The following is a 230,686-nucleotide window of genomic DNA, read 5'->3' on the forward strand; positions in this document are numbered from 1 at the left end:
TTACTTCTTGGATGTGCATTTGAATACACTTTTTTTAATTCTTCTATACTATTATGAGTATAAACTTGAGTTGCTGCAAGACTTGAATGTCCAAGAAGTTCTTTTACAGCATTTAAATTTGCACCTTGATTAAGCAAATGAGTAGCAAATGAGTGCCTTAGTATATGCGGACTCCTTTTTACTTTAGTAGATGCTTTACTAAAATAATCATTTATAATTCTGTAAACAAGATTTTCGTAAATTTTTAACCCTTTTTTTGTTAAAAAAAGAAAATCTTTATCAACGATTTTTTCTAAATCATTTCTAGCCAGCAAATACGCCTTTACTGAATCAATTACAGAATTAATTAACGGAATGAATCTTTCTTTATTTCTCTTACCAAGTACTTTTAACGTTTTATTAGATAAATCAATATCTGTGATTTTTATTTGCACTAATTCTATACGTCGAATTCCTGTCGCGTAAAAAAGTTCAATAATCAATTTATCTCTTAATCCTTCAAAACTTGTTTCGAAATGCAACTCTTTAATAACGGTTTCAATTTCTTGCTGCGAAAATGGAATTTGGACTTTTTTATCTGTTTTAAGCGCTTTATGTTTTGCTAATGGATTTACAGTGATTGTCTTGGTTTTGATAAGAAATTTATAATAGGAATTGAGCGATGAAATTTTTCGGTTGATACTCCTGTTGGATATACCACTCTCTACGAGTTGTACTATCCAACTTCTTATTTGTTGATAGTTTACAGTATCAATAGTGTCTTGTTCAAACTCATCAACAATAAACTGCAAGAACGTACTCAAATCATTTTTATATGACTTTATTGTAAGTGGCGAGTAGTTTTTCTCGTGGGTAAGATATTCTGTAAATGATTTGAAAGGCATTAGCATACGTATATATGCTAAATGTACAAAGTTTATATTTGTTATGAATAAAAAAAGTCCTGTATTTCTACAGGACTTTATTGTATCATTAAGTAAATATTAGATATTTTCTTGATCTCTTAATCTTTGGATGTATTGCGCTTTTTGAATTTGTGCTCTGCGCTCTACTGAAGGCTTTGTAAATTGCTTACGATTTTGCAATTGACGTTTAGCTCCTGTTTTGTCAAACTTACGCTTAAAACGCTTTAGCGCTCTATCTATATTTTCTCCTTCTTTAACTGGTATTATTAACATAGTGTCTTAACCTCCTCTCTTTTAAAATTTCGGTGCGCAAATATAAAAACAAATTTATTACTGGCAATTAAAAAAATATTTTTTTTAATCGCCTTAATGACACCTTGTTAATCCTTAAATAATTTTGAGCGTTTGGTAAGGTCTTGAATTAACTTTTCATCTTCTTCACTTTCTAATAAAGTGTTGTAGTTATCCCAAAATGATTTGTTATATGGTTTTACCATAAATATATCATTATTCCATGTGCCTTCAAGAGTTTTGTGCACTTCTTCTCGGTCTAAAATAATTTCAGTAAACAACACTTCTTGTACTGTATAATAGTAGCGTTCTTCTTTATTATAACGTTCTTTTTCTTCGTCGGTAATTTTTTCATCTGTATTAGAACCTACATTAACCAACTTAGGTGTTTCATAATAAATATAACTTGGATACATTTTATCCTGATACTCCATATAATTAATCACAAGTTTATGATTTAACTGTGTCCCAAACAATGCCTTGCTTCGGCTTTTTTGAGCAGGTGAAGCTGCAATTAAATCGTACTCGATCTTTTTTACAGCATAGTTATCATAATAGATATATATCCATCCATCGGCTTCATAACCTTCGTTGAAAATCCCTTCGGTATCTAAACCTATAAAATCTGTACCTTTTGAAATTTTTATTTTGTAGATTTTTCTTTCATTATCTACCAAAATAGTATCTAAATCAAAATGATGTTTACTTAATATATCCTCACCAAAAAGCGATTTTGAAGTGTTAGAATTTCTCAACAAATTGAGTTTGCCTTGAAAAAGATTTTGCAGTCCGTTAACCCTTGTATCATTCCACTTAATTGCTTTTACTAAAGACGCAGTTTTAATGGTATCTCGCTTTAGGTTTTTAGCTTTAAGATTTCTCATCTTGTGATGATACTTTAAATAAGAGGTATAAATCAACAAGCTATCAACATCTCTAAGGTCGTAGCTTTTTCTAACTTCATCAACATTAATTTTGAGATGGTCTTTTGAGCTAGCTTGGTATCCGGAATCGTAAACCGTTATTGCACTTTCAACAAGCCATTTAAATTCCTTAGTATTTCGTTCTTTATGTCTTAAAAATCCTTTTTGAAGATACGCCGAATCTGGTAAATTTACACTTAGTTTCTCTAGTGCTTTCAACACAATGTCGTTACCTGTTTTGGGTCTTGTTTCGGCAACCAATAAGACTTCATCTAATGAGGCTATATCTTCTTCTAGATACACTTCAAAACCATTATCAAATTCGTTAACAGGTGTTTTAAAGGTTTTGTATCCTATTGAAGAAATTACAAGTGTATCCTTTTCATATTCTTGTGGCACTAACAATACAAACTTTCCATCTGCATTACTCACAGTACCAATTGTTGTATTTTGAACATAAATACTAGCACTTTCTAATGGCATTAAAGTAGCAAAGTCAACTATTTTATTTTTTAATTCAGTTTGACCAAAACTAGTTAAACTGAATATTCCAAAAATTAAAACAACGCCTTTTTTTAAGTGAGTTAAGTTCATTTGTTTGGGATTTTATGTTGCTGGCTTATAGTCTTTATTATCTAAAATCATTTTTGCCAATATTTCTCTAAGGATTTCTGATGTACCTCCACCAATTGGTCCTAATCTACTATCGCGAAGTAAACGTGCCATTGGATACTCTTCCATATAACCATATCCACCTAAAAACTGTAGGCAGTGATAAATAACATCATCGGCCATTTTAGTAGATTTAAGCTTACTCATGGTTGCTTCTTTAACTACATATTCACCTTTATTTAATCTGTAAGCTACTGAGTAATTAAATTCTTTGCAAATAGTCATATCTGTGTATAAATCGGAAAATTTATGTCTTAAGGCTTGAAATCTATCAATCGTTTTTCCAAAAGCGATACGCTCACTCATATACTGTTTAGCATAATCTAAAGCATATTCAGCTCTTGCATGTGCATTGATTCCCATAATTAATCGCTCTAAAGAAAAGTGCTGCATAATGTATGGAAAGCCTTTGTTTTCTTCTCCCATTAAGTTACTTGCAGGAATGGTAACATTATCAAAAGCTATCTCAGCAGTATCACTAGCTCTCCAACCTAATTTATCTAACTTGGTTGCAGAAATACCTGGAGTATCTCTATCCATAATAAAAATACTAATACCCTTATTTCCTGCTTCAGGATTTGTTTTAGCAGCAACTACCAAATAGTCGCTATACACACCATTAGTAATAAATGTTTTTGATCCATTGATTACATAAGTATCACCTTTTTTAACTGCTGTGGTACGCATACCTGCAACATCACTTCCACCAAAAGGTTCAGTAATACAAAGACAACCTATTTTTTCTCCTGTAATACTAGGTGCTAAATATTTTTCTTTTATGTCATGACTACCTTCTGCATTTACATGAGTCATTGCTAAATACGCATGCGCCCAAATATTTGCTGCAAAACCACCAGAGTTAATTTTTTGAAGTTCTTCCAAAAGAATAACAGTATAAAACAAGTCGAGATTTAAGCCTCCATACTCTTCAGGATATGCTAAACCAAAAAATCCCATCTCTCCAAACTTTTCCCAGATGAAACGTTCTACGGTTCCTGATTTTTCCCATTTTTCAATATGTGGAACGACCTCTTTCTTTAAAAAATCTTGTAAACTTTGTCTAAACAATTGATGTTCTTCCGTGAAGTACATGCTATTCATATATGCTTTTTTTATGTCATTAATTGAGTGTCAAATATAACTTAATTATCTCAATTTTATTTAGTGGAAAGTCTTTAACTTTTGCTAAATCGTCCAAAGATTTGAATCCTTCTCGTAAAGTTCTCTGTTCAATTATGGCATGTGCAATCTCATAATCAATATGCTGAATGGCAACCAATTCGTCTCTTGTAGCTGTGTTTAAATTTATCTTTTTTACTACTCTTGGCGTTTTAACGGTAAACTCATTTGTAAGACGTTCAATAACTTCTGGTGATAATCCATATACTTCTGTAAGTTGAACATCAGCCATAAAACCACCTTGAAACTTATTTCTATATTGAACAATTCGCTCAGAAAGTGTTTCTCCAATACCATTCACTTTTTGAAGTTGAGCAGCTGTCGCCTTGTTTAAATCTTGCTTTTGATTGTAGGTCTTAGGTGTATTATTATTTTGATATTGAAAAGTAGTTTTAGGCTTAGGATTAGTAACCCAATCTGGAAACTTAAAATAAGGAGAAATTGCATTCAATAAAGAATCTGAAACCTGAGTAACTTCTTGAAACTGCTGTACCGAATTAATCCATTTATTTTGTTTTCGGTAAGCTAACAATCTATCAATTTCTTCATTGGTCATTCCTAAAGTATAGCCTTTGTAATCGGTAATAAAATTTGGATTAAAAGGATATAGTTTTGGTTTTCGGTTTTCAATTTCAACTAATCGAAGCGAATCTATTTCAGCTTTAAAATTACTTAACCCGTTTTCATCCACTTTTATTTCAGTTTCACTAAAATCAACAAAAAAGTAAACACACTGAAACGCAACGATGAGTAGCAACAATAAAAAAATCCCATTCCGTTGTTGCTTAGTGAACATGAAATGAGATTTAATATTTTTCATAATAGTATTTTACATGTGCTTAGTAATGTCTTCATGACCATCTTCTAAGGCTTCTTTTTTAATTGCAATAGCATCTAAGTAACGTTTCATTTCCTCTCTTACTTTAGGGAATAAGAGTAATAACCCAATCATGTTAGGGAATACCAACGCTAATATCATTGCATCAGAGAACTTAATTACTGCGTCTAAAGTAGCAGCAGCTCCAATAATTACAAATAATAAGAATAATATTTTATAAGTTAAATCAGCCGCTTTACCTCTTCCGAAAAGGTATTTCCAAGACTGTAAACCATAATAAGACCAAGAAATCATTGTTGAAAACGCAAACAATACAATAGCAATAGTTAACACATAAGAGAATCCTGGAATTACTGAGTCGAATGCTTCTGATGTTAAATCAACACCTCCTATTCGCTCTCCAGTAGCATTAATCATTACGTTACTACCTTCAACAGCTCCATAAGTAAACACACTTTGCATATTTGTACCATCAATATTAAAGAAAATGATAACTAAAGCTGTCATTGTACAAATAACTACAGTATCAATAAATGGTTCTAAAAGAGCAACAACACCTTCAGATGCTGGATATTTAGTACGTACTGCTGAATGCGCAATTGCTGCTGAACCTGCTCCTGCTTCATTAGAAAATGCTGCACGCTGGAACCCAACAATAAGCACTCCTATAAATCCACCTAGTCCTGCCATTGGTGTAAATGCTCCTTCCATGATTAACCCGAAGGCATCATCAATATATTTAAAGTTTGCGAAAATGATAATTAAAGCTGCTAATACATAGATCCCAGCCATAAAAGGCACAATTTTTTCAGTGATTTTAGCAATACGTTTGATACCTCCAATAATTACAATACCAACTAACACAGCTAGGATTAAACCAATTATAGAACCCGTTGCTCCACCTGAAACACCAATTAATGAAGATATTTGAACTGTTGCTTGGTTAGATTGAAATGCATTTCCACCTCCAAAAGAAGCACCAACACACAAAATCGCAAATAAAATTCCCAGTACTTTTCCTAGTCCTGCTTTGCCTGTTGCTTTTAATCCTTTTGATAAGTAGTACATTGGACCACCATAGATAGTTCCATCTTTTCCTACATCTCTATATTTTACACCAAGTGTACACTCTACAAACTTGGTTGACATCCCTAATAATCCACATACAATCATCCAAAATGTTGCTCCTGGACCACCAGTTGCAATAGCTACCGCAACACCTGCTATATTACCTAATCCTACAGTACCAGAAACTGCTGTTGCCAATGCCTGAAAGTGAGACACCTCACCATGAGCACTTTCGTCCCTAATAGTATCTTGGATATCTTCTTCAGCTAACGCTTCGTCATTATCATATAATTTATCAACACCATGCTTTTCAATATCCACATATCGTCCTCTAACTGTATTAATTGCAGTTGGAAATTTAGTAATACTAGGTACTTTAAAATAAAGCGTAAAAAAAGTGGCACCTACAACTAAGAGAATAACCACTATTGGTACATTTAAACCTGCAATTGGGACAGACGTTAAAATAAATCCTTCCCAACCTTCAGCAACTGGCATAAAAGCATCATTTACTATTTCATCCAAACCCTTTTCTTGGGCTGAAATGGCTAGTGGTAAAATTAATGTCATTAGTGTAAGAAGATAGTTCTTCATGGGTATATTAAAATTTAGTTAGTTTAAGTATAATTTAATGTTAATTGGGTAACAAGATGCTAAAAAAAAATGAGTTTTTAAAACATCTAAGGTTAAATTGAATGTCTTGTTATTGAATATTGTATAAGGAATTAAGCTTTTTTATTTGTTCTGGTCTACCTAACACAATGATTTTTGATTTTGGCACCAATTCAATATCAGCTTCAGGATTAACAATATAATCGCCTTGTCCATCTTTAAAACCTATAACATTACATCCTGTTTTTTTACGAAGGTCTAAATCGCGAAGTGTTTTTATTGTTGATGGATTATAAAGCTTTTCTACTGCAATTTCTTCAATATTTATATTGGCTTTGCCTACAATAGATAGGTTATCAATAAACTCAATCAAATCAGGAACCACAACCAAAGAAGCCATATGGTCTCCTCCTATCATATCAGGTAAAATAACATTATTTGCTCCTGCTAGCTTTAGTTTATTGTAGGATGTTTGCTGAGAGGCTCTACTAATAATGGTCAAGTCTTTATTAATTTGTCTAGCTGAAAGCACTACAAATAAATTATCTGCATCATTAGGAAGTGCCGAAATTAACGTACTTGCTCTATCAATTCCTGCTTGCAATAGAATTTCATCTTCATTGGCATTACCTTGAATAAAGCTAACTAATTCACTTTGAAACTTGTCAATTATTTCTTTATCTTTTTCAATTACAACAAAGTCCTTTTCATAAGCTATTAACTTTTTTGCTGCTTGAGAACCGTTTCTTCCATAACCACAAATAATAATGTGGTTTTTAAGACTATCAATCTTTTTTTGCATCTTTTTTTGTTTTAGTTCTTCATAATTGCTTTTGCTTAAGATATATTCGGTAATAATGGATATAGCATAACCTACAATTACTATACTTGCCAAAATTAAAAATACCGTAAAAATTTTTGATTGCGTATCTAAAGGTTGTACTTCACCAAACCCTACTGTAGTAACGGTTATAACCGTCATGTATATTGCATCAATCCATGTGTAGCCTGATAACATTTTAAATCCGAATACACCTATAAGTATAACCAAAAGCAGCATTAATACTGCTGTGTAAATTCTGGATCTAAAGAGCTTTATTAATGGATTCATCTATAATTATAAATCGAAAACCGAAGTGCGTTTAGTATAGAGCAAGTCTTTAATTTTCATCCAAAAGGCAATAAACAGGTATAATGCAAAACCAAAACCTAATGTTACAAAAGTAAGATACATAAACGATGTTCTAACCACTTTTGCTCTAATACCAATACGGTCAGCAATACGTTGGCAAACATAGTAACCATGCTTTTGAAAATATAACAATGCCTTGTAAAAAATATTCATGCTGCAATGTAATAATTTTATTTAATGATTAACGAATTGCCTACTGCACATTGCAAACACTTTTTATTATTGCAATATTCGGTTTTAAGTTGAATGAGTGCTTGAGAATACAATGCTGAATTGGGTATTTGTTTTAAGGCTTTAAACGCTGAAACTATTGTGTTTTTTTCAGCACTTATTTGTTGTGTAATATCAACTATTTCAGAATCAATAAATTTACCATTTGCTTTAGCGTAAGCAAATTTGATAGGGATAACGGTATTAATCAAAAGCAAATCTATAAACGATTTTGACAACGCCTTTTTACTTGTTTTGGATGTTTTTGAAAACGTATAGTGTGTTTCCCAAAATGACGATACGCTAACTGAAAAAACAGCATACAACTCATCTATTGTTTTGGCTTCAATAATTTTTGAAAACAAATTTTGATGTTTATAATACAAACTTGCTAATTGTGACAACCTAATTGTTGGGAAGTTTGGTGGTCGTAACCTAAAAAAACGAATGGGTAAAACCTGCTCGTTACTTAATTTAAATTTATGCTTTAAGTAATTATACTCTTTTTCTAGATTTTGAAAGTAAGCGTTTTGCACATCATCATTGAGCAGTGCTGATTGACCAAATAACAAAGCTTCTAATTGAGTTTGGTTTGTAGTCAACTTTCGTACTATTGAAAAATCTACAGACTGAGCTAAACTCAAAAAAGCATCACCATTAACTTTTAAACCAAAATTCTTAGCCAACATTTTAAAAAGTACTGCTTCCCAATCATTTTTTGAAGTGTTAAGCAGTGTATCAATAGCATTTGACTTTCGTTGTAGTCGTTCAAAAAACAAGCGCTCTAACCATGCGCTTAAAGTAAAATCATCAATATTTCCAAAGTCATCTTCGCAGTAAATCCACTTATTAGATTGTGTAAAAAGTGCTTTATAGTTTTGGATAAGGTTAGTGTTTACAAAATCTTTGAGTTGCAACGTTGGTATAATGGTATTGTCTTTTCGATATACATCTGTATCATGTTCCCAAACCACATGAAGTATTACATTATCGTAAGCTTTGTCTTGCTCGTGCGAATGCACAAACCAATCGCTTGACTTCACATGAATTTCAACATTACCAGCCCAAAGTTGTTGATCAATATACAACTGAGCATTAAAGAAATCTGGACCAGAATTATGATTGTGCTGTCCTACAGATTTTATAGTAACAACTTCATTAGCAACAGTAGTTAACTGTTGAATATCAAACTTTTTGTGTTGCCATATATAATGAAGAAAATCCTCTTGCATATACTAAAATAGAAAAATATTTAATACATGCTTCATGTAAAAACAGGCTATTTAATCAATATAGCCCATTTTTTTCATCCAATCGTTATTAAACATTTTACCAACATATCTGCTACCATGGTCATGAAACAACACCACAACAACATCGTCTTTAGTAAAGTGGTCTTTAAGTTGCAACAAACCTTTTATAGCTGCTCCAGCAGAATTACCCAAAAACATCCCTTCTTCTTTAGCTAAAAGCTGTGTGTAAACTGCAGCATCTTTATCGGTTACTTTTGTAAAACCATCAATTATTGAAAAATCTACATTTTCAGGTAAAATATCTTCACCAATACCTTCGGTTACATAAGGATAAATCTCGTTTTCGTCAAAAATTCCTGTTTCATGGTATTTTTTAAAGACACTTCCGTAGGTATCAATTCCCCAAACCTTTACCTCTGGGTTTTGCTCTTTTAAATATTTCCCAACACCTGAAATAGTTCCTCCTGTTCCAACTCCAACCACAAAATGAGTTACTTTTCCATCGGTTTGTTTCCATATTTCTGGACCAGTACTTTCATAATGTGCCTTTGCATTACTTGGATTATCATACTGATTAACATACCATGAGTTTGGTGTTTCTTGCGACAAACGTTTAGACACCGAATAGTAACTTCTTGGATCATCTGGAGCAACATCAGTAGGACAAACCACAACCTCAGCACCAACAGCTCTAAGAATATCCATTTTTTCTTTGGATTGTTTATCGCTAATTACAAAAATGCATTTGTAACCTTTTACAATTGCTGCTAATGCTAAACCCATTCCTGTATTTCCTGAGGTGCCTTCAATAATAGTTCCTCCTGGTTTTAAACGACCATCAGCCTCAGCATCTTCAATCATTTTTAAAGCCATACGATCTTTTACAGAGTTACCAGGATTAAATGTTTCGTATTTAGCCAATACCAAACATGGCAATTCTTGAGTAAGTTTATTGAGTTTTACCAATGGTGTATTACCAATGGTTTCTAGTATATTTTTAGCGTAGTCCATATTCTTATTTTACTCTGCAAAAGTAGCAAAAAGCATGAGTATAGTTTTATAAAAAGGAAAAGATTCGTAATCGTTTAACGATGTTATACGTATTTCAACTTTAAGGTTTTTCAGTTAATCCCTTTTTTTATAAAAAACATCGAAAAAACTACAAATCAATTAGTTATAACAAAAATTTACAATTAATATTACTTTGTTATTAACCCAAAAATACAATGATTATGAAATCAAAAACTTTTCTTTTCACTACTCTATTAATTGGTATGCTTGCTGGCTTTTCAGCTATTAAAGTAGATGTTTGCCATAATGTAAACAACAACCCTCACACTATTAATATTGCGCTTCCGGCAGCAGTAGCTCACTTAATACAACATGAAGGTGACTCATTAGGAACTTGTGAAGATGCACAAAAAGACGATGAAGTACTAGAAAACAAATAGTTAACTCATTTTTAAAAAAGGCTTTAAGTGAAAAACTTAAAGCCTTTTTTTATTCAAACCTAATTGCTTTTACAGGAGCTATTTTAGAGATAATTACAGATGGCACCAACAACATAAGTAAACACACTACAAACGTACCAATGTTTAATAACAAAATGTAATCTAAGCTTATATACACAGGAATGGTAGATACGTAATACTCTTCAGGATTTGGAAATTTAAGTAGCCCAAAATAGTGTTGCGCAAAAAGCAAAGACAATCCTATAAGATTTCCCCAAAACAAACCTAAACCAATTAAGTAGGTAGCATTGTACAAAAACACTTTTCTAATACTCCAGTTACTACTTCCTAGCGCTTTTAAAACTCCTATCATTTGTGTACGTTCTAAAATAAGCACCAATAAAGCAGTAATCATATTAATTCCTGCAACTAAAATCATGATACCAATTATTCCGTAGGTGTTGTTATCAAAAATTTTAATCCACTCAAAAATAGACAAAAACTTTCGAGTCACTGTTTGTGTATCAAGATTTGAAGGCGTTATTTTAAAAATGGCCCTTCCTTTTTCATCTAATTGTGAATAATCATCAATAAAGACTTCAAAATTCCCAACCTCATCAGGTTTCCATTTATTGAGTCGTTGTACATGTTTTAAGTCGCCAATAACAAAAGTTTTGTCAAACTCTTGAAATCCTGAATTGTAAATTCCAACTATTTTAAAGGCTCTTATATTTGGTATTTGATTAATGTCTTCTTTAGCAAAAACGGTTTGAAATGTATCGTTCAGTTTTAACTTCAACCTATTGGCTAAATACGAAGAAATCAATACTTCATTACTCATTGATTCACCAAAATTTGGCAACTCACCTTCCACTAAAAACTCTTTAAGGTAATTCCAATCGTACTCTCTTCCTACACCTTTATAAACTACACCTTCAAAATCGGTTTCGGTCCTAATAACACCAAACTTTTTAGCCACTGCCTGAATGTGCTTTACGCCTTCAACCTGATTAAAATTTGGGTAAAACTCTTGATTGGTAGAAATTGGAGTTTCAGACTCGTCAGACACATTGGTGTCATAATTGGTAATTATCACATGACCATTAAACGCTACAATTTTATCTCTAACCTTTTGTTGTAAGCCCAAACCAGTAGCAATAGCAATTAACATCACTACAATACCAATAGCAATTGCTGTGATTCCTATTTTTATTATTGGAGCCGAAACACTACTTTTATACGTTTTACTACCAATAATACGTTTTGCTAAAAAAAACTCGTAATTCAAAATAAAAATATGCGATTAAAGGTCCTCAAAAATACGGTTTTATTATTTGTTTTAATAGGAATTTCATGTGGAAGTGGAGCAAAGTCTGAAGATAAAGAACAAAGCTCTAATGAGATGCTTGGACATGCTCAGCATGACGATGCTACTATTATAGTTGGAGCTAATCAAACCGAGGCTTATCTAGACATACTTAAAAATAAAAGCGTAGGTATTGTGGCTAATCAAACTTCGGTGATTTTTAAAGACACCAAAACGCAAGACCAATACACGCATTTGGTAGATTCTTTATTAGCCAAAAACATCAACATTAAAGCTGTTTATGCTCCTGAACATGGTTTTAGAGGAACTGCAAGTGCTGGAGAACTCATAAAAGATGGTGTTGACACTAAAACCAACTTACCTATTATTTCATTGTATGGTAATAATAAAAAACCATCTGCAGAGCAACTTGAAGGCATAGACGTTATAATTTTTGACATTCAAGATGTTGGCGCTCGCTTTTACACTTACATTTCAACATTACACTACGTCATGGAAGCTTGTGCCGAATTGAATATTCCTGTTTTAATTTTAGATAGACCAAACCCAAACGGACATTATACTGATGGTCCTATTTTAGAACCTGAGCACAAAAGTTTTGTTGGCATGCATCCTGTACCTGTTGTACACGGAATGACCATTGGTGAATACGCTAAAATGATTAATGGCGAACAATGGCTGAATAATGGTATTCAATGTGAGCTTACTATTATTCCTGTTAAAAATTACACTCACAAAACACCATACAGTTTACCTATAGCACCTTCGCCTAATTTACCAAGTGACAAAGCTATAAACCTGTATCCTAGTCTTTGCTTTTTTGAAGGTACAAATGTGAGTGCTGGTAGAGGAACTCCAAAACCTTTTGAAATTTACGGAAGTCCTTATCTTGACAAAGAGGTGTATACTTTTAAATTTTTGCCTCAACCAAATGCAGGTGCTAAATATCCAAAACACGAAGGTATGCTATGTTTTGGTGAAGACTTAAGTGGCAAAGATCATTTAAGCCGATTAGATTTAAACTACTTAATAGAAGCTTATAACAATACTATAGACAAACCTATTTTCTTCAACGATTTCTTTACAAAACTTGCTGGAACTACTGAATTACGCAAGCAAATTGAAAACAAACTCACTGCTTACGAGATTAAAAAAACTTGGGTTAGAAGTTTAAAAGCCTATGATGAAATGCGTAAACCGTATATAATTTACAACTAGTCTTTTTTACTTTCAATAGCAGTTATTTTTATATCACCATCACCAATTGGTTTTGGTCTATCATGAAGTATTTTTATAACAAATATGATTTTTAATGGCGATTGATCAACCACAAACATATGTTTTCCTTTACTAAGATGTTTTAAGGATACTTTAAATTCGTTTGTGCCTGCATAAGTATCAATTTCGCGTTTGTACTCTTTATTTATAGAATACACATACGTAATTTTTTTATCGCCTTTAAGAATTAAAGTGTCTTTGGTTTTGTTAAGCTCGTGATATAAGCCGTTTGCTCTGTAGTTATTGTTCTTTTCGAGCAATGCAAAGTCTTTTTGACCGTAGTTTTTTTGTGCAGCAAGCCCAATAAATGAAGCTATTACAAACCTGCGATATTTTCCCATAAAAAAATACTATTAGTTACAACTAATATTGAATTAATAGCTTTTAAATTTTTGTAATACCCTCGTTATAAATCTATATGGATTATTTTTTATAACCCTAAAAAATCTATGAACGGTAAAAAAATAGGAATAATCAGTAAAAAATTTCGATGAAGCACTTCAAAATAAGAATTTTCAATCATTTAAAATTCCAATAAGCACATCTGGATAATCGGTAATAATACTATTTACACCATAAGAAATTACAGTATGCATGTCTTCCTTTTCATTAACTGTCCAAGGAATAATACTATACCCTTCTTTTTGGTATTGAGTCACCACATCTTTAGTCAGTAACTGAAAATACGGACTAATAATTTCTGGTTTAAAACTCAACGCGTTTAGCTTATCAGCAATAACTTCGTTTTCATCAACCAATAAAGCTTGTGTCATACTTGGTGCTTGTCGTTTTATTTCTTCAAGTATTCTTATATCAAACGACTGTAAATTACAACGCTCTCCAATATTATATTCATCAATCACTTTTAAGACTAAAGCAACATATTCTTTAGGCTCTGGTGTATAAATGTTGTCGTATTCTGGTTTTGCCTTTATTTCTATATTATATCTGATTTCAGAATTTAAAGCATCGCTCAACTTAAACACTTCACTCAGCAATGGTTTATGGGTTTTCATGTTTTTTTGCTGAGGAAATCTTGGATGTTGCTTTGTACCACAATCAAACAACTTAATGGAATCGTAATCCATTTCATAAAAATTAAACGCCAAATCCTGATTGATGGAAATCTCTTCTCCGTTAGGTTTTAAGCAATAAAATCGACTCATAAATGGCTCATGAGATACTACAACTTGCTTGTCTTTAGAAATAGCTAAATCCAACTCTAGTGTGTTAACACCAAGCGCAACTGCTTTTTCAAAAGCTGGTAACGAATTTTCAGGAAGCAATCCTCTACAGCCTCTGTGACCTTGCACTCCTATTGTTGTGTTTGTATTGCAACTCATTGTAAACAGTAAAACTAATATGCAGAATACGCTTTTAACGTTGTTCATTTGAAGGTTTAATTGTTGGTTTTTTATACTTCTGAAAAGGTTGTGTCAATAAATTTGAAATTCGGCTGTTTTCAGCTTCATCAGGAAATACATCAACTCCATACACAAGTTTATCTCTATCCAATTCCATATAAGTTCCTAAAAGTCTGTCCCAAATTGAAAAGATATTTCCGTAGTTAGAATCGGTATATGGCAATACATAATGATGATGCACTTTATGCATATCAGGAGATACAAAAAAGTAGCTTATCGCTTTATCTACGCGTCTCGGCAATTTAATATTTGCATGCGTTAACTGTGTAAAAATAACTGAAAGCGATTGATACAAAAACACCAAAGCAATTGGTGTTCCAACAATAAAAACACCTAGCAAAGTAAAACTAAACCGAATAACACTCTCAATAGGATGATGTCTGTTACCTGTGGTTGTATCCACTTTATGATCTGTATGATGCACTAAATGCACCATCCACAAAGGTTTTACTTTATGCTCAACCAAATGTGCTAAATAAGCTCCAAAAAAGTCTAACAACATAACACCTAGTATTGCATATAACCACAAAGGCATTTCTGGTAGCCAATTGATAATACCAAAGTCGTTGTTTTTAACCCAATCGGCAGTTTTTAATAACAAAAATGCTAAACCGAAATTGATAACAATAGTGGTTAAAGTAAAAAAGAAATTAGGTAAGGCATGTTGCCATTTTTTATAATTAAATCGAAACAAGGGAATTGCGCCTTCCAAAAGCCAAAACAAGGTAATACCTCCTACCAGCAATATACTTCTATGTAGAGAAGGTATGGTTTCAAAATAATTAATGATTTGTTCCATCAATTCTATTTTTTTTACAATTTAATTCTTTTTTTCATTTCCTCCACAATATTGTATGCTGCAGGACAAATCGCTACATTTTTCATGGTAAGATTAGCAATTTGCTGAAACTTTTTTCTGTCAGTATGCGGAAACTCTCTACACGCCTTTGGTCTTACATCATAAATAGCGCAATAATTATCAGCATCCAAAAACGTACAAGGTACACTCTGCAATACATAATCGTTATCTTCATCAATACGCAAATATTGGTCAATAAATTGAGAGGGTTTTAACCTAAAATGCTTTGCAATTCTATCAATATCTTTATCGGTAAACAAAGGACCTGTCGTTTTACAGCAATTAGCACATTGCAAGCAATCGGTTTTTTCAAACTCATCTTCGTGTAGCTCCTGCATGATGTAGTCCAATTGTTTTGGTGGCTTTTTTTTAAGCTTGGTAAAGAAGGTTTTGTTTTCCTTATGCTTATCTTTGGCGAGCTTTGGGAGATTATTTATAACATCTTGCATAGTGTAAAAATATAAATTTTAATGAGATGCTGAATCAAGTTCAGCATGACAAAATAATTTTACATAAGTTATTGAAACCAACTCAATAAAATTACTCTAACTGACTCAACAAGTAGTAACAAATGAAAGATATCTTTGGAAAAGCTTTACTGGATTATCAGAATAACAACTATTCTGAAGATATTATAACCTGGACCAATATCTCAGATGAAGATGAGCTTCCGCTTCCTTATTTGTTTAGGGCTTATAAGGATATGCCTAAGCTAGAGCAACACGCTTTACAGCTTGCCAAAGGACACATTTTGGATGTAGGTTGTGGTGCAGGAAGCCATAGCTTGTATCTTCAAGAGAAAGGGTTTAACGTAAAAGCTATAGACATCTCCCAAGGTGCTGTAAAAGTAGCTCAAGAACGTGGTGTAAACAATGTATCGCAAACTGCTATTTTAGATGTTACAGAAACGTTTGACACCATTTTATTACTTATGAATGGTACAGGAATTTTCCAACAGCTTTCTCAGGTTGCCACTTATTTAAAGCATTTAAAATCGTTATTAAATCCTAACGGACAAATTTTAATTGACTCCTCAGATATTTCATATATGTATGAAGACGACGATGGTGGTTTATGGATTGACACCAATGCCAATTACTTTGGCGAGTTAGACTATTTTTTAAGTTATAAAGGTGAAGAAGAACAGCCTATGAAATGGTTGTATCTAGATTTTGACACACTAAAAACCGCTTGCGATACTTTGGGTTTACACTGCGAACTCGTTATGGAAGGTGTGCATTTTGATTATTTGGCGAGGATATTTTAGTTGAATCTATCTTAAATGCGGTTGTGGATTGTTGCACACAATAGTTTTAGTTATAATTCAGCTTAATAATTTTTTCTCCGATTACTAATTCGTCAATAATTTCATCTTTATCAAATGAAGGTCTAAATTGAGCAACTATTTTTCTTTTTGTATTGGCTTTTAGTTTTTGTTCTAATTTATTTGTTCTTGCAGTCAGTTTCATAGACATCACAACAAAATCAATTTTATGTAATTCCCCATTGTTATCACGAATATAAATTTCATTAAAATCTATTTCTTGAGATTGGGAAGAGTTATTTTTAAATTCAAAAATTATTGTAATAAACCTTCTTCCTTTTTCAGCAACAATATTATTTGTATAATATCCATTTCCTCTATCAATTATTCTTTGTTTGTTTATTCCAAATATTCGAAATTCAAGATCTTCAGAATATTCATAGTATGCTTTTCTATCAAGTTTTTGTGCTGTTGCGCTAATTGAGAATAGAAATAAAATCAGAAGTAGTTTATTCATTTTTTATGTTTTTAATAATTCATTTTCAGAATGATGTTCCACTATTATGAGGAACGGTCTTGTGCATGACTTATTCCAGAAAGATAGCGAATAAGATTGGATTTCAATTATGAACCCAACTAAAATGAATTATAGCAGTTTTTGTACAATGGCATTTATGCATATCCGTTAATACTTAAATCATAATATTTTTTCGTTTCTAAATTGATTTTTAGATTATAATAACAATTTCCACCATCTTCAACTTCAAATAATTCATTTTTCCAATATTCCATTCCATGTTCATCACAAAAAAGATTTATCCATACTTCTTTTTGTCCTTCATTGTTGATTATTGGAACATATTGTCTTTTAAATCCATCAATTTTCAATAAATAACGTGATTCAAATAGTTCTTTGTTTGGATTATTTTTTAGTGCAATTTTTCGTGAGTCGTTATTTTCTTTAATAGCAATTCTTAATATTTTTTCAATATCAATTAGTTCTGATTCCGATAATTCGGCAGGTTCAACATTTTTAAACATCCAATACCATTCAGGTTGATATGTTAAAACAGTATAATCAGATTTTGCTAATTTGAATTCTGATTGAGTATTTTGTTCGTTTGCAGTTTCGTCCGTTTTTTTATTTCCGTTACAAGACAAAATTAAAATTAGAAATATAAAGATTATTCTTTTCACAATGTTTCTTTAATTGTTGCACAACGGTCTTGCACAACCGTTAGTTATGATTTTAAAGATACTATTTTATTTATTCTCGGTTGTATAAACCAAATTCCAATTGGAAAGAACCAAATCATAAAAAACTCTCCTATAAAGTCACCAAAAGTTACTATTCGTTTTAATTCAGTCGTTTTGATTGTTTTTGAAACGAAATATAGCAAATAGAATATACAGAACATTGAAAATAAATGCATTGGAATAACAACAAATAACATTTTCCCAATAATTCCACCAACAGCATTACTTCCAGCTGAAATTCCGTAAAATGTAGTTCCGATTACAGCTAAAAGAAAAAGAATATAAATTAGAGGAATAAAGAAGAATATTTTAAACTTTTTAATTTTCATATTTATGTCTGTTGGAATATATTTCTGTAATCCAATTCCAATAGACCAAAACCAACCAAAAAACAGTCCAACATAAAGGAACATTATAATTGGAAATATTTTCATCATATTCAGCATTCCTGTTTGGTTAGAGTTTCCGTTTGAGTCAATATTCGCAAACATTGATATCATAGTAATTATTTGTAATAAAATCGGAATTCCGAACATTAAGGTAAATAACTGCCAATGTTTAGCGTTTAAAAATTTGTTTATCATTCAATTTGTTGGTTTTTTAGTATTAATGGCAACTGATTTGTGTATGGCTTGTTGCGGAAAATCCGTGAGGATTTTCAGAAGTAGGCAAGAACAAGCAATTATATACGTTGTTTTAAAACGTTTTTTCAATCAGTTTTTTTATAAAGTATTCCGAAACAACTATTTTTCGTTTGTGATACATTTTTCTTCTCTTTTCAGTCGTTTGATCTTCTAGTTTTAATCTGGTTCTTAAGTCAATATAAAATTCAGGTGGCTTTATACGAGAATAAGAGAAATTCCAATGCTTTATTTCGTGAATAAATTCCGTTCCATACTTCCTTAAAAATTTGTTTGCGTTAATTCCTTGAGTCAGCTTTTGAGTTGTTATTTTATCCGATTCTACTAAAATGTGTTTACCTTCTTTCGTTTCAAGGGTAACAATATTCTTTTCAGAGTTAATTTGGATTATTCTATGTGGTTTCCAAGTAAATATTTGTGATTGATTAATTCCTAAATTTTGATAGACTTCTGCTTGGACTTGTTTCCAACTAGGTCTTAAGTTAAAAAACTTTCTAATCGATATGTTTAGGGATTTTATCAAATGTTTTACTACTAGTTATTAATATTCCTTTCTGACTAACTCTTACCGTATCACACCATCAACAAAGGTTTGCTCTACTTTTATGTTAGGAATATCATAAACATCAACTGTCATAATATCTTTATCCAAAACTATAAAATCGGCAAACTTTCCTATTTCAATGCTTCCTTTTTCGTGCTCTTCAAAATTAGAGTAGGCTGCCCAAATAGTCATTCCTTTTAAGGCTTCTTCTCTGGTTAAGGCATCTTCTTTTTGAAAACCGTCTTTAGGAAATTGCTTTGTATCTTGTCGTGCTACTGCTGCATAAAAAGTTAAAAACGGACTTACATGCTCCACAGGAAAATCGGTTCCTAATGCAATTTTACCATGTGCATTCAATAGTTGTTTGTAGGCATAAGCACCTTTTACACGTTCATTACCCAAACGTTGTTCCGCCCAATACATATCGCTAGTAGCATGTGTAGGTTGTACTGAAGGTACAATGGTTTTATACATTTCAAAATCTTGCTGTGAAACCACCTGAGCATGCTCTACTCGCCAACGTTTGTCTGGTTTGCTTTGTAATACTTTATTGTAAATAGTCAATACTGCATGGTTAGCTGAATCGCCAATAGCATGCGTGTTCATTTGATATTCAGAATTTGAAATACGTTGTGCCAACGCATCCAAATCGTTAATTGAAGTGGTTAACAGTCCGTATTTTTGAGGTTGGTCAGTATAAGGTTGACGCAATAATGCACCATGCGATCCTAAAGCGCCATCAGCATAGACCTTAAATGATCTTACGTTTAATTTATTGGTTTTATAAATACCTTTTTTCAAGTAGTAATCTACCGCTAATGTATCTTTAGCAGACACCATAGCATACACTCGCATATTGAGTTCTCCTAACTGTTGTAAGCTATCAATAATTTCAATGCTTTCTCTGCTTAAACCTGCATCATCAACTGTGGTCAATCCGTAATCAAAACAAATGTCTTGAGCAGCTAAAAGTGCTTTAGTGATTTCAGTTTTGGTAGGTTGTGGCCAATGTTTTAACACCAAAGCTTGTGCGTTATCGAGTAAAACTCCTGATGGTTTTCCGTTGTTTAATGCAACTTCTCCACCATCAACTTTAGTATTTGCTGTAATGTTACCCAATTTTAAAGCCGCTTCATTACATAATGCTGAGTGACCATCTACTCTTCTTAGCAGTATTGGTGTATCAGGAAATAGTTTAGACAATAGTACATTATCTGGTACTGTTTTGTCATCCCAATCGGTTTCGTCCCAACCTCTTCCTAAAATATAATCGACGTTATTTTTGTTACTAAAGTCCAAAACACGTTTCATCATGTCTTCAAAACTCGTCGTCCCAACAAGGTCAACTTGTTGCTCGTTGAGTCCTAAACCTAAAAAGTGACAATGCGCATCAATAAATCCTGGTACAATTGTCTTTCCATTAGCATCAACAATATTTTCAGAAGTATATTTAGAATTTACCTCAGCGTTGGTTCCTACTGCTATAAATTTTCCATCTTTAATTGCAAATGCTTGTGCTTTAGTAAAGCTATCATCAACAGTATAGACGTTTGCATTGGTAACAATTGTATCTACTTGCTCTTTATTTTGACAAGACAAACAAATTGCAAGTATTAAAAGGAGGTATAAATTTTTCATTTGGTAATAGTTAGTTTACTGTAAAAATAAAAAAAGCGCTCTAAAAAGAACGCTTTTACTATAATTTGTAATGTCTTGACTAAAAATCAAATTGATAGGTAGCTCCACCTAACACCTGAATGCCTTGTACTGGGAAATTCATCCAGCGCTGGTAATCGTTATTTGCAATATTATTTGCCTTAACAAATACCGACAATCTATCAGTAACTCTATAACCTACGTGTGCGTTTGCATCAAAATAGCTATCTAAAGTTACAGTTACAGGACTTGTTGGTACAAGTGTTCCTTCTTCGTAAAACAGGTCCTTTCTTTCGCCAACAAAAAACAATCCTGCTCCAGCAAACCAGTTGTCGTCTATTTGATAATCTAAAAACAATGATCCTTTAATGTCTGGTAAATTCCACGCTTCAGATTGTGCATCAGTACTGTAATTAAAATATTCAGCTTTTATACCAAGGTTAAAGTTTCTATTTATATCAACATTTAATTCTCCTGCAACCGATAATGTGTTAACATCGTCATACACGATACCATACGAGTTACCATATTGATAATCTTCGGTAGCTCCTCCCAACACACTGTTTGACATAAACATCGCTTTGTTTCTATCAGCAAAATAACGTCCACTAATATTATAACTCATGCTATTGGATAATTTTCCTTTTAAACCTACTGAAGCATTGTATTGCTGATCAGTTGGCGCAATAAACAATGTAGGCGACACAAAAGGATTTTCGTTAGCAAAATCATAGTACGAGTTTTGTATCAAACCGCCTTCAATTCCACCATAAGCAATAAGTATTTCATCAACCAATCGGTAGCTTGCTGAAATATTTGGGTAAATGTAAAACTTGTTATCGCTAAACTCTGTATCATTAAGATATACCAAGTTAACACCTAAGTTTACGGTAAGGTCATCTTGCTTTAACTGATAGCTTGGAGCAATTCCAAAATTGATATTTCCATATTTTATAGCATCTTCGGTGTAGAAATTTCTATCAAACTCGCCACCAATATAATCGATAGTTACTTCGGTTTTTATTTCTTCTCCTCTAATTGGAACTGTAAATTCAGAAGACGCAACAAACCTGTTTTCACCAGAATCCTGATCGTCACCAAAACGTCTAAACCTTACTTTTAGATTATCGATAATAGCATCTTCAAAGTTTAATTTACCTCCAAAATGAACATTGTAAAACGAATGTCCTTCGTTAATCATATCAGCTGTAGTTTCATCAAACAATGGTTGTGGCAATCCATACCAATTGTAGGTTTGAAGTCCAAAACCTGCATCAACAGTCCAAGACATATCGCGCAATTGCTTACTGAAATTGGCATTAAGATTGGTGTTTGAAAAATTGTCATCCAATAACAAACCATCAATACCTCCTTGTGATGAATGATGGCTTAAGTAACCACCTACTCGCTCTGTTCTATTTAGTGCATGGTTTAAATACACTTCACCTAAAATAGTAGTGTAAGTTCCAAAACCTAAAGACGCATAATTATCATACAGTTTTATAGGCTTAGCTTTATCAACTGTTGCAGCTTTTCCTTTTGCAGGTGTAAATGTTGAAGCCACAGGAATGGAGAAAATATTGTACTTAACGTCCTTTTTTTGCGCAGTAGTTGAATCGTTTAAAGTTGGTGTTTCCTTAATTTTAAACGCATCAGAAATTGTTGGCGTATAAGGTTTCACAACATTTACCACATCTGTATCGATAGTATCCGTTTCACGTTCTTGTGAAAACCCATTACTTGCAACTACTAGAAATGCTAAAGTGATTATATATTTTATTTGATTTTGCATAGGAATTGTTTTAATTGAAATCAACAAGGATTTTAATTTTCAGATTGAATTGATGAATTGGTTTTAGCTTCTTCAGCTTTGATTTTATTAAGCTCGTCTTGTGCTTCACTAACTACATCATCAAACTCAGCAAAGTTTTTAATAACACTTTCTAAAATGTATGTAGCTTGAAATGCATCTTTAAGTGCATAAAAGTTTTTTGCCATTATAACCAAACCTTTTGCACTGTAATATTTGTAGCTAGAATAGTCTTTTGCTAGTTTTTGAACCGTTGTATTAGACGACTGATAGTTGCCTTCTTTGTGTTTAAAGTAAGCGTTGTAATACAATGCTTCGGCTGCTAATGCTCCTGTAGCTATGCTTTCAACTTTTGCATAAGCCAATTTTGCTTTAGCCTCATCTCCTGTTTTAATTGCAGAACGCGCAATGATAATTTGAGCGTCACTTTTTACTTTATTATCAATTTTAGAATTTTCTAAAACTCTTTCAGCATAGGCAACCGCTTCCTGATAGTTTTCTAATTGATAGTACGCATTCATAAGGTTTGATTGCGCATAGGTAATATTTTGAGGATAATCGGCTTCGGTTTCTAAACGCTTTAATAACGGAACTGCTTTATCCCAGTTAGAAATGTTTAAATAGGTTTCAGATAACTTCACAATAGCTTGTTCGGTATATTCGCCTCTTGGTTTAGCAACTACATACTCATAATGTGGACGCGCATTTTCTGGCAAATCCTGTTTAGTATATAATTCAGCTAAATAAAAATGAGATTTAAGTGCATGCATTCCGTTAGGGAATTCATTCAAATAATTATTGAACTGTTTTACCGCTTTTTGCAAGTTGTTGTCAAGGTATTGCTTCTCAGCAGCCAAATAGGTAGTGTTATCTAATTCGGCATCAGTAACATCAATATAATCAAGCGTTTTTACCCAAGACGCATACTCATCTACGCGACCTAAATCGATATAAATTAAACGTGCAGTAGACACTGCTTGTACTGCTTCTTCGGAATTTGGATAGTCTCTTGCTACTTGTTTAAACTTAGCCAAAGCACGCTCGTTGTCATTTTCATTGTAATACGACAACCCTTGACGTAACAAGGATTTTGAGATAAATACCGAATTTTTATACTCAGCATTTAACCTGTCATACATTTGCATTGCTTTGCTAGTGTTGTTTGCTTTTACGTATGAATTTGCTAGCTCGTACATAGCATCATCTCGTAAAGACGATTTTGGGTACCCATTGATAAAGGCTTCTAACTCTTCAATTTTCTTTGAAGCTTGCCCAACATAACCATAACTCATTGCTTTTTGAAAATATGGGTAGTCCGATTCGATCTCGTTAATTTCTATAGCCTTATTGTAAGAACTAATTGCGTTGTTATAATCGGTTGATACAAAATAGCCATCACCAAGCCTTAAGTAAGCATCGTTTACTCTTAGCTTATCATCACTATTGGTATTGATGAATTTTTGAAAATGCTCACTAGCTTTACTGTAGTTTTTAAGTTTGAAATAGGTATAAGCGAGATTATAGTCGATGTTTTCAATTTCAGGTGTTGTAGCAGATTCTGCATCTTGCTGAAACTGTTTTAAGCCAACTAAAGCATCGTTGTAGTTGGTTAAATGATAATCGGTTTCTGCTTTCCAAAATGTAGCTCGCGCAGTAAATTTTGGGTCTTTAGCCTCGTCAATCGACTTTTCAAAAAGTGCTCGAGCTTCGTTATAATTTATAGTGTTATACACTTCAATTCCTCTGTAAAACGCTACTTTTTGATAAGCAACTCTGTTTTCAAAACTTCGCTTACCTTCTAATAGTTTTAGAGCTTCTTCGTAATTTTTTGAAGTAATGTATGAGTCAATCAATAGAGTTTCAATTTCCTCTTTGTAACCTGTATCAGGATATTTATTGAGATAACCAGTTAAAACTTGTGGAACCGATTGATAAGGGTTTCCTATTTCATAACTTATTTTGGCATAATTTAACCAGGCATCTTCCTGAATTTTTAAATCAAAATCCATTTGAGAGGCATTTCTAAAGGCATTTAAAGCTTCTTGTTTTTTGTCTAAGTTAATGTAGCTTTCTCCTAAATGGTAATAGGCGTTTTGAGCAACACTATTATTTCCTCCTATGATTTTATTGAATTCTGAAATGGCTTCTTCAAAATCGTTTTGCTTGTAATAAGCATATCCTAGTTGGTAGTAATCTGTATTATTCCACTTTCCACGTTTGCCTTTATAGGCTTGTAAATAAGGAATTGCTTCAGTGTACTGTTCTAAATTAAAATAACTTTCACCTATAATTTTTGAAAGTTCAGACACTTCATTGTCATCACTATTTGGTAGTTGTTCTTTAGCAAGTGAAATGGCTTTTTCAAAATTTCCAAGTTTGAAATTTAAATCGGCTTGGTAATACGATAGTTTCTCTTTGTATTTTTCTTCATCACTTACTTGATCAAAATACTCGTTAGCAGTATCATAATCATCACCTTCGTAAGCCATAAACCCGATATAATACTTAGCTTGCGAGCCATATTCTTCAGAATTCACAACTCTATTTAAATATTTTTGGGCTGAAGTTTCGTTGTCTGTAGAATATAAAGCGTAGCCGTAATTAAAGTTAAATCGGTCTCTTTCAGAACGTGCTATACTGTTTTCATCTACCTTTTCGTACCATTTTCTTGCATACGCATATTTTGCATTATCGAAATAGTAATCTGCTACATCTAAGAATGCTGTATTTCGTTTTGTACTCGTTGGGTAAGTATCTACAAAATCTTGAATTAAATCATCGGCATTTTGCTGATTTAAACGCACTGCACAATTTGCTATATAATAGGCACAGTTGGACTCTACCTGCTCGTCTTGGGTTTCATCTTTAATTTGGTCAAACGCTGATTGTGCTGCTTGGTACTGCTTGTTATTATACAGCGTTAAGGCTTTTTGATACGCTACCAAATCGTTAGTATAGGTTGCCGATTGTTGCGCTTGTATGTATACGTTTAGCATTAGAAAACTTACTAATACTACTAATTTACTATTAGTCATTAAGTTCGTTGTTTTGTTGATGTTCAAAGATAAATCAATATCAAATTTATAACGCCAGAAATTATTTATAATTATAAAGAAGTTATTAAATACTAAAAAAAATATTTGGGAGTTTATAATTGCAGCCTTTTAAAAGTGTTATTAAAATAATACATTTACAGCACTTAAATAAAAACTACTCTTAAATGTCTGAAACTATTTTACAATTAAAAGATGTCTCTATATACCAAGGAGACAGTATGGTGTTGAGCGATGTGAATTTTGAAATGGTTAAAGGTGATTTTGTTTATCTTATTGGTAAAACCGGAAGCGGAAAAAGTAGTTTTATGAAAACGCTTTATGGCGACTTGCACCTTACAAAAGGCGAAGGTTCTATTGTAGATTTTGACTTAAGAACACTTAAAGAGAAAGACATTCCTTTTTTAAGAAGAAAACTAGGTATTGTTTTTCAAGATTTTAAATTGTTACCTGATAGAACTGTAAACGGAAACCTAGAGTTTGTTTTAAAAGCTACAGGCTGGAAAGACAAAACCGAAATTAAAGAACGCATAGAAAAAGTGCTGGATAAAGTAGGTATGAAAACCAAAGGATTTAAGTTCCCTCATGAGCTTTCTGGTGGTGAACAACAACGTATTGCTATTGCTAGAGCACTTTTAAACGATCCTGAACTTATACTTGCCGACGAGCCAACAGGAAATCTTGATCCTCAAACCAGTATTGAGGTTATGGAAGTTTTGCAGGAAATCAACAAAAACGGAAATACTATTTTAATGGCTACTCACGATTATGCTTTATTGCTAAAATATCCTAGCAAAACTTTAAAGTGTGATGAGAACAAAGTATTTGAAGTAGTGCAAAGACGTGTATAACAGCCTAAAAAAAATCCTAAAACGTATTGTACCCAAAAAGTTCTTGTTTAAAAACGAGCTCGTTTTTAGACGCTTTTATGGTTTGTTTTATCGCGGAAAAAAATTTCAGTGTAATGTATGTTCCAACAACCTAAGCGCTTTTGTTAACTATAATGGCAGAGATTTAATCTGTCCATTTTGTGGTAGTTTATCAAGAAACAGAAGGCTATGGCACTTACTGGAAGCAAACAAAGCCATTAAAGGTAATGTGTTACATTTTTCGCCTTCAAGAAACATATACCGAAAATTAAAATCTAATCCTTCAATACATTATTACAGCTCTGATTTTGAGAACCAGTTTATTGCTGACTATAATTTTGACATTACCAACATTTATTGTGAAGACCAAAAGTTTGACACTATAATTTGTTACCATATACTTGAGCATATTATTGATGACAAAAAGGCGATGTCAGAAATTTATAGAGTTTTAAAGCCCAACGGAAAAGCTTTCATACAAACTCCTTTTAAAGAAGGTGCTATTTATGAAGATTATTCAATCACTACTGAAGAGGCAAGAAAGGAACATTTTGGACAAGAAGACCATGTTAGAGTATACTCAGTAAATGGATTAGTAAAAAGACTGGAAGATGTAGGTTTTAAAGTTGACATACTAACTTTTGAAAACTCCAGTGAATCAACAAGAAATGGTTTTAAACCTGAAACGGTTTTAATTGTTTCAAAATTTTAAAAACCAAGCCACTTAAACAATCGACCAAACCATCCAGATTTTTCTATTGAACTTTATCCTAATTGAAATTCAATTTCAAAACTCTATATCAAAATATAAATTATTGTTTAGTTTTGAAACATTATAATTATCCACATGAGTTACTTGACCAAAAGACTTTCTGACAAACGCCAATGGAATAAACTTTTTAAACAACGTTTATCTGAGCCATTACATTTAAACTTAATTGCACTTTTTGTTTTTCTTTTTGGTTCTTTTAGAAAAAAAGTAGCTTATGATTTAGTTATACGTCCTCAATATGCCTATGGCATTTTAGAAGCTGCAATTAGTGCCAAAAAACTAGGCTTCACCACTATTTCTGTAATTGAATTTGGTGTAGCTAATGGAGGTGGATTAATGAACATGATTGAAATTGCTAAAAAAGTGACAAAATCCACAGGTATTAATGTTGATATTTATGGCTTCGACACAGGAACTGGAATGCCTGATCCTATCGACTTTAGAGATCACCCTGAATACTACAATACTGGTGATTTCCCAATGAACAAAGCTGCATTAGAAGAAAAAATAACCGGAAAAGCAAAGCTAATTTATGGCCCAATAAAAGACACTTTAGAAACGTTTAAAAAATCATTATCTGAAGATTGTCCTATTGGATTTATATCTGTTGATGTTGATTATTATAGCTCAACCAAAGAAGTTTTAGAGCTTTTCACTGCTGAAGCCCATAGTTTTTTACCACTTACACATGTTTATTTTGATGATATTTTTATGCCTCATCACAATGATAAATGTGGCGAATTGTTGGCCATAAAAGAGTTTAACGACAATAATCCTTACAGAAACATTTCTTATCATCGTTTTTTTGAAAATCAACGCCTATTTAAAAACGCTAATTGGGTAAAACAGATGTATTACTTTCATGTGTTAGACCACGACTATAGATCTAACCTAAAAAGAAACCGCAAAGCGTATGTTTTAGATAATCCTTATTTAAAATTTGAAGGGAATAAAAAACAGTTCGATTAATTATCTTTTTTATAAATATGAGGGTTTTTTCTAATTCCTTTTTTAAATACTTTTCTAACCACCATTCTTACACTAGCATCTAAATCTAAAATAATATTTGTAAGTGTATCTCCTGGTCTTCCTCTAAATTTTGTGACATGAAATTTATCTGTCTTCTTTAACGACTCATCGCTAAAATAATAGTTTGATATGCAACACCTACTTCTATCAACAGTCACTTGATTAACTGAATGCCATGATAAATCATGAGTTGCCATAACTGCTAACCTGTTAAATTTGCTTTCTATAAGTATTGGTTCTTTCTTAGGTCCATTAGGCCAAAGTTCAAGATGCCCACCATTTTCTTTATCCCAATCAGGAGTTACATAATATAATAAATTAAGTACTCTCCAGCGTTCACGTTCAGCATCGTGAGAATTATCTAAATGCGGATTTAAAAAATTGTCCTTTGCCATTAATGATAAACCACCTGCATAAAGAGACTCGTCTGCATATAAAGAATTTATACCACAAATTTCACCAATTAACTCAACTACTCTTTTGTCTTGAAACGCATAGATAACATTTTCTAAAAGCTGATTGTGCTTATTCATTTGCGCAGACACATACTTATATTCTCTAATGCTCTTAAGACATTTCATTTCAGACTTATCAGGAAAAACCTTAAAACATTCTTTTACTAAATTCTCAGGTAACAAATCATCAATAAAAAAGTACCCTATTTGCTCTTTTGAAGTTAAATAGGATTTCTTTATTTCATCTTTTTCCTCAAGAATTTTATTATAAATAAGCTTTGAAATTTCCTCAGTACTTAGAACTCCCATAAAAAACATTTTTCAGTTGCAATTTAAACCTTTTCAGTTAAAGCCTTATTTAAAGCTTTAAAAAAATGTATTTTTAAACTCTATTTTTATGTATTAATGATTTCGGTATTAATTCCTATATATAATTATAACATTGTTGACTTAGTGAACAGGCTTCATAGTCAATTAACTAAAGCCAATGTTGCTTTTGAAATTATTTGTATTGATGATGCTTCAAAAGAGAGTTATACCAAAAAAAATCTACAAATTAACAACTTACCATATACCAATTTAATTGTTTCTGAAGTTAATAATGGAAGAGTAAAAACCCGTCAACTGCTAAGCTCAAAAGCCAAATTTGAATGGCTTTTATTTTTGGATGCTGATGTTTTACCAAAAAGCGATGATTTTATTTCAAAATATTTAGAGTTCTTAAACAAAGAATACAAAGCTATTTATGGTGGTTTTGCTTATTACAAAACAACACCAGAGCCACAATTCATGTTGCGATGGAAATATGGAAAAAAACATGAAGAAGTCGATGCTCAAATTAGAAATAGAACACCTTATAAAGTCATCATTTCTGCAAATTTTTTAATTACTAAAACTTGCTTTAATCACATACATTTAAAAATTAAAGATGAAGGCTATGGCTTTGACAACTACTTTGGTGCATTACTTAAAGAAAACAACATTAGCGTTTATCACATAAATAACGAAGTCTATCATTTAGGAATTGAAAAAAGCGATACTTATCTAACAAAAAAAGAACTTGCTGCTGAAACATTACTTAAACTAGACCAAGAAAACAAAAACATTAAACATGATAACAACTTACTTGCTCTATTTCTAAACTTAAAACGTTTTTATCTTCATTATATTTTTGCTTTATTTTTTAAGCTTTTCAAAAAAATAATGAGACAAAACTTGTTAAGCAACAACCCGTCAATTACATTGCTTCAAACCTATCGCATATCTTATATGTGTTATAAATACTTAGCATAATTTATGACACCCTATTTCTCAATAGTAATACCACTTTACAATAAGGAAAAGCACATTGCGCAAACCTTAAAAAGTGTAATTAATCAATCGTATAACAACTTTGAAGTTGTTGTAGTGAATGATGGCTCTACTGATAAAAGTTTAGAAGAGGCAATCAAAATAAATGATGATAGAATTACGGTTTACAGTATTGAAAACAGAGGTGTTTCGTATGCTAGAAATTATGGAATTAAGCATGCAAAATCTAACCTTATCGTTTTACTTGATGCCGACGACCACTGGAAGAGTCATCATCTAGAGGATTTAAAATTACTCTATGAAAAATTCCCTGATTGTGGCCTTTACGCTAAAGCATACACAAAACGTAAAAACGGAATTAATCTAAAATCAATATATAAAAACATACCTCAAGAAAACAACTGGAAAGGTATAGTTGACAATTATTTTAAAAGCAGTTTAGCCAATAGTATAGCTTGGACCTCAGCAGTTATGATTCCTAAAACAACTTTTGAAAAAGTGGGATGTTTTAATGAGTCTCTTAACTCTGGTGAAGATACTGATTTATGGATAAGAATTGCTCTTAAATTACCTGTTGCTTTTTACAACAAAGTGAGTGCAATACATTTATTAAATGCTCAAAATAAAATCACAAAAACTAAACTAAGCGCCAGAAAACACATTGATTTTTCTACCTATGACGAAGCTACTAAAAACAATATTGATTTAAAAAACTACATTAACCTGAATAGGGTTTCAATGGCTTTACAGTACAAAATTGAAGGCGAAAAAGCCCTTGAAAAAGATATAAAGTCACACATTGACTATAACAGTATTAGTAATCTCCAAAAACTTCTATTGGCATTACCTAAATGGATTGTTATTTTAATTTTAAAATGCAGAAATTTAATACAGCGATTTATTGACCTAAGGATTTTTAGATAATTTAAATGTATCGTAATCTCTTATATAATCAGCCTCATCAAACTCACCAGAAGACAAGACCAAACATACTGCTCCGGATGAAAAATTCTCAAGTTCTCTCCAAACTCCACTAGAAATCAAAAGTCCTTGATTAGGTTTATTAAGCATAACTCTGTGTTTATCTGTTCCATTATCTAAAATAACCTCAAAACTTCCACTCAAGGCCACTAAAAATTCTAATTGCTCTTTGTGAGAGTGTCCTCCTCTATATGCTCCGCTTGGCACATCATATAAATAATACACACGTTTTATCTCAAAAGGCACACAGTTTTTTTCAATAACTGAAAGGTTTCCTCTTGGGTCTTCTATTTTTGGAATGTCTATAAGCTTAATTATCATAAATTCTATCTATATCACCAGATGCTTTTAGCTTTTTATATTGTTGTATGGCTTGCAGTCCTATTATAAATTTATGTGGAATTTCTTTGAATTTAATATACTTATATCTCCACATATACAAAGTATATTTCAACAACCAAAGGTAACTTAAATTACCTAGATAGCGTTGTCGCAATGCAGTTTTGGCAGCAAACGCATTATCACTTCCCATTAAAACTCCTGAGCTTATGTTTGGATGCATTACAATAGTCACACCTTTATGTTGCATTTGTAAGCCTTTGTCAAAAGCATTTCTTAAAAACACATACTCTGTTTCACCTTTAAATGTTGAACCAACTCCAAAATGGTGATTAAACAACACTTTATGCTCTTTAAATACTTTTCTTTTAAACGTGATAACCCAAGTAAAAATCTTTTTTAAGGATTTTTTATTATGAATACCCTCAGGAAAATAATTTGTATATAAATTTCCATCTTCATTAATAGCCTCAAAAGAAATCATATCAGCATTAGGACACTCTTGATAAGCATTAATAATGGTTTGCTTTAAATTGGGCTCGTAAACAATATCATCATCGGCCATCAAACAAACGTCTGCAGTCGCATTCTTTATTGCTAAATTTCGACTTGCAGGAGAGCCTCTTTCTAAAGAATTAATGACTTTGACATTAGAAAACGGCGACGATAAAGTTTTATCTTCTATAGTTTGGTTAACTATAATTATGTCAAAATCTTTGAGGTTATTTTTGGAAAACATTGGCTTTAGGAAATCGAGATTTTCCCTAAACATCGTTGAGATTAAAATTTGTAAAGTCATCGATTGTGTTTAAATAGCCTCTATGTAAAGGTATTTCTTATTTTTGCCTTAAAAGTAGTGTTTTTATGCGAATATTATTGATTGGTGAATACAGTAGACTTCACAATTCTTTAAAAGAAGGTTTAACCGCTTTGGGGCATGAAGTATTACTAGTTGGTAATGGTGACGGATTTAAAAACTACCCTGTTGACATTAGGTTAGACCACTCCTTTCATAGTAAATTCCTTAAAAAAATTAAAATTGGTTTCTATAGACTCACCTCTATTGATATTGGGTCTTGGGAAATCTACTTTAAAACACTTTTAATCAACAAAAAACTAAAAGGTTTTGATGTGGTTCAACTTATTAATGAATCGTCTATTAAAGCCACTCCTAAACTAGAAATCAAATTTTTAAAGCGTATTTTAAAGCAAAACAAAAAACTCTTCTTATTGTCTTGCGGTATTGACTATCAATGTATGAAATATATGATGGAAGGAAAATTTGAGTACAGTATTATGAGTCCTTATTTAGAAGACAAATCGCTTTTTGATCTTTATAAATTTCAGTTACAATATCTAAACGAAGACTACACAAAACTTCACAATTTTATTTACAACAATAGTAACGGAGTAATTGCAACTGATATGGATTACCACATTCCATTATTGGGCAACAAACATTATTTAGGGTTAATACCAAACCCTATTAATATTGAAAAAATAAAATATACTCCTTTAAAGGTTGATGATAAGATTAAAATATTTCATGGTGTAAACACAAAAGCTATTGTTAAAAAAGGAAATCAATATTTTTCTGACGCCTTAAAAATCATTGAGAAAAAATATGGTGATAAGGTTGAAATAAAAACCACTTATAGTATTCCTTACAATGAATATATTAAGCTTTATGACGAATGCCACATATTACTAGATCAAGTTTATGGTTACGACCAAGGCTACAATGCACTTGAAGCCATGGCAAAAGGAAAGGTGGTGCTTACTGGAGCCGAAAAAGAGTTTGAGAAGTTTTATGACCTAAAACACCAAGTAGCTGTTAATGTTAAACCTGATGTTAATCAAATCGTTAATGCCTTATCTGACCTTATCGAAAACCCTGAAAAAATTATTAACATAAGTAAGAGTGCAAGAACTTTTATTGAAGACTACCATGACTATAAAAAAATAGCAAAGAAGTATTCTAATGCATGGAGTAATAATTAATATTTTTTTTACTTAGATTTGAATGCTCAACAAACCACTATACAATATGGACTTAAACTTAATATCTAAAAAAGCAAAAATTGGTAAAAATGTTAAAATTGGCGCTTTTTGTATTATTGAAGACGATGTTGTAATTGGTGACAATACAGTTATAATGAATTATGTTGAGCTTAGAAATGGAACCATTGTTGGTGAAAATTGCTATATAGACTCTAGAGTTTCGTCCTCAGGAAATTGTACAATTGGAAACAATGTTATTATTAGGTATGATAGCATTATTGCTAGACAAGTTGTAATTGGTGACAACACATACATTTGCCCAAAAGTAATGACTAACAACCTTGATACTGAAAAAAAACAAATTGGTGGACCTAAAATTGGAGCTAATGTGTTTATTGGTACTAGTTGTGTTTTACAACACGGAATAAAAATAGGTGACAATAGTATTATTGGAGCACTTTCTTACCTAAATAAAGATGTACCTAATAATGAACTTTGGTTTGGAAATCCTGCTAAATACAAAAAAAGCGTTTAAAATTTACTCCTTAACTCTTTTGTGCTTTTTTAGCCTTTCTTTTTCAGACTCCCAATCTCTTGCATAGTTGTTTTTTATGAGTTTTGCTGGTTGACCTCCAATAAGAATATAACTCCCTAAACTTGTATAATCTTTATTACATATACTATTAGAAGCTACAACACAGTGATCTGGTGTTTTCGTATTTCCCATTATTGAGATCCTGTTTGAAAACGAATTATGATTTCCTATTTTAATTTTGTTCTTCATAGGGTAGTATTCACCTGTCTCTGTATTCATCATAGGATGAGAATTTGTATCAATTATTTGCGATTCATACCCTATACCAGCCCAATTACCTAATATAATTTCTTTAGAACATACAAGTTTAACATCAGACCCTAAACAGCCCATAAAACCAAACTCGCAATACGCATCTTTATCAACACAAAAGAAAAAATCTTTTCCTATATGAGCATGTCCTTTAAAAACTAATTCGCCAGCCAAAAACAGTTCAGAAATACCTTTTGAAACACTCATTCTTTCAAATTTTTGCCCAAAACCTATCATTCCCCTTTTTATTGGAGCCTCAATACTTATTTTTCCTTTTAGATTAGAAAACTTAACTTTTCCATAAAAATATACAGGTAATTGTTTAGCTATTTTAAAAGGAAACATTTTAAAATTAAAGTATAAGGTTTTAATCCAATTAATGGAGAAAAAGAACCTTATTCTATTCACCATTAATCTTAAATTAAAGTATATAATCTTTAAAATTTTAATCATCTTCACTACTAAACTTTTTCTTTATAAACATTATAAAATTTGTTCGTTTATTTAGCTCATTGAAGGTAAAAATACTAGAAATTAATATTATACCTCCTAATAAGAAAAACTTTAATATTCCAACTGTAAATAATAGAGCAGAAAAAGCCAAAGCACAAAACACAAAACAGATTGAAAAAGGCTTAAAAAAGTCTTTTAACATTTTAAACTGATACTTATAATTAAGAATTATATTAATAGCTATAGTATGTACTATATAATATAATAGATAAGAAATCCCTATTCCTTTAAGCCCTCCAAAATAATAACCAATAGTACCAAAACCCAGTAACAACATATTAAAGAAAATCGAAGTTTTAATGAAGAGTTTTGAATTTCCTTTAGCTAGAATAATATAACCCATAGACCATGATATAGCTTGAAACAAGGTTGCCATCATTCCCCAAGTTATCATACCTTCTATAACCAAAAACTCTTTTGAATATAAAACCTTTATAATAAATGGAGCTAAGGTTAAAAAGACTATTATAATTGGAGTTAAAATTAAAACCGCTACTGTGGCTTGTTGAAAAACAGCAATTCCCATTTTTTCATGATTATTAATGGTAGCAGATAATCTAGGAAAATAATCCGTTCGCATTGCATTGAAAATAAGACCAACATAAGAATTTATAATAACAAATCCTGCTGTATAAAACCCAACTTCATCCACACCTCCAAAATGGCTTATAAATACCTGTAAAGCATAAAGTGTTACTAATGTTATTAGCCCTCTTAGGCTTAACATAAAACCTAAATTTAGCATTTGTTTACCCTCTTTGAACGCCTGTGAATTAGTGATGTTTTTCTTTTCTATTTTTATTTTATTTGAAAAAAACCAACTAAACAAGAATCCACATACTGAGGTTACAATAATTGTAGGTACTATTGCATCAACCCTAAAAAAGTAATAAAGTGGCAATGCTATTAATAATCCTAAAAAGTTGCCATATACATTAGCCTTTGCTAAATACTTTAGCTTCCTCAAACCCTGCAATATAGCTAACTGACCACTAGACAATTGATTAAAAAGTAAAGAGACTGAAATCCAAATAAATGCTATAGTATATTCAAAATTTCCAAAGGCAATTTTACTTAACAAAGGAGACAAAATTATCGTTACCAGCATTCCAAACAAACCTGTAACCCAAACAATTCTTTTTAATGAAGTAACTATTGTCGGTATCTTATCAGTATCTTCATGCTCATTAGCAATTGAAATTTCCCTTACAGCAGTAACATCAATACCTAGTTTGGTAAACTCTCCAATAACTTTTAATGAGTTTGTTAACAACCCAATAATACCAACACCTGATGGTCCCAACCAAACTGCAATAGCTTTAGACCTAATAACTGAAATAATTATACTAAAAACCTGAACTCCTCCAAAGAGCGAAGTAGCCTTTAAAATTTGTCTGTATGATTGGTCATTATTAGCCATTTGTGTTCTCTAATCCAAAGACTTATCAGAATCCAACCCAAAGAGCGAACTTCCAAATATTAATAAAATAACACCATAATGCATTAAATAACTCACAAAATGCCCAATTACAGCTCCTTTAACACCAAAACTATCAATTAAATATACACTAGATAGGTAAAGTACTATCGCCAAAAACACCTCAATAATTATAAAGTGAGTGAACATTTTTTTAGCAATAAACTGATATGCTATAACTATAGATAACACCTTTACAAAATCACCTAACAATTGCCATAAAAACAAGTCTTCTACTGGTTCAAAATCTTTAGAAAAAACAATTTGCACAATAAACGGTCTTAATAGATAAATAAGTATGAGACCAATACCAAAAATTGGGATTACGGATTTGTACAAACTAAACACTTCATTTCTAAACTCTTTTTTGTTATCTATCTCATTAAATCTTGGAAGGATATATAACGACATCAACGAGGTCACAAACATTAAATAATAATCTGATATTCTATTAATTGCCTCCCAATAACCTGCTTCTTTTATTCCTATAGAATCACTAATATAATTTCTAATCATAATAGAAATTAATGGTAATGCTACTGCTGAAACTAATGCCATAAGAGCAAAAGGACCTAGTTTTTTTAATATATCAATACTAACATTTGATATTTTAACCGAAGACACCAAACTACGTTGATTTATAAACCCAACAACAGTAATTAAAAAAATTAAAGAAGGTGCAATAACTGCAGAGACCAATGCTCCATCAATATTGTTTTGATAAATTAGTAGCAAGGTTACAAGTAACCCAAGAACTTGCCCAATTATATTTATAATCAACAGGATTTTATATTTGGCAAACCCATTCATTATTGAAAAGCTAAACATATTCAATGAATAAAATGGTAATGCTAGTGCCAATATTTTTATTACATAGGCATAATTATAATTGTCTGAAAATAAAAAGTTATTTACGGTTTCTGCATTGTAGTAGCACAAGAAACACAATAGTATAGTGACTGTAAATCCAAGATAAAATGAAGTTGATAACACTTTACTCAGTTTTACTGCATCTTGTTTAAACTCTGCTATTGATTTTACCACTCCATTATAAAACCCTAAAATTGCGAGTGACTGAATTGCACTTAAGAAATTTCTTAAATTACCTATTAAAGCCATCCCTTCAACTCCAATAAAAACAGCAATAGCTTTGGATGTAAATAATCCTGCTAAAATTTTTGTGATTATAGTTGCTGAATTTAGATGAGCAACTTTAACCAACACATTGGTGTTTATATAATCGAATAACTTTTTCAATTAATAGGCATTTAATGTTTCAATAACTTTTTTAACTTCTGCATCTGTTATGACTGGACTCATTGGAATACTTACAACAGTATTATGAATGCTTTCAGTAATTGGTAAATTTAACTCACTGTACTTCTTAAACGCATGTTGTTTATGAGGCGCAATAGGATAATGAATAAGCCAACCTACACCATTATTAGTTAAATATTCAGTAAACTTTTTGCGTTCATTTACCTGAACTACAAACGCATGAAATATATGGTTTTTAGTAGCATCATAAAAAGGCAAGATAATTTTCTCATTTTTAATTCCATTAAGATATTGTGTAGCTACCTCTTGTCTTCTTTTATTTTCACTATCTAATCCTTTTAATTTAATACTTAAAAAGGCTGCTTGTAATTCATCTAGCCTACTATTACAACCTATAATTTCGTTTTTGTATTTTTCTTTACTACCGTAATTTCTTAAAAGTCTGATGCAATTAGCGATGTCTTCATTATTGGTTGTTACTGCACCAGCATCGCCCAAAGCTCCTAAATTTTTACTTGGATAGAAGCTAAAAGCAGCAGCATCTGAAAGATTTCCTGCTTTAATTCCTAAATTATTTTCAGCTCCATGAGCTTGGGCTGCATCTTCTACTACAATTAAACCATGTGTTTTAGCAATAGCATTTATCTTTTCCATATCAGCCAATTGTCCATACAAATGCACTGGCATAATGGCTTTAGTATTAACTGATATGTGTTTTTCTATTTCTGAAGGAGAAATATTAAAAGTTTTAGCATCTGGCTCAACAAAAACAGGCTTTAGCCCTGCTTCAATTACTGAGAGTATTGATGCGATATAAGTGTTTGCAGGCACAAGAACTTCATCTCCTAATTTCAATTTGCCTAAATGAATAAAAGACTTAAAGATAAGTACTAAAGCATCTAATCCATTTCCTGTCCCTATACAATGGTTTGTACCACAGTATGCTGCATAGTTTTGTTCAAATAAGTCAACTTCTTTTCCTAAAATATATTTACCAGTATCAAAAAAAGTTTCTATATAGTTTTTAAAACTAGACTCGTATTTTTTATTTATACTTTTTAAATCTAAAAACGATATCATCATACCAGTGGTAAATTTAATGTTTTATAAACTGAAGTATTTACAGAATATGTATTAGCTACTATTGTTCTAGCTCCACAACTTTCTTTCCAAAAAACCAATCCCTTATTTAGTTTTTTTCCTGCTTCTTCACTAGAAATATTAAAATCAAAACAACGCCTTCCTTTACTAAAATGGTTGATCATGAAATCATAAAGTAAATCAATACTACCTAATTTATTTTTTTCAGAATTACCAGACACATATTGTGGATGTATGGTTGTTTCTGTTAAGAACAGTGTTGTTCCTGCAACTATTTTACCTTCTTTATAAGCATTAATTTGCTTTATATTTTTAGGAAAACGTGAAGCTAGCAATTTTATTTCGTCTAAAGTATGAACTGGTGAAGCGTTGTGTTTCTTTGAAAGGTTGGGTATTAAAACCTCATTCCAAAACCCTTCATAATTGTTATCTATTTCAATGGAAATTCCATGACGCTTTGCCTTATTGATTCCCTCTCTTCTATTCTTTTGAAAAGGTAACTTATCATAAAAATCAATTATCATTAACGCATCTCGATGTACTAGTTCTGCAGCTGCCTTATACATAAAATACTCTAACTCATCAGATGGCTGTTGATTATAAAAAGGAGGAATAATTTTTATTTCTAAACGTGGAGATCCATTAGTATTTAAGTACTCTAGAAGACCTTTAAAAATCTCAAAACTTTCTAATAATTTAGATTTCTTAGAAAGCAACAAACCTCCATATGTCAATCCTTTATGCGAGTATACTACTGAATCTTTAATGTGCGCAGGTAATAACGCAACAACATTGTCATCCTTAAAAACTAATAAAGAATAATCCTCAAACCTATCTTGATGATACTCCATAAAATCTCTATGAAATAAAAAAGTAGCATTCTTTGAATGCTTAACAAAAGCATCCCAAACAAGTTTATATTCTGGTTGGTATTTAACTACTTTGTAAGTGCTCAATGTGTAAGATTAATCTCTAATAATGTCATTATCATCTGGCTACCAAAATACAATAATTTTTAGTCTTCAAGTTACATTTATACTCAATTATTCTATATTTATACTCTAAAATCAAGACCTTGATAGTAAAAATCAAAAAAAGTGAAAACAAGCTACTTCTAATAGTTTATTTAGTTGTTTTCTTATATCTGATTTTTCAACCTGCTATATATTCTCCTGATACTCGCAGCTACCTAGAAGCAATGCCATACAGACATCTTGGATATGTAATTTTTATCAAATGTTTTGATTTATTTTTTAGCGGTAAAGTTTTCGATGTTTTAGTTATTACTTTTCAAGCTATTTTTGGGCTTTTAGCAACATTTGTTTTTTACACCAAGATTTCAAAACTGATTACGTTTAACTTAATCACTAAAATAGGATTATTCGCTTTTCTATTATTTCCTTTTCTTCCTCCATTAGAAGTTGCTAACAATATTTGTTCCGAAGGTTTGAGCTACCCTTTATACTTACTTTTTGTAGCTTTTGGGATAGATTTTTTCTTTAGTAACACTAAGTCTTTTAAGTATTTCATTGTAGTATTTTTATTATTGGCGTTAACCAGAGGGCAATTTATTATTGCTATAGTCCCTATTGCTTTTATGTATATTTTGAAACATAAAAAAACACTGTTTAAAAAACCACATTTAAATAGATTTATAGTTTTACTACTATTACCTGTAGTAGTCCTTTTAGCTGATAAAAGCTACCACAAATTAAAAGATGGTATTTTTATGTCCACTCCTTTTAGTTTTGTAAATATATCTACAGCTGCATTTTATGTATCTGAAAAAAGTGACTCCAACCAACTTACTGGAAATGACAAAAAGGTATTTGATATTTGCTACAACAAACTAGATAAGCAAAAGCTTTTATTAACTAACCAAAAAGAAGGTTCTTACAAAGATTACTACAGTTTTTTTCATAATCATATTCCTAATATTTGTAATAGAACAGTACATTATTATGGTAGAGCTTTTTTTTTGGAAGACGAACTATCTAACTCAACCCATTTAGAAATAGCTCAAGCACATTTATCTATAGAAAATACATTACGAAATATTTCATTTTCACTAATTAATCAAAATTTCAATAAATGGCTTAACTTGTTTTTTGCCAATTTAATTCATGCGTTCAATGGCATAGTCATACTTATTATTATTGTTACCGTATTTTCATTAAGCCTAATAAAATTATTTACAAGCAATAACAACAATTATTATTTGTTATTCATGTTGTCTGCATTAATACTATCAAACACACTTTTAGTTTGCTTAGCAAGCCATTCAATTATTAGGTATTTATTCTATAATTACGCTTTGTATTTTTTAATATTCATTATTCTATTTAAACAAATTAAACATGGAATCAAACATTGAATTATCTATAGTAATGCCATGTTTAAATGAAGCAGAAACTTTAGAGGTTTGCATCACTAAAGCACAATCATTCATAAAAAAACATAATATTAACGGAGAAATTATAATTGCCGATAATGGCAGTACTGATGGTTCTATTGCTATTGCTCAAAATCTTAATGCTAATGTTGTTCATGTAACAAACAAAGGTTATGGAAGCGCTTTAAAAGGAGGTATTGATGCCGCTAAAGGAAAATATATTATTATGGCTGATGCTGATGACAGCTATGACTTTGAAGCTTTAGATCTTTTTATACTAAAACTTAGAGAAGGTTATGATTTAGTTATGGGTAACCGATTTAAAGGTGGTATTAAAAAAAACGCGATGCCTTTTCTTCATAAATACTTAGGCAATCCTGTACTGTCGTTTATAGGTCGTTTATTCTTTAATATTAAAATTGGTGATTTTCACTGTGGTTTAAGAGGTTTTTCAAAAGAAGCTTATTTGAAAATGAATTTAAAAACAACAGGAATGGAGTTTGCCTCTGAAATGATTGTAAAATCAAAGCTTAATAACTTATCGATTACAGAAGTCCCAACAATTTTACATAAAGACGGTAGATCTAGACCTCCTCACTTAAACACTTGGAGAGACGGTTGGAGGCATCTTAGGTTTTTAATGCTTTATGCTCCTAACTGGCTTTTCTTATACCCAAGTATTTTATTAATGCTCTTAGGGTTTACAACATCTACATTGCTCGTTATAAAACCTGTTCACATCTACAATATTAGTTTTGACGTACACACACTACTATACACTGCAAGTATCTTTTTAATTGGATTTCAATTTTTTGTGTTTTATGCTCTCACCAAGATTTTTGCTGTTGAAAATGGGCTTTTACCTAAAAGTAATCGTTACAACAAACTGTTTAAATATCTTAATTTAGAATCTGGTTTAATCGTTGGGAGCCTGTTATTACTATTAGGATTTGGTTTAAGTGTCTACGGAACTACAGTTTGGAAGAATTTAAACTTTGGAAATCTAAATCCGTCTGACACATTGCGTATTGTAATTCCTGCTGCATTTACAATATTACTAGGCATACAAATTATTTTATTTAGTCTGTTTTTTAGCATTTTAAGTCTAAAAAGTCAAACTCAAAAAAACGAGTCAGTTTAATTTTTCAAAAACAAATAAGTTGTTCAAGCCGAACTGAAATTTTTTATGTTTCACCAACTTAAAGCTTTGTTTATCAAGCAAATCAAACACTTCTTTAATTTCAAAACCATAATGTTCGTCTAGAGACATACCATCAATTAATCTTAGCTTAGATAACACAACAAGTATATGATCAACCAATGGAGATGGAACTGTAATTATTACTCGTCCTTTAGATTTTAAAAACTTATCAAATTGACTATTAAATTGCTTTTGTTCTTCTCTTGGAATATGCTCTAACACTGCTAACATCACAATACAGTCAAATGTTTCATTATCAGGAATAGCTTCAGGGAATTTTCCTGACAAAAGTGTATGAATTCCTTTTTTAGAATCGTTTTTCAACAAAGGATCCAAACCTACACTAGCTTGAATATTTTTCTTCGCTAATTTCTTAAACAAATACCCATCAAAACATCCAATATCCAATATCTTGTCGTTAACTCTAACATATCGACTAGCTACATTTATTCTATAATCTCTTAAAAACCTATCAAGAAATTTCATATATAATCTTTAAAAGTAATTGCTCAATTTAATTGTAATAATTTGAACAAACTATTATTTACTACTATTAAATAAAAAAAGGAACTCTTTTATAGAATTCCTTTTTTTTAAAAATATATCAGTAATTATTAAATACTCTTGCTTCTCTTACGCTCAACTTCAGTCAATAAAATTTTACGTAAACGTAAGTGATTTGGTGTTACTTCTACGTATTCGTCTTTTTGGATATATTCCAAAGCTTCTTCTAACGAAAACTTAATAGCTGGAACAATTTTAGCTTTATCATCGGCTCCAGAACTACGTACGTTACTTAGCTTTTTAGTTTTTGTAACGTTAACTACCATATCGTCTCCTCTAGAATTTTCGCCAATAACTTGACCTTCGTAGATATCTTCTCCTGGATCAATAAAAAACTTACCTCTTTCTTGTAATTTATCAATAGAATAAGGAATTGCTGTACCTTTTTCCATAGACACTAAACTTCCGTTTTGACGCTCAGGAATTCCTCCTTTTATCGGTTGATATTCTTTAAAACGATGTGCCATTATAGCTTCTCCAGCAGTAGCTGTTAATAATTGGTTACGTAAACCAATAATACCACGAGAAGGTACAATAAACTCACATACCATACGCTCACCTTTAGCTTCCATACTTAGCATTTCACCTTTTCGCATGGTCACCATTTCTATAGCTTTCCCTGAAACCTCTTCTGGTAAATCAATAGTCATTTCTTCAACTGGCTCACATTTTACACCATCAATTTCTTTGATGATTACTTGTGGCTGACCAATTTGAAGCTCATAACCTTCACGACGCATCGTTTCGATTAATACTGAAAGATGCAATACACCTCTACCAAAAACCATAAATTTATCTGCACTATCAGTTTCTTCAACTCTCAATGCAAGGTTTTTTTCAAGCTCTTTGGTTAAACGTTCTTTAATATGACGAGAGGTTACAAACTTTCCGTCTTTACCAAAAAATGGTGAATCGTTAATTGTAAATAACATGCTCATTGTTGGCTCATCAATAGCTATGGTTTTTAAACCTTCAGGGTTTTCAAAATCAGCAACAGTGTCTCCAATATCAAATCCTTCTAAACCAACTAATGCACAAATATCTCCTGCCTCTACAGCATCTACCTTTTTACGTCCTAATCCTTCAAAAACATGAAGTTCTTTTACTTTAGATTTTACAACTGAACCATCTCTTTTTACTAATGAGATATTTTGTCCAGCTTTAAGCTCTCCTCTTGTTAAACGACCAATAGCAATTCTTCCTGTAAACGATGAAAAGTCTAGAGACGTTATTAGCATTTGAGTAGTTCCTTCTTCAATTTTAGGAGAAGGTATATGCTCAATTACCATGTCTAACAATGGTTCGATATTTTCGGTTTGTTTTTTCCAGTCTTCACTCATCCAGTTGTTCTTAGCAGAACCATAAACTGTTGGGAAATCTAACTGCCACTCTTCAGCACCTAATTCAAACATTAAATCAAATACTTTTTCATGAACCTCATCTGGTGTACAATTTTCTTTATCAACTTTATTTACAACCACACATGGTTTTAAACCTAAGTCAATAGCTTTTTGAAGTACAAAACGTGTTTGTGGCATAGGACCTTCAAAAGCATCTACAAGCAATAACACACCATCAGCCATATTAAGCACACGCTCTACTTCTCCACCAAAATCGGCGTGACCAGGAGTATCAATAATATTTATTTTGGTATCCTTATAAGTTACCGAAACGTTTTTTGAAGTAATTGTAATACCTCTTTCACGTTCTAAATCATTGTTATCAAGAATTAAATCTCCTGTATTTTCGTTTTCACGAAATAACTGACAATGGTACATAATTTTGTCAACCAAAGTAGTTTTTCCGTGGTCAACGTGAGCAATGATTGCAATGTTTTTAATACTAGCCATAATGACGTCTTATTTTAAGCGTGCAAATGTACGCTAAAATCTTTTGTAAAATACATCTATACAGATAATTCTTTAATGTTAAAGAAAAAATAACCTTGAGTTATAAAAACAGCCTCCTATGAAATTCAAAAAACTAATTTTCAGCAATTTAAAAACAAACCACACATTTTAACACTTAAGGAGTCGTTAGTTAATTAAATGTTATAGTCCATCTTAGCCATAATTTCTGTTCGTATATTACGTTAAAGATTATGATTAATAGTAAATAGCCAATTTAACCAACTGTGCTATACATATTGGTGATTTTACATCTGAACCCTTAAATTAATACAGATGAAAATAATTAGCAAATATTCAAAATTTGTCCCTTACCTATACTTTCTAGCAATAATTGCCTACTGGTTTACTGTTGTAAACCGTAGTGAAGGTATAAGCGCATACCCTATTTTACTGTTTGGTATTCCATTTTTATGGCAAGTACTAAAACCAAACCGCAAACTCAATTTTACATTAGGAATTACCTTTGTATGCTTGTCATCGTACATGATTTTAGCATACCTGTCTGATGTGCTTAACATTGTGTCGTTATCATACACTACCAAAAAGTTTATTTTGTATGGTGGCTTTTTAGCAATTGCCAATTTTATAATGGCATTATGGATTATAAGAAATAGTTTAAAAAGAAGCTTTTAAATGATTATCTTTGCTGCTGAAATTTTCAAACAAAAAGCAGATGAATCTTAACGAAGTTCCTAAACTAAAACACACTAATTCTGATAACTTTTTCTTGCTTTGTGGCCCATGTGCCATTGAAGGTGAAGACATGGCTTTACGTATTGCTGAAAAGGTAATTTCTATTACAGATAAACTTGAAATCCCTTATGTATTTAAAGGTAGTTTTAAAAAAGCTAACAGAAGTAGAATAGACAGTTTTACAGGAATTGGTGATGAAAAAGCTCTTAAGATTTTAAAGAAAGTATCTGAAACGTTTGATATTCCTACAATAACAGATATACATGAGGTTTCTGATGCTGTTATGGCTGCCGAATATGTTGACGTACTTCAAATCCCTGCTTTTTTGGTTCGTCAAACCGATTTAGTGGTTGCTGCAGCACAAACTGGCAAAGTGGTAAACTTAAAGAAAGGACAGTTTATGAGTCCTGAAGCCATGAAACACGCTGTACAAAAAGTTAAAGATTCTGGTAGCGACAAAGCTTGGATAACGGATAGAGGAACTATGTTTGGCTATCAAGATATGATTGTAGATTTCAGAGGAATTCCTACCATGAAGCAATACGCTCCTGTTGTTTTAGATGTTACTCACTCCCTTCAGCAACCTAACCAAAGTGCAGGTGTAACTGGTGGACGACCAGATATGATTGAAACCATTGCTAGAGCTGGAGTTGTAAACAATGTAGACGGTTTGTTTATTGAAACGCATTTTGATCCTGCAAATGCAAAAAGTGATGGTGCTAACATGCTACATTTAGATAATCTAGAACAATTGCTTACCAACTTAACTGCAATTAGAAAAACTGTAAACAGTCTTTAATTTTGGAACTTAAAATACGTCAAGCTACACTAGAAGACATACCTGAAATTACTTCTGTTTTCAGAGACACCATAAGAGCTATAAACTCTAAAGACTATTCTGAAAAGCAAATACAAGTTTGGGCTTCTGGAGCAAATGATCTTGATAAGTGGGAAGACAGGATAAAAAACAACTACTTTATTGTTGCTGAAAATGAAGACCGCATTGTAGGCTTTGCTTATTTAAAAAATGGCAATTATTTTGATGGTTTGTTTGTTCATAAAGATTACCAACGTCAAGGTATAGCTATAAAGCTTATGCGAATTATTGAGTCTAAAGTTATCACCAATGGCTATGAGATAATTAAGTCTGATGTTAGCATTACTGCATTACCTTTTTTTGAAGACCAATATTATATTGTTGAGAAAAAACAAAAAAAGTCTTTCAAAGGACTCGTGTTTGAAAACTATATAGTTTATAAAGAGCTATAGTTATTTCATAAATGACGAATTCTTAAAGGCTTCTACTTCTCTAAGGATACTAATAAAAATGCTGTCATCGATATTGTCAAGTTGTTTATAACGTAACGATTTAATCTTCTTTCGTTTTTCCGAAACTAAGCAATCTGCATGTTTTGTAATGTGGTTAGCATGCCAAAACCCAACATCAATATAATCTTTACTTTTATTGAGATAACAAATTGGTCTTGTGCCAATATAATAGCATGGAATTTTCCATTTATACTCCAAATGCGCCTCAGGAAATGTATGCTCTATTAATATTTGAACGTGCATTAATATAGACTTAAAAGGCTCTTGTTGGTTATAAATATAAGCTTCTGCTGGTTTCACTTGGTTCTAGTTTCATTTCAAAATTAACAAAAATTTATATCCAAAAACTAAAATAAATTTACTTACTTTGTAATTCAAAGTACTTTTATATGGAGTCAAAAGATTATTTAAAAGACATAAGCGAGATTAAAAACTTGATGAACAAGTCGTCTCGTTTTATTTCACTTAGCGGTCTCTCAGGGATTCTCGCTGGTGTTTACGCGCTTGTTGGAGCTGCAATAGCATATTATATTGTATCAAATTCGGTAAGAGGTTATCTTATTCTTGATGGTACTATCTTTAATATCTGTTTTGCAATTCTGTTAGGCGTTGCATTTTTAAGTATTGTTACTGGTATTTATTTAACCACAAAAAAAGCCAAAAAAAACAATGAGAAAATATGGGATAGTTCATCAAAACGCTTATTGCTAAACTTTTTGGTTCCGTTAATTACAGGAGGTATTTATATACTCATTATTTTAAAACAAGAACGTTATGGTCATACTGCTGCCTTAATGCTTATTTTTTATGGATTAGCATTAATAAGTGCTTCAAAATACAGTATTGGAGATATTAGATATTTAGGATTTACCGAAATAATTTTAGGTTTAATTTGTGCATTAATGCCTAGTTACGGATTTTGGTTTTGGGTTTTAGGTTTTGGTGTAATGCATATTATTTATGGTACACTAATGCATTTTAAGTATGATAGAAAATGAAATTGAAACCGAAATACAAACTAAACCAAAAACATGATTGATGATTAAAAAATTATTATTCTGGTTTGTATTTATATCAATTGACGTAGCTCTGTATATTATTATTGGTTTAATTCTATTAAATTATGAAGATACTTGGGACTCTACAAAAGGTTATTATTGGAGTTTAGGAGGAATGACATTAAGAGAGAAAGTAGCATATATTTCATATTATATTTTAATTGTTATAAACATTTTAATTATAATTTATTTAAGCTTTAAATTTTTTAAATATTTAAAAAAAAGATTCTTGCCTTAGCAAGAAAGTGATGAGCATAATTAACAACATAAATAAAGTTTTTGATCACCGAATTAGATTAGGCATCATGTCTATTTTAATGGTAAATGAATATGCAGATTTTAATACACTTAAAGAGCTTTTGGGTGCAACCGATGGTAATCTTGCTAGCCATACAAAAGCATTGGAAGCTGCAGAGTATATTAAGGTTGAAAAGCAATTTATTGGACGAAAACCCAACACACGCTACTCTACCACAACACTTGGTAAAGCAGAATTTAAAAAGCATATTGAAGCTCTCGAAAAATTAATTAACAAACAATAAATATATTTTTTATTAATCTACTTTGAAATTCAAAGTACTTTAAATACAAACAACATGGAACATCAACAAAAACAACAGAACAAATTTGGACATTGGATTAAAACTTCAATCACTGCTAGAATGCTAATGGTTGGCTTCTTAGTAATTATATTACTTATTCCGTTAGCGTACATCAATAGTTTAATTACTGAACGCTCCATGCGACAACAAGATGTAGTTAATGAAATCAATGAAAAATGGGGAAATGAAGTACTCGTTTATGGTCCTATTTTAAAACTCCCTTACAAGACCTATTCTGAAACAAAAACTTATAACGATAAGACAAAAACTTATCTTACCGAAACCACTACGCATATTAATTATGCTTACATTTTTCCTGAGAGTTTAGATGTTGCTTCCAATGTAAATTCAAAAACCTTAAAAAGAGGCAACTTTGAATCTGCAGTTTACACAACTGCTATGGATTTTAAAGGATTTTACACCAAACCGCAACTTCAACTTAAAGACATAAAAGACGAAGATATTATTTGGGACAAAGCCACAGTACTTATTAAAACTTCAAACTTAAAAGGTATTAAAAATGAAATGAATCTTAAGCTTAATGATAGTAGTTACACGTTTGAAACCAACTTTAGCGATAATCCCAAAAACTATAGTGGTTATTTAGATGAGTTAGAATCTGGTTTCTTAAAAGAAAGCGACGTACCAAAATATGCCAATATCAATTTCAATTTCAGTATTGCATATAATGGCAGTAAAAGCATAAAAGTTGTTCCTATAGGAAAAACCACTACAATGCACATGAGTTCCAATTGGGCAGATCCAAGTTTTACAGGTAACTATCTACCTGATGATGAAACAAAAGAAATTACAAAAGACGGTTTTAAAGCCAACTGGAAAGTGCTTCATATCAATAGAGCCTTTTCGCAACAGTACCTTAACAAAATACCAAACCTCAACAAGTTTGCGTTTGGAACCAAGTTTGTTGTAATGGTTGATGAATATCAAAAAAGTGAACGTTCAGCTAAATATGGCTTTTTGGTTATTGGTCTTACATTTTTAGTGTTTTTCCTGATACAAACTATGAGTAAAATAAATATTCATCCGTTTCAATATTTAATGATTGGTTTAGCACTAACTATGTTTTACACCTTATTGGTTTCCATTTCAGAACACAGTGACTTTTTAAAAGCCTATTTAGTGGCAGGAGTTTCGGTAGTTGCACTTATTACACTATACTCTAAATCAATATTGAAAACGTTAAAATTCCCACTGTTTATTGGCTTGTCTTTAACCGCATTATACACGTTTATATACGTGATAATTCAGTTAGAAAACTATGCATTATTGGTTGGTAGCGTTGGCTTGTTCATAATACTTGCTATTGTAATGTTTGTGTCTAGAAAAATTGATTGGAATAACGGTTAGTTTTATTAGTTGGTGAGTGAATCCTCGCTCCTCTTTCAATTTTTATTTTGAAATGAGCGAGGTTTCATTAAAACATTTTTATGATACAGAAATCAATACTAATAGGAAAACAATGTGCACTTTTAAGCTTTATAATTGGCACTTTTCTTTTTATGATTTTCTTTTTAGAACAATCAATGCTCTTATTAAAAACAGGAATCATTTACATTTTAGTATCATTTTTCATAAATACTTTTGTTATAATTCACTTAATATACTTAGCAATTTTTAATCCGAAAGAAAGAATAGATTTAGTACTAACTTGCGGAATTCTATTACTTAACATTCCTATTGTTATTGGATATATCTATTTACTTTCTATTTCTATTTTCCCAACTAAATATTAGCGTTATGACACTAAAATTCAACAAAACATACTTTGCGTTTTTTACCTTACTTCTAGTAGTTGAAGTTGCTATTGCTATTTTCTTAAAAGAAGGTTTTATTCGTCACACTTTTGGCGATTATTTGGTGGTTATTTTAATGTATACATGTATTAAAAGTTTTAGTAATATAAAGCCACTTGCTGCTGCAGTTGGTGTATTACTTTTTGCTTTTAGTATTGAATTTTTGCAGCTCTTCAATTTGTTGGATGTCTTAAACTTAAGAGACAGTCACCTTGCAAAACTCATACTTGGTAGTACGTTTCACATTAGTGATTTAATAGCCTACACTCTTGGAGTCTTAACCATTTTATGTATTGAACATTTAAAAACATCAAAATCATGAACACCATAAAAAGCTTACTATTCAATCGTTTCAAACTTATTCTAATACTTACAGCTTCGTTAGGGTTAAGCATTGTTTTGTTAATGATTCGAGCTAAAATAACGCATTCCTTCTTCTTCCTATTTTTAGTATGGAATCTCTTTTTGGCTATCATTCCGTATGGTATCACAACCTATTTAAGCAGTATTTCTAAACCTAAAAAACTTGTGTTCGTATTTTGGTTTTTAGTTTGGTTGCTCTTTTTACCAAACGCACCTTATATTGTTACCGATTTATTGCACCTAAAAATAAGCTCAAACCCAATGCTGTGGCTAGACGTGTTACTAGTAACCTCATTTGCCTACAACGGTTTAATGCTTTTCTTTTTGTCTTTATCTGATATGGAAAAACTATTGCATCAGTATATCAACAAAAAGTACATTACATCAATACTGTTATTACTTTTCGGTCTTACTGCATTTGGCATTTATCTTGGTAGATTTTTACGCTATAATTCATGGGAAATCATACATCAACCTTCTGCAATATTTACTGATATTTTTGAAATCATTTTTAAACCCAATATTGAAGCTTGGGTATTTACAATAACCTTTGGTAGTTTTTTAGCGATTTCTTTTTGGATGCTGAAAGTTTTAAAAGAAAAAGCAACCGTTATTTAACTATTCCAAACCATCAACATAATCCTGAAGGTATTTAAAACGCTCAGTCAATTGACCATTTTCAGTAATTTTTGCACGTTGCAATACACCATCAGCATCGTTGTTGTAAAATGCAGGTATCACATGTTCTAAAAACATATCACCAAAACCTTCACTTGCATCTTTTGGCAACTCACAAGGTAAGTTATCAACTGCCATTACTGTTATTGCACCTTCGGCGTTATATGCTACTTCTTTTTCGGTTTGCGGATTATAACCGTAAAACGGATCTGCAATAGTAGAAGGCCTTATAGTTGAAGCCACTGGTCCATCAATATCGCAAGACACATCAGCAACTAGGTTAATTCTAAACGCTTTATGTTTAGCATCTTCTCTAGTGAATAAAAATGGTGCATTGTTACCATAAAAATGTCCAGCAATAAAGTAATCGGTTTGCTTAGCATAAGGCATAAAATTACTTTCATATCCTGATGGATCGTTGTAAAACTCATATTTATCACCAACCTTACCATCTTTACGTTTATTATACTCCATAACATCAACCATACAATATACTGGCTCTGTAAATTCTGAAGTTAAATACAATGCATCACTAACTTGTTTAATACCCAAATGGTCTAAAATTTCTTTAGCACCATAAGCTACTTTACCTGTACCAGATAACAGTATTTTTACAGTAGGAATTGTAATTTTATCCAACTCTGCTTTGACTTCATCTAAATCAGCAAGGGTTTCAACTTTTGGTAAATCAAATAAATTGTCTCTTAAACCCAAAGCTCTAAAACCGTTGTAAGCACCTACCAAACCTGCATAACGACCGAAACCAATTAAACGCGCATTATCTTCTCTAACAATAGTTTCATGGTCATATAGCTCTATATTTTTTTCTAAAATAGCTTTAAGCAATTTTCTATTATAAGGTTGTTTTTTTATGGTATGCGAAAAGAAAAAGTATTTTTTATTAGGAATTAAAGCCTCAATAGGCACTTCTTTTACACCTATCATCACATCACAATCAGACACGTCTTGAGACACATCAAACCCTTTTGAGGCATAATCCTTATCAGGAAAAACTCTAATATCTGAAGACTCTACCTTAAATTCTGATTTTGAAAACAAAGACTTTGCCTCAGCTAGTTTTTCTGGTGAAAATACAACACGTCTATCAGGTGGATTTTTACGTTCTTTAATGATTGCGAATTTCATATAAATAAGTATGTTATGATGATAACTGACAGTTTTGGTCAATTATAATATTGGTATAAAATTTGTACGAAAATAAGAGTAAAAGTAGGGTTATACAAACTTTTTAATAACTTTGCAAACTGTCTTTTTAAGACAATAAAGGGGTCGACTGGTTTTGACAGCGAGACTCATTAAACGGTAAGCACGTCGTGTAACGACCATGATACACGTAAAAGGCTAGGTCAACTTTTTAAACGGCGAGAATAACTACGCTTTAGCTGCTTAATCTGAATCATAGTAAGATCAGGCCTCGTCCTACAAGGTAGGAAAGCTAAATGTCTCCTGAAAGCCTTGGTTAATGGCGTTCTAATTAGAGGCATCGTAAAGATTAACTAAGATAGTGTAGCGCTTTGATGCACTTTCGAGATACAAAAGCTAAGTTGTAAGTAGGCTGTCTTTTGCCAGCTTACAATCGAAAAAACAATAACAGACTAAACGTGTAGAAAGCCCTTTGATAGCTTGTTTGGACGAGGGTTCGAGTCCCTCCGACTCCACAAAAAAGGACAATTTCATAGTGTTTTGAAATTGTCCTTTTCTATTTTTTACTTTCAGCTCTCTATATTTTTAACAAAACACTAAGTTCATTCAGTTTTCTTATCAGTAAAATCATTGTAATTTTACAAAGATGTTATTTATTAAACCATCAACTAACTATCCTATGAAAATTTTTGATATTAAAGACAAAGTAATTGTAATCACTGGTGGCTATGGTGTTCTTGGATCTAGTATTGCTAAACACATGATAAATTCTGGAGCCAAAGTTGTTATTTTAGGTCGCAACGAATCTAAAGCCAAGGACTTTGCTAAAGCACTATCCTCAACACACGCTATTGGTTTAAAAGCCGATGTTTTAGACAAAGAAAATCTTATTAGTGTAAAAGATTCCATTATAAAGACGTGGAAACAAATTGATGTTCTTATCAATGCTGCTGGCGGAAACATGCCTGGAGCCACATTAGCTCCAAACGAGTCGCTTTTTAATATTTCCGTTGAAGATTTCAGCAAAGTCACAGATCTTAATCTTATGGGAACCGTAATCCCTTCGTTAGTTTTTGGAGAACACATGTCTACTCAAGATAGTGGTTCAATTATTAATGTTTCATCTGTAGCTGTTGCACAAGCTTTAACTCGAGTTGTTGGTTATTCGGCATCAAAAGCTGCTATGGAAAACTTTACGCGCTGGATGGCCGTTGACATGGCTTTAAAATTTGGTGACAAATTAAGAGTCAATGCCATTATTCCAGGATTTTTTATTGCAGATCAAAACAGACGTTTATTAACCAATGATGATGGTTCTTTAACACAACGAGGTGAGACTATCATTAAAAACACACCTATGAAACGTTTTGGTGAAGCTAAGGAACTTAATGGAGCTGTACATTTACTAGCAAGTGAAGCTTCACGATTTATGACAGGATCAACTATTACAGTGGATGGTGGGTTTAACGCTTTTAGTGGTGTTTAAATAAAGTGTGTATTTTAAAAAATTCTAACTCATTTGAGGTTTTTCTTCTGATTAACCACATAAACATTCATCACCAAGCTTACAAGAATTAACAATATTCCTGAAACGCTCATAAAAGTATAACCTTCTTGAAACCAAATTACACCTACTAGCATTGTAAAAATAACCTCAATGTATTTTAAAGGTGCTACCAATCGTGTTTCAGACTGTTGCATTGCTTTGGTCATATAGACTTGTCCGTAGTAGCCCGTAACTCCTAAACTAATCAAGACCAACCACTCCCAACCTTGAGGCGTTATCCAATAATTAATGCAAAGAATTCCACTAACCACAAAAGACATAGTCATAAAATAATTGACAACCACAATAGGATGATCTTTATTTCCAATTTGTCTTATAACAACAAACACTAAACCAGTAAAAACCGCAGAAATAATAGCCATCAAAAATCCCAATCCAATCATGCTTAAGTCAAATCCCTTTAGCATTAAAACACCTACAAATGCAGATATAAAAAACAACCACTGCAAAGGTTTTATACGCTCTTTTAAAATGAATAAGGCAAAAATTGCAGCAAATATTGGAGCTACATATCGAATGGAAACTGCAGTTCCTGCTGGTAATAATTTTAAGGATGAAAAAAACAAGGTCATTGCAATTAATCCGCAAGCACTTCTTAATAATAAAAGTTTTACTTTATTGCCAACAATTGAAATGTTATGTTTAATCAGAAATGGATATGTAAAAAAAAGCGATCCTAAAGCCCTAAAACACACAATTTGATACACGTTGAATTTCCCAAGATACTTCACACCAACATTTAGCAATGTAAATGCCAATGCACTAATAATCATAAATTGGATGGCTTTTCTCAAAAAAGTATTTTAATTATGCTTTGAAGTTGTAAAAGTATGGGATAACAACCACTTTTCACAAGTAAAAGTCCAAAATTGACTTGTATATTTACGTCCCAAGCCAAAACCATGTCCACCTTTTTCATAAATATGAAGTTCAGCAGGTACTTGATGTTTTTTTAAAGCCATATAATATCTTAAGCTATTTTCTACAGGAACCGATTTGTCATCCGTTGCATGAACTATAAATGTCATTGGTGTATGCTCATCAACTTGTAATTCGTTTGAGAATTGCTGCATACGTTCAAAAGAAGGACTTTCACCTAACAGATTCGTTTTGGAACCTTGATGCGTAACGCTATCATCCATTGAGATGACTGGATAAATTAAGATTGAGAAATCAGGTTTAGCACTTGTATTATCGTGCTTATAGACACCTAAATCATATTGTGTTGACAAAGTAGCAGCTAAATGACCTCCAGCAGAGAACCCTAAAACACCTACTTTACTAGGATCAATATTCAATGCTGCAGCATGACGTCTTACATAACGCATAGCTTCTTGCGCATCTTGTAAAGGCCCAACAGATTTATTTTTCATAATACTATCTGAAGGCAATCTGTACTTCAACACAATAGCAGTAACACCAAGCGTATTTAACCATTCAGCAACTTTAAAACCTTCTTTATCCATAGACAAATGACGATAACCACCTCCTGGACAAATCACAATTGCTGTACCATTAGGTTTTTTAGGTTTATAAATTGTAAGCGTTGGTTTTACAACTTTTTGGATTTTTACTAAAACACCATTATCTAAAACGGGTTTCTCTTGGTAATTTGAGTTATTAATAGCATCAGGAATATCGTTTTCCCACAATGCAACCGTTGTTTGAGAATGCATCGCAACAGAAACTAATATCAGCAACAAGACACCTATTGTTTTTTTCATAATCGATTTAATTTACTGCACTTGGAACAGTTTGTTTTTCTCCAATCACAACTTCATTAAACCGAACATTTTTAGTGTTAGTCAAGGTCATTCCGTTTTTTGCCGATTTGATTGTGATATGATCCAACCAAACATCTTCAACTTTAAGTTTGGGATAGCCTTCAATGACGATTGCAGTATTTGAAATTTCACCAAAGCTTACATTGGAAATATAAATATTTGATATTTTGGACGGAAAGAATCCGCTACCTTCTCCATGGTAGTTTAATGTCACATAAATAGCGTCTTCAGCATCTAAAAACTGAGTGTTTTCTACGTAAATATTTCGGATAAAACCACCTCTATCTGAATTGGTTTTAAGATAAATACCACGTTTCACATAATCGACGGCCTTATTATCGTATGCGTATACATTTTCTACACCAGCAGACATTTCACTACCAATTACAATGGCATGCAAGCCTTTAAAATTATTGTTTCTGATAATGATATTTTTTGAAGGCATTTCGGAAGTATTTCGACCATCATTGTCCCTTCCTGCTTTAATGGCAATATTATCATCAGCATTGTTGAAGGTTACATTTTCAATAAGCACGTTTTTAGACTGCTCAATATCCAATCCGTCATTGTTTTTATTATGCGCATCATACCGAATTCCGCGTAGCGTAACACTTTCACTTTTCAGTAAATGCACACACCAAAATGGTGCATCTTCAACTTTGATATCTTCAATTAAAATGTGTTTCGAATTCACAAACTGAACCAGTTGTGGTCTAAGAAAAAATCCACCACCAAAAACACGATCTTCAACAGGCAATTCCTTGTGATTCATATCGCGACTCACCTGCTTTCCTTTTGCTTCTTTAGGTTTCCATGCGCTCCACAATGAGTGACCTTCGCCATCAATAGTACCTTTTCCAGTTATCGCCACGTTATTGACGTTGTAACCATAAATCATCGGACTGTAATTGTACAGCGTCGTACCTTCCCAACTTGTTAAAACCATGGGGTAATCTTTAGGGTTTGTTCCAAAAACCAAAGTAGCACCTTCCTCCAAATGTAATCTTACATGACTTACAAAGTGAATTGGACCATTAATTTTATAAATACCCTTCGGAACGACAATCGTACCTCCATTTTGTTTTGAACATACTTTCATTGCCTTGTCAAAAGCGGATTTACAATCTTTGACGCCATCACCTTTAGCGCCAAAATCAGTAATTTGTACTGTATATTCAGGAATTGTTGGCAGAAGAATTTGACGTTCAATACTTGCAACTATTGAATCTCTATTGTATTGCTCCTGAGCCTTGATGTGAACAGTAATCAAAAACAGAATAAGACATACGAAACGTTTCATAAATTACTGTTTGAAAAAAGTTGTGCTTTCTGGAAGGTTATCCTGAAGTGCTTGTACTGCTAATTTTGCCACTTCAGTTGCTCCTAAAACTGATAAATGTGTATTGTCTTCTTTACCTTCGGGATAATATGGAATTTCATTAGGCGCATAATGCAGGTGCAATTTCTTAGAGTCTTCAACACCATACGACTCTTCCAACTGTTCGGTTAAATACTGTAAATCAACAAGTGGTACATTATATTCTTTAGCTACCATTCGAACTACCAAAGGATACACATCATGTGTATCTACCAAGGTTGAATCTTCATTGAAATTTCGTCGAACAATAGACGTAAACAGTACTGGGTTTGCGTCTTTGGCTCTAGTGTCTTCAACAAACTTTATAAGGTTATTTCGGTAGGCTGTAAACGGATTGGTAAAGCGTTTAGGCGCATTCTTTTTTTGGTCGTTATGCCCAAATTGAATAAACACATAATCCCCTTTTTTCAATTTTACATAAACTGAATCCCAACGTTTTTCATCAATAAAACTTCGCGTACTACGACCATTAACCGCGTGATTTTCCAAAGTAACATTATCGTTTAAAAATTGAGGCAACATTTGACACCAACCACGTTCTGGGTTGTCTTCAGGATTTGGTTTGTTAGACATTGTGGAATCGCCAATGCTATAAATTGTAATAGGGTTTTGTGCAACCTCAACCTTTTCCTTTTCAACCTGCTCATTGCACGACTGAAAAAGTACAATGAGTAAAATAAGTGCAAATTTATAATGCTTCATACCATTCTTTTTCTGAACTGTCTTTATGATTTCCTAATACATTTTTCAATGTATATTTTTTTGCTTCCTTCTTAGATAATTGATGTGACCAATCCACACGTTCCTTAGGTTGAAAGCCTTTTCCTTTATTACTATATTCTGCATAGAAAGCTGTTTTTTCAGCTTCAGGTTTTGACCAATTATGCCAACCTATTGGCAAGATATGCTCTCCTAATTCGCAATCTATAAAAACAGTTTGCGCATACAATCGCCATGGTCTTCCAAGATACACTTCATCAACGTCTTCACTTGCAGTAAGCTTACAGTTTTTAAATACATAACCAAATGCAGCATCTTGTGGTGTAGAGGCAGCAGTAACATAGGAATTCTTTTTACTGTGAATATGGCAATTATCAAAAAACGCTGTTGCACTTCCGAAGATAAAATCGGTTGTCCCTTCAATATAACAATCCTTGAAATACTGCTTTCCTTTTCCTGATGCATACAAAGTATCTTGGTTACCCAAAAGATTACAATTAGCAACAACAACTTCATCAGAAAATATAGACAAAGCCACAGCTTGCCCAACTTCACCTGAAGAATTTTCAATGGTGAGATTTTTCAAAATTACATTATTAGCTTCAACTAAAAGTGTGTAGGTGTGAAAAGTACTATTTCTCCCTAAGCCCATTTTATTAAAATAATCATCATAAGTAATGACCGTTTGTTCTTTGCTCTCTCCAACTAAAGCTAGGTTTTCATTCCACTCATAAATTTTTATTTTCTCTTTGTAAACTCCATTTTTGATAAAAATTGTAATACGCTCATACGGAAAAGCCTTAGTGTTATTGATAGCTTCAACAATACTTGTATAATCTCCGCTTCCATCTTGTGCCACGACAATTTTCATAGGGTTTTTGGGAGACTTTTGTGATTGTAAATCATATTTTTTCTTCCACTCAGGATATTGGTCCAATACAGCTTGTGGTTTATTAGTGTACCATGCATAACCATTTCTACGTTCTTCTCCTATTTCGGCAAGTGTACTTTTTTTAATTCCATCTCTATCGCAAAAAAATGGAGTATTATCATCAAGTTCCATAAAACGAGCCCAAATAGCAGGTGCTTTTTCATCAGGCACCATCCTTTTATCAACTATTTTACCAACATCATCATAAACCCTGTCTTTTCTTAAACCTGTAATTTTTGTTTTTTCAAACCAATTCACAGCACTATTCACTGCATTGATAATTTCATTGGAAGGGTTTTCAACTGACATAAGAAGTAGAACTACATTAGCAGATTCGGCTCCACTTAACGAAGGTAGTTCATAAGCTCTTGCTTTAGCAGGTTGCAATGTGTTTTCATCATGTTGCGCACACCAAGACGTTAAAACTCCGTTTTGTTTGTATTGGGTTTTTAAAATACAATCAATGCCTCTATGATAAGCAAGATTTACTTTTTCGAGTTGAGATTTTTCAAGAGTGATTGAATAAAATCCTGTGTTTAACTTTAATTCGCTTAAAAGCTTCATCACATTATACATTGCATCATCATTGTACGTAATATGTGTATAGTATCCTTTTTTTAATGGATAAAATTGTGGCCAACCTCCATTGTCATACTGTGCTTCCAAAATATAACCTAAACCTTTTAAAAAAGCTGCTTTATAGGTTTCATCTTGGGTTTGCCTAAACATTTTTGATAAAAAAAGCATTTCTTGTATAGTAGCTCCATTATCTATTGTAGCATTATCACCTACCGATTTTAAGTTTAATAGCTCTTGCTTTTCTTTTTCTGAAAGTGGCTTGTGCATTTGTATGTTTTTTGGCCAACCTCCAACATCTCTTTGATACAGTAATACATTTTGAGCTACTTCCTTGGCTTCATCTGTAGCAAACCAAGAAGCCTCTTTACCGTAGATAATATGCCTCCAAGATTTATCGTGTACCTGAGACTGAACATTAAGAGTAATTAATGCTATTAAAATTACTAAGTATGTTTTCATTTATAAGTGCTTGTATTTTTAACTATTATTTCTGAATTAATTATCTATAAATCTATAATTCGCCTTTCAGTATTACTCTTTAAAGCAGCTTCAATAATTTCAATGACTGCTTTACCTTCTTCTGCCGAAACTGGTAATGGTTTATCATTTCTTATGGATTCGTAAATTTTATCGTAGAAGACCATGTAATTACCAGCTTCTGAAGTAATATATTCTTTAACAGAAACATTTTCTTTTTGAGTGTGTAGCAAACCTTGTTCCGAAGCAGGCTCAATTCCACAGTTTTTTACATCTGGTGAAATGCCTCTTTGAAGTTCAGCTTCCTGAACATCTGCTTTTGATTTTAAAAACGAGCCTTTTTTACCATGAATAACATAAGATGGAATAGGCTGCTTAACAAAATAACTTGATTTTAAAGTTACCTTATGATTGCTATAAAAAAGTTTTACATCAAAATAGTCTGCTACTTTAGATTGTTCTCTAAAACTATCTATGTTAGCAAAAACAGCTTTGGGTTTTCCAAACAACACTAAAGCTTGATCAATGATATGTGAACCTAAATCATAAAGGCTTCCTACGCCTTCGGTTGGTGTTTCTTTATGAACTTTATAACTCAACTCAGGATCAAATCTATCATAATGAAATTCTGCTTCAACAATATCTCCAAGTGTATTATTGTCTACAATTTTTTTCACTGTTAAAAAGTCGCTATCCCATCTTCTATTATGAAACACAGCCATTTTAACATTATTAACCTTTGCTAATTGTATCAATTCATCTGCTTCTTCAGCACTAGTTGTAAAAGGCTTTTCAACCACAAGGTGCTTGCCTGATTGAATAATCTGTTTTGCAAAATTATAGTGAGTAATATTTGGCGTATTTAAAATAACCAATTCAATATTATCATCTTTTAAAAGAGACTCGAGAGTTCTAAATGTTTTTATTTTAGAGTACTTTTCTTGCGCAAGGTTTTTAGTCCGCTCTAAAACTCCATAAAGATTAAACCCCTTGTTCGTGTTCACAAAAGGCGCATGAAATAAAAGCCCACTCATCCCAAATGAACAAAGGGCTGTATTGATTGGTTTCATTTATCGCTTAAATTATATTTTTTAATTACCAGGTATTTTAATTCAGTGTCTCCAACATTTCTAATACCATGCAATGAGTTAGGTGGACAATAAAAGCTAGTATAAGGGCCAGCAACTACAGTTTCTCCATTTAGAAAAAATTCAGCTGTACCTTCCAAGACAAAAAAGAACTCATCTTCTTCATGTTTATGTGGCTCATGTGTTGCCTTGTGTGGTTCTACAACACTTAATTTTAATGTTCTACCATCAAGAAATTCTTTATCAGCAAACCAATATTGATAACCAACTTTTGTACTCTGTGAATTCTCTACATTTAAAGTATTAACACATTGCTCTATGGTCAACTCTTTATTCGAGTTATTTTGAGCAAAAAACGTAGTATTTAAAGCTAAAGCAACAACTAAAAAAGCACTTATTCTTTTCATATTTTCTTGATAGAATTAAGATAGTAAAATGAAGTTTTGAACCACCAATATAATATTCATAAAAACTGTAATCGATTGCATAAATATATTTATTAATTTATCAAATGCAAAGTTGTGATCATTAATTAACATTTTACAGAAGAAAGATAATGTACTAAACTACAGTAAACATAAAACATTTAAAACCTCAGATGAAGCCAAATAAAACGACTGATTTATAACAACGTACAAATGATGAAATAAAAAATCACAACTATAAATTACCTATACAAAAACAGCATGAAAACCAAACTAACAATCGATTACATAATTATTGTCTTTTAATAAAATATAAACCTAAATCAAGCATTAATTTAATTCGTTAACGAAGAAAACAGAACATACTAGTTAATAATCCGCAATTTTTAGTGCAAAAAATTAGCATATTAAAAAAATAGGAGTGAATTATTTGCGTATTTAAAAAATAATGATAAATTTGTGCAATCGATTACATTTAATACTAACTAAACTAACAGTTTTCATGTGTAACATTTTAATAGATTTTTTGTTTTTCAAATCTAAGAAAGGAAAAACATCAAGGTTTTATTCTATAAAACCTTTTTCGTTAATGCTATTCGCATTTTTTGTATTTAGTAGCACATTTACTTATGCTCAAAATAGCACAGTAAATGGAACAGTAACTGCAGAGGATATGGGAGGTCCTCTTCCTGGTGTAACAGTTCAAGTAAAAGGAACCTCAACAGGAGCAGTAACCGATTTTGATGGAAATTATTCAATAAGTGTTAGTGGCTCTAATGCTATTTTGGTATTTTCTTATGTTGGCTACGTAACTCAAGAAGTCAGTGTATCAGGAAAAAGCACTGTTAACGTAGTCCTTAAACCAAGCCTTGAAGCTTTGGATGAAGTAATTGTTGTTGGTTATGGAACTGCAAGAAAATCTGATTTAACAGGCTCAGTAGTATCTATAGGTGGTGATGATTTAAAAGAGCAAGGTATATCTAACGTAGCTGAAACACTTACTGGTCGTTTAGCTGGTGTTCAGGTTTTATCTACCGAAGGTTCGCCTGATGCAGAAATAAACATTAGAGTACGAGGAGCTGGTTCGCTAACGCAAGATAGTTCTCCATTAGTAATTGTTGATGGTTTCCCTATCAATAGTTTAAGTGATATTTCTCCTACTGATATTGAAACTATAAGTGTACTTAAAGATGCTTCTTCTACAGCTATATATGGTTCTAGAGGTGCTAATGGAGTTGTTATCATAACAACAAAAAGTGGTAAAGAAGGAAAAATATCTGTAAATTATAACATGTTCTATGGTATTAAAAAACTAGCTAATACTATTGATGTTTTATCGCCTGAAGATTATGTTAAATGGCAATATGAATATGCTTTATTAGATGAGCAACCAGAATCTTACGAAACCTACTTCGGTTTATATGATGACTATGATCAATATATAGGAATGAGAGGAAACAACTGGCAAAAACAGATATACGGAGAAACTGGTGAGGTTCAAAGTCGTGATTTATCAATTAGAGGTGGATCAGAAAAAATTAACTATAACTTCAATTACGCTTTATATGATGAAAAAACAATTATGGTTGGTTCAGACTTTAAGAGAACTAACCTTTCATTAGCATTAAAAAGTGAAGTGAGTGAAAAAGTAGATTTATCTTTTACTTTTAGATATTCAGACACCGAAATTAATGGAGGTGGAGCAAACGAACAAAATGAAATATCATCTGCTGACGCAAGACTTAGGCACAGTGTTGGGTACTCACCTATTCCTCTTCCTGGGTTAACTACTACAAATACTGATGAAGCACTATCTAGTTATTTAGTAAATCCTTATGTTGCTGTAGATGACAACCAACGTTTACAATTGAGAAAAAACTTTAATATGTTAGGTAGCTTCTCTTGGAAAATCTTAGACAATCTTAAATTTCAATCAGATTTAGGTTTAAACACTAGAGATGATTTAGACTACCGTTTTTACGGAAGATCAACATATTACGCAAACAACAGACCTGCAGCAGAAAACCAAGGCTTACCTGCAATACTATCTAGAGACAGAAAAAGAGAAAGCTTTAGAAATGCAAATACTTTAAACTATGATTTCAAAAACATACTAGGTGATGATCATGGTTTAAAACTATTAGTAGGACAAGAAATGATTGTCTCTAAAGACAATAGAGTAACTAGCGAAATACAAGGGTTTCCTGCTGATTTCAATTTTCAAACAGCTCTTAATCTAACAACTCAAGGTACACCTTTATCTGTAGATAACTTTTACAGTCCTGATGACAAGTTGTTATCATTCTTTGGTCGTTTAAATTACGATTACAAAAACCGTTACCTTTTAACCGCTACTTATCGTATTGATGGTTCAAGTAAATTCTTAGGAAACAACAAATGGGGTTACTTCCCTTCTGCTGCTGTAGCATGGAAAATATCGGAAGAAGATTTTCTTAAAGATGTTGATTGGTTAAGCACTCTTAAACTTAGACTAAGTTACGGACAAGCTGGTAACAATAACATTCCTGCAGGACAAACAGTACAAAACTTTGAATCATCAACTACTTCATATTTAAATGATATTGATAACTATTGGTCTGCTTCAAATATTTTAGCAAACCCTAGTTTAAAATGGGAAACTACTATATCTCAAAATATTGGTGTAGACTTTAGCTTATTTAGAGGAAGAGTAACTGGTGCTTTTGAAGCTTATAAAAACATTACTGAAGACCTTTTAATTAGATTCCCAACTCCTGGAACTGGTTATGATAGCCAATATAGAAATATGGGAGAAATCCAAAATACTGGTATTGAAGCTTCTCTAAGTGTAATTGCTATAGACAAAGAAGACTATGGCTTAGACTTTTCATTCAATATTGGGATGAACAAAAACCGTATCAATTCTTTAGGTATTATGGAAGATTTTGGTGATAACACTAATTGGGCTTCTACACAAATAGGTAATGACTATGTTGTACAAGTTGGACAACCTGTTGGTATAATGTATGGTTACCAAAGTGATGGTCGCTATGAAGTTTCTGACTTCAGTTATGACTCAAGTACTGGTACTTACACTTTATTAGATGGTGTTGCTGATAATAGCGCAGTAATAGGCAACGTAATGCCTGGAAGCATGAAATTAAAAGATATTGATGGTGATGGAATTGTTGATGTAAATGACCAGACTATTATAGGTAATGCCAACCCTAAACATACAGGTGGTATGTCATTAAATGCTCGTGCTTATGGTTTTGACCTTACTGCTGCTTTTAACTGGAGTGTTGGAAATGATATTTATAATGCAAATAAAATCGAGTTTAATACCTCTAACCAAAATGGTCAATATAGAAACCTAAGCACTATAATGGCTGATGGGAACAGATGGACTAACCTTGACCCTTCAACAGGACAACTAGTAACAGACCCTGCTCAATTAGAAGCTTTAAATGCTAATACTACAATGTGGTCTCCATTTATGCAAAACTTTGTATTTAGTGACTGGGCTGTTGAAGATGGTTCATTTTTAAGACTAAACACATTAACATTAGGTTATACTTTACCAGAATCTATAGTATCACAAATAGGTGTTACCAAATTAAGATTTTACGCTACTGCTAATAATGTTTTCGTTATTACAAACTATTCTGGTCTTGATCCTGAGGTGTCTACAAGAAGAAGAACGCCTCTTACACCTGGAGTAGATTATTCTCCATACCCTAGAAGTAGACAATTACTTTTTGGATTAAACCTTAATTTCTAAATTAAACATTTTTTAAAAGATGAAAAAAATAATAATTGCTGGAATAATAGTAATAGCTGGAGTTTTCACTTCTTGCCAAGAGTTTGAAGACGATTTCTTAGATGCACCAGCTCAATCAACTTTAGATGAATCTATAATTTTCTCAACACCTGGACTTGCAAGAGGTGCTGTTGATGGAATTATGGAACCAATGGGACAAACTAACTCCTATAGAGGTAGATTCATACCTTTTTATGGATTTAATACTGATGCTGAATGGAACTACAGTTCTGATGATGTAGGTAGCTCTCAAGGAGACCTTTGCATTTATGATGCAAAACCAAACAACTCGCAAATGAACTCCTCAAACAATGCTTGGGCTATGATGTATTTAGGTATTGAAAGAGCCAATATTTGCATTAGAGGTTTAAGAGAATTCGGTAATCCTGAACCAGGTACTGAACTAGGACAATTACTAGGTGAGGCATTAACATTAAGAGCCATATACTATGCCGACTTAATGAAAGCTTGGGGAGATGTACCTGCACGTTTTGAACCTATAAACTCCGAAACTATATACTTAGCAAAATCTAATCGCGATATTATTTACAAACAAATCATTGCTGATTTAGGTGAAGCTTCTGACTTAGTTGCATGGCCTAACGAAACATCATCAACAACAAGTGTAGAAAGAGTTAACAAAGCATTTGTTAAATCATTTAGAGCTCGTTTAGCAATGATTGCTAGTGGATACCAACAATACCCTGATGGAGTAAGAAGAAGTAACGATCCTGCGCTTTCTGTTCAAAACATGTACACTTTAGCTTTAGATGAAGCTACTGATGTTATTGAAAGTGGTACTGCTCATTTAGAGCCATCATTTGAAGATTTTTGGAGAAGCTACAACGAAGAAAACGTTAGTGCTGGTGGAGAATCACTTTGGGAAATACCATTTTCAGCTGGTCGTGGTAGAGTATTATTCTCTTTCGCTGTAAGACATCGTGGTGTTGACCAACACACAGGTCAAGCTAGAGGTGGTATTGCGGGTCCATTACCAACCGTTTTCTATGATTTTGATGAAGATGATACTCGTAGAGACGTTACTTGTGTACCTTACCAATGGGGAAATCCTGATGCTGATGGATTTTCAGTACAAGAGCTTGTAGGTTTAGACACTTGGTATTTTGGAAAATACCGTTATGAGTGGATGAATAGGTATGTTACTTCCACTAACGATGATGGTGTAAATAAAATTTATATGCGTTTTGCAGAAGTATTACTAATTGCTGCTGAAGCTGCAAATGAATTACAAGGACCTGGTGCTGCTGCTCCTTATTTAAAAGAAGTACGTATGAGAGCATTCCCTTCTGAACTTCATGCTGAAAAAGTAGACAGTTATGTTGACGGATTATCAAGCCCTCAAGATATGTTTAACGCAATAGTTAAAGAACATATGTATGAATTTACTGGTGAAATGGAACGTAAACAAAACTTAATTCGTTGGAATTTATTAGGAGCTAATCTAGAAGAAGCTAAAATAAAAATGTTCAACCTAAAGAATCGTACTGGCGAATATGCTGATGTACCTTCTACATTATATTACAAATATGAAGAAGATGCTGAAACACTCGAGATTTATGGATTAAACAGAAATGAAGATGTAAACCCTGGACCAGAATATTCTGCTTTCGAATGGACAACAATTGAAGATGACATGATAAACTCTCTATTTAAACTAGGAGTAAATCCAGATGACAGACAGTTCTGGCCTATTTGGCAAGTATTTCTTGACTCAAGTAATGGCTTGTTAGTAAATGACTATGGATACTAGAAAAAACTATAAAAAGAAGCATAAAGTTATTATGAAAACAAAACATACACTAAAAGCAATTGCAATAGTACTGGGCTTATTATTTTCCTTTTCTAGTTGCGATAAAAAAGATGAACTAATAGAAGAATTACAAATTGACAGAGAGTTTGCTCCAGTTGACCTTACTTCTATAATTAGAACGCAAACAACAGTTGAGCTTAATTGGAATGTAGATGAAAATGTAGAAATGTACTTAGCTGAGTTTAGTGAAGATGAACAATTCTCTACACTAGTAGCTTCAGTTGATGTCGCATCCAATGAAGTACCTGTTCAAGTAGAGCTAAATGGAGAAACTCTTTACTACATAAGAGTTAAAGCAATAAGCTCAAGAGGTCTTCAAGATTCTAACTATGCTTATGTTACTGCTCAAACTTTAACTGAACAATTATTTTTACCTGAAGAACCAGGAGATATATTAGCAACCGAAGCAACTCTTAGATGGGTAGCAAATAGTACAGTTACTGAAATTGCACTAAATCCAGGAAACATTGTGCATACTATAACTCCTGAAGAAAGAGCAGCTGGAATTGCTGTTGTAACAGGTTTAACCGGAGAAACAGAATACACTGCACAATTATTGAACAACACAACTGTGAGAGGTGTTACAACTTTTACTACTGGAATTGATATTGGAGATGGTGTTTTAGTAACACCTGAAGACGACTTATTTCAAATGATTGCCGATGCAGAAGCTGGCGCTGTGTTAGTATTAGACGCAGGAGATTACACTGATCAAACTGGAACAATAACCTTAGACAAGTCTATCACTATTAGAGGCCTATACAACTTTGACAAACCTTTATTAAAAGTTAGTTTTGCTATCGTTGGAGGCGCTACAGATGTTGGTTTAGTTGATTTAGACCTAACAGGAGATGTTGCATTAGAATTAACTGATGCTGTACGCTACACAGGTGCGGGTAATTTTGACTCTTTACTTGTAAGTGGTTGTAACATTCATGACTATAATAGATCATTCATTGCTGGAAATGAAACAGACGCTATTCTTCAATCATTAACAGTTGAAAACTGTATAGTAACTGATATTCTTACAAGCGGTGGAGATTTTATAGATTTTAGAAACTCTGACGTTTTAAATATAAATGTAAACACAAGCACCTTTGATAACTGTGCTCCTGGTAGAGACTTTTTTAGAATTGACAATTCAGGGTCATCAGCTGGAACTGGATTAACTTGTAATATAACTTTAGAAAGCTGTACACTTTATGCTTGTTCAAATTCATCAAGCAGAAGATTATTCTATGTAAGATTTGATGCTAACGACATTACAAGCCAAAACAATTTAATTACTGATACAGAGTGCGAAGGTTACTCTGATAGAAGTGAAACAGATGAGTTTATGACATTTGGAAATAATAATTATTTCAATGCACCAACTTTTTATGATTCATCAGTAACTCGTTATGACGATAGTACAACATATAATACATTGGATCCTGGATTTGTTGATGCCGAAAATGGCGACTTCACAGTTACAACACAAACTGTAGTAGACAATAATGTAGGCGATCCACGATGGTTACAATAAAAAGCATACATTTGAATTAGTCATCAAGAGGAGGCGTGTTTAGATAGCATTCCTCCTTTTTACATTAAAAACAAACTTTGAGCTAATAATTCAGTAATTAAACTAATGTCTAAAGAAAAATACATCCTATTTATCATTATAACACTACTAGACAGTTTTGTTTTTTGCCAACCTTTAGCTTTTCCTTCAGCTGAAGGTTTTGGTAAATTTGCTACTGGTGGTAGAGGCGGATTTGTATATAAAGTTACCAATCTAAATGATGATGGCGAAGGCAGTTTAAGAAAAGGGATTTTAAAAAGTGGTGCTCGAATAATCGTTTTTGATGTATCGGGAACCATAGAACTCAAATCAAAATTAGACATAAACAAAGGAGATTTAACCATTTTAGGACAAACAGCTCCTGGTGATGGCATTACACTAAAAGGTTTTCCGGTAACCATCAAATCAAACAATGTCATTTTACGATATTTAAGATTTAGAATGGGAGACACAAATAAAATTGAAGGTGATGCATTGGGTTGTAGAAATACCGAAAACGTTATTATAGACCACTGCTCTATCAGCTGGGGAACAGATGAAAACGCTTCTTTTTACAATAACAAGAATTTCACACTGCAATGGTGTATCATTTCTGAAGCGCTCAACCAATCGGTTCACCATAAAGGCAAACATGGTTATGGAGGCATCTGGGGAGGAGTCAATGTGTCGTTTCATCACAATTTGATTGCAAGCAACAATAGCAGAAATCCGCGGTTTAGCGGTTCTTCTACCACAGAAAATTCTGAAAACGAGTTTGTAGATTTTAGAAACAACGTCATTTACAATTGGGGAGATAACAGTATTTATGGAGGAGAAAAAGGTACTTATAATATTATCAATAATTATTACAAGTCTGGACCTGCTACTAAAGATTCTAAAAAAAATCGCATCGTAAATCCTTCTGAACCTTATGGTAAATTTTATGTTAGCGGCAACTATATTGAAGGTTTTGATACTATTTCCAAAAACAACTGGAAAGGTGGCGTACAATGTGACAACCCTCTAGAAACAGTATTATACAGCCCAATCGACATTAAAGAAAATATCATTACAACTGATGCTCAAACTGCTTACCAAACAGTTTTAGATCATGCTGGAGCAAGCAAAAACAGAGATGCTGTTGACATTCGTATTGTAAACAATGTCATTAAAGGTAAAACGGATTATAAAAAAGGAATTATCGACTCGCAAGACGATGTTGGCGGATGGCCAACTTTAAAAACTGAACATCCTGAAAAAGACTCAGATAATGATGGTATTCCTAACAAATGGGAAAGACAGCATAAATTAGACTGCATGAAAGATGATGCTTCTCTATTTACACTAGATAAAAATTATTCAAATATTGAAATGTATAGCTTTTCAATATTAAACAACAACTAATATAAATTAAATGAAAAAGACACCTACAAACTTTGTAAAACTCACCCTCTTGAGTCTATGCTTAACTTTACTTGCGTTTAGCTGCAAAGAAAAAGCAGAAGAAAAAAAAGAAGATGCAACACCTGATCATTTTGAAGCAGCAGATGCTATCATAAAAAGTATCATTGTGCCTCAATTTCCTGATAAAACTTTTAACATTACTGATTTTGGTGCAGTTTCAGATGGAACAACAAATAATAGTGAAGCCATCAAAAAAGCTATCGATAGCTGCCACAACTCTGGAGGTGGTAAAGTGATTATTCCTTCTGGAAAATTTCTTACTGGACCAATTTATATTAAAAGCAATGTGAATTTACATTTGGAAGAAGGTGCTGAAGTGCTGTTTTCAACCAACACAAAAGATTATTTACCAGTGGTTCATACTTCATACGAAGGTCAAGAATTGATGAACTACTCCCCTCTTATTTATGCTTACAAAGAAAAAAATATTGCTGTAACCGGAAAAGGCACATTTAACGGTCAAGCTAGTAATGACAATTGGTGGGCTTGGTGTGGTAAAGATGTTTATGGGTATACCGAAGGTGAACCACGCCAACAAGACGAACACAACTTACCACGTTTATGGGAAATGTCAGACAACAACATTCCTGTTTCTGAACGTGTATTTGGAGAAGGCTACCAATTGCGTCCACAATTCATGCAACCTTTTGAATGCGAAAACATTTTAATTCAAGGTGTCACGTTTACCAATGCGCCTTTTTGGGTGGTTCATCCAATCAAATCCAACCATATTACTGTGGATGGTATCACTGTAAAAAGTCATGGACCAAACAACGATGGTTGCGATCCTGAATATGCAAAAAATGTACTTATCAAAAATTGTGTGTTTGACACAGGAGACGATTGTATTGCTATAAAATCTGGTAGAAATAATGATGGTCGACAAGTAAATATTCCAAGTGAAAACATCGTGGTTGAAAATTGCGATATGAAAGATGGCCATGGTGGTGTTGTTATGGGAAGTGAAATTTCAGCTGGAGTAAGAAATGTGTATGTTAGAAACTGTAAAATGGATAGTCCCGAACTTGATAGAGCCATCAGAATAAAGACCAATACGCTTCGTGGTGGTTTTGTGGAAAATGTTTACGTTAAAAACGTTCAGGTTGGTCAGGTTAAGGAAGCGGTTCTAAAAATAAACACGTACTACGGCACATATGCTAACCAAGAAGGTGTTTACATGCCAACGATAAAAAATATTCACCTTGAAAATATTACTGTTGAAAACGGCGGAAAATATGGTGTACTCATTAAAGGACGACCTGAAAGTTTCGTAAAAAATGTCACACTTACAAACGTTCACATTAAAGGTGCTAAAACAGATTTGTCTGTAGAAAATTCTGAACCTATAACATTTGAAAACACAACCATTAACGGTAAAACGTATTAAAACCTACACAATGAAAAAATCGATATTAGCACTAGGCATCGCATTAAGCTTGATGGCATGTAAGGACAAAACTGAAAGTAAGGAAACTCCTAGTTACGATGGTGTTGAAACTCAAGAAACAGCACAACAAACTTATGCCGAAATCTCCGTAGCGGAAGGTGGCGAATGGATTGATGGTCCTAGAGGTCATGAAGAATATGCCAATGGTACATCCTTTAAAAATGTCAATACACTACAATTACCTGAACAACATACCGATCACACGTGGTTTATTCGCTATGAAGGACCAGGTTGGGAAAACAGTCAGGTTGGTTATCGCTTGTATCTCGATTGGAGGAATGCGATTGATGTCTTCGGAAAAAAGGTAGATTCAATGGTGTTACCTCAAGTTGGTCAAGACGGATTTGATTCGTATCATGAGCCTTCAGCTTGGGGACAAGATATTCTGAAAGCAGGAAAATCTATGGGAATTGGAGGTTACGGACGCGTAGTATCAGATACCGTTGTCCATTTTCAAGAAGTGGAGAACACAGTGGCTAAAATTGAAAATACTTCCGAAAGTTCATCAGTAAATATTTCATACACAGGTTGGAAATCTGGTTCTGATGTGATTGATTTGAATTCCAAATTAACCATCTATCCTCACGACAGATTCACCAAAGCAGAGTTAAGTCCGTCTAAAGCTATTGAAGGACTTTGCACAGGAATTGTAAACCATAATGTAGAGTTTTTCAAAAAGGAAGGACAACAATGGGCTTATATTGCCACTTATGGAACACAAACACTTGCAAGTCCTCCAGACAATCTAGGAATGGCTTTATTCTACAAAAAAGATGAAGTCGCTAATCAAAACACTGGTAAGGATGATCATTTGGTCGTTTTCAAACCAACAACCGAAACCCTTACCTATTACTTCTTGGCAGCTTGGGAACAAGAACCTAATGGTATCACCAATCAAGAAGATTTCATAAAAGACATGGATCAAAAACTTGAACAGTTAGACCGTTCAAACGCCTTATAAAATATAACATCATGACTCTAAAAAAAACCTTTTTTTCATTAACCCTTGCAACTTGTTTGGTAAGCTTCAGCTGTAAAGACAAAAGCAATACAACTGAAACAACTTCAGAAAACACGACAACAGAACTTTTAATTTCTGAAGACTTAAAGTGGTCTGAGCGCATGATGCTTTCAGAAATTGAACGTTTTCCAGATCCAACACTTCTAGATTTCAGGGAAAAACCTAAATGGAGCTACACACCAGGACTAGTCTTGAGCGCGTGCGCAAAACTTTATGAGCAAACCGAAAACGAAACGTATTACGATTATGTTTATGCCTATGCAGATGCTATGATTGACAGCACAGGAACTATAAAAACCTATAAGTTGTCAAATCAAAATCTTGATATGATTAAATCTGGAGATGTACTGCTATACCTCTACCCTAAAACAAAAGAAGAACGTTTCCTTACAGCAATGGAAACCTTAAACAGCCAAATGGAATCACAACCAAAAACATCTGATGGTGGTTATTGGCATAAGAAAATTTATCCGTATCAAATGTGGTTAGATGGTTTGTATATGGCTGAACCATTTCACGCAAAATACGCAAGGGATTATATCGAAGATGAAGCCACAAAACAAAAAATATATGACGATGTTGTCTTGCAATTTGATTTGATTCAAAAGCATAGTCGTGATGAAAAGAGTGGATTACTTTATCATGGTTGGGACGAAAGCAAAGAGCAACGTTGGGCTAATAAAGACACAGGTAACTCGCAACATTTCTGGTCTCGTGGCATGGGTTGGTATGGAATGGCAATGGTAGATGTTTTAGATGTTTTACCTGAAAACCATCCAGGAAGAGCACGTATTATTGAATACCTCAACCAATATGCTGAAGCTGTAACCAAAGTGCAACACGACTCTGGTTTATGGTATCAAGTATTAGATCAAGGCGACAGAGAAGGCAATTATCTTGAAGCTACAGGTACAGCGATGTTTACCTATACGTTTGCCAAAGGTGCCAACAAAGGCTATTTACCAAAAAGCTATCTTGATGTGGCCAAAAAAGGCTATAAAGGCTTAATCGACAATCTTATTTCTGTGGATGAAAAAGGTATTGTTAGTCTTAACAAATGTTGTGGTGTTGCTGGTTTAGGTGGTAATCCTTACAGAGATGGTTCTTTTGACTATTATGTAAACGAAATCATTCGTTCCAACGATCCAAAAGGTACTGGTCCATTTATTTTAGCGAGTATGGAATTAAATCAATAAAACCAATGAAATTTAGCCCTTTAGTACTTTTAATTTTTAGCATTCAACTATCTATTTCTCAAAACAATTCTGAGGTTTGGATTTCTGATAATGGTGATGGCACTTACACCAATCCTATTATTTATGCAGACTATTCAGATCCTGATGTTGTGAGAGTTGGTGACGATTATTACATGACAGCATCTAGCTTTAATGCTGTCCCAGGATTACCTATTTTACATTCAAAAGACATGGTAAATTGGAAAATAATTAATCATGCTCTACAAGAAATAGTTCCTGTTGATGTTTTTAATGTTCCTCAGCATGGAAATGGTGTTTGGGCTCCAAGTATAAGGTATCACAATAATGAATTTTATATTTATTGGGGAGATCCAGATTTTGGAATCTATATGGTAAAAACCAAAGACCCAAGTAAAGCTTGGGATAAACCAATATTGGTTATGGAAGGAAAAGGTTTAATCGATCCTTGTCCGCTTTGGGATGATAATGGTGACGCTTATCTTGTTCATGCTTACGCAGGAAGTAGAGCTGGTGTTAAAAGCTTACTTTCAGTTAATAAAATGAATAGAGAAGGAACTCAGGTTATAGACAAAGGTGTTCATGTATTTGACGGTCATGATAACCATGACACTGTTGAAGGCCCAAAATTTTATAAACGAAATGGTTATTACTACATTTTTGCGCCTGCTGGTGGAGTAGCAACTGGTTGGCAACTTATTTTACGTTCAAAAAATATTTATGGTCCATACGAAGAAAAAGTAGTTTTAGAGCAAGGAAGCACAACCATAAACGGACCTCATCAAGGTGCTTGGGTAGATACACCTGATAGAGAATCTTGGTTTTATCATTTTCAGGATTTGGAAGCCTATGGTAGAATTGTGCATTTACAGCCAATGAGTTGGAAAGACAACTGGCCTATTATGGGAAAAGATATTGATGGTAACGGAATTGGAGAACCTGTTACTAAAAATAAAAAACCAAATATTCAACAATCCTATCCAATTGTAACACCTCAAGAAACTGATAATTTTGAAGGTGACAAGATTGGTTTACAGTGGCAATGGAATGCAAATCCAAATGTTTTATGGCACGCAAAATTGAGAGGTAAAAATCACCTAAGATTGTTTTCAATAAAACCACCTGAGAACCTTTCTAATTTGTGGTTAGTCCCTAATTTATTATTACAAAAATTTCCTGCTCCAAGCTTTTCAGTAAGTACCAAAATCTCTCTCTTTCCTGAAGAAGCTAAAAAAGGTAAAACCGCTGGTTTAATTGTTATGGGAACCGATTATGCAACTTTAAGCATTTCGCATGATGAAAACGGATTCTATTTGAATCAAACTGAAGCGTTAAAAGCCATTGATGGTAGTCCTGAAGTTGTTAACGAATCAGTAAAACTGAAATCAAATTCAGCTTACTTTAAAGTTGAAGTGTCGTCTCCAAATGCTATGTGTCAGTTTTTATATTCCGAAAATGGAAAAAAATTCAAAAAAATTGGAAACCCATTTAAAGCCAAAGAAGGAAAATGGATTGGTGCTAAAGTAGGTTTATTTTCAATAAGTACTCAAGAAGCAAAACGTGGTGGTTATGCTGATGTGGAATTTTTTAGAATAACAAAATGATAGTTCCTAAAAGACACATACTTAGTTTCACTTTTCTTTTGTTACTAATGTTTAGTTCTTATTCTCAAGACAACAAACAAGAGTTTAAGCCCTATACCATTGAAACCACTTATAAAAAATTAAAAAAATATTATCCTGACGTTTCTCCAATTGAACCAATAGTTTCAGATAAAATAAAAGCTGAAACAAATGTAGTTTACAAAACTATTAATGGTTCTCAACTAAAAGTCGACATCTACTCACCTAATACTGATGAAACTCAAACTTATCCGGCTGTCTTACTTATTCATGGTGGTGGTTGGTTAACCGGAAGCAAAGAAAACCAGCAAGTGATGGCTCAACATTTAGCTTTAAAAAATTATGTAGCCATTACAGTATCCTATAGATTAGGATTGGAAGCACTTTATCCTGCAGCAGTTTTAGATTTGAAAGATGCTATATTATGGATACGCAAAAACGCAAAAACCTACAATATAGAACCAAACAATATAGCTGTTTTAGGAACTTCGGCAGGAGCGCAATTAGCGACTTTAATTGGAGTAGCTCCAAAGAATGATACTTTTGGAGATACTTCAGAGATTTCAAAAAGTGTAAAAGCCATTATAAATATTGATGGTATTGTGTCTTTCATTCATCCAGAGGCTTCTGCAGAAGGCAAAATGGCAAGTATATGGTTGAATGGTACTAAATCAGAAAACTTTAAAAACTGGAAAGAAGCATCTCCACTAGAGTATGTTAATGCTTCTACTCCACCTACTCTATTTATAAACAGTTCACAAGAACGATTTCACGCTGGACGTGATGATATGATTTTATTACTCGACAAATACAAAATTTATAGCGAAACCCACACTTTAGAAGATAGTCCTCACTCATTCTGGTTACTACATCCATGGTTTGAAACCACATTGAATCATACTGTTAATTTTTTAAATGAAATAATGCTATCCAATTAAAATAGAATGAAATTTTACAAATAGTGTATTTTTGCCATAATTCTGACTTTAATTATTTTCAATGAAGAAAAAGACAACCATATATGACATTGCAAAAAAGCTAAACCTAACAGCTGCAACCGTTTCAAGAGCTCTAAACAACAATGAGAAGATAAGCGAAAACACACGTAAGCTAGTACAGGAAACTGCCTTAGAAATGAACTACGAGCAAAACACGCTCGCTAGAGCTTTAAAAAGTGGTAAAAGTTACAATGTTGGCGTTATCGTACCACGTATGGATAGTAACTTTTTTGCTTCAGTAATTAGAGGTATTGAAGAAGAGCTTTATCCTAAAGGATACCATGTTATTATTTGTCAAACCCATGATCAAGAAAATTTAGAAACTGGTAACATAAACTCATTGTTAAATGCTCAGGTTGATGGTATATTAATGTCAATTTCAAACTCTAAAACCAAAAATCAAATATTTAATAGTTTATCACGTAAGCGCGTTCCTTTAATTTTCTTTGATAGAAAAAAAGACATAAGCGGAGTAAGCTCTGTAACTATTGATGACTTTAATGGTGCTTATGAAGCTACCAAACATTTAATTGAACAAGGCTGCAAGCGAATAGCTCACTTATCTAATGACAGGTCTTTAGAAATCTTTAAAAATCGTTATTTAGGCTATAAACAAGCTATTTTAGACCATGGTCTTGAGCTTGACGAAAGTTTAGTTATTGAAACCCATAGTAAAGTTGAAGAAGGAAGAAAAACAGCAAAAGCTTTACTTAGCATGGAAAGACCTCCTGATGCTATTTTTTCTTCCAGTGATTTTACCGCTTTAGGTGCCATACAAGAAATAAAAGCAAATGGTTTAAAAATACCAGAAGATATTTGCGTAGTAGGATTCAGTAACGAACCGTTTACACGTTTTATGGAATTGTCAATTACTTCTGTTGATCAGTCGCCAATTGAAATGGGTAGAATGACTGCTCAAGTGTTTCTTGAGGAAGTTAATAATGGAAAAAACGTAAAAATGGAGAAACAAATAGTGCTTACTCCTGAACTCATCGTGAGAAAATCATCCTTAAAAAAGCAGTAATTCCACTTACAAAGACACGCCTCGTTTCCAAGGAATAAAATCATCTTGATTTAAAATACTTGCTTTAGACTTTATGGTACCACTTGCGACATCAACTATGTACTGAAGCATTGTTTCTGCCATTTCTTCTATAGTCTTTTCGCCTTTAATCACATCGCCTGTATCTACATCAATAATATCGCTCATTTTTGCTGCTAACTCCGAATTTGAAGATACTTTTATCACTGGTGTAATCGGATTTCCGGTTGGTGTTCCTAAACCTGTTGTAAACAACACAATGTTTGCTCCAGAACCTACCATTGCTGTAGTACTTTCGACATCATTTCCTGGTGTACACAATAAATTAAGACCTGGATTTGTAACATATTCGCCATAATCTAAAACATCAACTACTGGTGACGTACCACCTTTTTTAGCAGCACCTGCAGATTTCATAGCATCAGTAATCAATCCGTCTTTGATGTTTCCTGGCGATGGATTCATATCAAAACCAGAACCAGCATCTACAACCGATTTTTCAAAGGCTTGCATCAAGCTTAAAAACTTATTCGCCTTGTCTTCTTCTACACATCTGTTTACCAACTCCTGCTCTACACCACAAAGCTCTGGGAATTCAGCTAAAATCGCCGTTCCTCCAAGTGCAACTAACATATCTGAAGTATAACCTAAAGTTGGGTTTGCTGAAATCCCTGAAAAACCATCAGAACCACCACATTCTAAACCGACTTTAAGCTTCGATAAAGGTGCTGGTTGACGTTCTATTTTATTAGCCTCTTTAATGGCTTCAAACGAATTTTTTATAATCGCTGTTAGCATTTCATCAACAGTTCCCATTTGTTGTTGCTCGTACATCAACACTGGTTTTTTGTTGTTTGGACTAATCGCTTCTAATGCTTTATTGAAAATATCAATTTGAAGATTTTGACAACCTAAACTTAATACCGTTGCTCCTGCCACATTAGGATTCTTCACATAACCAGCCAACAAACGTGCTAGACTTTCAGAATCTTGACGAATACCACCACAGCCTCCAGGATGTGTAATGAATTTTACTTCAATATTATCAAACACATTCGTGGTTTGCTCTGGCTCAACTGCTGTAGTTCCGTTATCTTCATTTACCAACGAACGTAATAACATTCTGTGGCTATTAGACTTTTGAGTCAGTAATTCTTTTTCAAAAATATCTTTTAGTAGTTCAATATTTCTGTTTTCGCAGAATACCAAAGGAAAAAACAACCAAACATTGGCTGTACCAACTTGCCCATCTTCTCTATGGTAACCCATAAATGTTTTGTCTTTCCACTTATCTACATTAGGAACAGACCAACCGATGGTATCGGTTTTTTGAGTGACTTTTGCGCTTTGATGTTTTACATTTTCAGTGGTAAGCACATCACCTTTTGCTATAGCTTCACTCGCTTTACCTACTAAAACTCCGTACATCATAATGCGGTCGCCAGCACCAAAATCATTCATCGCGATTTTATGCTTCGCCTTAACATCTGAAATCACTTTGATGTCTTGACCTTCAAACGCTATAACATCACCAGCTTTTAGATTTACCAAAGCCACTGCGACATTATCTGTTGGATGTACTTTTATTAACTTCTTCTGCATCACCTCTCGGTTTATTAATCTTATAATTTATTCTTGAAATTTTTCAAACCTTGCTCAACGCCATTAGCTTCAATTTCTTCTAATGCCAATGCAATAGCATCTACAAGGTTGTTTACGTTTGTAAGGTCTTCGTCCCAAAACGTCGTGTTTTGTAATGCTACTGTAGCAACAGTTTTGTAATCATCAGTTGACCAAATTGATTTGAATGCATTTACAATATCTTCACTATCCTTTATAGGCAATGCTTCGCCATTCCATTCGCCTTTGTAAAAACGAATTAAACACGCGAAAGCAAAGGTTAAATGCGCTGGTAACTTTTGAAATTTCTCGTTGTATTCCAATAAACTTGGTAATACTCTCACCTTAAATTTTGAAATGGAATTTAAAGCGATATCAGCTAACTTATGCTTGATGAATGGGTTTCTAAAACGGTCTAGGATTTCTTCAGCAAAACTGTCTAATTCTGCTTTATCCATTGGCAACACGTGATTGATTTCATCAAAAATGGTACTGTTTACAAAGGCTCCAGTAAATTCATTATCAACAGTTTCTTTTACCGTTTCATTTCCGTAAAGCAACGAAAATGGCACCATTGAGGTATGCGCACCATTTAAAATACGTACTTTTCTAGTACGATATGGTTGCATATCTGCAACAATTTTTACGTCTAAATCGGTTTTATCGAAAGGTAATTTGGCTTTTAAATCATCGCCTCCTTCAATAACCCAAAGTAAAAATGCTTCAGCCGAAACAATTAAATTGTCTTTATAATCTAACTGCGCGTTATACTCTTCAATTTGGTCTTTTGGATAACCAGGAACAATACGGTCTACCAATGTATTGTGGAATGAACAGTCTTGCGTTAACCAAGTTTTAAACCCTTCTTCAAGCTTCCAGTCTGCACAATATTTCAAAATTATTTCTTTTAAAGTATCAGAATTATAATTGATTAATTCACACGGAATAATCGTCAATGCTTTGTCTGAAGCACCATTGAAATGCTTGAAACGCTCATATAATAGCACAGTAAGCTTTGCTGGAAAAGAACTTGGTGGTTGCATTTCTAAAGTATCACTTTCTACATAAGCGATGCCAGCTTCAGTTGTGTTAGATATAATAAATTGTAACCCTTCTTCTTTCGCAAGGTCTAAATACTGTTGAAAATCGGCATACGGATTTACACCTTTTACAATATTTGTGATGAGCTCTTTCGTCTGAATTTCTTCACCTTTTTGAATTCCTTTTAAGAACAATGTATATAGTCCGTCTTGGTCATTCAACATATCAACCATACCTCTATCAATAGGTTGCACCACAGCAACACCAGCATTGAAATCAGCGTTTTGATTTAATTTTTGAAATGCATACTCAACAAAGGCTCTTAAAAAATTACCTTCTCCAAATTGTACAACCTTGATTGGATTCTTTTTTGATAAACCAAGGTGCTCTCTATTTAATACGTTTAGTTCTTTTAGTTCTGACATAACTTATTTAATTAAAGTCCAAATATTTTAGGTAACCAAAGGGTTAACTGTGGGAAATATGTAACCAAAAACAGGGCTACAATCATTGCTAAAAACAATGGTAGTAATGGTTTCATTACTTTTTGAATTGTTGTTTGCGCTACTCCAACACCAACAAAGAGGACGGATCCAACTGGTGGCGTACAGAGTCCGATACATAAATTAAGTACCATGATGATACCAAACTGCACAGGATCCATACCTAAACCTGTTACTACAGGTAAAAATATTGGAGTAAAAATCAATACAGCAGGCGTCATATCCATGAAAATTCCAACGAATAATAAAATTAAATTGATGATTAAAAGTATTACTACTGGGTTGTCACTTATCGCTAATAACGTTGAGCTTATATTCTGTGGAATATTTTCATAAGACATCACCCAAGACATACTCATAGACGCTCCAATAAGTAACATTACAACCGCAGTTGTTGCTGAAGAGTCTAATAAAATTTCTGGTAATGATTTTATATTGATTTCTTTGTAAGCAAACCCTAAAATAAGCGTATAAAGCACTGCAATTGCCGAAGCTTCTGTTGCTGTAAAAATTCCGGTTACAATACCACCAATAACAATAACTAGTAAAAACAAACTTGGTAAAGCATCAACAAACGTCTTAAAAACCTCTTTTAATGAACTACGTTTTCCTAGTTTATACTTTTTCTTTTTAGCCCAAAATGAAGCAACAAGCATTAAGAATAAACCTGTTAAAATTCCAGGAATATAACCTGCTAAAAACAGAGCTGCAATAGAAACGCCACCACTTGCTAATGAATATACAATCAACACATTACTCGGCGGAATAATTAATCCTGTTGTGGCAGATGTAATATTTACAGCAGCGCCAAATTCTTTAGAATAACCTTCTTTTTCCATTTCTGGACCAAGAATACTTCCCATTGCTGAAGCTGATGCCATTGCAGAACCAGCAATTGCTCCCATCAACATAGCTCCAATAACGTTAATTAATGCTAAACCTCCTGGTAATGCTCCTACTAGTGTTTTTGCAAATGCAATGAGCCTATGCGCAATACCTCCTTTGTTCATGAGCTGTCCGGAAAGAATAAAAAACGGAATTGCTAAAAGTGCAAAACTGTCTAATCCTGTTCCCATACGTTGAGAAACCGTTGTAAACGCAGGCATTGCAGGAATACTAACTAACATAGTTAATACAGAAGAAATAGAAATACTCCAAGCCACAGGTGTTCCTATTGACAATAAGCCAATAAAACTAATTACTAAAACTAAAATTGGTATATAATCCATGGCTATTTAATATTTTTAATATCTGAAATTTTGTAAAAAATGATTAGTAATCCGCTTAATGGAATAGCTAAATACACCAATGCTAATGGTATTTGTAATGCAGGTGAATGCTGATCTAATACATAAGTGATATACACTAATCGTAATCCTCCAACAACCATTGCAAATAAGGCAAATGAAATAATTAAAATGTAAACGATTAGCTTAAGTTTTTTTTGTGTTTTATTACTTGAACGAAGCGGAAGCACATCTATAGCAACATGCATATTTCTTCCTGAAACATAAGCTGCTCCAAGTATTCCTAACCAAATCATTAAATAACGTGCTAACTCATCAGTAAATGAACTTGGCGTACCCACAACAAACCTTGTAAATACTTGCCAAATTACATTTACCACCATAACTCCCATAATGACAATGAGAATATTTCCTAAAACTTTATCTATTTTTTCTCTCAAAGTCATATTACTGGGTGTTTTTTATTCTGTCTATTAAACTTTTCATGTCGGCATCTTGACCATAATGTTCATACACTCCCTCAACCTCTTTAGAAAACAATGTTTTATCAGGTCTTATCACAGTAACTCCAGCAGCTTCTACGGCATCTAAAGCTTCTTTTTCTGCATCTGCCCATAAAGTACGTTGATAGGTTACCGATTTATCTACAGCTTCTTGTAACCACGTTCTTTCTTGTTCAGATAAATCATTCCAAATATGTGTTCCTATAATCAATACATCAGGTAAAGATGTATGCTCATCTAAAGAATAGTATTTACAAACCTCATAGTGTCTTGACAGGTAAAAACTAGGTGGATTATTTTCAGCTCCATCAACTACACCTTGTTGTAAAGATGTATAAAGTTCTCCCCAAGAAATTGGTGTTGCCGAACCTCCAAGACTTTTTACCATATCCATAGCAGTAACACTTTCCATTACTCTAATTTTAAGTCCTTTTAAGTCTTCTGGAGAGTTCACAGGCTTGTCTTTTGTATAAAAACTTCTACTACCTGCATCGTAATAGCCCATACCTTTTATCCAATACTTGGTGCCTTCATCTAGTAATTCTTTTCCAACAGGACCATCTAAAACATTAAATAAATGCTGTTTATCTCTAAACAAAAATGGCAATCCGAAAACTTTAGTTCTTGGTGCAAAATTTTCCATCACACCAACAGATACTTTAGTCATATCTAAACTTCCTATTTGAAGTAATTCTATACATTCACGTTCTGTACCTAATTGCTGACTTGGGTATATTTCCAACTGCATTTTCCCGTCAGAAATTTTGGCTAAATCTTCACCCATTTTAACCATGGCTTTATGCACAGAATGATTAACATCTAAACTATGTGCTAACTTTATAGTGCGTGTATCGCTAATGGTATTACAGCTTGAGTAAAGCGCAAAAACCATAACATAAGTAAGTACTGTAAAAAGTCGTTTCATAGTTATTGTGTTTTTATGGTCTTAATTATATCCAATGCATTTTTAACATTGGTTTCAAGCGCTTTAAAATCATTATTTGCGATAATTTCTTTTGAAATTAGCTTTGATCCCATACCTACGCAAGTTACACCTGCTTCAAACCAAGCTTTTAAATTTTCTTCGGTTGGTGCTACGCCTCCAGTTGGCATAATAGATGTCCATGGTTGTGGTCCTTTGATTCCTTTTACAAACTTTGGCCCATAAACATCACCAGGAAATAATTTTACAACCTCACAACCTAACTCTTCTGCTTTAGCTATTTCAGTAAGCGAGCCACATCCAGGAGACCATAATACTTTACGTCTATTACAAACAACAGCAATATCTTCTCGAAGTACAGGCGTTACAATAAAGTTAGCGCCTAATTGCATGTATAACGACGCTGAAGCAGCATCTGTAACTGATCCTACGCCTAAAATCATTCCTGGTAATTCTGCAATAGCGTATTTATTTAGTTCACCAAAAACTTCGTGAGCAAAATCTCCTCTTGAAACAAACTCCATTAACCTTGCTCCACCATCATAACAGGCTTTTAATACCTGCTTACAAACAGCAATATCAGCATTGTAAAACAAGGGAACTAGCCCTGTTTCTTTCATAGTTTTTGCAACGTCTATTCTTGTATATTGTGCCATAATTATATGCGCTCTAATAATGTTTTAAAACTGTTTACTGAAAGTTGAATTAACTCTTGTGCAGATTGCTCTTTTGTAATTTGAACAAAGGCAATAGGCATTACAGTAAACTTATTCTTTTTTATATTGTTATTTGCTGAAAGTACAATGGCTGCATCAATACTACCATCGTTTATTTCATCTAGATATGTATCTTCTTTTGAAGTATCATCAAACGACTGAAAAAGCATAACGCGATAACCAGCCTTTGATGCCGTTTTTTGAATTTCGTATAACGTATCGCTATACCATTTATCATTTACTTGCGGCAATATTACAGCCACAATATTTGATTTGCTTTTTCTTAAAGCAATGGCATTTTTATTAGGAACATAGTTGTTTTTTAAAGCAATATCTTGAATCAGTTTTTTGGTTTCAACATTGATATCAAACCTATCGTTTAAGGCTTTTGAAACCGTAGAGGTTGAAAACCCTGTAATGTGCGATATTTGCTTTAAGGTCATCATATACTATCTTGATACTTTTCCGGTAGCGTTTCCGTTTACCATATTTTCTACTTCTTGTACAGACACTAAATTATAATCGCCAGAAATGGTATGCTTTAAGCAGCAAGCTGCCACAGCAAAATCTAATGCTTTTTGTGTATCATACTTATATTTTAATAGTCCGTAAATTAATCCACCCATAAAGGCATCGCCACTTCCTACTCTATCAACCACAGGCGTTACTTCTTTTACTGCGGCATGATACAAGCCTTTTCCGTCAAACAAAACACCACCAATACGTTGATGAGAAGCACTCACAGAATAACGCAAAGTTGTTGCTACGGTTTTTAGGTTTGGACAGATTTCAAATATTTTTTCATACAATACAGGAAGCGAAGCTTCGTCTTGATAGTTTGGAGACACCTTATCTTTGCCTAACATAAAGTAAGCAGTATCTATATCTCCCAAAATGATATGACTGTATTTTAAAAGCTCTGGCATAACGTCTTTAGGTTGCTTACCATATTGCCAAAGTTTTGCTCTGTAGTTTAAATCACACGAAATGGTTAATCCCATTTTATGAGCTGTTTTTACAGCATCTAAACATGCCTCTGCAGCACTTTCTGAAATTGCTGGTGTAATACCGCTCCAATGAAACCAAGTTGCATCTTTAAGTATCTCTTCCCAATTAAAATCGTCTTTACTTGCGGTTGCAATAGCACTATTGGCTCTATCATAAACCACATTGCTACCACGTGTTCCTGCACCTGTTTCTAGGAAATAAATACCTAAACGATCTCCTCCTAAAACAACATTATCGGAACCTACATTAAGCTTTCGCATTTCTTTAAGTGTGCAAGCTCCTATTTCGTTATCAGGAATTCGTGAAACAAATTCTGAAGAAATTCCATAGTTCGCTAAAGACACTGCTACATTAAACTCGCCACCACCATAAGAAGCCGCAAAAAATTTCGCTTGCGAAAACCTCAAATGTCTTTCGGTAGACAATCGTAACATTATTTCTCCAAATGCAACTACTTTATTCATCTACTAAAATTAAAATATGCTTTAGCGTTAAAATAACTGATGTCTGAAACGATTTTACCAATCCATTCCAACTCTTCTTTTGGCAACTCACCACGTTGAATTTCATCTCCTAAAAGATTACAAAGTAAACGTCTGAAATATTCGTGTCTTGGGAATGATAAAAAGCTACGCGAATCGGTAAGCATACCAATAAAACAGCTAATTAATCCCATATTAGACAAGGCATTCATTTGCTTGGTCATACCATCTTTTTGGTCTAAAAACCACCAACCAGAACCAAACTGAACTTTTCCTTTTACACTACCATCGTTAAAGTTACCAATCATGGTCGCCATAACTTCGTTGTCAGCAGGATTTAAGTTATAAATTATGGTTTTTGTGAGTTTATCTTTTCCGTCTAATGCGTTTAAAAATGCAGATAATTTTTCAGCTTGCGGATAATCTCCAATAGAATCCCAACCTGTATCAGGCCCAAGAATACTATGCATACGTGCATTGTTATTTCTTAATGCACCTAAATGGAATTGCTGCACCCAACCAAATTCATGATACGTTTCCGACAGGTATAAAAGAATAGCTGTTTCAAACTTAAGCACCTCATCTTTTGTTAATGTATCTCCAGCTCTTTTCTTCTTGAAAATCGTTTCAACTTCATTATCTGTATAGTCAACAAAAGAAATTTGATTTAAACCATGATCACACAATCTACATCCATTAATATGGAAATATTCAATTCTACTGCGTAGTGCGTCTTTTAAATCTTGATAATTAGAAATCTCTTTATCGGCTGCTTTTCCAAGCGCATCCATATAATCGTTATAACCATCATTTGCTATTAAAATAGCCTTATCTGGTCTAAACGCTGTGCTTACTTTAATTTCGAAATCACTTTTTGCTAGTGCTTGGTGATGTTCAAGTGTATCAATTGGATCTTCGGTGGTACAAACCAATTCGGCATTGACCTTACGAAGTAAATTTCTACAACTGTAATCTGAAGAACTTAACTGCTCTGAAGTAGATTCAAAAATGCGTTCTGCAGATTTTTCATTTAATAAATCCTGAACATTAAAATAGCGTGCTAATTCTAAATGCGTCCAATGATACAAAGGGTTACGCATTGTGTAAGGAACTGTTTTTGCCCATTGCATAAACTTTTCCTTCTCTGATGCGTCACCTGTTATAAATCGCTCATTGATTCCTAAAGTTCGCATAGCACGCCATTTGTAATGATCGCCATTAATCCATACGTTAGTTAGATTATTGTAAACTTTATCTTCTAAAATCTCCTGCGGAGGCAAGTGATTATGGTAATCTATTATAGGTTGATTTTTTGCATAGTTATGATATAACTCTTCAGCATATTTGTTTTCCAGCAAAAAATTATCGTGTATAAACTGTTTCATTCTTTCTTAATTTATCTTCCCATCCAACCGCCATCTACGGTTAAAATAGAACCACTCATGTAGTCACTTGCTTCTGAAGCTAGGAAAACTATAGGTCCTTTAAAATCTTTTGGTGTTCCCCATCTTCCAGCAGGAATTCTTGCTAAAATGGATTGACTTCTGTCTTCATCGTTGCGCAATGCTTCGGTATTATCTGTTGCTATATAACCAGGCGCAATAGCATTAACCTGTACATTTTTTGAAGCCCACTCGTTAGAAAGCGCCATCGTTAACTGACCAATAGCTCCTTTTGAAGCTGCATAACCCGGAACTGTAATTCCTCCTTGGAAAGTCAGTAATGATGCTGTAAAAATGATTTTACCAGAACCATTAGCAACCATGTCTTTTCCAATTTCTCGGCTTAATACAAATTGTGCATTTAAGTTTACTTCTATCACTTTATCCCAATACTCATCAGGATGTTCAGCTGCTGGCTTTCTTAAAATAGTACCTGCGTTGTTAACTAAAATATCTATTTTAGAGTGGTCTGCTTTAACAGCCTTAATAAAGCTATATAATGAATCTCTTCTTGAAAAATCACATTGATAAGCTGAGAACTTTTTCCCTAGCTCTTCAACACGTTGTCCTATTGCAGAGCCTTCTTTTTCCAGAGATGCTGACACACCAATAATATCTGCTCCAGCTTCTGCTAAAGCTTCTGCCATAGCAAAGCCAATACCTCTTTTACAGCCTGTAACCAGTGCTGTTTTTCCTGTTAAATCGAACATAATCTTATGCTTATCTTAATTCGTTGATTTTACAAACATCCATATCTCCGTAATCTAGATTTTCGCCTGCCATTCCCCAAATAAAAGAATAGCTAGCTGTACCAGAACCAGAGTGAATAGACCAAGGTGGTGAGATTACAGCTTCTTCGTTACCCATCCAGATATGTCTTGTTTCTTGAGGCTCACCCATAAAATGACTTACCGCCTGATTTTCTGGAACTTCAAAATAGAAATACACTTCCATTCTACGATCGTGCACGTGAGCAGGCATAGTATTCCAACTACTACCTGTTTTTATGGTTGTCATTCCCATTTGCAATTGGCAAACATCAACAACACTATTTACGATGTATTTTCTAAGTGTTCTGGCATTAGCTGTTTCTGCAGAACCTAATTCTATAACCTCAACATCGTTAGTTCCAATTTTTTTGTTTGGAAATTTTTTGTGAGCAGGTGTAGAGTTTAAATAAAATTTTGCTGGATTACTTCCATCTTTACTAGAAAACTGAACTTCCTTGTTACCTTGACCAAGATATAAAGCTTCTTTATGGTCTATATCGTATGTAGTACCATCAACAACTATTACTCCAGAACCTCCAACATTAATAATTCCTAATTCTCTTCTTTCTAGGAAATAAGATGACTTTAAAGGATCAATAGTTTCTAATTGTACTTTTTCATTAACAGGAACAACTCCTGCAACCATATACCTATCGTAATGAGAATACACCCATTCCAATTTATCGGTTTTCATTACATTTTCAATCAAGAATTCATCACGCAATTCTTGAGTGTCATATTTTTTTACAGCTTGTGGGCTTGAAGCGTATCTTGTATCGTATTTTGACATAATTAATTTTTAATTGTAATCGATTACACAAATATAGAATAATTTATTTTAAAAACTAAAATTATCTTAGATTCTAATAAAAAATCATCAAAAAAGAATACTAATTTTTAATGAAATCGTAAACCTTTATAGTAAAAATCAAAAAAACCGCTTATTTAAGCGGTTTTTAATATTATTTAAAATTATCTAATCCTGTTTTTAACCAATTGTAATATTCATCAACATTGGGAGTGTAACCCACAGGGTCAATAAGGTTTTCTTCATCATGACCCATCAATACATAAAAAGGTTGTGTATTGGTTTTATACTTTATGGTTTGGAACTCGCTCCATTTTTGCCCAATATATTTGAGTTTTTTACCAGGTCTTAATTGTGATTCTACGACTTCATCTTCTGGCAGAGGACGTTTATCATCAACATACAAGGATATAAGAACAATGTCATTTTTTAAAACATTTAGCACTTTATCTTTCACCCATACATTTTGCTCCATTTTGCGACAATTTACACAAGCCCAACCTGTAAAATCAATCATCACAGGTTTTCCAACTTTTTTTGCATAGGCTAAGCCTTTGTCATAATCATTGAATGCTAATATTTGATGTGGAGCCAATAAATGTGCACCTTCCGGCAAGTCGTTATGATCACTTGACATAGCTGCTCCTCCAGTTTTAGAGTTACCAACTCCATAAGGTGACTCGCTATAATCTAATGGAGGTGGAAACGCGCTTATTAAATTAAGTGGTGCTCCCCAAAGTCCTGGTATCATATAAATTGTAAACGACAATGTTACTAAACCTAGACAAAGTCTACCAACTGAAATATATTTTAAAGGTGAGTCATGTGGCAATTGAATTTTTCCGAACAGGTACAGTGAAAGCGTACCAAATACAGCTATCCAAATAGCTATAAATACTTCGCGTTCTAACAAATGTAGTTGTAATACCAAATCGGCTTGCGATAAAAATTTAAATGCTAAGGCTAACTCTAAGAATCCTAATACAACTTTTACAGTATTTAACCATCCTCCTGATTTTGGCAGAGAATTTAACCATCCTGGGAATGCAGCAAACAAAGCAAATGGTAATGCAATAGCTAATGAAAACCCTAACATCCCAATCACTGGAGCTAAACCTCCTTTAGAAGCTGCTTCAACCAATAATGTTCCTACAATTGGTCCTGTGCAAGAAAAAGACACAATTGCTAATGCTAAAGCCATAAAAAAGATACCTATTATACCTCCTTTATCTGCTTGTCTATCTACTTTATTTGCCCAAGAATTCGGTAACACAATTTCAAAAGCTCCTAAAAAGGATAGTGCAAATACAATTAGTAATAAAAAGAAAATAACGTTAAACCATACATTAGTTGCTAGCGCATTTAAAGCATCAGCTCCAAAAATAGCTGTGATAATAGTTCCTAAAAGCACATAGATTACAACTATAGACAATCCATAAATTACTGCATTTCTAATTCCTTTAGACTTTGATTTGCTTTGTTTAATAAAGAAACTTACCGTCATTGGTATCATAGGGAACACACAAGGTGTTAATAATGCAAGGAAACCTGATAAAAACGCAACTATAAAAATTGTAAAAAGTCCTTTTTGCTCTTCATTTTCAGGTTTAGATGAAGTTTTAGAAATAGTATTTTCTTGCTTTACTTCTTCTTTGTCTTTAGGTATTTCAAAAATATTTTGAACCGTTTCATCTTTTCCACTATTACTAGAAACACTTTCTGAATTTGACAAGTTAAACTCTAAATCGACATAGCTTGGTGGTAAACATCTAGCATCATCACACACCATAAACTCTACTTCTCCTTTTACGATAGAGAGTTCGTTATTTAATACTTTTATACGTTGTTTAAACTCTGCTTTGTTTTCAAAAAATTTAATTTTCATTTCAAACACAGGATCATCAACAGTATGCCCTTCTTCTTCCTTAGTGTTTTCTAACAACTGAAAACCATCTTCTGCATAAGTAAATGTTGTTGGGATTGGACCATCATCTGGCACATTTTGGGAATACAAATGCCAACCTTTATCTATGGTGGCAATGGATACTAAATTATATTCGGTATCAGAAATTTTTTCAACTGAGGTTGACCATTTTACTGGTTCTAAAATTTGTGCTTGGGATGCAACAATAGGCATAATGAGCATCAAACAACTTAAAACGATGTTCTTCATTCTTTAAAAATTAGTCTAGTAGTTAGAATTAACAAATGTAACACTTGTGTTAGAATTATATTATAAAGCTTTCTTAAATCTGCTTAGTCGACGCTTCAATTTGATACTAACAAACCACTAACTGATAAAGACGTTAAAGTTTTACTAATAAAATTTAGATATAAAAAAACCGAACATAATGTTCGGTTTGGTGAGTTAAGATTTGATTTCTACTTCGTAGCCTTCATGCTGCCATTTAGAAATGCCTCCATCGAGATCATATACTTTAACAAAGCCAGCTTCCTCCATTTTTTTTGCGCATTTTGCGCTTCTTCCTCCAGACTTACAATACAATATTACTGGTTTTGTTTTGTCTAGCTTTGTGATATCCTCATCAAAAGTTGGTGAGTTGTAATCTATATTTTGAGCAGTAGGTATGTTACCTTCTTTAAATTCTTCAGGTGTTCTAACATCTATTAATTGCACATCTTCTAATTCTAAAAGTGTTTGCATTTCTTCTGGTGATACCAGTTTAACATCGCTTTGCGAATCGTCTTTACAGCTTGTTACTGTAAATGTTAACATTAAAGTCAACACAATTAATACCTGTTTCATTTTTAATACAATTTAAAGTTATACTATATCACCTTCCCACTCGGTAATACCTCCAACAAGATTATAGGCATTATCAAAACCTAATTGATTCATTATAGCACAAGCTTGACCGCTTCTGTTTCCAGATCGACAATACACATAATAGTTTTTGGCTTTGTCAAGTTCTTCTACTTTTGAAATAAATTCTTGACCTCCATAAATATCAATATGCACTGCATTAGGTATTATACCTTCATCAACTTCGTCTTGTGTTCTAACGTCCAAAACCACAGCATTAGTATCCGCTGATAGTTGTTTTGCCCATTCTTCTTGTGTTAAATCTGCCATTTTTTAGTTTTTGATTATAACAAATTTAACTTTTCTTTATGATATAGACGAAAAAAAATCCAATCTGTTACAATTGGATTTTAATTTAAGCTTTAAAATGTATTTATTTACACTTTAATTGAGCATCCTATGGCTCTTGTTTGTGTTTCTTTAATTTCTTTTCCTTTTAATAATGCATCAACAGCATTTTCAACGTAGGTAGTATTTACTTGACTTGCGTCTTTATAGTTATCGTCAATAGCTCCAATGTACTTTACCTGATTCCCTTTTGCAGTTTTTTGTAGCACATATACATGTGGTGTTTTTGTTGCTCCATATTGAGGATAGATTTTTTGTCCTTCGTCAATTAAATAAGGAAATGTAAACCCTTTTGATTTTGCTCTTGCTTGCATAGCTTCCATATTATCTCCAGGTTTAACATCGGTATTATTAGGCATAATAGCTATAACAGGATAACCTTTATCAGCATATTTTTTGTCTAATTCAATAATTCTGTCCTCATAAGCAACAGCATAAGGGCAAGTATTGCATGTAAATATTACAATGAATCCTTTAGCATCTTTATAATCTGCTAAAGACACCATTTTACCATCAATATTTTCAAGTTTAAAATCTGTTGCAATATCACCAACATGATAACCATGACCATCACCTACAGTTGTGAATGCTGAAAGTGATAACATAGCTACAAAAGCAAATACTAGTTTTAATGTTTTCATAGTGTTTTGTTTTAGTTTAAAAATTGTTTTAATTCGGTTTCTAGCTCGTCATAAGTAAACGATTTTTCGTAAAACTTACGTTTATTTTTATTAAAAATTACTGTAGCAGGAATTGCTCCTGACCAGCTTTCATCTACCTTAGGAATCCAAGAGTTAGCATCAGCATCGTCAAGCGCCACAACTTTAGATTGTAATTTCTTATCAACTATAAAAGGTTTAAGTTTTGATTCATATTTAGAAGGGAAATCTAAGCTTATCAATATCACCTCAACATCTTTAGTTTTATATTCAGAATTTAATGTTTCAAAATAAGGCAACTCCTTAACGCAAGGTGCACACCACGTTGCCCAAAAGTTAACTACATAGGTTTTATCATCAGTAGCTGTTAGATATTTTTTTATACCATTAAAATCGTGAACTTCTAACTCTAAGGTATTAGGAGTTTCAATTTGTGTTTCGGTAATAGCATCTTTTTTTTCCTCTTTACAGGAAAAACACAAGATCATTGTTAGTATTAACAGTGTATATTTCATATTATAAAAGTAAGCATAACACTGAAAAACCTTTAATCTTTAACAAAACTTTATAGGGCTTAATTTAAATTAAAATGCTCCCACACAAATATTTCTACAAATAATTTGAAAAAATAATTTTCATTTCTATCTTTGACCCAACAAACAAAAACATGAACACAATTTTAAATAATACTTGGTGGTGGATGTCTCGAAACTCAATTTTCGTGAACTAACCCTATTAGTATATTTAAAACTAAAAATATCAAAAAGGCTTGTCATTCACGACAAGCCTTTTTTAATTTATTTACCAATGAAAACCTTTAGCCTTTACACACATTATAAAAAAATTCTTGCCGACACAATTACTCCTGTTAGCATCTACCTTAAAGTACGCGACAAGTTTCCCAACAGTATTTTACTTGAAAGTAGCGACTACCATGCAAACGATAATAGTTTTTCATACATCTGCTGTAACCCAATTGCTTCTATTGAAGTAAAAAATGAAACCATTACCGAACAGTTTCCTGATGGCAGCAGCATTATCAACAAGATAAAAGATGATGTTAATGTCACTGAAAAAATTCACAAATTCACACAGCGTTTTAAAGTAGATTCTGATAAGGAATTTAAGTTTATCAACAATGGTATTTTTGGATATATGGCTTATGATGCTGTACGCTACTTTGAAGATATTAAAATTTCAAAAAAAGAAGACCATCTAGACATTCCAGATATTTACTATGCTGTGTATCAAAATATCATTGCTATTAACCACCATAAAAACGTAGCCTATATTTTTGCACATTGCTTTGATACCGAAAACAATATTGACGATATTCATCAGCTTATAAAATCTAAAAACTTTGCCGTTTTTAATTTTTCAACTGATGGCGAAACTAAATCAAACCTTACTGACAATGAATACAAGGAGCATGTAGAACTTGCAAAAAAACATTGTGCTAGAGGTGATGTGTTTCAATTAGTACTTTCAAAAAAATTCTCTCAAAATTTTAAAGGTGACGAGTTTAATGTATACAGAGCCTTACGTAGCATCAACCCTTCTCCTTACCTATTTTACTTTGATTATGGTGATTTTAAAATCTTCGGAAGTTCGCCAGAAGCACAATTGATTGTAAACAATGGAAAAGCTGAAATTCACCCAATAGCAGGCACTTTTAAACGCACAGGTAGCGATGAAAAAGACGCCGAACTAGCTAAGCAACTTTCTGAAGACATCAAAGAAAACTCAGAACATGTTATGCTCGTAGATTTAGCGCGTAACGATTTGAGTAGACATGGAAACAATGTAAAGGTTGACACCTACAGAGAGGTTCAGTTTTTCTCTCATGTTATTCATTTGGTAAGTAAAGTTTCTGGTAACAAACACGACAAAACCACAACTATGCAAGTAGTAGCTGACACTTTTCCTGCAGGAACTTTAAGTGGAGCTCCAAAACATAAAGCAATGCAACTTATTGAAACATACGAAAAAACAAGTCGCGACTTTTATGGTGGAGCCATCGGGTTTATGGATTTTGAAGGCAACTTTAATCATGCCATTATGATTAGGACTTTTTTAAGTAAAAACCATACGCTGCATTGGCAAGCAGGAGCTGGATTAGTCTCAAAATCAAATCCTGAAAATGAATTACAAGAAGTATATAACAAATTAGGCGCACTTACAAGAGCCATTGAACTTGCTGAAAATTTATAGCCATGAAAAGAATATTAGTTATTGATAATTACGACAGTTTTACTTACAACCTTGTGCATTATCTTGAGGATTTAGATTGTGAAGTGACTGTAAAACGCAACGACCAACTAGAGTTGGATTTCGTAAAAGCGTTTGACAAAATAGTATTATCTCCAGGACCTGGAATTCCTGATGAAGCTGGTTTATTAAAACCTATTATTGAAACCTATGCAGCTTCAAAAAGCATTCTAGGTGTTTGCTTGGGTCAACAAGCTATAGGTGAAGTTTTTGGAGGCAAACTCATCAATCTTAAAAGTGTATACCATGGCGTTTCTACTCAGGTAAATATTACTGCAGATGATGAAATTCTTTTTAAAAACATGGACAAAACCATTGCTGTTGGTCGCTACCACTCTTGGGTTGTAGATGAAAAGCTTCCTGATGTTTTAGAAGCCACATCTTTTGATGACAACGGACAAGTGATGTCTTTAAGACATAAAGTGTATGATGTAAGAGGTGTTCAGTTTCATCCAGAATCTGTTTTAACACCTAACGGAAAGCAAATGTTAGAAAACTGGGTTAAAAGTTAATATTGCCGTTTTTCTATTAATTCATCATCTATTAAAAATAAAACTATAAAATCCTGAACGCATTGACATTTCAGGACAGAATATCCAAATATGAAAACCATTTTAAACCGATTAATAAACCAAGAAAGCATTTCTACTGAAGAAGCTAAAAATGTTTTGGTTAACATTTCTAAAGGAGAGTACAACCAAAGTCAGATTGCCTCTTTTTTAACTGTATATATGATGCGAAGTATTACAACCCAAGAGTTATTGGGCTTTAGAGATGCGCTTTTAGACCTTTGTATTCCTGTAGATTTAAATGACTTTAACGCTATTGATTTATGTGGAACAGGTGGTGACGGAAAAGACACATTTAACATTTCCACTCTAGCATCGTTTGTTACTGCAGGAGCTGGAGTTCACGTTTCAAAACATGGTAACTATGGTGTGTCTTCGGCTTGCGGCTCTTCAAATGTACTTGAGTTTTTAGGTGTAAAATTTAGTAACGATATCGACTTTTTAAAAACCTGTTTAGATAAAGCTGGTATTTGTGTGCTTCATGCACCATTATTTCATCCTGCAATGAAACACGTTGCTCCAATACGACGCGAACTTGGTGTAAAAACATTTTTTAATATGCTTGGACCAATGGTAAATCCGTCGTTTCCAAAAAACCAAATGGTTGGTGTGTTTAGTTTGGAGCTGTTGAGACAATATAGTTATCTGTACCAAAACACTGATAAAAATTATAGCATTGTACATGCTTTAGATGGTTATGACGAAATTTCTTTAACAGGAGCATCAAAACTGTCAAGCAACAAAGGAGATGTTGTTATTAACCCAAAAGATTTTGGAGTTGAAAAATTGCATCAAGATGCAATACATGGTGGTGATTCTGTAAAAACATCGGCAAAAATATTCACCCATGTACTTCTTGGTCAAGGTACTGAAGCCCAAAACAATGTGGTTTGCGCCAATGCAGCTATTGCTATTTCAACAGTAAAAAACAACACCATTCAAGAGGCGTTTAGCGAAGCTAAAGAGTCACTTATGAGTGGTAAAGCAAAGAAAAGTTTTGACAAATTAGTAGAACTGAGCAAGTAATGAATATACTCGATAAAATAGTATTTGATAAACGTAAAGAGGTTGATTTAAAAAAAGCCTTGATAAGTACACAACAATTGGAAAGCTCACAACTGTTTAACAGAGCAACGGTTTCATTATCCGAAAAACTAAAAAACAGCTCTTCAGGTATTATTGCTGAACACAAACGTCGCTCACCTTCAAAATCAATTATCAACAATGGTTTAAATGTACAAGACGTCGCAACTGGTTATGAAAATGCTGGTGTTTGCGGAATGTCTGTACTAACCGATGGAAAATATTTTGGTGGTTCTCTTGACGATTTAATAGTGGCTAGAGCTAGCTGCAACCTACCACTTTTAAGAAAAGAGTTTATTATTGACGAATATCAAATTATTGAAGCTAAATCTTATGGTGCAGATGTAATTTTACTTATTGCTGCCATTTTAACCCAAGAAGAGATTAAACAATTTTCTCAATTAGCGAAAAGCCTAAACTTAGATGTACTGTTAGAAGTTCATAATGAAGATGAATTGCAAAAATCTATAATGCCTAGTCTTGATATGATAGGGGTAAATAACCGCAACCTTAAGACTTTCGAAGTAAGTTTAGAAACTAGTAAAACTCTTAGCACTAAAATCCCTGACGAGTTTGTAAAAGTTTCAGAAAGTGGCTTAAGTAACATCCAGTCTATACAAACGCTTAAAACGTATGGTTATCAAGGGTTTTTAATTGGTGAAAACTTTATGAAAACTAATAATCCTGGAGTAATCGCTAAAGAATTTATTAAAACATTGGAAGCATGAAACTCAAAATATGCGGAATGAAATATCAAGATAACATTACTCAAGTTGCCAACTTGCAACCTGACTATCTTGGTTTTATTTTCTATAAACAATCCAAAAGGTATTTTGATGGTAACATCCCTGAACTTCCTAAAGCGATTAAAAAAGTAGGTGTTTTTGTAGATGCTGAAATAGATTATATTTTATCAAAAGTAAAAACACACAAGCTTAATGCTATACAGCTTCATGGAAATGAATCTGCTGATTTTTGCAATGAAATTAAATATCAGTTCGAGTGCAGTCGAGAACCAAATGACAATCCTATTGAAATCATTAAAGTATTTTCAATAAAAAACGAATTTAATTTTGACGTTTTAAAACCCTACGAAGCAGTTTGCAATTACTTTCTTTTTGATACTAAAGGGCAATTACCAGGAGGTAATGGTTACACTTTCAACTGGGAAGTATTAAGCAATTATCCATCACAAAAACCGTATTTTTTAAGTGGTGGTATTGGTTTAAACGAAACCGAAGATATTAAATCATTCCTGCGAAGTCCAAAATCTAAATACTGCTATGCGCTTGATGTTAATAGCAAGTTCGAGATTGAAGCAGGCTTAAAAAATGTAGAAAAACTAGCAACATTTAAAACTGATTTGTCATTCTGAGTGCGAAACAGCATGACCAAAAAAAACAACTATGAGTTATAATGTAAACGAAAAAGGCTATTACGGAGAATTTGGAGGCGCATTCATACCTGAGATGCTATATCCAAATGTAGAAGAGTTACGCCAAAACTATCTTAAAGTAATGAACGAACCCGATTTTAAAGCAGAGTTCAATCAGCTTTTAAAAGACTACGTTGGTCGTCCTTCTCCACTCTATTTTGCTAAGCGACTTTCAGAAAAATACAATACTAAAATTTACCTCAAACGCGAAGACCTTAACCATACAGGAGCACATAAAATCAATAATACTATTGGTCAAATTCTTATGGCAAAACGCCTTGGCAAAACCCGAATTATTGCCGAAACTGGAGCAGGACAACATGGTGTTGCAACTGCAACGGTTTGCGCATTAATGGGATTAGAATGTATTGTGTACATGGGAGAAATTGATATTGCTCGACAAGCGCCTAATGTTGCCAGAATGAAAATGCTTGGTGCTACTGTTGTTCCTGCAACTTCAGGAAGCAAAACCTTAAAAGATGCTACAAATGAAGCCATCAGAGATTGGATTAGCAATCCTGTAAATACGCACTATATTATTGGTAGTGTGGTTGGTCCACATCCTTATCCTGATATGGTGGCAAGATTTCAAAGTGTGGTTTCAGAGGAAATAAAATCGCAACTAAAAACACACGAAGACACTGAAACACCTGACTATGTTATTGCTTGTGTTGGTGGTGGCAGTAATGCTGCTGGTGCTTATTATCATTTTTTAGATGATGAAAATGTGAATCTTATAGCTGTAGAAGCTGCTGGTCATGGTGTAAATTCTGGTGAAAGTGCAGCAACTTCAGTATTAGGTAAGATGGGAATTATACATGGAAGCAAAACCCTACTTATGCAAACCAACGATGGTCAAATTACTGAGCCTTATTCTATTTCGGCTGGATTAGATTATCCTGGAGTTGGACCAATGCATGCACATTTGTATGCTTCTGGTCGTGCTGAGTTTATTGCCATAACAGACGATCAAGCAATGAATGCAGGTTTAGAACTTTGTAAGCTGGAAGGCATTATTCCTGCTATTGAAAGCTCTCACGCTTTGGCTGTTTTTGAACAAAAAACCTTTAAACCTGATGCTATTGTTGTTGTGAGTTTGTCTGGTCGTGGTGACAAAGATTTAGAAACCTATATTAAGCATTTTAATTTATAATGATGAACAGAATTCAACATAAACTAAACGAAGACAGAAAGTTACTATCCATATATTTTACAGCAGGATATCCAAGCCTTAACGATACAGTTTCTATTATTGAATCGCTTGAAAACAGTGGTGTAGACATGATTGAAATTGGTTTACCGTTTAGCGATCCTTTAGCTGATGGACCAACCATACAAGCAAGTTCTACCCAAGCATTAAAAAACGGAATGACTACCGAAATACTTTTTAATCAGTTAAAAGATATTAGAAAAACGGTTTCTATTCCACTAATTATTATGGGTTATTTCAATCCAATGCTTCAATATGGTGTGGAAAACTTCTGTAAGAAATGTCATGAAATTGGCATTGATGGATTAATTATTCCAGATCTTCCTGTGGATGTTTATCATGAAGAATATCAAGCTACTTTTGAAAAATACGGACTAACAAACGTGTTTTTAATCACACCTCAAACTAGTGATGAACGCATTCGTTACATCGATTCGGTGTCTAATGGATTTATTTATATGGTTAGTAGCGCAAGTACGACAGGAGCAAAAACAGGATTTGGCGAGGAGCAATTAAACTATTTTAAACGCATAAATGACATGACTCTAAATAACCCTCAAATTGTTGGGTTTGGAATAAGTAATAGTGAAACATTTACGCAAGCAACCACTTATGCTAAAGGTGCTATTATTGGTAGTGCGTTTATAAAGCATTTAAACCAAAACAGCATTAGTACAATTCCAAACTTTACAAAATCTATAATTAGCTGATTTTAAGATAATTTTAATAGAATTTTGGCTTCAATTTCTTATATTAATGATGAACGATAAAACATCAAATGAATTATGGGAATTATTGAAGACAAAAGAAAATTTAAACCAAAGAAAAAACAAAGCAATCCGTTAAATCCAACTGGCGATGTTAACCAAAACACCAACCAGTTTGATATTGATGAAAGCACTATAAAGAAACAACAAAACAAAAACTAATTGTTGTAGTTTTTTATAAAAAGTAAAAATAACCTATTCGATTAAGAATAGGTTATTTTATATTTATACAGTTCAAAAAAAATCATTTTAATGTCTTTAAATATTGTTCTTATAGAACCTGAAATTCCAAACAACACAGGTAATATTGGTAGGTTAGCATTAGCTACTGGCTCTACATTGCACTTGGTAAAACCTTTTGGTTTTGAAATAGATGACAGTCGATTAAAACGTGCAGGATTAGACTACTGGCAACACTTGGATATTGTTTATTATGACGATATTGACGATTTTTTCACTAAAAACAAAACTGCAAATATGGTGTATTTGTCTAGTCATGGCAAGCAACAGCATTGGGACATTCCTTTTAAAGACGACTTGTTTTTGGTTTTTGGAAAAGAGTCGGTTGGACTCCCTAAACACATCACCCAAAACAATAAAGACTCACTATTTAAAATTCCATTGTACAGCAAGCACATACGTAGTTTAAACCTAGCCAATGCGGTAAGCGTAGTGGTTTATGAAGGCTTAAGACAATTAGGCTCTTAAAAACATAATACGGTTTTTACACCAAATTAGGAAACAACTCAACTAAAACTAGTAACATTAGTACTATTTAGGATATAAATAATAGGTTTTTATATATTTAGCTATTATAAACTAGTTAGGGGCAAGCTGAAAAAACAACTCGAATGAATCAAAATTCTAACATTTCATTTTTGAAAATGATTTTAATCATTTGGAAAACAATTTTTATTGGAGGTTGTTTTTTTCTTATTTACAGCATTTATACTTGGAAAACAAGTGCAGTTATCTTTTGTGTTTTATTCCTTGTTTTTATTGGTTTTTTAATTAAAAAGTATTCATCAAAATGAACAATAAATTTGATTTTATTGCGGATTAAAATATAGAACAACAGAACAAGGTGGACGAAAAACACCAGTAAATTATGGATATTGTCATCATTTGGAACTTAATTTTACTAAAATGCTGGCATCTGGACATCAACTTTTTACTGGAACCAATTTAGTAAATCCTAGAGAAACAGTTTTAGCTCAAAATCGGAATGAATTCAACTGAACATTGTGAAGGTAAATTGATAGTAGGAACGAATTTAAATTCTGTGAAGTGTAATAATCGGAAGTGAAAAAATAACTGAAATAATAAATAAAAAGTTAGAAAAGAAAAAACCCAGCACATAACAAAGTATATAATTAATTGCCAATTATAGACTACTTATGAAAATTTGCTAAATTACATCCTAAACCAAGTAACTAATCTTATACAAACACGTTAGCCTTTATTACCAACAACAAGTAATCAAAATAAACATTTAGTTTAGTGTATGTATTTATTAGCATTTAAATTCAAACCAAAATAATGAAGTATTACCTCTACTTATTAGTATTTATTACATCTCCTTTAATAATAAATCAAGGTGCAATTGCACAAACAGCTGAGTCCCAAACAGCGCAATTTCAAAACCGAATAGTAGATTCCATATTTTCTAAAACTTTAGATGAAAGCCGTGACTTTTGGGTAAGATTACCAGATAATTTTCAACCAGATAGTGATGAAAAATATGCTGTTATTTATTTAATGGACGGATTTTCACTAGAAAGCACTTTAGAAACTGTTTATGATAATTATTGGGGACATTACCTTCCACACATGATACTTGTTGGGATTTCTAATCGCAACAACCGAACAAGAGATTTAACTCCTTCACAAATAAAAATGAGACGTGGTAGCGCATTTGATCGTGAAACTGGAGGCGCAGAAACCTTTACTAAATTTATGGAAAAGGAACTCATACCACATATTGATAATAAGTATCCAACCATTCCTTATCGTACCTTAATTGGGCATTCTTATGCTGGTTTGTTTACTTTAAATATGTTGGTTAATCATAAACATCTCTTTCAAAATTATATAGCTATAGATCCAAGTTTGGATTGGGACGACCAAAAATTATTGAAGGAAGCAAAAGCAAAATTGAGTACAGAAAGTTATGAAGGCAAATCTCTCTTTGTGTCTTTAGCAGCAGAGCAGCTACATATGTGGAATGAAGACATAACCATGGAGAATATTATGAATGACTCTTCAGAATTTACTTTGTTTGCGCGTTCAATCATTGAGTTTTCAAATTTTGCTAAATCTCAAAAACAGAATGGATTAAATTTTTCATGGAAGGTTTATAATGAAGATTTACATGGTACAGTTCCGTTACCATCTATAAAAGATGGGTTGATTTTTCTTTTTGAATGGTATCAGTTTAAATCTCCTCAAAAATATAATAATCCAGAAACACCAATAGAAGAATTGGTTTCGCTATTGAAGGAGCAGGAACAAATCTACACTGAACATTTTGGTGTTCCTACTGCACCAATGATAGACGAAATGCTAAATGGCTATGGCTACATGAATATGCAAATGGGTCAACCTAAGAAGGCATTAATGTTTTTTGAAATGAATATTAAATACAATCCAACAAGTGCAAATGCTTATGATTCGATGGCTGAGTATTATGAATCTCAAAATGACAAAGAGAATGCATTAAAATACTTAAAAAAGGCTTATGAAATCAGTGGTGACGATTACTATAAAGAAAGAATTGAAGCTCTAAATAAAAAATAACCAAAGACTAACAATATATATAAGCCATACAAATCAGGAAACGGTTTAGACACCAACCGCTTACATAATTTAATGCTAGTCTTCAGCCTGCTATTTCTAAATTTCGAAACGACTAGACTCACAGATTTTCTATTCAGCTTGTATTTCTAAATTAGTTGCTTAAACATACAACTACTCATAGTTGATACCCTTGACCGCTAATTAAAAAACCGAACGATAAATGGAACAAATAAAAATATTATTCTTTGCATTGGCTTCTTTTTTTGGAATTGAAGATGGTAGAATAGCTTCTGAGAAAACCACCATAACTATATACCCTCAAAATAAAGAAATTGAAATTATCCAAGAAGGATTATTTACAGTTATACAGACAAAAAAGGATAGTACACTAGTACTGGAACAGTGGAATAAAATTCTTGATGTGAAAAGAAAAAACACAGCTTGGTCAAAAGAATTAAATAATTTTCCTGTTAAAAGCTTTAATTTAAAAACTATCAACAATGTAATCCAACCACATTTAACACTCAATTATATTAAAGAAAAAGATTTAGAAGCATTAGGAATTTGGTATAGTGAAGAAAAAAATGAATTTTCAATTAACAATATTCCTCGGGATAATATTAAAACTGATGACGGAAAATTAAAAGGAAACTATTGGGTTTTCAATGCAAAAAACACAATTACTTTTACCATTGAGCCATTTCTTCAAATGCCAGAGGACTATAAAAAACTAAGAAGACCTTTAAAAGAGTTATTGCAAACTGAAAACAAACACTAAAGCAGTAGCTCACAATGACCTTTAATAACTACTTGCTTGCCTATCCGCAAATAGGTTCTCGTCTACCCTAAATTTCGAAACGACTAGACTCACAGATTTTCTATTCGGTTTATATTTACTAAATTACATAACTCTCATAGCCAAACCATTGTAAAACATTTAGAAAGACCTTATGAAAAAAAGAAAAATTATTGCATTATCACTTTTGATTGTTGGGATTTCTTTAAGTGTTGTTTTTATATCAAAAATTGAATTCCCTCAAGGATTAGAAGCGTATTTTAAAAGAGAATACTATAACCAATTTGGTCCTTTGGCTATTAGTGTTGAGCTTTTAGCTGCGAGTTATTACCTTTTTATAGGACATAAAAAGACAAACTTTACTTTAGCCCTTTTTGGGTTTACTGCTTTGCTAGACCCTATTTTTAACCTAATAGGTCTTTTCAATAGCATAGTACCTTTATACGGAACAATAATTTTATCAATTTGTGCGCTGCTGTGTTTATGGCTTGCATTTACAAACACATTTAAATTAAAACCTTTATCTAATTTAACTGCAATATTAAGTGTTGTTCTTGGTGTTTTTGTTGAGTTATTCTTTAATTACCTATAATAAACATTTACTAACAACTTAATGAAGAATTAATAAGATAATGACACACACCTTTTCATTTAATCATATAGCGCTTTCAGTAAAAGATGTAGACGAATCTGTTCAGTTTTACCAAAACGTGCTTCAACTTAAAGAAATTGAAAATACGGCTTCTAATTCTGAAACGAGATGGCTATCATTAAATGAAGGCAAACAGCTTCATCTTATTCCTCGTCCAAATTCAGAAATAAAAATAAATAAAGCTGTACATTTTGCATTATCTACATCTAATTTAGACGCCTTAATTGATAATCTAAAGAACTTAAAAATTGAATTTTTTGATTGGAAAGACAATCCTAATACAATTTATGTACGAAAAGATGGAATCAAACAGATTTACTTTAAAGACCCAAATGGATATTGGATAGAAATTAATAATGATGTTAAATAACAAATACAATATTTTTTTTGCTCATAAAATTTCCATCAAAATTCAACGTGTTTTTGCTATCTTTTTACCGATAATGAAAAACCCTTCGAATTTTTCCGCAACGAAATCATAGCCAAAACCGTTGTAGGTAATAAAAATAAAATACGTCAACTGTCGTATTTTTTTATAGTTCATTTTGAAATAACATTGTAGCTGTAACTTACAGCTAGATGAAAAATTTTAACACCAAACTATCATTACTACTTATAGTCATTACATTAACTACCTATTCAGGTTTTGCCCAACATGTTGACTGGATTCATGCGCCTAAAAACCCTATACCTAGAGGAAGCAGTTTGCAATATCAAAACTTAAAAGGTGCTGTTTTTCAAGAAAGCATATCAGATTACTACACCAAAGATGGGCAATGGTTTCCTTATAATGCTGAATTTGAAATACGTCGTGATAACCAAGGGAGGGTTGTTTACTTCAAAGATAGATATAGCAGCTATCAATATGTATATGATAACAAAGGCAAACTGCTTGAAGAAAAACAAGATAACAATCCCTACCGAGTCTTTGAATACGATTCAAAAAATAGAGTGGTAAAAACCACTTATACCAATCCTAAACATAGTATTGGTACCATAACATACTCTTATACACAAGATGGCACCAAGTGTACCGTAAACGAAATAAGTACAAACAGGGATGGAGAAATTATAGTACGAGAAATACGCTACGAAAATGGCCTCGTAGTATATGCATACACCCAAGGATTTCCTGCCACTATATGTACGTATGAGTTTGATGCGCAAGGTAATTGGATAGTTCGCACAATACTAGATGCCGAAACCAAACAACCGCTTCGAAATAAATTTGATGGTAAAGTAGCACCTCCATCTACCAGAAGCATTATTTACCATAACGAATATGAAAAGGGTTTACAAGCTCTAACGGTACAAATGACAGACCTTACCAACGGAGCTGTTGCCAATGCACGTCTTGTTCCGAAGGTTTTTATTAATGGAAAAGAGTTTAAGAAAATGCTGTTTTCAAGATTTATAAATGATTTTGTGTTTTACGATCCCCTTTCAAAAACCTATTACATTGCTCGCAATGCCTATCTAGGTACATACAAAAAAGATCAGAAAATTCCGGTAGAAATACTAAGTACAGGTGCCGAAAATGTACTCTTGTTTAACGGTCTTAAAGTAAAAGCTCTAGAACGAGGTGACGAAGGCGAATTAAAAGACTGGAACTTTATAAACTACACCAAAGGTCTTGGCGCTTTTGTAGGCACAAATAAAACCGCAAATAAGGCCTATGCTTTTTTAAATATGCCTACGGTTACCAACGAAAAAGTAGTCGCTGTTCCTGGTACAGCGATTAACGATTTGTGGTATATTCCAGCAGAAGATAAAAAGAACGTATACCTTTTTGAAAATGGCGAGTATGTACGTGGTAAATACGCTATGGTTGGCACTTTAGGTAACACCACATCGCTTAACTTAGTGGTTTCGATAGATGGTGCTACAACCTATGTATTTCCAGAGTATGATAAGGCTCTAGAAAAGCATGTTTACAAAGCGCGTTTGTTTAACCCTTCTACCGATGTACTAAAAAGCAACACTACTACCAATAGCACACCAACTACCTCCAATACAACAAGCGCTACAACTGCTAGCAGCACTACTAACGACACCAGTAAAACCAATACTACAAAAATAACTTACCCTAAAAAAGACTATAGCAACTATGGGTTAACCTCTTTTGCTCAAGGCTATCTTGAAGCCTACAGTGTCGACCCTAGTGCTGCTGCACAACACATTACCGATTTGGGTGTAGTGTTAAAAAATCACTATCCTGAAGGCACCAAACTATTTCCTAAATTTTTAGCTGTTTTAGAAGAAATCTACTATGTAGATAATTTTATTGCTTATGAAACTTTAATAAATACCAACAAAAGTCTTTTTGACTATTGTATGGCTAATATGAAAAACCCTATTAAACAGCATTTGGTTAGAATTGCTAAAATGAAATTAAAACAAAATAATTAGCAATAAGATATACTATTTAAAACTTCACTGTAAAGTAACTTGGTTATATACCCACAAAAAACAATTAGATAAAACCTATTATTTAAGATATAACTAATAGGTTTTTATATATTTAGCTATTATAAACTAGTTGTACAATATTTTGATGAAACTAAGTGACAAAAACATAAAACTATTAGCTAAATCAATAACTGGTGATAGTTATAATATGCCATATAGAACAGGTCAAGAATTGGTTAGTTTTTTCAATGAAATTGGAGCAAATGACGAATATGGTGAAGGATTCCCTACAAGATGGAGATATGCTGAAGCAAAAATTAGAGAATTTAATAATACTTTGAAAATCAAGCATATTATTGAAAGTTTAGTTGATCCAAGAAACTATTTGGAGGAACCTGTATTTACTTGTGAAGAAGCAGTGGAAGAAGTAAATGCATATATTCAATATGATGGATTTAAATTAATTAAAAATGGAATGCTTTATAAACTAATTGATTTATCTGGAGTTTTGGTTCAAGGAAGTTCAGTAAAAAAAATTGACCAGGATTTTATCAAAGAACAAATATCAAAATGTAATTCAAAAATTGAAAATGGTGATTTTAATGGTGCCATCACAAATTCCAGAAGCTTAGCAGAAGCGGTAATGATTAATATTATTGAAGATATAGAAGGAAAGGAAATAAAAAATGATGGTAAGTTGGAGAACTTATATAAAAAAGTAAAAAAACATTTGAATTTAAAAATCGATCCTGCTACTCTACCTAAAACAGTTATTCAAATCTTATCCGGTTTGGATTCCATCGTTAGTGGACTTTCTGGTTTAAGTAATAATTCTGGTGATAGACATGCTAATAAATTTAATACAAAAGAACATCACGCCAGACTTGCTGTGAATTCAACTTTAACTTTGGTAGATTTTTTATTAGATAGTAAAAAGTATCAAAAAAAATAAAACGTCGTACAACACTTGTATAACTCATTACAGCTGTTCTAAACTTCTATATTAATCTTAATTACAACCTTTAATTAACACAAGACAGTATTTATATTCTACAAACTAATGAACAAGAGAAACTTTAAAATAGTAAGGCATTACATAATTGGTATAATATGTATGATTTGCTATTTCTTATTAGAGAACTCTGACCTAATACCTGAACTTGTTGAGTATTCTAAAAGAGGTCGCTACAAAGGGTTTGCAACCTTTTTTATTACAGGGTTATTCAAGTATGGCTTATTAGTTATTGGAGTAAGTATTATTTTAATTATGACTTTTTTACTGATTAGAAAAAAAATCTCTAAAGACAATTAAATCACAGTAAATTCAAGCTAAAACAAATAGTTTTTCGTAACTTTAAACAACTATAATTTAAATCAAATTCCATGAAAGATTTGATCAATCAAATTTTGAAAATTTCAAGTGGACTTTTGATGTTAACAATTGTAATTTCTTTTTTCTTATACAGTTTTAGCATACCAAAAACTGCTGGTTGCGGAACTAAAACACCTCAATTAATTTGTGGAACTGTTTCACTAAAATTAACTGAAAATGCGCAAATTGGAAAACAAATTTTTAATGCAAATTGTGCAGCTTGCCATAAGCTAAACAGAAATATGACTGGACCTGCATTAGCAAAAACAGACTCTACTTTACTCTGGAATTGGATGACCTTAAACAAACAAAAAATTGATAGTTCTAAAATAAGAGAATTAGGAGTTGATTATCACAGAAGCTTTTGGGCCAACTCAATAACTCAAACAGAATTAATTGGACTTTATGAATATATAAATGCTGATTGAATTATAATAAATGAATAATCCCAGAAAACTAATACTTAAAATTATAACTGCATCATGTGTCGTTTTAGCTTTATCTATTGGTGTTTTCATTTTTGTAATTAAAAAGAATGGAATTACTGAATTTGATTCCATAACTAATGATGATAAACAAGAAGTGGTTATAATAAAACAAACTTCACCTGAGTTTAAACTAGGCGAATCTATATTCATGGAGGATTGCAGAAAATGTCACGTCTCAAAAGAAATGAATCACAACTATATTGAGGGAGTCGTTGAAAATGTTGGAATTAGTTATTTAAAATTATATTTAACCAAGCAAGACTCTTTGCTAAAAGCAAAAGACAAATATGCTTTAGATTTAAAAGAAATGTGGGGAAACAATGGAACAATACATAAATTTAATTATACTGAAGACGAACTAGATGTATTGATAGAATATTTAAAATAATGCTCTTTTAGACTGGTAAAAAGACTCCCTAAAAAAACTCACTATACTGCATAACCCTAAAATCAAAAGTATTAAAATCAGGATTTTTAGCTTTTAACTGTTTATACAATGGCAATCTACTTATTGAAATATTTGCTGCTCCTGATCCAGAAGTTAAGGACACGGTTTTTATTTTTCGAGTAGCTTCAGTAGGTTTCTTCCCTTCTATCGGAATAACAAACTCGTGTATTCTTGGAACTTCGTTAGACACCACTTCCAACTTAATATTATAGTCTTTAATGTGTTTTCTAAAAAAATATTCTGGTCCATTTTTACTGTTTCCACCTGTAAACAGTAAGGTATCAATAGTTGGGTATTGCTTAATGTAGCCAATAAGATCTCGCAACACAATATTAGTCATTCCTAAATCGGAAGCATCAATTTTGTCACGTTCAGCACTTTCAACAATATCACAAACACCTATTTTATGCTGTATTAAAAAGCGTTTACGTTCTTCAATAGCATCTTGCGAATTATCGTATCGTAAATTCAAATTATGAATTTTATCAATAAACAACCACAAGCTATTGTAATAGCTACCATAACAAAAATCTACATCTTTTTCTAGCAACTCACCTGTTGAAAATCTTGGTGGTGGTAATGTGCCTACAATTAACTTTGTAGTGTCATTTTGAATAAAAGGTTGGTATGGATGTTTATGAAAAAACAACTATGCTTTGTTTAAGTAGTCTTTAACTTTATTTATGGTTGCCCTATAAATTCTTCGGTTAGGTTTGGTCATGTGTTGTGACTCTGCGTTAATATCATTTAAAATATCGTAAGCAGCATCATTTTTTTGTTGACTCAATAAAAACTCAGCCAATACCAAGCGCTCGTTGTAATGGGAATAACGTTGATTTATTACTTTCATATTGGTTTCAGCTTCATCAAATCTGTTAAGCTTTTCAAGGCATAATCCATAAGTAAATTGCGAAATGGTATTAACAAACTCTTGGTGGTCTTTTATTGTTTCAGCAATCTCAATTGCTTTTTCATACTCTTGTGCGTAGTAATAACTTTCTAAAAGCTTCTTTTTTACAAATATGTTGCTTTGCGATTTATCTTCAAGCAACTGTTCATAATGTAGACTAGCATTTGAGTAATCGGATATTTCAAAATAAGCATCAGCTAAATTTAATCTGTTTTGATAAGTATCAGAAAATTGAAGTTTGCTTTCTAAATCCCTAACTTTTTTTGTTGGGTTAATAATAGACGTAATATCACTAGCTACTTTTTCGGCATCTCTTTTATTATAAACATTACTAATTAAATAAACTGCACAACCTATTACTGGAACAAAAATGATAAGAAACACCCAGTAATATTCATTTTTATGTTTGAAAACGTGATACACACAAAAAAATTGAATAGCCAATATTAAATAGTAAACCATATAGAATTGAGAGGATTATCGATTGCTTGACTAAAGTATAAAAAATTTGTATTTTACTGTAGTAACCAATAATAATAAACATGGGAAAAGGTGATAAAAAAACACGACGCGGAAAAATACACAGAGGGTCTTCAGGTGTTAGACGCCAAAAAATAAAAAAACGTCCAACTACTGAGCAAAAAATAAATATTGATAAAAAAGCTAAGGCTTGATTATCTTATAAATACCAAGTCGTTTTTAGTAGACATGCTTTCGCTAAAGCCATAACCTTCATAGTTAAACCCTTTAAGGTCGTCAATGGTTTTGGCATTGGTATCTACAATGTATCGTGTCATATAACCTCTGGCAAGTTTAGCAAAGGTCATGATGGTTTTGTATTCGCCATTTTTTAAATCCTTAAAACTGGCAGTAATTACAGGAACCTTTAATGCTTTGGTGTCAATAGCTTTAAAATACTCGTTACTCGCTAAATTTAAGAACACCTCATCGTCTTGCAGCTCGTCATTGAGTGCTTGAGTAACTTTCTTTTTCCAGAACTCGTATAAGTTTTTGTTTTTTCCTACCGGAAATTTAGTTCCCATTTCTAAACGGTAAGGTTGAATTAAATCCAATGGTTTTAAAACACCATAGAGTCCTGAAATAATGCGAACGGTGTCTTCTAAAGTATCTAACTTACTACTTTCAATAGTGTAAGCGTCTAAGCCTCTATACACATCACCACTAAAAGCATACACAGCTTGTCTTGCATTGTCTTTGGTAAATGGCAAACTCCAGTCTTGATTACGCTCATAGTTTAATTGCCCAAGATTATCTGAGATATTCATAAGCTTTGACAAACTTTTAGCCGACTTCTTTTTAAGTAATTTATTAAGGCGTTCAGCTTCGTTTAAAAAACAAGCTTCAGTAGTTTTTGTTGTGGGAATTTTACTTTCGTAATCTAAAGATTTTGCTGGTGATAAAACGAGTTTCATAATCATTTCCTGCGAAAGCAGGAATCTCTTTAAAAGTTAAACAATAGTTCTTTTTCAAAGTTACAATTACCTAATTATAAAATCAACTTTAGATTTTATTCTTTTCAATAAAACTATTGAGAAAACTTATTACAATTCTTGATGCTTGGAGTAGTTACGCCATTTTTCAACACACTGCTGCATGTCTTCAGGAATTTCGGTATTAAAACGTAAAAACTCTCCAGTTTTAGGATGTTCAAACCCAAGTGTTTTGGCATGTAGTGCTTGTCGTGGCAATACTTTAAAACAGTTTTCCACAAACTGCTTGTATTTATTGAAGGTTGTCCCTTTTAGTATTTTTTCGCCACCATAACGTTCGTCATTAAACAGTGTATGTCCAATGTGTTTCATGTGCACTCGAATTTGGTGTGTACGTCCAGTTTCTAACTTACAAGACACTAAAGTTACATAACCTAAACGCTCAATTACTTTGTAATGAGTTACTGCTGGCTTGCCTTTATCGGCATCATCACCTTCAAAAACGGTGTTTTGCAGTCTGTTTTTTGGATGACGACCAATATTACCTTCTACAGTACCTGAATCTTCTTCTACATTTCCCCAAACCAAAGCCACATATTCGCGCTCACTGGTTTTATCAAAAAACTGCTTAGACAAATGCGTCATAGCCTCTTCAGTTTTTGCAACCACTAGAAGTCCACTAGTATCTTTATCGATACGATGCACTAATCCAGGACGATTACTAGAATTGTTTGGTAAATTATCAAAATGATAGGTTAAAGCGTTTATTAAAGTCCCTGAATAGTTACCATGACCAGGATGCACAACCATTCCTGCTGGTTTATTAACTACCAATAGCTCGTCATCTTCATAAACAATATCCAACGGAATATTCTCAGGCGTTAACAAATACTCATAAGGAGGATGCTCAAAAAGTACTCTAATTTTATCAAATGGTTTTACCTTGTAATTTTGCTTTACAGGAGTATCATTAACGTAAATACTTCCGTTTTTTGCAGCAGTTTGAATTTTATTACGTGTTGCGTTTTCAATAAAATTCATTAAATATTTATCTATACGAAGTGGTTGCTGACCTTTTTCAGCGGTAAACGAATAATGTTCGTACAACTCATCATCATTGTCGTCTATTGAAGTATCGTGATCTGCCATGTTTAGTTTGATCGGTTACCATTACCTAAAACCAAATCAATTTTTGTGGTTAGTGGTAATAAATCTCCAGCTTTAAGAGTTTCTCCTTCATATTTTACAGCAATCACCTCATCTTTACCAAGGTCGTCAACATAAGTGATTTTTCCTACTTCAAACCCTAATGCTTCTAGAGTTGGTTTGGCTTGTCTAAAAGTACGTCTTACAATATTTGGGACTGCAACCTTACGATAACCTGACGGGTTTAAAATAAGATAGATTTTTCGGTTTTCTTTAACCTGAGTTCCTGCTAAAGGATATTGCTCAATAACTGAATATTTAGGATAATTAGGATTGTAGTTAGCCGAATCCTGAATTTCCATTTGCAAGTCATTATCACCTAATTCTATTTGAACGGTTTCTAAAGTCTTACCTTTTAAATCTGGCACTTCTACAAACTCACCATGGTTGGTGTAACTTTTCAACCATTGTAATATTAAAAACGATAATACTACAAGAGCAACGATAGCCAGTGCAATTTGTTTTAAAAATGCTTTACTGGTAAGAAACTTTACTAAACTCATAAATGGAAATTAGATTATGACAAATATATAAAAACTCAAAGGTTTTTTCTTTTGCTTTAATGTGCTATTTTAGCTTAACTATTATTAGTTACGTTTTATTGTTTGTTTCGGATTATCGAGTGATTATTAATTAACAGCAATTCCTGTGAACACAGGACTTTATATGAAAAAAAATATTGCCATTATAATGGGAGGATATTCTAGCGAGTATGAAATATCCTTAAAAAGCGGTCAAGTGGTTTATGAAACTCTAGACACTTCAAAATACAACGCTTACAGAATACATATTTTTAAGCACAAATGGGTTTATGTTAATGACAATGATGTAGAATTTCCTATTGACAGAAATGACTTTTCGATTACTCTTGAAGACAAGAAAATAACTTTTGATTGTGTGTTTAATGCTATTCATGGTACTCCTGGTGAAGATGGCTATATGCAAGGATATCTTGAGCTGTTAAACATTCCGCATACTAGTTGTGGTATGTATCAAGCCGCATTAACATTTAACAAACGTGACTGTTTAAGCACCTTAAAACCTTATGGAATTAAAACCGCAACCTCCTTTTACCTCAACCAAGGAGATGCAGTTAATGAAAATGACATTATCAACAAAGTTGGTTTACCTTGTTTTGTAAAAGCCAATAAAGCTGGTAGTAGTTTTGGGATCACAAAAGTCTATAACAAAGAAGACATAAAAAACGCTCTTGATGTTGCTTTTAAAGAAGATGACGAAGTAATTATTGAATCGTTTTTAGATGGTACTGAAGTTTCGGTTGGAGTGATTACTTACAAAGGAGAAGTAACCGTTTTACCGATTACTGAAATTGTGAGCAACAATGATTTTTTTGATTACAAAGCAAAATATTTGGGTGAATCGCAAGAAATAACTCCTGCAAGATTAAGCAAAATACAAGAAGAAAAGGTAAACACTGTTGCTAAACAGGTGTATACCATTTTGAAGCTAAAAGGGTTTAGCCGAAGCGAATATATTTTTAAAGATGGAGAACCTCATCTTTTAGAAGTTAACACAGTACCTGGTTTAACTAAAGCCAGCATATTACCTCAGCAAGCTGCAACAGCAGGAATAAGCTTAAGCACTCTTTTTGAAAATGCTATTGAAGAGGCTTTGAAATAAAATCTGTAATTTTACATTATGAAACGCGCAATCTTTCCAGGGTCTTTTGACCCAATTACTTTAGGACATTACGATATTATTAAACGTGGTGTAAAGCTTTTTGATGAAGTAGTTGTAGCTATTGGTATTAATGCTGATAAAAACTATATGTTTTCTCTTGAAGAACGTAAAGCCTTTATTGAAAATGCGTTTAAAGATGAACCTAAAGTGTCTGTAGTAACTTATGAAGGTTTAACTATAGAATTCTGTAAAAAGATTGATGCTCAATTTATTTTACGTGGTTTACGTAATCCTGCTGATTTTGAGTTTGAAAAAGCAATAGCACATACCAACCGTAAACTTTCTAAAATTGAAACCGTTTTCTTGCTTACTGCTGCAAAAACATCGTTTATTTCGTCTTCAATTGTTAGAGATGTTATTCGCAATAATGGCGATTACACTGTTTTGGTTCCTGATAGTGTAAACATTAAATAAGGTTATTTTTCTTTGCTTTTTGTACCGCTTCAAGTTTATTATGCACTTGTAGCTTTTTGTAAATATTTTCAATATGCTTTCTTACAGTACCTGTTGAAAGAATTAAGTTTTCAGCAATTTGCACGTAATTTAATCCTTTGCTCAAGTGCTCTAACACTTCAGTCTCTCTTGCAGTAAGTTTAATATCTTCTTTATCCTTTTCGTTTTCAATACTCATAGGATTTCGAAGTAATTTCAAGGTTTTTAATGCTATTGAAGGATTCATAGCTGCACCTCCATTTAATGTTTCAAGAATACCACTATGTAAATCTTTGGCATTAATTTCTTTAAGCAAATAGCCATCAGCTCCTGCTTTTATAGCATTGAAAATGTTTTCATCATTATCAAAAACAGTAAGCATAATAATTTTTATGTGCGGAAATTTTTGCTTGACTATTTCAGTAGTTTCAATACCATTAAGCACTGGCATTTCAATATCCATAAGGATTAAATCAAGATTGTGATTGCTTTCCAATTTAGACAATAAATCAGAACCATTCATTGCTGAAAATTTAAAACTCAAGTCCTCAAAAAAAGACAGCTTTTCTTTTACTGCATTTATTAAAAATGTGTTGTCGTCAACTATGGCTATTTTAATGTTCATTGGCTGGTATTTTTATAAAAATAGTAAACGTATTGAATTTCACCTATACGATACATGACGTATATTACATTTGTAACTTAACTGTTGTTCCGTTACCTTCAATAGAAGTTACTGTTAACTCTCCATCAATTTCGTGAGCGCGTTTTTTCATATTATTGAGTCCATTACCAAGTTCAACTTTTTGAGCATCAAACCCTTTTCCGTTATCAAAAACTTGAACTAAAAGTTTATCATCTACCTGATTTACCTCAACCGTTATTTTAGTCGCTTCAGCATATTTTATAGCATTATTAACTGACTCTTGAATGATACGATAAATGTTCATTCCCTCAACAGAAGTAAACTGTAAGTCATCATTAATCTGTTCTCCTTTTTTGAAATTGAATTCAATACCTTCTGAAGCAATATGCGCTTTATCAATAAAATTTGAAATTCTAGATTGTAAGTCTTCAATAGATATTTCATTTTTATTCATTGCCCAAATGGTATCTCGTAACTCATAAATGGTTGATGAGGTAAATGTGCTTATACTTTTAAGCTTATCGCCTAATTTTTCTGGGAGTTTAAATCCGTATTTTAAATTATCTAAAGATGAAATGATAAACGTTAATTGCGCTCCAATGTTATCATGTAAATCTCTTGAAATTCGTAGTCTTTGGTCTTGAAGCTTACTTTGAGTTTCAATTTTTGCCAAAGCATCTTTAAGCTGATTTTCGCGAAGCAACTGTCGGTTTTTTATCTTTTGTTGACTATACACTAAGTAACCCAAAAGCGATAGTACAATTGCCAATGCCAATAAACCTAAAATGTAGTTGTTCTTTTTACTTAAATCGAGTTCTTTTTCGGCTAAATCAGCACGTTGCGACAAGATTTCTTTTTCTTTCTTTTCTGTTTGATATTGAATTTCCAATTCGGCAACCTTACCATTGGTTTCAATATTTAAAATACTGTCTCTAAACAAAGTGAAGCTTTTGTAGTACTCTAAGGCTTTTTGAGGTTGATTTTTAGCTTCATAATATTGAGAGTAATTGTGTAACGCTGTTTCTATATCTGTAGCCGATTTTGCTTTTCTGGTATAATAGTAACCACTATCTAGATACACTTTAGCTTCTTCCAAACGATTGTTTTCAATCAGTACATCAGCAATATTATTGTAAGTAGCACCAATTCCAGTTTGGTTTCCTATAGCTCGCTCTGCCTTTACTGATTTATTAAAATAGAATAAAGCAGAGTCTATTTCTTCTAAATAATAATATACTGCTCCAACATTGTTGGTGGATTCCGCAATTCCTTTTTGACTGTTCAAGTCTTCTTCAAGCTTTAAGGAGGCTTTAAAATAATCAAGTGATTTTAGCAAGTCACCATCATTAGCATAAATAATAGCAATACTATTGTAGACTTCAGACATTCCTTTTTTATTGTCTTCAGCCTCAAAAATATCTTTGGCTTTAAGATGATTTTCAATAGCTTGTTGGTTCATTCCAAGGTAGCTATATACTGTTCCAATATTGTTTGTTACAGTTGCTCTATACGAATCCATACCTTTTGAATCGTAAATTTTAAGGGCTTCCAGGTAAGCCGCTAAAGCATCTTCATACAATCCTAAATTACGATTACACGCACCAACATTATTATAGGCTGAAGCAATGATTATAGAATCTGTTGAAGTTTCCAAAGCAGCAGTTGACAGCGATTTAGCTTCAGTAAATAGTCCTAAATCTCGTTTTACAATTCCTAAGTTGTTTTTGCTTAGTGCAATGTTGTTAACTACTTTATTTTTTTCAGAAATTGTCAATGCTTTTTCCAATAACTCAATTGATTTTTGAGGATTGGTTTTATACATATCCATTGCAGAGTCATTAAGTACTGCTACATTGTTTTGAGAAAAACCAATAGAGAAATAAAGAATACCAAAAACTGTCAGCCAAAATGTTTTCATATTAAAAAGTAGTTGGTTGATTTGTTTAAAGTTAGAAATTAATTTGGGAACGTAAGTGATATTGTTGTGCCTTCATTTAATTTAGAATCAATTGAAAATTCACCTCCTAAATCATTGACACGTTTTTTCATGTTTGTTAAACCGTTTCCTTTTTCGATAGTGTTGAGATCAAAACCTTTTCCGTTATCAATTATTGATAGTTTGTAGTTCTTAGGTTTGTCTATACTAATTTCAATTTTAGTTGCCTTAGCATGTTTTATCGCATTATGTACAGCTTCTTGAACAACTCTATGGATTCCTATTCCTGTTACCGAAGAAAACGACTTTTCAATATCAACTTTATTAGAAACATTAATATTGAACTCTATTTCCTGCGACGCAAATCTTGCTTTATCCTTGTAATTTGTAATTCGTAAAATAAGGTCTTCAATTGTTATCTCTTCCTTATTCATTGCCCAAATAGTATCGCGCAACTCATAGATGGTTTCTGAGGTGAAATTGCTAATGCTTTCTAGTCGTTTGTTTAGGGTTTCATCTTTAATATCAAAACCATACTTAAGATTGTCTATAGAAGAAATTATAAAGGTAAGCTGCGCACCAATATTATCATGCAAATCTCTTGAAATTCTCAAGCGTTGTTCTTGTAGCTTATTTTGAGTTTCAATTTTTATCAACGCATCTTTGAGTTCATTTTCTTTTTTTAGCTGCTTGTTTTTAAGTTTTTGCTGATTGAAAAATAAGTATCCTATCAACCCTAAAACTATTGCTAAGCAAACCACTCCATAAAGTTGATAGTTTTGTTTTTGAATAGTTAGTTTATGCTCAGCAAGTTCAGCACGTTGTATCAGTATTTCTTTTTCCTTTTTTTCGGTGTCATATTTCACTTCAAGATCAGCAATAGCTTGCGCATTCTTTTCAGAAAAAATAGAGTCTTTTAAAATTCTAAATTTATGAGTGTGCTCTCGTGCTTTTTTAAAATTTCGAAGCATGTAATAACTCTCTGCTGTATTTAAGTTAAGATCTCCTGAATTGGCTTTTATTTGAGGATATTTCTGAATCAGTTTAAATCCTTTTTCAGCATAACCCAAAGCGGTTTGTGGTTCATTAATTTCATTATACAACGCTGTTAAATTGGAGTATGTTGATAATTCAGACGCTTCATCAGACTCAAAACCTTCAGGCTTATCCAAAGCTTGTAAATAGGTTTTGATAGCCAAATCATAGTTATTATTTTCATTATAGGCATTTGCAAGGTTATCTAACAACCTGTAATACTCTATAAGGTTATTAGTGCGTTTAGCTATTACTAACCCTTTTTTATATGTCATTATAGCTTCATCAATGCGTCCTAAATCTTTTAGGTTGATGCCAATGTTATTTAATGACGTAATCTGGTCATTCTCTAAGTTATGCTCTTCTCGAATTTTTAACGCCTTTTCATGATAACTCAATGCCTTTTCATTAAGATTCATTTCTTGATATATAAGACCTATATTGTTAAGGTATGTATGACTTTGTTTTTCATCGCCAATGACATCATTCATTCTTAAAGCATCAAAAAAGAACCTCAATGCGTCATCATATTCGCTTCTGTTCCAATGAAACATTCCTAAATTATTAATGCACATGACTTCAATATTTTTGAAGTTGTGTTCATGACTTAAATCTAACGCTTTAGTGAAGTAGTATTTAGCTGAATCGGACTTACCAGTGACATCCATATAGATACCATGTGTATTTGTTAATTCGGCTAAACCAAAATTAAACCCACTCTCTTTGGCTTGCGTTTTCCCTTCTGTAATGACTTGAAGTGCTTTATCTGAATCGTTGAATATATAACTGAATCCAATCTTATTAAACGTCCTGATTCTTACTGAATCATTCTTTATTTCTTTAGCAGCTGTAAGTAAGCTATCTAAGTTTTGCGAATAGGTATAAGATGATTGAAATATGAATAGAAGTGTGACTAAAAGTATCCTCATTTTTGGCAATAAAAAAAGCATCAGAAAATACCTGTCCTTACCAGATAATATAACTGACGCCTTTTTAAAAAATTGATTAATAGCATTACGAATATATAACATATTGAAGTTCATCATCTTTTTTTTCGATAAGAAGCAATTAAAAAAGATTAAGCGTAATCCTACAAAAATTACGCTCAATCAGGAAATCTCAACAACAAGATTTAATTATTAAGATTGTAAGCATAAATCGTTTTATCATTGGCTTTATAGAAAAGAAACCCTCCAAATTCATCTACTTCATACTCAGGTTTTTTGTCGTTTAAAACAATTTCTTTATCTGTATTACCAGTGTCTTTATTTACTTTAACTAACCCAACACCATTATCTAATTTAGTTAAAATAAACTGTGCATTTTCGGTGGCTGCAGTTGATTTAAATCTAGTAGATAAATAGTCAAAAGAAGCTCCTGCTATTCCTGCAAACATATCGGCAGCTCTTTTAGCATCTTTACCATAATCGTTATAGCTATCAAGGTCATTTACACTACCAAAAGCACTTCTATTAGCACCAGCTTTCATACTCATAGAAACTGTCATTGCTGTAGATGCTACTGCTGTAATACCTCCTACAATTTTACCAAAAGTGCTTCTTCCTGGTGATTTATGGTAAGTGTGATAATTTTCATTTCCGTCAAATGCTAAAGAGGTCATATTTTGACTTGATGACAAAAAGATACCAGTATCTCTTATTTCCATATGATTAGGATCTTCTTTTTCTTCAAAATCACATTTAGCAAGATCACTAACTTCACCTGAATTTGCATCAACAGCCATGATTTTTCCATCAGCAGCAATTAAATATCTATCATTTTTAGCGTCAAATGTTGATGCTACTGAAGCTGCTCTTTTATATTTTAACGGCTTACCCCAAACCTCTTCTCCTGTTTCTAAATTCACAATATTAGCGTCTTCACCTGTAATATATAGTAACCCTTGTGGTGTGTGTGCCATTACCATAATATTTTCTCCTGTTTTAAGAGGCTTTTTGAAAAGGGGTTTGCCGTCAAATGAAATTTTATTGATACCTCCTGATTCTATTCCGAATAAAATACCATCTTCCATTATGTAAAAATGCTGAACGTATCCTTTTGTTTTTGGTGCTTTATCCCATAAATCTTCTCCTGTAGCTGCACTAAACATGGTTATTTTTGATTCTGATTTTGCACCTAAAGCTCCTGTGCCTCCTGCAACATCACTAACTACAGCTAAACCTTGAGGTAGAATTTCAAAGTTTGTAACAATACCTTTTACTTTTCTATCGTCTTCCCAAAGTTCAGCTCCATTACTTCCAATTTTATGGATTCTGGTGTTTTTTCCATTTGTAGTAGTTTCAAAACCATAAATTTCTTTTTCAGTTTCATCGGCAACCATCCAGTTAACACCTTTTATTTTAGTTTGCCATAAATCTTCACCTGAATGCGATTTAGCAATAAGTCCTTGAGCTGTTGGTATAATTAAAGAGTTCTTTAAGAGCAAAGGCGTTCCTGTAACGCTAAAGTCTTTTGCAATTCCTACTCTACCTGGTTTATCCAAAAAGAAACTATAGTCTAGCTTAGAAGTGTTAAGATCGTATACTGCTACTTTAGGAGTCATTTTTTCAAACTTATCGCCTATTTTCTGAATACCACTAACTACTAACTTGTTTTGTGGCAACATAACATTACAAGTATAAATTTGATTCCAGCTATCATCATCTGAATTGAAAATCACTTTACCTTGAACATAATCTATCACTGCTCTTTTGGTTTTAGACAACCCAGCAAAACCTGAAGTCGCTCCTTGAGATACGACTATATATGGTGAACCTGGAATAAAATCAGTCTCTTCTGGTTTTAGTTTTCCAAAATTATTAAAGGTAAAAACTGGTTGGCTTTCTGTTGGTTTTATCCCTACTAAACCATCATTTGTTGCCACTACCAATACACCTCCAATAGTCAATGTCATTTCATTAATCTTAGCTCCTAAGTCATAACTTTGACTTGGTGCTTCTGCTTTTTGCGCATTAGCAAAGGTTACACTAACTAATAGTGCAACCAATACTAAGCTCTTAAATTGAATTAATAGCGTTTTCATAACTAAAACAATTACTGTACTTGCTTATTTAAATTAAAAGCACCATCTGAAATCATTTTTACAGATTGGTCTCCATTAACATTCTTACCTGAGAATTCGAATGTTCCAATTATTTTAGTTTCAGTTTCTTCAGAAACAGACAGTGTTCCCGCAAGCGTATCATCATAAGGTGCTTGCCAAAGCTCTGTTGTTGAGTTCTGTGGATTGTTTAAGTCTACATCAGTTTCAGAATATGAAGCAGTATTAAAAACTGTAGTAGCACCTGTAAATTCATAAGTTCCTACACCTTCATATCCCCAAATTGAAAATGAAAATGCTTTACCATCACTATTAGTTGCTATAATAATAAGGTTATTACCATTATTTGCAACAGTTGCAGAAGAAGAAATTTCTAAAGACTGCCAAGAACTACCATCTATTTTTGCTGATAAAGTTCCTGATGCAGCTCCACCACCACTTCCGCCATCGTCATCACTTGAACATGAAGTTAATCCTACCATGGCTGTTACCATGATTAATAACATAAATTTTCTTAAATCTTTCATTGTTGAATATTTTTAATTAATAACTGATTCAAAAATGCAACTTTAAGAAACTGAAAGAAATACGTAATATGTCGTATTTTTAAAATACGATATGCGAAAAAGACTGCTGCAACTGGTTTTGCTTGTCTTTTAATGATTGAAGAAATGCCTTATGGCTATTAGAGTTTGGATTAAACGGTCTATGCTGAAGTCCTTTTTGTATCACATCAACCTCGTTTAATGTTTTATGAGCCTTTTCTGAAATCCAAACCTGTTTGAATTTTTCCCAAATGTAATTTACTGCTATATCATTTGGATGTAACATATCGGCTTTATAAAAACGATAGTCGCGAAGCTCGTCCAGCATAATTTCATACGAAGGGAAATAATACTGCTGCTTTCTTGGTTCAACAACTTGATGAATAGCCGCAACTAAATGCGCTTTGCTTTGTGTATTCTCTACAAAACCATCTTTAATATGTCGCACAGGAGATACTGTAAAAATTACAGACGCTTTAGGATTAACGCTTTTTATTAAAGCCACTATAGCTTGTAATGATTCTGAAATTTCATCAACCGTTAGCAGCTCTTTTGTAAATTGTTTTTGTGGTACTTTATGGCAATTGGCAACAACAACATCTGATGCTGTATATCTATAAACCCAAGCAGTTCCTAATGTAACAATAACATGCGTTACTTGGTGTATTTGCTGATTTGTTGATTTAATAGCATTGTTCAATGCATGCAACAAATCATCTTTATTATCACTACTTAACTTGGAATGCGCTTCATAACAATGCCATTGTTCATTATAAAAAAAGATATCTTCTTCGGTGTACGTTTTAGAATTAATCGCATTAGCAACCAAACGTTCAATGGCTAGCGGATGAAATAAAATACCAAATGGATTTTGAAAATTCTGAAGCTTAAAATAGTTAAACTTCTCTCCTATATTTTCAACAAAACAAGACCCAAACAGCGCTATTTTAGAATGATAATCTATTTGATTATGCAGCTCTGATTGTAACGGTATTTGGGTTTGTAGTTTCATAATGAATTCTGCTTAAAAACAGAATGATAATTTATGCTATATAACTTTTCACTGCTTCCAAAGCGTCTTTTATACCACTAGGATTTTTTCCTCCTGCAGTTGCAAAAAACGGTTGTCCGCCTCCACCACCTTGGATGTGTTTCCCTAATTCTCTAACAATTTGTCCTGCATTTAAGCTTTTTTCAGCAACCAATTCTTTTGAGATATAACAAGACAATAATGCCTTACCATCGTTTTCAGCACCAAAAAGTAGAAATAGGTTATCATATTGACTTCCTAACTCAAAGCATAAATCTTTTATTCCTGCTGCATCTAAATCAACTTGTTTTGCTAGAAATGTGATGCCATTAACTTCGGTCAATTCATTTTTAAGCTCACCTTTTAGGTTTTTAGCTTTATCTTTTAAAAGCTGCTCTATTTGTTTTTTTAGGTTTGTATTTTCCTCTTGAAGATTCTGTAATGCTTTTACTGGTTCTTTAGCATTATTAAGTAAATCTTTCATTTCAAAATACGCACGATTGTTTTCAAAATAGAAATCTTTTACAGCATCGTTTGTGATAGCTTCAATACGACGAATTCCAGCAGCAACTGCGCCTTCAGATACAATTTTAAAATGCCAAATATCTGCAGTGTTTTTTACGTGAGTTCCACCACAAAGCTCTATAGATTTACCGAATTTTATAGTACGTACAGTATCGCCATATTTTTCTCCAAACAATGCCATTGCACCTTCATCAATAGCTTGTTGCATTGGAATATTACGTTGTTCTTGCAATGGTAATTTACCTTCAATTCTAGCATTTACAAAGTTTTCTACATCACGCAATTCATCAACGGTTAGTTTAGAAAAGTGCGAAAAATCAAAACGTAAATACTTACTATGTACTGCACTTCCTTTTTGCTCAACATGCGTTCCTAAAATCTCGCGTAATGCCTGATGTAATAAGTGTGTTGCAGTATGGTTACATTCCGTTCTGTAACGTTGTTTTGCATCTACAGTTGCTTTAAAAGTGCCTTGTACATTTTTAGGAAGACTCTTTGCAAAGTGAATAATAACATTGTTTTCTTTTTTGGTATCAACAATATATACAACATCACCAGAAGCATCTTCTAAATAGCCTTTATCGCCAACTTGTCCACCTCCTTCAGCATAAAACGGTGTTAAATTAAACACCAACTGGTACATTTCACCATCCTTTTTTGAGGTTACTTTTCGGTATTTGGTAAGCTTAACATTAGCTTCAGTAACATCATAACCAATAAACTCTTGCTCGTCATCTTCAAGAACAATTGTCCAATCGTCTGATTTTAATTGAGAAGCTTGCTTACCACGTTCTTGTTGTTCTTTTAGTTTTTTATCAAACTCTTCGTGGTTATAGGTAAATCCGTTTTCACGAAGAATTAAATCGGTTAAATCTTCTGGAAAACCATAAGTATCTTTAAGTTCGAAAACTTTATTTCCTGAAATTTCTTTGGTGTTAGAATGTGTTATAATTCTATCAAGTAATAATAACCCTTGATCTAATGTTCTTAAGAAAGAAGCTTCTTCTTCTTTTATAACATTTTCAATAAGTTGTCTTTGCTCTTTTAATTCAGGGAAAGCTTCTCCCATTTTTTTGATAAGCACATCCACCAAACGATAAATAAACGGCTCTTTTTGGTCTAAAAACGTAAATCCGTAACGAATAGCACGACGTAAAATTCTACGAATTACATAACCAGCTCCAGTATTACTTGGTAATTGTCCGTCTGCAATAGAGAATGCAACCGCACGAACATGGTCAGAGATAACTCTAATAGCAACATCTATCTTATCGTTTTTACCGTAATCTTTATCTGCAATGGTTTCAATTTCACGAATTATCGGTGTAAAAACATCAGTATCATAGTTACTTTGCACATTTTGTAATACCATACACAAACGCTCAAAGCCCATTCCGGTATCTATATGTTTGTTTGGTAAGTTTTCTAGAGAACCATTAGCTTTACGATTGTATTGCATAAAAACCAGATTCCATATCTCCACCACTTGCGGATGATCCATATTCACCAAATCCTTACCAGAAACCTTCGCTTTTTCTTCGGCAGAACGAATATCAACATGAATCTCACTACAAGGACCACAAGGACCTTGATCTCCCATTTCCCAGAAATTATCTTTTTTATTGCCTTTTAAAATTCGGTCTTCTGCAATATACTGCTTCCAAATATCGTAAGCTTCAGTATCTAATGGTGTACCATCTTCTTCGTCACCTTCAAAAACGGTTACATATAAAATGTCTTTGTCTATTTTATAAACCTCTGTCAATAATTCCCAAGCCCAAGCAATCGCTTCTTTTTTAAAGTAATCACCAAAACTCCAGTTACCCAACATTTCAAACAATGTATGATGATAAGTATCATAACCAACCTCTTCTAAATCGTTGTGCTTTCCAGAAACACGCAAGCATTTTTGAGTATCAGCAATTCTATTGCTTTTTGGTGTGGCATTACCTAAAAAATATTCTTTAAAAGGTGCCATTCCAGAGTTGACAAACATTAAAGTTGGATCATCTTTTAACACCATTGGTGCAGATGGTACAATAGTATGTTTTTTATCTTCAAAAAACTTTAGAAATTTTGAGCGTATCTCTTGAGACTTCATGTATGTTTAATTCTCGTTCTTGTTAAAATTATATTAATTGCGAAACAATTTTTATCTTTGGTCGTTTGCAAATAAAATTCATTTGATTGAAATGATTTTATCAATTGCAAAAATAGTATAAATAAAGAAATGAGTAAGGTAAAATATTATTATGATTCTGAAACACTTTCGTATAGAAAAATAGAACGAAAGAAGAGACGAACATTTAAGTACATTTCACTGTTTTTATTAGCTTCTGCCTTGTTTGGTTTTTTATTTGTGTTTATCGCAAGTCAGTATATTGAATCTCCAAAAGAAAAGGCTTTAAAACGTGAGCTTTCTAATATGCAGCTACAATTTCAGTTGCTCAATAAAAAAATGGATGAAACGCAAGATGTACTTGCCAATATTGAAGAGCGTGACAATGCTATTTATCGACTATATTTTGAAGCAAACCCTATTCCTGAAGAACAACGAAAAGCTGGTTTTGGCGGTATTAACCGTTACAAAGACTTAGAAGGATTTGACAACTCTAAATTAATTATTGAAAGCCACCGAAGAATGGACATTCTTCAAAAGCAAATTGTTGTGCAATCACGCTCATTAGACGAAATAGCAACTTTAGCAAAAGACAAAGAAAAGTTTTTAGCCTCAATACCTGCCATTCAACCTGTTAACAATGCCGAATTAACTCGCATGGCATCAGGTTATGGTTATAGAACTGACCCTTTTACTAAAGTAAGAAAATTTCATTTTGGTATGGATTTTACAGCTCCTCGCGGAACTCCTGTTTACGCTTCTGGAGATGGTGTTGTTACCAGAGCAGACAACAGAGCTACTGGTTATGGAAAACATATTAGAATAGACCATGGTTACGGATATGTTAGCCTTTATGCGCACTTATACAACTACAATGTACGTGCTAACCAAAAGGTTAAACGTGGTGATTTAATAGGTTTTGTTGGTAGTACAGGACGTTCGGAAGCTCCACATTTACACTATGAGATTTTTAAAGATGGCGAACGCATCAACCCTATTAACTTTTATTACGGAAATTTATCTGCTGAAGAATTCTCTGACTTACTAGAAAAAGCTTCTTTAGAAAACCAATCTTTAGATTAATTTTATGCATATAGAACTCCCAGAAAAACGATACTATGGCATTGGCGAAGTTGCAAAAGCTTTTGATGTCAATGCATCATTGATTCGTTTTTGGGAAAAAGAGTTTGATATTCTAAAGCCTAAAAAAAATGCAAAAGGCAACCGTAAATTCACACCAGAAGATATTAAAAACCTAAAGTTTATTTACCACTTGGTAAAAGAACGAGGATTTACTCTTGAAGGTGCAAAAACTCATCTTAAAGAAGAAAAGAAAAAATCGCTAAGTAATTTTGAAATAATTAGTAAATTAGAAGCTATAAAGGCGCAACTAATCAAAATTAAATCACAACTTTAAAACTCTCTTATCATGAAAAAATGGTTACCATGGATTATTGTTGCAATAATCGCAATAGGTTTGTACACTAAAGGAAAAGGTTTTTACAACGAAGCTATAAGCCTTGACGAAAACATTGGCGAGCAGTGGTCCAAAGTAGAAAGTGCTTACCAATTAAGAAGTGACCTTATACCTAACTTAATGAAAGTAGCCGAACGCTATGCCGAATATGAGCAAGAAACTTTTAAAATAGTTACTGATGCGCGTTCTAAAGCCACAAGCATACAAATTGACCCATCAAATATTACTCCTGAGCAACTCACCCAGTTTAAAGAAGTGCAAAGCACTATGACCTCAGCTTTATCCAGGTTACTAGCTGTTTTTGAGCGCTATCCAGACTTAAAAGCTAATGAAAACTACAAGGAATTGATGAACAGTCTTGATCGTGTTGAAAAACGAATTAAAGTAGAACGCGACCGTTTTAATGAAACTATTACACCTTACAATAACTTAGTAAGACAGTTTCCTAACAACCTGTACGCAAGCTTTTTTGGATTTGAGAAAAAAGAACGTTTTGAAGCTGACGAAGGTGCTGAAAAAGGTATTGACATAAACGATTACAAATCTGACAATTAATGTCTACCGTTGAAAATTTTCTTTCACAAACCGAAGAACAAGAGGTTATTAAAGCCATACGAGACGCTGAACGTTTAACTTCGGGTGAAATTCGTGTTCATTTAGAAAAAAACGATAATGGAAATGCCGAAGCACGTGCTATGGAAGTGTTTCATTATTTAAAAATGGACAATACCAAATTGCAAAATGGTGTTTTAATTTATGTAGCTATAGAAGACAAGTCGTTTGCTATTTATGGAGACAAAGGCATTAATAATGTTGTGGCTAATGACTTTTGGGAAAGCACAAAAAACACTATCCAATCTCATTTTAAATCTGGTCGCTATAAGGACGGATTAATCTATGGCATTTTAACTGCTGGTGAGCAATTACAGCATCACTTCCCTTGGAATCATTTTGATACTGATGAACTCCCAAATGAAATATCAAAAATTTAATGCGCAATAGAGTTTACATATTATGTTTTGTGATTGTATGCTTTTTTGCTACTCAGTTTTCATTTGCTCAATTTAAAATCCCTGAAAAACCTACAGGTAGCGATCAAACTAGCGTTTACGACTATATTGGATTGTTATCTAACTCTCAAAAAGACCATTTAGAGCAAAAACTGATAAAATATGCCGATTCTACTTCATCTCAAATAGTAGTTGCTATCATTAGCACATTAAATGGAGATGACATTACGCTAGTTGGTGCAAATTGGGGACACAAATGGGGAATTGGACAAGCTAAAGAGGATAACGGAATTTTAATCTTACTCGCTAAAGACGACCGTCAAATAGATATTAATACAGGTTACGGTATGGAATATCGACTTACTGATATTTTAGCCGAACGTATTATAAACAGAGTCATGATTCCTGAATTTAAAAAAGGGAATTTTTACAGTGGACTAGACAAAGGAACAGACGCAATTTTTGAAGTATTAAACGGTGAATTTAAAGCCGAATCTACTAAAGAAGACTATAGTTTTCCTATTGGTGTTTTTGTGGTCTTGTTTGTGATGTTTATTGTGCTCTTAATAGCAATTTCTAGTAATCGTCGTGGTAAAGGTGGCGGAAATAGTGGTGGCAAAGGTAAAGACTTAGACAGTAGAGATATTTTAGAAGCCATTATTTTAAGTAATATGGGACGAGGCAGTTACGGGAGAAGTTCTGGTGGAGGTATTTTTGGCGGAAGTTCAGGTGGTGGAAGCTTTGGTGGAGGTGGTTTTAGTGGTGGCTTCGGTGGAGGCGGATTTGGAGGTGGTGGAGCCTCAGGAAGTTGGTAGTTATGAAAAAAGCGGTTCTATTATTATTTATCATATTTATTTCGTGCAAAGGACATCAACCAGAAAGGAAGAATCCTTTTTCACATTTGCCCAAGAATGAACAACAGAATATTATTTCTGACTTTTCAAATCTTTTTTCTTTTGAAGAAGAAAACGCTTTATCTCATAAAATAGCCGATTATGAATCTACAACTACCAATCAAATAGTAGTTATCACTATAGACTCAATAGTTCCGAATCATTTAAGTATACAGGAATACGCTACTGAAATTGGGAATTATTGGAGAGTTGGACAATACAAAAAAGACAATGGATTAATTATTGCTATTTGCAAACCACAAAAACAAGTAGCAATTGCAACAGGTTATGGAACTGAAAAAACACTTACAGATTCCATCTGTCAAGATATCATTGATACTTCAATGCTTCCCTTTTTTAAAAAAGAGAATTACTACCAAGGCATTAATAATGCTCTAGATTCAATTATAAAAAAATGGAATTAATAAAATAGCAGCTATTTCTTACGCATATAAACGCTAACAGGAACTCCATGAAAATCAAAATGTTCCCTAAGTTTATTTTCTAAAAAGCGCTTATAAGGTTCTTTTACATATTGAGGTAAATTACAGAAAAATGCAAATTGCGGTTGTGGTGTTGGCAATTGCATAATGTATTTGATTTTTACATACTTACCTTTATATGCTGGTGGTGGATTATGGTCTATAATTGGTAATAATACTTCATTAAGCACACTAGTCTTTATACGCTTTGTTCTGTTTTTATAAACTTCAACAGCTGTTTCAATAGCTTTAAAAATACGTTGCTTGTTCAATACCGAAATAAACACAATTGGCACATCAACAAAAGGTTCAGTTTCTCGTCTTATCATTTTTTCAAACTCTCTAGTTGTTTTATTATCCTTTTCAACCAAATCCCATTTGTTCACCAAAATAACAATGCCTTTACGGTTACGTTCGGCTAGCCAAAAAATGTTTTGTACTTGACCATCAAACCCTCTTGTAGCATCTAAAACCAATAAGCACACATCGCAATGTTCAATAGCTCTAACGCTTCGCATTACTGAATAAAACTCAAGGTTTTCTTTTACTTTAGATTTTTTACGTATTCCTGCGGTGTCTACTAAATTGAACTCAAAACCAAAACGATTATATTTTGTATCAATGGAATCTCTTGTAGTACCAGCAATATCAGTAACTATATATCTATCTTCACCTATCAAGGCATTGATAAAAGAAGATTTTCCTGCATTGGGACGACCTACAACTGCAAAACGTGGCAACTCTTCTTCTTCTACTTCTTCTTTTTCAGGTAAGGCTTCAACTAGAGCATCTAACAAATCTCCTGTTCCACTACCATTAATACTTGCAATAGTATAGTACTCTCCAAGACCTAATGCATAAAACTCTACTGCATCTTCAGCACGCTTAGCATTGTCAACTTTATTAACAGCTAAAAACACTGGTTTTTCAACTTTACGAAGAAGTTTAGCAACGTCCTCGTCCATTCCTGTCACACCAGTTTCTACATCAACCATAAAAATAATGGCATCAGCTTCATCTATAGCAAGTTCTACTTGTTTATCAATTTCGGCTTCAAAAACATCATCACTACCAATAACATAACCACCTGTATCGATAAGAGAAAACTCTTTACCGTTCCAGTCACTTTTTCCATAATGACGGTCTCTGGTAACTCCACTAACAGCATCAACAATGGCTTCTCTACGCTGTATTAAACGATTAAAGAAGGTTGATTTTCCTACATTTGGTCTTCCTACAATAGCTACTATGTTGCTCATTATGATTATTTTTTTGCGCCTGCAAAGATAATATTAGTTTGCAGTATTTTTAGATAAAAAAGTGTTTTACTTTTGGTTATACCCAAAACGCTTTAATTGATTTGTATTTGTACGCCAATTTTTATTGACTTTTACGTATAATTCTAAATGAATTTGTTTTCCAAAAAATTTTTCTAAATCTTTTCTAGCCTCAATACCTACGCGTTTTAAAGCAGAGCCTTTATGTCCAATGATAATACCTTTTTGAGTATCGCGCTCTACCATAATTACCGAACGCATTCTAATAATATTTTCTTCTTCAAAAAACTCTTCGGTATCAATCTCTACAGCATAAGGAATTTCTTTCTTGTAGTGTAAAAGTATTTTTTCGCGAATGGTTTCATTAACAAAAAAGCGTTCAGGTTTATCAGTAAGCTGATCTTTTGGGTAAAAAGGTGGCGACTCAGGAAGCAACTCTATAATTCTGTTAAACACTTCTTTTACTTGAAATCCTTCTAATGCGGAAATAGGAAAAATTTCAGCATTTGGCACTTTTATTGCCCAAGATTGAACTTGCTCTTCTAGCTGTTGCTGGTCAGAAGTATCTATTTTATTCAATAATAATAAAACAGGAATTTTAGAATTGGTGATTTTCTTGAAAAAGGCTTCATCTTTCAACTCCTTTTCTCCAATTTCTACCATGTAAATTAACACATCAGCATCATCAAAAGCAGATTTCACAAAATCCATCATGGATTCTTGAAGCTCATATGCTGGTTTTATAATTCCTGGTGTATCACTTAAAACTACCTGAAAATCGTCTCCATTTACAATACCTAATATTCTATGACGAGTAGTTTGCGCCTTAGAAGTTATTATTGATAATTTTTCACCTATAAACGCATTCATAAGTGTTGACTTACCAACGTTAGGGTTTCCTATAATATTTACAAATCCAGCTTTATGCATTTTCATTAATTCTTGTTGGCAAAGATACAGCTTAATATTATAAAAAAACCTTTCAAACTATTTGAAAGGTTTTATAAATTATTTGAGGTTTATTTTACTTTGAAAAATAGACGTAAATAGCAATTACTATAAGTGTAATTAATCCGCCTACAAGCTTTACATGTTTCCATGGTGTAATATCAACTTGCTCAGTATACTCTTGCACATAAGCTTCTTTTCTTGGGAAGAAATATCCAATCACAAGCATTATTATAATGTTAGCTACAAACAAGATAGCCATAATGTGCAAAAAGTGTGGATATGCTTCGGCTTCTACCAGCTTTAATGTAGCAGGATCTGTAACACCTGAAGCTTTTGCTGCTTCTAATGCTTTTTCTACTTTATTTGGACCAATTATGAACTGACTAACAATATACATTATTGATCCTGATATAATACCAATTTTAGCAGCAATGGCTGGTACTCTTTTGGTTAAATATCCAACAACAATAATTGTAAGAATTGGAATACTGTAAATACCATTAATTTCTTGTAAATACTTAAATAAGCTTCCTGCATTTTCTATCATAGGAGCAATAAACATTGCTGCCAATGCTAAGCATATACCAAAGATTTTACCATATTTTACAACTGTAGATTCATCGGCATTTTTATTGATATGTTGTTTGTAAATATCAATACCAAACAATGTTACCGAACTATTCAATACACTATTAAAAGAACTTAAAATAGCACCAAACAACACTGCTGCGAAAAATCCAACAAGATATTTAGGTAATACAGCTCGTACTAATTCAGGATACGCTAAATCACTAGAAGCAAGTCCACCTTCAAAATAGTAATAGGCAATCATACCTGGAAGCACTAAAATTAATGGTCCTAAAATTTTTATAAATGAAGCAAGTACTAATCCTTTTTGTCCTTCAGCTAAGTTTTTAGCCCCAAGTGCTCTTTGTATGATTTGTTGGTTGGTTCCCCAATAAAATAACTGAACCAACATCATTCCTGTAAAAATGGTTGAAAAAGGAACCTCTTGTCCTGGGTTACCTGTAGAATCAAAACGCTCTGGGTTTGCAGACATAAGTGTTTCTAAACCTCCAAAAACCGAACCATCACCAATTGCCATTAATCCGAAAACTGGTATCAATATTCCTCCTATCAATAAACCTATTGCGTTAATTGAATCTGATACTACAACAGCTTTTAAGCCACCAAAAACTGCATAAATAGATCCAATTATTCCAATTCCCCAAATACAAATTACCAAAGCTGAAGAATCTGAAACGTTTAATAGTGTTGGCACATCAAACATTCCGCTAATTGCTACAGAACCAGAGTACAAAATTACAGGTAGCAATACCACAACATAACCCGTCAAAAACAAAGCTGATGTTATAGTTTTAGTAGAGACGTCAAATCTATTTGCTAAAAACTGAGGAATTGTTGTTAGTCCACTTTTAAGGTATCTTGGCAACAAGAAAATAGCAGTTACAATCATAGCAATAGCTGCTAAGGTTTCCCATGCCATTACTGATAAACCATCAGTATATGCGCTACCATTAAGACCAACAATTTGTTCGGTTGATAAATTAGTCAATAATAAAGATCCTGCAATAACTCCTGCAGTTAGACTTCGTCCTCCTAAAAAGTATCCATCGGAAGATTTTTCATCAGTTTTACGCGTTGCATAATAGGAAATTATAGCCACAAGCGCAGTAAACCCAACAAAGGATAGAATTCCAATCATAATAATGTTACGTTAAATATTAGTTAGTTATAAAGGGCAAAAAACTATGCTCAATGCCTCTAATTTATAAAAGTAACTAAAATATAGTTTATAATTGGTATTCTCAGGCTTTTCATAAAATTAAAAAGCCAAACACTTTCGTATTTGGCTTGTTGTAGCGGGAACTGGACTCGAACCAGTGACCTTCGGGTTATGAGCCCGACGAGCTACCTACTGCTCTATCCCGCGATATTGGACTGCAAATATAATACGTTTTTTTTGATTACAAAACTTTATTCAAAATAAAACTCCCAACAGAAAAATCTGTTGGGAGAAATAACTAATTAAAATACTTTAAAAATTTAATCTTCAGTATCTAAAGTTGCAATGCTTCCTTTAGAGTTATTATTTTGAGCATCAAAGTTTCTAATATTTGGAAACTTATCTTGTAAAGATGCTAAGTCTCCTTTAAATGCATTATTTCCTAATAATAACACTTTTAGATTTGTTAAGCTTGCTAATTCAGATGGTAAATCACCATAAAAGGCATTATCAGCAAGTACTAACTCTTCTAAATTAGTTAAGTCACCAATTGAAGAAGGCACTATTCCAAATAAGTTATTATCAAAAACGCTTAATACTTTAAGTTTTTTAAGATTAGAAATGCTTGAAGGAAGCTTTCCTGTTAAGTTATTACTGCTAACTAAAAATTCTCTCAGGTTAGTCAACTTTTCAATAGAAGCAGGAATTGAACCTTTTAAGTTGTTGTTATATAATTCTAATGTTCTTAACCTTGTTAAATTACCTATTTGAGAAGGTATTGTTCCTTCAATACTATTCATGTATAACTGCAATGAAACTAATGATGTTAAATCAGTAATTGTATGTGGCAACTCTCCATTAAGCTTATTGAAAGCTATGTTTAAATATCTTAAGGATTTTAATTTTCCTATTGAAGAAGGAATGCTACCTGTGATGTTATTTCTGAAAAAGTTGATTTTTTCAAGATTAACTAAATCACCAAATTCAAATGGTAAATTTCCTGTTAAGTTATTGAACTCTAAATTCAATTCAACAACTTTATCATTTCTAACAACAACTCCATGCCAATTAGATACAGGCGCATTTAAATCCCAAGTTTTAGTCCAAGATTGACCTCCTGTAGAGTTATATAGTGCTTTTAAAGCATCTTTTTCTTTGGTGGAAATACTAGCAAATGAAAAAACTGTTACTAGACAGAATAACAATGTGGTTTTTATGGTTTTCATAATAGTAGATTTTGTTGAGGGAGCACATTTATATAACGAATATAGATATAAGTCGTTGAATCACCAATTATTTTCGATGAAATGCACAAATCCGCAACACCCAAAAAACACAAATAATTGATTTTCAGAAAACTAACAAAACACTACTGTTCTATATTATTTGCTTCAAAACCAGAAATTTGATTGTTTTTTACACTGATATTCAACCTAATAGGGTTGCAACAAACCTCACAATCTTCGATGTAGTTTTGATTACTTTGTGAAGTATCAACAAGCATGGAAACTTCTTCCCAACAGTAAGGACATTGAAAAAAATGTTCTTCCATTTACCACGCTTTTAAAATTGAACATTCAACAACTCACCACTGATTTGAAGAAGGGTAAGTTCAGCTAATTTAGCATCATATTTTGCTTGGTTTTTACTAAGCTCAGCATTAAGCAAGTTTAATTGAGCTTGTCTAAACTCTATAGAAGTTACTTGACCGAGTTTAAATTTTTCTTGAGTACGGTCGAAATTATTTTTAGAGATGATTATATTTTCTTCCTGAACCCTATATATCATTAACTTGTTTTGGTAATCGTCCCAAGCATTATTGAAGTTTCGTTCGATATCAATTATAATTTGATCTTTTTGTAACTGCTGAGTTTCTAAATTTATTTTAGCGTTTTTAACTCTGGTTATAGCGCTTCCTCCATCAAATAAATTCCAGCTTAAATTTAATCCACCAGACAAACCTGTATTAGTTGATACAGCTAAGAATGATGCGGCATTGTTATTATTTTTATTCCATCCATAAGAACCTGTTAACCCTAAGGTTGGTAAATATGCAGCCTTATTAAATTTTATATCGTATTCGCTTATTAAAATGTTTTTTTCTAATTGTAATAATGTAACGTTGTTAGATTTCATTTGTTCTAACAATTGGTCTTTATTAAGCTGAAGTTTAAACGTTACCAAAGTATCTGCTTCAAACTGAGAATTCATAACATTACCCATCACAACATTTAAATCGCGTTTAGAATTTTTTAATTGCTGATTAGCGTTAATGTAATTAATGCTGTCGTTATTAATATCAACTTGAGCGTTCAATACACCAAGTTTTGTGCTTTGACCATAATCAAACTGGTATTGTGCTCTTGTTAACCTATCTTTTGAGATGTTTAAGGTTTGTTCTAAAGCCGAAGTATTTTCAGACAATTGAGCTACATTGTAATATACTGAGAGTAATTGCAATATTGTGTTTTCAATTGTTTCTCTTGCTTGTAGTTCTGATAATTGCTCTTCTTCCTTTAATCTTTTGTAGTTATATCGTCTTCCTAATCCATCAAATAATGTATAGTTTAGGTTAATTGACGCATTGTAACGCGAACTTTCGGCACCTTCTAAAGTTGTAACACTTCCATCAGAAAACTCTGCTTCTGTATTATCAATATTATATGTTGCTCCTCCACTTGCTGTTACTGTTGGCAAGTATCCAGTATTTAAAACATTGGTATTATTTTCGGCAATTTCAACATTTTTATTCGCTATTTTAATACCATAGTTATTCTCCAAAGCAATTTCAATTGCTTCTTGTGTAGTGAGTACATCTTGAGCGCTGACTAAACTCGCTATTAAAATAAAAATTACAGATATAGAATACTTAATGTTCATCTTCAATATTTTGTTCTTTTATAGCACGTTCTACTTCTTCTTTAGTAACATTTTTACCTGTTGCCAACCATTTAGAATTCTTTTTTGCGCTATTCGTCACTGAAATTAAAAGTGGTAAAATTAACAATGTTAAAACTGTAGCGATACCAATACCATAGGCTATTGAAATTGCCATTGGCTTTAAAAATTGTGCTTGCCTACTCTTTTCTAAAAGTAAAGGTGCAATACCTGCAATTGTAGTTAATGAGGTTAAGAATATAGCTCTAAATCGGGCTTTACCTGCCTCAAAAAGGGCATCGTCAAATTTCATTCCTTCTTTTAAAAAGGAATTGAATTTACCTATGAGTACCAATCCATCATTTACCATAATTCCAACTAGTGCAATAATTCCTAAAGCTGACAAGATATTAATTGGAAAATCATGAAACCAATGTCCCCAAGCTACTGCTATGAAACTAAACGGAATCATAAGTATCAACAATAATGGTTGACTATAACTTCTAAATGTAAACGCAATAACTACATATATTAAGAATATAACAACTGGCACTACTATTCTTGCTGAATTGGTGAGCTTGTTTTTCTCTCTGTTTTGCCCTTCGTAAGATGCACTAATGGTAGGATATTTAGACATCAGCTCTGGCATAACATTGGTTCTTATGTCTTGTAAAATCTCGGTTGGACTTCCTTTAATATCTTTCAAGTCTGCATTAACCTGAATTTCTCTTCTTCCGTCAAGGTGACTAATACTCTCGTCGCCTCTTTTAATTTCATAAGTTGCTATTTCTCCAAATGGAACTCGTTGACCTAAAGGTGTAACGATACGCATTTCATCAAGATCGTTAATTGATTCTCTATTAACTCTATCATATCGTACCCAAACACGAATTTCATCTTGACCACGTTGAAAACGTTGTGCTTGCAAACCAAAAAAACCTGCTCTCACTTGACTCATCACTTCTCTTAAATTTAAACCAAGTGCATAAGCCGATTCTTTAAGCTCAATATTAATTTCCTTTATTCCTTCTGGGTCAGTATCAGAAATATCAGTTAAAAGTGGATTATTTTCTAAGGCGAGCCTCAATTCATCTTTAGCCAATTTAAGCTCTTCGGTATTATTTCCTAATAAAGAAATAGACACAGGATTGCCTCCAAAGTTTCCTCCCGAACCAAAAGTTAAACGCTCCACTCCATACACTTCTCCAACAGCTTCTCTAATAGAATTTGTAATTTCAGGTGAACCAAAATCACGTTCTTCTCCTGGTAACAAGTTAACACTTAAACTTGCTTTGTTGTTTCCTGGACCTACACGTTTAATAATATTTTGAACCACTTGCTTATTACCAGATTGCCTTTGTGTGTAATCCTCGTTAACTTCCCAAGCAGCAGTTTCAACCATGGTTATTATTGAGTCTGTGATTTTTGGGTTTGTTCCTTCAGGCATTAATAAGTCTATACTCACTCTATCACTCGCAATACTTGGGAAAAACGCACTTCTAATAAGACCTGCTTGAAAAGATCCTATGGTAAGAATCATCATAGCTAAGAGTATTGCAAATGTTATAAAGCGTTGGTTTAAAGCAAATCGTAATGCTGGAGTGTATAACGTATCTCTAAGATACACCATGAATTTGTCTCCTAGCTCATTAAACTTCCTAAGTTTTAAAAACAGTTTTGCTATTCCTTTTTTCTTTGCCTTTTCTTCTTCGGAAAGATGTGTAAGCGCTTTAGAATGTGCAATATGAGCAGGAAGAATAATTAATGCTTCAACCAACGACACAACTAAGGTCAACATTACAATAACCGAAACTTCGCTAAAAAACGCTCCTATACGACCATCTAAAAACAGAAACGTTGAAAAGGCTAAAACGGTTGTAAGAATCGCTGATAAAATAGGAGGTACAACTTCCATGGTACCATCTATTGCAGCTTGTATTCTTGGTTTTCCTTTTTCAAAATGCTGGTAGATATTTTCAGAAATTACAATACCATCATCTACCAGAATACCAATAACTATTATCATTCCAAACAAAGACAATACATTAATGGTTACATTAAACAAAGGTGCAAAAATGAACATTCCTAAAAAGGCTACTGGTAAACCTAACGCCACCCAAAAAGCTAAACGCGTATTAAGAAATAGTGATAAAAAGAATAACACTAACAAGATACCTACTGCACCATTTTCTAAAAGTAATTGTGTTCTTTGGTTTAACCGTATTGAAGAGTCGCTAACTACATCTATTTTAACTCCTGAATGCTTTTGATTAAATTCCTCAATGTACGCGTTTACTTTTTCTGCAGCAGAAAGAAGGTCTTCGCTATTTGTATTTGTAATTTCAACATTTACTGCAACATTACCATTAAAATAGGATGCATTTGGTGTTTCAGAAAAACGGTCTTTTATAGTTGCCACATCTTGCAATCGTACTACTGTACCATCTTCTCTTGCTCTAACAGGCAAGTGGTTTAACTCATTACCATAATAAGACCTATTGTTTGCTCTAATTAAGTAATCTTCACTATCGGTTTTTATATTTCCACCAGTGGATAAAATATTAGCTTGAGCGACTGCATTTGCTACCTCAGAAAAGGTTAAGTTATACGCTAAAAGGTCATTTTCTCGTACTGCAATTTCTATTTCTTCTTCAGGATAACCAGAAATACTGATTTGAGAAATCCCATCCATAGCTCTCAAATCGTTTTCTATTTGTCGTCCTATTTGTTTTAATGAAGCGAGTTCAATATTATCTCCACTAATGGCAAAATCAATGGTTTGTCTAATACGTTCTTGTTTTGCAACCACTAAAGGTTCCATTCCTGTTGGGAAATTCGGCACTCTATCAACTGCATTCTTTACTTCGGCGAGCATATCGTCTATATCCTCATCACTTTCAATTTCAACGGTAATGCTTCCTCCATTTTCTCTTGAGGTGGAAGTTACTCGCTCAACACCTACTAATCCTTTAAGGTTGTCTTCAACTTTTAAAACAATACCTTCTTCGATCTCTTGAGGTGCTGCTCCAGGGTAGGTAATATTTATGGAAATGGTTTCAGATTCTTGTAACGGAAAAAAGGATGATTTTAATTGAAAAACGCCTAAAACCCCAAAGATGAGAAACGCAATGATAATTATATTTACTGCAACTTCATACTTTATGAAATAGCTAATTATTTTTCTCATAATCAGTTATTGGTTTGTTGTGAAGTCGATTCTTGGTTAACTTTTACTAGCATACCAGCATAAGCTCCAGGGACTGATTTAGACAGAATTTTTGTTCCGTCAGGAACACCTTTTATCACAACTTCTTTTGGTGAAAAATAAACTGGTTTAACTTGTATTAAATCTAAAATACTGTCTTTAATAATGAATATTTCAGATTCATCAACTAGTAGCTTTCTTGAAATTTTAATCGCATTTGGTTCGTCTTTAGCCTCCAAATTGGCTTCAAGAAACATCCCTTCTTTTAAGTTGTCGCCTTTTACTTCTACAAACACTTTTATGGTTTGAGTAGCTTGGTCAATTCTACCATTAACTCTTGTCACATTACCTGTATAGGTTTGGTTACCTTCTAGTGTGTTTAGCTCTACTTTTTCTCCTATTTGAAGTAAATCACTAAAGGTTTTACTAATTGCCAATTCTAACTCATAAACCGAAGTATCGATATATTCTCCTAATTTTTGACCAGAACGTACCAAAGTACCTTTAGTTACTAAAGCTTCGGTTAAAATGCCATTAAAAGGTGCATAAATACTATACTTTGAAAGACGTTGCTCTAAATTTTTAATATTGTAGTAAGACGACACAATACCTCTTCCTGTAATGAAATAATTAGCTTTTTCATCATTGGTTTCAGGCAAAGGTGCAACGCTTTTGCTAATATCAAAATTATTAAGATATGCTTCCCAGGCTGGGAAAACTTCAGGGTAATCCAGTCTTAAATCTGGCATTATAGAAGTTATCAAGTTATACAAATCACTTTTTGCTGATTGTACTGAAGCATAATACTCGCTACTATTTATTCTAATTAAGGATTCGCCTTTTCGGTATGGTTGTCCTGCTTTAAAATCTTGAGCACTACTTTGAAAAACACCTTGTACTTCGGAATATAGTTCTAATTTATGTTTTGCCACCAAAGTTCCATTTGCAGGTATGGTTATTGGAACTGTAGCATTTGTTACTGTTTCAGCAAAAACAGTCTTTACTACTTTTTCTATTCTAGGTTTTGGCTTATTGCTATTTTCAATGATTAAATAGGCTCCGAAAACAGCTAACAAAATAATAACTAGCCCAATAGCTGAGAGTATTAGTTTTCTCATTAAATGATTTTTGATGGTAATACCTACAAAAATATTTATTTGCTTGTGGTAAGCCGTTAAAAAAAACTTAAAAAGAACACTCTCTATGAGGTCATACCATCAATTTCCTCCTGAATAGTTTCCCATTCTAACATCAATGTTTCTAATTGGTCTTTTTTAGCTTGATAGGTGTCAAAAAAATTAGGATCTGAAACGACTTCATCATAATTGGTAGCGAGCTCAACATCAATGTTTTTTATTTCTTTTTCAAGTGAATTGATTTTAGACTCTGTATTACTTAGTTTATTATTTAAAGATTTTAGTTTCTTTTGATCTTGGTAGGATTGTTTGTTATTTGCTTCTTTAGGAGCTTCTTTAACAACATCTCTTTTTTCTATTTCCCTGAGACTTTCAACATTTCGTTGCTCTAAGTAATAGTCTATATCACCTAAATACTCTTTAATTTTCTGGTCTTTAAACTCATAAACTTTATCTACTAAACCTTGAAGAAAATCTCTATCGTGAGACACCAAAATTAAAGTCCCTTCAAAACGTTTTAGCGCTTCCTTCAACACGTTTTTGGATTTAATATCGAGATGGTTTGTAGGCTCATCCATTACCAAAACGTTAAACGGCTGAAGCATTAATTTTGCCATTGCCAAACGGTTACGTTCACCTCCTGAAAGCACACGTACATACTTATCAACTTCTTCTCCTCTAAATAAAAAAGCACCTAAAATATCTCTTACTTTAGTTCGGTTAGTTTCGTTAGCAGCATCAATCATGGTGTCATGCACAGTTTTGTTACCATCTAAATATTCTGCTTGGTTTTGGGCAAAATACCCTATTTGCACATTGTGTCCAAGTTTTAGATGTCCTTGATGCTTTATTTCATTAACAATAATTTTTGCTAAGGTAGATTTTCCTTGGCCATTTTGACCAACGAATGCAGTTTTAGAATCACGCTCAATAGTAAGGTCAATATTATTCAATACTTGTAAATCTCCATAATGTTTTGAAACGCCTTCGGCTTCAACAACTACTTTTCCTGGAGCAATGGAAACCGGAAAATTAAGTGTCATTACGCTGTTATCATCTTCATCGACCTCAATCCTATCAATTCTATCCAGCTTTTTTATAAGCGATTGTGCCATAGAAGCTTTTGATGCTTTGGCTCTAAATTTTTCAATTAACTTCTCAGTTTGTTGAATTTGCTTTTCTTGATTTTTTTGAGCTGCTAGCTGCTGGTCTTTAATTTCTTTACGTAATACCAAAAACTTTGAATACGGTTTAGGGTAATCGTAAATTCTTCCTAATGAAATTTCAATAGTTCTGTTGGTTACATTGTCTAAAAACATTTTGTCGTGAGACACAATAACCACTGCTCCATTATAACTTTTCAAAAATCCTTCTAACCAAATAATAGATTCGATATCCAAATGGTTAGTAGGCTCATCTAGTAATAATATATCGTTGTTTTGAAGTAATAGTTTAGCGAGTTCAATACGCATTCTCCATCCTCCAGAAAATGTATCGGTTAGTTTACCAAAGTCTTCGCGTTTAAACCCTAAACCTTGTAGTATTTTTTCGGTTTCGCCTTGATAATTATAACCTCCAATAATCTCATATTGATGTTGTACATCGTTAAGATCAATCATTAGCTGGTTATACCCTTCACTTTCATAGTCTGTGCGTTCAGCTAATTGCGTATTAATGTCTTCCATTTTAGCTTCTAGCGATTTAATCTCTTCAAAAGCTTGGTAAGACTCTTCTAAAACTGTTCTTCCAAAAACAAAGTCGATATCCTGTTTTAAAAACCCAATACTTAAGTTTTTATCTGCTGCCATTTGACCTGAATCGGCTTCCATTTCACCAGAAAGAATTTTAAGCATTGTGGATTTTCCTGCTCCGTTTTTTCCAATCAATCCTACTCTGTCTCCAGAGCCTAATTTAAAGGTGATTTCTTCGAATAAATATTCGCCTTGAAAAGAAATGGATAGATTATGAATATTGAGCATTTGCTACTATTGTTACAAAGAATTAATGATTAAAGAGTATTTTTGTATAGAGATACAAAACGCAAAAATAAACTTTTAATCATGATAAAAAAAGGAAGCAAATTATATAGCATTTTCACAGGCGCATGCCCTAAATGTCATGAAGAATCTATGTATACTACAAAAAACCCTTATGTTTTAGGTGATACTCTAAAGATAAATGAGAGGTGTTCTAATTGTAACACAAAATACAGAATTGAACCTTCGTTTTTTTATGGTTCAATGTATGTGAGTTACGGTGTAGGTATTGCATTTGCTGTTGCTGCTTTTGTTATTAGTTACTTATTTTTAAATACTAGCTTAAAAGTTGCTTTTATGGCTATAATTGGGACTTTGGTTGCTTTTGGACCAATAATAATGCGATTATCCAGAAATATATGGATTAATCTTTTTATGCATTATGATAAGACTTTAGCTAAGAAGTAAAAGCCTAACCTTTCAAAAGGAAAAGAATTATTAATTGAAGCGCGAAATATTAATTTCAAGCTCTAAAGGCTCATCTTTTTCAATATGATTGAAGAGTTGCTGTGCAACATAAGGAGCAATCATAACACCTCTAGTTCCTAGTCCATTTAATACAAAAACGTTGCTGTAATTATTATGCGAACCTACTAAAGGTCTTCTATCTTTTACCGTTGGTCTTATTCCTGCTACTTGATTGACAACTTCAAAACTGCAAGTCATAAACTTTTTCAATTTACTAACAAGTTCTTCTTTTGCTTCAATAGTTGTTGAGTTTGTTTTATCATCCCAATTATAAGTCGCTCCAACAGAATATAAATCGCCTCCCAAAGGCACTAAAAAAGCTGATGACTTTAAGATGTAGTCTAGCTTTAAGTCTGGTGCTTTAATGGTTAGTATTTCACCTTTAGTTCCACTAAGCGGAAGGCTTTTAAAATACGGATTTTTTAAAATCCCAAAGCCTTCAGAAAACACAATATGTGATGCACTAATAGTATTGTACTTTATCTCTTGCCTATCTATGATTAGATCTTCATATTTAAACAACTCTTTGTATAGTCTATTATTATCTTCAAGGAATAACCTGTACGAATCAATAAGTACATTAGTATCAATTCTACCTGTATGTAAGACTTCTCCAAAACCAAAAGGAGCATCAATCGACACATTGGTATTCTTCACAATCTTTGTAGATAAATAAGGCTCTAAGGCTGGTTTATCAGCGGCTGAGAACCATTCGTTTTGTTCTTCTATTGATGAAAACCTTCTGTAAATAGACGATTTATAATCCAGTTTCTTACTTAACAAACTTTCAAGGCTTTTATAATAAGGCAAAGCAATATCCAATTGTTCTTGAGCTCTCCAAACTTCAGTAAATCGTTTTAAAATAACTGGGTTATATAATCCTGCTGCAACAGTTGATGAGTGCTGAGATGAATTATCAAATACCACAAAAGATTTGTTGTTCTGTCGTAACTGCTCGCAAAAGGCAATTCCTGCTAGTCCACAACCTACTATTATATAATCTACTTCCATGTACAATTAAAGAGTGACAAAGGTAAGGCGAAGGGTAATTATTAAAAAACAAAAAGCTCACTTAATAAGCGAGCTTTTTGTTTTATGTAGAAGTCTATACTTAGTAAGACCACATATCTTGTTCAAAGTTTCTAATCTTTTCTTTGATACGATCAGATTCTAATAACTGCATTAATGCGTTATCTGCAACATATTCTTTAACCTCTCTATCTCCATATACATTTTCCTCTTTGTACATGTAACCGTTAAAACGTCTTGAGTTTAACAAGTGGTCAAAAGATATTGGCATTGCACTATTTTTGTTATTGAATGATTTTGCTTCATGCAGAACCTCTCTTGCTTCAGGATAAAATACCCAAAACAAAGCATTAGGCACTTTATTAGCTTCGTCATTTGAGTTAATAAAGTTTACGTCTGGTGCTGCTGGAGCAATACCAAGTAACCTGTACTTTAACTCACCTTGTCTCTTGTCAAAATACCACAGACCTTTAATTAAATACGCTTTAATATCGTAAGCTTCAATTCTAGTTGTAGTAATATATTCAGGATCCACGAATCCTTCAGCGTTGAATTGGTCGTATCCAATACCTAAAGTATCTACTTTTGTTGTAATATCAGCTAAATCTTTAAGTGTTCTTTTAGCAGTGAAATAAGAATCATCATAGATATTCTTGATTTTTCCGTCTCTAACCGCTTTAATTAACACATGATATAAAGAACGTCTTTCACTTCCAATATTATTAGTATCTACTGGATAGTACAGTGGAAAGTTAGCTCTTTCATCAAGAACAATTTTTTCCCAAGTCATTTTAGAAAATAGTATGTCTCTGTCATCAACATATCCATATTCCAATGGCTTATCGTTATCCAATGCTAACTGAGCCTCTGTCTTCACTCCAATTTCTTCAGGTTTCTTAGCATTTAAGATGTTTGCCTGAGAAAATGTATTAAGAGTAAAACCTACTATTAGTACAATTGACAATAAGAATTTATTATTCATTTTTTTAATTTTTAATTTAACCATTATTACATAAGTAGTCTGTATACAACAGATTAGTTAGATAGCTCTATTAATATAGGAGCTGCTGGTTTGATTTTAGGACCAGAACTTGTTGATCTAATCTCAAAAATCTGAACAGTGTCACCACGCTTAGCTTTACGTAATGCGTTTTTAGCAGCACTATTCAATCTGTTACCTTGTACAGTAACCGATGGTTGACCTGGAACTTTAAATTTAAATCCTGTTACGTTAAGTGGTAAGTCAAAATCAAAGTCTAATAATTTTGCTTCAACTCTACCTATTTCAACGTTGTTTCTTGGTAAACTAAATGAACCGTCTTGACCAGCTAAAACACCTACAGGCTTAGGGATATCTTTAATTCTAAATGTAGCTCTATCACTAACTTTAGATCCATCTGGTAAAGTACCTGTAACATTAATTGTTACCTCTTTACCACTTGTAGGTACCATGTTATATTTTCCTACTCCAGAACCTTTTGATAAACCTGGTCCACTTGCAGATACATTGTTATCTGAAATACCAGCAAAAGAAATAGTCATAGGGTTATTAACACCTCTATATACTACATTCATTTTATCAGCAGATATTGTAGCAGAGTTTGGTTTAGGTACTACAGCGTAAGTACTTTTTACAGGAATGCTAATAATAGAATCTCCTTCTTTAAACTGGAACTCACCTTCTATTTCACGCTCTCCAACTGCACCTGCAGGGAAATCTAAAATAGTTTGACCAGCTTGCATAGACTCAGCTGAAAGCTCTTGTCCATTAATAATTACTTTATCAGCTCTTAATGTTTTGTCATTTTTACCTAAGATGATACGTCCAGTAAAGTTTTCTCCTGAGAAGAAAGCTGTTTTGTCTGGAACAACAATTGCATCAAAGTTAGTTAACGATGCTTCAATTTTTAATTGCTCTCCAAGCATTGATTGTAATACTTCTGTTTCAGTAGTTTTAACATCAGCTTGTAATTGAGTCATTTTAGTTAAAGAAGCAACTAAAGGAAATCCTTTATAGTGGTAATCTAACCAATCAATAGTGTTTCCATCTCTATTTTTTACAGGCTCTGTAGCAAATTTCTTCTTTACATCATCAGCCATACTTGCTAACTCTGGGTTACCTGCTAAGATATTAGACACTCCATCTCTAAACTTAGCTATTTGATTTAAAAATTCTTCTCCTTCAGGCTTTAGTTTATCTCCTTTAAAGAAATGGTTATCTAGGAAATCTCCTTTATCCATTACTTCGTAGTCTTTAGGATCTTCAACCTTAGCAGTCATTTGAGCTTTTAGATCATCTAAATAACTATTAAAATCGGTCGCTAATTTGTCTATTTGATCAGCGTCAGCCTTTAAAGGTCTATACTTAGCTGGTTGCTCGTCTACTTTAGCAGCTAAACCTTCCATAAATGCAGCGTTACGTTCAGTAGCAGCTTCGTTAGACTCGGTTAGCTTTTCGTTCATTAATCCAAATGCCGATAGCACTTCTTTTGACATATTCAATGCTAGCATCGCAATGAAGATCAAATACATCAAGTTAATCATTTTCTGCCTTGCAGATAATTTTCCTCCTGCCATTTTAAATTAGTTTTTTGTTGTTAATTGTTTTAATTAATTGCGAAAATTAAAAACTAATTTAGTTTTTGTTCATAGCAGATAGCATTCCACCATATACTCCATTTAATGAAGAAAGGTTAGATGCTAAAGATTGCATTTGCTCTTTAAGTTTAGTTGCGTTTTCAACAGCTTCTTCGTTAATAGCAGCTTGACGGTTAACGCTTTCTAATTGTACTTTATAAAGGCTGTTTAATGATTCCATTTGTGCAGCAGCAAGAGATAATTCTTCTCCATACTTTTTAGTAGCAGCTATTGAATCTACAGTTGGGCTAATGCTTTTAGCAGCACCTTCGAAGTTTTTGATGCTTTCACCTAAGCTAGTCATAAGCTCACCATCAATTTTAGCTTCTTTTAATAAGTTATCTAATTTCTTAGACAATAAACCTTCAGCGTCTTTTGGCTCTTCAGCTTTTTTCTTTTTATTTGAAGAAGCTCCTCCAGCTAATTCTGGGTATACTAAAGACCAGTCTAATTCATCGTCTACTGGTTCAAATGCAGATAATGCGAATATAATTGCCTCAGTAATAAGACCGATTGCTAACATTACGTTACCAGTTAAAAATCCAATTTCGAAGTGAATAATTTTGAATAGTGCTCCAATGATTACTACTGATGCTCCTAGTCCGTAAGCCATGTTCATGAACCTCTTACTTGCTTTTGATTGTGCCATAATTTTTGTGTTTTTAGTTTAAGTTAAATATTACCTAAGTAGGTTAGTATTAATTGTTAATTTAAGTTGTTGTTGTTTTTAATTTCTTGCGTTGTTTGTTACTTCAGTACCCATGTAATCTTGTACTGTTCTAAACCCTATATAACTTCTTGCAGAATCAGCATATTCGTAATCTCTTGAGCTTACTTGTAAGAAATACGCAACATCTTTCCATGATCCACCACGTACTACTTTACGCTCATTATCAGGATCGTTTACATTAGGGTTAATTGTTGAAGAGTATTCATAAGAACCTGGATCGTAAGAACCGTACACCCATTCTGACACATTACCTGCCATATTGTATAAGTTGTAGTCGTTTGGCTCATATGCATCAGCTTCTACAGTATATAAAGCTTGGTCAGCAGCATAATCTCCTCTTAAAGGCTTAAAGTTTGCCATAAAACAACCTCTGTCATTTTTAGTATATGGTCCACCCCAAGGGAAAGTTGCTCCTTGCAATCCACCTCTTGCAGCATATTCCCATTCTGCTTCTGAAGGTAGTCTGAATGAATTTACAAAAGCTTTACCTTTACTCTTTTGGTAACCATTTTTATTTAATGTTCTCCACTGGCAGAAAGCATTTGCTTGTTTCCATGACACACCTACTACAGGATAATCTCCGTAAGCATCATGCCAAAAATAATCGTTATGCATTGGCTCATTATAAGAGTAAGCGAAATCTCTAATCCAAGCAGTAGTATCAGGATACACCTCAACCTCTTCAGTAATTAATACATCTTTACGTCTTAGGTTTTTGTTTTTAGCTGCTTTTTTAATGTCCATATAAGTATACTGGAACTTGAATTTTTTCACATCCCAAGTACGTTGTCCATTGTAAGATTCCTCAATTGGTAAATACATTGTATCCATAACCTCAGCATAGTACTCATCTGGATATTCAGAAGTATCAAAAATCAAATCTACATCATGATTTAATTTTCTTCCTTCATAACCAGTTGGTCCAAGTCCACTATAATTATCAATCATGTATTTTTCATAAACACTCATGTTTGTAGTATCGGCATCTTTAAAGGCAAATTCACCAGTACCACCATCGTCAGGTGTTAATCCAAAATCATCTGCAATAATTGCAAGATTAGTTCTAATAATTGAGTCTCTTACCCAATTAACAAACTGACGATACTCACTATTAGTGATTTCAGTTTCGTCCATGTAGAACGCTCTAACTGTAGCAGTTCTTGTTGGTGCATCTTGTACACCAGCTAGGTCATCATCTGATTTACCCATAATAAATGCTCCACCTGGAACAAGCGTCATTCCATAGGGCTTTTCAGGATGCCATTTCTTTCCTTTAACTCCAACTAGTTCTCCTCTGTCTCCAGAGCCACAACTAACTAATAGAGCTAACACAGCGGTTAATAAAGCAAACTTCTTCATATTCATAGAAACTCGAGGTTAAATTAGTTTAAAATTGTTCGGTTATTAAATGTTAAATTTTTAAAAAAAATTTGTTTTCCCAATTTTGAGGCAGTAAACATATCCATATATTTTCAAAAAAACAATTTTTTTTTATTTTTTTTTGCACTTCATCCCAAAAAGAATGCATTTCGTCGATGAAATTGACTTTTAGGATTAAAAAAGTAAATATACTAAAAACTATTCTTTTTATACGCCTTATACCATCTTTCAGGTATTTTTCCATGACTTGCCTCTACATAATCTTCATGCGTGCATGGTAATAACGTATGCTTTTTTAATTTATTATTAACATTTGGCAAAAAAGGTATTTCTATCCACCAACGTCCAGTTTTTATACTCCTATAAAAAATAAGATCTTCATCTTCTACTAACACATTGAATTTTTGATAGTTATTGTCATCTTTAAAATCGTCGTCTTTTACTCGACAATTTACACCCTCGACGAAATACCAAATTATTTGTGCAACTAACATTGCAGTGACTTCATCTTCTCTTGATAGTTTATATTCATAAATCCCAAATGAAGATACTTTATTACTTATACCAGCATACCTTGAAATAGCACAAACTTCCTTTCCGTCAAGTCCATTAGGAGAGTATTTTTGCTTTTCACCAACTTCAGATGCTTTTACAGATTTTAAATCGACGCTTACTAAATGAGCATCCCTCATTACTGGTTCTACTAAACTTATATTATTAGATACCTCTCCTAAACGATACGCTTCAAAATAAAGCTTATCCATTAAATCAATTTCTTCTTGCGGATTGAAATAGGTTTGATATCCTATTGTAGAATAATTAAAGAGGTTAAATGGTTGCTCTAATATAATCTTACCTAAATAACTATTATTCTTTATTGGCTGTGTTGAATCGCCTAAATCAAAATTACTATCTACATTTACAATATTAACCATTGGTATAACATTATCGTAAGCGCGATAGTTAGCATAGGTTAAATCTTGACTTCCTCCTAATATTACAGGTATTATCTTTTTTTCAAGTAATACAGTGATTATTGTTTTAAGAGCAAAGTAGGTATCTTCTACTGAATCTCCTTGATGAATATCGCCTAAATCGGCAAGTTTGGTATTCCAGTTTCCAGGGAAAAGTGCATAGAGTGCTTTTCTTACATTGGTAAAATCAACCATGTCACCAATGTAATTGACATCATTACGATTTTCTAATACACCAATGATAGCAATTTTGACATCCCTTAAATCTGGAATTCCTTTTTGAGCAGAGTGAACTTTTATTTTTCTTCCTAGTGCTTGTTGAGACAGCAACTCGTTATGAGCTAAAACAGTATCGGAAACAGGAGAAAGAAAATTAAAGTTCATGTATTATTTCTTTTTTGTGGTTGTCTTTTTCTTTGTGGCTTTTTTCTTAGGAGCAGCTTTTTCTAAAATTTCTTTAGCTTCTTCTAAAGTCATATCAGTTACGTCAACAGTTTTTTGAAGCTCAACTTTAGTTTTACCTTTTATAACATTATGTCTTCCCCAACGTGCTTTTTCAACTCGTATACCTTCACTTTCCCAAGAGTGCACTAATTTATCCTTTTCTTTTTGAATTTTGTCCTCTATTAACTCAATAATATCAGAATCGGAAAGATTATCCCAATCATACTTCTTGTTTACGTTGATAAACATGTTGTTCCACTTTATAAATGGTCCAAAACGTCCTTTACCTTTTTGAACTGGCAACTCCTTATACATATATATAGGAGCATCGGCTTTTTGTTTTTCTTTTATTAAAACAATAGCGTCATCCATTTCTACACTTAGAGGGTCAACACCTGCAGGTAATGACACAAACTTTTTACCAAACTTAACATAAGGCCCAAAGCGTCCGTTGTTAACTTCAACCTCTTCTCCTTCATAAGTTCCTAAACTTTTTGGAAGCTTGAATAAATCCATTGCTTCTTCATAAGTTATAGTGTTTAATTGTTGGTCTGGTGTTAAACTCGCAAACTGAGGTTTTTCTTCATCATCAACAGTTCCTATTTGTACCATAGGTCCAAACTTACCTAAACGCACACTCACTTGCTTACCTGTTTTTGGATCGGTTCCTAAAACACGTTCACCAGATTCTCTATCGGCATTTTCTTGAACATCTTCAACTTGCGGATGAAAATCTTTATAAAAGTCTTTCATCATTTTAGACCAGTCTACTTTACCTTCAGCAATATCATCAAAATCTTCTTCAACTTTTGCTGTAAAGTTATAGTCTAAGATATATTCGAAATGATTCACCAAGAAATCCGTTACAATCATTCCTATATCAGTAGGCACTAGTTTACCTTTATCTGAACCTACTTTTTCTGTAAGTTTCTTATCTTTTATTGCACCTTGTTGCATGGTTAATTGAGAATAGTCTCTTGCAACACCATCCACAGTTCCTTTTTCAACATAATTTCTGTTTTGAATTGTTGAAATTGTTGGCGCATATGTAGATGGACGACCAATACCTAACTCTTCTAATTTCTTTACCAAAGATGCTTCAGTATATCTAGCAGGTGGTCTTGTATAACGCTCAGTAGCTGTAATGTAATTATTAAGCAAGGTCTCGTTTACTTTCATTGCTGGCAACATTCCGTCTTGCTCTGCATCTTCATCATCAGTACCTTCAAGGTAAACCTTTAAAAACCCATCAAAAGTAATTACCTCTCCATTAGCTGTAAAGGTTTCGTTATGTGTTGAAGCACTTATTTTTACATTGGTACGTTCTAATTGCGCTTCACTCATTTGAGAAGCAATGGCACGTTTCCAAATTAAATCGTATAATCTTGCTTGGTCTCTATCTGCATTAACAGAATGTGCAGAAAAATCGGTTGGTCTAATAGCCTCATGCGCTTCTTGAGCTCCTTTAGCTTTACCTTTATAATTTCTAGGTTTACTATAGCTAGAACCATAAGCATTTTTAATTTCGGCCTCGGCACCTTTTCTCGCCTCGTCTGATAAGTTAACACTATCAGTTCTCATATAGGTTATCAATCCAGCTTCATACAAACGTTGTGCATTTGACATGGTTCTACTTACTGAAAATCCTAATTTTCTAGCAGCTTCTTGTTGTAAGGTTGATGTTGTAAATGGTGCTGCTGGCGATTTTTTAGCAGGCTTTTTTTCGAGGTTAGCAACTTTAAAGTCTGCTGAAATATTCTGCTCTAAAAACTTATACGCTTCTTCTTTGCTAGAAAAGTTCTTAGGTAATTTTGCTTTAAAAGCTTGACCGTCTTCGTTAGTGAATTCAGCGTCGATTCTATAAGATGCTTCAGGTGAAAACTCTTGAATTTCGCGTTCGCGCTCTACAATAAGTCTTACTGAAACTGACTGCACACGACCAGCAGATAAACCACCTTTAACTTTTCGCCATAGTACTGGAGATAATTCGTAACCTACAATTCTATCTAATACACGACGTGCTTGTTGTGCATCAACCAAATCGTAATCAATACCTCTTGGATTTTCTATTGCACGTTGAATAGCTGTTTTGGTAATTTCATGAAAAACGATTCGTTTGGTCTTTGATTTGTCTAGTTTTAACGTTTCAGCTAAATGCCACGCAATAGCTTCTCCTTCGCGATCCTCATCACTTGCCAACCAAACCGTTTCGGCTTTTGCTGCTAGCTCCTTTAGTTTTTTTACGACATCTCTTTTATCTCTAGACACCTGATATTTAGGCTTAAAATCTCCATCTACATCTACTCCAAGTTCTTTTGAAGGCAAGTCGGCAATGTGACCAAAGCTAGATTCAACTTTAAAATCCTTACCTAAAAATTTCTCGATAGTTTTAGCCTTTGCAGGTGACTCAACAATTACTAGATTCTTCGCCATAAATCATTTTTTAAGGCTACAAATGTATGTCAAAAAAATTTTATGCACCTAATTTTTCATTCTTTCAATAAAAAAAGCCTGAAAACATTCAGGCTTAAATTATATCTTTTTTAATGCTATTCGTTATGAATCAGAGCACCTCCATCCCAATCTTCAAGCCAATATATTGCAGTCTCATTATTGTTGCTTCCTAAATAAAATTGAAATGTTCTAGTGATAACAGCTGTACAGACTTCAATATTGGTAAAATCAACACGTATCGACCTACTAGGAGGAACAGATGTTGTTTCCAAACCATCAGTAACTAAATATGCTTCCCAAGAACTTCCATCACATCCGCTAGCTGATAAGGTAACCATTAAACAATCATCATCTATTTCGGCATTTTGAATAGAAAAACTAGATGGCGACTCTTGATTAAATAATTCTTCATCAAAAATCATTTGGTCTCCACATTCATTATTTGAACCATTGTCATCATCGGAATTACACCCTAAAAGCAACAGTAGAAAAACAAACGACATGTACTTTTTTAAAATCATAACTACACTGTATTTAGTTTAAGTCTAGCGCACTAATTTGCTGTAAAGTTCCTTCACCATACTCATATTGATACACAATATTATCACCTATCATAATGAGCACATCTTCCATAGGCACTACGTCTTTTGCTTGCAGGTCAATAAATGTTTGTGATAATTGTAGCTGTATTGGATCAGTTTTGTCATATATTTTCAAGCCCGAAGTACCATCGCACACGTAAAGACTATTTCCTTTAAAACCTAACCCATAAGGATTCTCTAAAAAGTATGTAGCCACAAGAGTTGGATAAGTTTTATCACTTATATCGATAACTTCCAGAACACTTTCTTGTTGACCACACTCATTACCTCCTCTAAGTGTTAAATAAGCATAGTCTCCATCAACCACAACAGGATCACACCCTTCCCAATGTATAAACTCTGACACATAACTTGGGTTAGCTGCATTTTCTAAACTATAAATATACATTCCGTTACTTCCTCCTAAGTACAAATAGCCATCAGCATGAAACATAGTTTCAATATTCCAACCAGAATATTGTGTAGTCACTAGGTTAGGTTGAGCGAGGTTTTCAATATTAAAAATAGACATTTCAGACACTCCTACCGTGTACAAATAATTATCTACAATTTGAAAACGCGCCAACGAACCTCCTGTACCAACATCACCAGATGCTCCTCCATTAAAAGTCTCTAACACTGCATCATCATTTATTACTTCGCGTTGTTGCTGAACAAGTTCCCAACCAACAATAACATCGTTTTCTGGGTTATAATCTCCAAACTCAGCAACATCGGTTCCTACAGGAATTTGGTAATTATAATATGAAAACACATCCTCTAAACGCTCAACCATTTGGATGTTGTTAATATTTGAAATATCAAACACCAACAAATCAATAGAACTATCGGCAAACAAATAATTATCTTTAATTGAAATATCTACATTTCCTGGTATCTTAATTGAAGATATTTGTTGAGGAGAAGCAGGATTACTATTATCTATAATATGCACTCCTTTAAACTCATCATTAACAAAAATATAATCTTGGTACATATAAATTTTACCAGCTTCATCAATGGTTTGAGAAGGTAATATTTCAACTGAGTTTCTAAACTCTGCTTTACTCATTACTTGCGGAATAGCAACGTTTACTGTTTCGTACTGAATGTCGTCATCATTACATGACCAAAGCACAAACACCAACAAGAGGCATAAAAGATTTTTCATAGATTGATTAGTTTTACAAGTTAGATGCAAAATCTATAAAAAGGTTGCGTGAGTTTTTGTTAAAACTGCTGACCCTCACCTATTTTATCTATCTCTTTTTCATCTAGTCCCACTGAATCTTTATAAATGTAATACAATGGCAACACTGTAAATGATGCTGTAACTAATACACCAATAAAGCACATTAGAATACCTACTACTTGAGCCAACATACCAGAAACTAAAATAAGTCCAAAAGTAATGAGCCATTTTTTGTTTCCTAAATTAAATGCAGCTTTAGTAATTTCAGAAGGTGAAAGATGCGGATTAAATGCAAATATTACGTTCATTAATGTAATAGGAACCATAACAAAAAATAACGGTAAAACGCATAAAAGTGTAGCCGCAAACGTAATTCCGAAAGAGATGAGGGACAATGAAAACACTTTACCTAAATATGGTTTTTTCAAAAAGTAGAAATAATCCTCTTTACCAACTTCATCAAGGTCTTTCATTTTACAAATTCTTAAGAATGCTGCTTTTAACGCAAACCCAATTACCATTGCAAAAAACGAGAAAACCATCATCATTAAATAAAATGGAATCATAAGAGCAAAATTAGGTTCTCCAGACTCTAGCGCTTGAGGGTCAAACAAGCCCATAGCTATTAAAGGCAAATACATTATAATGTAAAACGGAATCATTAAAGCCATAGTAAGAATGGTCATGACAAGTCCTTGCACCCAAACCTTTTTAAAAAGCTCAATACTTCTGTTGAAAATATCACCAAAATCTAAATCTTTAGCGTTTTGGATTTTTAATTGTAGTTCTGTGAATGTCATAATTTTTTATAGTTGATTTATTGTAAAAGTACACTAAAATTCATCTTTAGCAAAAACAGAATACACACTGTCACTTTGTCACAAATTGCAAATTAATTGTATCTTTGCACACTTATTGACTGATAGAAATTTTCAGTATAGAATATGGAAAAGATTATAGACGAAAACAAACAAGGTGAACGCCTTATTTTAGAAACTAAAGACGGAAACACACGTAAGCTTTTTATTGAAAGTTATGGTTGTGCCATGAACTTTAGCGATAGTGAAATTGTTGCTTCAATTTTACAAAATGAAGGATTTAATACTACTCAAAGCCTTGAAGATGCCGATTTGGTTTTGGTAAACACTTGCTCCATTAGAGACAAAGCTGAGCAAACCGTAAGAAAACGTCTTGAAAAATATAATGCTGTAAAACGAAGTGTAAACCCTAAAATGAAAGTTGGTGTTTTAGGTTGTATGGCAGAACGCTTAAAGAGCAAATTCCTTGAAGAAGAAAAAATAGTTGACCTTGTTGTAGGCCCTGATGCTTACAAAGACTTACCCAATCTACTTGCTGAAGTAGATGAAGGCAGAGACGCTATAAATGTTATTCTTTCAAAAGAAGAAACTTATGGAGACATTTCTCCTGTGCGTTTAAATACAAATGGTGTTACCGCTTTTGTATCGATTACGCGTGGTTGCGATAATATGTGTACATTTTGTGTAGTACCTTTTACTCGTGGTCGTGAGCGCAGTAGAGACCCTCAAAGTATTATTGAAGAAGTTAACGATCTTTGGAACAGAGGATTTAAAGAAATTACACTTCTAGGTCAAAACGTTGATAGTTATTTATGGTATGGTGGCGGACTCAAGAAAGATTTTGAAAAAGCTACTGATATGCAAAAAGCAACAGCTGTAAATTTTGCTAAACTGTTAGAGCTTTGTGCCCAAGCACAACCTAAAATGCGTATTCGTTTTTCTACTTCAAATCCGCAGGATATGACTTTAGATGTGGTTGAGTCTATGGCAAAGTATGATAATATATGCAACTATATACATTTACCAGTACAAAGTGGAAGCGACAGAATATTAAAGGAAATGAATCGTCAACATACTCGCGAAGAGTACATAGAACTTATTGACAACATCAAGCGCATTATTCCTGATTGCACAATAAGTCACGATATGATTGTTGGTTTCCCAACTGAAACTGAACAAGATCATCAAGACACGCTAACTTTAATGGAACATGTAAAATATTCTTTTGGATACATGTTTGCCTATTCTGAACGACCAGGAACACTAGCAGAACGAAAAATGGAAGACGACGTTCCTGAACCAGTTAAAAAAAGAAGATTAGCCGAAATTGTAGCCTTACAACAAAGACATAGTTTATATAGAACACAACAGGAAACCAATAAAATTGTTGAAGTTCTTATTGAAAAAGACTCTAAAAAGTCTTCTAACCATTGGTCTGGAAGAACACAACACAATACTGTTGCTGTGTTCCCAAAAGAACATTATAAAATTGGTGATTTTGTAAATGTAAAAATTACCGATTGTACAACTGCTACACTTATTGGTGAAGCTGTTGGATATTCAAATAATAATTAAACACATGTCGCCTCGAGCGTAGTCGAGAGGTCTTTATTAGGTTTCGACTACACTCGACCTGACAAACTATAATATAACATGGAATCAGTTCAAGCTATAAAACAACGTTTTGGCATTATTGGCAACGACCCAAAACTCAATCGTGCCATAGAAAAAGCCATACAGGTTTCTCCTACTGACATTTCGGTATTAGTTACAGGAGAAAGTGGTGTTGGTAAGGAAAGTATTCCAAAAATTATACATCAATTATCACATCGCAAACACGGAAAATACATTGCAGTAAACTGTGGTGCAATTCCCGAAGGCACCATTGACAGTGAACTATTTGGTCATGAAAAAGGAGCTTTTACAGGAGCAACACAAACACGCTCTGGGTATTTTGAAGTTGCCGATGGTGGTACTATTTTTCTTGATGAAGTTGGAGAACTTCCTTTAACCACTCAGGTAAGGTTACTTCGTGTACTTGAAAATGGCGAATTTATTAAAGTAGGAAGCAGTAAAGTACAAAAAACCAATGTACGTATTGTAGCCGCAACAAACGTTAATATGTTTGAAGCCATCAAAAAAGAAAAATTTAGAGAAGACCTTTATTATCGCTTAAGCACAATAGAAATAAACATTCCTCCGCTTCGCGAACGCAAAGAAGATATTCATTTATTGTTTAGAAAATTTGCAAGCGATTTTGCTCTTAAATACAAGATGCCAACGGTAAAGCTAACAGATGACGCTGTTAATCTTTTACTAAAATACAGATGGAATGGTAATATTAGGCAACTTCGTAACGTTGCTGAACAAACATCAGTTTTAGAACAAAATAGAACTATCAATGCAGAAGCGTTACGCCATTATCTTCCAGATGCTGGCAGCAACCTTCCTGCTGTGATTAACAATTCAAAATCAGAAAGTGATTTTAGTAACGAACGAGAAATTTTGTACAAGGTGTTGTTTGACATGAAGAGCGATTTAAATGATTTAAAAAAGCTCACTATGGAGTTGATGAAACATGGTAATGGCTCTGACGTTCAAAAAGACAATCAAGGTTTGATACAAAAAATCTATGGCAACAACGATGAAGATGACGATTCAACAATTGAAGATTTAGAAGTATTATCAATTCCCGAAAAAACTATTGATTCAATTGAAGAGATAAGCAATATCGAAGACGTGCAAGACAAATACCACTTTGCTGAAGAAATTGAAGAAGAAGAAACCTTGTCGCTTCATGACAAGGAATTGGAATTAATTAAAAAATCGCTTGAACGTCACAACGGAAAACGTAAATTAGCAGCTGCCGAACTTGGAATAAGTGAACGCACGCTTTATAGAAAAATTAAGCAATACGATTTGTAAATGAAAGCATTAAAATATAGTCTATTAATATGTATTTCTGTTTTAATCACAGGATGTAAGGTTAAGTATTCGTTTACTGGTGTGCAGGATTTAAAAGCCGAAACCTTTCAAGTTAATTACTTCCAAAATAACTCAGCACTAATTGAACCTGGTTTAGATAGAGATTTTACGCAAGCGTTACAAGACCTTATTCAAAACCAAACAAGTCTTAGCTTGGTAAACTCTGGTGGAGATTTAATTTATGAAGGTGAAATTACTGAATATAGAATTTCTCCAACTACAGCTACTGCCAACAATACTGCAGCTCAAAACAGACTTACTATAAGTGTTAATGTTCGTTTTTTTGATAAAGATGCTCCTGAAGAAGATTTTGAGCAGCGTTTTTCATTTTTCTATGATTATGATGGTGATGCGCAACTTATAGGTAGTCAAAAAGACACTGCACATGAAGAGATTTTTGAACGTCTTACACAAGATATTTTTAATGCTACTTTAGCAAAATGGTAAATTACTAATGCAGTTGCAAGATTTTACATATTTACTTCAAAACCCTCAAAATATCACTACAGATCAAATTAGCGGTATTACTTCGGTTATTGAGGAGTATCCTTATTTTCAACCAGCAAGAGCATTATACCTTAAAGCCTTAAAAAACAAACAAAGTTTTAAATACAATCTTGAATTAAAAACTACTGCAGCCTACACTACTGACAGAAGTATTCTGTTCGATTATATTACCAGTGATGCGTTTAACCAAAATGAAATATCTCAGATTATAAGGCAAAACTATGAACATTTAAAAACTATTGAAGTTAAAGATGCCGACGATATTTCAGTAAATAAAAGTGTAACTATTGACGATGCACTTAAACAACATATAAAAGATACCGAAGGTGTTTTGGACCCAAATTTATTTGAGGAAAAATTCATCGCAAAAAATGTTGAACAATTTATTTCCGCCATTAACGATGCTCCAAAAATTCCAATCATCGATATTGATACTGACAATATTGAACCTTCTCCAAAAGAGCAACTAAACATAGGAAAACCATTAGAGTTTGACAAGGCTGAAACACACTCGTTTACTGAGTGGTTAAAGATTACTAGTTTTAAACCTATTGAGCGAGAATCCTCAATCGAAGTAAAGGAAACAAACGACACTCAAGAGGAAGCACAAGAATCTACCATTGATAAAAAGTTTGAACTTATAGATAAATTTTTAAGTAAAAATCCTAAGATTGTACCTGTAAAAGACACCAAACCTCAACAAAATTTAGCACAACCTAAACCAGAGCAAAACGATGGTTTAATGACCGAGACTTTGGCTAGAATTTATCTAGAACAAAAAAACTACGATAAGGCAATTCAATCTTATAAAATTTTAAGTTTGAAATATCCAGAAAAAAGTGGTTTCTTTGCAGACCAAATTAAAGCAGTAAAAAAATTACAAGAAAATAATCAATAAATAATGACACAGTTTACAATATTTTTAGTTCTTATAGTTATTGTAGCATTTTTATTAATAGTAGTAATCATGGTGCAAAATCCAAAAGGTGGTGGTTTATCATCTTCATTTGGTGGTGGAGGTACTCAACAATTAGGAGGTGTTAAAAAGACAACCGACTTTTTGGACAAAAGTACTTGGACATTAGCAACAGTATTATTGCTATTAATCCTTTTGTCAAACTTTGCAATTGGAGGAGCTAATGGTACAGAATCTAAAGCATTAGACCAAGACGAAGCTACAACTACAACTCAAGACGCATTACCAACCAGTACAGAAACTGCTGATGATACTGCAACAGTAGGAGATTCAGTTCAGTAATTTCTGATTATACAATTTAAGAATGCCAACTTTATGTTGGCATTTTTTTTGCCCTAAAATGAAAAAATGTCAGTTACAATGTATTGGCACATTTTTAGCATAACGCTTAAGCGTTAAACACATTTTAATAACCAAAAAAAGAAATATAAAAATGGCATTAAACATTAAACCTTTAGCAGACAGAGTTCTAGTAGAACCTGTAGAGGCTGAAACCAAAACAGCTTCAGGAATCATTATTCCAGACAACGCCAAAGAAAAACCTCAAAAGGGTAAAGTTGTCGCTGTTGGTAAAGGCACAAAAGACGAAGCAATGACAGTAAAAGTTGGTGACACAGTACTTTATGGAAAGTACTCTGGCACTGAACTAAAACTTGAAGGCAAAGACTATTTAATTATGCGCGAGAGTGACATTTTCGCAATTGTTTAATCATCATTTAAAAACCAAATAAAATGGCAAAAGATATAAAATTTGATATTGAAGCACGCGACGGATTAAAACGTGGTGTGGATGCATTGGCAAATGCAGTAAAAGTAACTTTAGGACCAAAAGGTAGAAACGTAATTATTGGTAGAAGCTTTGGCGCTCCTCAAGTCACTAAAGATGGTGTTTCTGTAGCTAAAGAAGTAGAGCTTGAAGACGAGCTTGAAAACATGGGAGCACAAATGGTAAAAGAAGTAGCTAGCAAAACCAACGATTTAGCTGGTGATGGAACAACTACTGCAACAGTTTTAGCTCAAGCTATTGTAAAAGAAGGCTTAAAAAACGTTGCTGCTGGTGCTAATCCAATGGATTTAAAACGTGGTATTGACAAAGCTGTTGAAGCCATTACTGCTAACTTAGAAAAGCAAGCTAAAAAAGTAGGAAACTCATCTGAAATGATTAAGCAAGTAGCGTCTATCTCTGCAAATAACGATGACACTATTGGTGAGTTAATTTCTCAAGCGTTTTCTAAAGTTGGAAAAGAAGGTGTAATTACTGTTGAAGAAGCTAAAGGAACTGATACTTATGTTGACGTTGTTGAAGGTATGCAGTTTGACAGAGGTTACCTATCTCCTTACTTTGTAACTGATAGCGATAAAATGATTGCTGATTTAGAAAATCCTTACATTTTATTATTTGATAAAAAGATTTCTAACTTACAGGAAATCCTTCCAATATTAGAACCAGTTGCTCAATCTGGTCGTCCATTATTAATTGTTGCTGAAGATGTTGAAGGACAAGCTTTAGCTACTTTGGTTGTAAACAAACTACGTGGTGGACTTAAAATTGCTGCTGTAAAAGCTCCAGGTTTTGGTGACAGACGTAAAGCAATGCTAGAAGATATTGCGATCTTAACTGGTGGTGTTGTGATTTCTGAAGAAAGAGGATTCTCTTTAGAAAATGCCGATTTAAGCATGTTAGGTACTGCTGAGTCAGTTATGATTGACAAAGACAATACAACAATTGTTAACGGTTCTGGTAAATCTGCTGATATTAAAGCTAGAGTAAATCAAATTAAAGCACAAATTGAAACTACAACTAGCGATTATGACAAAGAAAAACTTCAAGAGCGTTTAGCTAAACTTGCTGGTGGTGTTGCTGTATTATACGTTGGTGCTGCAAGTGAGGTTGAAATGAAGGAAAAGAAAGACAGAGTTGACGATGCTTTACATGCTACAAGAGCTGCTGTTGAAGAAGGTATTGTTGCTGGTGGTGGAGTTGCTTTAGTAAGAGCTAAATCGGTTTTAGAAAAACTTACTACTGAAAACCTTGATGAAACTACAGGTGTACAAATTGTAAACAAAGCTATTGAAGCACCTTTAAGAACCATAGTAGAAAATGCTGGTGGTGAAGGTAGTGTTGTAATCTCTAAAGTAATGGAAGGTAAAAAAGATTTTGGTTTTGATGCTAAAACTGAAACTTACGTAGATATGCTTAAAGCTGGAATCATTGACCCTAAAAAAGTAACACGTATTGCTTTAGAAAATGCAGCTTCAGTTTCTGGTATGATTTTAACTACTGAATGCGCTTTAGTTGATATTAAAGAAGACGCTCCTGCAATGCCTCCAATGGGAGGTGGTGGAATGCCAGGTATGATGTAAAACAAAGTTTTTTAAAAACTAAAAAAGCCTCAAGACAATCTTGAGGCTTTTTTTTGGCATAAATATTGTGACTGAATCTCTTAATCGCTATTCACTCTAAAACTTATAATTATGAAAAACAATTATTCTCATCGCTTAAATCTTACCACCAAACATTTAACTTCTTTACTAGTTTTAATCATTTTTATTTTAAACACAACCAAAGCATTAAGCCAAAAACCCAATCTAAAAGAAACTACCGAAAATGCCTATGCTAAATATTTTAATGCAGAACGAGAAACTATTTACTTACACTTTAACAAGCATACTTTTTTAACAAACGAACCAATATGGTTCAAAGGTTATGTGTACGACAAAAAAAATGGTATTCCTTATATTACAACATCAAATGTATATGTAACGCTTTACGATAAAAACGGTAAAGAAATAGAAACCAAACTATTTTATTGTGAAAATGGAATGTTTACTGGCAGTTTTGATGTAGGTCCAAGTTTAGCAACAGGTTATTATTTTTTTAAGGCATATACTAACTGGATGAAAAACTTTAAAGAGGATGAATCTTTCACCTCTAGTCCTATTCAAATTTTAAATCAACATTCCAATCAAGAAACAACTAATAATAAAATATTAGACTATGATTTACAGTTCTTGCCTGAAGGTGGACATTGCATAGCAGATGTTACCAATTCAATAGGTTTTAAAATTATTAATTGTAATGGAGAAAGCCTTGAAATTGAAGGTGTAATAACTGATTCAAACGACAAGACCATAATGCCTTTTAAAAGTAACACATTTGGAATGGGTAAGTTTGATTTATTGATGAAAAAAGGCGAAACCTACAACGCTATTTATAACATTAATGGCAAGAATTATAAAACCCCTTTACCTCAAAGTGAAGCTTTAGGATACTCTTTTTCTGTTAACAACCATATCAATACTAATATGGTTTACATAACACTTAAAACAAATAAAGCAACACAAGCATTCGAAGCTAATAAAACGTATTATTTAGCTATACACCAAAACAACAAAAGTTCAATTACTGAATTAAACACTTCAGTTTTAAAAACTGAATACACTATACCTATTTCATCAAAAACTCTTCCTTATGGAGTAAACACTATTACTTTATTTGATGATGAATTAAATCCACTTTTGGAACGCATGATATTTAATCCTAAAAACAAGGATTTTATGAGAGCTACAGTTGAAAAGATATCAAGCTCTTCAGATTCAATTGGAATAAAAATCAACCTAAAAGACAACAAGAAAATTGCTACTTCTACTAGCCTAAGTGTTTCTGTTTTACCGCTTGAAACCAAAGCAATAAACACTAATAAAAGTATAATAAGCAACTTATTAATTGACCCTTACATAAATGGTTCTTTTGAAAACTCAGAATATTACTTCAATAATTTTGATCGAATAAAAGCTTTGCACCTAGATTTAGTATTATTAACCCAAGGCTGGAGTAAATATAGTTGGGAAGATATCAAAAATGGCGAACAAGAATTAATTATTCCTTTTGATAAAGGGGTTTCAATTACAGGAACACTTAATGAACCAATAGACAAAGACTCTAATTACCAAGTTCATATGTTTTCTCTAGTTAACAACATTAACGAAACTAAATATATAGACAATAATAAACAATTTAACTTTGAGAATTATTTCATAGCAGATTCTTCTAAAGTACATTTCAATGTGCTTAAAAACGGGAAAAAAATAACCGACCCAAAGTTGTATGCAAGAGTAATAAGCTCAGGAAAAACTTCACTAAATCAATTATTTTCTATTCCTAATACTTGTGTTTTTGAAACTTTACCAATAGATACTGTTAACAGCTACAATGACATGGAGTTTGAAGGCGAATTACTAGATACTATAAACTTACACACGAAAATAGTTGATAAAAAAGCGCCTCTTAAGAACAAAAAAGCCTATATTGGAGATGCTTATAGTATAGGTGTAAAAATTGATTCTATCCAAGAAAGAATGTATTCTTTCGTATCTGATATTATAGACGCAAATGGTTTTATGTCTTACCAAGCACTAGGAAGAGTTATTATTATAAATAAGCGTCCTATTTCTATTAAAGCTGGTTCTAGCCCTTTATTAATAATTGATGGTGCCAATATGGGAACTAATTATGATATAATATATAACATGCCTTTAAATCAAGTTGATGAAATATATTTTAATAAATCTGGTCTTGGATATGGAGTAAGAGGAGGTGCAGGAGTAATAAGTATATTTTTAAAGAAAAGTTATGGAGTTGGAGCTAAAGGAGATTTTAAAAGGTATGCCAACACACTAATAACAACTGGAGGGTTTTCTCCTCAAAAAGAATTTTATATACCACTTTTTTATTTGAACTCGCCTAGTAACTTTATGTCATATGGAGCTATTGATTGGAAACCAAAACTTACAACAAACGAAAAAGGTTCAGTTGAATTTAACATAAAAAATACGTCGATAAAAAAGCTACTTTTAATCATCGAAGGTTTTTCAATTAATGGAAATTTGATTTCTGAAACTAAAGAATTACTATTAGACTAAGCCCAACCTAAAATATGAAAAACACACTTGTTTTAACTATAATGATTGCTCTATTTTTCTCAAAAAACATAGCATCACAAACTAATGAAAAGTCAAAAATAGAGCAAGCATATACTTCATATTTTAATACTGAAAGAGAAACTATTCATTTACATATTAACAAAAACATCTTTATAAGTAACGAACCTATTTGGTTCAAAGGTTATGTCTACGATAAAAAAAATGGAGTTCCTTTTATAAACACAACAAATGTTTACATATCGTTACTAGACTCAAACGGTAAGGAGATAACAAACAAATTATTTTTTGCCCAAAACGGTTATTTCACAGGAAGCCTAGACACCAACAATTTAATTGCAGGTGACACCTATTATATAGTTGCTTATACAAACTGGATGAATAATTTTAAAGAAGACGAAGCTTACGTCTCTATGCCTATACATATCCTCAACCCAAATTCTGATTTAAACACAAGTGCAACTAAAGATTCCACAACTAAAAAACTTAAACATGATTTACAGTTTTTACCTGAAGGCGGTTATAGCATTATAGGCGTTACAAACACTTTTGGTTTCAAAATCACTGATTGTAACGCTAGAGGATTAGAAATAGATGGCTCAATAGTCAATTCTAAAAATGAACCGATAACCAACTTTAAAAGTAACATTTTTGGTTTAGGTAAGTTTGATTTATTACCAGAGAAAAACGAAAAATACACTGCTAAATATACAGTTAATGGTATAGACTATTCTAAGGAAATAGTAATTGATAGTGAAGAGGGGTTTGCTATTTCGGTTAATAATTATACAAATCAAGAGTTAACTTATATAACCCTAAAAACAAACGACGTAACACTTAAAAACAATTCAGGACTAACTTACTACTTAGTGATAAATCAAAACAACAAAGTAGTGGTTATTGATTTAAAAGTTGACGATTTAAAAACAAGCAATGTTATTCCTGTAAACAAAAAAAATCTAGTATCAGGAATAAATACAATTACATTATTTAACGAAAAATCTGAACCATTAATTGAACGCTTAATTTTTAACTACGACGACTCATTAATTTTAAACTCAGATATTATTGTAAATACTAAAACTAATGATTCTATCCCTTTATCAATCAAAACATTTACCCATACTAAAACACCAATAGCTTCTAATTTAAGTATTGCTATTTTACCAGACGATACTCTAACACAAACCAATAACCAGAATTTAATAAGCTCTTTTTTATTAAAGCCTTATGTGAAAGGTTATATTCAAAATCCTAATTATTATTTTACTGATATTAACAGGTTAAAAACATATGAGCTAGACTTGCTTTTATTAACTCAAGGCTGGAGCAAGTATAAATGGGAAAATATAAAAACCGGAACCCCAAAAATAACTCACAATTTTGATGCTGGACTTTCAATAAAAGGTTCATTAAATCCTCCAAAATCCAGTGTGCCTTACACCATTCAAATGTTTTCAATCACTAATCAAATTAATGAATCAACAACGCTAGTCAACAACAGTTTTTCTTTTAACAACTTTTACTTAAAAGACTCTGCATCTATAAACTTTACTGTTTTAAAAGGAGACAAAGTAATTAATAATTTAAAGCCTTACATTGATATTACTGACAACAATCGTAAGCTGCTAAAACAACCTACACTTCCTTTAATAAATAAATGTAAGACAACCACAACAAATAGTTTTTCTCTAGAACACGCAAGCAGTTTAGGACAAGAATTAGACACTATCAACCTTACTTATGTACACAAAAAAAATAGTGATACAATCTTACAAAACCGCAAAGAATATATAGCTAACAGGTATAGTAAAGGAATTAAAGTAGACGATGAATTAAGAAGAATGTACTCATATGTAACTGATATAATTAATTCTCATGGCTTTGTCGTTGATCAACTACAAGGTGCAGGAGTTGTAAAAATAAAAAACCGTAACCCTGTGACTTTTATGGCAAGTAATGAACCTTTACTTATCATTGACGGATCAAGCTACGATAGAAATTATGATATATTATATAACATGACACTAGAGCATGTAGACGAAATATTTATTGACCCTGACGGAAATGGATATGGTTCTAGAGGTGGTGCAGGTATTATTAGAATATATTTAAAACAGAGTTACAAGTTAGATTACACTAAAAAAGCCATCGCAAATGAATTTACTGTAAACAATGGTTTCTCTACAGAAAAAAAGTTTTATGTTCCTGAGTTTTATGCGTTATCAAAAAATGACTTTATAAACTACAGTAATATTGATTGGAAATCAAACATTGAAACTGACCAATCAGGAAATGCTAATTTTAAAATTTTTAATACTAATATTAAAAAAGCTATTTTCGTCATACAAGGTTTTAGTTCAGACGGCAAGCTACTTTCTGAAATCAAAGAAATAAATTTAATTGATTAACAAAATATAAAAGCCACCTTTTTGAGGTGGCTATTTGCTTTAATCATCTTTAAATTGAAGGGCTATCAGTTTGTAGCCCAAAAACAGACTACTTCTTTTTAGCAGGAGCCTGTGGAGTCTTTTTTACTGCTTGTTTAGGCAGTGTAGACTTTCCTTTTGACTTGTCTTGTCCCATAACTTTATTGTTTTTAAAAGAACATACTAAAGGTATGCAGAAAATAGATTCGTGATATTTTTATTGGCAAAAATTTAACTAAAAAAGCTCAAACTTTTAGTTTGAGCTTTTTCTCAATTAAAGAATATGTTTTTTAATGCTTTTTATGATTAGGATCTTTTTCATCTTTGTGGTCATCTCTCACCTCTTCATCACGATATTTACAACAAGGGTGTACTGAGTTGTAAGCCTCATCAGTAGCTTTCATATCTTTTAAATCATGCCCTACTGCAACAATATTTTTTTTAATATCATCTAAGCTCGTTTTTCCTTCGTTGTAAATCAATTTCAGTTCATGTGTTTCAACATTCCATATCGCACTTTTTACACCTTTAGTTTTTATGCATGCTTTTTCAATTCGATCTTTACACATCATACATACTCCATCAACCTCAAGAGAAGCTTTGGCATTTTTATTTTGTGCAAACGTTACTGTTGCCATTAAAAACGTAATTAATACTGCTATTTTCTTCATTTTATTTTTGTTTTAAAAGTTTATTTAATTCTAAATCGTAATCCTGCGTAATACATACTTCCAAAAATTGGACCATACACAAATGTACTATCAAAGTTTGAACCAAAAGGGTCATTTGCACCTAATATAGGATTGTCTTGACGTACATTGGTAATATTCTCTCCTCCTAAATATACTTCAAATTTTGGAGAAAACACCTTAGTAACTTGCGCATTAAGTGTTGCTACTGTTGGAGAGTTTTCAGGTAATTGGTATTGTATAGGGTTACTAGCTGTTGACGCAAAACGTTGTTCGCCTAACCAATTAAAAGTTGCATCAAATTTCCATCGTCCTTCTGCATCACTAGGATGTGTTTCATATCCAGCATTTGCAAAAAACCTGTGTTGAGGCGTAAGAGGTCTTATAGCTTTTCCTGTTTGATATTTAGTCTTCACGTCATAGTATTTATAAGCTAATCGCACATCAAAGCGCTCAAAAGCATTATAGTTTAATTCCGTTTGAAAACTATTAGCATAACTATCATTTTCTAAATTATAGAAACTTATTTCTTGTGGATTTTCCCAATCTACAACCACTTGGTTTTGAAAATCGGTTCTGTAAAAATCTACTGTAACATCGGCTTTTCTTCCAAAGAGATTAAACCCTTGCAGATAAGACACACCATAATTCCATGCAATTTCTGGATCTAAACCATAAATTTCTCCACCATTAGCTCCAATAATATTAATGGTTCTTGAAGTTGCAAATAAGCTTTGATTTTCAGCAAAAATATTAGCAGAACGTTTACCTCTTCCAAAAGAGGCTCTAAACGCAGATTTTTCCCAAGGCGTGTATCGTGCATGAAAACGTGGCGTTACAAAAAAGCCTAGTTTATTATGATTATCAACACGTAATCCAGCTGTAAGATTAAACTTATCTAAATTATCAAAATTATATTCAAAAAAGGCTCCCAATGAGTTGTCTGTACGCTCATAAACTGTATCCTCAACAAACTCATCATAATGGTCGTAAGTAAAACTAAGTCCTGTTTTAATTTTATGACGCGAATCGCTAATAATTGAATTATAAATAATATTAGAATAAATACTATTGTGTTCAATATCGTACTGTCGTAATCCAAAATAAGAATCTTGCTGATGGTTGCTAACCGCAAATTGCACACCAACACTTTGCCATGGAATTTCAGGGTTTACATAACCTAATTTCCCTGAGAAATCAAATCGTTTGGTATCAATTTCACTTCCCCAAGCGTTGGTAGTCAACTTATCAGTGTCTGGGTTAAAATCTAGCTCACCTGTTTGTTTTTCATCGGTTAAAAACCTGAAATTAAAAAACCCAACAAACCCTTTTTCAGTGTCAGTATATTGCCATCTATTCATCACATTTATTTGATGATACTTTGGCATATCTAAAAAGTTGTCATTATTTACATCATGTTCTTTTTGATGTGTGTTACCATGTAAATACAAACCTGTACTCCACTTATCACTTACTTTAGTATTAAAGTGTGTATTCAATTCCATACGTTCGCTACTTGCTCCGTAAAAATTCACAAATAGCTTATCGTCTTTTGTTGGTTTTTGAAGTTCAGCATTTATTTGTCCTGCAATACTTTCATATCCATTAACCACACTTCCCATTCCTTTAGTAATTTGAATACTCTCAACCCAAGTTCCTGGTGTAAAGGTTAATCCGTAAGCTTGCGAAGCTCCTCGAACTGTTGGTATGTTTTCTGTTGCTATTAAAATATATGGACTAGTAAGACCTAACATTTTAATTTGACGTGTTCCTGAAACTGCATCGGCAAAATTAACATCTATAGAAGGATTGGTTTCAAAACTCTCAGAGAGATTACAGCACGCAGCTTTTAACAACTCATCGCTACTTACAGTAAATGTATTGGTAGCTTGTAAATATGATTTTGAAGTTGCTTGCTTTCTTGAGGTTACTGTTATTTCGTCCAACTCACTTGTTGGTTTCAACCAATGTGTTATAGCCTTAGCTGAACTAACGGTTATAGTATCGGTTTTATAGCCTACATAACTTACAACCAGCTTTGTGTATTCACTTTGATAAGGTATCGAAAATTTCCCATCGATATCAGTAACAGCTCCTACAGTTGTATCTAACCAATATACATTGGCTCCAACAACTGGTATTGGTTCGTTTTCTTTATTCTCTTCTAGAATAGTTCCGTTAAGGGTATCTTGAGAAAGTCCAATAAGCGGAAACAAGAGGATTATATATAATAGTTTTTTCATTTTTAAAAATTTATTTAACTGTAGATTTGAACAAGCATAATCACTGCCATAACAATCATTATACTGTTTTCAATAAAGGTGGCTTTGGTCATAGGTAGTTTTAATGCTGTACCCAAACATGCACATTGTATTGCTTTTTTATCCAGCAATGTTTTGGTTACTCCTATGGTAGTAATTCCTAAAATAATTAAGGTAATTACTAATGCCAACGGAATTTGAAAACGCATTAAAAACATGATACCCAAAACTGTTTCTATAAAAGGATACACCCAACCATAAGCAGGAATTGCTTTAGCTAATGGATCGTACATTTTAAAACTTTCAGGAAATCCTTTTAAATCTAATAGTTTGAAAAAACTAAAAACGATATAGAATAAGCCCATGAAATCGAGCATAAAATCGCTCCAATTCCACGACTTGAAATTGATTAATACAGAAGCAGCAATGATGTATCCAAATATTAAAAACAACGGAAACAATTGCTGTAAATCAGATTTTTGTTCTTCTTGCTGTACTGTTGAAGCAAATACATTTCGTTCTTGCTTTTCAGACAGCTTATATTTTTCTGGTAGTGCATTTTGCAATACACTTGTAGCGATATGCTGAGACATGGTTACTGCAACTTCACCTAATTCTAAATTTACTTTAGCATCATCAACATAGTCTAAATCTTGTAAGACATTTTCAACTTTTGCCTTACAACCGTTACAGGTCATTCCTGTAACGCTGTATGTATGTGTCATTATTTTTGATTTTTTGATTGAACAATAAAAGTTTACTGTCCGTTTTCACGGAAATTGTTCAAAAAAATCAAATTAGGAAGACTTGATCGCGCACTTGTATGTCGGCAACCAAGTTTGGTGGGGAATAATATTTATGAGGGATAACCTGTTGTGGCAATCCTTCAAAAAGATTAATGTATGAAAACGCAAATGTTGATAAAAACAGTTGCTGATCAAAATCTAAATCTTCAAACTTTTTAATCGTTAAATGGTCTTGACCTTTAACTAAATCGACTGTATCTTTACAACAATGTACTTGTGTTTTTTCAGCCATTTCAATTTCAAAGGCTTCCATAGCGCATTTTTGTAATTCAGAAAATACAGAAACATCTACCAACACATCACCACAAAAATGTTTCTCTACAGTAAAAGAAACTGTAGAAAAAAACACTAATAGCGCTAATGCAACTGAAAAAGTTTTATGTAAAACATTTTGTATCACAACACAAATTTATAAAAATTAATGAAGTTGTATTGCATTTTAAAAAAGCATTAACATTTCTACCTATTAAGTTTATAGTAATAAAATGCTGGTATTAAGAGCAAAAGAATGACTGGTTGAATTAAAAATCGTCTAAAATTAAAAAACAGATAATAATCTTCTTGTCTCGGGTTAATGACAAAATACAAGAAAATTAAAATCAAAATTAAGTATGCTACAGTATAAACTATAACCGAAAACTTAACGATAGACTTATCTTTAAAAAAGAGATATATAATAGCTAAGGACACCACTCCATTTAGCACATACCTTAAGGTTGTAAACAGCGTTAACTTTAATATTTCGCGTCTTGGGTAATCCATATACAAATAGTCGTTTTTAAAAAACAACAAGTATGGATCATAAAACAACTCATTTTCGAACACTCTTATCAATACAAGAAGCCCAAACAAAACCATGAGCAAAACAATTTTAAAAATGTTATTCATGCTTTTTGTTTATTGATGAAAACCTATTAACCCAAAACATCCAAAGGATAAATACCATTCCGTAAATAATCAAAGGAAAAATAGCAGTGTGCAAAATTTCTCTTCGCCATGGATAATTATACAAGCCAATTGACAAAATTGCAATTCGAATAATATTAACAGCATAAATAAGAACACCTCCTGCTAAAGTGTAAAAAAATGTTGGTTTTAATCTTCCTGCAAAAGCTACCATAAAAGCCACAAACAATATAATCACACTTACCGAATTACAACCCTCTACTACTCTAGCAACGTACTTGCCATTAAGTATAAGTTTAAGCGAAGGTTCATTTTCATGCGCTAAATAGTGTACATCATAGCCCATAGCTCCAACAAGTTCACTACTTTGTTTAGCTACTAAATTGGTTATAAAATCAGGATAGTATTTTGAACCACTAGACATATCTAAATACAATTTATAGCATAAAGACAATACCAAGTACACTATTAAAAACGTGAGAATGAACTTTATGACAGACTTGTATTTTTTTAGTAAGTTTTTCAAAAGTAAACGACTGATATATTCTGTTAAATTTATATAAATTCAGTTTTTGAATTTACACCTTTTAAATACTTTTGCAAAAACTTTTTGAACAAATGACGTTTGAACAATTACAACTTAAAGTAAGCGAAATTACTTCTAATTCGAGTACAACTGTAGATGAAAAACTTTATGCAATTTGCGAATTGCTAGAAGCTAATATCACATATTACAACTGGGTAGGATTCTATTTTAAAAATGGAAATAAAAACGAATTAAAATTAGGTCCTTATGTAGGCGAACCTACTGACCATACTATTATTCCTTTTGGAAAAGGCATTTGCGGACAAGTTGCTGTGAGTAACCAAAATTTTGTTGTACCAGACGTATCTGCTCAAGATAATTACATTGCTTGCAGTATTACTGTTAAAGCAGAAATTGTAATCCCAATTTTTGTTAATGGTGAAAATATTGGTCAAATAGATATCGACTCTAATACTCCAGATCCTTTTACTGAAGCAGACGAGCGCTTTTTAGAGTTTGTTTGTAAACAGGTTGCTGAGATTATTGCTTAAATTTCTTTTTAACAATAATAATTATATCAGTAATAATGTAAACTAGAGCGACAATAATTAAACCAACTCCTGAAATTATAGCTTTAGATTTAAGAAATTCATGTTTATAATTAGGTGTTTCAAAAGTCATTTGAAAACCAATACATATCATGAACACACAAAAAGGATAAGCAAAAACCGTATTAAAATACTTTTTAGCATAAATTACATTCCAGTTCTAATCGCTTCCACAGGATCAAGTTTTGAAGCTGAAATTGCTGGTACAATACCAGAAATCAACCCTATTGCAGTTGACAACGCAAATCCTAACATCATGTTTCCTGCTGAAAGCACAAATTCAAAATCGCCCGTAAAGTTTGACAACACTGTTGTTGTTATCCATACTAATATCAATCCTACAATTCCACCAATAAAGGCTAGTACTATAGCTTCAAATAAAAACTGGAATAAGATAAACCTGTTTTTTGCACCCAATGATTTTTGAATTCCAATAAGGTTGGTGCGTTCCTTAACACTCACAAACATAATATTTGCAATACCAAAACCACCTACTAATAATGAAAACGCACTAATGGTCCAACCTACACCATTCATAAACCCAATAATACTATCTACAGCATCTGTTAAACCTGACAATTTATTGATAAAGAAATTATCTGACTCATCAGCTTTCAAACCTCTGTAAACCCTATATTTTTGTTTTAAAACCGATTCAAAGGCATCAAAATCGACATCTTTTTTAGGCTTAATTACAACAGCTCCTGGTAAACCATTTGCTCCTCCATTATTAAAACGTCTTACAAAATTTGCAGGCACATAGGCACGTTCATCTGGAGAATCACCTCCAATACCTCCACCTACTTTCTTTAAAACGCCAATAACTTTTAGTTTTCGTCCATAAGCCCTAATCGTTTTACCTATAGGGTTATCATTATCAAATAAATTTGTAGCAGTTGAGCTTCCTAACACAATAACAGGAGCTCCAGAATTTGATTCAGATTCGTTATAAAAACGACCTGATTCAATTTTTAAATTTTCAATATCATAAATACCGTTAGAGACAGGTGTGACGTTAACTCCTGAAACTGTTTTTCCTTCGTACTTTAAATTTTCTGAGCCTCCAAAAATCACATAGGCAATAGCCTCAATATCATCTACACTTCCTTCAATAAACTCATAATCATCATGCTCTACCTGAGGGAAATTATCTCGTTGCCATCTTGGGACACTTGTAGGTCCAAACGAATACTTAGTAAGATACATGGTGTTTTTATCCAATCCGCTCAACTGCTCTTTGATATTCCTATCAAGCGAATCAACAGCTGCAAGTACAGCTATAATAGAAAAAATACCAATTGTTACTCCTAATAGCGATAAAAAAGTACGTAGTTTATTGTTTCGTAATGCGTTAATAGCAAACGTAAAACTCTCCTTAAATAATCGTAAATAAACAAGCATGAATTGGTCGAAATTTTATCAAAGTTAAAGATAGGACGTTTTTAACAATCTATTGTTACAAAAAACTTAAATAATCTGCGTTATCAAGCCTTAAAATCTCTTTAAGAATACGTACTTTTGCACTCGCAAACAACACTTTTTAATACTTGGTATTGAAAAAACATTAAAATTGTTATTTCCATAAAAATGGAAATCAAAAAAACACACAACTATACAATGAATAACAACAAAACCATTAAATCTGCTTTAATCTCTGTTTTTAGCAAAGAAGGATTAGAACCAATCGTAAAAGAACTTAACGCACAAAATGTAACTATTTACTCAACAGGAGGTACCGAAAAGTTTATAAAAGACTTAGGAATTAATGTTGTACCTGTTGAAGATGTAACCTCTTATCCTTCAATTTTAGGAGGTCGTGTTAAAACATTACACCCAAAAGTTTTTGGAGGTATTCTTAACAGACAAAATAATGAAAGTGATGTTGCCGAATTAAAAGATTTTGACATTCCTCAAATAGATTTGGTTATTGTTGACCTTTACCCTTTTGAAAAAACCGTAGCTTCTGGTGCTGCACATCAAGATATTATTGAAAAAATTGACATTGGAGGTATTTCATTAATTAGAGCTGCAGCCAAAAACTATGCTGATGTAGTTTGCGTGTCTTCGGTTGAAGATTACAGTGAATTTTTAGAACTTTTAAAAGCTAAAAACGGTGAAACATCTGAAGAAGATAGAAAACGTTTTGCTGCAAAAGCCTTTAACGTATCGTCACATTACGACTCGGCTATTTTTAATTATTTCAATAGCAACCATGATCTTGCAGCTTTAAAAGTAAGCGAAACCAAAGGACAAGTGTTACGTTATGGCGAAAACCCTCACCAAAAAGGATTTTTCTTTGGAGATTTTGAAGCAATGTTCACCAAATTACACGGTAAAGAACTAAGCTACAACAACCTTTTAGATGTTGATGCTGCTGTTACTTTAATGAACGAGTTTAAAGGAGAAGCTCCTACTTTTGCTATACTAAAACACAATAATGCTTGTGGTTTGGCACAAAGAGAAACATTGCACAAAGCTTACGTTGACGCTTTAGCAGGAGACCCTGTTTCAGCTTTTGGTGGTATTTTAATTGCAAACTCTGAAATTGACAAAGCTACAGCCGAAGAAATTCACAGCTTATTTTGTGAAGTTGTTATTGCACCATCATTTTCTGCTGAAGCATTAGAAATTTTAAAAGGAAAAAAGAATAGAATTCTTTTAATTTTAAATGATATTGAACTACCAAAAACTACTGTAAGAAGTTGTTTAAATGGTGTTTTGGTTCAAGAGAGAGATAACGTTACTGATGCTGTTTCGCATTTATCTGAAGCCACAAACAATAAACCAACTCAAAACGAGTTAGAAGATTTAATATTTGCCTCAAAAATTTGTAAGCATACCAAATCTAACACAATCGTTTTAGCAAAAAACAAACAATTATGTGCAAGTGGAACAGGACAAACTAGTCGTGTTGACGCTTTAAACCAAGCTATACATAAAGCACAATCTTTCAATTTTGATTTGCAAGGTGCTGTAATGGCTAGTGATGCATTTTTTCCGTTTCCAGATTGTGTAGAAATTGCTGATAAAGCTGGAATTACTGCTGTAATACAACCTGGAGGCTCTATAAAAGATCAACTAAGTGTTGACTATTGTAATGAAAACAATGTTGCTATGGTATTTACAGGAACACGTCATTTTAAACATTAACATTTTTTCTAAAAAAATTGAAATCTGTTAATTCATTTTAAACGTATCTTGTAATACTGTAATTAATGTATATTTTATTACATTTACAACAACGTCTAAAAGACTAAATAATATCAACCCACATAACTAACAACAGCGTATGGGATTTTTTGATTTCTTAACAGAAGAAATAGCCATAGATTTAGGAACAGCAAACACACTTATTATCCATAATGACAAAGTAGTTGTGGATAGTCCATCAATAGTAGCAAGAGATAGAATTTCTGGAAAAATAATTGCAGTTGGTAAAGAAGCCAACATGATGCAAGGAAAAACTCACGAAAACATTAAAACCATTAGACCATTGAAAGATGGTGTAATTGCCGATTTTGATGCTTCTGAGCAAATGATAAGCATGTTCATTAAGAACATTCCTGCATTAAAAAAGAAATTATTTTCTCCTGCTTTGCGTATGGTTGTTTGTATTCCTTCTGGTATTACTGAAGTGGAAATGCGAGCTGTAAAAGAGTCTTGTGAGCGTGTAAATGGTAAAGAAGTTTACTTAATACACGAGCCAATGGCTGCTGCAATAGGTATTGGTATTGATATTATGCAACCTAAAGGAAACATGATTGTGGATATAGGTGGAGGAACAACAGAAATTGCTGTTATTGCTCTTGGTGGAATTGTTTGCGACAAATCAGTTAAAGTTGCTGGTGATGTATTTACAAATGACATTATTTACTACATGCGTACTCAACACAACCTTTATGTTGGAGAGCGTACTGCTGAAAAGATAAAAATTCAAATTGGAGCAGCAACTGAGGATTTAGAATTACCTCCAGAAGACATGAGTGTTCAAGGTAGAGACCTCTTAACAGGTAAACCTAAGCAAGTGAATATTTCGTATCGCGAAATTGCTAAAGCTTTAGATAAATCTATTTTAAGAATTGAAGACTCAGTAATGGAAACCTTATCTCAAACACCTCCTGAGCTCGCTGCAGATATTTACAATACAGGAATTTATTTAGCAGGTGGAGGTTCTATGCTTAGAGGTTTAGACAAACGTTTATCTCAAAAAACCGACTTACCTGTTTATATTGCTGAAGATCCATTAAGAGCTGTAGTAAGAGGAACAGGAATTACACTCAAAAACCTTTCTAAATTCAAAAGTGTATTGATAAAATAAGTAATTAATAATGCAACAAATCATCAACTTTGTTATTAGAAACAAAACATTTCTTTTGTTTTTGTTGTTGTTTGGTGTATCGTTGGCTTTAACAATTCAATCGCACTCTTACCATAGAAGTAAGTTTATAAATTCTGCTAATTTTTTCACTGGTGGAGTTTACAAACAAGTAAACAACATTGGTCAGTATTTTGATTTAAAAAGCGAGAACCAAAAACTTCTTGAAGAAAACAACAGGCTAAAGTCTATCTTATTCAATAGAGAAACTGATACTTTAAAATCGTTTTATGCTGACAGTACGATGTACAGTAAACGCTTTAAACTTACTCCCGCAGTTGTTTATAAAAATAGTTATTCAGCAACCAACAACTACCTAACTATAAACAAAGGAAAAAAAGATGGTATCCAACAAGATTTTGGAGTTATTACTTCCAAAGGTATTATTGGTATTATTGACAACACATCTAATAGTTACGCTAGAGTACAATCTATTTTAAATACAAATAGTAGAATAAATGCTCAACTTAAAAAAACGAGCCATATTGGGTCTTTAAGATGGGATACAAAGTCACCTGAATTAGCGCAATTGAAAGACGTTTCAAAATTTGCACCTGTTGCCGAAGGCGACACTATTGTTACTGGTGGGCAATCAACTATTTTCCCTAAAGGAATTCCCATTGGAACTGTTAATGATTTTGTTTTAGACATTGGTGGAGACACATATACAATTAATGTAAAACTATTTAACGACATGACTAACGTTGGACATGTTTACATTATTGAACATCTTGATAGAGAAGAAATAGAGACACTTCAAAACCCAGTAAATGAATAATTCTGCAGTAAATACTACATTACTTTTTATTACTGTATTACTAGTACAGGTTTTGGTATGTAATCACATCAATTTTTTAGGCTATATAAATCCGTATGTTTACATACTTTTTATTATGCTTTTTCCGATAAGAACCAATAGAACCGTTATTATTATTCTTGGTTTTTTATTAGGTTTATGTGTGGATTTTTTCTCTGACTCTGGTGGTGTTCATGCTGCTGCAGCAGTTACTATTGCTTACATTAGACCTGTATTGCTTAAGTTTTCCTTCGGAATGATTTACGAACACCAAAGCATTAAATTTAGCAATACTGAGTTAGGAAACCGATTGATATATATTTCACTCTTTACTGTTATCCATCATTTCGTGCTATTTTCACTTGAAGTTTTTAACATTTCTAAAATAATTTTAATACTTCAAAAGACGTTATTCTCTAGTATTTTTACTATAATACTATGTTTTATGTCAACAATTCTATTTAGCAAAAAACGTCGATGAGAAAACTTTTACTTCTTTCAACAGTTGTTATTGTTGGACTTATTTTTATTGCAAGATTATTTTATTTACAGGTTTACAACCAAAGTACTTATAATCTTTATGAAGATAATGCCATTAGAAAAGTATATGATTACCCAAAACGTGGTTATGTTTACGATAGAAACGGTAAACTCTTAGTTGCCAATCAACCCTCTTATGATGTAATGATTATTCCTAGAGAAGTTGAGCCTTTAGACACTTTGGAATTTTGTAATCTTTTAAAAATCACAAAAGAAGACTTCAAAAAAAAGTATGATAAAGCTTACCACTATTCTCCTAGATTACCTTCGCCTTTTGTAGCACAATTATCTAAAGAAGATTATGCCTTGTTACAGGAAAAAATGAGAAAATTTGAAGGCTTTTACATTCAAAAACGTTCACTTAGAGATTACCAAACCAGTATTGGGGCAAATGTTTTAGGAGACATTGGAGAAGTAAACAATGCCATTATACAAAGGCAACCATATTATAAAATGGGAGACTTAATTGGCAAACAAGGTATAGAGATTTCTTACGAAGAAACTTTACGAGGCGTTAAAGGCATTAAATTTATTCAAAAAGACCGTTTTAATAGAGATATAGGACCTTATAAAGAGGGTATTTATGATACTTTACCTGAACCAGGAAAAGATATTACTATTACAATTGACGCAGAACTACAAGCCTATGGCGAGCTTTTAATGCAAAACAAAAGAGGTGGTATTATTGCTATTGAACCTAGCTCAGGAGAAATACTAACTATGATTTCATCACCTACCTACAACCCTAATTTGTTAGTAGGTAGAAACCGCTCTAAAAATTTCACTAAACTTTATAACGATTCGCTTTCACAACCACTTTACGATAGAGGTTTACAAGCTATGTATCCTCCAGGTTCTCCTTTCAAAGTCATTAATGCTTTAATAGGTTTACAAGAAAATGTAGTTACAACCAACGATAAGTTTACGTGTGCGCATGGTTATAGATATGGAAACCGAAAAATGGGTTGCCATGGTCATAAAAGTCCTGCTGACATGAACTTGGGAATTTACGAGTCTTGTAATGCCTATTTTGCCAATGTATATCGTCGTATTATGGACAAGTATGATACTCCTGCTGAAGGAATGGACATTTGGAGTAATCATGTTAAGAGTTTTGGACTAGGGGATTATTTGGGTTATGACCTAAGGGTTGGACAACCAGGAAAAATCCCAGATGCTGAAACCTATAATAGAGCCTACGGAAAAAACAGATGGTATACCACATTTACACTTTCAAATGCTATTGGGCAAGGTGAAGTGCTTGCTACTCCAATTCAGTTAGCTAACATGGCTGCTGCTATTGGAAACAGAGGTTATTATTACACACCTCATATTATTAAAAAAATTGAAAACGACACCATAGACAGCAAGTATACAACTCCTAATCACACCACTATCGACAAACAAAATTTTGAACCTGTTATTCAAGGTATGTATGATGTTTACAATAAAGGAACAGCAAAATACCTACAAGTTCCTGGTATTGAAATTTGTGGAAAAACAGGAACTGCTGAAAACTTCACAAGAATAGATGGCGTAAAAACTCAACTTACTGACCACTCTATTTTTGTCGCTTTTGCTCCCAAAGACGACCCTAAAATAGCCATTGCTGTTTTTGTTGAAAATGGGTATTGGGGAAGTCGTTTTGCTGGTAGAATTGCTAGTTTAATGATTGAAAAATACATTAAAGGAGAAATCACCAGAACAGATATGGAAAACTGGATACTTCAACACACTTTAGAGCATGAATATGAAAAACCTCATTCTGGAAAACCATTTAAAATTAATGGCGAATCAAGAATTATGACAGTTAATGAGTATGAGTTGGAGAAACAAAGAAAAATTAATATCAATACGCAAACTGCTAACTAACCAAGATAAATGCAGAGAGAACACAGAGGCTTTAAATTTGATTGGATAACAATAGCATTGTTTTTAATTCTTGTTGGATTTGGGTGGCTTAACATCGTTTCGGCATCACACACAGGAGAAATCACTAGTTATTTTGACATGAGTCAACCTTATGGCAAACAGCTTATGTTTATAATGCTTACTCTTGCGCTAATAGTCATCATTCTTTCTATAGAAGCAAAATTCTATGAACGGTTTGCTAGTATCATCTATTTCATTTCATTACTCTCCCTAATTGGTTTATTCATTTTTGGAAAAAACGTTAATGGTGCTACCTCATGGTACGCCATTGGAGGAATGACATTACAACCAAGTGAGTTTGCAAAATTTGCAACATCACTAGCAGTTGCTAAATACATTAGCGATTTGCAAACCAACATGAAAACCCTTCAAGACCAATTAAAAACTGTAGCTATAATAGTTGTTCCTGCAATTCTTATTTTATTACAAAATGATGCAGGAAGCACCATAGTCTATGCTTCTTTTTTCTTTGTATTTTATAGAGAAGGCTTACAACAAATTTACTTACTTATTGCTGTTGCAATACTATTATTATCTGTACTATCCTTAAAGTTTGGTGTCTTGTTTACAGCTATTCTCTCAGCTGTTTTAATATTTACCATTTACTTTTTAAAACGAAAAAAGCGTGCTTCGTTTTTGCAACCCATTGTTGTTTTAGTCTTATGCATTGGATTCGCTTTTGGTGTTCGTACGTTTTATGACAGTATCTTAAAACCTCACCAAAAAGACCGTATTAGCCTTTGGTTACGCTTAGAAAAAGATCCTGAAAAGCTACAACAGATGAAGCAAACCATCTTGTACAACCTCAACGAATCTGAAAAAGCAATTAGCTCTGGTGGTATAACAGGAAAAGGATATTTACAAGGGACTAGAACTACAGGAAAGTTTGTACCAGAACAGCATACAGACTATATTTTTAGCACAGTTGGAGAGGAATGGGGTTTTGCTGGTAGTGCATTGGTTGTTGTTTTATTTGTAGCATTAATTATTAGAGTTCTGTACTTAGCCGAATCTCAAAAGAACCAATTTAGCCGAGTGTATGGCTATTGTGTTGCATCCATCCTTTTTGTGCATTTTACAATTAATACAGGAATGGTAATGGGCTTAATACCAACAGTTGGTATTCCTCTACCCTTTTTTAGTTACGGAGGCTCAGGGCTTTGGGGCTTTACCATACTACTATTTATTTTTGTAAAGCTAGACAGTAACAAGATTAATGAGTGGTAAATAAGTCAAAAAACCTCTTTAAAAAAACAAAAAAGGAACTGAAATTCAGTTCCTTTTCTTTTATCTATAGTTTTCACTGTTTTATTTCAAACTCGCTAAACTTGCTTTTAAGGTTTCAATTTTTGCTAAAGCATCAGCTTCTTTTTTCTTTTCAGAAGCTACAACCTGCTCTGGTGCATTGTTTACAAAGCGCTCATTTGATAGTTTTTTCTGTACTGATTTTAAAAACCCTTCAGTATAGTTTAACTCTTCGGTTAGCTTATTAATTTCAGCTTCAACATCAATAGCTCCAGACATAGGTATAAAATACTCGTTAGATTTTACTCTAAAAGTCAAAGCTCCTTCAACAGCTTCAGTAACATAAGCGACTTCTTCTAAGTTTCCTAACTTTTTAATTACCTCATCAAATGTTGGTTGAATTTGCTCATTGTTTAAAACCGAAAATGCAATAGCATCTTTAAACGCAATATTTTTATCTTTTCTTACAGAACGAATTCCTGAAACTACTTGTGATGCAAAATCAAACTCGGTAATTAAAGCTTCGTTTACTGATTTTTGCTCAGGCCATTTTGCTACGATTAAAGCTTCTTCTGGTGAACGCTCTCCCATGGCTTGCCAAATTTCTTCAGTTATAAATGGCATAAATGGATGCATAATTTTTAAGTTCTCTTCAAAAATGGAGATCAACTTATTATAGGTTACAGCATCTATTGGTTGACCATAAGCTGGTTTTACAATCTCTAATAACCAACCACAGAAATCATCAAAAATAAGTTTGTAAATACTCATTAAAGCATCGCTCAAACGGTATTTACTAAAATGATCTTCAATCTCAATTAACGCCTTTTGAAACTTGGCTTCATACCATTCTAAAGCTATTTTACTTGAATTTGGCTGCTCAATATCTTGAGATACTTCCCAAAGTGTTGTTAAGTAAAATGCACTCCATACTTTGTTACCAAACCCTTTACCTTGTTGACATAAGGCTTCGTCAAACAACAAGTCATTTCCTGCAGCAGAACTTAACAGCAACCCTACACGAACACCATCTGCTCCAAACTCTTCAATTAGCTTTAAAGCATCAGGAGAATTCCCTAGAGATTTACTCATTTTACGGCGTTGCTTGTCGCGTACCAATCCTGTTAAGTATACATTTTCAAATGGTCTTTCATCAGTATATTCATAACCTGCAATAACCATACGAGCTACCCAAAAGAATAAAATATCAGGACCTGTTACCAAGTCGTTCGTTGGATAATAGTATTTAAACTCTTCGTTATCTGGGTTTCTAACACCATCAAACACACTCATTGGCCATAACCACGATGAAAACCAAGTATCTAGAGCATCTTGGTCTTGAGTTAAGTCTGAAACCTGAAGTTCGGAGTTTAAAGTTTTAGTCTTAGCTAACTCTAGTGCATCTTCTTTGGTTTCAGCAACCACAAAGTCTTCTTTTCCATCTCCATAAAAATAGGCAGGAATTTGATGTCCCCAATATAACTGTCTAGAAATATTCCAATCACGAATATTCTCCATCCAATGACGATAGGTATTTTCAAATTTCTTTGGAAACAACTTAACATCTCCTGTTTCTAAAACAGCTTTTATTGCTGGTTTTACCAGTTCTTCCATTTTTAAAAACCATTGATCGCTTAATCGAGGTTCGATAACAGCTTTGGTTCTTTCGGAAGTTCCTACTTTATTAATGTGGGTTTCGGTTTTAATTAAAAACCCTTTTTCTTCTAGTTCTTTAGTGATTTCTTTTCTTACTACAAAACGATCTTTACCTTCGTAATGCAACCCAAAACTATTAAGTGAAGCATCCTCATTAAAAATATCAACAACTTCTAAATTATGCTTATCACCAAGCATTTTATCATTCTCATCATGAGCTGGTGTAACTTTTAAACAACCTGTACCAAACTCAACATCCACATAATCATCTTCAATAATAGGAATCACACGATTACATAAAGGCACAATTGCCTTTTTACCTTTTAAATGCGTAAAACGTTCGTCATTAGGATTAATACAAATTGCTGTGTCTCCAAAAATGGTTTCAGGACGCGTAGTAGCAATAGTTAACGTATCATTACCTCCTTCTATTTTATAATTTAAGTAGTAAAGATTTCCTTGTTTTTCTTCATAGATTACCTCTTCGTCTGAAAGCGTTGTTTTTGCTTCAGGATCCCAATTCACCATTCGGTAACCACGATAAATAAGTCCTTTGTTATACAAATCAACAAATACTTTTATCACAGCTTCACTCATGTCTTCGTCCATAGTGAATTTTGTTCGTTCCCAATCACAAGAGCAACCTAATTTTTTAAGCTGATCTAGTATTACACCTCCATATTCGTGAGTCCAATCCCAAGCGTGTTTTAGAAACTCGTCGCGAGTTAAATCGTTTTTATCTATACCTTGATCTTTAAGTTTTGCTACAACTTTTGCTTCGGTAGCAATAGATGCATGGTCTGTTCCTGGAACCCAACATGCATTTTTACCTTGTAAACGTGCACGACGAATTAAAACATCTTGAATTGTATTATTCAACATATGTCCCATATGTAGTACTCCAGTGACATTAGGTGGTGGAATGACAATAGTATATGGTTCTCTACTGTCTGGTTTTGAATGAAAATAATTATGTTTCATCCAGTAATCATACCACTTGCTCTCTACATTCTGTGCATCATATTTTGATGGAATACTCATCTTTGGAATAGTTTTTGAATAATGATGTGCAAAAGTACTTATATTTCTTTTTTTTAGAAATTATTGAGCGAAATAATAGTGTTATTTGCTTTTAACTATGTTAATATTGCTGTAATACGTCTAATAAATTTTGCTTAACAATAAAAAGTAAGTAGCTTTGAAGTATCAATTTAAAATTAAAATGATGAAAAATTTAGTAGTAATTTTATTTGTAGGGCTTTTAAGCCTAGGAACTTTCGCTCAAGAGAAAGTTGCAAAAATTGAATTTAAAACAGATGTCATTGATTACGGAACCATTGAAAAAGGTTCAAATGGTGTTCGTGTGTTTGAATTTACAAACACTGGTAATGCGCCTTTAATAATTTCTAATGTAAAGTCTACTTGTGGTTGTACTGTACCAAAAAAACCTGAAGGTCCAATTATGCCTGGTGAAACTGGTGAAATTGAAGTAAAGTATGATACTAACAGAGTAAACCCAATTAGAAAAACTATTACAGTAACATCTAATGCTGAAACACCTACTGTAGCTCTTAAAATTAAAGGTCTAGTTGTTGACCCAAGTAAGACAAGTGTTTTAGAAAAGAAAGACAAGAGTGTTATGGAACAATAATACTTTGTTAAATAAAAAATTGAAGCCCTCTTTTGAGGGCTTTTTTAGTTATAATAGGCTTTCTAACCTAAAAGTGAATGTCTTTATAACTCCTTTTCGTTCGACCTCTAATTTAATCAGTTTTTTATCTTCTTCACAAAAATATAAAGTAGCTTCTTGTAATGTCATTTTATGAGTCCCTTTGTTGTTGATTGATAAAATAACATCTCCTATTTCAAGTCCTGCTCTCGCAGCAGGAGATCCTTCTCTTAACTCAACAATTGTATACGATGGTTTTAAACTGTAATGAAATGTTTGAGAAAAATCAACAATAATGTTATCTCTATTTTCTCTTCCATAACTATCTATATACTTTTTTTCACCTAATTCTTTTATAACCCTTACTCCATATTGCTCTAATACTATTCCACTTTTATTATAAAAAAAAGGCTTTCTAAAGTTGCTGTTCTTTTTTAATGTTACTTTTAAGTTTTTATAATCTACAACTATATTAAAGCGTTTCAATAAATCTCCTGAAATACTTCCATTTCGTTCCTCAAATTTTCGCGCATGACTTATAGAAGCAGAGTCAGGATATGCGACGTTTACATTTTCTAGATGGAAATCACCTAAAGAAAATGAATTAACTCTTGAGCGTTTTCCATGTATATTTCCACTCAAACCTTTACCTAAAAAATCATGAAAATATTTTTCATTAGGTGGTAATATTTGCTTTTCATGATCTTCAAATAACCATAAAGCATCACTACTCCCTGTATCAATGAGTAATTTAACTGGAGTTTTAATTGTATCTATTTCAGCATATGCATCTATATAAGGTTTGTTCTTATTTAATATCATATCGAAAGATTCGCATTTCCTACAGTTTTTATACTTATACTCACTATGTTTGAATAGTTTTATAAATTTTGACCTATAGTTTATTTCTACAACAAAATCTTTGAAAATATCATACCCAATAATTCCATGAACATCTACACCTAATCTAGGTGTAAAATTAATTGAGTTATCAAAAACCACATAAATGTCTTGATTTATATTAATAGCATCACCTACTTTTAAAAAGTTCTCTCTAGATCGTAACGCTTCAATTTCACCATCAGCACCTAATCCACGTAAGTAAATACGCTCTACATTATTAACCAGCAATGAGTCTGTTAAATTAATAATGTTAAACAAGATAGGTTTACTAACTCCAGAATCTAGCAAAAATGAGAGTTCAACACCATTTACCTCTACTGGAAAAACTATTAGGTTATTAATAAGTTTAAAGTTAATTTTTGTGTAATCTTTATTGTTTGGCAGATTAAAATCATCTTGCGCACAAACCAAAGTACACATCAAAAAAAGCCCAATATTGACAAGTATCCTTTTAAGCATTTTAAATGATTGACTATATACAATTTACAAATCTTTGAAGTAAGATTCTTTTTTAGATGTGTTTTTTAAAAAAACTTTAAGATAATTTTCAGAACTTTGCGTTTTAAATCAAAAAAATGCCGACAATTTCTAAAAAAGGGCAATTAATGCCTGAATCTCCAATAAGAAAATTAGTGCCTTACGCTGAACAAGCTTATAAAGATGGTAAAACTGTTTATCATTTAAACATAGGACAACCAGATATTAAAACTCCTGAAGTGGCTCTAGATGCTGTAAAAGTACATTCTTTAGACATACTTGCTTACACAAGATCTGAAGGATCTGAAGCCTACAGAAAAAAAATTGCTGAATATTACCATAAAAACAATATTCAAGTTGAACATGATGATATCATAGTTACTACTGGAGGAAGCGAAGCGTTGTTATTTGCTTTTGGTAGCATAATGGACTCTGACGATGAAATTATTATTCCTGAGCCTTTTTATGCAAATTACAATGGGTTTTCAACTGCTTCTGACATTAAGGTTGTTCCTGTAATTTCCAAAATTGAAGACAACTTTGCATTACCTGCTATTGAAGAGTTTGAGAAACTAATTACGCCTAAAACAAAAGCAATTCTTATTTGTAATCCAGGAAACCCAACAGGTTATTTATATTCTAAAGAGGAAATAAAGAAACTAGCTCAAATAGTAAAAAAGCACGATTTGTTTTTAATTGCAGATGAAGTTTACCGTGAGTTTGTTTACGATGGTAACGAGTTTTACTCCATTATGCAAGAAGAAAGTATTGCAGAAAACGCGATAATGATTGATTCTGTTTCAAAACGTTACAGCATGTGTGGCGCAAGAATTGGGTACTTGGTATCAAAAAACAAATCGTTTATTAAAACTGCTCTTAAATTTGCTCAGGCAAGACTTAGTCCGCCAACTTTAGCACAAATTGCTAGTGAAGCAGCTTTATCTACACCTCAAAGCTATTTTGATGGTGTTATAAATGATTATGTATCTAGAAGAAATACGCTTATCTCTGAATTAGAAAAGATTGATGGTGTAAAAGTAGCTAAACCAAAAGGAGCATTTTATTGTATTGCTGAATTACCAGTAAAAAGTGCTGATAATTTTGCTAAGTGGTTGTTAGAAAAATTTGATATTGACAAAGAAACTGTAATGGTTGCTCCTGCTGCTGGATTTTATTCTACTCCTGGAGTTGGTTTAAACCAAATTAGAATAGCTTACGTACTTAATGAAAATAGCCTTATAAAAGCTGTAAATATTTTAAAAGAAGCACTAAAAGTTTACAAAGACTAAATCTTGATAGAGCAACAAAAATCTTTAAAAACCTATAACACATTTGGTATTGATGCTAAAGCAAAACACTTTACATCAGTAAACTCATTAGCTGAACTTACAAGTATTTTGGCTTCAAATGAGTATCCAGAAAAATTCATATTAGGTGGTGGTAGTAACATGCTACTTACTAAAGATATTGATGCGCTAGTAATTCATGTGAATCTTAAAGGAATTGAAATAATTTCTGAAGATGAAAACTATGCTATTGTTAAAGCTTATGCTGGCGAAAATTGGCACGAATTTGTATTGTGGTGTCTTGAGCATAATTTAGGTGGCATTGAAAACCTATCTTTAATTCCTGGTAATATTGGAACTGCTCCAATTCAAAATATTGGTGCTTATGGTGTTGAGTTAAAAGATGTTTTTGAAAGCTGTGAGGTAATGGAAATTGCTACACAACACACAAAAACATTCAACAAACAAGATTGTAAGTTTGGGTATAGAGAGTCAATCTTCAAGCAAGACGCTAAAGGGAAATACATTATTACAAGTGTTAACTTAAAACTTACCAAAAAAGAGCATAAGTTAAATACTGGTTATGGAGCTATTATTAGTCAACTCGAAGACATGAAAGTAAGCCATCCTACTATTCAAGATATTTCAAAAGCAGTTATTGCTATTCGCCAAAGCAAATTGCCTGATCCAAAAGAAATAGGCAATAGCGGAAGCTTCTTTAAAAATCCTGTAATTTCCTCTGATCATTTTAATGAATTACAAGCTAATTTTCCTGAAATACCAAGTTATACAGTTTCTGATAAGTTAGTTAAAGTACCTGCTGGTTGGTTAATAGAAAAAGCTGGTTTTAAAGGAAAAACCTTTGGAGATTATGGAGTTCATAAAAAACAAGCTTTAGTTTTGGTTAATTACGACAACGCTAAAGGAAGTGACATTTTAAAACTCGCTAAATTAATTCAGCATACTATAAAACGAATATTTAATATTGATATCGAAACCGAAGTCAATATCATCTAATAAAAAAAGCCTCTAAATCAGAGGCTTTAACGTGCTATAGAATATTTTTTGAAAAAAGCTATTAATCAATTTCTTACTAAGAAAATAGTACTCTATAGTATTTAATTTGTAATCAATCTATCAACTATGTAGTAATTTTAGTAATTTTACTACCTTTATTTATATACGTTTAAAAAGGTACTTTGGATTTTTTTAAGGTACATTTTTTTTAAATTAACACTAAATTTTAAAAAATTTTGAGCACGTCGATTGAGCAAACTATTGTTAATCTCCTTGAGAAAGGAGACAAAGCGGCAATTAATTTACTGTATGAAAATTATGCTGACAGTCTTTATGGTGTTATTTTAAAAGTAACCATAAACGAAGAAATAGCTCAAGATGCACTACAAGAAACCTTTGTAAAAGTTTGGAAAAACGCTAAAAAATACGACTCTAAAAAGGCTAAATTATTTACTTGGTTATACCGAATTGCAAGGAACACAGCAATAGATAAATTAAGAAGTTTTAATAATAGATTTGAAAAAGAAGTCCAAATCGACAAATCAAACGTATATATTCTACCAACAGCAACTTTAAATCAAGATGTTATCGATTTAAAAGAGCATGTTGCAAGACTAGACGAAAAGTATCAAATTATCTTGAAAGCCCTGTTTTTTGAGGGCATGACGCAACAAGAAGCTAGTGATGAATTAGATATTCCGTTAGGTACTGTAAAGTCTAGATTAAAAATTGGATTACGAGAATTAAAAAAGCTCTATGTCCATTAAAAAGTATTGAAATGGAAACAAAACTACATTCTTTTTTACAATCTGGTCTAATAGATAAGTACATATTAGGCACAGCAACTCCTTCTGAAATAACGGAAGTAGAACACTACATTTCTACTTATCCTGAAGCAGAAGAAGAGTACATGAAATTGCAAGACAACCTAGAAATTCTTGCTAAGGCTAATGCTGTTGAAGCTCCTATGTTTATTTTAGATTCAATTCATGAAGCCATTGACGAAAAACCTGTAATTTCTTTAGAACCAAAAAAGGTAAAGTCTAAAACGCCTTGGTACAAATACAGTATTGCTGCAAGTATTGCTGCATTTGTTTTTGCTGGAGCAGCTACAATGTTATACCTTCAAAATCAGTCTTTATTAAAAGAAAACCAAGTAGTTGTAGACGAGATTTTTGATTTAAGAAGCGACATAGAAAAAAACAACAGTAAGTTAGATGATGTTATGCGCCAGTTTATGGAACTTAACAATCCTGATACTGAAAAATATGTATTAAGAGGTAATGAAAGAGCTAAAGACCTTAAAACCGTTGCTTACATTAATGCAAAAGAAAAAACATCAATGATTGATGTGGTGTCTTTACCAAAATTACCTGAAAACCAAACCTATCAAATTTGGGCTGAGTTACAAGACAAGATGGTAAACCTTGGTATTTTGGACGTTGCTAATAGAAAATTAAAACAAATACCTTATATGGAAGATGCTTTAGGCTTAAGTATAACTATAGAGCCTAAAGGAAACCAAAACAGTGCTAGTGCAGAAAATGCCGTAGCAGAAATAGCTTTAAAAAACAACTAGTTAATTTCACATTAATAAAACTAAAAACCACCTGAATTCAGGTGGTTTTTTTATTCAATCATCTCTATAAAACTTATTCTTTTGAGAATAATGCTTTATGAATTAACCCAGCAACAATAGCACCAGCAATTGGAGCTAACCAAAACAACCATAACTGAGAGGTAAATTCTCCTCCAGCAAATAATGCTTGACTTGTTGACCTAGCAGGATTTACTGATGTATTAGAAATTGGAATACTTATTAAATGAATTAAAGTTAAAGCTAAACCAATAGCAATTCCTGCAAAACCTTCAGGTGCTTTCACGTAGGTACTTCCTAAAATAATCAGTAAAAAGAACATTGTTAACACAAACTCGGTCATTAAAACAGAAGTCATACTAAACCCTCCAGGAGACAACTCTCCATAACCATTAGCAGCAAAACCTCCAATGTCCACAAAATCTGATTTTCCTGTTACAATAAGATACAACACTCCTGCAGCAGCAATTGCACCAATTAATTGAGCTATAATGTAACCCAACACATCTTTAGCAGGAAACTTTCCTCCTGCCCATAACCCTAACGAAACTGCAGGATTAAAATGCGCTCCTGAAATATGACCAACAGCATAAGCCATTGTTAGCACTGTTAAACCAAAAGCCAATGCTACTCCAACAAACCCAATACCTAAATCAGGATAAGCAGCTGCAAAAATTGCACTTCCGCAACCACCAAATACAAGCCAAAAAGTTCCGAAGAACTCTGCGAATAATTTTTTCATGATTAAAAAATTTTATTAGTTAGATAAATAAATGTAATTCTATTTATGCTTACGACACTAATTTTGTTAATAAGTCACAAAATGAGCACTTTACAATCCGTTAAAAGCTTATTAAAACCCTTTCATCATTCTATATTAAAATAGTATCTTTGTAAAAATTTTTACAATGAAACTCTTACTTATTACATTAATTCTTTTAGGCTTAGGAATTGCTGGAATTGCTATAAAACTTTGGGCAAAAAAAGATGGGGAATTTGCTGGTACATGTGCTAGTCAAAACCCTATGCTAAACAAAAGTGGAGAAGCTTGTGGTTTTTGCGGAAAAACGCCTGATCAGTTCAAGAATTGTAATGAACCTCAACACTCATAAACCTTAATGCTTATACTAGAAATACTGTTCTATATATTTATATTAGTTACAGCTATTCAAGCATTTTTTTATATTATTTTATTTGGAAAGTTTTCGTTCTCAAAACCTCAAGAACAGAAACCAAAGAATAGTCCTATTTCAGTCATTATTTGTGCCAAAAATGAGGCTGAAAACCTAAAGGAATTCCTTCCATCTATTTTAAATCAAGACTATCCCAACTTTGAAGTTGTACTCATAAACGACAGCTCAAAAGACGATACTTTAGAAGTAATGGAACACTTCAAAAGTCAATTTAACACTATTAAAATTGTAAATGTAAAAAACATTGAAGCCTTTTGGGGAAACAAAAAATATGCGCTTACATTAGGTATTAAAGCTGCAAAAAATAACTTTTTGTTATTTACTGATGCCGATTGCAAGCCTACATCAAAGCATTGGATTAGTGAAATGAGTAGTCATTTTTCAAATACTAAATCTATTGTAATTGGGTATGGTGCTTACCAGAAAATTAAAGGTTCGTTTTTAAATAAGTTAATACGGTTTGAAACTCTTTTAACCGCAACTCAATACCTTTCTTACACAAAAATAGGGTTGCCTTACATGGCTGTTGGTAGAAACTTAGCTTACAGAAGCGAAACGTTTTATGAAGCCAGAGGTTTTATGAATCATATTGATTTAAACTCTGGTGATGACGATTTATTTGTAAACGAAATTGGAAATTCAAAAAACACTACAATTTGTGTATCAAAAAACAGTTTTACCATTTCAAAACCTAAAACAACCTTTAAAGATTGGATTCTTCAAAAAAGAAGACATATAAGTACTGCTAATCGTTATAAAACAAAACATAAAGTTTTATTGACACTGTTTTACTGTTCACAATTCTTGTTTTGGATTTTAGCAATTGTACTCTTAAGCTTTATGTTTAAATGGCAAATAGTAGTATCGTTAATTACTTTTAGGCTTATCTTTTTTTACGCTATAATGGGTAGTAACGCCAAAAAGCTAGACGAAAAAGATTTACTCCCTCTACTCCCTATTCTAGAATTGTTTTTAATTGTTGTACAATTCTTTATATTTATAAAAAATCTGAAATCAAAACCTAACCATTGGAAGTAAAAGAAGCCATTGAAAAAGCTAAGCTAAATGACCAAATGGCGTTTAACTTTTTATTGGATAAATTTTGGAATGACGTTTATGGTTTTCAATTAAAAAGAACCGAAAACGAAAATGATGCTGAGGACATTAGCATTCAAACATTCTCAAAGGCTTTTGATAAAATTCACACTTATGATGATAAATATGTTTTTAAAACTTGGTTAATTACCATTTCAAAAAACATTCATATAGATTTAATTCGAAAACGAAAATCATCAATTTCAAACACTGTAAATAGCGATGTTGAAAACGAATATTATGGTATTATTGATGAGTCTCCATCACCTGAAGATAAATTAATTACCGAACAAAATTTAGCAAAGCTACTTCGCGACATAAAAAAACTAAAGCCTCATTACCAAGAAGTTATTAACCTTAGGTATTTTCAAGAATTGAGTTACAAAGAAATTTCTGAACAACTTGAAGAACCAATTAATAATGTTAAAGTAAAACTCTTAAGAGCAAAAAAGTTATTAGCTGAAATTATTACTAAAAAGTAATGCGATTTAATTTAAAAACCCTAGGTCCTGGTTTATTGTTTGCTGGAGCAGCAATAGGTGTTTCTCATTTGGTACAATCCACAAGAGCTGGAGCCGATTTTGGCTTTGGGTTAGTTTGGGCTTTATTAATTGTACATCTATTTAAATATCCTTTTTTTCAGTTTGGTCCTCGTTATGCAATGGCTACAGGTGAAAGCCTTTTAGACGGTTACAAAAAACTAGGCAAAGGTGTTCTCATCATCTATTTCTTACTCACATTTGCAACAATGTTTACCATTCAAGCTGCTGTAACTATTGTAACTGCTGGTTTAGCTTCTACGCTTTTTGGAGATTTTATTACTGTTGAAGTATGGAGTATTATCATTTTAGTTATCTGCTTAAGCATTTTAATAAAAGGTCGTTATAACTTCCTTGACAAATTAATGAAGGTTATTGTTGTTACACTTACTATAAGCACTATTGTAGCTGTTATAATTGCATTAATTAACAATGAACATAATGTTTCATTCTCTCAAATTTTACCAAAAGGCAGCATTGAAGTTGGTTTTTTAATTGCATTTATGGGTTGGATGCCTGCACCTTTAGACATTTCAATATGGCATTCGCTTTGGGCAATAGAAAAACAAAAAGAAACTAAAGACCTTACTGTAAAATCATCACTTACCGATTTTAATGTTGGTTACGCTGCTGCCATTATTATTGGTTTAGGTTTTATAGCATTAGGAGCTTTGGTAATGTTTCAATCTGGTGAAACCTTTAGTAGTAAATCCTATATTTTTTGTAATCAATTGGTAAAATTATACACGCAAAACCTTGGCAATTGGTCTTATATTATTATCGCAATTGCAGCTTTTACTACCATGTTCAGTACAACTTTAACCACATTAGATGCTTCACCAAGAGCAATGGATAGGGCGTCTCAGCTATTGTTTAAAAACTCATTAAAGAAAGGTTATTTGTTTTGGATTTTACTATTAACTACAGGAACTATTTGCATCTTTTTTCTGCTAGCTTCAGAAATGGTTTTACTTGTTAAAGTAGCAACAATATTATCTTTTTTAACAGCTCCTTTTTACGCTATAATAAACTACAAACTCATTAGTAGCAAAAACACACCAAAAGAGTGGAGACCATCTATTACAATGCATATTTTAAGCTGGTTAGGAATTCTATTTTTATTTGCATTCAGCATTTGGTATCTCACTACATTATAACATCATTTTAAGATTATACTTTGTATCTTTGCATCTGCAATTGATAATAAATGAATACAGAAACTGCTACAAATACTTCAACTGAGAGACAACCAAAACCAAAATGGCTTCGTGTAAAGTTACCTACAGGTAAAAAATATACTGAACTAAGAGGTCTTGTTGACAAGTACAAATTAAACACAATTTGCACCTCAGGAAGTTGCCCTAACATGGGTGAATGTTGGGGAGAAGGAACTGCAACTTTTATGATTCTTGGTAACATTTGCACACGTTCATGTGGGTTTTGCGGTGTTAAAACTGGACGACCAGAAACACTTGATTGGGACGAACCTGAAAAAGTAGCACGTTCAATAAAAATAATGAATATTAAACATGCTGTATTGACTAGTGTTGATAGAGATGACATTAAAGACATGGGAAGCATTATGTGGGCTGAAACTGTAAAAGCAGTCCGTAGAATGAACCCTAATACCACAATGGAAACACTTATCCCAGATTTTCAAGGTATTGAACAACATATTGACAGAATTATAGATGTAGCACCTGAAGTTGTTTCGCACAATATTGAAACTGTGAGACGCTTAACAAGAGAAGTTCGTATTCAAGCAAAATACGATAGAAGCTTAGGTGTTTTAAAATATTTAAAAGCTCAAGGACAACGCAGAACAAAGTCTGGTATTATGTTAGGACTTGGTGAAACCAGAGAAGAAGTTATTGAGACGCTTCATGACCTAAAAGAAAATGATGTTGATGTAGTAACAATAGGTCAATACTTACAACCAAGCAAAAAACACTTACCTGTTAAGCAATTTATTACTCCAGACCAATTTAAAGAATACGAAGAAATAGGACTTGGTTTAGGTTTCCGTCATGTAGAAAGTAGCGCATTGGTTAGATCGTCTTACAAAGCGCAAAAACACATCAACTAAAATGACAAGGGTTGCTATTAATGGCTTTGGAAGAATAGGCAGACGTGTTTTTAGGCTCATTCAAAACTACAAAAACATTGAAGTTGTCGCTATCAATGATCTTGCTGATACTAAAACGCTAAGCCACTTACTTAAGTACGATAGTATTCATGGTATTTTCAACAAAAAAATTTCTCATGATGAAAATAACATCATCGTTGATGACAAAACCATTCCTTTACTAAATAAAAACAATCCTAAAGATATTGATTGGAGTCCTTACAATGTCAATTTTGTAATTGAAGCTACAGGAAAGTTTAAAGATAAAAACACACTCGAATATCATATTAAAAATGGAGCAGAACGTGTAATTCTTTCAGTTCCACCAAATGAAGATGACATAAAAACTGTAGTTTTAGGTGTTAATGACAGCATTGTTGATCAACAAGAAGTTATACTTTCCAACGCCTCATGTACCACAAATAATGCAGCTCCAATGATTCAAATTATTAATGAACTTTGTGGTATCAATCAAGCTTACATTACTACAGTACATTCTTACACAACCGATCAAAGTTTACATGATCAGCCTCATAGAGACCTACGAAGAGCAAGAGCTGCAGGACAGTCAATAGTACCAACAACTACAGGTGCTGCAAAAGCTTTAACTAAAATTTTCCCTGATTTAGCCAATGTTATTGGAGGTTGTGGTATTAGAGTTCCTGTTGCAAATGGCTCTTTAACCGATATTACCTTCAATGTTAAAAAAAGCACTTCAATAGAAGCCGTAAACGCTGCTTTCAAATCTGCTTCTGAAACCTACTTAAAAGGCATTTTGGAGTACACTGAAGACCCTATTGTATCCATTGATATTGTGGGAAATACACATTCATGCATCTTCGATTCTCAAATGACTTCAGTGATTGGAAATATGGTTAAAATTATTGGTTGGTACGACAATGAAACTGGTTATTCTTCAAGAATTTTAGATTTAATTTGCAATTTATCGGAGAAATCATAACTTTTATCGAATAAATAATTATATTTGTTCAATTAAAGTGGTCTAAATATGTCCCAAATTAAGTACTACATAGTTATTTTTTTAGTTTGCTTTTCTACTCAATTATCATCGCAAAACGCTGTAGATGATGCTGATATTTTAGAATTGCGTTTAGAAAATCATATTACCCAAGCATCTTTTGATAGCGAAAGAGGTAATTACTACAGCGCCAAAGATAACCTCGAAAAAGCGCTAGAAATCTCAGTAAAATTAGGTGATAAAAAAAGTGAAGGTATTATTCATACTAAAATTGCCAGATTACAATTTACTGTTGACGAACCTGAAAACGCACTATTATCATTATCAAAGTCGGCAGAAATTCAACGAAGCATTGATGACTACGCTAATTTAGCAACTACCTATAATGTTTGGGGAATTATTAACTACAACTTAAAAGATTACACTACTGCTTTAGGTTATTTTAATTCAGCTAAAACTAAGTTTGAAGAAGAGGATATGGAAGAATACATTTCTGAAGTATGCCTAAATGAAGCTAAAGTTTACATAAAACTAGAAGATTATAAAACCGCAAAATCTCTGCTTGAAAAGTCTATAATACTTTCAAAAAAGTATAAGCAAAATAGTATTTTAAGTAGTGCTTTAATAAACAGCGGAAAAGTACTACAAGAGCTTGGAAACAACAACTTAGCACTTTCGATGACCAAAGAAGGTTTAGACATTGCAAAAGACAACAATATTGTTGAAAGCATTAACGAAAGCTATTTAACACTAAGCGATATTTATCAAAAAAGCAGTAATTATAAGCTTGCTAATGAATTCCTTAAAAAACACATTAGGCTATCTGACTCTATTTTAGATATTAAAAGAGAAAATCTTTCTCCTGAAAAAAGAGCACAATTTATAAATGAATACAAAGACGCTGAAAACCAACAATTAAAAGCTCAAGTAAAAGAAAAAGATCAAGAAAGTAATCTTACAAAAATCACAACTATATTGAGTATTGCTTTAATTACTATCCTTTCTTTACTTACTCTATCTTTATACAAAAACAACAACATAAGGCTAAAAACCAACAACATGCTGCATAAGAAGAATGATGAGTTGGTAATCGCAAAAGAAAAAGCTGAGTTAGCCTCAAAAACCAAAGCAAACTTTTTATCAACCGTAACTCATGAGTTGAGAACACCTTTATATGCTGTAACTGGTCTTACAAACATGTTATTGGATGAAAACCCGAAACCAGACCAGATACCACATTTAAAATCGCTTAAATTTTCGGGAGACTATTTATTAACCTTCATTAATGATATTCTTCAAATTAATAAAATTGAAGCTAACAAAGTTGAGTTAGATCCCGAGGTTTTCAATCTTAAAAGTAAAGTTGAAAATGTAATTTCAGCATTAAATAATTCGGCATTGGATAATAATATTCAAATGCATTACGAATATGACAAAGACCTTCCAACAACGTTTGAAGCTGATCAATTAAAGATTTCTCAAATCCTTATCAACCTAATTGGTAACTCTATAAAGTTTACTAAAGATGGAGACATTTGGGTAAGAGTTAACAAGATCAACGAAAAAAATGGTGTCTTTAATGTGCGATTTGAAATTGAAGATAACGGAATTGGAATTACTAAAGAAAAGCAAGAAAATATGTTTGAGAGCTTTTCACAAGGCTCTATTCAAATCAACAGAAAATATGGTGGAACAGGTCTAGGGCTTTCCATTGTAAAAGGACTTATTGAGATATTAAAAGGTAAAATTTATTTAAAAAGTGAATTAGGGAAAGGATCAACATTCTTTTTTGAAATACCACTTGCCTACACTGAAGAAACTGTAAAAGTTAAAAAAGAGAATTTTTCTAAAAACATCAACGAATTGGACTTAAGTAACATTAAAATTTTAGTGGTTGAGGATAACAAAATCAACCAAATGATTACAAAGAAAATTCTGAATAAAATGAATCTTTATTGTGATGTTGTTGATAATGGCGAAGAAGCTGTTGAAAAGGTAAAAGAAGAGAGCTACAATGTAGTTTTAATGGACATCCACATGCCTGGAATTAGTGGTTTAGAAGCCACTAAAATAATAAGAACCTTTGATAAGGAACTTACTATTTTTGCCTTAACAGCTGTAACCTTAGAAGACAAAATGCACGAGTTTGATGAAGCTGGTTTTGATGATATTATTTCAAAACCATTCAAACAAGAAGATTTTGAAAGAAAACTGTTTAATGCCTTGGTACAAAACCAAAGTCCAACGGCTATTTAACAGCTTTCAATGTAATTATTAATTAATCTATCAAACCTCAATTTATCATCTATACTTACCTGTATTGGTAAGTAGTAGAGATTCCCTTCTCCTTTAAAATGAGGCGAAAGTCTCATATAATCTTTTTCGGTGGTTAATATAATGTGTTCTTCTTTCAATGCATTAATCTCATTTTCCGAAAACAAATGATGATCTTTAAAGTTCAAATGCTTAAAGTCTAATGCTTTTGATTTTAAATACTCAACTAGCGGGTTCGCATTAGCAATACCTGTTACCAAAGTAATTTTTTTATCTTTAAAAAACTCAAGAGGTTGCTCTTCTGCTAAACTAATAACAGTATTAGAATACTCAATAGAACTAAAAAACACATCTTGATTAGCATTTGGCTTCAACCGTTTTATAATCTCATTTTTTTCTTGTTCAGATAAACTAGATGGACATTTAGTAACTACTATTGCATTAGCTCGTTTTGCTCCTTGCTTTGGTTCTCTTAAATTTCCTGTTGGTAATAAAAAGTCGTCTACATACAACGCATTGTAAGATGTTAACAATACATAAAAACCAGCTTTTACTTTTCGATGTTGAAAAGCATCATCCAATAAAATCACATCTGGCTTAGGGGTTAAAGCCCTTAAGTTGACAATACCTTCTCTCCTATTAGCATCAACTGCAACTTTAATAGTTTCAAACTTTGAATAAAACTGAAAAGGCTCATCTCCAATACGCATTGCATCAGTATTTTTATCAGCTAGCACAAAGCCTTTAGTGACTCTTCCGTAACCTCTACTTAAGGTTGCCACTTCATAATTAGACTTTAGCAATCTAATTAAGTATTCTATCATTGGTGTTTTTCCTGTTCCTCCAACACTCAAGTTACCAACTGCTATTAAAGGAAAATTATAAGATGTGGATTTAAAAATCCCAGCATCGTAAAACTTATTTCGCAACCATGTTACCAAATAATAAATTGGTACAACAGGCAACAATATGTTTCGTATTAACTTCATCGCAACTAAAGTATAATATTTTATCTTTGATACAAACTTTACTGCCATTATGCTTATAAAAGATGTAATTAATTATTTAGAAGAACTAGCCCCTTTAAACTATGCCGAAGATTTTGACAATGTTGGACTTTTGGTTGGTGATAAAAACGAACCATTAACTGGTGTTTTAGTCACTTTAGACACACTAGAATCTGTTGTTGACGAAGCCATTGAAAAAAACTGCAACCTTATTGTTAGTTTTCATCCTATAATATTTAAAGGCTTAAAAAAACTAAATGGCAACACTTATGTTGAACGTGTAGTAATTAAAGCCATTAAGCACAATATTGCTATTTTCTCTATCCACACTGCATTAGACAATGCTCTACAAGGTGTTAATGACATTATTTGTAACCAGTTAAGCCTTAAATCGAAAAAGATTCTTATTCCTCAAAAAGGCACAATTAAAAAACTTACAACCTATGTTCCTAAAAATAATGCTGAAGCGCTAAGAACTGCTTTATTTAATTCTGGTGCAGGAGCTATTGGTAATTATGATCATTGTAGCTTTAATAGTGAAGGCATTGGCACTTACAAAGGTAATGCATCTTCAAACCCTACTATTGGAGAAAAAGGCGTGCTACATTTTGAAGAAGAAACTCAAATTTCAGTTACGTTTAGTAAACATTTAGAATCAAAAATTGTTACTGCATTGTTTAAAAATCATCCTTACGAAGAAGTAGCTTACGAAATAACAACTCTAGACAATTATAACCAAAACATAGGAATAGGTATGGTTGGAGAACTTGAAAAAGAAATGCCAACTACTGATTTTTTTAATTATGTGAAAGAAAAAATGAATGTTACTGCAATTCGTCATTCAAAAATCGTAAAAGATGGCATTAAAAGAATTGCTGTGCTTGGAGGCTCAGGTAGTTTTGCGATATCTGCTGCAAAGTCAGCAAATGCTGATGTTTTAATAACTGCTGATCTAAAATATCACGATTTTTTTGCTGCAGAAGACCAAATAATCTTAATGGATATTGGTCATTATGAGAGCGAACAACACACAAAAACATTTTTAGCTGACTATCTATCAAAAAAAATTACTAATTTTGCAGTCGTTTTATCAATGACAAATACAAATCCGGTAAAGTATTTATAATTATGGCAAAAAAAGTTGAAGTTTCTGTTGAAGATCGATTGAGAGCCCTTTACGACTTACAATTAATCGACTCGAGAGTAGACGAAATAAGAAATGTGCGTGGAGAACTCCCTTTAGAAGTTAGAGATCTTGAAGATGAAGTGGAAGGTTTAAATACAAGACTAGAAAAATTAGGTTCTAATCTTGAAATGATTGATGAGGACATCAAAGCTAAAAAGAATTTAATCGAAGAAGCTAAAGCCTTAATCAAAAAATACAGCGAGCAGCAAAAAAATGTAAGAAACAACAGAGAGTACAACTCACTTACAAAAGAAATAGAATATCAAGAACTTGAAATTCAATTGGCTGAAAAGCACATTAAAGAATTTAAGGTTCAAATAGAACAGAAAAAAGAAATTATTTCTGAAACTAAAAGCAAACTTAAAGACCGTCAAACGCACTTAAAACACAAAAAAGGTGAATTAGACGCTATTTTAGCTGAAACTGAAAAAGAAGAAGAAGCTCTAATTAAAAAGTCTGAAGAGTACCAAAAGCAAATTGATGAAAGGTTAGTAAAAGCGTATTTAAGAATACGTAATAATGTAAAAAACGGATTAGCTGTTGTACCAATTGAAAGAGGTGCATCTGGTGGTTCTTTCTTTACTATTCCACCTCAAGTACAGGCAGAAATTGCTTCACGTAAAAAAGTAATTACTGATGAGCACAGTGGTCGTATCTTAGTTGATGCAGCTTTAGCTGAAGAACAAAAAGAAAAAATGGAAAAGCTTTTTGCTAAGTTATAATCCATTTTAAAAATGCATATTTAAACCCAGGCCTCAACGTCTGGGTTTTTTATTTAATAAAATTTTCACACTTCATCTTTAAGGTTAATTATCTTTATACGACTATAAAAAGAAAATTACCTATGAAAAATTACATTTCAATATTAGTTATTACCCTTTTATTTAGTTGCCAAAACACTGCTCAAACCAATAAAAAACAACAAGCTTTAATGACTCTAGAGCCTGTTGAAGTTCCTTTAAAAGATGGAAAAGCTAAAGCTTATTTTGCAAGTGGTTGCTTTTGGTGTGCTGAAGCTATTTACCAAAGTGTTATTGGTGTAGACGAAGTAATCTCAGGATATTCTGGAGGTCATACTAATAACCCAACATACCAATCTAGTAATACAGGTAGAACAGGTCATGCTGAAAGTATTGAGGTAATTTATGACCCTAAGGTTGTAAGTTTTTCTGATTTGGTTGAAGTCTATTTTAGCTCTCAAGACCCAACACAAGTTAATGGTCAAGGTCCTGATAGAGGTTCGCAATATCGCTCTATTATTTTTTATCAAAATAACGAGCAAAAACAAATAGCTGAAACCCAAAAAGCTAAATGGGCAACCAAATTAAATGCTGTTATTGCTGCCGAAATAATGCCTTTTCAAAAATTTTGGGAAGCTGAAGGTTATCATCAAGATTTTGAAGAACGCAATCCAAATAATGCTTACATACAAAATGTATCTAGAAAACGTTTGGAGCAGTTTAAAAGATCATGTCCTTACTTAGTAAAAAAAGAAGCTAAAGACATTATAAACAAAGAGAACTAAACCTTAGTTGCTTTTATCTCAAATATTAAAGGATAAAGTTTATCCTTAGTAGCATGCATACCAGATTTGGTTTGTTCTAAATCTGGTAGTACGTTATACGGACTTTCGTCATATTCATTTAGATAGTCTATTCGTAATCCTGCTTTAGTTAATGCGTTAATTACTTCGCTCAATCCATGATTCCAACCATATTCCTTACTAATCATTTTTGAATCGGTATTAGCGTAAGTACCTTCATATTCCTCATAGATCACTTCATCTTGCATGTAACCATATTTCATAATAGGTTTACCTTCTAAATAATCAAACATCCAAACTATAGGATGAAACTCAGCCATATAAAAAACACCTCCTTTATTTAAACGATCAGCAATCATTTGTCCCCAAGGTTCTAAATTTGGTAACCAACCAATAACACCATAGCTTGTAAAAACAATATCAAAGGTATCAGTAACATACTTAGAGGTTTCTAAAACATTACAGCACACAAAATCGGCATCTAACTCTAGTTCTTCATTTAGCTTTTGAGCAAAACCAATGCCTTCATCACTTATATCGACACCTACACAATTAGCTCCTAGCCTGCTCCAACTTAAAGTATCTTGACCAAAATGACATTGCAAATGCAACAAAGACTTTCCTTTCACATCACCTAAAGCCTTTAACTCATATGGCATAAGTGAAGATGCTCCATTTTTAAAAGCTTCAAGATCATACATTCCACTTTCAACATGAATCTTGGTCTTTTCATTCCAAGTTGCCTTATTGGTTTCAAAATATTTTGTTAAGTTTTCCATATTTCAGCTTTTAAAACATCCAAAGTACAATTTTGATACGTATACATTGTATAAAATATCCCGCTTTAAGCGTCTATATATATTCAGCAAGCGCCTTGTTTCTTCAAGGCGCTTTTTTATTATAATCCATTAACTGAAAAGACACTTCAGTTCCTTCGCCTAATTCACTTTTAATATGTAGTTGACCTCCAAGATTTTCTATATAAGCTTTTGCTATAGCTAACCCTAACCCTGTACCATGTATGCCTGCTTTATTATCTAAATCAGTGATAAAAAAAGGCAAATGCACTTGATTTAATTGATCTTTAGATATGCCTATACCATTATCTTTTATTACAAATTCAATTGCATTAGAATTTAAATAATTACAATATATAATCACTTTACTCTTATGTCCTGAAAATTTTATTGCATTGTCGATAATATGGCTTAATGTTTTCTTTAGCTTTTCTTCATCGCTCATTAGGCTATAGTTAGTGTCACAATTAAAATTTACAGATAATTGGATATCTTTTTCCATAGCTTTCTTAGCAAACTCACTTCTGAGGTCATCTATCAATTTGTAAATATTAATGCTCGAAATATTGAGAGCCACATTACCACTTTCTAATTTTGAAATCTCTAAAACATCATTAAACATGTTTAGCAACAAATTGCTATTATCTTCAATAATACTGAAATACTGATCATTCTCTTCATTAGAAGCCGTATTAGATTTCAATAGATTTGCACTACCAACAATACCATACATTGGTGTTTTAATTTCATGACTCATGTTGCTTAAAAAGGCTGTTTTAAGCTTATTTGAGCGTTCAGCTTCATTTTTTGCATTAATAGTAATCTCATGCTCTTTTTTAAGCATTTCTTGAAGTTGGTTTTCCTTAACAAATGCTTTATGTAGTTGCTTAATTAAAAAAGAAACAGAATATACTGTAAGCAAACTAAAAATAACATTATTGGTAAAAACAATAACTAGACCTTCAAAAGGTCCTTCTAGAAAAAAAGTAATTTCAACAATATTAAAATACTTAACCAACAAGACAATAGAATAAAACAGAGCTGTAAACAAAACCGAATTAACTCCAGACTTAGTACTACTATACAATGTAACCAAAACACTAAGCATAAACAGTAAAATTGGGCCATTACCTCCCAGACCTAAATCTAAAACCAGTCCAAAAGAAAGCAAGAAAAAAGTTACAGTAAACACTTGTTTTCTAACACTTAAACTAAAACTTTTATAAAAAAAAGCAAACAATAAAACAGCAAATGCAATAGTATCTGCATAAAACACAAACCATTTATCTAAAATAATCGCAGCAGTAATACTTGGGATATAAGAAATAGCTCCAAGCACAATGGTTAGTGTAAATATAGATATGAAAAGGTTATCTCTATAATAAGACAATCTATCGGTTTCAAGCTTGTGATTTTGTAACCCAAGGTAGTTTATGTACCACTTTCTATATGAAAACCAAAGATTTTTTAGCATTGTAATGAGGTGTTAGTCTGGGGCGAACAAATCTATTTAATACAAATCTACTCAATTCTAAAGCTATATACTGTATTTATAACCATAAGTGCATAAAATAATTCTTATTTTTGTTAACAACACAAAATTTTATTCAATTGACCAATTATAAATTAGGGCTTGATTTTGCAAGAGAACAGGACCAAAATGACGCAATATCACACTACAGAAACCAATTCCACATCCCAAAAGACAAACATGGAAACGATTGGTTATATTTTACAGGAAACTCATTAGGATTACAACCAAAAAACACAAAAAAGTATATTCAACAAGAGTTAGATGATTGGGCTGATTTTGGTGTTGAAGGTCATTTTGAAGCCAAAAACCCTTGGATGCCTTATCATGAGTTTTTAACTGATTCTATGGCAAAAATTGTAGGCGCAAAACCTATTGAGGTGGTTGTAATGAACACACTTACCACCAACCTTCACTTGTTAATGGTTAGTTTTTATCAACCTACAAAAACTAAATATAAAATAGTTATTGAAAGTGATGCTTTTCCTAGCGATAGATATGCTGTACAAACACAATTAGAATTTCATGGGTTTGATGCAAATGAAGGTTTAATTGAATGGAAACCTCGAAAAGGAGAAGAACTTTTAAACATTGAAGATTTAGAGGCTATACTAAACGAACAAGGTGATGAAATTGCATTACTACTTATTGGTGGTGTAAATTACTACACAGGACAATATTTGGACATAAAAAAAATTGCTGAGTTAGGTCACACCAAAAACTGTATGGTTGGTATCGATTTAGCGCATGGTGCAGGAAACATTCAACCAGATTTACACAATTCTGGAGTCGATTTTGCTGCTTGGTGTACTTATAAATATTTAAACTCAGGACCAGGAAGTTTAGCAGGTCTTTTTGTACACGAAAAACATGCACACAATACAAAACTAAAACGTTTTGCTGGTTGGTGGAGTCACAACAAATCTACACGATTCAACATGCGCCAACCGCTAGATGTTATTCCAGGCGCTGAGGGTTGGCAACTCAGTAATCCTCCAATTTTATCAATGGCTGCTATAAAAGCATCGTTAGATATGTTTAACGAAGTTGGTATGGATGCGCTTCGTAAAAAATCAGAACAACTAACTGGTTATTTTGAATTTTTATTGAATGAATTAAATAATGACCAAATAAAAATCATTACACCATCTAACCCAAACGAAAGAGGTTGTCAACTTTCTATTCAAGTAAAAAATGCTGATAAAAGTTTACATAAAAAATTAACCGAAGCTCATATTATAACCGACTGGAGAGAACCTGACGTTATTCGTTGTGCTCCTGTACCATTGTACAACACATTTGAAGATGTGTATAGAATGGTTGAGAAATTAAAGACTATTCTAAATGAGAAACAAATTAGTTGATTCTATAATTAAAAATGAAGATATACTAATAAAGCTTGTTAAAAAATCAGAGGAAAGTTTATTAGAACATTTGACTTTACTAGGTCTTTTAACAAATAGAAAAGATATTTTAATAATAACAAATAAGAGAATATTACTTGTATCAAAAAGCAAGGTTATAAAAAACAAAGAGTACACTAATTTTTCAAAAATTAAATTCAATCCATTAAATCACAACTTAAGTTTTGAAGATAACGATAGCCTTAAACAATTTATTAATTTAAATAATTTTAGAATTTCATATAAGGAAATCCAATATTTAAAAAGTAAATTAAATAATTAAATAAAGATTCCTGCCTTCGCAGGAATGACAAACATGACTAAACAACAAAACATACTCATTATTGGCGCAGGACTTTGCGGTTCACTATTAGCATTACGCTTAGGACAAAGAGGTTTTAACGTCACTGTTATGGAAATGCGTCCTGATTTACGTAAAGTAGATATTTCTGCAGGTCGTTCCATAAACCTAGCTTTTTCTGATCGTGGCAACAAAGCCATGAAACTAGTTGGCATTGAAGACAAAGTAAAAGACCTTTGTATTCCTATGAATGGTCGTATGCTTCATGACATAGAAGGCAATACTGTTTTAGCACCTTATAGTGGTCGCGAACATGAGTTTATAAATTCTATTTCAAGAGGTGAACTCAATGCACTTTTACTTGACGAAGCTGAAAAGCATGAAAATGTTTCCATTTACTTCAACAGAAAATGTAAATCGGTAGATTTCGAAAAAACGACAGCTCTATTTAAAGATTACACAAACAACACTGAATTTGTTGAAGACGCAGATGTAATTATTGCTACTGATGGAGCAGGTTCTGCAATGCGAAAAAGTTATTATTTGGGAAAAAAGTTTCTCTTTAGTTTTTCGCAAGATTGGTTAACACATGGCTATAAAGAATTAAGTATTCTTCCTGGTGAAAACGGAAGCTATAAAACCTATAAAAATGCGTTACATATTTGGGGACGCGAATCGTTTATGCTTATAGCATTACCAAATCTCGATGGTAGTTTTACAGTAACGCTATTTTTAAGCTATGATGAAGGCGAATACAATTTCAATAATCTAACCACAAAAGAGCGTGTTCTAGAGTTCTTCGAAAAATATTTTAAAGACGCTCTAGAGCTCATGCCTAATCTTGTTGACGATTTCTTTGAAAACCCAACATCACCTCTCGGCACAGTAAAATGTTCGCCTTGGCATTACAAAGGCAATACGCTTTTAATGGGAGATGCTGCACATGCTATTGTTCCGTTTTATGGTCAAGGTATGAATGCTTCCTTTGAAGATGTTGTAGAATTTGATAAAGTCCTAGATGAAGGTCATGACGATTGGGAAACCATTTTCAAGATTTATGAAAAATCTCGTAAAAAAGATACTGATGCCATTGCTGACTTAGCTATCGATAATTTTCACGAAATGAAAGGTCATGTTAATCATGCAAACTTTAGAGAAAAACGCACTTTAGAAATGGCTTTAGAAAAGCATTTTCCTAATGACTATTCTTCAAAGTATTCTCTAGTAACTTTTAACGAAGACATTGGTTATAGAGAAGCCATGTTAAGAGGTCGCGCACAAGACAAAGCAATACTTAATATGCTAGCAGATGGCAAATTGAATATTCAAGACGATTTAAAATTGAATTTAGAAAAGGTAAAAACTGAAACCGAAAACATTTTAGAAGACGATAGAATTGCTGGATTGAAGTAGGTTGTCATTCCGCACTACGATGCGGAATCCATTTTAACCTCAAAGAAACATGAATAGATTCTGAATCAAGTTCAGAATGACAAAAAGATAAACACATTATGAACGAAGGAACAAACGTAACACCAAGAGGCGCTTATCCACATGTAAAAATAGTAGGCGATTTTATATTTGTATCAGGTACAAGTTCGCGCAGAAAAGACAACACTATTGCTGGTGTTGATAGTATAGATGAAATGGGTACAAAACGATTAAACGCTTACACCCAAACACAAGAGGTTTTAAAAAATATTGACAAAAATCTACAAACCGTTGGAGCGAGCTTAAAAGATGTGGTTGATGTCACATCGTTTCTAGTGAACATGAATGACTTTGCTGATTATAATAAAGCTTACGCTGAATTTTTTGATAAAGAAACTGGACCAACAAGAACAACCGTTGCGGTTCATCAATTACCACATCCAGATTTGGTGGTTGAGATTAAGGTGATGGCGTACAAAAGAAAAGAGTAAAGAACAGAGAGGAAAGACAAAAACTCTATTTTCTATACTCTTTTCTCTATTATCTGTGAATAAAATGAACATCAAAAACTACATAAACGGCGAATTCACAAATCCAGAAAGCAATCAGTGGATTGACAACTACAATCCTTCAAACGGTGAAGTTTATGGACAAATTCCAAACTCATCAAAAGACGATGTAGACCAAGCTTATCAAAGCGCTAAATCTGCTTTTCCTAGTTGGAGTCAAACTACTTTAGAAGAACGTAGCAGAATTCTAATTAAAATTTCAGAATTACTAGAAGCCAATTTAGACCGTTTTGCAGAAGCCGAAAGTAAAGACAACGGAAAACCAGTAAGTCTTGCTAAAATGGTTGATATACCTAGAGCTGCAAGTAATTTTAGGTTTTTTGGAAATGCCATTACACAATTTGCAAGTGAAAGTCACGAAAGCGTTGGTCAAAACGCTGTAAATTATACACTTCGCCAACCTATTGGTGTTGTAGGCTGCATTAGTCCATGGAATTTACCACTATATCTCTTTACTTGGAAAATCGCACCAGCAATAGCAGCAGGTAATTGCGTAGTTACCAAACCAAGTGAAATCACACCAATGACAGCGTATTTGTTAGGCGAAATTTGCAATGAAGCAGGATTACCAAAAGGCGTTTTAAATATTGTTCACGGTTTAGGAACATCAACAGGTCAAGCCATTGTAGAGCACCCAAATATCAAAGCCATTAGCTTTACTGGTGGAACTGCAACTGGTGCACATATTGCCAAAGTCGCTGCACCAATGTTTAAAAAACTGTCTTTAGAATTAGGCGGAAAAAACCCAAACATCATATTTGCCGATTGTGATTATGACGACATGTTGAACACAACCGTACGTTCATCGTTTGCCAATCAAGGTCAAATTTGTTTATGCGGAAGCCGAATTTTTGTAGAAGAAACTATCTATGACAAATTCAAAACTGATTTTGTCGAAAAAGTTAAAAGTTTGAAAGTTGGTCATCCTTCTGAAAAAGACACAAACATTGGAGCATTAGTTTCAAAACCGCATCTCGAAAAGGTAAAAAGCTACATCGAAATTGCTAAAGAAGAAGGTGCAACTATTTTATGTGGCGGAAACGAAGTTACTGTTAAAGGTTACGAAAATGGTTACTATTTACAACCTACAGTTATAGAGGTAAAAACAGACGATTGTCGAGTAAACCAAGAAGAAATCTTTGGTCCAGTAGTTACCATTATGCCATTTAAAACTGAAGATGACGTTTTAAACATGGCTAATAAAGTAAAATACGGATTATCAGCAACACTTTGGACCAATAACTTAAATCGAACAATGCGATTGAGCAACCAATTACATGCAGGCATTGTATGGGTGAACACTTGGATGATGCGCGATTTACGTACACCTTTTGGTGGTGTAAAAGCAAGCGGAGTTGGTCGCGAAGGTGGATTTGAAGCTTTACGCTTTTTTACTGAGGCTAAGAATATTTGTATAAAGTATTAATGTCATTCCTGCGAAAGCAGGAATCTCATTTAACAATATAAACTAAAAAGATTCCTGCCTACGCAGGAAGTTATTATGGACTTAAAACTAAACAACAAATACGCGCTAGTATGTGGTAGCACAGCAGGAATTGGTAAAGCAACTGCTTTAGCTTTAGCTGAAGAAGGTGCAAATATCACACTAGTAGCAAGAAACGAAGACAAGCTAAAAGCTGTTTTAGACGAATTACCAAAACACAGAAACCACGATTATATCGTAGCCGATTTTTCTAATCCGATGGAATTAAAAGAAAAAGTAGAAAGCTATATTAAGAATAATCACGGATTTCATGTGTTAGTAAACAATACTGGTGGACCAGCTGGTGGACCAGTTTTTGATGCTAAAATAGAAGAATTTGAAAATGCCTTTACACAGCATTTAAAATGCAATCATGTATTAGCACAAGCGGTTGTTCCGTTTATGAAAGATGAAGAATATGGACGTATTATTAATGTAATTTCAACATCTGTAAAACAGCCATTAGACGGACTTGGTGTAAGTAATACCATTCGTGGTGCTGTAGCCAACTGGAGCAAAACCTTGGCTAACGAGCTTGGACAATTTGGCATTACCGTAAACAATGTGTTACCTGGAGCAACAGGAACAGAACGTTTAACTGAAATTATTAAAAACAAAAGCGCTAAAACTGGTAAAACAGAAGAAGATGCTGCTAATGCGATGAAAAGCGCTGTACCAGCAAAACGGTTTGCAAAACCTGAAGAACTAGCTGCAGCCATCACCTTTTTAGCAAGTGAAAAGGCGAGTTACATTAACGGAATTAACCTTCCTGTTGATGGTGGACGAACAAAATCTTTGTAACTTTATAACATAAAATCAAACGTCATGAGTAAATTATATCCTCCCATAAATTTTAAAGAATGGATTGAAGAAAACCGTCACTTATTAAAGCCTCCTGTTGGCAATAAAGTAGTTTGGAAAGATGGTGATTTTATTGTTATGGTTGTTGGTGGACCAAACAGCAGAAAAGATTATCATTATAATGAAACTCCTGAGTTTTTCTATCAAGTTGAAGGAGATATTACACTAAAAGTTATTGATGAAGGCGAGCCTAAAGATATTCATATACGTGAAGGAGAAATGTTTTTATTACCACCTAAAGTACCACACTCACCTCAACGTGGCGCTAACACAGTTGGATTGGTTATAGAATACCCTCGAGAAGAAGGTGTAAAAGATGCTTTGCTGTGGTTTTGTGAAAACTGCACAACAAAACTGTATGAAGAAGATTTTACTCTAGACAATATTGAAACTGATATGCCTAAAATTTTTGATAAATATTATGGTGATTCTGGTAAACGCAGTTGTCCTAACTGTGGAAATGTAATGCAGCCACCAAAAAAAGTTCAGATAGAAGAATAACTTATGAAACGTAAACTTCGTATAAACGGTCACTCACACTTACTTCCTTATCCTGAAGAAATCCCTAAGTTCATGAAAGACAAAGGTATTTTTTGGGTGGATAAAGACCGAAAATTCATGCTTCAAAAAGATTGGAGTCGACCAGTAACTGATTCTAGTTTCTTCCTCAATGAAAAATTAGCGTGGATGGAGCGTTTTAAAATAGACCATGCAGTCGTTTTAAACCTTTCTCAACTCTACGGAAACGGATTACGTGTTGAAGAAATGAAACAAGCCTTACGTTTTCAAAATGATTTCAATGCTAAAATTCAACATGACAACCCAAGCAAGTTTACTTGTGGCTTTGTAGTGCATCCTGGATTTGTACGTGGTGCTTGTTGGGAAATTGAACGTTGTGTAGAAGAATTAGGCCTACAATTGCTATGCTTACCTACACACTACATGGATACAATAGGTACTTGGCGTTGCATTTTTGACGAAGAAAATGAACCAATCTTTGAGCTTGCAAACAAGTATAATTTAGCTGTAGAAATTCACCCTTACGATGGTGAAAAATTTATAAAGCTAGAAAACACCTCATGGCGTTTTCACCTTATTTGGATGCTAGCCCAATGTGCAGATGCGTATCACTTTTTAACCTTAAACGGTTATCAAGACAAATATCCAAATATGCGAACTTGTTTTGCTCATGGTGGGCAGTTGGCACAGATAAACTTAGGAAGACGTATACAAGGATTTGATGGACGACCAGATTTATTTGAAGGTAAACACCACCCAAGAAAAGCAGTTGGACACAAAAACATCTTTTTTGACACCTTAGTTCATGATACAGGAAGTTTATCATTACTTATAAAAAACCAAACTTCTAAACAGGTTTTAATGGGATTAGACGACCCTTATCCTTTAGGAGAAATGGAAAGCGCTAAACAGTCTTCTTATCCTGGTAAAATTTTGGATTTAGCTATAGAACGAAATATAATTACAGAAGAAGAACGTGATGCGATGTGGGAAGATAACGTCATACAATGGTTATGTGGTGATGATGAAGATGCTAAGAAAAAATTGGTTAATAGAATTTTAGGATAACGTGTCTCCTCGAGCGCAGTCGAGAGGTATTATGAAATCATACTATGTTTACATATTAAAATGTTCTGATGGATTAACTTATACTGGTATTACAAACAATATATCTAGAAGATTTGAAGAACATCAAAAAGGTTTAAATAAAGATTGTTTCACTTATAAAAGAAGACCTTTAGAGTTAATTTTTTATCAAAAATTTAATGATATTGATCAAGCTATCTATTTTGAAAAGAAAATTAAAAAATGGAGTGGAAAGAAAAAATTAGCTCTTGCAAGTGAAAATTTTAATTTATTACAAATTCTTTCTGAATGTAGAAATGCATCACATTCAAAATATAAACCTTAAGGTCTCGACTGCGCTCGACCTGACAAAACTAGACTAAACTCAATGTGGTGGTCAACCTAACATTTACAAATAAACATTATGCACTTTTTACCTCAACAATTAGATGATTACGTAGTTGCACATTCTGAAAACGAACCAGAATTACTACAACAACTTACTAGAGAAACCTATCAAAAAATATTGCAACCACGAATGCTCAGTGGTCATTATCAAGGTAGAGTGTTGAGCATGATTTCTAAATTGGTTTACCCAAAAAACATCCTTGAAATAGGTACTTACACTGGTTATTCGGCTTTATGTTTAGCTGAAGGCATGCAAGGTAATGGTGAATTAGACACCATAGATATTAATGAAGAGTTAGTAGATTTTCAAAGAAAATATTTTGACAAATCAGAGTACGGAAATCAAATTCATCAACATTTAGGTAATGCACTGGAAATTATTCCAAAACTAAATAAGACTTTTGATTTAGTTTTTATAGATGCTGATAAACCAAATTATGTAAACTATTTTCACACCATTATTGACAAACTCAACGTTGGTGGCATCATTTTATCAGACAACGTGTTGTGGAGCGGAAAAGTTATTGAAGCACTAAAACCTGATGATGCTTCAACTAAAACATTGCTAGAGTACAATGCGCTTTTAAAAAATGACCCTAGAGTAGAAACCGTTTTATTACCAATAAGAGACGGATTAACAATAAGTAGAAAACTACCATCATAAATAGTATGAACACATTAGACATAAGAACTGTTGATGTTGTAAAATATATTACACCTTTAAGAGAAGGTGGTTCTTTACCTGCTATTGTTGAAGCTAGCGACGGTTTTCTCTATGTACTAAAATTCAGAGGTTCTGGTCAAGGAAAAAAAACACTAATTTCCGAATTAATTGGAGGTGAAATAGCACGTGCTATTGGTTTAAAAGTTCCTGAATTAGTTTTTATGAATTTAGACGATTCGTTTAGCAAAACAGAACCTGACGAAGAGATACAAGACTTACTTAAATTTAGTGTAGGCTTAAATCTAGGATTACATTATTTAAGTAGTTCTATTACTTACGATCCTTTAGTGTTTGACGTTGATAGTTTAACAGCTTCAAAAATTGTATTATTAGATAGTATTATTAGCAATATAGACAGAACAGCCAAAAACACAAATCTGCTTAACTGGAATAAAGAATTATGGGTTATTGATAATGGAGCTAGCTTCTATTTTCATCATAATTGGGCTACTTGGGAAAGTCATTTAACAAGAACATTTCCTCTTATAAAAGACCATGTATTAGTTAAACAGGCAACACGTCTTGATGAAGCTTCAAAAACAATCATTGAAGCTTTAAATAAAGACACGTTAGAAACCATTATTAACACAATACCCGAAAATTGGCTACTAAATGAATCTGATGTGTTAAACCCAAGTCAAACAAGAACAGCCTATTTGAGCTATTTAATTTCTAGACTATCAAACATTGATGCTCTAATAAACGAAATCGAAAATGCAAGATAAAGTCACTTTTGAATATGCCATAATTAGACTCGTTCCAAAGGTTGAACGTGAAGAGTTTTTTAATGTTGGAGTCATTTTATACTCTAAACGAAAAAAATTTCTTAATGTTAAATATCATGTCGACAATGAGAAGTTAAAGGCTTTTTCTTGCGAACTTGACAAAGAAGACATCAATAATCACTTAAAATCTTGGGAACTAATTTGTAAAGGCTCACCTTCATCTGGAGCAATTGGACAATTTGAACTTTCTGATAGATTTCGTTGGTTAGCAGCCTCAAGAAGCACAGTAATACAAAGTTCTAAAACACATTCTGGTTTAACCGATAATCCAGAAGAAGAATTAAATAAAATTTTTGAAAAGCACGTATTATAGCTAACAATACAAACAAAAAACCTCTCAATACTGAGAGGTTTTTTTAATTTATAAAGTGTTTTTATTATTGTACAGCTTGTAAAGCATCAATATTACCATAACCAAAACTTCCGTTTTTATTTGGGTAAAAATCTGATGAAGTCTTTAAACGGTTTAGTACTTGTGTTCTGCTCCAATTAGGATATCTTGACCATACTAAAGCAGCAATACCTGCAGTTGTTGCAGTGGCAACCGATGAACCTCCTGTATAACGACGCTCACCATTGTAAAACCCTAAAACTGGTGGTGCTTTACTAGTATTGTTATCACCTTCCATAATAATGGTAAAATCTATTTTGCTTCCGCTATGGCAAGTGTCGCAACGCTCATAATTACTCCCATCATCAACTCCTGTTACAGCAACAGTCTCGCTCATTGTTGCTGGAAAAATTACACCAAAGCCATTAGTAAAACTGGTTGACGTTCCTCCTGCTGCAAAAATAAGTTTGCCTTTACTGTAAGCATATTTTACAGCATCTTTAATATTTCCTATTGACCATACATAACCAATAGACATTGAAATAATTTTCACATCACTTCTATTTCCCAATTGGGTTAACGCAGCTGACACACCTTTACGTTCATGGTAATCATTTAAAAGCACATCTTCAGTTGCTCTATAAGCTACCAAATTTGAGTTATAAGCAACACCTACTGGCATTCCGTTATCGTTTCTTGGAGCAGCCATAGTAGACGCCATTGCTGTTCCATGCCCACACTTGTCATGTGGTCCATCATAATTACTACTCCACCACCAAGCAGAATCTATAAACGTACCATACTTTTGAACAAAACGTCCATTGGAAACTCCATCGTTAAACCCACTAGAATTCAACAGCGATTGTGATTGTGATACTCCAGTATCAATCAATCCAATAGTTACTCCTGAGCCAGTACTTAAATTCCATGCTTGCGGAATGTTATGCTCACTAAAATGCCAAGACACTTGCGCATTGTTAGGACTAACTGTAGTGTAATGCGAGGTGTTTATTGACTCTCCGTTTTTGCTACATCCTGAACTTGATCTTGCAGTTGCACTCATTCCAAATTGATTGTAACCATTTGGTTCTAAATAGCGTACATAAGGACTCTTTTTAAGGGCTACAATTGTATTAATATTGTCAACATACACATCAATAACATTAATAATTTCGTGTTCTACAAGTTTTAAATCTTCCTTAGCAACACCTTCTTGCTCCAAAACAATATTTAATACTGCTTCCTTTTTATTTTCAATGTCTCTTGTTCTAATTTCTGAAAAATATTCTCCTTCACTTCCATAACCAATAGTAAGTAAATTTTGCCCATGCTTTACTGCACTCCATAAAAAATGGGTATCAGCAGCATTCCAATCAAAATCACCTGTATTGGTAATAGTTGCATTGATGGTTGCATTAATTTCTTCAATGGTTAAAGGATTTTCAGGAAATACTTGTTGAATGTCTTCTTCTTGAAATGTGGCATCTTCCTTAGAACAGGAAACCACAGTAATAGCCAAAAGTAAAATGACTTTAACGTAGAGTCTTCTCATGTAAATATATATTTAGATGGTTAATGATTTTCTAAATATATTAAATAATCTTAAAAAAATTAATTGAAAAACTTAGTTTTCGATAAAAAACTAAATACAATTTTACGAATATAACATTTACAATTTACGCCTTACCGAACCTGTGAAATCTTCTAAATCGTCTTTCACTTTGTTAATTTCGTCTTGAACATCTTTAGTAATACTGGTATCAATACCATTTTGTTCAGCGCTTTTAGTAATTTCAGATTTAATATCGTTTGACGCATCGCGAAGAACTCGCATACCTTTTCCTAAGCCTTTGGCAATCTCAGGAATTTTGTCGGCTCCAAAAACCAAAACCACTACAACAAGTATAAACATAACTTCTGTAGTACCAATGAATAAAAATGTAGCTGCTTGTATCACTTTGCAAATATAATGAGTTGTTAGATTAGAACGTACTATTTAACATTGAATTTTAATCTTGGGAAGAATTAACGTTTGCTTTGTAAGCTTTAAGCTTAATTTGTAAAAACTCAAGCAGTTTTATATCATTTTTTTCTTTTGCAATTTGCATAAACTCTGGATCTTCTGAACTGAAATAGAAAAACTCCATTCTTTGGGCTTCATCCAAATCATCTATTTCAAAAAGCATTTCTGAAAACTCTGATATAGCTCTATTCATTTGAACATCTTGTTTTTCCAATTCAATTAAGTGTTTTAATCGTTTTGTTCTACCAGAAATCCAGTTCAAAATTGGATTTAAAGGAATTAATCCACTACCAGTTTGGGCTTCGTAAAGTCTTCGTTCACTTTGCGTTTTTGGCTTTCCTGTGTAACCAGGAATTCCAACATCATAAAAGTTTATATCTCGTTCAACACCTGAGTTTTTTATATCAGAAGTTAAATCACCTGACAAGATTTTTCCAACCACAACTTCGTTTAACTCATTAACGTTTTCAGTAAGATTCACTTCAAGCAACTTGGAATTAATATGGTTTTGTGAAATGACAATTTCTTCTCTTAAATATTTAACACCCGAAACAATAATGGTGTCGTTGAGCGTTGCAGGAATTTCAAACTCGCCTTTTTCACCTGTAGTAGTATATTTACTTGCTGTTTTATTTATAATATGAATACCTTCAACATCATCATTTGCTATCACTTTACCAAAAAGTGTAACAGTTTGCGACTGCATTACAAAAGCGGTTAAAAGAGAAAAAACAAGTAAGCTTCTTCTGAATACATCTATAGATGCTCTAGCAGAAAACAAGTTTGATTTCACAGCAAAATTTGGAGCATATAAATAGTTTTCAAACAGACTAAATTTAATCTTTTTGAGGTGTTTCATTTAAAAACTGCTTACTTTTTTGGCTTATAAATTCTAAAAACTCAAGTTCATTACCTTTATCTAACAAACTATAGTCTAAACCATGGTCTTCAACATAAATTATAAATTCATTGATTTTATCCTTTGGAATCTTGAAATTTTGATATAAGAATTCTTCGGTGTAATGGTCTTTAAACGTACTTGTTGGAATGTCAGGAACATTGGAGCGAGTCGATGCTCTCTCTCCTTTAGACTTAAAAAGTGGTTTTAATAAAAACCCTACCACATTTATAACGTTAAGTCCGTTTTGCATCGTTTGAGACTGCGAATGCATTGCTATATTATCTGACTGTGATCTTATATCGTCAGAAAACTCATATTCGTGTACGTTGTCAATACCAAAATAAATTGGATCCATATTTGGGTTAAAAGTTCTTACACTTTCAACATCTAAAGTTAAATTTCCAGTAAGGTCATAAGGCAGAATAACAACTTCGTCTAGTTTGTTTACTTCTTCAACCAAAAAAACTGTTAGCTTTTTTGATGCTATAACATATTCGTCAATTACAATTTCAAAATCTTTAAACTGTAGTGCTCCAAATTCAACTCTATCGTTTAAAGCCACAGCAATGGTAAACTCTCCATTTTCGTCAGTAGTCGTTCCTCTATTTGAAGATGAATTAAAAACCGTAATTCCTATGACATCATCACTATCTACCACAACTTTACCTTTAACCTCAACACGCTTGAGATTTTGGGCGCTCATCTGAAATACAGACACTAACATGAATATAACAAATAGGTACTTTTGCATAAGGGTTGGTTTTATGTTATAAAGAAAAGTTTTCATATCTTAATTTAATTCCAAAACACACATAAACTTTTGTTAAAAGCTATGTTTACTTAAATTTACAACAAAATAATCAATACCAAAAAAAATAAAATTGGTATAAACACAACATTAATGAAAAACATAATTATAGCCAGCACATCTACTGTACATGGTAGTGGCACTTTAGAATATATTTTACCAGAATTGAAACTTTTTTTTAAGGATGCTAATGAAATACTCTTTATTCCTTATGCAAGACCTGGAGGCATAACTCATGATGAATATACAGCTAAAGTAAATGATGCTTTTTCAAAGATTGGAAAATCTGTTAAAGGTATTCATGAATTTGAAAACCCTAAAGAAGCATTACAAGATGCAAAAGGGATTTTTACAGGAGGCGGAAACACTTTTGTTTTGGTTAATCAGCTTTATAAAAATGATTTAATTGAAACCATAAAAGCTGTTGTAAATAATGGCACGCCTTATTTAGGAACAAGTGCAGGAAGTAATATTTGCGGTCTTACAGTTAATACTACCAACGATATGCCTATTGTATATCCACCAAGTTTTAAAACCTTTGGTTTTGTACCTTTTAATATCAATCCGCATTATTTAGATCCTGATCCAAGCAGTACTCACATGGGAGAAACCAGAGAGACACGAATAAAAGAATTTCATAAATTCAACACACAACCTGTTGTAGGACTAAGAGAAGGTAGCTGGCTTGAAGTAAAAGGCGATTCTATTATTTTAAAAGGAGAATTGAATGCTCGTGTTTTTGAATATGACAAAGCCCCTTTTGAAGTAGAAACTGGTACAGAACTAAACACTTTAAAATAAAAAAGACTTTACTTAAAGTAAAGTCTTTTGAGCGGGAGACCGGGTTCGAACCGGCGACATTCAGCTTGGAAGGCTGACGCTCTACCAACTGAGCTACTCCCGCAATGCGGATGCAAATATATGTAAACTCTTTTTCTTAATAAAGAAAAAAATTAAAGCTTTTTAAAAAAATGATATCCTAGTATTTCAAACCCTTCGTTGTAGTAAAACTTATGCGAAGGATAATTTTGAACATAAGTATTGAGTTCCACAGCTTTACAACCTTTACTTTCGGCATATTTGTATATCCAACTTAAAAATTGTTTTCCTAAACCTTTGCCTCTATAGTCATCATCAATATAAACATGGTCAATTTCCACACTTCTACCAGCATAATGTCGTGTACAAAACCACATTCCCGACATTCCTATTAGCTTTTCACCTTCATAAATTACAGCACACTCATAGTTTTGCGTTATCATTTCAGCAAATCGTTCTTTTAAAACAGCATCTGAAACGGTGTTATTATTCAACTTTTTAACTAAAGGAATAATCGTGTTTATTTCAGATTTTTTAATAATTTTAAATACTGGAGTCATCTTCTTGAAATATTTCGTGAAGATAATTAATTTGCCGCTACACTTTACCAATAATTTATGTCTAAAAACACAACTAATTACTCCATAAAGCTTATCGCATCTAAAGACACTTATAGTGTAAGACACCCTGTTTTAAGAGAAGGACGACCTATTGAAGATTGTATTTTTGAAAATGACGATTTAGAAACCACTTACCACGTAGGGTTATATTCTCAAAACAAGCTTGTAGGCGTAGTGACCTATATGAAAAACAACACACCTTTACTTGAAACTAAAAAACAATATCAATTAAGAGGAATGGCTGTATTGAAAGAATTTCAAGGTTTAAAATATGGCAATGCTTTAATACATTATGGAGAAAACCTACTTAAAGAAAAAGGCATTACTACTATTTGGTGTAACGCAAGAGAAATTGCTGTTCCATTTTATGAAAAAAATGGATTTTCAATTATTGGCAAACCTTTTAATATTGAAAAAATAGGGTTACACTTTACAATGCAAAAAGATATTCAATAAATTTCATGCGCTTATTTTTAAAACACATTAAAAATCACCTAGAATTATTAAGCTATTTTTTTTGTAAATTTATTACAACTAATACCTAACTAACATGAGAAGCAACAAATTTAAAATAAGACTTTTAATAGGCATAGCTATAGTTGCTTTTGCATTTATTAAAAGATGTAGTAGTAAAGAAACCAATCCATTTACAGGAAGGGTTCAAACTATAAATATGACTTCTGACCAAGAAATCGCAATTGGTTTACAGAGTGCTCCACAAATGGCACAGCAACATGGAGGTTTACACCCTAATGAAAGTTATCAAGCCTTAGTTGATAATGTTGGAAATAAATTGGTAAGTAATAGTATTGCCAACCAAACACCTTACCAGTATGAATTTCATTTATTGGCAGACCCAAATACTATAAATGCATTTGCATTACCAGGAGGCCAAATTTTTATCACCTATGCTTTATTTTCTAAATTAGAAAATGAAGACCAGTTGGCTGGTGTATTGGGTCATGAAATTGGTCATGTTTTAGGTAGACATTCAGCAGAGCGTATTGCAGAATCAGAATTTTGGAGCACTGTTACAACTGGAGCTTCGGTTGGCGCTGATATGGGTGGATTAGTAAGTGGAATTGGTCAACAAACTTTACTAACCAACGGTCGTGGAGACGAACTAGAAAGTGATGATTTAGGCGTAAAATTCATGATTAAAGCAGGATACAATCCTGAAGAAATGATAGGTGTAATGGAAATATTAAAAGCTGCTGCAGGACCTAACAGAGTCCCTGAGTTTCAAAGTACACATCCTGACCCAGACAATAGAATAGAAAAAATTAGAGAAGCTATCACTAAATATAAAAAGACTCCCTAAACAAGGAGTCTTTTTACAACTAACTAACCAACCAACTTATTAATACATAAGTTAAGCTTTTCTTTTCTTTTGAGATTCGAAATGATTGATAGCTTTTATTGCGTCTTGAGCATTAGATAATTCAGCATACTTTTCAGCAGTATATCCTTTATCAGATTTCTTTTTTAAATCTGCTCCATTTTCAACTAAAAGCTTTAAAATTTCAACTCTATTAAATTTTGCCGCATACATAAGCGGTGTCATTCCATTAGATTTTTGATTTACATCAGCACCTAATTCAATAAGTTTTTTTACGGTTTCAAAATCTCCTTTAGCAATTGATGCACAAAATGGGCTAACTGAGTTTTCTGCTTTTACAATTTTAAAATTGTTAGATGTCGTAGTTGTTGCAAAAGTGCTAAACGAAAAGCCTAATGCAATTGCTAAAATAATTACTGTTTTTTTCATGATGAAAGATTTAAATTAATTGATTGTTTTTTGATTATACTAAAGAGACGACATATTTCTCGTTCTGTTACACATAAAAATTATAAATAACATTTATTTAACGCTTTACAAACAAATATGTTAAGGCTTTATTAAATTGAAAAAAATGGTTAACAATAAGTCGTTAATCATATAATAAATCTTTAAATTCATTTTTTTGGTACTTAAAATTTAAGGTTACTACTTTAAACTTTTATCTTTGAAACTTAAAGCCATTCCACTATGAACAAAAAAGTTATTCTTATGATTCTTGATGGTTGGGGAACATCTCCTGACCCTAAAGTTTCAGCAATTGACAATGCAAAAACGCCTTATATAGATTCACTATACCACAATTACTCTCATGCTAGCCTTAGAACTGACGGTTTACACGTAGGTTTACCAGAAGGCCAAATGGGAAATAGCGAAGTTGGACACATGAATCTTGGCGCAGGACGAATTGTTTACCAAGACTTGGTTAAAATAAACCTTGCTGTTAAAAATAAAACATTAGGTCAAGAAGCTGCTTTGGTTAATGCCTTTAATTATGCTAAAAGCAATAACAAGCCTGTTCATTTTTTAGGCTTGGTAAGCGATGGTGGTGTTCACTCACACATTAATCACTTGTTTGGGTTAATTGATGCAGCCCAAGAATTTGGTGTTCAGCAATCTTATGTCCATGCATTTACTGATGGTAGAGACGTTGATCCAAAATCTGGTTACGGATTTATCACATCGTTACTGTCACATATAAAAAACACAAACACCCAACTTGCAACAGTTACTGGTCGTTACTATGCTATGGATAGAGACAAACGCTGGGAACGCGTTAAACTAGCTTATGATGCTTTAGTGAATGGTGTTGGTGAAACATCAACAAATATTTTAAAGTCTATCGATAACAGCTATGACAATAATGTTACTGACGAATTTATAAAACCAATTATTAATCTTGATACTAATAATGAGCCAGTAGCAAAAATTAAAGAAGGTGATGTGGTTGTCTTCTTCAATTTTAGAACAGATAGAGGACGTCAACTTACTGAAGCCTTATCTCAAAAGGATTTTCATGAACAAAACATGCATAAATTGGATTTACATTATGTAACAATGACCAATTATGACGATTCATTTAAAGGAATTAATGTTGTTTTTGACAAAGACAACCTTACTGAAACCTTAGGAGAAATTCTTGAAAAGAACCATAAAACTCAAATTAGAATGGCTGAAACCGAAAAGTATCCTCATGTAACATTCTTCTTTTCAGGCGGAAGAGAAACTCCTTTTGAAGGTGAAACTAGAATACTTCGCAACTCTCCTAAAGTAGCGACTTACGATTTAAAACCCGAAATGAGTGCCTACGAACTAAGAGATGCTTTAATACCAGAACTTGATAAAGGCGAAGTAGACTTTGTATGTCTCAATTTTGCAAATGGTGATATGGTAGGACATACTGGAGTTATGGAAGCTGCAATACAAGCCTGTGAAGCTGTAGATAAATGCGTGGAAGATGTGATTACATCTGCATTAAAAAACAATTATACTACATTATTAATTGCAGACCATGGTAATTGTGAAACCATGATAAATCCTGATGGTTCACCAAACACGTCACATACTACAAACCCTGTTCCAGTAATTTTAATTGACAACGATAAAACAAAAATTAAAGATGGTATTTTAGGAGATATTGCTCCAACAATATTAAAATTAATGGGTGTTGAGCAGCCAAAAGCCATGACACAACATCCATTGGTATAATTAAGTCAATGCCATTATTTTATGTATTTTTGCAACGTTAAAAAATGAAAGATGAATTTTCAGGATAAGTTAATTATAGCTGTAGATTTTGATGGTACAATCGTTGAAGACGGTTATCCTAAAATAGGAAAACCTAGAATTTTTGCGTTTGAAACCTTAAAACGACTTCAAGATGATGGTCATCGATTAATATTATGGACCTATAGAAGTGGATCAAAATTAGACGAAGCAGTAAAATTTTGTGAGGATAAAGGCATACAGTTTTACGCTGTAAACAAGAGTTTTCCTGAAGAAAAATTTGACTATTCAAAGAGTCGAAAAATATATGCTGACATTTTTATTGACGACAGAAACATTGGAGGTGTTTTAGGTTGGGGAGAAGTATACCAATTGATAACCAACGAAACTCCAAACATGAAATCAAACCAAAAGAAAAAAGGTTTGTTTTCATTTTTAAGAAAATAAGATGATTATAGTAAAAACAAAAGAAGAAATAGAATTGATGCGCCAAAGTGCTTTGGTGGTATCAAAAACACTTGGTATGCTTGCTAAAGAAGTAAAAGTTGGCGTTACCACAAATCAATTAGATAAACTTGCAGAAGATTTTATAAGAGCTCAAGGTGCATTACCTGGCTTTAAAGGTCTTTACGACTGCCCTTCTACATTACTTTGTAGTGTAAACGAAGCTGTTGTTCATGGTTTACCTACAGACAGACCACTAGAAGATGGCGATATAGTTTCTATAGATTGTGGCGCATTAATGAACGAGTTTTATGGTGACCATGCTTACACTTTTGAAGTTGGCGAAGTTGACCCTGAAACTAAAAAACTTATAGAAGTTACTAAAGAATCGCTTTACGTTGGTATTAGAGAATTCAAATCTGGAAACCGTGTAGGCGATGTAGGTTATGCCATTCAAAACCATTGCGAAGCTCAAGGTTATGGTGTAGTGCGTGAATTAGTAGGACATGGACTTGGACGTAAAATGCACGAAGACCCTGAAATGCCAAATTACGGTAGACGTGGTAGAGGAAAAAAGTTTATAGAAGGTATGGTTGTAGCCATTGAACCAATGATTAATGGTGGCACACATCGCGTAAAACAACTTAAAGATGGTTGGACAATTGTAACGCTTGACGGAAAGCCTAGTGTACATTTTGAACACGACGTAGCTCTAGTTGATGGCAAACCAGAAATACTATCAACCTTTGCTTATGTTTATGAAGCATTAGGCATTACGTCTGACGAAGAAAATGAGTTTAGACAACAAGCTTTAATTCTTTAATTTCTCATTATGAACACCATTGAGTTTATTGAAAAGGAACTTAAATCATTAAGAGATTCCTTAAATAATCACGACCTATATAAAGCACTTTCAACACCTGATGATATTAAAATTTTCATGGAACAGCACGTATTTGCTGTTTGGGATTTTATGTCACTTTTAAAAGCGCTACAAAACCATTTAACAACAACATCGTTACCTTGGTTACCTGCAAAAAACCCTGCAACTGCACGTTTTATCAATGAAATTGTTTTAGGAGAAGAAAGTGATGTTAACGAACTAGGAGCTCCTAAAAGTCATTACGAAATGTATCTAGACGCCATGAATCAAATAGGTGCTAGCACATCTCAAATGCATCAATTAGTACAGTTTTTAAATAATGGTGATTCTCTTGAAAATGCTATTAAAAACTGTAATTTAGATACTGCTACCGAAAATTTTATCAACTATACGTTTGAAATTATCAGCACAAATGAACCTCACAAAATAGCATCGGCATTTACATTTGGTCGTGAAGATGTGATTCCTGACATGTTTTTTCAAATTATCAATCAGTCACAAACCAGTGATCATTCTTACAGCAAGTTAACCTATTATCTTAACAGACATATAGAGCTTGATGGAGACGAGCACGGACCTTTATCATTAAAAATGATAGAAGAACTTTGTGGTAATGACGACCAAAAATGGCAAGATGTTTTACAAGTGGCTAAAGATGCATTAAAACAACGTATTGCACTTTGGGATGGCATTTATGAAAATATACTTTCTAACAAAACCATATTAGCTTAAACTGTTTGAAAAACCTTTTTAAAATACTACTAAACCTCATACCTAGACCGTTATTAATTAGGTTTAGTTATTTAGTACGTCCTGTTATAGCAACATTTTTAAAAGGAGAAAACCACACTGATCCTATTGATGGTAAAAGCTTTAAAACCTTTTTACCTTATGGTTATGGAACACAACGCAACAATGTTTTGTCGCCTTCGACCTTAAGTTTAGAGCGTCACAGGTTGTTGTGGTTGTATTTAAAGAATGAAACTGATTTCTTTTTAGCAAAAAACAAAGTGCTCCACTTTGCTCCAGAACAGTGTTTTTTAAAACGTTTTAAAGCACTAAAAAATATAGATTATACAACTACAGATTTACTATCACCTATTGCTGATATAAAAGCTGATATTTGTAACCTTCCATTTGCTGATAACAGCTATGATGTTATTTTTTGCAATCATGTTTTAGAGCATATTCCTGATGATACTAAAGCCATGCAGGAATTGTATCGCGTTATGAAGCCTGGTGGTTTTGGTGTTTTTCAAATTCCGCAAGATTTAAACCGTGAAACTACGTTTGAAGACGATAGTATAACTGATAAAAAAGAACGTGCTAAAATTTTTGGTCAATATGATCATGTGCGTATTTATGGTCGTGATTATTTTGACAAATTAAGACGTATTGGTTTCAAGGTTGAAGAAGTAGATTACACCGCATCGTTATCTGATGCAGACATACATAAATACTGTTTAGCAAAAGGTGAAATTATTCCGGTTGTTTATAAATAACTCTTAATATGACACAACAAGTTTTTATTATTACAGGTGCTTTATTTGGAATGTTAGCCATAATTTTTGGTGCATTTGGCGCTCATGCATTAAAGAAAATACTATCTGAAGATCAACTTAAAAGTTTTGAAACAGGTGTAAAATACCAAATGTATCATGCTATTGTTTTGTTAATACTTGGTTTTAATCAAGAGTTCTCTACATCAGCTATGTATTGGTGTTTTACTATTGGAATTGTCCTTTTTTCCTTTAGTATCTATGGCTTAATTTTAAGTGATGCCAAAGGAAAGAAATTACGCTTTTTAGGACCAATTACGCCTATTGGAGGTTTACTTTTTGTAATTGGTTGGTTGTTGATTTGTATTCAGGCGCTATAAATTAAATAGTATGATGTGATTTCTCCTTTCAGTTGAAATAACAAAAAGCAAACTATTTACTCCTCGGGAAAACCATTTAGATTTAAAGTTTCAAACTCATTTTTATCATTTTCAAAAATTAAAAATGCTTTAAATTCAGGATGTGATTGAAGAAAGTCTTTTACACCCTCAATTCCCATAGCTTGAAAAGCTGTTGCATAAGCATCAGCTGTCATACAATCTTTTGCAATAACTGACACACTTAACACATTGGTTTTAGATGGATAACCTGTTTTTGTATCAATAATATGAGCATATCTGTTACCATTTTCATCAACTTTAAATTTTCTATAGGTACCAGAAGTTGCCATAGCTTCATCTTTAATACTTATTGCTTTTAATATAGACTGTTCACCATCAAATCTAGGTTGATCTAAGCCAACTTTCCAATTACTATCCTTTTCAGCATTTATACCCTTACTTCTTATCTCACCTCCTATTTCAACTAGATAATTATCAACTTTTTTCTGTTCTAAAAAATTAGCAATAACATCTACTCCATAACCTTTTGCTATAGCATTAAAATCTATAAATGCACCTTTCAGTTTCAAAATCTTATTATCAACTCTATTCACTTTATCAAAACCAACATATTGCATAAGGCTATCAATTTTTAAGCTATCTAGTGCAACTATTTTTCCTTGCGGACCAAAATCCCATGCGTTTACAACAACACCTATGGTTGGATCAAAAGCGCCTTGAGTGTTGTTATAAATAACTTTAGATGCATTAAAAACGGTTATAAAATGGTCGTCAATAGAATTGCTCTCGTTTCGGTTTATTTTAGAAATATCAGAATCTGGAATATAGGTAGATAATGAGGTATTAATTACCGCAAAAAGACTATCAAATGACTTGGTATAGTCAACGTCTTTATCATAAATAACTGAGTAACTAGTACCAAATACATCACCTGATAATTTAGTGTTTGAAGGTCCTTTTTCACATGTAAAAAAAACTGATGCAATCAGTAAAAAAATTAAAACTTGTTTCATTAGTTAAGATGTGTTTCAATCACCTGAATACCATTATACTCTATAAGATATTCTTCGTTAAAATATATTGGTAAATCTTCACCATTTGGATTTCCTAAACCAACACCAGCATAAAGTACTTTGGCATCCTTATCTGCTGCGTGTTTTTTAAAAGTTTCCATCCAAACAATGTCATAGTTATTTGGGTTTTCTGGCAACATTACAGCTCTTACAATCACAAAATAGTATTGACTGTTTTTATCAATACACACAAACTGTGGATGCTTTTTTAATTTGCTATTTATAGCAACAAACTCAAAGCCACGTTGCTCTAAATCTTTGCCAACATGGTTCATTGCTAAATTATGAAGTTCTTGTTTGGTAAGTGGTTTACTCATAACACAAAGATACGAACTTGCTATTTAAACCTCACAAATTTTGAATCGTAAAATGTATAGTTAGAGACAGGAATCACTGCGTCTTTTTCCAGTTTATACCAAGGTGAAATAGTACTATCTTCTAAGTTTTTTACCAAATGAACGCTTTGCGCTGGTGTATTTCCTTGAAAAAGCAAAAACAACTTGTCTCCTGTTTCGTTTACTATTTCATCACATATAATAGCTATATGTCCTGGTGTACCACCTTTAATGAGCATATCTCCAATTTGAAGCTTACTTACGTCATTAATCTTAGGAAGTTCATTGTAAAGCGATAAAGTTCCTGAATAGGTATAAATAAGATTTAAGTACTTATAAAAATTTGTTTTAGAATGGTCTTTAGTTGCTGTTTTATGAAAACTTACTTTGTTACCATCTATTTTTGGTCTATAGCCTTCAGCGTATTTTAACCATGAGCAATAATGTCCAGAAGTAAAATTAAACCCAATTTCATCTTTTCGGTTATTGTCCCAAAGATACTCACTTCTTACTCTAATTAAAGCATCAGCACATTGTTGCAATCCGTTTTTTGGAACAGGTATTTCTAGCACTCCAACATGTCCACTTTGCCAAAAATATTGAGAGTCGTCATAATTAATAATCTTACTCCCAAAAGGCTTCAATTCATAATTTCTTAAATACTCTTGAAAACTCCCTTTGGCATACTCAACACGCTTAAAACCTACAGGTATATTAACTCTAGATTGAATTGTTAAACTATCCTTATTGACTAAATCTGGAGTTTTAATAGCTGATGAAATAATCTCTACTGATTTTTTCACTGGCTTAAACTGATACGCAAAAGCACCAACAACCACTAAAGCTAAAATGACAAGTAGTATTTTTTTCATATTGAAATAACGCTGTTTGTCTTTATTTTGGTATGCAAAACTTTAAATTGTGTATCTTTCTTAACGGATGAAACGATTAACTCAAATTTTATTACTGTCTCAAGCATTGATTCTTTCTTGTAAAGAAAAACAACAAAACCTACCTGATCCTTTGGAAGCTGGTTGGAAAGGAAAAGCTGTTTGTGAAGTTATTGAAAACAACCCAAAGCTAAGAGTATTAAAATGTACTTTTGCTCCAGGAGTTGGACATGAAAAACATTATCATAATCCTCATTTTGGTTATACCTTAAAAGGCAGTAAATTTAGAATTACCGATTACAAAGGTACTCGCGAAGTGAATGTACCCTCAGGATATAGCTTTAAAAAAGACAGCATAACTACTCACGAAGTTTTAAATATTGGTGACAGTACAGCTGTTTTTTTAATAATGGAATACAAATAAAAAAACCAGCACTTGATGCTGGTTTTTTTATTTAATTCAGAAGGTTTATTAACCTCCAAAGTCATCAAATCTAATGTGCTCATCTGGGATACCAAAATCCTCTCCCATTTTTTGAACTGCTTTGTTCATTAATGGAGGTCCACAGAAATATAACTCTATATCTTCTGGTGCATCGTGATGACTTAAGTAGTTATCAATAACACAATTGTGAATGAATCCTACAAATCCGTCTCCTGGTGCATCAATATTTTCTTTTACTTTCCAGTTATCTTCTTCTAATGGTTCAGATAAAGCTAAGTAAAACTTAAAGTTAGGGAAATCTCTTTCTAAAGCTCTAAAGTGCTCTAAGTAGAACAACTCACGTTTAGAACGTCCACCATACCAATACGTAACTTTACGTCCAGTCTTTAAGGTTTTAAATAAGTGATATAAGTGTGAACGCATTGGTGCCATACCTGCTCCACCACCAACATATAACATTTCAGATTCTGACTCATTGATGAAGAACTCTCCATAAGGTCCTGAAATAGTTACTTTATCTCCTGGTTTTTGATTAAAGATATAAGACGAAGCAACTCCAGGGTTTACATCCATCCAACCGTTTTTGTTACGATCCCATGGTGGAGTAGCAATACGAACGTTAAGCATAATATCTCGTCCTTCAGCTGGGTAAGAAGCCATAGAATAAGCTCTTTCAACTGTTTCGTCATTTTTCATTACTAATGGCCAAAGACCAAACTTATCCCATTCTGCTTGAAACTTATCTGGTGTTTCGTGCTCTTCAGGATGTGCAGTAATATCAATATCAGCATATTTTACTTCACATGGTGGAATTTCAATTTGAATATATCCACCTGCTTTATAGTTCATATCTTCTGGAATACGAACTACAAACTCTTTAATAAAAGATGCTACGTTATAGTTACGTACAACTTCTGCTTCCCATTTCTTGATACCAAATACTTCTTCTGGAATTGTAATTTCCATGTCTTGTTTCACCTTTACCTGACAAGATAAACGTGCTCCATGCTGTAACTCTTTACGCGTAAAGTGAGGCGTTTCAGTTGGAAGTGCTTCACCTCCACCTGATAATACATGACACTCACATTGAATACATGTACCACCTCCACCACAAGCTGATGGTAAAAATATTTTTTGGCTTCCTAAAGTTGTAAGTAAGCTTCCTCCTGAGGCAACCTCTATTTCTTTTTCACCATTAATTTTAATGGTCACTGGACCTGATGGTGATAATTTTTGTTTTACGAATAATAACAAACCTACCAATAGTAGTGTTACTATTAAAAAGGCCGCTACGGTTGCTAAAATTGTTCCTAATGTACCTGCTGCTAATATCATATTACTCGTTTATTGTAGTCGTGTTTTCAGCTAATTTTTGTTCTTTTTCTTTTACCTGTTCAACTTGTGCAGTTTCAGGCTCTTTTGTTGCTTCATCATCTCCACCAGTTAACATTCCTCCAAAACTCATAAACCCAATTGCCATTAAACCAGTAATAATGAATGTAATTCCTAATCCTCTTAAAGGAGCAGGAACATTTGAATAACGTATTTTTTCACGAATAGCTGCAATAGCAAGAATTGCTAAAAACCAACCAATTCCTGAAGAAATTCCATAATTAAACGCTAATCCAATACTTTCAATTTCTCTTGACTGCATAAATAACGATCCTCCAAGAATTGCACAGTTTACAGCAATAAGTGGTAAGAAAATACCAAGAGAGTTATAT

At 32.8% G+C, this 230,686-nt stretch carries 225 protein-coding genes, 2 tRNA genes and 1 other RNA gene (2 of these 228 cut by a window edge); 114 read left to right on the top strand and 114 right to left on the bottom strand.

Annotated elements, in window-relative coordinates:
* The 10 genes from DMZ43_RS00575 to DMZ43_RS00620 form a co-directional block, all read right to left on the bottom strand.
* Positions 1-884, bottom strand: partial view of a tyrosine-type recombinase/integrase gene (locus DMZ43_RS00575; protein WP_131505770.1) — the 5' portion only. It extends 7 nt beyond the left edge of the window; the window shows 884 of its 891 coding nt (coding positions 1-884); the start codon lies at positions 882-884; its stop codon lies off the left edge, out of view.
* A 99-nt stretch (positions 885-983) separates the two neighbouring features.
* Positions 984-1,178, bottom strand: a complete 195-nt coding sequence (rpsU, locus tag DMZ43_RS00580; RefSeq protein WP_129759061.1) for a 30S ribosomal protein S21 — start codon at positions 1,176-1,178, stop codon at positions 984-986.
* Positions 1,179-1,285: 107 nt separating this feature from the next.
* Positions 1,286-2,713, bottom strand: a complete 1,428-nt coding sequence (locus tag DMZ43_RS00585; RefSeq protein ID WP_131505771.1) for a carboxypeptidase-like regulatory domain-containing protein — start codon at positions 2,711-2,713, stop codon at positions 1,286-1,288.
* 12 nt (positions 2,714-2,725) lie between these two features.
* Entirely contained in the window at positions 2,726-3,892 is a 1,167-nt protein-coding gene (locus DMZ43_RS00590) for an acyl-CoA dehydrogenase family protein (RefSeq protein ID WP_131505772.1), read from the bottom strand.
* A 19-nt stretch (positions 3,893-3,911) separates the two neighbouring features.
* Positions 3,912-4,790 carry a ComEA family DNA-binding protein gene (locus DMZ43_RS00595; protein WP_131505773.1) on the bottom strand — a complete coding sequence of 293 codons (879 nt, stop codon included), beginning with the start codon at positions 4,788-4,790 and terminating at the stop codon, positions 3,912-3,914.
* Positions 4,791-4,799: 9 nt separating this feature from the next.
* On the bottom strand, positions 4,800-6,470 hold the full coding sequence (locus DMZ43_RS00600) for a sodium:alanine symporter family protein (protein ID WP_131505774.1): 1,671 nt from the start codon (positions 6,468-6,470) through the stop codon (positions 4,800-4,802).
* Positions 6,471-6,579: 109 nt separating this feature from the next.
* The gene (locus DMZ43_RS00605) at positions 6,580-7,599 is read right to left on the bottom strand and encodes a TrkA family potassium uptake protein (protein ID WP_129759066.1); all 1,020 of its coding nucleotides are present in this window, start codon (positions 7,597-7,599) and stop codon (positions 6,580-6,582) included.
* A 6-nt stretch (positions 7,600-7,605) separates the two neighbouring features.
* Positions 7,606-7,833, bottom strand: coding sequence for a PspC domain-containing protein (locus DMZ43_RS00610; protein WP_129759067.1), 228 nt, complete (start codon positions 7,831-7,833; stop codon positions 7,606-7,608).
* Positions 7,834-7,850: 17 nt separating this feature from the next.
* Positions 7,851-9,122: a DUF2851 family protein gene (locus DMZ43_RS00615; protein WP_131505775.1), complete on the bottom strand. Its 1,272-nt coding sequence runs from the start codon at positions 9,120-9,122 to the stop codon at positions 7,851-7,853.
* Positions 9,123-9,173: 51 nt separating this feature from the next.
* Complete coding sequence (locus DMZ43_RS00620) at positions 9,174-10,154, bottom strand: PLP-dependent cysteine synthase family protein (protein WP_131505776.1); 981 nt, start codon at positions 10,152-10,154, stop codon at positions 9,174-9,176.
* A 221-nt stretch (positions 10,155-10,375) separates the two neighbouring features.
* On the opposite strand from DMZ43_RS00620, the gene DMZ43_RS00625 reads away from it, so the two are divergent.
* Positions 10,376-10,594 carry a hypothetical protein gene (locus tag DMZ43_RS00625; protein WP_131505777.1) on the top strand — a complete coding sequence of 73 codons (219 nt, stop codon included), beginning with the start codon at positions 10,376-10,378 and terminating at the stop codon, positions 10,592-10,594.
* 49 nt (positions 10,595-10,643) lie between these two features.
* On the opposite strand, the gene DMZ43_RS00630 is transcribed toward DMZ43_RS00625, so the two are convergent.
* Positions 10,644-11,882 (bottom strand): ABC transporter permease, encoded by a 1,239-nt coding sequence (locus DMZ43_RS00630; RefSeq protein ID WP_129759072.1) that lies wholly within the window; start codon positions 11,880-11,882, stop codon positions 10,644-10,646.
* A gap of 9 nt (positions 11,883-11,891) precedes the next feature.
* Between DMZ43_RS00630 and DMZ43_RS00635 the strand changes: the two genes are divergently transcribed.
* The gene (locus tag DMZ43_RS00635; protein WP_131505778.1) at positions 11,892-13,139 is read left to right on the top strand and encodes an exo-beta-N-acetylmuramidase NamZ domain-containing protein; all 1,248 of its coding nucleotides are present in this window, start codon (positions 11,892-11,894) and stop codon (positions 13,137-13,139) included.
* On the opposite strand, the gene DMZ43_RS00640 is transcribed toward DMZ43_RS00635, so the two are convergent.
* The 4 genes from DMZ43_RS00640 to DMZ43_RS00655 form a co-directional block, all read right to left on the bottom strand.
* Positions 13,136-13,540 (bottom strand): hypothetical protein, encoded by a 405-nt coding sequence (locus DMZ43_RS00640; RefSeq protein ID WP_131505779.1) that lies wholly within the window; start codon positions 13,538-13,540, stop codon positions 13,136-13,138. The two genes, DMZ43_RS00635 and DMZ43_RS00640, sit on opposite strands and share 4 nt — an antisense overlap.
* Before the next feature lie 174 nt (positions 13,541-13,714).
* Complete coding sequence (locus DMZ43_RS00645) at positions 13,715-14,542, bottom strand: glycerophosphodiester phosphodiesterase family protein (RefSeq protein WP_131505780.1); 828 nt, start codon at positions 14,540-14,542, stop codon at positions 13,715-13,717.
* Between the two features lie 34 nt (positions 14,543-14,576).
* On the bottom strand, positions 14,577-15,422 hold the full coding sequence (locus DMZ43_RS00650) for a sterol desaturase family protein (RefSeq protein ID WP_131505781.1): 846 nt from the start codon (positions 15,420-15,422) through the stop codon (positions 14,577-14,579).
* 14 nt (positions 15,423-15,436) lie between these two features.
* The gene (locus DMZ43_RS00655) at positions 15,437-15,931 is read right to left on the bottom strand and encodes a YkgJ family cysteine cluster protein (protein ID WP_131505782.1); all 495 of its coding nucleotides are present in this window, start codon (positions 15,929-15,931) and stop codon (positions 15,437-15,439) included.
* A 122-nt stretch (positions 15,932-16,053) separates the two neighbouring features.
* Here DMZ43_RS00655 and DMZ43_RS00660 point away from each other — a divergent pair, with 122 nt between their 5' ends.
* Positions 16,054-16,749 (top strand): bifunctional 2-polyprenyl-6-hydroxyphenol methylase/3-demethylubiquinol 3-O-methyltransferase UbiG, encoded by a 696-nt coding sequence (locus DMZ43_RS00660; RefSeq protein ID WP_131505783.1) that lies wholly within the window; start codon positions 16,054-16,056, stop codon positions 16,747-16,749.
* A gap of 46 nt (positions 16,750-16,795) precedes the next feature.
* Here DMZ43_RS00660 and DMZ43_RS00665 read toward each other — a convergent pair whose 3' ends face one another.
* The 7 genes from DMZ43_RS00665 to DMZ43_RS00695 all read right to left on the bottom strand — a co-directional run bounded on the left by DMZ43_RS00665 (position 16,796) and on the right by DMZ43_RS00695 (position 25,689).
* Complete coding sequence (locus DMZ43_RS00665; RefSeq protein ID WP_131505784.1) at positions 16,796-17,263, bottom strand: hypothetical protein; 468 nt, start codon at positions 17,261-17,263, stop codon at positions 16,796-16,798.
* A gap of 155 nt (positions 17,264-17,418) precedes the next feature.
* Positions 17,419-17,943: a hypothetical protein gene (locus tag DMZ43_RS00670; protein ID WP_131505785.1), complete on the bottom strand. Its 525-nt coding sequence runs from the start codon at positions 17,941-17,943 to the stop codon at positions 17,419-17,421.
* A 44-nt stretch (positions 17,944-17,987) separates the two neighbouring features.
* Entirely contained in the window at positions 17,988-18,587 is a 600-nt protein-coding gene (locus DMZ43_RS00675; RefSeq protein ID WP_131505786.1) for a hypothetical protein, read from the bottom strand.
* 112 nt (positions 18,588-18,699) lie between these two features.
* Positions 18,700-19,167 (bottom strand): hypothetical protein, encoded by a 468-nt coding sequence (locus DMZ43_RS00680; protein ID WP_131505787.1) that lies wholly within the window; start codon positions 19,165-19,167, stop codon positions 18,700-18,702.
* Between the two features lie 42 nt (positions 19,168-19,209).
* The gene (locus tag DMZ43_RS00685) at positions 19,210-20,826 is read right to left on the bottom strand and encodes an amidohydrolase (protein ID WP_131505788.1); all 1,617 of its coding nucleotides are present in this window, start codon (positions 20,824-20,826) and stop codon (positions 19,210-19,212) included.
* Between the two features lie 79 nt (positions 20,827-20,905).
* Positions 20,906-22,636, bottom strand: a complete 1,731-nt coding sequence (locus tag DMZ43_RS00690; protein ID WP_131505789.1) for a TonB-dependent receptor — start codon at positions 22,634-22,636, stop codon at positions 20,906-20,908.
* Positions 22,637-22,668: 32 nt separating this feature from the next.
* On the bottom strand, positions 22,669-25,689 hold the full coding sequence (locus DMZ43_RS00695; protein WP_131505790.1) for a tetratricopeptide repeat protein: 3,021 nt from the start codon (positions 25,687-25,689) through the stop codon (positions 22,669-22,671).
* A 185-nt stretch (positions 25,690-25,874) separates the two neighbouring features.
* Here DMZ43_RS00695 and DMZ43_RS00700 point away from each other — a divergent pair, with 185 nt between their 5' ends.
* The 3 genes from DMZ43_RS00700 to DMZ43_RS00710 all read left to right on the top strand — a co-directional run bounded on the left by DMZ43_RS00700 (position 25,875) and on the right by DMZ43_RS00710 (position 28,317).
* Positions 25,875-26,558 (top strand): cell division ATP-binding protein FtsE, encoded by a 684-nt coding sequence (locus DMZ43_RS00700; RefSeq protein ID WP_129759087.1) that lies wholly within the window; start codon positions 25,875-25,877, stop codon positions 26,556-26,558.
* A 43-nt stretch (positions 26,559-26,601) separates the two neighbouring features.
* The gene (locus tag DMZ43_RS00705) at positions 26,602-27,288 is read left to right on the top strand and encodes a class I SAM-dependent methyltransferase (RefSeq protein WP_238155746.1); all 687 of its coding nucleotides are present in this window, start codon (positions 26,602-26,604) and stop codon (positions 27,286-27,288) included.
* A 135-nt stretch (positions 27,289-27,423) separates the two neighbouring features.
* Positions 27,424-28,317: a hypothetical protein gene (locus DMZ43_RS00710; protein WP_131505792.1), complete on the top strand. Its 894-nt coding sequence runs from the start codon at positions 27,424-27,426 to the stop codon at positions 28,315-28,317.
* Here the strand turns inward: DMZ43_RS00710 and DMZ43_RS00715 are convergent.
* On the bottom strand, positions 28,314-29,141 hold the full coding sequence (locus DMZ43_RS00715; protein ID WP_131505793.1) for a 2OG-Fe(II) oxygenase: 828 nt from the start codon (positions 29,139-29,141) through the stop codon (positions 28,314-28,316). The genes DMZ43_RS00710 and DMZ43_RS00715 overlap by 4 nt on opposite strands.
* A gap of 96 nt (positions 29,142-29,237) precedes the next feature.
* On the opposite strand from DMZ43_RS00715, the gene DMZ43_RS00720 reads away from it, so the two are divergent.
* Together DMZ43_RS00720 and DMZ43_RS00725 are read left to right on the top strand one after the other, a co-directional pair.
* Entirely contained in the window at positions 29,238-30,125 is an 888-nt protein-coding gene (locus tag DMZ43_RS00720) for a glycosyltransferase family 2 protein (RefSeq protein WP_131505794.1), read from the top strand.
* Positions 30,126-30,128: 3 nt separating this feature from the next.
* Positions 30,129-31,067, top strand: coding sequence for a glycosyltransferase family A protein (locus DMZ43_RS00725; protein ID WP_131505795.1), 939 nt, complete (start codon positions 30,129-30,131; stop codon positions 31,065-31,067).
* On the opposite strand, the gene DMZ43_RS00730 is transcribed toward DMZ43_RS00725, so the two are convergent.
* A complete protein-coding gene (locus tag DMZ43_RS00730) occupies positions 31,050-31,445 on the bottom strand; it encodes an FdtA/QdtA family cupin domain-containing protein (protein WP_129759092.1) in 396 nt (131 codons plus the stop codon). The two genes, DMZ43_RS00725 and DMZ43_RS00730, sit on opposite strands and share 18 nt — an antisense overlap.
* Positions 31,435-32,262 carry a glycosyltransferase family A protein gene (locus tag DMZ43_RS00735; RefSeq protein WP_131505796.1) on the bottom strand — a complete coding sequence of 276 codons (828 nt, stop codon included), beginning with the start codon at positions 32,260-32,262 and terminating at the stop codon, positions 31,435-31,437. Before DMZ43_RS00735 ends, DMZ43_RS00730 begins: the two co-directional genes overlap by 11 nt.
* Positions 32,263-32,327: 65 nt before the next feature.
* On the opposite strand from DMZ43_RS00735, the gene DMZ43_RS00740 reads away from it, so the two are divergent.
* Positions 32,328-33,464: a glycosyltransferase gene (locus tag DMZ43_RS00740; protein WP_131505797.1), complete on the top strand. Its 1,137-nt coding sequence runs from the start codon at positions 32,328-32,330 to the stop codon at positions 33,462-33,464.
* 46 nt (positions 33,465-33,510) lie between these two features.
* Positions 33,511-33,999, top strand: a complete 489-nt coding sequence (locus tag DMZ43_RS00745) for a DapH/DapD/GlmU-related protein (protein ID WP_161566715.1) — start codon at positions 33,511-33,513, stop codon at positions 33,997-33,999.
* A gap of 3 nt (positions 34,000-34,002) precedes the next feature.
* On the opposite strand, the gene DMZ43_RS00750 is transcribed toward DMZ43_RS00745, so the two are convergent.
* The 5 genes from DMZ43_RS00750 to DMZ43_RS00770 are packed head-to-tail and all read right to left on the bottom strand — an operon-like array spanning position 34,003 to position 39,636.
* Entirely contained in the window at positions 34,003-34,764 is a 762-nt protein-coding gene (locus DMZ43_RS00750; RefSeq protein WP_238155747.1) for a transferase, read from the bottom strand.
* A complete protein-coding gene (locus tag DMZ43_RS00755) occupies positions 34,757-36,244 on the bottom strand; it encodes an oligosaccharide flippase family protein (RefSeq protein ID WP_131505799.1) in 1,488 nt (495 codons plus the stop codon). The genes DMZ43_RS00750 and DMZ43_RS00755 overlap by 8 nt, the downstream gene beginning before the upstream one ends.
* Positions 36,245-36,253: 9 nt before the next feature.
* Positions 36,254-37,558 carry an O-antigen translocase gene (locus DMZ43_RS00760; RefSeq protein ID WP_131505800.1) on the bottom strand — a complete coding sequence of 435 codons (1,305 nt, stop codon included), beginning with the start codon at positions 37,556-37,558 and terminating at the stop codon, positions 36,254-36,256.
* A complete protein-coding gene (locus DMZ43_RS00765) occupies positions 37,559-38,662 on the bottom strand; it encodes a DegT/DnrJ/EryC1/StrS family aminotransferase (protein WP_370450247.1) in 1,104 nt (367 codons plus the stop codon). It abuts the gene before it with no gap.
* Positions 38,659-39,636 (bottom strand): GNAT family N-acetyltransferase, encoded by a 978-nt coding sequence (locus tag DMZ43_RS00770; protein WP_131505801.1) that lies wholly within the window; start codon positions 39,634-39,636, stop codon positions 38,659-38,661. Before DMZ43_RS00770 ends, DMZ43_RS00765 begins: the two co-directional genes overlap by 4 nt.
* 119 nt (positions 39,637-39,755) lie before the next feature.
* Between DMZ43_RS00770 and DMZ43_RS00775 the strand changes: the two genes are divergently transcribed.
* Together DMZ43_RS00775 and DMZ43_RS00780 are read left to right on the top strand one after the other, a co-directional pair.
* On the top strand, positions 39,756-41,054 hold the full coding sequence (locus tag DMZ43_RS00775; RefSeq protein ID WP_131505802.1) for a hypothetical protein: 1,299 nt from the start codon (positions 39,756-39,758) through the stop codon (positions 41,052-41,054).
* Entirely contained in the window at positions 41,038-42,213 is a 1,176-nt protein-coding gene (locus DMZ43_RS00780; protein ID WP_131505803.1) for a glycosyltransferase family 2 protein, read from the top strand. The genes DMZ43_RS00775 and DMZ43_RS00780 overlap by 17 nt, the downstream gene beginning before the upstream one ends.
* Here the strand turns inward: DMZ43_RS00780 and DMZ43_RS00785 are convergent.
* Both DMZ43_RS00785 and typA read right to left on the bottom strand, forming a co-directional pair.
* Positions 42,205-42,759, bottom strand: coding sequence for a bifunctional 2-polyprenyl-6-hydroxyphenol methylase/3-demethylubiquinol 3-O-methyltransferase UbiG (locus tag DMZ43_RS00785; protein WP_131505804.1), 555 nt, complete (start codon positions 42,757-42,759; stop codon positions 42,205-42,207). The genes DMZ43_RS00780 and DMZ43_RS00785 overlap by 9 nt on opposite strands.
* Positions 42,760-42,887: 128 nt before the next feature.
* Positions 42,888-44,687, bottom strand: a complete 1,800-nt coding sequence (typA, locus tag DMZ43_RS00790) for a translational GTPase TypA (protein WP_187347829.1) — start codon at positions 44,685-44,687, stop codon at positions 42,888-42,890.
* A 333-nt stretch (positions 44,688-45,020) separates the two neighbouring features.
* Between typA and DMZ43_RS00795 the strand changes: the two genes are divergently transcribed.
* The 3 genes from DMZ43_RS00795 to DMZ43_RS00805 are packed head-to-tail and all read left to right on the top strand — an operon-like array spanning position 45,021 to position 46,709.
* Positions 45,021-45,380 (top strand): hypothetical protein, encoded by a 360-nt coding sequence (locus tag DMZ43_RS00795; RefSeq protein ID WP_129759105.1) that lies wholly within the window; start codon positions 45,021-45,023, stop codon positions 45,378-45,380.
* 40 nt (positions 45,381-45,420) lie between these two features.
* The gene (gene kdsA, locus DMZ43_RS00800) at positions 45,421-46,239 is read left to right on the top strand and encodes a 3-deoxy-8-phosphooctulonate synthase (RefSeq protein ID WP_131505806.1); all 819 of its coding nucleotides are present in this window, start codon (positions 45,421-45,423) and stop codon (positions 46,237-46,239) included.
* A gap of 2 nt (positions 46,240-46,241) precedes the next feature.
* The gene (locus tag DMZ43_RS00805; RefSeq protein ID WP_161566716.1) at positions 46,242-46,709 is read left to right on the top strand and encodes a GNAT family N-acetyltransferase; all 468 of its coding nucleotides are present in this window, start codon (positions 46,242-46,244) and stop codon (positions 46,707-46,709) included.
* On the opposite strand, the gene DMZ43_RS00810 is transcribed toward DMZ43_RS00805, so the two are convergent.
* Positions 46,710-47,069 (bottom strand): DUF1801 domain-containing protein, encoded by a 360-nt coding sequence (locus DMZ43_RS00810; protein ID WP_131505808.1) that lies wholly within the window; start codon positions 47,067-47,069, stop codon positions 46,710-46,712.
* Positions 47,070-47,158: 89 nt separating this feature from the next.
* On the opposite strand from DMZ43_RS00810, the gene DMZ43_RS00815 reads away from it, so the two are divergent.
* From DMZ43_RS00815 to DMZ43_RS00840, 6 genes are all read left to right on the top strand, one after another.
* Positions 47,159-47,767, top strand: coding sequence for a hypothetical protein (locus DMZ43_RS00815; RefSeq protein WP_131505809.1), 609 nt, complete (start codon positions 47,159-47,161; stop codon positions 47,765-47,767).
* A 308-nt stretch (positions 47,768-48,075) separates the two neighbouring features.
* Positions 48,076-48,369 (top strand): transcriptional regulator, encoded by a 294-nt coding sequence (locus tag DMZ43_RS00820; RefSeq protein WP_129759110.1) that lies wholly within the window; start codon positions 48,076-48,078, stop codon positions 48,367-48,369.
* A gap of 54 nt (positions 48,370-48,423) precedes the next feature.
* The gene (creD, locus tag DMZ43_RS00825) at positions 48,424-49,797 is read left to right on the top strand and encodes a cell envelope integrity protein CreD (protein ID WP_131505810.1); all 1,374 of its coding nucleotides are present in this window, start codon (positions 48,424-48,426) and stop codon (positions 49,795-49,797) included.
* A gap of 80 nt (positions 49,798-49,877) precedes the next feature.
* Positions 49,878-50,183, top strand: coding sequence for a hypothetical protein (locus DMZ43_RS00830; RefSeq protein WP_131505811.1), 306 nt, complete (start codon positions 49,878-49,880; stop codon positions 50,181-50,183).
* Positions 50,184-50,187: 4 nt separating this feature from the next.
* Positions 50,188-50,565 (top strand): DUF2809 domain-containing protein, encoded by a 378-nt coding sequence (locus DMZ43_RS00835; protein ID WP_131505812.1) that lies wholly within the window; start codon positions 50,188-50,190, stop codon positions 50,563-50,565.
* Positions 50,562-51,224: a DUF1361 domain-containing protein gene (locus DMZ43_RS00840; protein WP_131505813.1), complete on the top strand. Its 663-nt coding sequence runs from the start codon at positions 50,562-50,564 to the stop codon at positions 51,222-51,224. The genes DMZ43_RS00835 and DMZ43_RS00840 overlap by 4 nt, the downstream gene beginning before the upstream one ends.
* Here the strand turns inward: DMZ43_RS00840 and DMZ43_RS00845 are convergent, their stop codons facing one another.
* On the bottom strand, positions 51,225-52,430 hold the full coding sequence (locus DMZ43_RS00845; protein ID WP_131505814.1) for an NAD(P)-dependent oxidoreductase: 1,206 nt from the start codon (positions 52,428-52,430) through the stop codon (positions 51,225-51,227).
* Positions 52,431-52,570: 140 nt separating this feature from the next.
* Between DMZ43_RS00845 and ssrA the strand changes: the two genes are divergently transcribed.
* Positions 52,571-52,966: a transfer-messenger RNA gene (gene ssrA, locus DMZ43_RS00850) on the top strand.
* A 161-nt stretch (positions 52,967-53,127) separates the two neighbouring features.
* Positions 53,128-53,934 carry an SDR family oxidoreductase gene (locus DMZ43_RS00855; protein ID WP_131505815.1) on the top strand — a complete coding sequence of 269 codons (807 nt, stop codon included), beginning with the start codon at positions 53,128-53,130 and terminating at the stop codon, positions 53,932-53,934.
* A 29-nt stretch (positions 53,935-53,963) separates the two neighbouring features.
* On the opposite strand, the gene DMZ43_RS00860 is transcribed toward DMZ43_RS00855, so the two are convergent.
* Genes DMZ43_RS00860 through DMZ43_RS00890 form a run of 7 tightly spaced genes read right to left on the bottom strand, consistent with a single transcriptional unit; the run spans position 53,964 to position 61,379 of the window.
* A complete protein-coding gene (locus DMZ43_RS00860) occupies positions 53,964-54,809 on the bottom strand; it encodes a DMT family transporter (protein ID WP_370450249.1) in 846 nt (281 codons plus the stop codon).
* A gap of 9 nt (positions 54,810-54,818) precedes the next feature.
* Entirely contained in the window at positions 54,819-55,739 is a 921-nt protein-coding gene (locus DMZ43_RS00865) for an alpha/beta hydrolase (RefSeq protein WP_131505816.1), read from the bottom strand.
* Between the two features lie 7 nt (positions 55,740-55,746).
* On the bottom strand, positions 55,747-57,099 hold the full coding sequence (locus DMZ43_RS00870; RefSeq protein WP_131505817.1) for a glycoside hydrolase family 28 protein: 1,353 nt from the start codon (positions 57,097-57,099) through the stop codon (positions 55,747-55,749).
* A gap of 3 nt (positions 57,100-57,102) precedes the next feature.
* Positions 57,103-57,879, bottom strand: a complete 777-nt coding sequence (locus DMZ43_RS00875; RefSeq protein ID WP_131505818.1) for a rhamnogalacturonan acetylesterase — start codon at positions 57,877-57,879, stop codon at positions 57,103-57,105.
* Positions 57,866-59,866: a pectate lyase gene (gene pelA / locus DMZ43_RS00880; protein WP_131505819.1), complete on the bottom strand. Its 2,001-nt coding sequence runs from the start codon at positions 59,864-59,866 to the stop codon at positions 57,866-57,868. Before pelA ends, DMZ43_RS00875 begins: the two co-directional genes overlap by 14 nt.
* Positions 59,867-59,910: 44 nt before the next feature.
* Positions 59,911-60,954, bottom strand: a complete 1,044-nt coding sequence (locus DMZ43_RS00885; protein WP_131505820.1) for a Gfo/Idh/MocA family oxidoreductase — start codon at positions 60,952-60,954, stop codon at positions 59,911-59,913.
* Complete coding sequence (locus DMZ43_RS00890) at positions 60,951-61,379, bottom strand: cupin domain-containing protein (protein WP_131505821.1); 429 nt, start codon at positions 61,377-61,379, stop codon at positions 60,951-60,953. Before DMZ43_RS00890 ends, DMZ43_RS00885 begins: the two co-directional genes overlap by 4 nt.
* Positions 61,380-61,986: 607 nt before the next feature.
* On the opposite strand from DMZ43_RS00890, the gene DMZ43_RS00895 reads away from it, so the two are divergent.
* The 10 genes from DMZ43_RS00895 to DMZ43_RS00940 all read left to right on the top strand — a co-directional run bounded on the left by DMZ43_RS00895 (position 61,987) and on the right by DMZ43_RS00940 (position 77,360).
* Entirely contained in the window at positions 61,987-65,157 is a 3,171-nt protein-coding gene (locus DMZ43_RS00895; protein WP_131505822.1) for a TonB-dependent receptor, read from the top strand.
* A gap of 19 nt (positions 65,158-65,176) precedes the next feature.
* Complete coding sequence (locus DMZ43_RS00900) at positions 65,177-66,967, top strand: RagB/SusD family nutrient uptake outer membrane protein (protein WP_131505823.1); 1,791 nt, start codon at positions 65,177-65,179, stop codon at positions 66,965-66,967.
* A 31-nt stretch (positions 66,968-66,998) separates the two neighbouring features.
* The gene (locus DMZ43_RS00905; protein ID WP_161566717.1) at positions 66,999-68,552 is read left to right on the top strand and encodes a DUF5123 domain-containing protein; all 1,554 of its coding nucleotides are present in this window, start codon (positions 66,999-67,001) and stop codon (positions 68,550-68,552) included.
* A gap of 105 nt (positions 68,553-68,657) precedes the next feature.
* Positions 68,658-69,974, top strand: a complete 1,317-nt coding sequence (locus tag DMZ43_RS00910) for a polysaccharide lyase family 1 protein (protein ID WP_202865191.1) — start codon at positions 68,658-68,660, stop codon at positions 69,972-69,974.
* A 10-nt stretch (positions 69,975-69,984) separates the two neighbouring features.
* Positions 69,985-71,421: a glycoside hydrolase family 28 protein gene (locus DMZ43_RS00915; protein WP_131505825.1), complete on the top strand. Its 1,437-nt coding sequence runs from the start codon at positions 69,985-69,987 to the stop codon at positions 71,419-71,421.
* Between the two features lie 10 nt (positions 71,422-71,431).
* Positions 71,432-72,442: a DUF4861 family protein gene (locus tag DMZ43_RS00920; RefSeq protein ID WP_131505826.1), complete on the top strand. Its 1,011-nt coding sequence runs from the start codon at positions 71,432-71,434 to the stop codon at positions 72,440-72,442.
* Positions 72,443-72,453: 11 nt separating this feature from the next.
* On the top strand, positions 72,454-73,698 hold the full coding sequence (locus DMZ43_RS00925) for a glycoside hydrolase family 105 protein (RefSeq protein ID WP_131505827.1): 1,245 nt from the start codon (positions 72,454-72,456) through the stop codon (positions 73,696-73,698).
* 5 nt (positions 73,699-73,703) lie between these two features.
* The gene (locus DMZ43_RS00930) at positions 73,704-75,320 is read left to right on the top strand and encodes a glycoside hydrolase 43 family protein (protein WP_131505828.1); all 1,617 of its coding nucleotides are present in this window, start codon (positions 73,704-73,706) and stop codon (positions 75,318-75,320) included.
* Positions 75,317-76,276, top strand: coding sequence for an alpha/beta hydrolase (locus tag DMZ43_RS00935; RefSeq protein WP_131505829.1), 960 nt, complete (start codon positions 75,317-75,319; stop codon positions 76,274-76,276). Before DMZ43_RS00930 ends, DMZ43_RS00935 begins: the two co-directional genes overlap by 4 nt.
* 61 nt (positions 76,277-76,337) lie before the next feature.
* Positions 76,338-77,360 (top strand): LacI family DNA-binding transcriptional regulator, encoded by a 1,023-nt coding sequence (locus tag DMZ43_RS00940; protein WP_131505830.1) that lies wholly within the window; start codon positions 76,338-76,340, stop codon positions 77,358-77,360.
* 6 nt (positions 77,361-77,366) lie between these two features.
* On the opposite strand, the gene DMZ43_RS00945 is transcribed toward DMZ43_RS00940, so the two are convergent.
* The 16 genes from DMZ43_RS00945 to DMZ43_RS01020 form a co-directional block, all read right to left on the bottom strand.
* A complete protein-coding gene (locus tag DMZ43_RS00945) occupies positions 77,367-78,980 on the bottom strand; it encodes a UxaA family hydrolase (RefSeq protein WP_131505831.1) in 1,614 nt (537 codons plus the stop codon).
* A gap of 20 nt (positions 78,981-79,000) precedes the next feature.
* A complete protein-coding gene (locus tag DMZ43_RS00950) occupies positions 79,001-80,464 on the bottom strand; it encodes a tagaturonate reductase (RefSeq protein WP_131505832.1) in 1,464 nt (487 codons plus the stop codon).
* 11 nt (positions 80,465-80,475) lie between these two features.
* A complete protein-coding gene (locus DMZ43_RS00955) occupies positions 80,476-81,771 on the bottom strand; it encodes a TRAP transporter large permease (RefSeq protein WP_131505833.1) in 1,296 nt (431 codons plus the stop codon).
* Positions 81,772-81,773: 2 nt separating this feature from the next.
* Positions 81,774-82,235: a TRAP transporter small permease gene (locus DMZ43_RS00960; RefSeq protein ID WP_131505834.1), complete on the bottom strand. Its 462-nt coding sequence runs from the start codon at positions 82,233-82,235 to the stop codon at positions 81,774-81,776.
* A gap of 1 nt (position 82,236) precedes the next feature.
* Complete coding sequence (locus DMZ43_RS00965) at positions 82,237-83,217, bottom strand: TRAP transporter substrate-binding protein (protein ID WP_131505835.1); 981 nt, start codon at positions 83,215-83,217, stop codon at positions 82,237-82,239.
* 2 nt (positions 83,218-83,219) lie between these two features.
* The gene (locus tag DMZ43_RS00970; RefSeq protein ID WP_131505836.1) at positions 83,220-83,891 is read right to left on the bottom strand and encodes a bifunctional 4-hydroxy-2-oxoglutarate aldolase/2-dehydro-3-deoxy-phosphogluconate aldolase; all 672 of its coding nucleotides are present in this window, start codon (positions 83,889-83,891) and stop codon (positions 83,220-83,222) included.
* Positions 83,892-83,893: 2 nt separating this feature from the next.
* Positions 83,894-84,397: a LacI family DNA-binding transcriptional regulator gene (locus DMZ43_RS00975; RefSeq protein WP_131505837.1), complete on the bottom strand. Its 504-nt coding sequence runs from the start codon at positions 84,395-84,397 to the stop codon at positions 83,894-83,896.
* A 3-nt stretch (positions 84,398-84,400) separates the two neighbouring features.
* Positions 84,401-85,423 carry a sugar kinase gene (locus tag DMZ43_RS00980; RefSeq protein WP_131505838.1) on the bottom strand — a complete coding sequence of 341 codons (1,023 nt, stop codon included), beginning with the start codon at positions 85,421-85,423 and terminating at the stop codon, positions 84,401-84,403.
* A complete protein-coding gene (gene uxaC / locus DMZ43_RS00985) occupies positions 85,420-86,826 on the bottom strand; it encodes a glucuronate isomerase (protein ID WP_131505839.1) in 1,407 nt (468 codons plus the stop codon). The genes DMZ43_RS00980 and uxaC overlap by 4 nt, the downstream gene beginning before the upstream one ends.
* An 11-nt stretch (positions 86,827-86,837) precedes the next feature.
* Positions 86,838-87,593, bottom strand: coding sequence for an SDR family NAD(P)-dependent oxidoreductase (locus DMZ43_RS00990; protein WP_131505840.1), 756 nt, complete (start codon positions 87,591-87,593; stop codon positions 86,838-86,840).
* Between the two features lie 10 nt (positions 87,594-87,603).
* Positions 87,604-88,443, bottom strand: coding sequence for a 5-dehydro-4-deoxy-D-glucuronate isomerase (gene kduI, locus DMZ43_RS00995; RefSeq protein WP_131505841.1), 840 nt, complete (start codon positions 88,441-88,443; stop codon positions 87,604-87,606).
* Positions 88,444-88,615: 172 nt separating this feature from the next.
* The gene (locus DMZ43_RS01000; protein ID WP_131505842.1) at positions 88,616-90,634 is read right to left on the bottom strand and encodes a cytochrome c biogenesis protein CcdA; all 2,019 of its coding nucleotides are present in this window, start codon (positions 90,632-90,634) and stop codon (positions 88,616-88,618) included.
* A 195-nt stretch (positions 90,635-90,829) separates the two neighbouring features.
* Positions 90,830-91,228, bottom strand: coding sequence for a rhodanese-like domain-containing protein (locus DMZ43_RS01005; RefSeq protein ID WP_129759132.1), 399 nt, complete (start codon positions 91,226-91,228; stop codon positions 90,830-90,832).
* A gap of 18 nt (positions 91,229-91,246) precedes the next feature.
* Entirely contained in the window at positions 91,247-91,555 is a 309-nt protein-coding gene (locus tag DMZ43_RS01010) for a rhodanese-like domain-containing protein (RefSeq protein WP_131505843.1), read from the bottom strand.
* A 107-nt stretch (positions 91,556-91,662) separates the two neighbouring features.
* Positions 91,663-92,274: a thioredoxin family protein gene (locus tag DMZ43_RS01015; protein ID WP_131505844.1), complete on the bottom strand. Its 612-nt coding sequence runs from the start codon at positions 92,272-92,274 to the stop codon at positions 91,663-91,665.
* An 11-nt stretch (positions 92,275-92,285) separates the two neighbouring features.
* Complete coding sequence (locus tag DMZ43_RS01020; protein WP_131505845.1) at positions 92,286-92,807, bottom strand: TlpA disulfide reductase family protein; 522 nt, start codon at positions 92,805-92,807, stop codon at positions 92,286-92,288.
* Positions 92,808-93,099: 292 nt separating this feature from the next.
* On the opposite strand from DMZ43_RS01020, the gene DMZ43_RS01025 reads away from it, so the two are divergent.
* The 18 genes from DMZ43_RS01025 to DMZ43_RS01105 all read left to right on the top strand — a co-directional run bounded on the left by DMZ43_RS01025 (position 93,100) and on the right by DMZ43_RS01105 (position 108,525).
* Positions 93,100-94,503 (top strand): anthranilate synthase component I family protein, encoded by a 1,404-nt coding sequence (locus tag DMZ43_RS01025; RefSeq protein ID WP_131505846.1) that lies wholly within the window; start codon positions 93,100-93,102, stop codon positions 94,501-94,503.
* 2 nt (positions 94,504-94,505) lie between these two features.
* Complete coding sequence (locus tag DMZ43_RS01030) at positions 94,506-95,072, top strand: aminodeoxychorismate/anthranilate synthase component II (protein ID WP_131505847.1); 567 nt, start codon at positions 94,506-94,508, stop codon at positions 95,070-95,072.
* 90 nt (positions 95,073-95,162) lie between these two features.
* Complete coding sequence (gene trpD / locus DMZ43_RS01035; protein ID WP_129759138.1) at positions 95,163-96,155, top strand: anthranilate phosphoribosyltransferase; 993 nt, start codon at positions 95,163-95,165, stop codon at positions 96,153-96,155.
* Positions 96,155-96,940, top strand: coding sequence for an indole-3-glycerol phosphate synthase TrpC (gene trpC / locus DMZ43_RS01040; RefSeq protein WP_131505848.1), 786 nt, complete (start codon positions 96,155-96,157; stop codon positions 96,938-96,940). Before trpD ends, trpC begins: the two co-directional genes overlap by 1 nt.
* The gene (locus DMZ43_RS01045; RefSeq protein WP_131505849.1) at positions 96,937-97,587 is read left to right on the top strand and encodes a phosphoribosylanthranilate isomerase; all 651 of its coding nucleotides are present in this window, start codon (positions 96,937-96,939) and stop codon (positions 97,585-97,587) included. Before trpC ends, DMZ43_RS01045 begins: the two co-directional genes overlap by 4 nt.
* Positions 97,588-97,618: 31 nt before the next feature.
* Positions 97,619-98,800, top strand: coding sequence for a tryptophan synthase subunit beta (gene trpB, locus DMZ43_RS01050; RefSeq protein ID WP_131505850.1), 1,182 nt, complete (start codon positions 97,619-97,621; stop codon positions 98,798-98,800).
* Between the two features lie 2 nt (positions 98,801-98,802).
* Positions 98,803-99,567, top strand: coding sequence for a tryptophan synthase subunit alpha (gene trpA, locus DMZ43_RS01055; protein WP_131506516.1), 765 nt, complete (start codon positions 98,803-98,805; stop codon positions 99,565-99,567).
* A 75-nt stretch (positions 99,568-99,642) separates the two neighbouring features.
* Positions 99,643-99,786: a hypothetical protein gene (locus DMZ43_RS14910; RefSeq protein WP_165353649.1), complete on the top strand. Its 144-nt coding sequence runs from the start codon at positions 99,643-99,645 to the stop codon at positions 99,784-99,786.
* 90 nt (positions 99,787-99,876) lie between these two features.
* Entirely contained in the window at positions 99,877-100,332 is a 456-nt protein-coding gene (locus DMZ43_RS01060; protein WP_131505851.1) for a tRNA (cytidine(34)-2'-O)-methyltransferase, read from the top strand.
* Between the two features lie 831 nt (positions 100,333-101,163).
* Positions 101,164-102,420 (top strand): alpha/beta hydrolase-fold protein, encoded by a 1,257-nt coding sequence (locus DMZ43_RS01065; protein ID WP_131505852.1) that lies wholly within the window; start codon positions 101,164-101,166, stop codon positions 102,418-102,420.
* A 220-nt stretch (positions 102,421-102,640) separates the two neighbouring features.
* The gene (locus tag DMZ43_RS01070; protein ID WP_129759145.1) at positions 102,641-103,198 is read left to right on the top strand and encodes a hypothetical protein; all 558 of its coding nucleotides are present in this window, start codon (positions 102,641-102,643) and stop codon (positions 103,196-103,198) included.
* 172 nt (positions 103,199-103,370) lie between these two features.
* A complete protein-coding gene (locus DMZ43_RS01075) occupies positions 103,371-103,808 on the top strand; it encodes a hypothetical protein (RefSeq protein ID WP_131505853.1) in 438 nt (145 codons plus the stop codon).
* Between the two features lie 40 nt (positions 103,809-103,848).
* Positions 103,849-104,238, top strand: coding sequence for a VOC family protein (locus tag DMZ43_RS01080; protein WP_131505854.1), 390 nt, complete (start codon positions 103,849-103,851; stop codon positions 104,236-104,238).
* Between the two features lie 209 nt (positions 104,239-104,447).
* On the top strand, positions 104,448-106,277 hold the full coding sequence (locus tag DMZ43_RS01085) for a hypothetical protein (RefSeq protein WP_131505855.1): 1,830 nt from the start codon (positions 104,448-104,450) through the stop codon (positions 106,275-106,277).
* Positions 106,278-106,422: 145 nt separating this feature from the next.
* Positions 106,423-107,229, top strand: coding sequence for an abortive infection family protein (locus DMZ43_RS01090; protein ID WP_131505856.1), 807 nt, complete (start codon positions 106,423-106,425; stop codon positions 107,227-107,229).
* Positions 107,230-107,337: 108 nt separating this feature from the next.
* Positions 107,338-107,589: a hypothetical protein gene (locus DMZ43_RS01095; protein ID WP_131505857.1), complete on the top strand. Its 252-nt coding sequence runs from the start codon at positions 107,338-107,340 to the stop codon at positions 107,587-107,589.
* A 71-nt stretch (positions 107,590-107,660) separates the two neighbouring features.
* Complete coding sequence (locus DMZ43_RS14820) at positions 107,661-108,077, top strand: c-type cytochrome (protein WP_161566719.1); 417 nt, start codon at positions 107,661-107,663, stop codon at positions 108,075-108,077.
* 10 nt (positions 108,078-108,087) lie between these two features.
* Positions 108,088-108,525, top strand: a complete 438-nt coding sequence (locus DMZ43_RS01105) for a c-type cytochrome (RefSeq protein ID WP_131505858.1) — start codon at positions 108,088-108,090, stop codon at positions 108,523-108,525.
* A 28-nt stretch (positions 108,526-108,553) separates the two neighbouring features.
* On the opposite strand, the gene DMZ43_RS01110 is transcribed toward DMZ43_RS01105, so the two are convergent.
* Together DMZ43_RS01110 and DMZ43_RS01115 are read right to left on the bottom strand one after the other, a co-directional pair.
* Positions 108,554-109,234 carry a uracil-DNA glycosylase family protein gene (locus DMZ43_RS01110; protein ID WP_131505859.1) on the bottom strand — a complete coding sequence of 227 codons (681 nt, stop codon included), beginning with the start codon at positions 109,232-109,234 and terminating at the stop codon, positions 108,554-108,556.
* Entirely contained in the window at positions 109,235-109,918 is a 684-nt protein-coding gene (locus tag DMZ43_RS01115; RefSeq protein ID WP_131505860.1) for a hypothetical protein, read from the bottom strand.
* Positions 109,919-110,037: 119 nt separating this feature from the next.
* Between DMZ43_RS01115 and DMZ43_RS01120 the strand changes: the two genes are divergently transcribed.
* Positions 110,038-110,169: a 30S ribosomal protein THX gene (locus DMZ43_RS01120; protein ID WP_129759151.1), complete on the top strand. Its 132-nt coding sequence runs from the start codon at positions 110,038-110,040 to the stop codon at positions 110,167-110,169.
* Here DMZ43_RS01120 and yaaA read toward each other — a convergent pair whose 3' ends face one another.
* The 3 genes from yaaA to DMZ43_RS01135 all read right to left on the bottom strand — a co-directional run bounded on the left by yaaA (position 110,170) and on the right by DMZ43_RS01135 (position 112,655).
* Entirely contained in the window at positions 110,170-110,928 is a 759-nt protein-coding gene (gene yaaA, locus DMZ43_RS01125; RefSeq protein ID WP_131505861.1) for a peroxide stress protein YaaA, read from the bottom strand.
* Between the two features lie 129 nt (positions 110,929-111,057).
* Positions 111,058-112,095 (bottom strand): RluA family pseudouridine synthase, encoded by a 1,038-nt coding sequence (locus DMZ43_RS01130; protein WP_131505862.1) that lies wholly within the window; start codon positions 112,093-112,095, stop codon positions 111,058-111,060.
* Between the two features lie 2 nt (positions 112,096-112,097).
* Entirely contained in the window at positions 112,098-112,655 is a 558-nt protein-coding gene (locus DMZ43_RS01135; RefSeq protein ID WP_129759155.1) for a PASTA domain-containing protein, read from the bottom strand.
* A gap of 163 nt (positions 112,656-112,818) precedes the next feature.
* On the opposite strand from DMZ43_RS01135, the gene DMZ43_RS01140 reads away from it, so the two are divergent.
* Positions 112,819-113,793, top strand: a complete 975-nt coding sequence (locus DMZ43_RS01140; protein ID WP_131505863.1) for a D-alanine--D-alanine ligase — start codon at positions 112,819-112,821, stop codon at positions 113,791-113,793.
* 18 nt (positions 113,794-113,811) lie between these two features.
* A complete protein-coding gene (coaD, locus tag DMZ43_RS01145) occupies positions 113,812-114,267 on the top strand; it encodes a pantetheine-phosphate adenylyltransferase (protein ID WP_129759157.1) in 456 nt (151 codons plus the stop codon).
* On the opposite strand, the gene DMZ43_RS01150 is transcribed toward coaD, so the two are convergent.
* The 7 genes from DMZ43_RS01150 to alaS form a co-directional block, all read right to left on the bottom strand.
* Complete coding sequence (locus tag DMZ43_RS01150) at positions 114,260-114,910, bottom strand: response regulator transcription factor (RefSeq protein ID WP_131505864.1); 651 nt, start codon at positions 114,908-114,910, stop codon at positions 114,260-114,262. The two genes, coaD and DMZ43_RS01150, sit on opposite strands and share 8 nt — an antisense overlap.
* Positions 114,911-114,974: 64 nt before the next feature.
* A complete protein-coding gene (locus DMZ43_RS01155) occupies positions 114,975-116,849 on the bottom strand; it encodes a sensor histidine kinase (protein WP_131505865.1) in 1,875 nt (624 codons plus the stop codon).
* Positions 116,850-116,887: 38 nt separating this feature from the next.
* Positions 116,888-118,831 (bottom strand): sensor histidine kinase, encoded by a 1,944-nt coding sequence (locus tag DMZ43_RS01160; protein ID WP_161566720.1) that lies wholly within the window; start codon positions 118,829-118,831, stop codon positions 116,888-116,890.
* A gap of 203 nt (positions 118,832-119,034) precedes the next feature.
* Positions 119,035-120,945 carry a PQQ-binding-like beta-propeller repeat protein gene (locus DMZ43_RS01165; RefSeq protein ID WP_131505867.1) on the bottom strand — a complete coding sequence of 637 codons (1,911 nt, stop codon included), beginning with the start codon at positions 120,943-120,945 and terminating at the stop codon, positions 119,035-119,037.
* Between the two features lie 11 nt (positions 120,946-120,956).
* Entirely contained in the window at positions 120,957-121,490 is a 534-nt protein-coding gene (locus tag DMZ43_RS01170) for a DUF6252 family protein (protein WP_131505868.1), read from the bottom strand.
* Between the two features lie 79 nt (positions 121,491-121,569).
* Complete coding sequence (locus DMZ43_RS01175) at positions 121,570-122,520, bottom strand: GSCFA domain-containing protein (protein ID WP_131505869.1); 951 nt, start codon at positions 122,518-122,520, stop codon at positions 121,570-121,572.
* Between the two features lie 31 nt (positions 122,521-122,551).
* Positions 122,552-125,164 (bottom strand): alanine--tRNA ligase, encoded by a 2,613-nt coding sequence (alaS, locus tag DMZ43_RS01180; protein WP_131505870.1) that lies wholly within the window; start codon positions 125,162-125,164, stop codon positions 122,552-122,554.
* Positions 125,165-125,293: 129 nt separating this feature from the next.
* On the opposite strand from alaS, the gene DMZ43_RS01185 reads away from it, so the two are divergent.
* Genes DMZ43_RS01185 through DMZ43_RS01210 form a run of 6 tightly spaced genes read left to right on the top strand, consistent with a single transcriptional unit; the run spans position 125,294 to position 128,987 of the window.
* Positions 125,294-126,265 carry a M23 family metallopeptidase gene (locus DMZ43_RS01185; RefSeq protein ID WP_129759165.1) on the top strand — a complete coding sequence of 324 codons (972 nt, stop codon included), beginning with the start codon at positions 125,294-125,296 and terminating at the stop codon, positions 126,263-126,265.
* Positions 126,266-126,269: 4 nt separating this feature from the next.
* Positions 126,270-126,599 (top strand): MerR family transcriptional regulator, encoded by a 330-nt coding sequence (locus DMZ43_RS01190; RefSeq protein ID WP_131505871.1) that lies wholly within the window; start codon positions 126,270-126,272, stop codon positions 126,597-126,599.
* Positions 126,600-126,611: 12 nt separating this feature from the next.
* Positions 126,612-127,214 carry a LemA family protein gene (locus DMZ43_RS01195; protein ID WP_131505872.1) on the top strand — a complete coding sequence of 201 codons (603 nt, stop codon included), beginning with the start codon at positions 126,612-126,614 and terminating at the stop codon, positions 127,212-127,214.
* The gene (locus DMZ43_RS01200) at positions 127,214-127,651 is read left to right on the top strand and encodes a TPM domain-containing protein (protein ID WP_131505873.1); all 438 of its coding nucleotides are present in this window, start codon (positions 127,214-127,216) and stop codon (positions 127,649-127,651) included. The genes DMZ43_RS01195 and DMZ43_RS01200 overlap by 1 nt, the downstream gene beginning before the upstream one ends.
* The gene (locus DMZ43_RS01205; protein ID WP_131505874.1) at positions 127,651-128,484 is read left to right on the top strand and encodes a YgcG family protein; all 834 of its coding nucleotides are present in this window, start codon (positions 127,651-127,653) and stop codon (positions 128,482-128,484) included. The genes DMZ43_RS01200 and DMZ43_RS01205 overlap by 1 nt, the downstream gene beginning before the upstream one ends.
* A gap of 2 nt (positions 128,485-128,486) precedes the next feature.
* On the top strand, positions 128,487-128,987 hold the full coding sequence (locus tag DMZ43_RS01210; RefSeq protein ID WP_131505875.1) for a YgcG family protein: 501 nt from the start codon (positions 128,487-128,489) through the stop codon (positions 128,985-128,987).
* Positions 128,988-128,998: 11 nt separating this feature from the next.
* Here the strand turns inward: DMZ43_RS01210 and der are convergent, their stop codons facing one another.
* The 10 genes from der to DMZ43_RS01260 all read right to left on the bottom strand — a co-directional run bounded on the left by der (position 128,999) and on the right by DMZ43_RS01260 (position 142,216).
* On the bottom strand, positions 128,999-130,303 hold the full coding sequence (gene der, locus DMZ43_RS01215) for a ribosome biogenesis GTPase Der (protein WP_131505876.1): 1,305 nt from the start codon (positions 130,301-130,303) through the stop codon (positions 128,999-129,001).
* 66 nt (positions 130,304-130,369) lie between these two features.
* Positions 130,370-131,251 carry a GTPase Era gene (gene era / locus DMZ43_RS01220; RefSeq protein ID WP_131506517.1) on the bottom strand — a complete coding sequence of 294 codons (882 nt, stop codon included), beginning with the start codon at positions 131,249-131,251 and terminating at the stop codon, positions 130,370-130,372.
* Positions 131,252-131,345: 94 nt separating this feature from the next.
* A complete protein-coding gene (locus DMZ43_RS01225) occupies positions 131,346-132,998 on the bottom strand; it encodes a solute:sodium symporter family transporter (protein ID WP_131505877.1) in 1,653 nt (550 codons plus the stop codon).
* Between the two features lie 155 nt (positions 132,999-133,153).
* Positions 133,154-133,226: transfer RNA gene (locus DMZ43_RS01230), tRNA-Met, on the bottom strand.
* A 113-nt stretch (positions 133,227-133,339) separates the two neighbouring features.
* Complete coding sequence (locus DMZ43_RS01235) at positions 133,340-134,245, bottom strand: Two component regulator three Y domain protein (protein WP_131505878.1); 906 nt, start codon at positions 134,243-134,245, stop codon at positions 133,340-133,342.
* A gap of 143 nt (positions 134,246-134,388) precedes the next feature.
* A complete protein-coding gene (locus tag DMZ43_RS01240) occupies positions 134,389-134,571 on the bottom strand; it encodes a CPXCG motif-containing cysteine-rich protein (protein ID WP_131505879.1) in 183 nt (60 codons plus the stop codon).
* A gap of 11 nt (positions 134,572-134,582) precedes the next feature.
* Positions 134,583-135,899 carry a TolC family protein gene (locus DMZ43_RS01245; protein ID WP_131505880.1) on the bottom strand — a complete coding sequence of 439 codons (1,317 nt, stop codon included), beginning with the start codon at positions 135,897-135,899 and terminating at the stop codon, positions 134,583-134,585.
* Positions 135,889-139,083, bottom strand: coding sequence for an efflux RND transporter permease subunit (locus DMZ43_RS01250; protein ID WP_131505881.1), 3,195 nt, complete (start codon positions 139,081-139,083; stop codon positions 135,889-135,891). Before DMZ43_RS01250 ends, DMZ43_RS01245 begins: the two co-directional genes overlap by 11 nt.
* A 2-nt stretch (positions 139,084-139,085) precedes the next feature.
* Complete coding sequence (locus tag DMZ43_RS01255) at positions 139,086-140,219, bottom strand: efflux RND transporter periplasmic adaptor subunit (protein WP_131505882.1); 1,134 nt, start codon at positions 140,217-140,219, stop codon at positions 139,086-139,088.
* 83 nt (positions 140,220-140,302) lie between these two features.
* Complete coding sequence (locus DMZ43_RS01260) at positions 140,303-142,216, bottom strand: ABC-F family ATP-binding cassette domain-containing protein (protein ID WP_131505883.1); 1,914 nt, start codon at positions 142,214-142,216, stop codon at positions 140,303-140,305.
* An 81-nt stretch (positions 142,217-142,297) separates the two neighbouring features.
* Between DMZ43_RS01260 and DMZ43_RS01265 the strand changes: the two genes are divergently transcribed.
* Positions 142,298-142,681: a DUF983 domain-containing protein gene (locus DMZ43_RS01265; RefSeq protein ID WP_131505884.1), complete on the top strand. Its 384-nt coding sequence runs from the start codon at positions 142,298-142,300 to the stop codon at positions 142,679-142,681.
* Positions 142,682-142,711: 30 nt separating this feature from the next.
* On the opposite strand, the gene DMZ43_RS01270 is transcribed toward DMZ43_RS01265, so the two are convergent.
* The 10 genes from DMZ43_RS01270 to DMZ43_RS01315 all read right to left on the bottom strand — a co-directional run bounded on the left by DMZ43_RS01270 (position 142,712) and on the right by DMZ43_RS01315 (position 154,962).
* Complete coding sequence (locus tag DMZ43_RS01270) at positions 142,712-143,752, bottom strand: FAD-binding oxidoreductase (protein ID WP_131505885.1); 1,041 nt, start codon at positions 143,750-143,752, stop codon at positions 142,712-142,714.
* A gap of 100 nt (positions 143,753-143,852) precedes the next feature.
* A complete protein-coding gene (gldN, locus tag DMZ43_RS01275) occupies positions 143,853-144,752 on the bottom strand; it encodes a gliding motility protein GldN (protein WP_131505886.1) in 900 nt (299 codons plus the stop codon).
* A 53-nt stretch (positions 144,753-144,805) separates the two neighbouring features.
* Positions 144,806-146,347 (bottom strand): gliding motility protein GldM, encoded by a 1,542-nt coding sequence (gldM, locus tag DMZ43_RS01280; RefSeq protein ID WP_129759182.1) that lies wholly within the window; start codon positions 146,345-146,347, stop codon positions 144,806-144,808.
* A 58-nt stretch (positions 146,348-146,405) separates the two neighbouring features.
* The gene (gene gldL, locus DMZ43_RS01285) at positions 146,406-147,056 is read right to left on the bottom strand and encodes a gliding motility protein GldL (RefSeq protein WP_129759183.1); all 651 of its coding nucleotides are present in this window, start codon (positions 147,054-147,056) and stop codon (positions 146,406-146,408) included.
* A gap of 78 nt (positions 147,057-147,134) precedes the next feature.
* Positions 147,135-148,502, bottom strand: coding sequence for a gliding motility lipoprotein GldK (gene gldK / locus DMZ43_RS01290; RefSeq protein ID WP_129759184.1), 1,368 nt, complete (start codon positions 148,500-148,502; stop codon positions 147,135-147,137).
* A 206-nt stretch (positions 148,503-148,708) separates the two neighbouring features.
* Positions 148,709-149,875, bottom strand: a complete 1,167-nt coding sequence (locus tag DMZ43_RS01295; protein ID WP_131505887.1) for a formimidoylglutamase — start codon at positions 149,873-149,875, stop codon at positions 148,709-148,711.
* A gap of 3 nt (positions 149,876-149,878) precedes the next feature.
* Positions 149,879-152,368 carry a type I DNA topoisomerase gene (gene topA / locus DMZ43_RS01300; protein ID WP_131505888.1) on the bottom strand — a complete coding sequence of 830 codons (2,490 nt, stop codon included), beginning with the start codon at positions 152,366-152,368 and terminating at the stop codon, positions 149,879-149,881.
* 116 nt (positions 152,369-152,484) lie between these two features.
* Positions 152,485-152,910 (bottom strand): hypothetical protein, encoded by a 426-nt coding sequence (locus tag DMZ43_RS01305; RefSeq protein ID WP_131505889.1) that lies wholly within the window; start codon positions 152,908-152,910, stop codon positions 152,485-152,487.
* 13 nt (positions 152,911-152,923) lie between these two features.
* The gene (locus DMZ43_RS01310) at positions 152,924-154,141 is read right to left on the bottom strand and encodes an LVIVD repeat-containing protein (protein WP_131505890.1); all 1,218 of its coding nucleotides are present in this window, start codon (positions 154,139-154,141) and stop codon (positions 152,924-152,926) included.
* A 59-nt stretch (positions 154,142-154,200) separates the two neighbouring features.
* Positions 154,201-154,962: a hypothetical protein gene (locus DMZ43_RS01315; protein WP_131505891.1), complete on the bottom strand. Its 762-nt coding sequence runs from the start codon at positions 154,960-154,962 to the stop codon at positions 154,201-154,203.
* A gap of 144 nt (positions 154,963-155,106) precedes the next feature.
* On the opposite strand from DMZ43_RS01315, the gene miaB reads away from it, so the two are divergent.
* The 9 genes from miaB to DMZ43_RS01360 all read left to right on the top strand — a co-directional run bounded on the left by miaB (position 155,107) and on the right by DMZ43_RS01360 (position 166,800).
* Positions 155,107-156,555 (top strand): tRNA (N6-isopentenyl adenosine(37)-C2)-methylthiotransferase MiaB, encoded by a 1,449-nt coding sequence (gene miaB, locus DMZ43_RS01320; RefSeq protein WP_129759189.1) that lies wholly within the window; start codon positions 155,107-155,109, stop codon positions 156,553-156,555.
* A 78-nt stretch (positions 156,556-156,633) separates the two neighbouring features.
* The gene (locus DMZ43_RS01325; protein WP_131505892.1) at positions 156,634-157,905 is read left to right on the top strand and encodes a sigma-54-dependent Fis family transcriptional regulator; all 1,272 of its coding nucleotides are present in this window, start codon (positions 156,634-156,636) and stop codon (positions 157,903-157,905) included.
* On the top strand, positions 157,906-158,412 hold the full coding sequence (locus tag DMZ43_RS01330) for an LptE family protein (protein WP_129759191.1): 507 nt from the start codon (positions 157,906-157,908) through the stop codon (positions 158,410-158,412).
* Between the two features lie 7 nt (positions 158,413-158,419).
* On the top strand, positions 158,420-159,370 hold the full coding sequence (locus DMZ43_RS01335) for a hypothetical protein (RefSeq protein WP_131505893.1): 951 nt from the start codon (positions 158,420-158,422) through the stop codon (positions 159,368-159,370).
* A 3-nt stretch (positions 159,371-159,373) separates the two neighbouring features.
* A complete protein-coding gene (secG, locus tag DMZ43_RS01340; protein ID WP_131505894.1) occupies positions 159,374-159,730 on the top strand; it encodes a preprotein translocase subunit SecG in 357 nt (118 codons plus the stop codon).
* Positions 159,731-159,881: 151 nt separating this feature from the next.
* Complete coding sequence (gene groES, locus DMZ43_RS01345; RefSeq protein ID WP_129759194.1) at positions 159,882-160,157, top strand: co-chaperone GroES; 276 nt, start codon at positions 159,882-159,884, stop codon at positions 160,155-160,157.
* Positions 160,158-160,180: 23 nt separating this feature from the next.
* Complete coding sequence (gene groL, locus DMZ43_RS01350) at positions 160,181-161,812, top strand: chaperonin GroEL (RefSeq protein WP_131505895.1); 1,632 nt, start codon at positions 160,181-160,183, stop codon at positions 161,810-161,812.
* 111 nt (positions 161,813-161,923) lie between these two features.
* Positions 161,924-164,371, top strand: a complete 2,448-nt coding sequence (locus DMZ43_RS01355; protein ID WP_131505896.1) for a hypothetical protein — start codon at positions 161,924-161,926, stop codon at positions 164,369-164,371.
* A gap of 14 nt (positions 164,372-164,385) precedes the next feature.
* Entirely contained in the window at positions 164,386-166,800 is a 2,415-nt protein-coding gene (locus DMZ43_RS01360; protein ID WP_131505897.1) for a hypothetical protein, read from the top strand.
* A 308-nt stretch (positions 166,801-167,108) separates the two neighbouring features.
* Here the strand turns inward: DMZ43_RS01360 and DMZ43_RS01365 are convergent, their stop codons facing one another.
* From DMZ43_RS01365 to xrtF, 6 genes are all read right to left on the bottom strand, one after another.
* Positions 167,109-167,489 carry a heavy-metal-associated domain-containing protein gene (locus DMZ43_RS01365; protein ID WP_131505898.1) on the bottom strand — a complete coding sequence of 127 codons (381 nt, stop codon included), beginning with the start codon at positions 167,487-167,489 and terminating at the stop codon, positions 167,109-167,111.
* A gap of 20 nt (positions 167,490-167,509) precedes the next feature.
* Positions 167,510-169,750, bottom strand: a complete 2,241-nt coding sequence (locus DMZ43_RS01370; protein ID WP_131505899.1) for a TonB-dependent siderophore receptor — start codon at positions 169,748-169,750, stop codon at positions 167,510-167,512.
* Positions 169,751-169,764: 14 nt separating this feature from the next.
* Complete coding sequence (locus DMZ43_RS01375) at positions 169,765-170,493, bottom strand: heavy metal-associated domain-containing protein (RefSeq protein ID WP_131505900.1); 729 nt, start codon at positions 170,491-170,493, stop codon at positions 169,765-169,767.
* 67 nt (positions 170,494-170,560) lie between these two features.
* On the bottom strand, positions 170,561-170,974 hold the full coding sequence (locus DMZ43_RS01380; RefSeq protein ID WP_131505901.1) for a hypothetical protein: 414 nt from the start codon (positions 170,972-170,974) through the stop codon (positions 170,561-170,563).
* A gap of 59 nt (positions 170,975-171,033) precedes the next feature.
* Positions 171,034-171,462, bottom strand: a complete 429-nt coding sequence (locus tag DMZ43_RS01385; RefSeq protein ID WP_131505902.1) for an exosortase F system-associated protein — start codon at positions 171,460-171,462, stop codon at positions 171,034-171,036.
* Positions 171,455-172,006 (bottom strand): exosortase family protein XrtF, encoded by a 552-nt coding sequence (gene xrtF, locus DMZ43_RS01390; RefSeq protein ID WP_131505903.1) that lies wholly within the window; start codon positions 172,004-172,006, stop codon positions 171,455-171,457. The genes DMZ43_RS01385 and xrtF overlap by 8 nt, the downstream gene beginning before the upstream one ends.
* Before the next feature lie 92 nt (positions 172,007-172,098).
* On the opposite strand from xrtF, the gene DMZ43_RS01395 reads away from it, so the two are divergent.
* Positions 172,099-172,557 (top strand): GAF domain-containing protein, encoded by a 459-nt coding sequence (locus DMZ43_RS01395; protein ID WP_131505904.1) that lies wholly within the window; start codon positions 172,099-172,101, stop codon positions 172,555-172,557.
* Positions 172,558-172,761: 204 nt separating this feature from the next.
* On the opposite strand, the gene DMZ43_RS01400 is transcribed toward DMZ43_RS01395, so the two are convergent.
* A complete protein-coding gene (locus DMZ43_RS01400; RefSeq protein WP_131505905.1) occupies positions 172,762-174,015 on the bottom strand; it encodes an ABC transporter permease in 1,254 nt (417 codons plus the stop codon).
* Positions 174,016-174,231: 216 nt separating this feature from the next.
* Between DMZ43_RS01400 and purH the strand changes: the two genes are divergently transcribed.
* The 6 genes from purH (at position 174,232) to rodA (ending at position 181,484) form a co-directional block, all read left to right on the top strand.
* Positions 174,232-175,764 carry a bifunctional phosphoribosylaminoimidazolecarboxamide formyltransferase/IMP cyclohydrolase gene (gene purH / locus DMZ43_RS01405; RefSeq protein WP_131505906.1) on the top strand — a complete coding sequence of 511 codons (1,533 nt, stop codon included), beginning with the start codon at positions 174,232-174,234 and terminating at the stop codon, positions 175,762-175,764.
* Between the two features lie 139 nt (positions 175,765-175,903).
* Positions 175,904-176,932, top strand: a complete 1,029-nt coding sequence (locus DMZ43_RS01410) for a rod shape-determining protein (protein WP_129759209.1) — start codon at positions 175,904-175,906, stop codon at positions 176,930-176,932.
* Between the two features lie 10 nt (positions 176,933-176,942).
* Positions 176,943-177,767, top strand: coding sequence for a rod shape-determining protein MreC (gene mreC / locus DMZ43_RS01415; RefSeq protein WP_131505907.1), 825 nt, complete (start codon positions 176,943-176,945; stop codon positions 177,765-177,767).
* Entirely contained in the window at positions 177,760-178,266 is a 507-nt protein-coding gene (gene mreD, locus DMZ43_RS01420) for a rod shape-determining protein MreD (RefSeq protein WP_129759211.1), read from the top strand. Before mreC ends, mreD begins: the two co-directional genes overlap by 8 nt.
* Positions 178,263-180,197, top strand: a complete 1,935-nt coding sequence (gene mrdA / locus DMZ43_RS01425; protein WP_131505908.1) for a penicillin-binding protein 2 — start codon at positions 178,263-178,265, stop codon at positions 180,195-180,197. The genes mreD and mrdA overlap by 4 nt, the downstream gene beginning before the upstream one ends.
* 9 nt (positions 180,198-180,206) lie before the next feature.
* Positions 180,207-181,484, top strand: a complete 1,278-nt coding sequence (rodA, locus tag DMZ43_RS01430; protein WP_131505909.1) for a rod shape-determining protein RodA — start codon at positions 180,207-180,209, stop codon at positions 181,482-181,484.
* A gap of 81 nt (positions 181,485-181,565) precedes the next feature.
* On the opposite strand, the gene DMZ43_RS01435 is transcribed toward rodA, so the two are convergent.
* Positions 181,566-184,199, bottom strand: coding sequence for a valine--tRNA ligase (locus DMZ43_RS01435; protein ID WP_131505910.1), 2,634 nt, complete (start codon positions 184,197-184,199; stop codon positions 181,566-181,568).
* A gap of 184 nt (positions 184,200-184,383) precedes the next feature.
* On the opposite strand from DMZ43_RS01435, the gene DMZ43_RS01440 reads away from it, so the two are divergent.
* Positions 184,384-184,809: a DUF1573 domain-containing protein gene (locus DMZ43_RS01440; RefSeq protein ID WP_129759215.1), complete on the top strand. Its 426-nt coding sequence runs from the start codon at positions 184,384-184,386 to the stop codon at positions 184,807-184,809.
* Between the two features lie 48 nt (positions 184,810-184,857).
* On the opposite strand, the gene DMZ43_RS01445 is transcribed toward DMZ43_RS01440, so the two are convergent.
* Positions 184,858-186,189 (bottom strand): aspartyl protease family protein, encoded by a 1,332-nt coding sequence (locus DMZ43_RS01445; protein WP_238155749.1) that lies wholly within the window; start codon positions 186,187-186,189, stop codon positions 184,858-184,860.
* Between the two features lie 116 nt (positions 186,190-186,305).
* On the opposite strand from DMZ43_RS01445, the gene DMZ43_RS01450 reads away from it, so the two are divergent.
* From DMZ43_RS01450 to DMZ43_RS01465, 4 genes are all read left to right on the top strand, one after another.
* A complete protein-coding gene (locus DMZ43_RS01450) occupies positions 186,306-187,496 on the top strand; it encodes a pyridoxal phosphate-dependent aminotransferase (RefSeq protein ID WP_131505911.1) in 1,191 nt (396 codons plus the stop codon).
* Entirely contained in the window at positions 187,497-188,510 is a 1,014-nt protein-coding gene (gene murB / locus DMZ43_RS01455) for a UDP-N-acetylmuramate dehydrogenase (protein ID WP_131505912.1), read from the top strand.
* Positions 188,511-188,746: 236 nt separating this feature from the next.
* Complete coding sequence (locus DMZ43_RS01460) at positions 188,747-189,277, top strand: RNA polymerase sigma factor (RefSeq protein ID WP_129759218.1); 531 nt, start codon at positions 188,747-188,749, stop codon at positions 189,275-189,277.
* Positions 189,278-189,288: 11 nt separating this feature from the next.
* Positions 189,289-190,089, top strand: coding sequence for an anti-sigma factor (locus DMZ43_RS01465; RefSeq protein ID WP_129759219.1), 801 nt, complete (start codon positions 189,289-189,291; stop codon positions 190,087-190,089).
* 73 nt (positions 190,090-190,162) lie between these two features.
* On the opposite strand, the gene aqpZ is transcribed toward DMZ43_RS01465, so the two are convergent.
* Positions 190,163-190,849 carry an aquaporin Z gene (gene aqpZ / locus DMZ43_RS01470; protein ID WP_187347830.1) on the bottom strand — a complete coding sequence of 229 codons (687 nt, stop codon included), beginning with the start codon at positions 190,847-190,849 and terminating at the stop codon, positions 190,163-190,165.
* Between the two features lie 166 nt (positions 190,850-191,015).
* Between aqpZ and DMZ43_RS01475 the strand changes: the two genes are divergently transcribed.
* From DMZ43_RS01475 to DMZ43_RS01505, 7 genes are read left to right on the top strand one after another with little or no spacing between them, the layout of a single operon-like run.
* A complete protein-coding gene (locus DMZ43_RS01475) occupies positions 191,016-191,219 on the top strand; it encodes a membrane or secreted protein (protein WP_131505914.1) in 204 nt (67 codons plus the stop codon).
* A 6-nt stretch (positions 191,220-191,225) separates the two neighbouring features.
* Positions 191,226-192,338: a glycosyltransferase gene (locus tag DMZ43_RS01480; protein ID WP_187347831.1), complete on the top strand. Its 1,113-nt coding sequence runs from the start codon at positions 191,226-191,228 to the stop codon at positions 192,336-192,338.
* Entirely contained in the window at positions 192,329-192,877 is a 549-nt protein-coding gene (locus DMZ43_RS01485; RefSeq protein WP_131505915.1) for an RNA polymerase sigma factor, read from the top strand. Before DMZ43_RS01480 ends, DMZ43_RS01485 begins: the two co-directional genes overlap by 10 nt.
* On the top strand, positions 192,877-194,091 hold the full coding sequence (locus tag DMZ43_RS01490; protein WP_131505916.1) for an Nramp family divalent metal transporter: 1,215 nt from the start codon (positions 192,877-192,879) through the stop codon (positions 194,089-194,091). The genes DMZ43_RS01485 and DMZ43_RS01490 overlap by 1 nt, the downstream gene beginning before the upstream one ends.
* A gap of 50 nt (positions 194,092-194,141) precedes the next feature.
* On the top strand, positions 194,142-195,020 hold the full coding sequence (lipA, locus tag DMZ43_RS01495; RefSeq protein ID WP_129759223.1) for a lipoyl synthase: 879 nt from the start codon (positions 194,142-194,144) through the stop codon (positions 195,018-195,020).
* A gap of 1 nt (position 195,021) precedes the next feature.
* Positions 195,022-196,020: a type I glyceraldehyde-3-phosphate dehydrogenase gene (gene gap / locus DMZ43_RS01500; protein WP_131505917.1), complete on the top strand. Its 999-nt coding sequence runs from the start codon at positions 195,022-195,024 to the stop codon at positions 196,018-196,020.
* A gap of 48 nt (positions 196,021-196,068) precedes the next feature.
* Positions 196,069-198,294, top strand: a complete 2,226-nt coding sequence (locus tag DMZ43_RS01505; RefSeq protein WP_131505918.1) for an ATP-binding protein — start codon at positions 196,069-196,071, stop codon at positions 198,292-198,294.
* Here the strand turns inward: DMZ43_RS01505 and lpxK are convergent.
* On the bottom strand, positions 198,291-199,301 hold the full coding sequence (lpxK, locus tag DMZ43_RS01510; RefSeq protein WP_131506520.1) for a tetraacyldisaccharide 4'-kinase: 1,011 nt from the start codon (positions 199,299-199,301) through the stop codon (positions 198,291-198,293). The two genes, DMZ43_RS01505 and lpxK, sit on opposite strands and share 4 nt — an antisense overlap.
* Positions 199,302-199,350: 49 nt before the next feature.
* On the opposite strand from lpxK, the gene DMZ43_RS01515 reads away from it, so the two are divergent.
* From DMZ43_RS01515 to msrA, 3 genes are all read left to right on the top strand, one after another.
* Positions 199,351-200,445, top strand: coding sequence for a Nif3-like dinuclear metal center hexameric protein (locus DMZ43_RS01515; protein ID WP_131505919.1), 1,095 nt, complete (start codon positions 199,351-199,353; stop codon positions 200,443-200,445).
* A 2-nt stretch (positions 200,446-200,447) separates the two neighbouring features.
* A complete protein-coding gene (locus DMZ43_RS01520) occupies positions 200,448-201,227 on the top strand; it encodes a zinc ribbon domain-containing protein (RefSeq protein WP_131505920.1) in 780 nt (259 codons plus the stop codon).
* A 122-nt stretch (positions 201,228-201,349) separates the two neighbouring features.
* A complete protein-coding gene (gene msrA, locus DMZ43_RS01525) occupies positions 201,350-202,030 on the top strand; it encodes a peptide-methionine (S)-S-oxide reductase MsrA (RefSeq protein ID WP_131505921.1) in 681 nt (226 codons plus the stop codon).
* On the opposite strand, the gene DMZ43_RS01530 is transcribed toward msrA, so the two are convergent.
* Both DMZ43_RS01530 and DMZ43_RS01535 read right to left on the bottom strand, forming a co-directional pair.
* Positions 202,027-202,827, bottom strand: a complete 801-nt coding sequence (locus DMZ43_RS01530; RefSeq protein WP_131505922.1) for a bifunctional 2-polyprenyl-6-hydroxyphenol methylase/3-demethylubiquinol 3-O-methyltransferase UbiG — start codon at positions 202,825-202,827, stop codon at positions 202,027-202,029. The genes msrA and DMZ43_RS01530 overlap by 4 nt on opposite strands.
* A 103-nt stretch (positions 202,828-202,930) precedes the next feature.
* Positions 202,931-204,319, bottom strand: coding sequence for a HAMP domain-containing sensor histidine kinase (locus DMZ43_RS01535; protein ID WP_131505923.1), 1,389 nt, complete (start codon positions 204,317-204,319; stop codon positions 202,931-202,933).
* A 137-nt stretch (positions 204,320-204,456) separates the two neighbouring features.
* Between DMZ43_RS01535 and kynU the strand changes: the two genes are divergently transcribed.
* From kynU to DMZ43_RS01595, 12 genes are all read left to right on the top strand, one after another.
* On the top strand, positions 204,457-205,740 hold the full coding sequence (gene kynU / locus DMZ43_RS01540) for a kynureninase (protein ID WP_131505924.1): 1,284 nt from the start codon (positions 204,457-204,459) through the stop codon (positions 205,738-205,740).
* Positions 205,721-206,062, top strand: a complete 342-nt coding sequence (locus DMZ43_RS01545) for a hypothetical protein (protein WP_131505925.1) — start codon at positions 205,721-205,723, stop codon at positions 206,060-206,062. Before kynU ends, DMZ43_RS01545 begins: the two co-directional genes overlap by 20 nt.
* A gap of 33 nt (positions 206,063-206,095) precedes the next feature.
* Positions 206,096-207,493 (top strand): NAD(P)/FAD-dependent oxidoreductase, encoded by a 1,398-nt coding sequence (locus DMZ43_RS01550; protein WP_131505926.1) that lies wholly within the window; start codon positions 206,096-206,098, stop codon positions 207,491-207,493.
* Positions 207,494-207,591: 98 nt separating this feature from the next.
* On the top strand, positions 207,592-208,002 hold the full coding sequence (locus tag DMZ43_RS01555) for a RidA family protein (RefSeq protein ID WP_131505927.1): 411 nt from the start codon (positions 207,592-207,594) through the stop codon (positions 208,000-208,002).
* Positions 208,003-208,066: 64 nt separating this feature from the next.
* Entirely contained in the window at positions 208,067-209,506 is a 1,440-nt protein-coding gene (locus DMZ43_RS01560) for an aldehyde dehydrogenase (RefSeq protein ID WP_131505928.1), read from the top strand.
* Between the two features lie 75 nt (positions 209,507-209,581).
* Positions 209,582-210,364 carry an SDR family oxidoreductase gene (locus DMZ43_RS01565; RefSeq protein ID WP_131505929.1) on the top strand — a complete coding sequence of 261 codons (783 nt, stop codon included), beginning with the start codon at positions 209,582-209,584 and terminating at the stop codon, positions 210,362-210,364.
* 24 nt (positions 210,365-210,388) lie between these two features.
* Complete coding sequence (locus DMZ43_RS01570) at positions 210,389-210,925, top strand: 3-hydroxyanthranilate 3,4-dioxygenase (protein ID WP_131505930.1); 537 nt, start codon at positions 210,389-210,391, stop codon at positions 210,923-210,925.
* Positions 210,926-210,928: 3 nt separating this feature from the next.
* A complete protein-coding gene (locus DMZ43_RS01575) occupies positions 210,929-212,011 on the top strand; it encodes an amidohydrolase family protein (RefSeq protein WP_131505931.1) in 1,083 nt (360 codons plus the stop codon).
* Between the two features lie 31 nt (positions 212,012-212,042).
* The gene (locus DMZ43_RS01580) at positions 212,043-212,354 is read left to right on the top strand and encodes a GIY-YIG nuclease family protein (protein WP_131505932.1); all 312 of its coding nucleotides are present in this window, start codon (positions 212,043-212,045) and stop codon (positions 212,352-212,354) included.
* A 78-nt stretch (positions 212,355-212,432) separates the two neighbouring features.
* Positions 212,433-213,080: an O-methyltransferase gene (locus DMZ43_RS01585; RefSeq protein ID WP_131505933.1), complete on the top strand. Its 648-nt coding sequence runs from the start codon at positions 212,433-212,435 to the stop codon at positions 213,078-213,080.
* A gap of 5 nt (positions 213,081-213,085) precedes the next feature.
* Positions 213,086-213,865: a HipA family kinase gene (locus tag DMZ43_RS01590; protein WP_131505934.1), complete on the top strand. Its 780-nt coding sequence runs from the start codon at positions 213,086-213,088 to the stop codon at positions 213,863-213,865.
* Complete coding sequence (locus DMZ43_RS01595; protein WP_131505935.1) at positions 213,855-214,238, top strand: DUF3037 domain-containing protein; 384 nt, start codon at positions 213,855-213,857, stop codon at positions 214,236-214,238. Before DMZ43_RS01590 ends, DMZ43_RS01595 begins: the two co-directional genes overlap by 11 nt.
* 64 nt (positions 214,239-214,302) lie before the next feature.
* On the opposite strand, the gene DMZ43_RS01600 is transcribed toward DMZ43_RS01595, so the two are convergent.
* The 4 genes from DMZ43_RS01600 to DMZ43_RS01615 form a co-directional block, all read right to left on the bottom strand.
* Entirely contained in the window at positions 214,303-215,808 is a 1,506-nt protein-coding gene (locus tag DMZ43_RS01600; protein ID WP_131505936.1) for a S8 family serine peptidase, read from the bottom strand.
* Positions 215,809-215,925: 117 nt separating this feature from the next.
* A complete protein-coding gene (locus DMZ43_RS01605) occupies positions 215,926-216,213 on the bottom strand; it encodes a twin-arginine translocase TatA/TatE family subunit (RefSeq protein WP_129759246.1) in 288 nt (95 codons plus the stop codon).
* A 52-nt stretch (positions 216,214-216,265) separates the two neighbouring features.
* Entirely contained in the window at positions 216,266-217,138 is an 873-nt protein-coding gene (locus DMZ43_RS01610; protein WP_131505937.1) for a carboxypeptidase-like regulatory domain-containing protein, read from the bottom strand.
* Positions 217,116-217,931 (bottom strand): carboxypeptidase-like regulatory domain-containing protein, encoded by an 816-nt coding sequence (locus DMZ43_RS01615; RefSeq protein ID WP_161566721.1) that lies wholly within the window; start codon positions 217,929-217,931, stop codon positions 217,116-217,118. The genes DMZ43_RS01610 and DMZ43_RS01615 overlap by 23 nt, the downstream gene beginning before the upstream one ends.
* A gap of 150 nt (positions 217,932-218,081) precedes the next feature.
* Between DMZ43_RS01615 and pepE the strand changes: the two genes are divergently transcribed.
* The gene (gene pepE, locus DMZ43_RS01620) at positions 218,082-218,789 is read left to right on the top strand and encodes a dipeptidase PepE (protein ID WP_131505939.1); all 708 of its coding nucleotides are present in this window, start codon (positions 218,082-218,084) and stop codon (positions 218,787-218,789) included.
* A 30-nt stretch (positions 218,790-218,819) separates the two neighbouring features.
* Here the strand turns inward: pepE and DMZ43_RS01625 are convergent.
* Together DMZ43_RS01625 and DMZ43_RS01630 are read right to left on the bottom strand one after the other, a co-directional pair.
* Positions 218,820-218,892, bottom strand: a tRNA-Gly gene (locus DMZ43_RS01625).
* A gap of 49 nt (positions 218,893-218,941) precedes the next feature.
* Positions 218,942-219,367: a GNAT family N-acetyltransferase gene (locus tag DMZ43_RS01630; RefSeq protein ID WP_131505940.1), complete on the bottom strand. Its 426-nt coding sequence runs from the start codon at positions 219,365-219,367 to the stop codon at positions 218,942-218,944.
* Between the two features lie 57 nt (positions 219,368-219,424).
* Here DMZ43_RS01630 and DMZ43_RS01635 point away from each other — a divergent pair, with 57 nt between their 5' ends.
* Complete coding sequence (locus tag DMZ43_RS01635; RefSeq protein WP_131505941.1) at positions 219,425-219,883, top strand: GNAT family N-acetyltransferase; 459 nt, start codon at positions 219,425-219,427, stop codon at positions 219,881-219,883.
* Positions 219,884-219,977: 94 nt separating this feature from the next.
* Positions 219,978-220,748, top strand: coding sequence for a M48 family metalloprotease (locus DMZ43_RS01640; protein WP_129759252.1), 771 nt, complete (start codon positions 219,978-219,980; stop codon positions 220,746-220,748).
* 51 nt (positions 220,749-220,799) lie between these two features.
* Here the strand turns inward: DMZ43_RS01640 and DMZ43_RS01645 are convergent, their stop codons facing one another.
* Positions 220,800-221,195: an ankyrin repeat domain-containing protein gene (locus DMZ43_RS01645; protein WP_131505942.1), complete on the bottom strand. Its 396-nt coding sequence runs from the start codon at positions 221,193-221,195 to the stop codon at positions 220,800-220,802.
* Positions 221,196-221,456: 261 nt separating this feature from the next.
* Here DMZ43_RS01645 and gpmI point away from each other — a divergent pair, with 261 nt between their 5' ends.
* From gpmI to DMZ43_RS01675, 6 genes are read left to right on the top strand one after another with little or no spacing between them, the layout of a single operon-like run.
* Positions 221,457-222,974, top strand: a complete 1,518-nt coding sequence (gene gpmI, locus DMZ43_RS01650) for a 2,3-bisphosphoglycerate-independent phosphoglycerate mutase (RefSeq protein ID WP_131505943.1) — start codon at positions 221,457-221,459, stop codon at positions 222,972-222,974.
* A 51-nt stretch (positions 222,975-223,025) separates the two neighbouring features.
* Positions 223,026-223,439, top strand: coding sequence for a BT0820 family HAD-type phosphatase (locus tag DMZ43_RS01655; protein WP_131505944.1), 414 nt, complete (start codon positions 223,026-223,028; stop codon positions 223,437-223,439).
* A gap of 1 nt (position 223,440) precedes the next feature.
* Positions 223,441-224,259, top strand: coding sequence for a type I methionyl aminopeptidase (map, locus tag DMZ43_RS01660; RefSeq protein ID WP_131505945.1), 819 nt, complete (start codon positions 223,441-223,443; stop codon positions 224,257-224,259).
* A 9-nt stretch (positions 224,260-224,268) separates the two neighbouring features.
* Positions 224,269-225,051 (top strand): DUF3050 domain-containing protein, encoded by a 783-nt coding sequence (locus tag DMZ43_RS01665; protein ID WP_131505946.1) that lies wholly within the window; start codon positions 224,269-224,271, stop codon positions 225,049-225,051.
* A 5-nt stretch (positions 225,052-225,056) separates the two neighbouring features.
* On the top strand, positions 225,057-225,821 hold the full coding sequence (locus DMZ43_RS01670) for a class I SAM-dependent methyltransferase (RefSeq protein WP_131505947.1): 765 nt from the start codon (positions 225,057-225,059) through the stop codon (positions 225,819-225,821).
* Positions 225,822-225,829: 8 nt separating this feature from the next.
* On the top strand, positions 225,830-226,198 hold the full coding sequence (locus tag DMZ43_RS01675; protein ID WP_131505948.1) for a DUF423 domain-containing protein: 369 nt from the start codon (positions 225,830-225,832) through the stop codon (positions 226,196-226,198).
* A 56-nt stretch (positions 226,199-226,254) separates the two neighbouring features.
* On the opposite strand, the gene DMZ43_RS01680 is transcribed toward DMZ43_RS01675, so the two are convergent.
* The 3 genes from DMZ43_RS01680 to DMZ43_RS01690 are packed head-to-tail and all read right to left on the bottom strand — an operon-like array spanning position 226,255 to position 228,499.
* Positions 226,255-227,232 carry an FAD:protein FMN transferase gene (locus DMZ43_RS01680; protein WP_131505949.1) on the bottom strand — a complete coding sequence of 326 codons (978 nt, stop codon included), beginning with the start codon at positions 227,230-227,232 and terminating at the stop codon, positions 226,255-226,257.
* Complete coding sequence (locus DMZ43_RS01685; RefSeq protein WP_131505950.1) at positions 227,232-227,609, bottom strand: Na(+)-translocating NADH-quinone reductase subunit F; 378 nt, start codon at positions 227,607-227,609, stop codon at positions 227,232-227,234. Before DMZ43_RS01685 ends, DMZ43_RS01680 begins: the two co-directional genes overlap by 1 nt.
* Before the next feature lie 20 nt (positions 227,610-227,629).
* A complete protein-coding gene (locus DMZ43_RS01690) occupies positions 227,630-228,499 on the bottom strand; it encodes a DUF4846 domain-containing protein (RefSeq protein WP_131505951.1) in 870 nt (289 codons plus the stop codon).
* Between the two features lie 67 nt (positions 228,500-228,566).
* On the opposite strand from DMZ43_RS01690, the gene DMZ43_RS01695 reads away from it, so the two are divergent.
* A complete protein-coding gene (locus DMZ43_RS01695; protein ID WP_131505952.1) occupies positions 228,567-228,941 on the top strand; it encodes a cupin domain-containing protein in 375 nt (124 codons plus the stop codon).
* A gap of 48 nt (positions 228,942-228,989) precedes the next feature.
* On the opposite strand, the gene nqrF is transcribed toward DMZ43_RS01695, so the two are convergent.
* Together nqrF and nqrE are read right to left on the bottom strand one after the other, a co-directional pair.
* Positions 228,990-230,297: an NADH:ubiquinone reductase (Na(+)-transporting) subunit F gene (gene nqrF / locus DMZ43_RS01700; RefSeq protein WP_131505953.1), complete on the bottom strand. Its 1,308-nt coding sequence runs from the start codon at positions 230,295-230,297 to the stop codon at positions 228,990-228,992.
* Between the two features lies 1 nt (position 230,298).
* A protein-coding gene (gene nqrE, locus DMZ43_RS01705; RefSeq protein ID WP_129759266.1) for an NADH:ubiquinone reductase (Na(+)-transporting) subunit E crosses the window boundary here: on the bottom strand, positions 230,299-230,686 show its 3' portion. The gene runs 329 nt beyond the window's last position; 388 of the gene's 717 nt are visible here — the last part of the coding sequence; its start codon lies beyond the right edge, outside the window; the stop codon is at positions 230,299-230,301.

It is taken from the genome of Meridianimaribacter sp. CL38 (assembly GCF_004328055.1).
Taxonomy (GTDB): domain Bacteria; phylum Bacteroidota; class Bacteroidia; order Flavobacteriales; family Flavobacteriaceae; genus Gaetbulibacter_B; species Gaetbulibacter_B jejuensis.

Excerpts from the sequence above, each read along its gene's own strand:
- rpsU (WP_129759061.1), bottom strand. The coding sequence starts at position 1,178 with ATGTTAATAATACCAGTTAAAGAAGGAGAAAATATAGATAGAGCGCTA.
- DMZ43_RS00585 (WP_131505771.1), bottom strand. The coding sequence starts at position 2,713 with ATGAACTTAACTCACTTAAAAAAAGGCGTTGTTTTAATTTTTGGAATA.
- DMZ43_RS00590 (WP_131505772.1), bottom strand. The coding sequence starts at position 3,892 with ATGAATAGCATGTACTTCACGGAAGAACATCAATTGTTTAGACAAAGT.
- DMZ43_RS00595 (WP_131505773.1), bottom strand. The coding sequence starts at position 4,790 with ATGAAAAATATTAAATCTCATTTCATGTTCACTAAGCAACAACGGAAT.
- DMZ43_RS00600 (WP_131505774.1), bottom strand. The coding sequence starts at position 6,470 with ATGAAGAACTATCTTCTTACACTAATGACATTAATTTTACCACTAGCC.
- DMZ43_RS00605 (WP_129759066.1), bottom strand. The coding sequence starts at position 7,599 with ATGAATCCATTAATAAAGCTCTTTAGATCCAGAATTTACACAGCAGTA.
- DMZ43_RS00610 (WP_129759067.1), bottom strand. The coding sequence starts at position 7,833 with ATGAATATTTTTTACAAGGCATTGTTATATTTTCAAAAGCATGGTTAC.
- DMZ43_RS00615 (WP_131505775.1), bottom strand. The coding sequence starts at position 9,122 with ATGCAAGAGGATTTTCTTCATTATATATGGCAACACAAAAAGTTTGAT.
- DMZ43_RS00620 (WP_131505776.1), bottom strand. The coding sequence starts at position 10,154 with ATGGACTACGCTAAAAATATACTAGAAACCATTGGTAATACACCATTG.
- DMZ43_RS00625 (WP_131505777.1), top strand. The coding sequence starts at position 10,376 with ATGAAATCAAAAACTTTTCTTTTCACTACTCTATTAATTGGTATGCTT.
- DMZ43_RS00635 (WP_131505778.1), top strand. The coding sequence starts at position 11,892 with ATGCGATTAAAGGTCCTCAAAAATACGGTTTTATTATTTGTTTTAATA.
- DMZ43_RS00640 (WP_131505779.1), bottom strand. The coding sequence starts at position 13,540 with ATGGGAAAATATCGCAGGTTTGTAATAGCTTCATTTATTGGGCTTGCT.
- DMZ43_RS00645 (WP_131505780.1), bottom strand. The coding sequence starts at position 14,542 with ATGAGTTGCAATACAAACACAACAATAGGAGTGCAAGGTCACAGAGGC.
- DMZ43_RS00650 (WP_131505781.1), bottom strand. The coding sequence starts at position 15,422 with ATGGAACAAATCATTAATTATTTTGAAACCATACCTTCTCTACATAGA.
- DMZ43_RS00655 (WP_131505782.1), bottom strand. The coding sequence starts at position 15,931 with ATGCAAGATGTTATAAATAATCTCCCAAAGCTCGCCAAAGATAAGCAT.
- DMZ43_RS00660 (WP_131505783.1), top strand. The coding sequence starts at position 16,054 with ATGAAAGATATCTTTGGAAAAGCTTTACTGGATTATCAGAATAACAAC.
- DMZ43_RS00665 (WP_131505784.1), bottom strand. The coding sequence starts at position 17,263 with ATGAATAAACTACTTCTGATTTTATTTCTATTCTCAATTAGCGCAACA.
- DMZ43_RS00675 (WP_131505786.1), bottom strand. The coding sequence starts at position 18,587 with ATGATAAACAAATTTTTAAACGCTAAACATTGGCAGTTATTTACCTTA.
- DMZ43_RS00685 (WP_131505788.1), bottom strand. The coding sequence starts at position 20,826 with ATGAAAAATTTATACCTCCTTTTAATACTTGCAATTTGTTTGTCTTGT.
- DMZ43_RS00690 (WP_131505789.1), bottom strand. The coding sequence starts at position 22,636 with ATGCAAAATCAAATAAAATATATAATCACTTTAGCATTTCTAGTAGTT.
- DMZ43_RS00695 (WP_131505790.1), bottom strand. The coding sequence starts at position 25,689 with ATGACTAATAGTAAATTAGTAGTATTAGTAAGTTTTCTAATGCTAAAC.
- DMZ43_RS00700 (WP_129759087.1), top strand. The coding sequence starts at position 25,875 with ATGTCTGAAACTATTTTACAATTAAAAGATGTCTCTATATACCAAGGA.
- DMZ43_RS00710 (WP_131505792.1), top strand. The coding sequence starts at position 27,424 with ATGAGTTACTTGACCAAAAGACTTTCTGACAAACGCCAATGGAATAAA.
- DMZ43_RS00715 (WP_131505793.1), bottom strand. The coding sequence starts at position 29,141 with ATGGGAGTTCTAAGTACTGAGGAAATTTCAAAGCTTATTTATAATAAA.
- DMZ43_RS00720 (WP_131505794.1), top strand. The coding sequence starts at position 29,238 with ATGATTTCGGTATTAATTCCTATATATAATTATAACATTGTTGACTTA.
- DMZ43_RS00725 (WP_131505795.1), top strand. The coding sequence starts at position 30,129 with ATGACACCCTATTTCTCAATAGTAATACCACTTTACAATAAGGAAAAG.
- DMZ43_RS00730 (WP_129759092.1), bottom strand. The coding sequence starts at position 31,445 with ATGATAATTAAGCTTATAGACATTCCAAAAATAGAAGACCCAAGAGGA.
- DMZ43_RS00735 (WP_131505796.1), bottom strand. The coding sequence starts at position 32,262 with ATGACTTTACAAATTTTAATCTCAACGATGTTTAGGGAAAATCTCGAT.
- DMZ43_RS00740 (WP_131505797.1), top strand. The coding sequence starts at position 32,328 with ATGCGAATATTATTGATTGGTGAATACAGTAGACTTCACAATTCTTTA.
- DMZ43_RS00745 (WP_161566715.1), top strand. The coding sequence starts at position 33,511 with ATGGACTTAAACTTAATATCTAAAAAAGCAAAAATTGGTAAAAATGTT.
- DMZ43_RS00750 (WP_238155747.1), bottom strand. The coding sequence starts at position 34,764 with ATGATTAAAATTTTAAAGATTATATACTTTAATTTAAGATTAATGGTG.
- DMZ43_RS00755 (WP_131505799.1), bottom strand. The coding sequence starts at position 36,244 with ATGGCTAATAATGACCAATCATACAGACAAATTTTAAAGGCTACTTCG.
- DMZ43_RS00765 (WP_370450247.1), bottom strand. The coding sequence starts at position 38,662 with ATGATGATATCGTTTTTAGATTTAAAAAGTATAAATAAAAAATACGAG.
- DMZ43_RS00780 (WP_131505803.1), top strand. The coding sequence starts at position 41,038 with ATGGAATCAAACATTGAATTATCTATAGTAATGCCATGTTTAAATGAA.
- DMZ43_RS00785 (WP_131505804.1), bottom strand. The coding sequence starts at position 42,759 with ATGAAATTTCTTGATAGGTTTTTAAGAGATTATAGAATAAATGTAGCT.
- typA (WP_187347829.1), bottom strand. The coding sequence starts at position 44,687 with ATGGCTAGTATTAAAAACATTGCAATCATTGCTCACGTTGACCACGGA.
- DMZ43_RS00795 (WP_129759105.1), top strand. The coding sequence starts at position 45,021 with ATGAAAATAATTAGCAAATATTCAAAATTTGTCCCTTACCTATACTTT.
- kdsA (WP_131505806.1), top strand. The coding sequence starts at position 45,421 with ATGAATCTTAACGAAGTTCCTAAACTAAAACACACTAATTCTGATAAC.
- DMZ43_RS00815 (WP_131505809.1), top strand. The coding sequence starts at position 47,159 with ATGGAGTCAAAAGATTATTTAAAAGACATAAGCGAGATTAAAAACTTG.
- DMZ43_RS00820 (WP_129759110.1), top strand. The coding sequence starts at position 48,076 with ATGAGCATAATTAACAACATAAATAAAGTTTTTGATCACCGAATTAGA.
- creD (WP_131505810.1), top strand. The coding sequence starts at position 48,424 with ATGGAACATCAACAAAAACAACAGAACAAATTTGGACATTGGATTAAA.
- DMZ43_RS00830 (WP_131505811.1), top strand. The coding sequence starts at position 49,878 with ATGATACAGAAATCAATACTAATAGGAAAACAATGTGCACTTTTAAGC.
- DMZ43_RS00835 (WP_131505812.1), top strand. The coding sequence starts at position 50,188 with ATGACACTAAAATTCAACAAAACATACTTTGCGTTTTTTACCTTACTT.
- DMZ43_RS00840 (WP_131505813.1), top strand. The coding sequence starts at position 50,562 with ATGAACACCATAAAAAGCTTACTATTCAATCGTTTCAAACTTATTCTA.
- DMZ43_RS00845 (WP_131505814.1), bottom strand. The coding sequence starts at position 52,430 with ATGAAATTCGCAATCATTAAAGAACGTAAAAATCCACCTGATAGACGT.
- DMZ43_RS00855 (WP_131505815.1), top strand. The coding sequence starts at position 53,128 with ATGAAAATTTTTGATATTAAAGACAAAGTAATTGTAATCACTGGTGGC.
- DMZ43_RS00865 (WP_131505816.1), bottom strand. The coding sequence starts at position 55,739 with ATGAAAAAAACAATAGGTGTCTTGTTGCTGATATTAGTTTCTGTTGCG.
- DMZ43_RS00870 (WP_131505817.1), bottom strand. The coding sequence starts at position 57,099 with ATGAAACGTTTCGTATGTCTTATTCTGTTTTTGATTACTGTTCACATC.
- DMZ43_RS00875 (WP_131505818.1), bottom strand. The coding sequence starts at position 57,879 with ATGAAGCATTATAAATTTGCACTTATTTTACTCATTGTACTTTTTCAG.
- pelA (WP_131505819.1), bottom strand. The coding sequence starts at position 59,866 with ATGAAAACATACTTAGTAATTTTAATAGCATTAATTACTCTTAATGTT.
- DMZ43_RS00885 (WP_131505820.1), bottom strand. The coding sequence starts at position 60,954 with ATGAAACCAATCAATACAGCCCTTTGTTCATTTGGGATGAGTGGGCTT.
- DMZ43_RS00890 (WP_131505821.1), bottom strand. The coding sequence starts at position 61,379 with ATGAAAAGAATAAGTGCTTTTTTAGTTGTTGCTTTAGCTTTAAATACT.
- DMZ43_RS00895 (WP_131505822.1), top strand. The coding sequence starts at position 61,987 with ATGCTATTCGCATTTTTTGTATTTAGTAGCACATTTACTTATGCTCAA.
- DMZ43_RS00900 (WP_131505823.1), top strand. The coding sequence starts at position 65,177 with ATGAAAAAAATAATAATTGCTGGAATAATAGTAATAGCTGGAGTTTTC.
- DMZ43_RS00905 (WP_161566717.1), top strand. The coding sequence starts at position 66,999 with ATGAAAACAAAACATACACTAAAAGCAATTGCAATAGTACTGGGCTTA.
- DMZ43_RS00910 (WP_202865191.1), top strand. The coding sequence starts at position 68,658 with ATGTCTAAAGAAAAATACATCCTATTTATCATTATAACACTACTAGAC.
- DMZ43_RS00915 (WP_131505825.1), top strand. The coding sequence starts at position 69,985 with ATGAAAAAGACACCTACAAACTTTGTAAAACTCACCCTCTTGAGTCTA.
- DMZ43_RS00920 (WP_131505826.1), top strand. The coding sequence starts at position 71,432 with ATGAAAAAATCGATATTAGCACTAGGCATCGCATTAAGCTTGATGGCA.
- DMZ43_RS00925 (WP_131505827.1), top strand. The coding sequence starts at position 72,454 with ATGACTCTAAAAAAAACCTTTTTTTCATTAACCCTTGCAACTTGTTTG.
- DMZ43_RS00930 (WP_131505828.1), top strand. The coding sequence starts at position 73,704 with ATGAAATTTAGCCCTTTAGTACTTTTAATTTTTAGCATTCAACTATCT.
- DMZ43_RS00935 (WP_131505829.1), top strand. The coding sequence starts at position 75,317 with ATGATAGTTCCTAAAAGACACATACTTAGTTTCACTTTTCTTTTGTTA.
- DMZ43_RS00940 (WP_131505830.1), top strand. The coding sequence starts at position 76,338 with ATGAAGAAAAAGACAACCATATATGACATTGCAAAAAAGCTAAACCTA.
- DMZ43_RS00945 (WP_131505831.1), bottom strand. The coding sequence starts at position 78,980 with ATGCAGAAGAAGTTAATAAAAGTACATCCAACAGATAATGTCGCAGTG.
- DMZ43_RS00950 (WP_131505832.1), bottom strand. The coding sequence starts at position 80,464 with ATGTCAGAACTAAAAGAACTAAACGTATTAAATAGAGAGCACCTTGGT.
- DMZ43_RS00955 (WP_131505833.1), bottom strand. The coding sequence starts at position 81,771 with ATGGATTATATACCAATTTTAGTTTTAGTAATTAGTTTTATTGGCTTA.
- DMZ43_RS00960 (WP_131505834.1), bottom strand. The coding sequence starts at position 82,235 with ATGACTTTGAGAGAAAAAATAGATAAAGTTTTAGGAAATATTCTCATT.
- DMZ43_RS00965 (WP_131505835.1), bottom strand. The coding sequence starts at position 83,217 with ATGAAACGACTTTTTACAGTACTTACTTATGTTATGGTTTTTGCGCTT.
- DMZ43_RS00970 (WP_131505836.1), bottom strand. The coding sequence starts at position 83,891 with ATGGCACAATATACAAGAATAGACGTTGCAAAAACTATGAAAGAAACA.
- DMZ43_RS00975 (WP_131505837.1), bottom strand. The coding sequence starts at position 84,397 with ATGATGACCTTAAAGCAAATATCGCACATTACAGGGTTTTCAACCTCT.
- DMZ43_RS00980 (WP_131505838.1), bottom strand. The coding sequence starts at position 85,423 with ATGAATAAAGTAGTTGCATTTGGAGAAATAATGTTACGATTGTCTACC.
- uxaC (WP_131505839.1), bottom strand. The coding sequence starts at position 86,826 with ATGAAACAGTTTATACACGATAATTTTTTGCTGGAAAACAAATATGCT.
- DMZ43_RS00990 (WP_131505840.1), bottom strand. The coding sequence starts at position 87,593 with ATGTTCGATTTAACAGGAAAAACAGCACTGGTTACAGGCTGTAAAAGA.
- kduI (WP_131505841.1), bottom strand. The coding sequence starts at position 88,443 with ATGTCAAAATACGATACAAGATACGCTTCAAGCCCACAAGCTGTAAAA.
- DMZ43_RS01000 (WP_131505842.1), bottom strand. The coding sequence starts at position 90,634 with ATGAAGAACATCGTTTTAAGTTGTTTGATGCTCATTATGCCTATTGTT.
- DMZ43_RS01005 (WP_129759132.1), bottom strand. The coding sequence starts at position 91,228 with ATGAAACAGGTATTAATTGTGTTGACTTTAATGTTAACATTTACAGTA.
- DMZ43_RS01010 (WP_131505843.1), bottom strand. The coding sequence starts at position 91,555 with ATGGCAGATTTAACACAAGAAGAATGGGCAAAACAACTATCAGCGGAT.
- DMZ43_RS01015 (WP_131505844.1), bottom strand. The coding sequence starts at position 92,274 with ATGAAAACATTAAAACTAGTATTTGCTTTTGTAGCTATGTTATCACTT.
- DMZ43_RS01020 (WP_131505845.1), bottom strand. The coding sequence starts at position 92,807 with ATGAAATATACACTGTTAATACTAACAATGATCTTGTGTTTTTCCTGT.
- DMZ43_RS01025 (WP_131505846.1), top strand. The coding sequence starts at position 93,100 with ATGAAAACCTTTAGCCTTTACACACATTATAAAAAAATTCTTGCCGAC.
- DMZ43_RS01030 (WP_131505847.1), top strand. The coding sequence starts at position 94,506 with ATGAAAAGAATATTAGTTATTGATAATTACGACAGTTTTACTTACAAC.
- trpD (WP_129759138.1), top strand. The coding sequence starts at position 95,163 with ATGAAAACCATTTTAAACCGATTAATAAACCAAGAAAGCATTTCTACT.
- trpC (WP_131505848.1), top strand. The coding sequence starts at position 96,155 with ATGAATATACTCGATAAAATAGTATTTGATAAACGTAAAGAGGTTGAT.
- DMZ43_RS01045 (WP_131505849.1), top strand. The coding sequence starts at position 96,937 with ATGAAACTCAAAATATGCGGAATGAAATATCAAGATAACATTACTCAA.
- trpB (WP_131505850.1), top strand. The coding sequence starts at position 97,619 with ATGAGTTATAATGTAAACGAAAAAGGCTATTACGGAGAATTTGGAGGC.
- trpA (WP_131506516.1), top strand. The coding sequence starts at position 98,803 with ATGAACAGAATTCAACATAAACTAAACGAAGACAGAAAGTTACTATCC.
- DMZ43_RS14910 (WP_165353649.1), top strand. The coding sequence starts at position 99,643 with ATGGGAATTATTGAAGACAAAAGAAAATTTAAACCAAAGAAAAAACAA.
- DMZ43_RS01060 (WP_131505851.1), top strand. The coding sequence starts at position 99,877 with ATGTCTTTAAATATTGTTCTTATAGAACCTGAAATTCCAAACAACACA.
- DMZ43_RS01065 (WP_131505852.1), top strand. The coding sequence starts at position 101,164 with ATGAAGTATTACCTCTACTTATTAGTATTTATTACATCTCCTTTAATA.
- DMZ43_RS01070 (WP_129759145.1), top strand. The coding sequence starts at position 102,641 with ATGGAACAAATAAAAATATTATTCTTTGCATTGGCTTCTTTTTTTGGA.
- DMZ43_RS01075 (WP_131505853.1), top strand. The coding sequence starts at position 103,371 with ATGAAAAAAAGAAAAATTATTGCATTATCACTTTTGATTGTTGGGATT.
- DMZ43_RS01080 (WP_131505854.1), top strand. The coding sequence starts at position 103,849 with ATGACACACACCTTTTCATTTAATCATATAGCGCTTTCAGTAAAAGAT.
- DMZ43_RS01085 (WP_131505855.1), top strand. The coding sequence starts at position 104,448 with ATGAAAAATTTTAACACCAAACTATCATTACTACTTATAGTCATTACA.
- DMZ43_RS01090 (WP_131505856.1), top strand. The coding sequence starts at position 106,423 with ATGAAACTAAGTGACAAAAACATAAAACTATTAGCTAAATCAATAACT.
- DMZ43_RS01095 (WP_131505857.1), top strand. The coding sequence starts at position 107,338 with ATGAACAAGAGAAACTTTAAAATAGTAAGGCATTACATAATTGGTATA.
- DMZ43_RS14820 (WP_161566719.1), top strand. The coding sequence starts at position 107,661 with ATGAAAGATTTGATCAATCAAATTTTGAAAATTTCAAGTGGACTTTTG.
- DMZ43_RS01105 (WP_131505858.1), top strand. The coding sequence starts at position 108,088 with ATGAATAATCCCAGAAAACTAATACTTAAAATTATAACTGCATCATGT.
- DMZ43_RS01120 (WP_129759151.1), top strand. The coding sequence starts at position 110,038 with ATGGGAAAAGGTGATAAAAAAACACGACGCGGAAAAATACACAGAGGG.
- yaaA (WP_131505861.1), bottom strand. The coding sequence starts at position 110,928 with ATGAAACTCGTTTTATCACCAGCAAAATCTTTAGATTACGAAAGTAAA.
- DMZ43_RS01130 (WP_131505862.1), bottom strand. The coding sequence starts at position 112,095 with ATGGCAGATCACGATACTTCAATAGACGACAATGATGATGAGTTGTAC.
- DMZ43_RS01135 (WP_129759155.1), bottom strand. The coding sequence starts at position 112,655 with ATGAGTTTAGTAAAGTTTCTTACCAGTAAAGCATTTTTAAAACAAATT.
- DMZ43_RS01140 (WP_131505863.1), top strand. The coding sequence starts at position 112,819 with ATGAAAAAAAATATTGCCATTATAATGGGAGGATATTCTAGCGAGTAT.
- coaD (WP_129759157.1), top strand. The coding sequence starts at position 113,812 with ATGAAACGCGCAATCTTTCCAGGGTCTTTTGACCCAATTACTTTAGGA.
- DMZ43_RS01150 (WP_131505864.1), bottom strand. The coding sequence starts at position 114,910 with ATGAACATTAAAATAGCCATAGTTGACGACAACACATTTTTAATAAAT.
- DMZ43_RS01155 (WP_131505865.1), bottom strand. The coding sequence starts at position 116,849 with ATGAAAACATTTTGGCTGACAGTTTTTGGTATTCTTTATTTCTCTATT.
- DMZ43_RS01160 (WP_161566720.1), bottom strand. The coding sequence starts at position 118,831 with ATGAGGATACTTTTAGTCACACTTCTATTCATATTTCAATCATCTTAT.
- DMZ43_RS01165 (WP_131505867.1), bottom strand. The coding sequence starts at position 120,945 with ATGAAAACGCTATTAATTCAATTTAAGAGCTTAGTATTGGTTGCACTA.
- DMZ43_RS01170 (WP_131505868.1), bottom strand. The coding sequence starts at position 121,490 with ATGAAAGATTTAAGAAAATTTATGTTATTAATCATGGTAACAGCCATG.
- DMZ43_RS01175 (WP_131505869.1), bottom strand. The coding sequence starts at position 122,520 with ATGAAACTACAAACCCAAATACCGTTACAATCAGAGCTGCATAATCAA.
- alaS (WP_131505870.1), bottom strand. The coding sequence starts at position 125,164 with ATGAAGTCTCAAGAGATACGCTCAAAATTTCTAAAGTTTTTTGAAGAT.
- DMZ43_RS01185 (WP_129759165.1), top strand. The coding sequence starts at position 125,294 with ATGAGTAAGGTAAAATATTATTATGATTCTGAAACACTTTCGTATAGA.
- DMZ43_RS01190 (WP_131505871.1), top strand. The coding sequence starts at position 126,270 with ATGCATATAGAACTCCCAGAAAAACGATACTATGGCATTGGCGAAGTT.
- DMZ43_RS01195 (WP_131505872.1), top strand. The coding sequence starts at position 126,612 with ATGAAAAAATGGTTACCATGGATTATTGTTGCAATAATCGCAATAGGT.
- DMZ43_RS01200 (WP_131505873.1), top strand. The coding sequence starts at position 127,214 with ATGTCTACCGTTGAAAATTTTCTTTCACAAACCGAAGAACAAGAGGTT.
- DMZ43_RS01205 (WP_131505874.1), top strand. The coding sequence starts at position 127,651 with ATGCGCAATAGAGTTTACATATTATGTTTTGTGATTGTATGCTTTTTT.
- DMZ43_RS01210 (WP_131505875.1), top strand. The coding sequence starts at position 128,487 with ATGAAAAAAGCGGTTCTATTATTATTTATCATATTTATTTCGTGCAAA.
- der (WP_131505876.1), bottom strand. The coding sequence starts at position 130,303 with ATGAGCAACATAGTAGCTATTGTAGGAAGACCAAATGTAGGAAAATCA.
- era (WP_131506517.1), bottom strand. The coding sequence starts at position 131,251 with ATGCATAAAGCTGGATTTGTAAATATTATAGGAAACCCTAACGTTGGT.
- DMZ43_RS01225 (WP_131505877.1), bottom strand. The coding sequence starts at position 132,998 with ATGATTGGAATTCTATCCTTTGTTGGGTTTACTGCGCTTGTGGCTATA.
- DMZ43_RS01235 (WP_131505878.1), bottom strand. The coding sequence starts at position 134,245 with ATGAAAACCATAAAAACCACATTGTTATTCTGTCTAGTAACAGTTTTT.
- DMZ43_RS01240 (WP_131505879.1), bottom strand. The coding sequence starts at position 134,571 with ATGGAAGAACATTTTTTTCAATGTCCTTACTGTTGGGAAGAAGTTTCC.
- DMZ43_RS01245 (WP_131505880.1), bottom strand. The coding sequence starts at position 135,899 with ATGAACATTAAGTATTCTATATCTGTAATTTTTATTTTAATAGCGAGT.
- DMZ43_RS01250 (WP_131505881.1), bottom strand. The coding sequence starts at position 139,083 with ATGAGAAAAATAATTAGCTATTTCATAAAGTATGAAGTTGCAGTAAAT.
- DMZ43_RS01255 (WP_131505882.1), bottom strand. The coding sequence starts at position 140,219 with ATGAGAAAACTAATACTCTCAGCTATTGGGCTAGTTATTATTTTGTTA.
- DMZ43_RS01260 (WP_131505883.1), bottom strand. The coding sequence starts at position 142,216 with ATGCTCAATATTCATAATCTATCCATTTCTTTTCAAGGCGAATATTTA.
- DMZ43_RS01265 (WP_131505884.1), top strand. The coding sequence starts at position 142,298 with ATGATAAAAAAAGGAAGCAAATTATATAGCATTTTCACAGGCGCATGC.
- DMZ43_RS01270 (WP_131505885.1), bottom strand. The coding sequence starts at position 143,752 with ATGGAAGTAGATTATATAATAGTAGGTTGTGGACTAGCAGGAATTGCC.
- gldN (WP_131505886.1), bottom strand. The coding sequence starts at position 144,752 with ATGAATAATAAATTCTTATTGTCAATTGTACTAATAGTAGGTTTTACT.
- gldM (WP_129759182.1), bottom strand. The coding sequence starts at position 146,347 with ATGGCAGGAGGAAAATTATCTGCAAGGCAGAAAATGATTAACTTGATG.
- gldL (WP_129759183.1), bottom strand. The coding sequence starts at position 147,056 with ATGGCACAATCAAAAGCAAGTAAGAGGTTCATGAACATGGCTTACGGA.
- gldK (WP_129759184.1), bottom strand. The coding sequence starts at position 148,502 with ATGAATATGAAGAAGTTTGCTTTATTAACCGCTGTGTTAGCTCTATTA.
- DMZ43_RS01295 (WP_131505887.1), bottom strand. The coding sequence starts at position 149,875 with ATGAACTTTAATTTTCTTTCTCCTGTTTCCGATACTGTTTTAGCTCAT.
- topA (WP_131505888.1), bottom strand. The coding sequence starts at position 152,368 with ATGGCGAAGAATCTAGTAATTGTTGAGTCACCTGCAAAGGCTAAAACT.
- DMZ43_RS01305 (WP_131505889.1), bottom strand. The coding sequence starts at position 152,910 with ATGATTTTAAAAAAGTACATGTCGTTTGTTTTTCTACTGTTGCTTTTA.
- DMZ43_RS01310 (WP_131505890.1), bottom strand. The coding sequence starts at position 154,141 with ATGAAAAATCTTTTATGCCTCTTGTTGGTGTTTGTGCTTTGGTCATGT.
- DMZ43_RS01315 (WP_131505891.1), bottom strand. The coding sequence starts at position 154,962 with ATGACATTCACAGAACTACAATTAAAAATCCAAAACGCTAAAGATTTA.
- miaB (WP_129759189.1), top strand. The coding sequence starts at position 155,107 with ATGGAAAAGATTATAGACGAAAACAAACAAGGTGAACGCCTTATTTTA.
- DMZ43_RS01325 (WP_131505892.1), top strand. The coding sequence starts at position 156,634 with ATGGAATCAGTTCAAGCTATAAAACAACGTTTTGGCATTATTGGCAAC.
- DMZ43_RS01330 (WP_129759191.1), top strand. The coding sequence starts at position 157,906 with ATGAAAGCATTAAAATATAGTCTATTAATATGTATTTCTGTTTTAATC.
- DMZ43_RS01335 (WP_131505893.1), top strand. The coding sequence starts at position 158,420 with ATGCAGTTGCAAGATTTTACATATTTACTTCAAAACCCTCAAAATATC.
- secG (WP_131505894.1), top strand. The coding sequence starts at position 159,374 with ATGACACAGTTTACAATATTTTTAGTTCTTATAGTTATTGTAGCATTT.
- groES (WP_129759194.1), top strand. The coding sequence starts at position 159,882 with ATGGCATTAAACATTAAACCTTTAGCAGACAGAGTTCTAGTAGAACCT.
- groL (WP_131505895.1), top strand. The coding sequence starts at position 160,181 with ATGGCAAAAGATATAAAATTTGATATTGAAGCACGCGACGGATTAAAA.
- DMZ43_RS01355 (WP_131505896.1), top strand. The coding sequence starts at position 161,924 with ATGAAAAACAATTATTCTCATCGCTTAAATCTTACCACCAAACATTTA.
- DMZ43_RS01360 (WP_131505897.1), top strand. The coding sequence starts at position 164,386 with ATGAAAAACACACTTGTTTTAACTATAATGATTGCTCTATTTTTCTCA.
- DMZ43_RS01365 (WP_131505898.1), bottom strand. The coding sequence starts at position 167,489 with ATGAAGAAAATAGCAGTATTAATTACGTTTTTAATGGCAACAGTAACG.
- DMZ43_RS01370 (WP_131505899.1), bottom strand. The coding sequence starts at position 169,750 with ATGAAAAAACTATTATATATAATCCTCTTGTTTCCGCTTATTGGACTT.
- DMZ43_RS01375 (WP_131505900.1), bottom strand. The coding sequence starts at position 170,493 with ATGACACATACATACAGCGTTACAGGAATGACCTGTAACGGTTGTAAG.
- DMZ43_RS01385 (WP_131505902.1), bottom strand. The coding sequence starts at position 171,462 with ATGAATAACATTTTTAAAATTGTTTTGCTCATGGTTTTGTTTGGGCTT.
- DMZ43_RS01395 (WP_131505904.1), top strand. The coding sequence starts at position 172,099 with ATGACGTTTGAACAATTACAACTTAAAGTAAGCGAAATTACTTCTAAT.
- DMZ43_RS01400 (WP_131505905.1), bottom strand. The coding sequence starts at position 174,015 with ATGCTTGTTTATTTACGATTATTTAAGGAGAGTTTTACGTTTGCTATT.
- purH (WP_131505906.1), top strand. The coding sequence starts at position 174,232 with ATGAATAACAACAAAACCATTAAATCTGCTTTAATCTCTGTTTTTAGC.
- DMZ43_RS01410 (WP_129759209.1), top strand. The coding sequence starts at position 175,904 with ATGGGATTTTTTGATTTCTTAACAGAAGAAATAGCCATAGATTTAGGA.
- mreC (WP_131505907.1), top strand. The coding sequence starts at position 176,943 with ATGCAACAAATCATCAACTTTGTTATTAGAAACAAAACATTTCTTTTG.
- mreD (WP_129759211.1), top strand. The coding sequence starts at position 177,760 with ATGAATAATTCTGCAGTAAATACTACATTACTTTTTATTACTGTATTA.
- mrdA (WP_131505908.1), top strand. The coding sequence starts at position 178,263 with ATGAGAAAACTTTTACTTCTTTCAACAGTTGTTATTGTTGGACTTATT.
- rodA (WP_131505909.1), top strand. The coding sequence starts at position 180,207 with ATGCAGAGAGAACACAGAGGCTTTAAATTTGATTGGATAACAATAGCA.
- DMZ43_RS01435 (WP_131505910.1), bottom strand. The coding sequence starts at position 184,199 with ATGAGTATTCCATCAAAATATGATGCACAGAATGTAGAGAGCAAGTGG.
- DMZ43_RS01440 (WP_129759215.1), top strand. The coding sequence starts at position 184,384 with ATGAAAAATTTAGTAGTAATTTTATTTGTAGGGCTTTTAAGCCTAGGA.
- DMZ43_RS01445 (WP_238155749.1), bottom strand. The coding sequence starts at position 186,189 with ATGCTTAAAAGGATACTTGTCAATATTGGGCTTTTTTTGATGTGTACT.
- DMZ43_RS01450 (WP_131505911.1), top strand. The coding sequence starts at position 186,306 with ATGCCGACAATTTCTAAAAAAGGGCAATTAATGCCTGAATCTCCAATA.
- DMZ43_RS01465 (WP_129759219.1), top strand. The coding sequence starts at position 189,289 with ATGGAAACAAAACTACATTCTTTTTTACAATCTGGTCTAATAGATAAG.
- aqpZ (WP_187347830.1), bottom strand. The coding sequence starts at position 190,849 with ATGAAAAAATTATTCGCAGAGTTCTTCGGAACTTTTTGGCTTGTATTT.
- DMZ43_RS01475 (WP_131505914.1), top strand. The coding sequence starts at position 191,016 with ATGAAACTCTTACTTATTACATTAATTCTTTTAGGCTTAGGAATTGCT.
- DMZ43_RS01480 (WP_187347831.1), top strand. The coding sequence starts at position 191,226 with ATGCTTATACTAGAAATACTGTTCTATATATTTATATTAGTTACAGCT.
- DMZ43_RS01490 (WP_131505916.1), top strand. The coding sequence starts at position 192,877 with ATGCGATTTAATTTAAAAACCCTAGGTCCTGGTTTATTGTTTGCTGGA.
- lipA (WP_129759223.1), top strand. The coding sequence starts at position 194,142 with ATGAATACAGAAACTGCTACAAATACTTCAACTGAGAGACAACCAAAA.
- gap (WP_131505917.1), top strand. The coding sequence starts at position 195,022 with ATGACAAGGGTTGCTATTAATGGCTTTGGAAGAATAGGCAGACGTGTT.
- DMZ43_RS01505 (WP_131505918.1), top strand. The coding sequence starts at position 196,069 with ATGTCCCAAATTAAGTACTACATAGTTATTTTTTTAGTTTGCTTTTCT.
- lpxK (WP_131506520.1), bottom strand. The coding sequence starts at position 199,301 with ATGAAGTTAATACGAAACATATTGTTGCCTGTTGTACCAATTTATTAT.
- DMZ43_RS01515 (WP_131505919.1), top strand. The coding sequence starts at position 199,351 with ATGCTTATAAAAGATGTAATTAATTATTTAGAAGAACTAGCCCCTTTA.
- DMZ43_RS01520 (WP_131505920.1), top strand. The coding sequence starts at position 200,448 with ATGGCAAAAAAAGTTGAAGTTTCTGTTGAAGATCGATTGAGAGCCCTT.
- msrA (WP_131505921.1), top strand. The coding sequence starts at position 201,350 with ATGAAAAATTACATTTCAATATTAGTTATTACCCTTTTATTTAGTTGC.
- DMZ43_RS01530 (WP_131505922.1), bottom strand. The coding sequence starts at position 202,827 with ATGGAAAACTTAACAAAATATTTTGAAACCAATAAGGCAACTTGGAAT.
- DMZ43_RS01535 (WP_131505923.1), bottom strand. The coding sequence starts at position 204,319 with ATGCTAAAAAATCTTTGGTTTTCATATAGAAAGTGGTACATAAACTAC.
- DMZ43_RS01545 (WP_131505925.1), top strand. The coding sequence starts at position 205,721 with ATGAGAAACAAATTAGTTGATTCTATAATTAAAAATGAAGATATACTA.
- DMZ43_RS01550 (WP_131505926.1), top strand. The coding sequence starts at position 206,096 with ATGACTAAACAACAAAACATACTCATTATTGGCGCAGGACTTTGCGGT.
- DMZ43_RS01555 (WP_131505927.1), top strand. The coding sequence starts at position 207,592 with ATGAACGAAGGAACAAACGTAACACCAAGAGGCGCTTATCCACATGTA.
- DMZ43_RS01560 (WP_131505928.1), top strand. The coding sequence starts at position 208,067 with ATGAACATCAAAAACTACATAAACGGCGAATTCACAAATCCAGAAAGC.
- DMZ43_RS01565 (WP_131505929.1), top strand. The coding sequence starts at position 209,582 with ATGGACTTAAAACTAAACAACAAATACGCGCTAGTATGTGGTAGCACA.
- DMZ43_RS01570 (WP_131505930.1), top strand. The coding sequence starts at position 210,389 with ATGAGTAAATTATATCCTCCCATAAATTTTAAAGAATGGATTGAAGAA.
- DMZ43_RS01575 (WP_131505931.1), top strand. The coding sequence starts at position 210,929 with ATGAAACGTAAACTTCGTATAAACGGTCACTCACACTTACTTCCTTAT.
- DMZ43_RS01580 (WP_131505932.1), top strand. The coding sequence starts at position 212,043 with ATGAAATCATACTATGTTTACATATTAAAATGTTCTGATGGATTAACT.
- DMZ43_RS01585 (WP_131505933.1), top strand. The coding sequence starts at position 212,433 with ATGCACTTTTTACCTCAACAATTAGATGATTACGTAGTTGCACATTCT.
- DMZ43_RS01590 (WP_131505934.1), top strand. The coding sequence starts at position 213,086 with ATGAACACATTAGACATAAGAACTGTTGATGTTGTAAAATATATTACA.
- DMZ43_RS01595 (WP_131505935.1), top strand. The coding sequence starts at position 213,855 with ATGCAAGATAAAGTCACTTTTGAATATGCCATAATTAGACTCGTTCCA.
- DMZ43_RS01600 (WP_131505936.1), bottom strand. The coding sequence starts at position 215,808 with ATGAGAAGACTCTACGTTAAAGTCATTTTACTTTTGGCTATTACTGTG.
- DMZ43_RS01610 (WP_131505937.1), bottom strand. The coding sequence starts at position 217,138 with ATGAAACACCTCAAAAAGATTAAATTTAGTCTGTTTGAAAACTATTTA.
- DMZ43_RS01615 (WP_161566721.1), bottom strand. The coding sequence starts at position 217,931 with ATGCAAAAGTACCTATTTGTTATATTCATGTTAGTGTCTGTATTTCAG.
- pepE (WP_131505939.1), top strand. The coding sequence starts at position 218,082 with ATGAAAAACATAATTATAGCCAGCACATCTACTGTACATGGTAGTGGC.
- DMZ43_RS01630 (WP_131505940.1), bottom strand. The coding sequence starts at position 219,367 with ATGACTCCAGTATTTAAAATTATTAAAAAATCTGAAATAAACACGATT.
- DMZ43_RS01635 (WP_131505941.1), top strand. The coding sequence starts at position 219,425 with ATGTCTAAAAACACAACTAATTACTCCATAAAGCTTATCGCATCTAAA.
- DMZ43_RS01640 (WP_129759252.1), top strand. The coding sequence starts at position 219,978 with ATGAGAAGCAACAAATTTAAAATAAGACTTTTAATAGGCATAGCTATA.
- DMZ43_RS01645 (WP_131505942.1), bottom strand. The coding sequence starts at position 221,195 with ATGAAAAAAACAGTAATTATTTTAGCAATTGCATTAGGCTTTTCGTTT.
- gpmI (WP_131505943.1), top strand. The coding sequence starts at position 221,457 with ATGAACAAAAAAGTTATTCTTATGATTCTTGATGGTTGGGGAACATCT.
- DMZ43_RS01655 (WP_131505944.1), top strand. The coding sequence starts at position 223,026 with ATGAATTTTCAGGATAAGTTAATTATAGCTGTAGATTTTGATGGTACA.
- map (WP_131505945.1), top strand. The coding sequence starts at position 223,441 with ATGATTATAGTAAAAACAAAAGAAGAAATAGAATTGATGCGCCAAAGT.
- DMZ43_RS01665 (WP_131505946.1), top strand. The coding sequence starts at position 224,269 with ATGAACACCATTGAGTTTATTGAAAAGGAACTTAAATCATTAAGAGAT.
- DMZ43_RS01675 (WP_131505948.1), top strand. The coding sequence starts at position 225,830 with ATGACACAACAAGTTTTTATTATTACAGGTGCTTTATTTGGAATGTTA.
- DMZ43_RS01680 (WP_131505949.1), bottom strand. The coding sequence starts at position 227,232 with ATGAAACAAGTTTTAATTTTTTTACTGATTGCATCAGTTTTTTTTACA.
- DMZ43_RS01685 (WP_131505950.1), bottom strand. The coding sequence starts at position 227,609 with ATGAGTAAACCACTTACCAAACAAGAACTTCATAATTTAGCAATGAAC.
- DMZ43_RS01690 (WP_131505951.1), bottom strand. The coding sequence starts at position 228,499 with ATGAAAAAAATACTACTTGTCATTTTAGCTTTAGTGGTTGTTGGTGCT.
- DMZ43_RS01695 (WP_131505952.1), top strand. The coding sequence starts at position 228,567 with ATGAAACGATTAACTCAAATTTTATTACTGTCTCAAGCATTGATTCTT.
- nqrF (WP_131505953.1), bottom strand. The coding sequence starts at position 230,297 with ATGATATTAGCAGCAGGTACATTAGGAACAATTTTAGCAACCGTAGCG.